At 66.5% G+C, this 230,686-nt stretch carries 202 protein-coding genes, 2 tRNA genes, 1 other RNA gene and 1 riboswitch (2 of these 206 running past the window's edge); of the genes, 102 read left to right on the top strand and 103 right to left on the bottom strand.

What is annotated here, in order from left to right; translation table 11 throughout:
• The 3 genes from LV476_RS10310 to hemE all read left to right on the top strand — a co-directional run.
• Positions 1 to 311 carry the 3' portion of a GatB/YqeY domain-containing protein gene (locus LV476_RS10310; RefSeq protein WP_250075841.1) on the top strand. Its footprint begins 139 nt before the window's first position, so 311 of the gene's 450 nt are visible here — the last part of the coding sequence; its start codon lies beyond the left edge, outside the window; its stop codon occupies positions 309 to 311.
• A gap of 79 nt (positions 312 to 390) precedes the next feature.
• Complete coding sequence (locus LV476_RS10305) at positions 391 to 1,800, top strand: FAD-dependent oxidoreductase (RefSeq protein WP_250075839.1); 1,410 nt, start codon at positions 391 to 393, stop codon at positions 1,798 to 1,800.
• A 4-nt stretch (positions 1,801 to 1,804) separates the two neighbouring features.
• Positions 1,805 to 2,869, top strand: a complete 1,065-nt coding sequence (gene hemE / locus LV476_RS10300) for a uroporphyrinogen decarboxylase (protein WP_250075837.1) — start codon at positions 1,805 to 1,807, stop codon at positions 2,867 to 2,869.
• Between the two features lie 70 nt (positions 2,870 to 2,939).
• Here the strand turns inward: hemE and LV476_RS10295 are convergent, their stop codons facing one another.
• Both LV476_RS10295 and LV476_RS10290 read right to left on the bottom strand, forming a co-directional pair.
• On the bottom strand, positions 2,940 to 3,539 hold the full coding sequence (locus LV476_RS10295) for a hypothetical protein (RefSeq protein WP_250075835.1): 600 nt from the start codon (positions 3,537 to 3,539) through the stop codon (positions 2,940 to 2,942).
• Positions 3,540 to 3,585: 46 nt separating this feature from the next.
• On the bottom strand, positions 3,586 to 5,838 hold the full coding sequence (locus LV476_RS10290; RefSeq protein ID WP_250075833.1) for a penicillin-binding protein 1A: 2,253 nt from the start codon (positions 5,836 to 5,838) through the stop codon (positions 3,586 to 3,588).
• A 274-nt stretch (positions 5,839 to 6,112) separates the two neighbouring features.
• On the opposite strand from LV476_RS10290, the gene pilM reads away from it, so the two are divergent.
• The 12 genes from pilM to LV476_RS10230 all read left to right on the top strand — a co-directional run bounded on the left by pilM (position 6,113) and on the right by LV476_RS10230 (position 23,073).
• A complete protein-coding gene (pilM, locus tag LV476_RS10285) occupies positions 6,113 to 7,207 on the top strand; it encodes a type IV pilus assembly protein PilM (protein WP_250075831.1) in 1,095 nt (364 codons plus the stop codon).
• On the top strand, positions 7,207 to 7,794 hold the full coding sequence (locus tag LV476_RS10280; protein ID WP_250075829.1) for a PilN domain-containing protein: 588 nt from the start codon (positions 7,207 to 7,209) through the stop codon (positions 7,792 to 7,794). The genes pilM and LV476_RS10280 overlap by 1 nt, the downstream gene beginning before the upstream one ends.
• A 3-nt stretch (positions 7,795 to 7,797) precedes the next feature.
• A complete protein-coding gene (locus LV476_RS10275; RefSeq protein WP_250075827.1) occupies positions 7,798 to 8,418 on the top strand; it encodes a type 4a pilus biogenesis protein PilO in 621 nt (206 codons plus the stop codon).
• Entirely contained in the window at positions 8,415 to 8,963 is a 549-nt protein-coding gene (locus tag LV476_RS10270) for a pilus assembly protein PilP (protein WP_250075825.1), read from the top strand. Before LV476_RS10275 ends, LV476_RS10270 begins: the two co-directional genes overlap by 4 nt.
• A gap of 3 nt (positions 8,964 to 8,966) precedes the next feature.
• On the top strand, positions 8,967 to 11,183 hold the full coding sequence (gene pilQ, locus LV476_RS10265; protein ID WP_250075823.1) for a type IV pilus secretin PilQ: 2,217 nt from the start codon (positions 8,967 to 8,969) through the stop codon (positions 11,181 to 11,183).
• A 75-nt stretch (positions 11,184 to 11,258) separates the two neighbouring features.
• Entirely contained in the window at positions 11,259 to 11,798 is a 540-nt protein-coding gene (gene aroK / locus LV476_RS10260) for a shikimate kinase AroK (RefSeq protein ID WP_250075821.1), read from the top strand.
• Positions 11,799 to 11,875: 77 nt separating this feature from the next.
• On the top strand, positions 11,876 to 12,997 hold the full coding sequence (gene aroB / locus LV476_RS10255) for a 3-dehydroquinate synthase (RefSeq protein ID WP_250075819.1): 1,122 nt from the start codon (positions 11,876 to 11,878) through the stop codon (positions 12,995 to 12,997).
• 37 nt (positions 12,998 to 13,034) lie between these two features.
• Positions 13,035 to 14,471: an SPOR domain-containing protein gene (locus LV476_RS10250; protein ID WP_250075817.1), complete on the top strand. Its 1,437-nt coding sequence runs from the start codon at positions 13,035 to 13,037 to the stop codon at positions 14,469 to 14,471.
• Between the two features lie 242 nt (positions 14,472 to 14,713).
• Entirely contained in the window at positions 14,714 to 19,177 is a 4,464-nt protein-coding gene (gene gltB, locus LV476_RS10245) for a glutamate synthase large subunit (RefSeq protein WP_250075815.1), read from the top strand.
• A 95-nt stretch (positions 19,178 to 19,272) separates the two neighbouring features.
• The gene (gene dnaG, locus LV476_RS10240) at positions 19,273 to 20,889 is read left to right on the top strand and encodes a DNA primase (protein ID WP_250075814.1); all 1,617 of its coding nucleotides are present in this window, start codon (positions 19,273 to 19,275) and stop codon (positions 20,887 to 20,889) included.
• Between the two features lie 246 nt (positions 20,890 to 21,135).
• Positions 21,136 to 22,947 carry an RNA polymerase sigma factor RpoD gene (gene rpoD / locus LV476_RS10235; RefSeq protein WP_250075812.1) on the top strand — a complete coding sequence of 604 codons (1,812 nt, stop codon included), beginning with the start codon at positions 21,136 to 21,138 and terminating at the stop codon, positions 22,945 to 22,947.
• 49 nt (positions 22,948 to 22,996) lie between these two features.
• Positions 22,997 to 23,073: transfer RNA gene (locus LV476_RS10230), tRNA-Ile, on the top strand.
• A gap of 97 nt (positions 23,074 to 23,170) precedes the next feature.
• Here the strand turns inward: LV476_RS10230 and LV476_RS10225 are convergent.
• The 4 genes from LV476_RS10225 to LV476_RS10210 are packed head-to-tail and all read right to left on the bottom strand — an operon-like array spanning position 23,171 to position 28,801.
• Positions 23,171 to 24,802, bottom strand: coding sequence for a glucan biosynthesis protein (locus LV476_RS10225; RefSeq protein ID WP_250075810.1), 1,632 nt, complete (start codon positions 24,800 to 24,802; stop codon positions 23,171 to 23,173).
• Positions 24,799 to 26,925 (bottom strand): glucans biosynthesis glucosyltransferase MdoH, encoded by a 2,127-nt coding sequence (mdoH, locus tag LV476_RS10220; protein ID WP_250075808.1) that lies wholly within the window; start codon positions 26,923 to 26,925, stop codon positions 24,799 to 24,801. Before mdoH ends, LV476_RS10225 begins: the two co-directional genes overlap by 4 nt.
• A complete protein-coding gene (locus tag LV476_RS10215) occupies positions 26,922 to 27,206 on the bottom strand; it encodes a hypothetical protein (protein ID WP_250075807.1) in 285 nt (94 codons plus the stop codon). The genes mdoH and LV476_RS10215 overlap by 4 nt, the downstream gene beginning before the upstream one ends.
• Entirely contained in the window at positions 27,203 to 28,801 is a 1,599-nt protein-coding gene (locus tag LV476_RS10210; RefSeq protein WP_250075805.1) for a glucan biosynthesis protein, read from the bottom strand. Before LV476_RS10210 ends, LV476_RS10215 begins: the two co-directional genes overlap by 4 nt.
• A 334-nt stretch (positions 28,802 to 29,135) precedes the next feature.
• On the opposite strand from LV476_RS10210, the gene LV476_RS10205 reads away from it, so the two are divergent.
• Both LV476_RS10205 and LV476_RS10200 read left to right on the top strand, forming a co-directional pair.
• Positions 29,136 to 30,497 (top strand): GntP family permease, encoded by a 1,362-nt coding sequence (locus tag LV476_RS10205; RefSeq protein WP_250075804.1) that lies wholly within the window; start codon positions 29,136 to 29,138, stop codon positions 30,495 to 30,497.
• Complete coding sequence (locus LV476_RS10200; protein ID WP_284047450.1) at positions 30,490 to 31,641, top strand: glycerate kinase; 1,152 nt, start codon at positions 30,490 to 30,492, stop codon at positions 31,639 to 31,641. Before LV476_RS10205 ends, LV476_RS10200 begins: the two co-directional genes overlap by 8 nt.
• 78 nt (positions 31,642 to 31,719) lie before the next feature.
• Here LV476_RS10200 and LV476_RS10195 read toward each other — a convergent pair whose 3' ends face one another.
• From LV476_RS10195 to LV476_RS10185, 3 genes are read right to left on the bottom strand one after another with little or no spacing between them, the layout of a single operon-like run.
• Positions 31,720 to 32,763 (bottom strand): zinc-binding alcohol dehydrogenase family protein, encoded by a 1,044-nt coding sequence (locus LV476_RS10195; protein WP_250075802.1) that lies wholly within the window; start codon positions 32,761 to 32,763, stop codon positions 31,720 to 31,722.
• 57 nt (positions 32,764 to 32,820) lie between these two features.
• Positions 32,821 to 33,489: a class I SAM-dependent methyltransferase gene (locus LV476_RS10190; RefSeq protein ID WP_250075800.1), complete on the bottom strand. Its 669-nt coding sequence runs from the start codon at positions 33,487 to 33,489 to the stop codon at positions 32,821 to 32,823.
• Position 33,490: 1 nt separating this feature from the next.
• Complete coding sequence (locus LV476_RS10185) at positions 33,491 to 34,462, bottom strand: calcium/sodium antiporter (protein ID WP_250075798.1); 972 nt, start codon at positions 34,460 to 34,462, stop codon at positions 33,491 to 33,493.
• Between the two features lie 231 nt (positions 34,463 to 34,693).
• Between LV476_RS10185 and hemP the strand changes: the two genes are divergently transcribed.
• Complete coding sequence (gene hemP / locus LV476_RS10180) at positions 34,694 to 34,855, top strand: hemin uptake protein HemP (protein WP_250075795.1); 162 nt, start codon at positions 34,694 to 34,696, stop codon at positions 34,853 to 34,855.
• An 81-nt stretch (positions 34,856 to 34,936) separates the two neighbouring features.
• Here the strand turns inward: hemP and LV476_RS10175 are convergent, their stop codons facing one another.
• Positions 34,937 to 35,524 carry a YceI family protein gene (locus LV476_RS10175; RefSeq protein ID WP_250075793.1) on the bottom strand — a complete coding sequence of 196 codons (588 nt, stop codon included), beginning with the start codon at positions 35,522 to 35,524 and terminating at the stop codon, positions 34,937 to 34,939.
• Positions 35,521 to 36,099: a cytochrome b gene (locus LV476_RS10170; RefSeq protein ID WP_250075791.1), complete on the bottom strand. Its 579-nt coding sequence runs from the start codon at positions 36,097 to 36,099 to the stop codon at positions 35,521 to 35,523. Before LV476_RS10170 ends, LV476_RS10175 begins: the two co-directional genes overlap by 4 nt.
• Positions 36,100 to 36,201: 102 nt before the next feature.
• Here LV476_RS10170 and LV476_RS10165 point away from each other — a divergent pair, with 102 nt between their 5' ends.
• The 6 genes from LV476_RS10165 to LV476_RS10140 all read left to right on the top strand — a co-directional run bounded on the left by LV476_RS10165 (position 36,202) and on the right by LV476_RS10140 (position 46,301).
• Positions 36,202 to 37,146 (top strand): LysR family transcriptional regulator, encoded by a 945-nt coding sequence (locus LV476_RS10165; RefSeq protein ID WP_250075789.1) that lies wholly within the window; start codon positions 36,202 to 36,204, stop codon positions 37,144 to 37,146.
• A gap of 114 nt (positions 37,147 to 37,260) precedes the next feature.
• Complete coding sequence (locus tag LV476_RS10160; RefSeq protein WP_250075787.1) at positions 37,261 to 38,322, top strand: Fe(3+) ABC transporter substrate-binding protein; 1,062 nt, start codon at positions 37,261 to 37,263, stop codon at positions 38,320 to 38,322.
• A 23-nt stretch (positions 38,323 to 38,345) separates the two neighbouring features.
• Positions 38,346 to 40,037 carry an ABC transporter permease gene (locus LV476_RS10155; protein WP_434062836.1) on the top strand — a complete coding sequence of 564 codons (1,692 nt, stop codon included), beginning with the start codon at positions 38,346 to 38,348 and terminating at the stop codon, positions 40,035 to 40,037.
• A gap of 42 nt (positions 40,038 to 40,079) precedes the next feature.
• The gene (locus LV476_RS10150) at positions 40,080 to 41,159 is read left to right on the top strand and encodes an ABC transporter ATP-binding protein (RefSeq protein ID WP_434062824.1); all 1,080 of its coding nucleotides are present in this window, start codon (positions 40,080 to 40,082) and stop codon (positions 41,157 to 41,159) included.
• Positions 41,137 to 42,012: an amidohydrolase family protein gene (locus LV476_RS10145; RefSeq protein WP_250075785.1), complete on the top strand. Its 876-nt coding sequence runs from the start codon at positions 41,137 to 41,139 to the stop codon at positions 42,010 to 42,012. Before LV476_RS10150 ends, LV476_RS10145 begins: the two co-directional genes overlap by 23 nt.
• A gap of 89 nt (positions 42,013 to 42,101) precedes the next feature.
• Positions 42,102 to 46,301, top strand: coding sequence for an EAL domain-containing protein (locus LV476_RS10140; RefSeq protein WP_250075784.1), 4,200 nt, complete (start codon positions 42,102 to 42,104; stop codon positions 46,299 to 46,301).
• A 99-nt stretch (positions 46,302 to 46,400) separates the two neighbouring features.
• Here the strand turns inward: LV476_RS10140 and LV476_RS10135 are convergent, their stop codons facing one another.
• The 11 genes from LV476_RS10135 to ubiA all read right to left on the bottom strand — a co-directional run bounded on the left by LV476_RS10135 (position 46,401) and on the right by ubiA (position 57,133).
• Positions 46,401 to 47,732: a sensor histidine kinase gene (locus LV476_RS10135; RefSeq protein ID WP_250075781.1), complete on the bottom strand. Its 1,332-nt coding sequence runs from the start codon at positions 47,730 to 47,732 to the stop codon at positions 46,401 to 46,403.
• The gene (locus tag LV476_RS10130) at positions 47,729 to 48,397 is read right to left on the bottom strand and encodes a response regulator transcription factor (RefSeq protein ID WP_250075778.1); all 669 of its coding nucleotides are present in this window, start codon (positions 48,395 to 48,397) and stop codon (positions 47,729 to 47,731) included. Before LV476_RS10130 ends, LV476_RS10135 begins: the two co-directional genes overlap by 4 nt.
• A 27-nt stretch (positions 48,398 to 48,424) precedes the next feature.
• Complete coding sequence (locus LV476_RS10125; protein ID WP_250075775.1) at positions 48,425 to 48,757, bottom strand: PepSY domain-containing protein; 333 nt, start codon at positions 48,755 to 48,757, stop codon at positions 48,425 to 48,427.
• On the bottom strand, positions 48,754 to 49,056 hold the full coding sequence (locus LV476_RS10120) for a DUF3240 family protein (RefSeq protein ID WP_250075774.1): 303 nt from the start codon (positions 49,054 to 49,056) through the stop codon (positions 48,754 to 48,756). The genes LV476_RS10125 and LV476_RS10120 overlap by 4 nt, the downstream gene beginning before the upstream one ends.
• Positions 49,053 to 52,154 (bottom strand): efflux RND transporter permease subunit, encoded by a 3,102-nt coding sequence (locus LV476_RS10115; RefSeq protein WP_250076329.1) that lies wholly within the window; start codon positions 52,152 to 52,154, stop codon positions 49,053 to 49,055. Before LV476_RS10115 ends, LV476_RS10120 begins: the two co-directional genes overlap by 4 nt.
• On the bottom strand, positions 52,154 to 53,251 hold the full coding sequence (locus LV476_RS10110) for an efflux RND transporter periplasmic adaptor subunit (RefSeq protein ID WP_250075772.1): 1,098 nt from the start codon (positions 53,249 to 53,251) through the stop codon (positions 52,154 to 52,156). The genes LV476_RS10115 and LV476_RS10110 overlap by 1 nt, the downstream gene beginning before the upstream one ends.
• Positions 53,248 to 54,516 carry a TolC family protein gene (locus tag LV476_RS10105; RefSeq protein WP_250075771.1) on the bottom strand — a complete coding sequence of 423 codons (1,269 nt, stop codon included), beginning with the start codon at positions 54,514 to 54,516 and terminating at the stop codon, positions 53,248 to 53,250. The genes LV476_RS10110 and LV476_RS10105 overlap by 4 nt, the downstream gene beginning before the upstream one ends.
• A gap of 86 nt (positions 54,517 to 54,602) precedes the next feature.
• Entirely contained in the window at positions 54,603 to 54,941 is a 339-nt protein-coding gene (locus LV476_RS10100) for a hypothetical protein (protein ID WP_250075769.1), read from the bottom strand.
• A gap of 129 nt (positions 54,942 to 55,070) precedes the next feature.
• Positions 55,071 to 55,544, bottom strand: coding sequence for a c-type cytochrome (locus LV476_RS10095; protein WP_250075767.1), 474 nt, complete (start codon positions 55,542 to 55,544; stop codon positions 55,071 to 55,073).
• Positions 55,545 to 55,666: 122 nt separating this feature from the next.
• A complete protein-coding gene (locus tag LV476_RS10090; RefSeq protein ID WP_250075765.1) occupies positions 55,667 to 56,164 on the bottom strand; it encodes a DsrE family protein in 498 nt (165 codons plus the stop codon).
• 108 nt (positions 56,165 to 56,272) lie between these two features.
• Positions 56,273 to 57,133 carry a 4-hydroxybenzoate octaprenyltransferase gene (gene ubiA / locus LV476_RS10085; RefSeq protein WP_250075764.1) on the bottom strand — a complete coding sequence of 287 codons (861 nt, stop codon included), beginning with the start codon at positions 57,131 to 57,133 and terminating at the stop codon, positions 56,273 to 56,275.
• A gap of 107 nt (positions 57,134 to 57,240) precedes the next feature.
• On the opposite strand from ubiA, the gene LV476_RS10080 reads away from it, so the two are divergent.
• Positions 57,241 to 57,771, top strand: a complete 531-nt coding sequence (locus tag LV476_RS10080; protein WP_250075763.1) for a gamma carbonic anhydrase family protein — start codon at positions 57,241 to 57,243, stop codon at positions 57,769 to 57,771.
• A gap of 13 nt (positions 57,772 to 57,784) precedes the next feature.
• On the opposite strand, the gene LV476_RS10075 is transcribed toward LV476_RS10080, so the two are convergent.
• Positions 57,785 to 58,786, bottom strand: coding sequence for a metal ABC transporter substrate-binding protein (locus tag LV476_RS10075; protein WP_250075762.1), 1,002 nt, complete (start codon positions 58,784 to 58,786; stop codon positions 57,785 to 57,787).
• 136 nt (positions 58,787 to 58,922) lie between these two features.
• Between LV476_RS10075 and LV476_RS10070 the strand changes: the two genes are divergently transcribed.
• Entirely contained in the window at positions 58,923 to 59,594 is a 672-nt protein-coding gene (locus LV476_RS10070) for a metal-dependent transcriptional regulator (RefSeq protein ID WP_250075760.1), read from the top strand.
• A 12-nt stretch (positions 59,595 to 59,606) separates the two neighbouring features.
• On the opposite strand, the gene LV476_RS10065 is transcribed toward LV476_RS10070, so the two are convergent.
• Together LV476_RS10065 and uvrD are read right to left on the bottom strand one after the other, a co-directional pair.
• Positions 59,607 to 60,737 (bottom strand): TRAP transporter substrate-binding protein, encoded by a 1,131-nt coding sequence (locus tag LV476_RS10065; RefSeq protein ID WP_250075758.1) that lies wholly within the window; start codon positions 60,735 to 60,737, stop codon positions 59,607 to 59,609.
• 89 nt (positions 60,738 to 60,826) lie between these two features.
• Positions 60,827 to 63,031 (bottom strand): DNA helicase II, encoded by a 2,205-nt coding sequence (gene uvrD, locus LV476_RS10060; protein WP_250075756.1) that lies wholly within the window; start codon positions 63,029 to 63,031, stop codon positions 60,827 to 60,829.
• Between the two features lie 111 nt (positions 63,032 to 63,142).
• Between uvrD and LV476_RS10055 the strand changes: the two genes are divergently transcribed.
• The 5 genes from LV476_RS10055 (at position 63,143) to LV476_RS10035 (ending at position 68,531) form a co-directional block, all read left to right on the top strand.
• The gene (locus LV476_RS10055) at positions 63,143 to 63,940 is read left to right on the top strand and encodes an outer membrane lipoprotein-sorting protein (protein ID WP_250075754.1); all 798 of its coding nucleotides are present in this window, start codon (positions 63,143 to 63,145) and stop codon (positions 63,938 to 63,940) included.
• A 3-nt stretch (positions 63,941 to 63,943) separates the two neighbouring features.
• Complete coding sequence (locus LV476_RS10050) at positions 63,944 to 65,254, top strand: ABC transporter permease (protein WP_250075752.1); 1,311 nt, start codon at positions 63,944 to 63,946, stop codon at positions 65,252 to 65,254.
• Positions 65,254 to 66,546 carry an ABC transporter permease gene (locus tag LV476_RS10045; protein WP_250075751.1) on the top strand — a complete coding sequence of 431 codons (1,293 nt, stop codon included), beginning with the start codon at positions 65,254 to 65,256 and terminating at the stop codon, positions 66,544 to 66,546. Before LV476_RS10050 ends, LV476_RS10045 begins: the two co-directional genes overlap by 1 nt.
• Positions 66,547 to 66,619: 73 nt before the next feature.
• The gene (locus tag LV476_RS10040) at positions 66,620 to 67,330 is read left to right on the top strand and encodes an ABC transporter ATP-binding protein (protein WP_250075750.1); all 711 of its coding nucleotides are present in this window, start codon (positions 66,620 to 66,622) and stop codon (positions 67,328 to 67,330) included.
• The gene (locus tag LV476_RS10035; protein WP_250075748.1) at positions 67,290 to 68,531 is read left to right on the top strand and encodes a hypothetical protein; all 1,242 of its coding nucleotides are present in this window, start codon (positions 67,290 to 67,292) and stop codon (positions 68,529 to 68,531) included. Before LV476_RS10040 ends, LV476_RS10035 begins: the two co-directional genes overlap by 41 nt.
• A gap of 6 nt (positions 68,532 to 68,537) precedes the next feature.
• Here LV476_RS10035 and LV476_RS10030 read toward each other — a convergent pair whose 3' ends face one another.
• Together LV476_RS10030 and ssrA are read right to left on the bottom strand one after the other, a co-directional pair.
• The gene (locus LV476_RS10030; protein ID WP_250075746.1) at positions 68,538 to 69,842 is read right to left on the bottom strand and encodes a Glu/Leu/Phe/Val family dehydrogenase; all 1,305 of its coding nucleotides are present in this window, start codon (positions 69,840 to 69,842) and stop codon (positions 68,538 to 68,540) included.
• A 151-nt stretch (positions 69,843 to 69,993) separates the two neighbouring features.
• Positions 69,994 to 70,355, bottom strand: a transfer-messenger RNA (tmRNA) gene (gene ssrA, locus LV476_RS10025).
• A 513-nt stretch (positions 70,356 to 70,868) separates the two neighbouring features.
• Between ssrA and LV476_RS10020 the strand changes: the two genes are divergently transcribed.
• Positions 70,869 to 71,525: a GNAT family N-acetyltransferase gene (locus tag LV476_RS10020; protein ID WP_250075745.1), complete on the top strand. Its 657-nt coding sequence runs from the start codon at positions 70,869 to 70,871 to the stop codon at positions 71,523 to 71,525.
• 204 nt (positions 71,526 to 71,729) lie between these two features.
• On the opposite strand, the gene LV476_RS10015 is transcribed toward LV476_RS10020, so the two are convergent.
• Both LV476_RS10015 and LV476_RS10010 read right to left on the bottom strand, forming a co-directional pair.
• Positions 71,730 to 71,805, bottom strand: a tRNA-Thr gene (locus tag LV476_RS10015).
• Positions 71,806 to 71,842: 37 nt separating this feature from the next.
• Positions 71,843 to 72,793, bottom strand: a complete 951-nt coding sequence (locus LV476_RS10010) for a CHAD domain-containing protein (protein ID WP_250075743.1) — start codon at positions 72,791 to 72,793, stop codon at positions 71,843 to 71,845.
• 149 nt (positions 72,794 to 72,942) lie between these two features.
• Between LV476_RS10010 and LV476_RS10005 the strand changes: the two genes are divergently transcribed.
• The 3 genes from LV476_RS10005 to ubiB are packed head-to-tail and all read left to right on the top strand — an operon-like array spanning position 72,943 to position 76,383.
• Positions 72,943 to 74,061: a phospholipase A gene (locus tag LV476_RS10005; protein WP_250075741.1), complete on the top strand. Its 1,119-nt coding sequence runs from the start codon at positions 72,943 to 72,945 to the stop codon at positions 74,059 to 74,061.
• 31 nt (positions 74,062 to 74,092) lie between these two features.
• On the top strand, positions 74,093 to 74,722 hold the full coding sequence (locus LV476_RS10000) for a ubiquinone biosynthesis accessory factor UbiJ (RefSeq protein ID WP_250075739.1): 630 nt from the start codon (positions 74,093 to 74,095) through the stop codon (positions 74,720 to 74,722).
• Entirely contained in the window at positions 74,722 to 76,383 is a 1,662-nt protein-coding gene (gene ubiB, locus LV476_RS09995) for a ubiquinone biosynthesis regulatory protein kinase UbiB (protein ID WP_250075737.1), read from the top strand. Before LV476_RS10000 ends, ubiB begins: the two co-directional genes overlap by 1 nt.
• Positions 76,384 to 76,456: 73 nt before the next feature.
• Here ubiB and LV476_RS09990 read toward each other — a convergent pair whose 3' ends face one another.
• Both LV476_RS09990 and acs read right to left on the bottom strand, forming a co-directional pair.
• Positions 76,457 to 77,161 (bottom strand): cytochrome b/b6 domain-containing protein, encoded by a 705-nt coding sequence (locus LV476_RS09990; RefSeq protein ID WP_250075735.1) that lies wholly within the window; start codon positions 77,159 to 77,161, stop codon positions 76,457 to 76,459.
• Positions 77,162 to 77,303: 142 nt separating this feature from the next.
• Positions 77,304 to 79,268: an acetate--CoA ligase gene (gene acs, locus LV476_RS09985; protein WP_250075733.1), complete on the bottom strand. Its 1,965-nt coding sequence runs from the start codon at positions 79,266 to 79,268 to the stop codon at positions 77,304 to 77,306.
• Between the two features lie 642 nt (positions 79,269 to 79,910).
• Here acs and xerD point away from each other — a divergent pair.
• The 4 genes from xerD to LV476_RS09965 all read left to right on the top strand — a co-directional run bounded on the left by xerD (position 79,911) and on the right by LV476_RS09965 (position 84,600).
• A complete protein-coding gene (gene xerD, locus LV476_RS09980) occupies positions 79,911 to 80,816 on the top strand; it encodes a site-specific tyrosine recombinase XerD (protein ID WP_250075731.1) in 906 nt (301 codons plus the stop codon).
• Positions 80,817 to 80,947: 131 nt separating this feature from the next.
• A complete protein-coding gene (locus LV476_RS09975; RefSeq protein WP_250075730.1) occupies positions 80,948 to 81,703 on the top strand; it encodes a DsbC family protein in 756 nt (251 codons plus the stop codon).
• A 212-nt stretch (positions 81,704 to 81,915) separates the two neighbouring features.
• Positions 81,916 to 83,556: a methyl-accepting chemotaxis protein gene (locus LV476_RS09970; protein WP_250075728.1), complete on the top strand. Its 1,641-nt coding sequence runs from the start codon at positions 81,916 to 81,918 to the stop codon at positions 83,554 to 83,556.
• A 141-nt stretch (positions 83,557 to 83,697) separates the two neighbouring features.
• On the top strand, positions 83,698 to 84,600 hold the full coding sequence (locus LV476_RS09965) for an SDR family NAD(P)-dependent oxidoreductase (protein WP_250075725.1): 903 nt from the start codon (positions 83,698 to 83,700) through the stop codon (positions 84,598 to 84,600).
• Between the two features lie 138 nt (positions 84,601 to 84,738).
• Here the strand turns inward: LV476_RS09965 and LV476_RS09960 are convergent, their stop codons facing one another.
• Positions 84,739 to 85,863, bottom strand: coding sequence for a porin (locus LV476_RS09960; RefSeq protein WP_250075723.1), 1,125 nt, complete (start codon positions 85,861 to 85,863; stop codon positions 84,739 to 84,741).
• Positions 85,864 to 86,343: 480 nt separating this feature from the next.
• Here LV476_RS09960 and LV476_RS09955 point away from each other — a divergent pair, with 480 nt between their 5' ends.
• Positions 86,344 to 87,327, top strand: coding sequence for a YncE family protein (locus LV476_RS09955; RefSeq protein WP_250075722.1), 984 nt, complete (start codon positions 86,344 to 86,346; stop codon positions 87,325 to 87,327).
• 95 nt (positions 87,328 to 87,422) lie between these two features.
• Here LV476_RS09955 and lipA read toward each other — a convergent pair whose 3' ends face one another.
• From lipA to ppa, 10 genes are all read right to left on the bottom strand, one after another.
• Positions 87,423 to 88,409, bottom strand: a complete 987-nt coding sequence (gene lipA, locus LV476_RS09950) for a lipoyl synthase (RefSeq protein ID WP_250075720.1) — start codon at positions 88,407 to 88,409, stop codon at positions 87,423 to 87,425.
• Positions 88,406 to 89,083, bottom strand: a complete 678-nt coding sequence (lipB, locus tag LV476_RS09945; protein ID WP_250075717.1) for a lipoyl(octanoyl) transferase LipB — start codon at positions 89,081 to 89,083, stop codon at positions 88,406 to 88,408. Before lipB ends, lipA begins: the two co-directional genes overlap by 4 nt.
• Positions 89,084 to 89,193: 110 nt before the next feature.
• On the bottom strand, positions 89,194 to 89,541 hold the full coding sequence (locus LV476_RS09940) for a YbeD family protein (RefSeq protein ID WP_250075715.1): 348 nt from the start codon (positions 89,539 to 89,541) through the stop codon (positions 89,194 to 89,196).
• Complete coding sequence (locus tag LV476_RS09935; protein ID WP_250075713.1) at positions 89,538 to 90,407, bottom strand: aminotransferase class IV; 870 nt, start codon at positions 90,405 to 90,407, stop codon at positions 89,538 to 89,540. The genes LV476_RS09940 and LV476_RS09935 overlap by 4 nt, the downstream gene beginning before the upstream one ends.
• Positions 90,404 to 91,576, bottom strand: coding sequence for a D-alanyl-D-alanine carboxypeptidase family protein (locus tag LV476_RS09930; RefSeq protein ID WP_250075711.1), 1,173 nt, complete (start codon positions 91,574 to 91,576; stop codon positions 90,404 to 90,406). The genes LV476_RS09935 and LV476_RS09930 overlap by 4 nt, the downstream gene beginning before the upstream one ends.
• Positions 91,573 to 92,466, bottom strand: a complete 894-nt coding sequence (locus LV476_RS11250) for a septal ring lytic transglycosylase RlpA family protein (RefSeq protein ID WP_284047447.1) — start codon at positions 92,464 to 92,466, stop codon at positions 91,573 to 91,575. Before LV476_RS11250 ends, LV476_RS09930 begins: the two co-directional genes overlap by 4 nt.
• A complete protein-coding gene (mltB, locus tag LV476_RS09915; RefSeq protein ID WP_250075710.1) occupies positions 92,369 to 93,415 on the bottom strand; it encodes a lytic murein transglycosylase B in 1,047 nt (348 codons plus the stop codon). The genes LV476_RS11250 and mltB overlap by 98 nt, the downstream gene beginning before the upstream one ends.
• Positions 93,416 to 93,680: 265 nt before the next feature.
• Positions 93,681 to 94,820: a rod shape-determining protein RodA gene (rodA, locus tag LV476_RS09910; protein WP_250075709.1), complete on the bottom strand. Its 1,140-nt coding sequence runs from the start codon at positions 94,818 to 94,820 to the stop codon at positions 93,681 to 93,683.
• Between the two features lie 3 nt (positions 94,821 to 94,823).
• Positions 94,824 to 96,671, bottom strand: a complete 1,848-nt coding sequence (gene mrdA, locus LV476_RS09905; protein ID WP_250075707.1) for a penicillin-binding protein 2 — start codon at positions 96,669 to 96,671, stop codon at positions 94,824 to 94,826.
• 132 nt (positions 96,672 to 96,803) lie between these two features.
• Positions 96,804 to 97,334, bottom strand: coding sequence for an inorganic diphosphatase (gene ppa, locus LV476_RS09900; protein ID WP_250075705.1), 531 nt, complete (start codon positions 97,332 to 97,334; stop codon positions 96,804 to 96,806).
• Positions 97,335 to 97,508: 174 nt separating this feature from the next.
• Between ppa and LV476_RS09895 the strand changes: the two genes are divergently transcribed.
• From LV476_RS09895 to coaE, 15 genes are all read left to right on the top strand, one after another.
• Positions 97,509 to 98,171 (top strand): adenylate kinase, encoded by a 663-nt coding sequence (locus tag LV476_RS09895; RefSeq protein ID WP_250075703.1) that lies wholly within the window; start codon positions 97,509 to 97,511, stop codon positions 98,169 to 98,171.
• A gap of 22 nt (positions 98,172 to 98,193) precedes the next feature.
• Positions 98,194 to 100,491 carry an LPS-assembly protein LptD gene (locus tag LV476_RS09890; protein ID WP_250075701.1) on the top strand — a complete coding sequence of 766 codons (2,298 nt, stop codon included), beginning with the start codon at positions 98,194 to 98,196 and terminating at the stop codon, positions 100,489 to 100,491.
• 74 nt (positions 100,492 to 100,565) lie between these two features.
• Positions 100,566 to 101,969: a peptidylprolyl isomerase gene (locus LV476_RS09885; RefSeq protein WP_250075698.1), complete on the top strand. Its 1,404-nt coding sequence runs from the start codon at positions 100,566 to 100,568 to the stop codon at positions 101,967 to 101,969.
• Positions 101,941 to 102,924 (top strand): 4-hydroxythreonine-4-phosphate dehydrogenase PdxA, encoded by a 984-nt coding sequence (pdxA, locus tag LV476_RS09880; protein ID WP_250075696.1) that lies wholly within the window; start codon positions 101,941 to 101,943, stop codon positions 102,922 to 102,924. The genes LV476_RS09885 and pdxA overlap by 29 nt, the downstream gene beginning before the upstream one ends.
• Positions 102,925 to 102,926: 2 nt before the next feature.
• On the top strand, positions 102,927 to 103,742 hold the full coding sequence (gene rsmA, locus LV476_RS09875) for a 16S rRNA (adenine(1518)-N(6)/adenine(1519)-N(6))-dimethyltransferase RsmA (protein WP_250075694.1): 816 nt from the start codon (positions 102,927 to 102,929) through the stop codon (positions 103,740 to 103,742).
• Between the two features lie 75 nt (positions 103,743 to 103,817).
• Complete coding sequence (gene pgl / locus LV476_RS09870; RefSeq protein WP_250075692.1) at positions 103,818 to 104,540, top strand: 6-phosphogluconolactonase; 723 nt, start codon at positions 103,818 to 103,820, stop codon at positions 104,538 to 104,540.
• The gene (gene apaG / locus LV476_RS09865) at positions 104,537 to 104,938 is read left to right on the top strand and encodes a Co2+/Mg2+ efflux protein ApaG (protein ID WP_250075690.1); all 402 of its coding nucleotides are present in this window, start codon (positions 104,537 to 104,539) and stop codon (positions 104,936 to 104,938) included. The genes pgl and apaG overlap by 4 nt, the downstream gene beginning before the upstream one ends.
• Positions 104,939 to 105,029: 91 nt before the next feature.
• Entirely contained in the window at positions 105,030 to 105,863 is an 834-nt protein-coding gene (locus tag LV476_RS09860; protein WP_250075688.1) for a symmetrical bis(5'-nucleosyl)-tetraphosphatase, read from the top strand.
• Positions 105,864 to 105,899: 36 nt separating this feature from the next.
• Positions 105,900 to 107,297 carry an MFS transporter gene (locus tag LV476_RS09855; RefSeq protein WP_250075686.1) on the top strand — a complete coding sequence of 466 codons (1,398 nt, stop codon included), beginning with the start codon at positions 105,900 to 105,902 and terminating at the stop codon, positions 107,295 to 107,297.
• Between the two features lie 255 nt (positions 107,298 to 107,552).
• Complete coding sequence (locus LV476_RS09850; RefSeq protein WP_250075684.1) at positions 107,553 to 108,515, top strand: MerR family transcriptional regulator; 963 nt, start codon at positions 107,553 to 107,555, stop codon at positions 108,513 to 108,515.
• Positions 108,516 to 108,600: 85 nt separating this feature from the next.
• Complete coding sequence (locus tag LV476_RS09845; RefSeq protein WP_250075682.1) at positions 108,601 to 109,062, top strand: PAS domain-containing protein; 462 nt, start codon at positions 108,601 to 108,603, stop codon at positions 109,060 to 109,062.
• Positions 109,063 to 109,165: 103 nt separating this feature from the next.
• Positions 109,166 to 110,863 (top strand): type IV-A pilus assembly ATPase PilB, encoded by a 1,698-nt coding sequence (gene pilB, locus LV476_RS09840; protein ID WP_250075681.1) that lies wholly within the window; start codon positions 109,166 to 109,168, stop codon positions 110,861 to 110,863.
• A 28-nt stretch (positions 110,864 to 110,891) separates the two neighbouring features.
• Positions 110,892 to 112,124 carry a type II secretion system F family protein gene (locus tag LV476_RS09835; protein ID WP_250075679.1) on the top strand — a complete coding sequence of 411 codons (1,233 nt, stop codon included), beginning with the start codon at positions 110,892 to 110,894 and terminating at the stop codon, positions 112,122 to 112,124.
• A 70-nt stretch (positions 112,125 to 112,194) separates the two neighbouring features.
• The gene (locus LV476_RS09830) at positions 112,195 to 113,082 is read left to right on the top strand and encodes a prepilin peptidase (RefSeq protein WP_250075677.1); all 888 of its coding nucleotides are present in this window, start codon (positions 112,195 to 112,197) and stop codon (positions 113,080 to 113,082) included.
• A 7-nt stretch (positions 113,083 to 113,089) separates the two neighbouring features.
• Entirely contained in the window at positions 113,090 to 113,746 is a 657-nt protein-coding gene (gene coaE, locus LV476_RS09825) for a dephospho-CoA kinase (RefSeq protein WP_250075675.1), read from the top strand.
• A 32-nt stretch (positions 113,747 to 113,778) separates the two neighbouring features.
• Here coaE and LV476_RS09820 read toward each other — a convergent pair whose 3' ends face one another.
• On the bottom strand, positions 113,779 to 114,240 hold the full coding sequence (locus tag LV476_RS09820) for a hypothetical protein (protein WP_250075673.1): 462 nt from the start codon (positions 114,238 to 114,240) through the stop codon (positions 113,779 to 113,781).
• 84 nt (positions 114,241 to 114,324) lie between these two features.
• On the opposite strand from LV476_RS09820, the gene LV476_RS09815 reads away from it, so the two are divergent.
• The 5 genes from LV476_RS09815 (at position 114,325) to LV476_RS09795 (ending at position 118,320) form a co-directional block, all read left to right on the top strand.
• Positions 114,325 to 115,374, top strand: a complete 1,050-nt coding sequence (locus LV476_RS09815) for a YgfZ/GcvT domain-containing protein (RefSeq protein WP_250075671.1) — start codon at positions 114,325 to 114,327, stop codon at positions 115,372 to 115,374.
• 79 nt (positions 115,375 to 115,453) lie between these two features.
• On the top strand, positions 115,454 to 116,224 hold the full coding sequence (locus tag LV476_RS09810; RefSeq protein ID WP_250076325.1) for a thiazole synthase: 771 nt from the start codon (positions 115,454 to 115,456) through the stop codon (positions 116,222 to 116,224).
• A gap of 4 nt (positions 116,225 to 116,228) precedes the next feature.
• Positions 116,229 to 116,930 carry a tRNA (guanosine(46)-N7)-methyltransferase TrmB gene (gene trmB, locus LV476_RS09805; RefSeq protein ID WP_250075668.1) on the top strand — a complete coding sequence of 234 codons (702 nt, stop codon included), beginning with the start codon at positions 116,229 to 116,231 and terminating at the stop codon, positions 116,928 to 116,930.
• A complete protein-coding gene (locus tag LV476_RS09800) occupies positions 116,890 to 117,213 on the top strand; it encodes a YrhK family protein (protein ID WP_250075667.1) in 324 nt (107 codons plus the stop codon). The genes trmB and LV476_RS09800 overlap by 41 nt, the downstream gene beginning before the upstream one ends.
• A 213-nt stretch (positions 117,214 to 117,426) precedes the next feature.
• On the top strand, positions 117,427 to 118,320 hold the full coding sequence (locus LV476_RS09795; RefSeq protein WP_250075664.1) for a phosphoribulokinase: 894 nt from the start codon (positions 117,427 to 117,429) through the stop codon (positions 118,318 to 118,320).
• A gap of 101 nt (positions 118,321 to 118,421) precedes the next feature.
• Here LV476_RS09795 and LV476_RS09790 read toward each other — a convergent pair whose 3' ends face one another.
• From LV476_RS09790 to LV476_RS09770, 5 genes are all read right to left on the bottom strand, one after another.
• Positions 118,422 to 120,302: a sensor domain-containing diguanylate cyclase gene (locus LV476_RS09790; RefSeq protein WP_250075662.1), complete on the bottom strand. Its 1,881-nt coding sequence runs from the start codon at positions 120,300 to 120,302 to the stop codon at positions 118,422 to 118,424.
• 233 nt (positions 120,303 to 120,535) lie between these two features.
• Entirely contained in the window at positions 120,536 to 121,717 is a 1,182-nt protein-coding gene (locus LV476_RS09785; protein WP_250075660.1) for a hypothetical protein, read from the bottom strand.
• Between the two features lie 266 nt (positions 121,718 to 121,983).
• The gene (locus LV476_RS09780) at positions 121,984 to 122,526 is read right to left on the bottom strand and encodes a pseudouridine synthase (protein ID WP_250075659.1); all 543 of its coding nucleotides are present in this window, start codon (positions 122,524 to 122,526) and stop codon (positions 121,984 to 121,986) included.
• Positions 122,526 to 123,443 (bottom strand): 5'-3' exonuclease, encoded by a 918-nt coding sequence (locus LV476_RS09775; RefSeq protein ID WP_250075656.1) that lies wholly within the window; start codon positions 123,441 to 123,443, stop codon positions 122,526 to 122,528. Before LV476_RS09775 ends, LV476_RS09780 begins: the two co-directional genes overlap by 1 nt.
• The gene (locus LV476_RS09770; protein WP_250075654.1) at positions 123,440 to 124,720 is read right to left on the bottom strand and encodes a malic enzyme-like NAD(P)-binding protein; all 1,281 of its coding nucleotides are present in this window, start codon (positions 124,718 to 124,720) and stop codon (positions 123,440 to 123,442) included. The genes LV476_RS09775 and LV476_RS09770 overlap by 4 nt, the downstream gene beginning before the upstream one ends.
• 81 nt (positions 124,721 to 124,801) lie before the next feature.
• Between LV476_RS09770 and LV476_RS09765 the strand changes: the two genes are divergently transcribed.
• Complete coding sequence (locus tag LV476_RS09765) at positions 124,802 to 125,323, top strand: DUF192 domain-containing protein (RefSeq protein ID WP_250075652.1); 522 nt, start codon at positions 124,802 to 124,804, stop codon at positions 125,321 to 125,323.
• 58 nt (positions 125,324 to 125,381) lie between these two features.
• On the opposite strand, the gene LV476_RS09760 is transcribed toward LV476_RS09765, so the two are convergent.
• Positions 125,382 to 126,035 carry an OmpA family protein gene (locus LV476_RS09760; RefSeq protein WP_250075649.1) on the bottom strand — a complete coding sequence of 218 codons (654 nt, stop codon included), beginning with the start codon at positions 126,033 to 126,035 and terminating at the stop codon, positions 125,382 to 125,384.
• A 191-nt stretch (positions 126,036 to 126,226) separates the two neighbouring features.
• Positions 126,227 to 127,327 carry an 8-amino-7-oxononanoate synthase gene (gene bioF / locus LV476_RS09755; RefSeq protein WP_434062835.1) on the bottom strand — a complete coding sequence of 367 codons (1,101 nt, stop codon included), beginning with the start codon at positions 127,325 to 127,327 and terminating at the stop codon, positions 126,227 to 126,229.
• A gap of 128 nt (positions 127,328 to 127,455) precedes the next feature.
• On the opposite strand from bioF, the gene LV476_RS09750 reads away from it, so the two are divergent.
• The 4 genes from LV476_RS09750 to soxZ all read left to right on the top strand — a co-directional run bounded on the left by LV476_RS09750 (position 127,456) and on the right by soxZ (position 131,830).
• Complete coding sequence (locus LV476_RS09750; protein ID WP_250075647.1) at positions 127,456 to 129,465, top strand: sensor histidine kinase; 2,010 nt, start codon at positions 127,456 to 127,458, stop codon at positions 129,463 to 129,465.
• Positions 129,462 to 130,811 (top strand): sigma-54-dependent transcriptional regulator, encoded by a 1,350-nt coding sequence (locus LV476_RS09745; RefSeq protein WP_250075645.1) that lies wholly within the window; start codon positions 129,462 to 129,464, stop codon positions 130,809 to 130,811. Before LV476_RS09750 ends, LV476_RS09745 begins: the two co-directional genes overlap by 4 nt.
• Positions 130,812 to 130,993: 182 nt before the next feature.
• On the top strand, positions 130,994 to 131,464 hold the full coding sequence (gene soxY, locus LV476_RS09740) for a thiosulfate oxidation carrier protein SoxY (protein ID WP_250075643.1): 471 nt from the start codon (positions 130,994 to 130,996) through the stop codon (positions 131,462 to 131,464).
• 60 nt (positions 131,465 to 131,524) lie between these two features.
• The gene (gene soxZ / locus LV476_RS09735) at positions 131,525 to 131,830 is read left to right on the top strand and encodes a thiosulfate oxidation carrier complex protein SoxZ (protein WP_250075641.1); all 306 of its coding nucleotides are present in this window, start codon (positions 131,525 to 131,527) and stop codon (positions 131,828 to 131,830) included.
• An 86-nt stretch (positions 131,831 to 131,916) separates the two neighbouring features.
• Here soxZ and dtd read toward each other — a convergent pair whose 3' ends face one another.
• Positions 131,917 to 132,366 (bottom strand): D-aminoacyl-tRNA deacylase, encoded by a 450-nt coding sequence (gene dtd, locus LV476_RS09730; protein WP_250075639.1) that lies wholly within the window; start codon positions 132,364 to 132,366, stop codon positions 131,917 to 131,919.
• On the bottom strand, positions 132,363 to 133,331 hold the full coding sequence (gene pip, locus LV476_RS09725; RefSeq protein ID WP_250075637.1) for a prolyl aminopeptidase: 969 nt from the start codon (positions 133,329 to 133,331) through the stop codon (positions 132,363 to 132,365). The genes dtd and pip overlap by 4 nt, the downstream gene beginning before the upstream one ends.
• Positions 133,332 to 133,565: 234 nt before the next feature.
• On the opposite strand from pip, the gene LV476_RS09720 reads away from it, so the two are divergent.
• From LV476_RS09720 to LV476_RS09710, 3 genes are all read left to right on the top strand, one after another.
• Positions 133,566 to 133,823 (top strand): hypothetical protein, encoded by a 258-nt coding sequence (locus LV476_RS09720; RefSeq protein WP_250075636.1) that lies wholly within the window; start codon positions 133,566 to 133,568, stop codon positions 133,821 to 133,823.
• 74 nt (positions 133,824 to 133,897) lie between these two features.
• Positions 133,898 to 134,737: an ATP-binding protein gene (locus tag LV476_RS09715; protein WP_250075634.1), complete on the top strand. Its 840-nt coding sequence runs from the start codon at positions 133,898 to 133,900 to the stop codon at positions 134,735 to 134,737.
• Complete coding sequence (locus LV476_RS09710) at positions 134,734 to 135,669, top strand: lysophospholipid acyltransferase family protein (RefSeq protein ID WP_250075633.1); 936 nt, start codon at positions 134,734 to 134,736, stop codon at positions 135,667 to 135,669. The genes LV476_RS09715 and LV476_RS09710 overlap by 4 nt, the downstream gene beginning before the upstream one ends.
• Positions 135,670 to 135,684: 15 nt before the next feature.
• Here the strand turns inward: LV476_RS09710 and LV476_RS09705 are convergent, their stop codons facing one another.
• The 9 genes from LV476_RS09705 to def are packed head-to-tail and all read right to left on the bottom strand — an operon-like array spanning position 135,685 to position 146,644.
• The gene (locus LV476_RS09705; RefSeq protein ID WP_250075631.1) at positions 135,685 to 136,623 is read right to left on the bottom strand and encodes a lysophospholipid acyltransferase family protein; all 939 of its coding nucleotides are present in this window, start codon (positions 136,621 to 136,623) and stop codon (positions 135,685 to 135,687) included.
• Positions 136,620 to 138,071 (bottom strand): TrkH family potassium uptake protein, encoded by a 1,452-nt coding sequence (locus tag LV476_RS09700; protein ID WP_250075629.1) that lies wholly within the window; start codon positions 138,069 to 138,071, stop codon positions 136,620 to 136,622. The genes LV476_RS09705 and LV476_RS09700 overlap by 4 nt, the downstream gene beginning before the upstream one ends.
• 21 nt (positions 138,072 to 138,092) lie before the next feature.
• The gene (gene trkA, locus LV476_RS09695; RefSeq protein ID WP_250075627.1) at positions 138,093 to 139,472 is read right to left on the bottom strand and encodes a Trk system potassium transporter TrkA; all 1,380 of its coding nucleotides are present in this window, start codon (positions 139,470 to 139,472) and stop codon (positions 138,093 to 138,095) included.
• 34 nt (positions 139,473 to 139,506) lie between these two features.
• Positions 139,507 to 140,904: a sigma-54-dependent transcriptional regulator gene (locus LV476_RS09690; RefSeq protein ID WP_250075625.1), complete on the bottom strand. Its 1,398-nt coding sequence runs from the start codon at positions 140,902 to 140,904 to the stop codon at positions 139,507 to 139,509.
• A gap of 3 nt (positions 140,905 to 140,907) precedes the next feature.
• Positions 140,908 to 143,217, bottom strand: coding sequence for an ATP-binding protein (locus LV476_RS09685; protein WP_250075623.1), 2,310 nt, complete (start codon positions 143,215 to 143,217; stop codon positions 140,908 to 140,910).
• The gene (locus LV476_RS09680; RefSeq protein WP_250075621.1) at positions 143,214 to 143,792 is read right to left on the bottom strand and encodes a DUF4390 domain-containing protein; all 579 of its coding nucleotides are present in this window, start codon (positions 143,790 to 143,792) and stop codon (positions 143,214 to 143,216) included. Before LV476_RS09680 ends, LV476_RS09685 begins: the two co-directional genes overlap by 4 nt.
• Positions 143,789 to 145,198, bottom strand: coding sequence for a 16S rRNA (cytosine(967)-C(5))-methyltransferase RsmB (gene rsmB / locus LV476_RS09675; RefSeq protein WP_250075619.1), 1,410 nt, complete (start codon positions 145,196 to 145,198; stop codon positions 143,789 to 143,791). The genes LV476_RS09680 and rsmB overlap by 4 nt, the downstream gene beginning before the upstream one ends.
• Positions 145,188 to 146,141, bottom strand: a complete 954-nt coding sequence (gene fmt, locus LV476_RS09670; protein WP_250075618.1) for a methionyl-tRNA formyltransferase — start codon at positions 146,139 to 146,141, stop codon at positions 145,188 to 145,190. Before fmt ends, rsmB begins: the two co-directional genes overlap by 11 nt.
• The gene (gene def, locus LV476_RS09665) at positions 146,138 to 146,644 is read right to left on the bottom strand and encodes a peptide deformylase (protein WP_250075616.1); all 507 of its coding nucleotides are present in this window, start codon (positions 146,642 to 146,644) and stop codon (positions 146,138 to 146,140) included. Before def ends, fmt begins: the two co-directional genes overlap by 4 nt.
• A gap of 194 nt (positions 146,645 to 146,838) precedes the next feature.
• Between def and LV476_RS09660 the strand changes: the two genes are divergently transcribed.
• The 6 genes from LV476_RS09660 to hemF all read left to right on the top strand — a co-directional run bounded on the left by LV476_RS09660 (position 146,839) and on the right by hemF (position 153,719).
• Positions 146,839 to 148,023: a LysM peptidoglycan-binding domain-containing protein gene (locus LV476_RS09660; protein ID WP_250075614.1), complete on the top strand. Its 1,185-nt coding sequence runs from the start codon at positions 146,839 to 146,841 to the stop codon at positions 148,021 to 148,023.
• Between the two features lie 3 nt (positions 148,024 to 148,026).
• Positions 148,027 to 149,190: a DNA-processing protein DprA gene (gene dprA, locus LV476_RS09655; RefSeq protein ID WP_250075612.1), complete on the top strand. Its 1,164-nt coding sequence runs from the start codon at positions 148,027 to 148,029 to the stop codon at positions 149,188 to 149,190.
• Positions 149,191 to 149,290: 100 nt separating this feature from the next.
• Entirely contained in the window at positions 149,291 to 149,764 is a 474-nt protein-coding gene (locus LV476_RS09650; protein ID WP_250075610.1) for a DUF494 family protein, read from the top strand.
• A 15-nt stretch (positions 149,765 to 149,779) separates the two neighbouring features.
• The gene (locus tag LV476_RS09645; protein ID WP_250075608.1) at positions 149,780 to 152,215 is read left to right on the top strand and encodes a DNA topoisomerase I; all 2,436 of its coding nucleotides are present in this window, start codon (positions 149,780 to 149,782) and stop codon (positions 152,213 to 152,215) included.
• Positions 152,212 to 152,772: an L-threonylcarbamoyladenylate synthase gene (locus LV476_RS09640; protein WP_250075607.1), complete on the top strand. Its 561-nt coding sequence runs from the start codon at positions 152,212 to 152,214 to the stop codon at positions 152,770 to 152,772. Before LV476_RS09645 ends, LV476_RS09640 begins: the two co-directional genes overlap by 4 nt.
• Positions 152,773 to 152,774: 2 nt before the next feature.
• Entirely contained in the window at positions 152,775 to 153,719 is a 945-nt protein-coding gene (hemF, locus tag LV476_RS09635) for an oxygen-dependent coproporphyrinogen oxidase (RefSeq protein WP_250075605.1), read from the top strand.
• A 72-nt stretch (positions 153,720 to 153,791) separates the two neighbouring features.
• On the opposite strand, the gene LV476_RS09630 is transcribed toward hemF, so the two are convergent.
• The 3 genes from LV476_RS09630 to LV476_RS09620 all read right to left on the bottom strand — a co-directional run bounded on the left by LV476_RS09630 (position 153,792) and on the right by LV476_RS09620 (position 155,827).
• Positions 153,792 to 154,631, bottom strand: a complete 840-nt coding sequence (locus LV476_RS09630) for a thermonuclease family protein (RefSeq protein ID WP_250075603.1) — start codon at positions 154,629 to 154,631, stop codon at positions 153,792 to 153,794.
• Between the two features lie 8 nt (positions 154,632 to 154,639).
• Positions 154,640 to 154,891, bottom strand: coding sequence for a type B 50S ribosomal protein L31 (locus LV476_RS09625; RefSeq protein ID WP_250075602.1), 252 nt, complete (start codon positions 154,889 to 154,891; stop codon positions 154,640 to 154,642).
• A 228-nt stretch (positions 154,892 to 155,119) separates the two neighbouring features.
• Positions 155,120 to 155,827 carry a ComF family protein gene (locus LV476_RS09620; RefSeq protein ID WP_250075600.1) on the bottom strand — a complete coding sequence of 236 codons (708 nt, stop codon included), beginning with the start codon at positions 155,825 to 155,827 and terminating at the stop codon, positions 155,120 to 155,122.
• 42 nt (positions 155,828 to 155,869) lie between these two features.
• Here LV476_RS09620 and LV476_RS09615 point away from each other — a divergent pair, with 42 nt between their 5' ends.
• The gene (locus LV476_RS09615) at positions 155,870 to 156,301 is read left to right on the top strand and encodes a hypothetical protein (RefSeq protein WP_250075598.1); all 432 of its coding nucleotides are present in this window, start codon (positions 155,870 to 155,872) and stop codon (positions 156,299 to 156,301) included.
• 4 nt (positions 156,302 to 156,305) lie between these two features.
• Positions 156,306 to 157,304 (top strand): biotin synthase BioB, encoded by a 999-nt coding sequence (gene bioB, locus LV476_RS09610; protein WP_250075596.1) that lies wholly within the window; start codon positions 156,306 to 156,308, stop codon positions 157,302 to 157,304.
• Between the two features lie 74 nt (positions 157,305 to 157,378).
• On the opposite strand, the gene LV476_RS09605 is transcribed toward bioB, so the two are convergent.
• Positions 157,379 to 159,715: a DUF255 domain-containing protein gene (locus LV476_RS09605; protein ID WP_250075594.1), complete on the bottom strand. Its 2,337-nt coding sequence runs from the start codon at positions 159,713 to 159,715 to the stop codon at positions 157,379 to 157,381.
• 97 nt (positions 159,716 to 159,812) lie between these two features.
• On the opposite strand from LV476_RS09605, the gene pap reads away from it, so the two are divergent.
• A complete protein-coding gene (pap, locus tag LV476_RS09600) occupies positions 159,813 to 161,327 on the top strand; it encodes a polyphosphate:AMP phosphotransferase (protein WP_250075593.1) in 1,515 nt (504 codons plus the stop codon).
• A 25-nt stretch (positions 161,328 to 161,352) separates the two neighbouring features.
• Here pap and mgtE read toward each other — a convergent pair whose 3' ends face one another.
• Positions 161,353 to 162,723, bottom strand: a complete 1,371-nt coding sequence (gene mgtE, locus LV476_RS09595) for a magnesium transporter (RefSeq protein WP_250075591.1) — start codon at positions 162,721 to 162,723, stop codon at positions 161,353 to 161,355.
• Positions 162,724 to 162,823: 100 nt separating this feature from the next.
• Between mgtE and LV476_RS09590 the strand changes: the two genes are divergently transcribed.
• Entirely contained in the window at positions 162,824 to 163,345 is a 522-nt protein-coding gene (locus tag LV476_RS09590) for a TonB C-terminal domain-containing protein (RefSeq protein ID WP_250075588.1), read from the top strand.
• Between the two features lie 191 nt (positions 163,346 to 163,536).
• Positions 163,537 to 164,088 (top strand): superoxide dismutase [Cu-Zn] SodC, encoded by a 552-nt coding sequence (gene sodC / locus LV476_RS09585; RefSeq protein ID WP_250075586.1) that lies wholly within the window; start codon positions 163,537 to 163,539, stop codon positions 164,086 to 164,088.
• A gap of 95 nt (positions 164,089 to 164,183) precedes the next feature.
• Here sodC and rlmM read toward each other — a convergent pair whose 3' ends face one another.
• From rlmM to rpe, 5 genes are all read right to left on the bottom strand, one after another.
• Complete coding sequence (rlmM, locus tag LV476_RS09580; protein ID WP_250075584.1) at positions 164,184 to 165,248, bottom strand: 23S rRNA (cytidine(2498)-2'-O)-methyltransferase RlmM; 1,065 nt, start codon at positions 165,246 to 165,248, stop codon at positions 164,184 to 164,186.
• Positions 165,249 to 166,148: 900 nt separating this feature from the next.
• Positions 166,149 to 167,423, bottom strand: coding sequence for an AAA family ATPase (locus LV476_RS09575; RefSeq protein WP_250075582.1), 1,275 nt, complete (start codon positions 167,421 to 167,423; stop codon positions 166,149 to 166,151).
• Positions 167,424 to 167,538: 115 nt separating this feature from the next.
• Positions 167,539 to 169,053, bottom strand: a complete 1,515-nt coding sequence (gene trpE / locus LV476_RS09570) for an anthranilate synthase component I (protein WP_250075579.1) — start codon at positions 169,051 to 169,053, stop codon at positions 167,539 to 167,541.
• Between the two features lie 97 nt (positions 169,054 to 169,150).
• The gene (locus tag LV476_RS09565) at positions 169,151 to 169,825 is read right to left on the bottom strand and encodes a phosphoglycolate phosphatase (RefSeq protein WP_250075577.1); all 675 of its coding nucleotides are present in this window, start codon (positions 169,823 to 169,825) and stop codon (positions 169,151 to 169,153) included.
• Positions 169,825 to 170,514, bottom strand: a complete 690-nt coding sequence (gene rpe, locus LV476_RS09560; protein ID WP_250075574.1) for a ribulose-phosphate 3-epimerase — start codon at positions 170,512 to 170,514, stop codon at positions 169,825 to 169,827. Before rpe ends, LV476_RS09565 begins: the two co-directional genes overlap by 1 nt.
• Positions 170,515 to 170,767: 253 nt before the next feature.
• Here rpe and LV476_RS09555 point away from each other — a divergent pair, with 253 nt between their 5' ends.
• Positions 170,768 to 171,430 carry an FAD-binding oxidoreductase gene (locus tag LV476_RS09555; RefSeq protein WP_250075572.1) on the top strand — a complete coding sequence of 221 codons (663 nt, stop codon included), beginning with the start codon at positions 170,768 to 170,770 and terminating at the stop codon, positions 171,428 to 171,430.
• An 87-nt stretch (positions 171,431 to 171,517) separates the two neighbouring features.
• On the opposite strand, the gene LV476_RS09550 is transcribed toward LV476_RS09555, so the two are convergent.
• The 3 genes from LV476_RS09550 to thiS are packed head-to-tail and all read right to left on the bottom strand — an operon-like array spanning position 171,518 to position 173,954.
• Positions 171,518 to 172,036 (bottom strand): chorismate--pyruvate lyase family protein, encoded by a 519-nt coding sequence (locus LV476_RS09550; RefSeq protein ID WP_250075570.1) that lies wholly within the window; start codon positions 172,034 to 172,036, stop codon positions 171,518 to 171,520.
• Positions 172,033 to 173,736, bottom strand: a complete 1,704-nt coding sequence (ggt, locus tag LV476_RS09545) for a gamma-glutamyltransferase (protein WP_434062823.1) — start codon at positions 173,734 to 173,736, stop codon at positions 172,033 to 172,035. Before ggt ends, LV476_RS09550 begins: the two co-directional genes overlap by 4 nt.
• Positions 173,737 to 173,738: 2 nt before the next feature.
• Positions 173,739 to 173,954 (bottom strand): sulfur carrier protein ThiS, encoded by a 216-nt coding sequence (gene thiS, locus LV476_RS09540; protein ID WP_250075568.1) that lies wholly within the window; start codon positions 173,952 to 173,954, stop codon positions 173,739 to 173,741.
• 113 nt (positions 173,955 to 174,067) lie between these two features.
• Between thiS and LV476_RS09535 the strand changes: the two genes are divergently transcribed.
• Positions 174,068 to 174,790 carry an HAD-IA family hydrolase gene (locus LV476_RS09535; RefSeq protein ID WP_250075566.1) on the top strand — a complete coding sequence of 241 codons (723 nt, stop codon included), beginning with the start codon at positions 174,068 to 174,070 and terminating at the stop codon, positions 174,788 to 174,790.
• 52 nt (positions 174,791 to 174,842) lie between these two features.
• Here the strand turns inward: LV476_RS09535 and LV476_RS09530 are convergent, their stop codons facing one another.
• The 3 genes from LV476_RS09530 to LV476_RS09520 form a co-directional block, all read right to left on the bottom strand.
• Positions 174,843 to 175,124: an oxidative damage protection protein gene (locus LV476_RS09530; protein ID WP_250075564.1), complete on the bottom strand. Its 282-nt coding sequence runs from the start codon at positions 175,122 to 175,124 to the stop codon at positions 174,843 to 174,845.
• 74 nt (positions 175,125 to 175,198) lie between these two features.
• A complete protein-coding gene (gene mutY, locus LV476_RS09525; protein ID WP_250075562.1) occupies positions 175,199 to 176,248 on the bottom strand; it encodes an A/G-specific adenine glycosylase in 1,050 nt (349 codons plus the stop codon).
• Between the two features lie 40 nt (positions 176,249 to 176,288).
• Positions 176,289 to 178,682 (bottom strand): AsmA family protein, encoded by a 2,394-nt coding sequence (locus LV476_RS09520; RefSeq protein ID WP_250075560.1) that lies wholly within the window; start codon positions 178,680 to 178,682, stop codon positions 176,289 to 176,291.
• Between the two features lie 204 nt (positions 178,683 to 178,886).
• On the opposite strand from LV476_RS09520, the gene LV476_RS09515 reads away from it, so the two are divergent.
• From LV476_RS09515 to LV476_RS09505, 3 genes are all read left to right on the top strand, one after another.
• A complete protein-coding gene (locus tag LV476_RS09515; protein ID WP_250075558.1) occupies positions 178,887 to 179,114 on the top strand; it encodes a MoaD/ThiS family protein in 228 nt (75 codons plus the stop codon).
• Between the two features lie 3 nt (positions 179,115 to 179,117).
• Positions 179,118 to 179,477 carry a hypothetical protein gene (locus tag LV476_RS09510; RefSeq protein ID WP_250075556.1) on the top strand — a complete coding sequence of 120 codons (360 nt, stop codon included), beginning with the start codon at positions 179,118 to 179,120 and terminating at the stop codon, positions 179,475 to 179,477.
• A gap of 167 nt (positions 179,478 to 179,644) precedes the next feature.
• Positions 179,645 to 179,950 (top strand): isoamylase early set domain-containing protein, encoded by a 306-nt coding sequence (locus LV476_RS09505; RefSeq protein ID WP_250075554.1) that lies wholly within the window; start codon positions 179,645 to 179,647, stop codon positions 179,948 to 179,950.
• A 17-nt stretch (positions 179,951 to 179,967) separates the two neighbouring features.
• On the opposite strand, the gene LV476_RS09500 is transcribed toward LV476_RS09505, so the two are convergent.
• Entirely contained in the window at positions 179,968 to 180,696 is a 729-nt protein-coding gene (locus LV476_RS09500; protein WP_250075552.1) for a flagellar brake protein, read from the bottom strand.
• 525 nt (positions 180,697 to 181,221) lie between these two features.
• On the opposite strand from LV476_RS09500, the gene LV476_RS09495 reads away from it, so the two are divergent.
• Positions 181,222 to 182,226 (top strand): class 1 fructose-bisphosphatase, encoded by a 1,005-nt coding sequence (locus tag LV476_RS09495; protein WP_250075549.1) that lies wholly within the window; start codon positions 181,222 to 181,224, stop codon positions 182,224 to 182,226.
• A 98-nt stretch (positions 182,227 to 182,324) separates the two neighbouring features.
• Here LV476_RS09495 and pstB read toward each other — a convergent pair whose 3' ends face one another.
• The 6 genes from pstB to LV476_RS09465 all read right to left on the bottom strand — a co-directional run bounded on the left by pstB (position 182,325) and on the right by LV476_RS09465 (position 191,201).
• Positions 182,325 to 183,143, bottom strand: coding sequence for a phosphate ABC transporter ATP-binding protein PstB (pstB, locus tag LV476_RS09490; protein WP_250075547.1), 819 nt, complete (start codon positions 183,141 to 183,143; stop codon positions 182,325 to 182,327).
• Positions 183,144 to 183,203: 60 nt separating this feature from the next.
• Positions 183,204 to 184,370 (bottom strand): phosphate ABC transporter permease PstA, encoded by a 1,167-nt coding sequence (gene pstA / locus LV476_RS09485; RefSeq protein ID WP_250075545.1) that lies wholly within the window; start codon positions 184,368 to 184,370, stop codon positions 183,204 to 183,206.
• 25 nt (positions 184,371 to 184,395) lie between these two features.
• The gene (pstC, locus tag LV476_RS09480; protein ID WP_250075543.1) at positions 184,396 to 185,655 is read right to left on the bottom strand and encodes a phosphate ABC transporter permease subunit PstC; all 1,260 of its coding nucleotides are present in this window, start codon (positions 185,653 to 185,655) and stop codon (positions 184,396 to 184,398) included.
• 224 nt (positions 185,656 to 185,879) lie between these two features.
• Positions 185,880 to 186,896 (bottom strand): PstS family phosphate ABC transporter substrate-binding protein, encoded by a 1,017-nt coding sequence (locus LV476_RS09475; RefSeq protein WP_250075540.1) that lies wholly within the window; start codon positions 186,894 to 186,896, stop codon positions 185,880 to 185,882.
• Positions 186,897 to 187,017: 121 nt separating this feature from the next.
• On the bottom strand, positions 187,018 to 190,104 hold the full coding sequence (locus LV476_RS09470; protein ID WP_250075538.1) for an efflux RND transporter permease subunit: 3,087 nt from the start codon (positions 190,102 to 190,104) through the stop codon (positions 187,018 to 187,020).
• Entirely contained in the window at positions 190,101 to 191,201 is a 1,101-nt protein-coding gene (locus LV476_RS09465; protein ID WP_250075536.1) for an efflux RND transporter periplasmic adaptor subunit, read from the bottom strand. Before LV476_RS09465 ends, LV476_RS09470 begins: the two co-directional genes overlap by 4 nt.
• A 42-nt stretch (positions 191,202 to 191,243) precedes the next feature.
• Here LV476_RS09465 and LV476_RS09460 point away from each other — a divergent pair, with 42 nt between their 5' ends.
• The 5 genes from LV476_RS09460 to modC all read left to right on the top strand — a co-directional run bounded on the left by LV476_RS09460 (position 191,244) and on the right by modC (position 196,224).
• Entirely contained in the window at positions 191,244 to 192,698 is a 1,455-nt protein-coding gene (locus tag LV476_RS09460; RefSeq protein ID WP_250075533.1) for a cryptochrome/photolyase family protein, read from the top strand.
• Between the two features lie 62 nt (positions 192,699 to 192,760).
• Positions 192,761 to 193,564 carry a TOBE domain-containing protein gene (locus LV476_RS09455; RefSeq protein WP_250075530.1) on the top strand — a complete coding sequence of 268 codons (804 nt, stop codon included), beginning with the start codon at positions 192,761 to 192,763 and terminating at the stop codon, positions 193,562 to 193,564.
• Between the two features lie 75 nt (positions 193,565 to 193,639).
• Entirely contained in the window at positions 193,640 to 194,401 is a 762-nt protein-coding gene (gene modA, locus LV476_RS09450; RefSeq protein WP_250075528.1) for a molybdate ABC transporter substrate-binding protein, read from the top strand.
• Positions 194,402 to 194,429: 28 nt separating this feature from the next.
• The gene (modB, locus tag LV476_RS09445; RefSeq protein WP_250075526.1) at positions 194,430 to 195,122 is read left to right on the top strand and encodes a molybdate ABC transporter permease subunit; all 693 of its coding nucleotides are present in this window, start codon (positions 194,430 to 194,432) and stop codon (positions 195,120 to 195,122) included.
• A gap of 4 nt (positions 195,123 to 195,126) precedes the next feature.
• Complete coding sequence (gene modC / locus LV476_RS09440; protein WP_250075524.1) at positions 195,127 to 196,224, top strand: molybdenum ABC transporter ATP-binding protein; 1,098 nt, start codon at positions 195,127 to 195,129, stop codon at positions 196,222 to 196,224.
• Here modC and LV476_RS09435 read toward each other — a convergent pair.
• Together LV476_RS09435 and LV476_RS09430 are read right to left on the bottom strand one after the other, a co-directional pair.
• On the bottom strand, positions 196,199 to 197,401 hold the full coding sequence (locus LV476_RS09435; protein ID WP_250075522.1) for a glycosyltransferase: 1,203 nt from the start codon (positions 197,399 to 197,401) through the stop codon (positions 196,199 to 196,201). The two genes, modC and LV476_RS09435, sit on opposite strands and share 26 nt — an antisense overlap.
• Positions 197,402 to 197,438: 37 nt before the next feature.
• Positions 197,439 to 199,370, bottom strand: a complete 1,932-nt coding sequence (locus tag LV476_RS09430; protein ID WP_250075519.1) for a RelA/SpoT family protein — start codon at positions 199,368 to 199,370, stop codon at positions 197,439 to 197,441.
• 167 nt (positions 199,371 to 199,537) lie between these two features.
• Between LV476_RS09430 and LV476_RS09425 the strand changes: the two genes are divergently transcribed.
• A complete protein-coding gene (locus LV476_RS09425; RefSeq protein ID WP_250075518.1) occupies positions 199,538 to 200,242 on the top strand; it encodes a VIT1/CCC1 transporter family protein in 705 nt (234 codons plus the stop codon).
• Positions 200,243 to 200,249: 7 nt separating this feature from the next.
• On the top strand, positions 200,250 to 200,876 hold the full coding sequence (locus tag LV476_RS09420; protein WP_250075516.1) for an esterase/lipase family protein: 627 nt from the start codon (positions 200,250 to 200,252) through the stop codon (positions 200,874 to 200,876).
• 76 nt (positions 200,877 to 200,952) lie between these two features.
• On the opposite strand, the gene LV476_RS09415 is transcribed toward LV476_RS09420, so the two are convergent.
• The 11 genes from LV476_RS09415 to LV476_RS09365 form a co-directional block, all read right to left on the bottom strand.
• A complete protein-coding gene (locus tag LV476_RS09415; RefSeq protein ID WP_250075514.1) occupies positions 200,953 to 201,450 on the bottom strand; it encodes a ferritin-like domain-containing protein in 498 nt (165 codons plus the stop codon).
• 71 nt (positions 201,451 to 201,521) lie between these two features.
• Positions 201,522 to 202,328, bottom strand: a complete 807-nt coding sequence (locus LV476_RS09410; protein WP_250075513.1) for a zinc-dependent peptidase — start codon at positions 202,326 to 202,328, stop codon at positions 201,522 to 201,524.
• 22 nt (positions 202,329 to 202,350) lie between these two features.
• Positions 202,351 to 203,238: an HAD-IIB family hydrolase gene (locus LV476_RS09405; RefSeq protein WP_250076322.1), complete on the bottom strand. Its 888-nt coding sequence runs from the start codon at positions 203,236 to 203,238 to the stop codon at positions 202,351 to 202,353.
• 5 nt (positions 203,239 to 203,243) lie between these two features.
• Positions 203,244 to 205,418: an HAD family hydrolase gene (locus LV476_RS09400; RefSeq protein WP_250075511.1), complete on the bottom strand. Its 2,175-nt coding sequence runs from the start codon at positions 205,416 to 205,418 to the stop codon at positions 203,244 to 203,246.
• Positions 205,419 to 205,422: 4 nt separating this feature from the next.
• Positions 205,423 to 206,925 carry a glycoside hydrolase 100 family protein gene (locus tag LV476_RS09395; protein WP_284047439.1) on the bottom strand — a complete coding sequence of 501 codons (1,503 nt, stop codon included), beginning with the start codon at positions 206,923 to 206,925 and terminating at the stop codon, positions 205,423 to 205,425.
• A gap of 112 nt (positions 206,926 to 207,037) precedes the next feature.
• Positions 207,038 to 207,616 carry a nucleotidyltransferase family protein gene (locus LV476_RS09390; protein WP_250075509.1) on the bottom strand — a complete coding sequence of 193 codons (579 nt, stop codon included), beginning with the start codon at positions 207,614 to 207,616 and terminating at the stop codon, positions 207,038 to 207,040.
• A complete protein-coding gene (locus tag LV476_RS09385; protein ID WP_250075507.1) occupies positions 207,606 to 208,619 on the bottom strand; it encodes an XdhC family protein in 1,014 nt (337 codons plus the stop codon). Before LV476_RS09385 ends, LV476_RS09390 begins: the two co-directional genes overlap by 11 nt.
• A complete protein-coding gene (locus tag LV476_RS09380; RefSeq protein ID WP_250075505.1) occupies positions 208,616 to 210,760 on the bottom strand; it encodes a xanthine dehydrogenase family protein molybdopterin-binding subunit in 2,145 nt (714 codons plus the stop codon). The genes LV476_RS09385 and LV476_RS09380 overlap by 4 nt, the downstream gene beginning before the upstream one ends.
• On the bottom strand, positions 210,757 to 211,242 hold the full coding sequence (locus tag LV476_RS09375; RefSeq protein WP_250075504.1) for a (2Fe-2S)-binding protein: 486 nt from the start codon (positions 211,240 to 211,242) through the stop codon (positions 210,757 to 210,759). The genes LV476_RS09380 and LV476_RS09375 overlap by 4 nt, the downstream gene beginning before the upstream one ends.
• A 142-nt stretch (positions 211,243 to 211,384) precedes the next feature.
• Positions 211,385 to 212,086, bottom strand: coding sequence for an ABC transporter ATP-binding protein (locus LV476_RS09370; protein ID WP_250075502.1), 702 nt, complete (start codon positions 212,084 to 212,086; stop codon positions 211,385 to 211,387).
• The gene (locus tag LV476_RS09365; protein WP_250075499.1) at positions 212,079 to 213,326 is read right to left on the bottom strand and encodes a lipoprotein-releasing ABC transporter permease subunit; all 1,248 of its coding nucleotides are present in this window, start codon (positions 213,324 to 213,326) and stop codon (positions 212,079 to 212,081) included. The genes LV476_RS09370 and LV476_RS09365 overlap by 8 nt, the downstream gene beginning before the upstream one ends.
• Positions 213,327 to 213,600: 274 nt before the next feature.
• Between LV476_RS09365 and LV476_RS09360 the strand changes: the two genes are divergently transcribed.
• The 4 genes from LV476_RS09360 (at position 213,601) to LV476_RS09345 (ending at position 215,667) form a co-directional block, all read left to right on the top strand.
• Positions 213,601 to 213,909: a hypothetical protein gene (locus LV476_RS09360; RefSeq protein ID WP_250075498.1), complete on the top strand. Its 309-nt coding sequence runs from the start codon at positions 213,601 to 213,603 to the stop codon at positions 213,907 to 213,909.
• Positions 213,910 to 213,963: 54 nt separating this feature from the next.
• The gene (locus LV476_RS09355; RefSeq protein ID WP_250075496.1) at positions 213,964 to 214,191 is read left to right on the top strand and encodes a YgaP family membrane protein; all 228 of its coding nucleotides are present in this window, start codon (positions 213,964 to 213,966) and stop codon (positions 214,189 to 214,191) included.
• A gap of 162 nt (positions 214,192 to 214,353) precedes the next feature.
• On the top strand, positions 214,354 to 215,364 hold the full coding sequence (locus tag LV476_RS09350; RefSeq protein ID WP_250075494.1) for a hypothetical protein: 1,011 nt from the start codon (positions 214,354 to 214,356) through the stop codon (positions 215,362 to 215,364).
• A 33-nt stretch (positions 215,365 to 215,397) separates the two neighbouring features.
• The gene (locus LV476_RS09345; RefSeq protein WP_250075491.1) at positions 215,398 to 215,667 is read left to right on the top strand and encodes an acylphosphatase; all 270 of its coding nucleotides are present in this window, start codon (positions 215,398 to 215,400) and stop codon (positions 215,665 to 215,667) included.
• A 13-nt stretch (positions 215,668 to 215,680) separates the two neighbouring features.
• Here the strand turns inward: LV476_RS09345 and LV476_RS09340 are convergent, their stop codons facing one another.
• Positions 215,681 to 216,376, bottom strand: coding sequence for a sulfite exporter TauE/SafE family protein (locus tag LV476_RS09340; protein WP_250075489.1), 696 nt, complete (start codon positions 216,374 to 216,376; stop codon positions 215,681 to 215,683).
• A gap of 83 nt (positions 216,377 to 216,459) precedes the next feature.
• Between LV476_RS09340 and hrpA the strand changes: the two genes are divergently transcribed.
• Positions 216,460 to 220,581: an ATP-dependent RNA helicase HrpA gene (hrpA, locus tag LV476_RS09335; protein WP_250075487.1), complete on the top strand. Its 4,122-nt coding sequence runs from the start codon at positions 216,460 to 216,462 to the stop codon at positions 220,579 to 220,581.
• A 24-nt stretch (positions 220,582 to 220,605) separates the two neighbouring features.
• Here hrpA and LV476_RS09330 read toward each other — a convergent pair whose 3' ends face one another.
• Complete coding sequence (locus LV476_RS09330) at positions 220,606 to 222,306, bottom strand: SPFH domain-containing protein (protein ID WP_250075485.1); 1,701 nt, start codon at positions 222,304 to 222,306, stop codon at positions 220,606 to 220,608.
• Positions 222,307 to 222,519: 213 nt separating this feature from the next.
• On the opposite strand from LV476_RS09330, the gene LV476_RS09325 reads away from it, so the two are divergent.
• The 3 genes from LV476_RS09325 to LV476_RS09315 all read left to right on the top strand — a co-directional run bounded on the left by LV476_RS09325 (position 222,520) and on the right by LV476_RS09315 (position 223,913).
• Positions 222,520 to 223,149: a DUF4124 domain-containing protein gene (locus LV476_RS09325; RefSeq protein WP_250075483.1), complete on the top strand. Its 630-nt coding sequence runs from the start codon at positions 222,520 to 222,522 to the stop codon at positions 223,147 to 223,149.
• 66 nt (positions 223,150 to 223,215) lie between these two features.
• A complete protein-coding gene (locus LV476_RS09320; RefSeq protein WP_250075481.1) occupies positions 223,216 to 223,512 on the top strand; it encodes a YcgL domain-containing protein in 297 nt (98 codons plus the stop codon).
• On the top strand, positions 223,509 to 223,913 hold the full coding sequence (locus LV476_RS09315) for a hypothetical protein (RefSeq protein WP_250075479.1): 405 nt from the start codon (positions 223,509 to 223,511) through the stop codon (positions 223,911 to 223,913). The genes LV476_RS09320 and LV476_RS09315 overlap by 4 nt, the downstream gene beginning before the upstream one ends.
• Positions 223,914 to 223,935: 22 nt before the next feature.
• Here LV476_RS09315 and cysQ read toward each other — a convergent pair whose 3' ends face one another.
• Both cysQ and nudE read right to left on the bottom strand, forming a co-directional pair.
• Positions 223,936 to 224,766, bottom strand: coding sequence for a 3'(2'),5'-bisphosphate nucleotidase CysQ (gene cysQ / locus LV476_RS09310; protein ID WP_250076318.1), 831 nt, complete (start codon positions 224,764 to 224,766; stop codon positions 223,936 to 223,938).
• Between the two features lie 23 nt (positions 224,767 to 224,789).
• The gene (nudE, locus tag LV476_RS09305) at positions 224,790 to 225,359 is read right to left on the bottom strand and encodes an ADP compounds hydrolase NudE (protein WP_250075477.1); all 570 of its coding nucleotides are present in this window, start codon (positions 225,357 to 225,359) and stop codon (positions 224,790 to 224,792) included.
• Positions 225,360 to 225,506: 147 nt separating this feature from the next.
• A riboswitch (cobalamin riboswitch) is annotated at positions 225,507 to 225,725 on the top strand.
• Positions 225,726 to 225,762: 37 nt separating this feature from the next.
• Between nudE and LV476_RS09300 the strand changes: the two genes are divergently transcribed.
• Both LV476_RS09300 and LV476_RS09295 read left to right on the top strand, forming a co-directional pair.
• The gene (locus tag LV476_RS09300; protein ID WP_250075474.1) at positions 225,763 to 227,604 is read left to right on the top strand and encodes a TonB-dependent receptor domain-containing protein; all 1,842 of its coding nucleotides are present in this window, start codon (positions 225,763 to 225,765) and stop codon (positions 227,602 to 227,604) included.
• A 41-nt stretch (positions 227,605 to 227,645) separates the two neighbouring features.
• A complete protein-coding gene (locus tag LV476_RS09295; RefSeq protein WP_250075472.1) occupies positions 227,646 to 228,263 on the top strand; it encodes a hypothetical protein in 618 nt (205 codons plus the stop codon).
• 76 nt (positions 228,264 to 228,339) lie between these two features.
• On the opposite strand, the gene LV476_RS09290 is transcribed toward LV476_RS09295, so the two are convergent.
• Together LV476_RS09290 and LV476_RS11280 are read right to left on the bottom strand one after the other, a co-directional pair.
• On the bottom strand, positions 228,340 to 228,882 hold the full coding sequence (locus tag LV476_RS09290) for a chemotaxis protein CheW (protein ID WP_250075470.1): 543 nt from the start codon (positions 228,880 to 228,882) through the stop codon (positions 228,340 to 228,342).
• Positions 228,863 to 230,686, bottom strand: partial view of an Hpt domain-containing protein gene (locus tag LV476_RS11280; RefSeq protein ID WP_250075468.1) — the final stretch only. It continues 4,746 nt past the right edge of the window; only the last 1,824 of its 6,570 coding nucleotides appear in the window; the start codon falls outside the window, past its right edge; the stop codon is at positions 228,863 to 228,865. Before LV476_RS11280 ends, LV476_RS09290 begins: the two co-directional genes overlap by 20 nt.

Genomic DNA, 230,686 nt, shown 5'->3' with positions numbered 1-230,686 from the left:
ACGACGAGGCCATGGCGATTCTGACCAAGCAGGCCAAGCAGCGCCGCGAATCGATCGCCCAGTACGAATCGGCCGGCCGCGAGGATCTCAAGGCCGTCGAGGAAGCCGAACTGGCGATCATCGAGACCTACCTCCCTCAGCCGCTTTCCGCCGAGGAAATCGAGGCCGCGGTTGCCGACATCATCGCTGCCGAGCAAGCGACCGATCTCAGCCAGATGGGCGCCGTGATGAAAGCGGCCCGCGAGCGCCTGGCCGGACGCGCCGACATGTCGGTCGTCAGCCAGGTCGTCCGCAACCGTCTTTCGGCCTGAGCCGCGGGCGCGGCCACGCCCTCTCGGGCACCCGCCCCGCACGCCGCATTGATCCGAACCATCAATTCGAGAACGAGCCATGGGCGAGACTTTCCAGTTTCTGAACGTTCCGCGACGCGACCCGGAGACCACTCCCGCCGAAGAGCGCGTCCAGCAGTTCAATGAAATCTACGGGCAATTCACACCGGACCACGCCGCCGAGCAGTCCGACCGTTGTCTCGAGTGCGGCAATCCGTACTGCGAGTGGAAGTGCCCGGTCCACAACTACATCCCCAACTGGCTCAAGCTGATCGCCGAAGGCAACCTGCTCGAGGCGGCGGAGATGGCACACAAGACCAACTCCCTGCCCGAGGTCTGCGGTCGCGTCTGCCCGCAGGACCGCCTCTGCGAAGGTGCCTGCACCCTGAATGACGGATTTGGCGCGGTCACGATCGGTTCGGTCGAGAAATACATTGCCGACGAGGCCTTCAAGATGGGCTGGCGTCCGGACATGTCCGACGTGGTGCCCACCGGCAAGCGCGTCGCCGTGATCGGAGCCGGCCCGGCCGGCCTCGGATGCGCGGACATTCTCGCTCGCCACGGCGTTGACGCGGTGGTCTTCGATCGCCATCCGCAGATCGGCGGCCTGATCACCTTCGGCATCCCGTCGTTCAAGCTCGAAAAGCACGTGATGGAGACCCGCCGCGAGATCTTCGAGGGCATGGGCATCGAATTCCGCCTCAACACGGAGGTCGGCAAGGACATCACCATCGACGATATCCTCGAGGAGTACGACGCCGTGTTCATGGGCATGGGCGCGTACAACGCCATGCAAGGGGGCTTCCCGGGTGAGAACCTCGACGGCGTGCACGCCTCGCTTCCCTTCCTGATCGGCAACACCAACCACCTGCTCGACTTTGGTGGCAACTACCCGTACATCAGCGTCAAGGACAAGCGCGTGGTGGTCCTCGGCGGCGGCGACACCGCTATGGACTGCACCCGCACCTCGCTACGTCAGGGCGCGGCCAAGGTAACCACGGTCTACCGCCGTGACGAGGACAACATGCCGGGCTCACGTCGCGAGGTGAAAAACGCTCGCGAGGAAGGCGCACATTTCATGTTCAACCTGCAGCCGGTCGAGATCCTCGGCGAGGGCGGCGAGGTCACGGGCGTGAAGTTCGTCGAGACCCGCCTGGGCGAGCCGGACGAGCGCGGCCGCCGTCGCCCGGTCGCCGTCGAGGGCTCCGAGCAGGTGGTCGAGGCCGATGCCGTCCTGATCGCCTTCGGCTTCCGCCCCTCCCCGGCCGATTGGTTCGAGGACCAGAAGATCGAGTTGGACGCGAGCGGTCGCGTCGTGGTCCACAAGGATCAGAACAAGCCGGAATTCCAGACCAGCAACCCGAAGATCTTCGCTGGCGGCGACATGGTCCGCGGCGCCGATCTGGTGGTTACCGCCGTCTTCGAGGGCCGCAACGCCGCCTTCGGCATTCTCGACTACCTGGACGTGTGATTTGATGACTGCCCCGCTGCAGAACGATCGTCTGCTGCGCGCGCTTGCGCGCCAGCCCGTCGACCGCACCCCGATCTGGATCATGCGCCAGGCCGGGCGCTACCTGCCGGAATACCGCGCCACTCGTGAGCGTGCCGGCAGCTTCATGGACCTGTGCCGCTCGGCGGATCTGGCCTGCGAGGTCACCCTGCAGCCGCTGGAACGGTACGATCTGGATGCGGCGATCCTGTTCTCCGACATCCTCACCATCCCGGATGCCATGGGCCTTGGGCTCAAGTTCGTCGCCGGCGAGGGCCCGGTCTTCGAGCGCCCCGTGCGCTCGGCCGCCGACGTGGCCCGCCTGCCGAAGCCGGACATGGGATCGGACCTGGGCTACGTCATGAACGCCGTGTCCACCATCCGCAAGGCGCTTGACGGCCGCGTGCCGCTGATCGGCTTCACCGGCAGCCCGTGGACGCTGGCGACCTACATGGTCGAGGGCGGCGGCACCAAAGACTTCGCCAAGGTAAAGGGATTGGTCTACAGCGACCCGAAGGCGGCCCACGACCTGCTGGGCCGACTGGCCGACGCGGTCACCGACTACCTCAATGCCCAGATCGAGGCCGGCGCCCAGGCGCTGATGGTGTTCGACACCTGGGGTGGCGTCCTCGCGCCGCACGACTACCGCGACTTCTCGCTGCAGTACATGCAACGCATCGTCGACGGGCTGAACCGGGAGCGCCCGGACGGCAGCTACGTGCCGGTCACGCTGTTCACCAAGGGCGGTGGCCAATGGGCCTCCTGGATCGCGGACACCGGCGCCGACGGTATCGGCCTGGACTGGACCGTGAACCTCGACACGATTCGCGAGAAAGTCGGTGACCGGGTTGCCCTGCAGGGCAACCTCGACCCGAGCGTGCTCTACGCCCCGGACGAGGTGATCGAGCGGGAGGTGGCGCGCATTCTCGAGGAGTTCGGCCCCAACCCCGGTCACGTCTTCAACCTGGGCCACGGCATCCATCAGCACGTGAATCCGGACAAGGTGAAGGTGCTCGTCGATGCGGTTCACCGCCTCAGCGCCCGCGACTGACACCACGGCAACGCCTCAACGAAGAACGCCCCCGGATCCGGGGGCGTTCTTGTTTCCGAGCGATGCGCGCTCAGGCGTGCGTCTCACCGTCGATCAGGGCCTGCAACTGGCCCCGGGAGGCACGGCGCAGCTTGGCTCCACCGGGACCGAGCGGCGCCTCGCGGATGCGTTCCTCGGGGAATACCTCGAGCACCACTTGGTCGCCTCCCGCTCCGAAGGCAAACACCGAGACCCGCTCGCTTCGACCATCACCGTACTGGTAGGTCGTCTCCGATTCCTCGAAAGGGATGTCCCGGGTCAGCAAGCGCTCCATCACGCCCTCGGGAGTGGGCGCAAACAACTGCAGCACGATGGGCGAGTACTCGTCTGCGGTACCTGACAGCACCTCCCCCACCAGCCGGGGTCGGAACTCGGCAAAGAAGTCCATCGCCTCGAGCGCGGCGCGGCGCAGTTCGAGCACCCGCTCACCCTGCTCCGGATGGAACGTAGTCCGGTAACGCGTCAACTCGAGCTCGAGACGCTCGAGATCCGCCGCCAGGAAACGACCGTCCAGCGACTCGCCCAGCGAACGCGCCGCATCCTCCAGCGACGCGTGCAATGATTGCCCGGGCGATTCGGCCGCCTCACGCGCGGCCACGCGCAGCACTTCCAGCGAAGCGGGCCCCATCATCTCCTCCTCGTCGAATGGCCGGCAGGCACCGCCGGCCCTGTCGTGATCAGAACAGACTCTCGATCACCTCTTTCGAGGTGCCCGATGCGGCCGCCGGATCTTCCTTGGGCAGCTCGGCCTCAGGGTTGGTGGAGTCGAAATACTCGCGGATAGCGCCCGGGTGTCCTTCCGGCACGCGCCTGCCGGTGTCCGGATCGATCCAGGCGGTCACGATGCCTTCGGGCGGCTCCTCGCCGTCGACCGGTTCGGGCAGGACATCCCGCATGAAATCGATCCACATCGGCAAGGCGGCGCGCCCGCCGGTCTCGCGGCGTCCCAGCTCGCTGTTGTCACTGAACCCGACCCAGGCAACCCCGACCCAACCGGGACCGAACCCGGAGAACCAGGCGTCACGCTGATCATTGGTGGTGCCGGTCTTGCCGCCGATGTCACGACGCTCGAGCGCCCGCCAGGCGCGCACGCCGGTACCTTCCCGAATCACGCCCTTCAACCCCGTGCGCATCAGGAAGGCGTTCTGCGGACTAATCGCCCGTGGAGCGAGACTGGGATCGGACGTCTCCGCCGAGCAATCATCACAGGGGCTGACGTCAGGGTGCGAGTAGACGGCACCCTCATCCGGGTTGCCCACCTGCGTCACCAGGTAGGGGGACACGCGATAGCCGCCATTGGCAAACACCGAGAAGCCGGCGGCCTGGTCAAGCGGTGTCAGGGTGTAACTGCCAAGCGCCATCGACAGCGTCGGCTTCCAGGATTCCACCGGCAGACCGAAGCGCCCGGCATACTCCAGCACGTTCTGCGGGCCCACCGAGCGCGCCAGTCGGATCGACACCAGATTGACAGAGTGCGTCAGGGCATCCCGCATGCGGCGCATGCCGCCAAAACTACGGCCATAGTTGCTCGGGCGCCAGTCGATCCCCTGGCGAACACCATCCTCGATCACGACCGGAGAGTCGTTGATCAGGCTGGCCCAGGTGAAACCGTGGTGAAGCGCGGCCGAATAGAGATAGGGCTTGAAGCCGGAACCCGGCTGCCGCTCCGCCTGGGTGACGTTGTTGAACTGGCTGTCCTGGAAGAAATCGAAGCCGCCCACCATCGCGCGAATCGCGCCACTGTCCGGATCCAGAGCCACGAAGGCGCCAGTCACTTCCGGGATCTGGGCCAGACGGTATCGAACGCCCTCTTCCTCCTCGATGGATTCCACTCGCACCATGTCGCCGGCCGACAGGACCTCGTTCACTGCCCCGGGTTTCGGGCCGCAACGGTCCACAGACCGGTACTCGCAGGCCCATTTGACCGCTTCGAGGTCGATCGCCACTTCACCGCGATCGCCCACCCGCAAGTTGGCCTTGTCCGCAGCGGCCTCGAGCACGACTGCCGGCAACAGTCCGCCGACCGGCTTGGCCTCCGCCACACGCTCCTCCAGTGCCTCACGATCACCCAGCACGTCACTCCAGTCGGCCTCCGGGCCCCGGTAGCCATGCCGCCGGTCGTAGGCGATCAATGCCGCGCGCAACGCGCGACGAGCCGAGGCCTGTGCCGTCGGGTCAATGCTGGTGTGCACGTTGAGACCCATCTGGTAGGCGTCGTCACCGAAGCGGGCGACCTGATCATGACGCGCCATCTCGGCCGCGAACGGGGCCTTGGTGGTGATCTCGGCGGACGTGAACAGCTCACCCGGCAGCGGTTCCTCCATGGCCCGGTCGAACGTTGACTGGTCGATCATGCCCAGTTTGAGCATCCGACCAAGCACGTAGGCCCGCCGGGCGAGGGCGCGTTCGGGGTTGGTGACTGGATTGGTGGTCGACGGCGCCTTCGGCAAGGCCGCCAGCATGGCAGCCTCGGCAACCGTGAGTTCGGGCAGCGTCTTGTCGAAGTAGACCTGAGCCGCAGCCTTCACCCCGTAGGCACGGTGCCCCATGAAGATCTTGTTCAGATACAGCGAGAGGATCTCTTCCTTGCTGAACGCACGATCGATCTTGATCGCCAGAAGGATCTCGTAAAGCTTGCGCGTGTAGGTCTTCTCGCGACCCAGATAGAAGTTGCGTGCCACCTGCATGGTGATCGTCGAGCCACCCTGCGACTTTTCACCGGTACGCACCAGCTCAATGGCCGCTCGCGCCAGACCGATGAAGTCGACGCCGACGTGCTCGAAGAAGCGATCGTCTTCCGCCGCGACGAAGGCATCGACCACCACCGGCGGGATCTCGTCAAAGGAAACGGGGAAGCGCCGCTGGTTGCCGTACTCCGCAATCAGCCCCCCTTCCCGGTCGTGGATGCGCATCGGCATCTGGTAACGCACCTCACCCAGCTCGTCGACGCTCGGCAACTGAGTGTTGTAAATATGATACAGGACCCCTAGGCCGGCGAGGCCCAGAATCAACCCCAAACCAACCAGATAAAAAATAATCTTGATAAGCTTCATTCGAAATAAGAAATGTGAGTCCCAATGACCGTCAAAGGCGTGTTTGCTCGGGCGCCGTTATCGACAACCGCGGCGGTTATGCCATAGGATGCATATCTGGGAGACAAGGTGCGTGTGTGCGAAACCTTAACGCACGCTCAAAAGGAAGGGAATGACCGTGCCACTATTCAGCGCTAAACCCGCTCGCCTCGGGGTCGACATCAGTTCGACCGCCGTCAAGCTGATCCAGCTGGAGAAACGCCGAGGCGGCTATCGAACCACCGCGTTCGCCATCGAGCCTCTTCCCCAAGGGGCTGTCCAGGGCAAGTCCATCACCGACACGGATGCCGTTGCCGCCGCGCTGGGGCGTGCCGTGCAGCGGGCCCGCATCAAGGGGCGTCACCTCTGCATGGCGGTGCCGACATCCTCGGCCGTCAGCCGGGTGTTGCATATCGACAACCCCGGCGACGAATTCGAGCTTGAGGAACAGGTCCGGCTCGAAGCGGACCAGTACATCCCCTTCCCGATCGACGAGGTCAACTTCGACTTCGAGCCGATCCAGACCGACATTCTCGGCAAGCAGAAGAAACGTCGCGCCGGAGACACCGAAGGCCTCGACGTCCTGATGGCGGCGACCCGGACGGACAACGTCGACAGCCGGATTGCCGTCGCGGAAGCCGCCGGGATGGCGGTTGACGTGGTCGACATCGAGTCGTTCGCCCTCCAGAACGCTTTCACCGAGATACTGGCTCCGACACTTGCTCCGGAGGAACGTTCCCAGCCGGTGGCCGTCTTCGATCTCGGCGACACCACGACCACGCTGAGCATCTTCGTCGACGACGACATCGTCTATACGCGCGAGCACGAGGGCGGCGGCCAGCAGCTGACCAGCGAGATCGCTGCCCAATACGGCCTGTCGCTCGAAGAGGCCGAAGAGCGAAAACGCGACGACAGCCTGCCCGAGGACTACCAGCGCAAGGTGCTGCAACCCTACCTCGACTCGCTGGCGATGAACGTCGAACGCTTCATCCAGTATTACTACTCCGAGTCGAGCGGCAGCACCGTCAATCTCATCCTTCTCGGCGGCGGGGCGGCCAACACCGCCGGCGCCGTCGAGCGAATCAACAACGAGACCGGGGTCGCCACCCGGCTGGCGAATCCGTTCGCTGCACTCGCCAAGGGACCTGGCGTGTCTACCGAGCAGATGTCTCGGCACGGCACCGCAATGCTGATTGCCTGCGGGCTTGCGTTAAGGAGCTTCGACTGATGAGACGAATCAACCTTCTCCCCTGGCGCGAGGAGCGGCGCCAGAAGCGGCAACGCGATTTCGTCGTCCACCTTGTTCTGGCCGCCCTGATCGCCGTGGCTACCGCCTTCGGCATCCACAGCTACATGCAGGCACAGATCGAGTATCAACAGGAGCGCAACGCCTATCTCGAAGGAGTCATCAAGAAGCTCGACCAGCAGATCCAGGCGATCAACGAGCTCAAGAAGCGCAAGGCGCAGCTGACCGCTCGCATGCAGGTGATCGAGAAATTGCAATCGAGCCGGCCGATCATCGTCCATCTGATGGAAAACTTCGTCACCACCCTGCCCGATGGCGTGCAGCTGACGTCGGCGACGGTCACCAACGACGAGAAGATCAGCATCCAGGGCAAGGCTGACGCCCAGGCACGGGTCGCTGCCTACCTGCGGCGACTGAACAGCGCCGATTACATTGGCAGCGCCAGCCTGGTGGGGTCCGGCATTCTCGCGCAGGGTGCTAGTGGCGAGGCGAGCGCCGGTCAGTACGTGTTCTCGATCGAGGCCAAGATCACGCCGCCCAAGGAAGGCGAAGCGGACAAGGAGAACTAAGCGATGGACCTCAATGAACTGAGAAACCTCGACTTCCAGACGGTAGGACTGACCTCGCTGGGCACGCGCCTTGTGATCTTCGCCTTCGTCTTCGTGTTGATCGTCGGGGCGGTGATCTACTTCGACACCCTGCCGCAGAAGGAGCAGCTCGAACGCGCCGAACGCGAGGAGCAGTCCCTGCTTCAGACGGTGGACAAGAAGCAACGCCTGGCAGCCAACCTCGAGGCATACAAGGCCCAGATCAAGGAAATGGAAACCCGCTTCGGCGAACTGCTTCGCCAGCTGCCGAACAAGCGGGAAGCGGAGAACCTGATCGACAACGTCGCCCAGACGTCGCTGTCCAACGGACTCAAGAACGAGCAGATTCGCCCCGGCAAGGAGGTCAAGCACGACTTCTACGCCGAGATGACCTACCACCTGTCACTTCGCGGGACCTACCGTGAACTGACGCAGTTCATCAGTGATACGGCCAACCTGCCGCGGATCGTCACGTTGCACGATCCGGCCATGAAGCCGCGGGATCCCAAGGTCGAGGACGACGACATCCCCCGCGAACTCACCATGGGCATTCAGGCCAAGACCTACCGGTACCTGGAAAGCGGCGAGCAAGGAGGCGGCCAATGAAGACAGCACCCAAGCGCAACGCGGCGATCCGGCTCGGCCTGATGGGCGTCGGCGTGATCCTTGCCGGGACACTCGCCGGCTGCGCGCAGGACATGCACGACCTGGAACAGAAGGTTGCCGAGCTGGAAGCCCGGCCGGGCGGAAAGATCGAGCCGATCCCGGAAATGAAGCCGCAACCGAAATACGCCTACAGCGTGCCCGAGGACGTCCGCACGCCGTTCATGCCGCCGGAAGATGATCAGGTGGATGACGGTGACGGCCTCAAGCCGGACATCGATCGGCCGAAAGAGCCGCTGGAACATTTCCCGCTCGATGCCTTGGCCATGCGCGGGATCATCAACCGTCAGAACGCGACCTACGCCCTCATCCGTGACGGCAACGGCGTGATCCACGAGGTCATGCTCGGCGATCACATGGGTCGCAACTACGGCGAAGTCGTGGAAATTGGCGAGGCCAGCGTGACGCTGGAAGAAATCGTGCCCGATGGACGGGGTGGCTGGAAAAAACAGACAACGGTCGTCAAGACTCAGAGCGGCCGGAGCTAAATGATGGGAAGCAGCGATATGGACAACCTCAAGAAACCTTCACGCCTTAGCACGGGACTGCGTCGAGGGCTTGGTCTCTCCGCCATCAGCATGGCCGCGGTTCTCGCTCCCAGCCTGGTGCTGGCCGGCGACCTTACCGGGATCACCTATGACCGCACCAGCGACGGCAAGGTGCTGGTGAACTTCGACCTGTCAGAACCATTGTCGGGCGATCCCGGCAGCTTCAAGATCGACAACCCGGCGCGGGTTGCCATCGACCTGCCCGAAGTCACGAACAAGACGGGCAGCCGGCAGACATCGATCGGTCTCGGCGCCGTCGATTCCGTCATGCTTGCCGAAGCGAACGGCAAGACCCGGGCCGTATTCAATCTGGACCAGTCCGTGCCCTACGCAATCAGCCAGAACGGCGACATGGTCACGGTCACCTTCGACCCGGTCCGTCAGGCAAGCACCACCGAAAGCGGGCTTGCCGTCACGTCCGCAGGCAGCTCAGCAGCAACTGCCATGGATGCCGGCCAGCCGATCGACTTCCGCCGCAGCGCGGACGGCGCCGGACGCCTGCTGCTCGACATCGGCAGCAGCCAGGCACCGATGAACATCCGACGCGAGGGCAGCCGGATCGTTGTCCAGCTGCCGGGCACCCGCCTCGAGCAGGGTCAGTACAACGTCAACGACTTCGCCACGCCGGTCGAGAACATCACCGTTCGCCGTGAAGGCAACGGTAGTCGCGTGACGCTCAAGACCAATGATGCAGGCGAGCACCTTGCCTACCAGACCGATAACCGCTTGGTAGTCGAGGTCCAGCCGATCCCTGAAGAGGACAAGCGCACCTCGCTCGGCAAGAAGGAATACACCGGCGAGCGTCTGACGCTGAAGTTCCAGGACATTCAGGTCCGACCCCTGCTGCAGTTGATTGCGGACTTTACCGGTAACAACATCGTCGTCAGCGACTCCGTGCAGGGCTCGATCAGCCTTCGCCTGGAGAACGTCCCCTGGGATCAGGCTCTGGACCTGATCATGACCACCAAGGGCCTGTCCGCGCGACAGAACGGCAACGTCATCTACGTGGCGCCGACCGCCGAAATCGCCGCCCGCGACAAGGCCGAACTGGCCGCCCGCGAGCAGGCTCAGCAGCTCGCTCCGCTGATCACAGACATCGTTCAGGTCAACTACGCCAAGGCAGCCGACATCGCCAGCCTGGTTCGGCAAAGCTCCGGTGTCAGCGGCGAAGGTGGCGATGCCAAGAGTGACGGCAACTTCCTGAGCCGGCGCGGCTCGATCACGGTCGATGCCCGCACCAACACCCTAATCGTTACGGATACCGCCGAGGCGCTCGACCGTGTCCGCGGCCTGATCACCCAGATCGACAAGCCGGTCAAGCAGGTACTGGTCGAGACGCGCATCGTGATTGCCACGGACAACTTCTCGCGCGAACTGGGGGTCCGCTGGGGACTCCAGGGTGGCTTCGATCGCGGTGGTCAGCGAGTTGGCTTTGGTGGCAATGCCAAAGATATGGGTGACGCACCGGCCTACCCGATCGACCAGAGAAATCCGGGTTCACTCAACGGTACGTACTTCGCCTCAAACACCAATGACTTCATGGTCAACACGCCCATCGCGAGTGACCCGACCGGCTCGCTGGGTCTGGCGATCCTTGGTTCGAACGTTCTGCTGAATCTGGAACTCCAGGCCATGCAGAGCGAGGGCACCGGCAAGATCGTCTCGAACCCGAAGGTGATCACCACCAATGGGCACAAGGCGGTGATTTCCCAGGGCGTGGAAATCCCGTACCAGTCGCAGACCGCTTCCGGCGGCGGCGCGATCGCGAACATCGAGTTCAAGGAGGCGCTGCTCAAGACCGAGGTCACTCCGCAGATCACGCCCAACGACAACGTGATCATGGACATTCTGGTCATGAAGGAAGAGCCGGACTACACCCGCGCGATCAATGGCGAACCGCCGATCAACACCCGCGAGGTGCAGACCAAGGTTCAGGTCAAGAACGGCCAGACCGTGGTTCTTGGCGGGATCTACGAGTTCGAGAACGTGACCCAACTGGACAAGGTGCCGTTCTTCGGCGACCTGCCGGGCGTGGGCAACCTATTCAAGAGCCGCATCCGGGACGACTCCCGCTTCGAACTGCTGATCTTCGTCACGCCGAAGATCGTCGATCGGGACAACCTCGCCAACTTCAATCGCGGCGCCCTGATCAACAACTGATCACTGTGATTCGCGAGATACCAGCCCCGCTTCGGCGGGGTTTTTTCGTTTTTCGAGTCGGTATAATCGGCTGCCATGCGCAACATCATCCTGATCGGCCCGATGGGGGCCGGAAAGACCACTATCGGCCGCCTGCTCGCCAATAAGCTCGGCTGGCAATTCCATGACTCCGACCGGGAGATCGAGAAGCGCACTGGCGCAAGCATCCCGCTGATATTCGATATCGAAGGCGAGTCGGGCTTCCGTCAGCGCGAGCACGACATGCTTGCCGATCTGACCGCGGGCAGCGGCATCGTGTTGGCGACGGGGGGCGGAGCGGTGCTGCGTCCGGACAACCGAGAACTGCTGCACGAAAACGGCCTGGTGGTCTATCTCTTTACGAGCGTGGAACGGCAGTTCGAACGGACTCAGCACGACACCCAACGACCGCTGCTGCAAACGGGCGACCGCCGGGCGACACTGGAACGGCTCATGGCGGAGCGCGACCCGCTCTATCGGGAGACGGCTCACCTGATCCTCGAGACCGGTGGCCAGACCCCGCGGACCATGGCCGACCGGATTCTCGCGGCGAGCCGCGAGACCGGCACCGGGTCGGACGCGCCCACCGCTCGTTGATGTAAACTCCTCGAATGACGGGGCGCCCGGAACCGGGGCCGCGCGACCGACTTTCACTCGACAGGCCGAACCGATCCATGAATGATCCAGCCGCCATCAACGCGCCACAGCCGACCACGGTCAACGTGGACCTCGGTGACCGCAGCTACCCGATCTTCATCGACAACGGCCTGATCGACACCGACCTGATCGCGCCCTTCATCCCCTCCCCGCGAGCGGTAATCATCAGCAACACCACCGTGGCGCCGCTGTATGCCGAGCGACTGACCCAGGCTCTGGAAGCCGCCGGCAAGACCGTCGAACTGCTCGCCCTGCCAGACGGCGAGCGGTACAAGAATCTCGAGACCCTGGAGCGGATCTACGATTTTCTGATGGAAAAGCAGGTCGACCGCAAGACCACGCTGGTCGCGCTCGGCGGTGGAGTGATCGGCGACATCACGGGCTTTGCCGCGGCGAGCTTCCAGCGCGGCGTGCCTTTCATCCAGGTGCCGACCACGCTCTTGGCCCAGGTCGACAGTTCGGTCGGCGGCAAGACCGGGGTGAACCACCCGCGCGGCAAGAACATGATCGGCGCGTTCTATCAGCCGCGCTGCGTGCTCGCCGACACCGGCAGCCTCGACACCCTGCCCGATCGCGAACTGTCGGCAGGGCTCGCCGAGATCATCAAGTACGGGCTGCTCTGGGACGAGGATTTTCTCGAGTGGATCGAGTCCCACATCACCGACCTGCGTCGCCGCGACAAAGACGCGCTGACCGAGGCCATCCGCCAATCCTGCCTGATCAAGGCGGAAATCGTCCGCCAGGACGAGCGCGAGGGCGGCATCCGAGCGCTGCTGAACCTCGGCCACACCTTCGGTCACGCGATCGAGGCCGGGATGGGCTACGGGGTCTGGCTGCACGGCGAGGCCGTCGGTGCTGGCATGTGCATGGCCGCCGAACTCTCCCACCGGCTGGGACTGATCGATGCGGCCGCCACACGCCGGATCGAGACGCTCATCGACGCCGCCGGCCTGCCCACGCGCGCGCCCTCAGAGCTGACGACCGAGCGCATGCGTGAACTGATGGATAGCGACAAGAAAGTCGAGAACGGACGGCTTCGACTCGTGCTTCTTGGCCGCCTGGGCCAGGCCCGTCTGGTGGACAACGTGCCCGAGGAAATGATTCTCGACACGATTGACGCGACCCGCTCCAGTCACTGAAACAAGACCCATAATCACTAGCCAGAAGGACTCTGACATGACCGATGCGACGGATCACGCCCTCGAACAGGCCGAACGAATCGTTCAGTACGCCAAGTATTCCGACCGCTTCATGGTCGTTGAAGGCGATTCCGCCGCCGAGCGCCGGGCTTTCGTCAAGCTGATCGGCCAGAAACTGCCGCGCCAAGTCCGCCCGGTGGTACTTCGCGCCGATGCGGGCAACGGGGCTGGCGCCCTGATCGAGCAGCTGAGCACCCTGCTCCAGCTCTCCGCAGGCATCGAGACCATCGAGCAGCTGATCACCGCGGCCACCGCTGCCCTGGACGGGCAGGACCGCCTGCTGATCGTGGTGGAGAATGCCGATCACTGGCTGGAATCGGACGGCGCGGATGCCCTGTTCGAGCTAATCAACCAGGCCCATGACCTGGCTCGTGAGCGCCTCCTGTTCCTTTTGATCGGCGCCACCGGTCTGTGCGAGCAGATAGAGACGGCCCAGCCGCTTGCCGGTCTGGTGGCCGACCTGCATTGCGCGCAACTGCTCGGCACCGCCAGGCGCCACGAGACAGGCACGGCAACGACCGCGCCGGCAGCTGCAGCGGCCCAGGCCGAATCGACACCGTCGACCCCCGAGACGCACGCCGCCCCGAATCATGCCACGACACACCCCGCACGCCGATCGCCCTGGGCCAGCCCCACCCTGCTGATTGCCGTCATCGTTAGCATTGCCGTTATCAGCGTGGGCGCCTTCGCCCTGCTGGATCGCTCCGGGGCCCCGGCGACCAAGTCGACCGACCTGGCCGTCGACCCGAGCGAAAACAAACAGGCCGAACAGCCGGCGAACGACGCCGCCGAACCGGCGACCAGTGAGTCGAGCGAGGCACCGGCAGAAGCTGCCACGAACGAGTCGTCCGATGACGACGGGCAAACCGAACCGGCCGCCACCCCGGAGCTCAGCGGCATCGATCATGGCCTGCCGCCCCATGTCCCCTTCCCGGACGAGCAAGCGGCACAGGACGAATCGATGGACGAGCCGGCCAGCACCAAGCAAGCAACCGACGAGACTACCGACGGCGAGGCGCCGGCCGAGAAGGCTGACCCTGTGGCTGCCGAGCCGGTAACCGAAGAGGCCCGTGGTGAGGCTGCGGCCACGCCGCCGGCCAGTGTCGATAACGCCTGGTACCGCGACCAGCCGCGTGCCCGCGCGGCCATCCAGATGGCGGCATTCGGTCGGCTGGATGACGCCACGGGCCTCATCGAACGGTTCGCCAACGATGCGCATCCGCGAAGCGACTGGCGGATCTACGCACAAAAGATCGACGGCAAGATTCTCTACACGGTCACCTTCGGCAACTACGCGTCCACCGAGCGGGCCCGCCACGCGATCGACGACCTTTCCGACGAGTTGCAGAAGCTCAAGCCCTACCCGCGCTCGGTGGGCGCCATCCAGGACCGCCTGACCGACGCGAGCCCCTGATCGGCGCGCCGGGCGCCAGACCCGCCGTGGCCCGATTTGCCTGATCCCTGCCGGGCCGGTAAAATTCCGGCCCATTTTGCCCAATTCCCCCGATGCGGGCGCACATCGAATAACGGTCGGCAATCCCTGGCCAGCCCGCCCGCCTCGCGGCGCGCCGGCGCCATGGCCGGACCGCCAAGCCGAGGGCGGGATGAGCGTCGCTCGCCCGGCTAGCCCGAAGAATCCAAGAGGATGCGCAACTCATGAGCCAAGCCCCCACCCAAGGTCTGTACCACCCGAGTTTCGAGAAAGAGAACTGCGGCTTCGGCCTGATCGCCCACATGGACGACCAGGCCAGCCACGGCCTGGTATCGACCGCGATCGGCGCGCTGGCCCGTATGACTCACCGTGGCGGCATCTCCGCGGACGGCAAATCGGGTGACGGCTGCGGCCTGCTGCTGAAAAAGCCGGATGCCTTCTTCCGCAAGGCCGCCTCCGACCAAGGCATCGACCTGCCCGAGATCTATGCGGTGGGCGTGGTGTTCTTCTCGCGTGACGAGTCCAAGCGCGAACGCGCCCGCGAGGCACTGGTCGGCGCCATCGCCGAGCAGGGCCTCAACCTCGCTGGCTGGCGCACCGTGCCGGTCGACCCGTCGGTGCTGGGGCAGATGTCGGCCGAGAAGCGTCCCGAAATCGAGCACATCTACATCACCCCGGCCGATGGCATGGACGAGCAGCAGTTCAACGCCGGCCTGTTTGTCGCCCGTCGCGATGCCGAGAATCTGATCCAGGATGACCCGGATTTCTACATCCCGTCGCTCGCGAGCCAGGTCATCTCCTACAAGGGCCTCTTGATGCCCGAGGACCTGCCGCGCTTCTACAAGGATCTCAACGATCCGGCGCTCGAGTCCTCGCAGGCGGTGTTCCACCAGCGTTTCTCGACCAACACCTTCCCCGAGTGGAAGCTTGCACAGCCGTTCCGCTATCTCGCGCACAACGGCGAGATCAACACCATCCGCGGCAACCGCAACTGGGCACTGGCGCGCGCGGCCAAGTTCTCCTCGCCGCTGATCCCGGACATGAACCGCATCCAGCCGCTGGTCAACACCACCGGTTCGGACTCCTCGTCCATGGACAACATGCTCGAGGTGCTGATCACCGGCGGGCTGGACATGATCCACGCCATGCGTCTGATCGTGCCCCCGGCCTGGCAGAACGTCGAGCACATGGATGCTGACCTGCGTGCCTTCTACGAGTTCAACTCGCTGCACATGGAGCCCTGGGACGGCCCGGCCGGCATCGTCATGACCGACGGCCGCTTCGTCGCCTGCGCCATGGACCGCAACGGCCTGCGTCCGGCGCGCTGGGTAATCACCAAGGACCGCCACATCACGCTCGCCTCCGAGATCGGCGTCTGGGACTACGACCCGGCCGACGTGGTACAGAAAGGCCGCGTCCGCCCGGGCCAGATGGTCGCGGTCGACACCGCCGAAGGCGAGCTGATGCTGCCGCCGGCGATCGACGAGCGTCTCAAGGGCCGCAAGCCGTACCGCCAGTGGCTGCGTGATCAGTCCGTAAGGCTCAAACACTCGGTCGCCGACGAGGAAGTCCTCTCGCTCGACGAGATGGACGACGACACCGTCCGCACCTACGAGAAGGCCTTCCTGCTCTCCTTCGAGGAGCGAGACCAGGTCATCCGCGTGCTGGCCGAGAACGGCCAGGAAGCGATCGGCTCGATGGGTGACGACACGCCGATGGCCGTACTCTCGCAGACCCAGCGTTCGCTGTTCGACTACTTCCGTCAGCAGTTCGCCCAGGTCACCAACCCGCCGATCGACCCGCTGCGCGAGGCGGTGGTCATGTCGCTCGAGACCCTCATCGGCCGCGAGCGCAACGTCTTCGAGGAAACCCCGGAGCACGCGCATCGCGTACAGCTGGAAAGCCCGATCCTCACCCCGGCTCGCTTCGAGGCACTCACCAAGCTGGCCGACAGCGAATTCTCCTCGCAGCGCATCGAGCTCAACTACGAGCCGGACGAGGGCCTGGAAGCGGCCATCCACCGCATCACCGACGAGGCCGTCGCCGCCATCAAGGGCGAGCACACCGTGCTGGTCCTCTCCGATCGCGGCATTGCCGCCGATCGCCTGCCGGTCCACGCCCTGCTGGCCACCGGCGCGGTCCACCACCGTCTGATCCGGGAAGGCCTGCGCACCGACGCGAACATCGTGGTCGAGACCGCCACCGCCCGCGACCCGCACCACAATGCGGTCCTGATCGGCTACGGCGCGACGGCCGTGTTCCCGTACATGGCGTTCGAGTCGATCAACGACATGCGCCGGCGCAAGCAGGTCGACGTCAAGGCGGCCGACCGCCTGGCCAGCAACTACATCAAGGGCATCAACAAGGGCCTGAAGAAGATCCTGTCGAAGATGGGCATCTCCTCGATCGCGAGCTACCGCGGCGCACAGCTGTTCGAGATCATCGGTCTCGCCGACGAGGTGGTCGACCTGTGCTTCAAGGACACCACCAGCCGCGTCGCCGGCGCCCGCTTCGCCGACCTGGAGGCCGATCAGAAAGTCCTGATCAAGGAAGCCTTCACCAAGCGCAAGCTGCCGCGTCAGGGCGGCCTGCTCAAGTACATCGACGGCGGCGAGTACCACGCCTACAACCCGGACGTGGTCCAGACGCTGCAGAAGGCGGTCAAGGAAGACGACTACCAGGCCTGGGAGGAGTACGCCGCCCACGTCAACGAGCGTCCGGCCGCCGCCTTCCGCGACTTGTTCCGCCTCAAGGGTGACGTCACGCCGATCGATCTGTCCGAAGTCGAATCCGTTGAGTCGATCGTCTCGCGCTTCGACTCGGCCGGCATGAGCCTCGGCGCGCTCTCCCCGGAGGCGCACGAGACCATCGCCGAGGCGATGAACCGCCTGGGTGCTCGCTCGAACTCCGGTGAGGGCGGCGAGGACCCGGCGCGCTTCAACACGCCGAAGATGAGCAAGATCAAGCAGATCGCCTCGGGCCGCTTCGGTGTCACGCCGCATTACCTGGTCAACGCCGAGGTGCTGCAGATCAAGATCGCCCAGGGCGCCAAGCCGGGCGAAGGCGGTCAGCTGCCGGGCCACAAGGTCGACGAGTTCATCGGCAAGCTGCGTTACGCCCGTCCGGGCGTGGCGCTGATCTCGCCCCCGCCGCACCACGACATCTACTCGATCGAGGATCTGGCCCAGCTGATCTTCGATCTGAAGCAGACCAACCCGCAAGCACTGGTCTCGGTCAAGCTGGTCTCCGAGCCGGGCGTGGGCACTGTCGCCGCCGGCGTGGCCAAGGCCTACGCGGACCTCATCACCATTTCCGGCTACGACGGCGGCACCGGCGCGAGCCCGCTGACCTCCGTCAAGTACGCCGGCAGCCCGTGGGAGCTCGGCCTGACCGAGGCGCATCAGACCCTGCGTGCCAACGATCTGCGCGACAAGGTCCGCCTGCAAACCGACGGTGGTCTCAAGACCGGCCTGGACGTGGTCAAAGCCGCCATCCTGGGCGCCGAGAGCTTCGGCTTCGGCACCGGCCCGATGATCGCCATCGGCTGCAAGTTCCTGCGCATCTGCCACCTGAACAACTGCGCCACCGGTGTCGCGACGCAGAACAAGGTGCTGCGCCTTGAGCACTTCAAGGGCGAGGTCGACAAGCTGGTCAACTACTTCCGCTTCATCGCCGAAGAAGCACGTCGTCTGATGGCAAGCGTCGGCGTGCGCTCGGTCGAGGAACTGATCGGCCGCACCGACCTGTTCGAGTTGCGTGAGCCGGCCACCGACAAGCAGCGCCACCTCGACCTGTCCAAGATCCTCTCGGATGCGGGCATGGTGTCGGATGCGCCCAACTGCTGTGTCGCGCCGCACAACGACCCGCACGACAAGGGCCTGCTGGCCGAGAAGATCGTCAAGGAAGTCATGCCGGCGATCGAGGGCAAGACCGGCGGCGAATACACCTTCGACATCCGCAACACCGATCGCTCGATCGGCGCGCGGGTCTCGGGCGAGATCGCCCGTCGCCACGGCAACCAGGGCATGAACGATCACCCGATCAAGCTCCGGTTCACCGGCATCGCCGGGCAGAGCTTCGGCGTGTTCAACGCCGGCGGCCTGCAGCTGGAGCTCGAGGGCGATGCCAACGACTACGTCGGCAAGGGCATGGCCGGCGGCGAGATCGTCATCTACCCGCCCAAGGGCAGCACCTTCACCAGCAACGAGACCCCGATCATCGGCAACACCTGCCTGTACGGCGCGACCAACGGCAAGCTGTACGCCGCCGGCCAGGCCGGCGAGCGCTTCGCCGTGCGCAACTCGGGTGCCCAGGCCGTGATCGAGGGCTGTGGCGACCACGGCTGCGAGTACATGACCGGCGGTGTCGTCACCATCCTCGGCAACACCGGCATCAACTTCGGTGCCGGCATGACCGGTGGCTTCGCCTACGTCCTCGACGAGGCGAACGACTTCGTCGATCGCTACAACCACGAGCTGGTCGACATCCACCGCCTGCAGGCCGCCGAGCTCGAGCCGCATCGCCAGCACCTGCGCTCGATCCTCGAGGAGCACGCCCGCCGCACCGACAGCGCGCGTGCCCGCGAGATCCTGGAAGACTTCGACGCCTTCCTGCAGCGCTTCTGGCTGGTCAAGCCGAAGGCGATGGAAATCGGCGACCTGCTCGACCTGCTCGACAAGGCGGCGTAACGCCTTGCTCGGGTCGAGCCGCGCTCGTACCGTGACTATGACGAACCGGCTCCCCCGTGGGGGCCGGTTTTTCTCGTTCTAGCGCTGAGGAGCCCATGAGCCGCATCCCGGAAGCCTTCGTCGAGGAAGTCGTTTCGCGCTCGGATATCGTCGAGGTGATCGGCGCGCGCGTGCCGCTGAAGAAGAAGGGCAAGGAATTCGCGGCCTGCTGCCCGTTCCACCAGGAGAAAACCCCGTCGTTCTACGTCACCCCCGAGAAGCAGTTCTACCACTGCTTCGGCTGCGGGGTGCACGGCAACGTGGTGGGATTCCTGATGGAATACGATCATCTGGACTTCCCCACGGCGATCGAGCATCTCGCCGGCCGGCTGGGTCTCGAGATCCCGCGCGAGAAGGGCGATCAGGAAAAGCTCGACCGCATCGGTCGGCTGCGCCAGGTCACCGCCGTGGCGACCGACTGGTTCCGCGGCAACCTCAAGCGCTCGCCCGAGGCGATCGACTTCCTCAAGCAGCGCGGACTGACCGGCGAGACCGCCGCCCGCTTCGCGCTGGGCTTCGCCCCCGCCGGCAACCACGTCGAAGCGGCACTAGGCGGCCGAGCGACTCCCGAGGAACTGGTCGCCACGGGCCTGCTGATCCAGCGCGACAACGGCGATCGCTACGACCGCTTCCGCGGCCGGGTGATCTTCCCCATCCGCGACCCGCGCGGCCACGTGATCGGTTTCGGCGGGCGGGTCATCGGCGCCGGCGAGCCCAAGTATCTCAACTCGCCGGAGACCGAACTGTTCCACAAGGGCTATGGCGTCTACGGCCTGTACGAATCGCGCCAGGTCGACCAGCGACCCGACCAGCTGATCGTGGTCGAGGGCTACATGGACGTGATCCTGCTGGCGCAGAACGGTGTCGCCCACGCGGTGGCCACGCTGGGCACGGCGACCACAGCCGAACAGCTCACCCTGCTGTTCCGCCAGACCGACCGACTGGTGTTCTGCTTCGACGGCGACGATGCCGGCCGGCGCGCGGCGGTCAAGGCGCTCTCGGTCGCCCTGCCGCTGATGCAGGACGGCCGCGACCTGCGATTCGCCTTCCTGCCCGAGGGCGAGGACCCCGACAGCTACATCCGCGCCCACGGCAAGACCGGCTTCGATCGGTTCGTCGAACAGGAGGCGCTCGGGTTCGACCGTTTCCTCACCCTGCATCTCGACGAGAGTATTGCCGGCGACGACACCGCCGCGCGGGCACGCAAGAACAAGCAGGCCCACCAGCTGATCGAGCGGATGCCGCCCGGCAGCCTGCGCCGCCTGACCGAACGCCAGGTGGATCGGCACCACGGCCTGTTCGGCAAGCCGATGCGCGAGGCCGCCGAATCGAGCGGTCCGACCGCGGCCAAGCGACCGCCGCCGTCGCGCTCCGAGGAACACATCATCCTGCGGCTGCTACTGGCTCACCCGCGCCTAATCGAGCGCGTCCGCCCAGAGTCGGTCTGGCACGAGGGACGCCCTCCCGCGGTGATCGCCCGGCTGCTGGCCGACGCGTTGCACCCAGATGATCGACAGGCGGCCGAGGCGCAGGAGCTCGCGGGTATTGAAAACGAGGAAATCGCCGCCACGATGCTCAGCGACATTCTGGAAAAACGACGCCGGCGCGAGGCACTCGAGGCGAAGAAGCGGCAGCTTCGATCCGGCCTGACCGGCGATTCGTCGACACGCTGAACACCCCGGTGGTGCCGCGCGGCTGGCGCCACACATGGACGAAAGGCCGCCCGCACGTTATAATTTCTTGTTCCCCAACGGGAACGCCCGAACCGTCAGCCCGTCCGATCGACCGGCCATTCGGGATATCCCGCGCGAGACCCGGACGTCTCCTCGCGCCGCCAGAATCCAACGACATGGCGCCCGCCAGCCCGCGGCGCGACCCCAGACGTTTTTCATCGAATTGCCGGAGCAGGTTCCACGCCGATGCAGCAAGACCAACAAACCAGCATCAAGCAGTTGATCGCCCTGGGCAACGAGCAGGGTTACCTGACGTATGCCGAGATCAATGACCATCTGCCCGAGTCGCTGGTAGACGCCGAACAGATCGAAGTGATCATCGGCATGATCCAGGACATGGGTATCCACGTGGCCGAAACGCCGCCGGACAAGGATGACCTGGGCCTGTCGGACGAACAGCGCGTTTCCGACGACGACGCGGCCACCGAGGAGGCGGTCGCCGTACTCGCCTCGCAGGTGGATGCCGAATTCGGCCGCACCACCGACCCGGTGCGCATGTACATGCGCGAGATGGGCACGGTCGACCTGCTCAACCGCGAAGGCGAGATCGAGATCGCCAAGCGCATCGAGGAAGGCCTGCGCGAGGTCACCATCGCCATGGCCGCCTTCCCGCCGACGCTGGACACCCTGCTGGCCCAGTATGCCCGCGTCGAGGCCGAGGAGATCAAGCTCGCCGACGTGATCGTCGGCTTCCACGTGCTCGACGACGAGATCCCGACCCCGGGCGGCAACAAGAACGATTCCGACGACGATGACGAGGACGAGAAGGACACCGGCATCGACGTCGAGGCCGTGCGCGCGGTCGTCATGGACTTGAAGGACCTGCACGAGAAGCGCCACGCCGTCGCCACCAAGACCCGCAAGGCGAAGACCGACGGCGACAAGATCAAGGCACTGACCGACCAGATCGCCGACCAGCTGATCACGCTGAAGCTCAACCCGAACTTCAACGAGCGACTGGTCAAGCAGGTGCGCGACGCGATCGCCCGCGTACGCCTGCTGGAAAAGCAGATCCTGCAGCAGGCCGTCGAGAAGGGCGGCATCAAGCGCGAGACCTTCATCCACGCCTTCCGCGGTCACGAGACCAGCAACGAGTGGATGGCCGAGGTCACCAAGGGCAAGCCGACGGCCAAGTTCGCCGCGGTCCAGCCGGAGATCGAGCGCCTGGCCAAGCGCCTGGCCATGGTCGAGCGCGACAGCCAGCTGTCGGTCGGCCAGATCCGCGAGGTCAACCGCCAGGTGACCCTGGGCGAGGCCAAGGCCCGTCGGGCGAAGAAGGAGATGATCGAGGCCAACCTGCGTCTGGTCATCTCGATCGCCAAGAAGTACACCAACCGCGGCCTGCAGTTCCTCGACCTGATCCAGGAAGGCAACATCGGCCTGATGAAGGCGGTCGACAAGTTCGAATACCGCCGCGGCTACAAGTTCTCGACCTACGCCACCTGGTGGATCCGCCAGGCGATCACCCGCTCGATCGCCGACCAGGCACGCACCATCCGTATCCCGGTGCACATGATCGAGACGATCAACAAGTTGAACCGCATCAGCCGCCAGATGCTCCAGGAGATGGGCCGCGAGGCCACCCCGGAGGAGCTGGCCGAGCGGATGGACCTGCCCGAGGACAAGGTTCGCCGGGTGATGAAGATCTCCAAGGAGCCGATCTCCATGGAGACGCCGATCGGCGAAGACGACGATTCGAGCCTGGGCGACTTCATCGAGGACCAAGGCGCGGTCTCGCCGCTGGACTCCGCCACCAACGCCTCGCTGTCCGAGATCGTGCGCGAGATCCTCTCGACACTGACCCCGCGCGAGGCCAAGGTACTGATGATGCGCTTCGGCATCGGCATGAACACCGACCACACCCTCGAGGAAGTCGGCAAGCAGTTCGACGTCACCCGCGAGCGTATCCGTCAGATCGAGGCCAAGGCGCTGCGCAAGCTGCGTCATCCGTCGCGCTCGGAGAAGCTGCGCAGCTTCATCGACGCGAAGATGGAATAGAATCCCCGGGCCGGCTCCTCGCCGGCCCTCGCGGTTGCACCGCTGCCCGGGGCCCATAGCTCAGTTGGTTAGAGCAGGCGACTCATAATCGCTTGGTCACAGGTTCGAGTCCTGTTGGGCCCACCACACCCTTCGGTCGCGCTGGCCCTCAGCGGACTGCCCCGCCCCAAAACAGGCATTGCGGTCGTTCCCCTCGGGAGCGCTGCCCCTCGTGGGTGAGCCGCTATGGCATCACCTCGAGGAACGCCTCCCGGTGGTACTGGTACAGCCACTTCTCGGCGACCGGTTCGCCGTCGACGAGCAGGTTGCCGCTCAGTTCCACCGGGTCATCCTGGGCGACATGCAGGTCGAACTCGGCCTGCCAGCGGTCGGCGTGCCCCGGCAGGCGCCGGACACGGACGTTCGAGATCTCGCCCACCGGGCTCGCCTCGACCTCGAAGGTGGCGTTCTCCGGGTCGAGTGATGCGAGCCGATCTCCTTCCCAGCCGATCACCAGCCGCACCGTGTCAGGGACGCGGGCGACCCCGAAATCGCCACCCGGGCCGGCACGCAGGCTGACGGCCTTGGCAAGATCCGGGTCGAACGGCTGCTCTTCGCTCCAGTAAAGCCGGTAGCGATACGTCAGGGCCGTCCCGGCCAGCTGCGCTCCCTGTGGCTGCCAGAAGGCGATGATGTTGTCGAAGGTCTCGTCGTTCGTGGGCAACTCGACCAGTGTCACCTGCCCTGCCCCCCAATCCTCGAGCGGCTCGACCCACACGGAGGGTCGTTTCTCGTAGCCGACGCCGTCGAGGTAGTGAACGAACGCCCGATCGCGCTGCAACAGGCCGAATCCGCGCGGGTTCTGATCGGCGAACGCGGAGTAACCGCGCGCAACCGGGTTGACCAGCGGACGGACCAGATGCTCGCCGCTGCCGTTCCAGATCGCCAGGGTGTCCGAATCGTGCACCTCGGGCCGCCAGCCTCGCAGATGCACATTGGGGGTCTCGGTGTACCAGTACATCGATGTCAGCGGCGCGATCCCCAGCTGGTCAATGGTCTTGCGCACGAACAGGTGCTTTTCGATTTCCATCTCGGTATCGCCGCGCGAGCGCAGGGCAATGCGGTAGGCACCGGTGATCGACGGCCCGTCGAGGAGCGCGTGGACCACCACCGCGTCCCCCTCGCTCGTGGCCGGCTGGAACCAGAAGGCGCGGAAATCGGGGAATTCCTCCTCCTGCTCACCGGCCGTGTTTATCGCGATACCGCGAGCGGACATCCCCACCTGCCCCGTCTCGGAGACGGCACGGAAATAGCTCGCCCCCTGGAAAGTCGCCCAAGGCTCCTCCTCGAACCAGTCGTGTGTCCGCCGGGAACGGTGTACCCAGAATCCCGCGATGCCCGAGGACCCCTCGGGCACGGCCCGCAGCGGGCTGTCGGACGGCATGTCGAAATACTCGGGACGATACCGAACCGCTCGCGCCTCGCCGCCGGCCACCACATGCATGGCCACCGGCTTGGGGAAGTACTCGCCCAGGGGGCGGAAGGTGATCGGGTAGACCGACGGGCCGTCTTTCCACAGCGCCACGTCGCGGCGGTAATGGATCTTGCCGGCGGCATCGTAGTTGATCGACTGGATTGCCTCCGGAGCCGGCCGCGGCGGCGGGTCGTACGGGGCGGCGGCAAGCTTTTCCGCCCGCTGGATGAGCGACTCGAAGCTGAACGGCTCGGCCGGCCCCAGTTCCAGGCCGGTGTTCGCATCGACGGCCTCAGAGGCCATGGCGCTAAGCGACCGGGCACTGCCGGCTGCTACGCCCATCGCAAGCAGGCCGCGTAGCCAGGCCCGTCGCCCCGGCCGATGGATCGAGTGGTCACTCATGATGCATACCCTCCTGATTCGTCAGTTGATATCCCCGGTCTTCCGACCGCTGCCTCCGCCCCGGTACAGACATGCCGGGCATAGCGCTCGGCCAGCCGTCCCCATGGGTCCGCGACCTCGCCGCGCCAGGCGTATTCGTGCACGCGCCGCATCGCCTCGATGTCGTCCAGCACGCGTGCGGCTCGCTGGCCCGGCATGCCGTCCGGGCCAGCGGTGATCCAATCTTCGGCCACTCGCTGGGCAGCCCGTCGGGCCAGCCCACCGCGTCGCGGCGCATGAGCCGCGGCCTGGCGCCATTGCGTCGGGTCGAGCAGCGTCCACAGCAGCCAGCCGGACTCCCCACCCGGCCGGGGCGCAACGGCATCCGGCTGGAAACGCTCCAGCACCGGGTCGTCACGGCCGGCCTCGGGTGGCGTCAACCAGATCCCCTTGCGACGCCAGCGTTGACCAAGCGTGAAGCGAGATAGCCCGACCGTGACCGGCACCGCCAGCACCAACGGCACGGTGATCGGCAGGGTCCAGAAGAAGAAGTAGGGATCGATGAGATACGCGCCCCCCGTCCAGGCGAGCGACAGCACCGCCCCCGGCACGTGGCGGGCCATCGCCGTGCGCCAGGAAAGTTCGTTGCCGCGGTTCTGCCCAGCCCAGCGCACCGTCACGTTCAACAACGCGGTGACGACGAAGATGCTGTGGGCCAGCATCCGCACCGGCGCGAGCAGGACCGAAAAGAGGTTTTCCAGGAAGAATCCCTGCACCAATCGCGGCGCGCTACCAAATCCCCGCAGGCGTTCCCGGTCGAAGATAAGCACTTCCAGCACGGCCAGGACCTTGGGCAGAAACAGCGTCACCAACGTGCTCGTGACCAGCAGCAGCGCCCACTCGGGATGCCATTGCGGCCAGGCGGGATACAGCGCGTCCGGGTCGGGGAAATAGTCGATGTCGCCCAGCTTGAAGCGGGCCACCTCGATCGTGGTGAATACCAGAAACAGGAACCAGACCGGCGAGGCGACATAGGCAAAGATGCCGTTGAGCAGGGCGAAACGATGGGCTACTCGCAGTCCCGGCTCGGCCAGCAGGTGGCGCAGATGCTGCAGGTTGCCCTTGGACCAGCGGCGATCCCGGATCAGCTCGTCGTCCAGCGACGGCGGCGACTCCTCGAAGCTGCCCGGTATGCCGGTCTCCAGCCAGACCTGGTAGCCGGCGCGTGACATCAGGGATGCCTCGAGGAAATCGTGGCTGAGCACCGCGCCGCGCCACAGCCCCACCCCACGCATGCGGGGCAGGCCGCAGTGGCGCATGAACGGCTCGGTGCGGATGATGGCGTTGTGTCCCCAGAAGACCGCCTCCGAACGCTGCAGCGCCGCCAGCCCGTCGGTGAACAGCGGCCCGTACAGGTGGGTGACGAACTGCTGCATCCGGGCGAAGGCCGAACGGGCATTGAACAGCCGCGGCACCGTCTGGATCATGCCGACCCGGCTGTCGCACTCCATCAGCCGCACCAGTGTCGTCAGGGCCTCCCCCGACATGACGCTGTCGGCATCGAGGACCACGAAGTAACGGAAATCGCTCCCCCAGCGGCGCAGAAAGTCGGAGACGTTGCCGGTCTTCGCCTTGAGATTGACGCGTCGACGACGGTAGTGAAGCTGCCCCTCCAGCCCGAACTCGTCCACCAGCGACCGCCATGCCGCCTGTTCGGCAAGCCAGATCTCCGGGTCGCGACTGTCGGAGAGCAGGAAGAATTCGAACGGGTCGCTCTCGCCGGTCTCGAGTAGCGAGATCAAGGTGGCCCGCAGCCCCTGGTATACCCGATCGACGTCCTCGTGGTAGATCGGCATGATCACCGCGGTCGAGGCGAGCGGGGCCTGCGGCCATTGGTCTGCGTAGCGCCGCATCAGGCCATGCCGGTCTCCCCGTCCCGACACCCGACGCATGAGGAAGCCGAAGATCGCCATCCAGCTACCGGCCGTGATGAAGGTATAGAGGGGAATGAAGGTCGCGAGAATGGCGATCTCCACGGGACGCGTGCCGTGGTAAGGCAGCACCCAGATCATGCCCCAGGTGCCCGCCGCCGTCTGGGCGAGCACCAACAGCAGAAAGAGCGTCCGGCGCCAGGCGTCGATCACGACTCGCCCCTGCCCGCGTCGGAAGCAACCGAGTTGGCGTAGCCGAGCGAGGCCCGATGGATCGGCCGACCGCTGCGGCGCGGCGCCTCCACCAGCCGGCGGAGTGATTCGTCCAGGCGCGCATCGGCCGCCGCCCGGGTCGGCACCAGCGCCCCGGCCTCCACCGGCCGGCCCGTCAGCGAGACCTCGTGCGCCACCGCACGTCCATAGCGACGCAGTGCCGCGCACACGTCATGCCCCACAACGGGGGTATCGCCATGCGGACGTCGAGCCTCGGTCATTTTCCTTCCTCCAGATAGCTGGCCACCTGGCCGGGCAGCGTGTCCTGCCAGCTTTCGGAAATGGTCTTGCCGTCGAGCGCAAGGGAAGCACGCACCTTCAGTGGCTGCTGACCCGTCGGCTGCAGCAGCATCGACAGCCGCCAACCACCCTCCGGCAACGGGGCCACGGACTGCTCGAGCACGCGAACCGACTCTTGACCGGAAATCGAGGCGACCACCGGTGCGTTGTTGGGCAGGGACGACAGCGCACCGCCGGTGTAATCCACGTTGACGCGATACGCGGGATCCGACGGCCCGCCACCCTGCTTGTCGGGCCCCTCGACACCAATGAGAACGCCTCGCACCTGGGCGATCTGCTCGGTCACCGCATCACGGTGCCCGAAGCTGACGTCGTAGGCGAAGGCGATCGGCGCGCCCGGCTTGAGCTTTTCATGCGGCTCGAAGAAGACCACCTGGTTCTCGTGGCGGTCGCTGTCCACCGGCAGCTGTACCAGGTCGAGGGTGCCGCCACCGAAACCCGCCTGAGGCGTCACCCACACGGACGGCCGTTTCTCGAAGCGGCCCACGGGATCCTCGAACGAGCCGAAGCGGGTATCGCGTTGCATCAGCCCGAAACCTCGCACGCCGTCGGCAGGGAACTGGTCCAGGCGCAACTCGCGCGGGTTTCGCAGCGGCCGGTACAACCAGCCGCCCTCTCCCTCGTGGATGAGCAGGCCGCTGGAACTGAACACGGCCGGCCGCCAGTGCGACGCATCCGGCCGTTCGTTCTGGCCGTAGAAGTACATCGACGAGATCGGGGCCAGGCCCAGCCGGTCGACGGGGCGGCGGGCATGCAGCCGGGCCTTTACCCGGATGATCGTCTGATCGGCTCCCGGCTCGATGACGAAGCGGTAGGCCCCGGTCAGCGACTCGCTGTCCATCAGGGCGTACACGGTCATGCGGCGCGCCCCCGGATCAGGGCGAACCAGCCAGAATCGGCGGAATGCCGGGAATTCCTCGCCGGCAGGCAGGCCGGTGTCGATGGCCAGACCCCGGGCGTGAGCGCCCATCACCTGCTCATGGGCCACCGCACGGAACAAGGCGCCGCCCAGGAAGCGAACGACCGTCTCAGGCGCATCCGGACGCTGCAGGGGATAACGGATCCCGAAGCCGGCGAAACCCAGGTCGGCCGGCACCTTGCGGGCAAACGACTCGTTGGGCCAGTGGAAGTCCGACTTGGTAAACGGCACCCGGTGCACCTGATCGTCGATGACCTCGAACAGTTCCACCGGGTGACGGTAGACATGGCCGGCCGAGACCGGCTGAACCGAAAACGGGGAGCCGCCCCAGTCCAGCCGCGAACCGTGCTTATAGCGGATCTGGCCGAAGGTATCCGCATCGACCTGGCTCAGTGCCTCCGGGGTGGTGGCAGGCGGCGCGTAGTCGCGCTTGGCAAGCGTCCGGGCGACGGCATCGACCTGATCCAGACCGAAGGCGAACACCGACGGCGCCGGGAGCAGGCCCAGCACCATACAGAGCGCGGCACACACGTGACGGGACGGGGAAAAAGCGCCCGCTCGAGGGCATGCGCCCGGGGTCACACTGAATTTCGTCATCGCTGACTATCGTCCTTTCCCGCCTCAGCGGGCGATTGCGACATCGGGAAACCACCGGTTCCGGCGGGACGGTGGTCGGACATGGCGGCCGGGGAACGGTCGGCCCGGACCCTCTGGAGCTTCCGGCACGCCCACCACAGCCTGACGCGGTCCAGCCCGATTAGTTCCCGCCTCACCTGAAAGCATTAGCCATGGAATCCATCGCACGCCGAGCAGACAAACCCGGTGTCGCGGTGCCGGAAAAGCCCGACTACACTCGCCGCGTGCCCCGCCTCGCCGGCAGGGCAAACGGAAAGGAACAAGAACCGAACAACGACCAAGGAGACTGAGCGCCATGCTTATCGCAAGTCTGATCATCGTGGTGATCGCGCTGGTGTTCGCGACCGCGAAACTGCGCATGCACCCGTTCCTGGCCCTGCTGCTGGCCGCCTTCGCGATGGCCCTGGCCGGCGGGATTGCGCCCAAGGAAGCCGTGAGCCTCATCAACGACGGCTTCGGCAGCACGCTGGGCTACATCGGTATCGTCATCGCGCTGGGCACCATCATCGGCGTGATCCTCGAGCGCAGCGGCGCGGCCATCGTCATGGCCGAGTCGATCATCCGGCTGCTGTCGGACCGCTTCCCGAATTTCACCGTCTCGCTGATCGGCTACATCGTCTCGATCCCGGTGTTCTGCGACTCGGGCTACGTCATTCTCAACTCGCTCAAGAACGCCATGGCGAAGAAGACCGGCATCTCGGTGGTCGCGATGAGCGTGGCGCTGGCAACCGGCCTGTTCGCCACCCATAACTTCGTCCCGCCCACCCCGGGACCGATCGCGGCCGCAGCCAACCTCGACATTGCCGACTCGCTCGGCCTGGTGATCCTGGTGGGCCTGATCGTCGCCGCGGTCACTGCCATCGTCGGCGCCCTGTGGGCCGGCCGCTATTCGAAGGCCAACGACGAGGAACTGCTCGAACAGGACCCGATCAGCGAGGCGGTCGGCGAGGAGATCGAGGAGCCGGAACCGGACATGACGCACCGCCCGTCGACGCTGGCCTCGTTCATGCCGATCATCGCGCCGATCGCGCTGATCTGCCTGGGCTCGATCGCCAGCCTCGCCACGCGTGATGCCGTACCGGGCATGCTTGCCTCCACCCTGATCTTCCTCGGCCAGCCGGTCGTCGCACTCGCCATCGGCGTGGTGTTCGCCTTCGGCCTGATCAAGGGCAATGACCGCAAGGACCGCTTCCACCAGATCACGGTCGACGGCATCCTGCTGGCCGCACCGATCATCCTGATCACCGGCGCCGGCGGTGCGTTCGGCAACGTGCTGCGCGCCACCCCGCTGGGCGACCAGCTGGGCACCGCGCTCGCGGGGCTCGGCCTCGGGCTGCTGGTGCCGTTCATCATCGCCGCCGCGTTGAAGTCCGCGCAGGGCTCCTCGACCGTCGCCCTGGTGACCGCCTCGACGCTGGTCGCCCCGCTGCTGCCCGACCTGGGCCTGGATTCGGACATGGGCCGCGTGCTCGCGGTGATGGCCGTCGGCGCCGGGGCGATGACCGTCTCGCACGCCAACGACAGCTTCTTCTGGGTGGTCTCGCAGTTCAGCCGCATGAAGGTGTCCACGGCCTACAAGGCATTTACCACCGCCACCCTACTGCAGGGCATCAGCGCGATCATCACCATCTACCTGCTGGGGCTGATTCTTGTCTGACGAGTTGCCGGTCGTCCTCTGCCCGGACAGCTTCAAGGGCAGCCTGGATGCCGCCGCCGTGGCCAACGCCATGGCGCGCGGCGTTCATGCCGCCTGCCCAAAGGCGCAGGTCCGTGCCCTGCCGATGGCCGACGGCGGGGAGGGCACCGCGGATCTGATCACGCACACGCTCGGCTGGGAGTGGCACCTGTCGAGCGTCCACGGCCCGAGCGGTGATCACGTCACCGCCGGCTGGGGCTTCGATGCCCGCAACCGGCGAGCGGTAATCGACGTCGCCTCGGCCTGCGGGCTTGACCTGCTGCCGGCGGACCGGCGCGATCCCTGGCAGCTGGACAGTCGCGGCGTGGGCGAGTTGATGGGTATCGCCATCGAGGCAGGCGCGGAGCAACTGCTGATCGGTCTGGGTGGCAGTGGCACCGTCGACGGCGGCGCGGGCATGCTCGCCGCGCTGGGCGCACGCTTTCTCGATGCCGACGGCCGCGATCTGCCGCCGACACCGGCGGGGCTCACCTCGCTGGCTCGGGTAGACGCCAGCGGACTCGACCCGCGACTGGAGAACATCGAGATCGTGGTGCTCAGCGATGTCGACAACCCACTGACCGGCCCGCACGGCGCCAGCGCCGTGTTCGGTCCGCAGAAAGGGCTGGCCGAGACCGACATCGCCGCCATGGATGCGCATCTTGGCCGACTGGCGGAGGCAATCGACAGCGCGGGCGGGCTGCACTGCCCGGCCCATACGCCGGGGGCAGGTGCCGCCGGGGGCCTGGGATTCGCGCTGGGCTGCGTCCTTGGCGGCAAGGCCCGCATGGGTGCGGCCTACCTTGCCGATCTGATCGAGCTGGACGCGGCGATCGCCTCCTCGCAGCTGGTGATTACCGGCGAGGGGCAGATCGACGGCCAGACCTCGCGCGGCAAGGTGGTGGCCGAGGTGGTCGGCCGAGCACGGCGGCTGGACGTGCCGGTGGTGGCTGTCGCCGGCAACATAGCCTGCAGCGAGGCGGAGCTGACCGACTTCGGTCTTGCCGATGCCCGCGCCCTGTGCGACGGCTCGATCACGCTGGAGCAGGCCCTGGCCGAACCGGCACGCTGGATCACTGCCCGTACGCAGGCGCTGGTCGAGGACCACCTCGCGCAGCACGACTGACCTTCATCTTGCGACGACCGAACGCAAGGCGCCCCCGGAAGTCCGAGGGCGCTTTTTTTCGTGCACCGGCTTTGACTGCTAGTCGTCGAAGCCCGCCAGGACGATCTTGCCGATCACGTGCCCACCTTCCAGGGCGCGATGGGCGGCACGCAGGTTTTCCGCATTGATCGTACCCAGCACCTCATGGCGGGTAGTCAGCACGCGCCCCTCCTCGACCATGGCCGCGACGGTATCGAGGATCTCGCCCTGCCGTCCCTTGTCGGGGGTATCGAAGCGCGGCCGGGTGAACATGTACTCCCAGAAGAACCCGACGCTCTTGTCGCGCAGCTCCTGGAACGGCAGCGGCGACTTGTTGCCGACGATGCTGGCCAGCCGCCCCTGCGGCGCGACCAGCTCGGCCATCGCCGTGTAGTGACGGTCGAGATCGTTGAAGCAGGCGATCGCCGGGATCTCCCTGATGCCGCGCTCGGCCAGCTGGGCCGGCAGGTCACCGAAATGGTCGACCACCTCGACAGCCCCCAGATCGAGACACCACTGTCGTGATTCCGGTCGTGAGGCGGTGGCGATCACCTTCAGGCCGGCATCGCGCGCGAGCTGGATCGCCATCGAACCGACCCCGCCGGCACCGTTGATAAGGAGCACCGGCGTGCCGGCATCCTCGCCGTCGGGCGACAGGCCGAGGCGGTCGAACAGGGTCTCCCAGGCCGTCAGGGCGGTCAGCGGCAGGGCCGCGGCGTCGGCGGAATCGACACCGCGCGGCGCATGGCCGACGATCGCCTCGTCGACCAGCTGGAATTCCGCGTTGCTGCCCGGGCGACCGATATCGCCGGCGTAATACACCACGTCACCCGGCTGGAAGCGGGTCACCGAAGCGCCGACTGCGTCGACCACGCCGAGGGCATCGAACCCGAGCACCCGCGGCGCCGGGTGGGCCCGGTTGTCGGGGTGATCCGGATCGGCGTGACGGGGGGCGCGCACCTTGGTATCGACCGGATTGACGGAAACCGCCTCCACCGCCACCCGCAGGTCGAAGGTCCCCGGCTCGGGCACCGGCAGATCGAAGGCACGAAAGGCCTCGGGATGGTCGACAGGCAGGTGACGTTCGAATCCGATGGCTTTCATGGCGTTCCTCGGCAGTGGCAGGACGAAACCCGACGTTAGGCAGCCCGGCCGCCTCGATCAAGTCGCGCCCGGCATCTCGAACACCGCCACGGGCGCATCAAGCGCCACCAGTCGCCAGCCGCGATCGGCGGCCAGCCAGCGAAAGGTCTCGGCGCGGAACAGGATCACGTGGGTGGGATCGCGGCGGTAGTGCCAGTCATCGAAGGCGGCCCGCTCGGGGACGAAGCCGGTCTGGACGATCAGCCGCCCGCCCGGACGCAGCAGCCATTCGAGCCGGTCGAACACCGCGGCCGGCTGGTGCAGGTGCTCGACCGTCTCGGTGCAGGCGATCACGTCGAACGGTCCGTGATCAAGTACCCGCGTATCGGGATGGAATTGCGGATCCCAGCCGACCATCTCCACGTCCTGCTCGCAGGCCATGGCGATCAAGGCCGAGTCGGGGCCGCAACCGAAGTCCAACGCGCGCACGCCCGGTGCCAGCATCTCGGCGAGGTGCCTGAAGGCCGGGGCGAGAAAGCGGCGGTAGCCGGGGTCGTCGGCGCGATTCTCGTGCAGGCGGTAGTACTCGGCCTCCGCCTCGGGTGATGGCCAGACAGTCGGGTCCCGCACCACCAGTCGACATGTCGGGCAGTCGAGGAAATCGAGCTGACGACCCTCCCGCTTCGGCCCGTCGGCAACCCTCGCGAAGGGCGTCAGGCCCGTGCCGCACAGGGGGCAGGTACTCACGTCAACCGGCGAACGTGGTGCTCAACAGGTAGGCGGTGTAGCCGACGAATGCCGCCAGCAAGAGCGCCCCTTCGATGCGGTTGAGCCGGCCGGGCCCGCGAAAACCGTAGGCGAAGAAGAACAGCGCCAGCGTCAGCACCCCCATCACCAGCATGTCGCGGGTGAACACCTCCGGCTCGGCGGCCATCGGGTGGATGACCCCGGCGAGGCCGACCACCGCCAGCGTGTTGAACAGGTTCGAGCCGATCACGTTGCCCAGCGCCATGTCGTGCTCGTTCTTGCGGATCGCCGCGATCGACGAGGCGAGTTCGGGAAGCGAGGTGCCGATGGCCACCACCGTCAGGCCGATGACGAGATCGCTGACACCGAAGAACTGGGCGATATCGACCGCTCCCCAGACCAGCAGGCGCGAACTGACCACCAGCAGGGCAAGCCCGATCGCCACCCAGATCAGGGCCTTTTTCAGCGGCATCGGGTGGGCGACCAACTCCTGCTCGACCTCGCCACCGAGGGCATCGACCTGGCCGCGCCGCCCCTGGTAGATGTTCCAGCCCAGCAGGACCACCAGAAGCACCAGCAGAATGATCGCCTCGATGCGCGTGATCTCGCCGTCGTACACCTGCAGCGCAGCGATGGCGGTCACTCCGAGCAGAATGGGCAGCTCGCGGCGGATTACCTGGGAGTGCACGGCAATCGGCGCGATCACGGCGGTCAGGCCGAGTATCAGCGCGATGTTGGCGATGTTCGAACCGTAGGCGTTCCCCAAGGCAATGCCCGGACTGCCGTCCAGCGACGACATGACCGACACCACCAACTCGGGCGCCGAGGTGCCGAACCCCATGATCACCATGCCGATCAGCAGCGGCGACATGCCCAGATGCTTCGCCGTGGCGGCCGCCCCCTCGACAAACCGGTCGGCGCTCCAGACCAGCAGCGCGAGACCGATCAATACCGCGATGGACGCCATCAACATTGCGCTTTCTCCCTCACCAAGACGGTTGGCGGCGTGCCCGGAGTCCGAATGGGCCCGCCGATCAAGTGCGGCACTTTACTGCATTTGCCGACCGGGCGAACACGATCACGGGCAGCCGCCTGTGCCATCCGGCGACGCCGCCCTCATTTATGCGGATGCGACTCGTTTGCGTTTGCATCCGCGATTAATCATACTGGCCGCCACACTCATCGATCCGCGAGCCCCAGAGAAATGTCCGACAAGACCGCCGCCCCCATTCCTCGACTGACAGAGATCCCCCGGGTTTCCAGCCAGGCATTGCTGGGGGATCACGGTCAGTTGTGGATCGACCACCAGGGCCAGCGCTATCTGCTCAAGACAACCGCCAGCAACAAGCTGATCCTGACCAAGTGAGGCCATGAACAAGACAGCCCGGCCGGGATCACCCAGGCCGGGCCGTCAGCGACACGCAGTCGCGCCCCTAGGGCGAAGGCGCTACTGTCGAACACCCTCGACCGACAGGCTCAGTTCGGCCTCGGTGGCGGCCGGCCCGAGGTCGTAGTCGATGCCGAAGTCCTTGAGCGTCAGCGTGGTGGTGCCGTGGAAGCCGGCGCGGTAGCCGCCCCAGGGATCCTCGCCCTCGCCGATCTTCTCGGCCTCGATCTCGATCTCCTTGGTCACGCCGCGCATCGTCAGATCGCCGATGATGACAAAGCTGTCCTCGCCGGTGGACCGAATCTCGGTGCTCTTGAACGTGGCTTGCGGAAATTCCTTCACGTAGAAGAAGTCCTTCTCGCGCAGGTGCTTGTCACGTTCGGCGTGGTTCGAATCCAGGCTGGCCATGTCGATGCTGACCTCGACGCTGGCGTCCTCGATCTGGCCATCCTCATACTCGAAGTGGCCCTCGAAATCATTGAATCGGCCGTACAGCCAGGAAAAGCCCAAGTGCTGGATGCGCCACTCGATAAAAGCGTGCTGCCCCTCGGTATCGATGACGTACTCGGCGGCCTGCGCCTGCGTCGGCAGCATAGTGGCCGGCGCGACGATCGCAGCGGCAAGCACGGCAGCAGTCAGTTTCTTCATGATCGATCTCCCTCGTTGTTTGCGGAATCGTTCGGTATCGGGCGCAGCATGCGCACGAGCGTCAGGTCACGGTCGATGATGTGGTGCTTCAGCGCGGCGGAGGCGTGGAGCACGGTCAGCCCCATAACAGCCCAGGCCAGCCAGCGATGGATGTCACCGGCGACGTCCTCCTGGTTCGGCAGGCCGCTCACCGTGGCCGGCACGGAGAACAGGCCGAACACTTCGATCGGGCTGCCATCTGCCGTCGATATCAGGTACCCGGCAACCATCACCGCGAACAGCAACAGGTAGAACAGGCCGTGAACCACCAGGGCAATCCGCTGCTCCAGCCGCCGGCCGAGCAACCGGGGCCGGGGATTCGCCCAGCGCCAGGCCAGACGCCCGACGAGCAGGAAGAACAGCAGGATGCCCACCGCCTTGTGGATCGCGGGCGCCTGCCGGTACCACGGGTCGTAGTAGGTCAGCTCGACCATCCACCATCCCAGGACGAACAGCCCGATCACCAGCACGGCAACCAGCCAGTGGGCCATGATCGCGACCGAGCCGTATCCGCCGCTGGTATTCCGCCACTGCATCCACCTCCCCTCCATCCGTATAAATGTGAAGCAAGTCTGGTCGTTGCCGACGGGGTTTTAAACCACTAACCTCTCAAAACACTGTTGCCCAAACGAGAACGAATGGACCGCTTCAATGCCATGGCCACCTTCGCCTGCGTGGCGGATGTTGGATCGATCAGCGGCGCCGCGGAACGGCTCGGCATTGCCAAGTCGGCCGTCAGCCGACGCCTGCGCGATCTGGAGAATCACCTCGGGGTCGAGTTGATTCATCGCACCACGCGGCACCTCGCCCTCACGCCCTCCGGCGAGCACTTCTACCACCGGGCGACTCGCCTGCTCGCGGATCTGGACGAGGCCGAGGAATCGGTTACCCGTGAACACCGCGAGCTGTCCGGCGTCATCCGCTTGGCCGCCCCGTTGTCTTTCGGTCTCCTGCAGTTGCAACCAGCAATCAACGCGTTCATGGCTGCCCATCCGCGCGTGACCTTCGACCTCAATCTCGATGACCACGAGGTCGATCTGATCGCCGATGGCTTCGACCTGGGCGTACGACTGGCGAGCCTGCCCGACTCCACTCTGATCGCCCGCAAGCTGGCGCCTATACGCAGCATCGCCGCGGCCAGCCCCGATTACCTGGCACGCCACGGCACGCCGCGACATCCCTCCGAACTGGTGAGCCACGACTGCCTGATCTACAGCAACGTGCCGGCAAACCAGGTATGGCGGTATCGCGACACGCAGGGACGCTGGCAGCCGGTCACGGGGCACACCCGGTTGCGGGTCAACAATGGCGACTTCCTGCGCGAAGCGGCGATCCGAGGTGCCGGCATCGTCATCGAGCCCACCTTCCTGCTGCATCAGGCGCTCGCCGAGGGGCGGCTGGTGCCGATCCTGACGGATACCGCCTGGCCCGAGATCGGCGCCTACGCGGTCTACCCGCAGACACGGCATCTCTCGGCACGGGTACGCGCCTTCATCGACTTCCTCGGCCAGCGGTTTGCGGGCGAGCCTTACTGGGACCAGCTCACACCGACGGGACAAGGATACCAATCGAAGTTGGACTAGGAATGATTCTCATTTGACAGCTCATCCCGCCTCGGCTATCGTGGCCCCGCTTTCACGTGATCAAGCCGTTTTCATCAGAATTACAACCAACGACCCACCACGAGGTTTCATTACATGTCCCGGTTCATTCGATTCGCCGCCATGGCGCTCGCCGCTTCGGGCCTCACGCTGGCCGGCTGCAGTGACAATGGCGACCAGGCCGACAACACCGGCGCCGAGCAGGCCACGACCACGCTGAACGTCTACTCGGCCCGCAAGGAAGACCTGATCGCCCCGCTGCTCGACCGCTTCACCGACGAGACCGGCATCGAGGTCAAGCTGCTGACCGCCAAGGCGGGTGCATTGCGGTCCCGTCTGGAAAGTGAAGGCGACAACACCCCGGCCGACCTGCTGATCACCGTCGATGCCGGCAACCTGCACCGCGCCAAGGATGCCGGCGTGCTGCAGGCAATCGAATCCGACACACTGGCCGAGCGCATCCCGGCCAATCTGCGTGACGTCGACAACCAGTGGTTCGGCCTGTCGCAGCGTGCCCGGGTCATCTTTGCCCACAAGGAGCGCGTCGAGGAAGGCGCCATCACCAGCTACGCCGACCTGGCCGATCCCAAGTTCAAGGGCCGCATCTGCATCCGCTCGTCGAACAACATCTACAACCAGTCGCTGGTTGCCTCCCTGATCGCCGAGCACGGCGAGGACTGGACCCAGGAATGGGCCGAAGGCCTGGTCGCCAACATGGCGCGCAAGCCGCAGGGCGGCGATCGTGACCAGATCCGCGCCGTGGCTGCCGGCGAGTGCGACATCGCCGTGGGGAACACCTACTACTACGGCGCCATGCAAAACGGCAACGAGACCGACAAGTCGGCTGCCGAGTCCGTGCGCCTGATCTGGCCGAACCAGGACGGCCGTGGTGCGCACGTCAACGTCTCCGGTGCCGGCATGGTGGCCGCCAGCGACAAGACCGACGCGGTCGCGCAACTGCTCGAGTTCCTCACCACCGAGGAATCGCAGGAGTGGTACGCCCAGGTGAACAACGAGTTCCCGGTCCGTCCCGGTGTCCCGGCGTCCGACACGCTGGCCCAGTGGGGCGACTTCAAGGCCGACGATCTCAACCTGAGCAAGCTCGGCGAACTCAACCCTGACGCGGTCCGCCTGATGGACCGGGCCGGATGGCAGTAAGCACCGGCCAGACAGCCGAATCCATGATCGACAAGCCACTTGCCCGCCATCGGGCAGGTGGCTTTTCTGCGTGGAAAACGGGCATGATCCTGATCACCGCGCTGCTGGCCGTGCCGCTCGCGGTGATCGTCGCGTCCGTGTTCTGGCCCGACAAGTCGACCTGGTCTCACCTGGCCGACACAGTCCTGGCCGATTACGTCATCAACTCGGCCCTGCTCGCCATCGGCGTGGGGCTGGGTACCTTCGTGCTCGGCACCGGCACGGCCTGGTTGCTTTCGGTCTGCGAATTCCCCGGACGCCGGGTGTTCGAATGGGCCCTGCTGCTGCCGCTGGCCATGCCGGCCTACATCATCGCCTACACCTACACCGGTCTTCTCGACGTGGCCGGCCCGGTCCAGTCCGGGCTGAGGGCACTGACCGGCTGGTCGGTGGGCGACTACCCCTTCCCCGAGGTCCGCTCGCTGGGCGGCGCCATCGTCATGCTGACGCTGGTGCTCTACCCCTATGTCTACATGCTCTCGCGGGCGGCCTTTCTCGAGCAGTCGGCCAGCGCGCTGAACGTGGCCCGCTCGCTGGGACTCAACCCCTGGCAGATGTTCCGTCGCGTCGCCCTGCCGCTGGCCCGGCCGTCGATCGTGGCCGGGCTGTCGCTCGCCGTGATGGAAACGCTGGCCGACTACGGCACGGTGCAGTACTTCGGCATCCCGACGCTCACGACCGGCATCTTCCGCACCTGGTTCGGCCTGGACGACACCATCGCCGCCGCGCAGCTCTCCGCCCTGCTGCTGACCTTCGTCTTCACGGTGATCATCATCGAGCGGCTCTCGCGGCGACAGGCGCGCTATCACCACCACGGCAACTGGCAGGCCCGGCCGTCGTTCCAGCTGCGGGGCAGTGCCGCGCTGCTGGCCTTCGTCGCCTGTGCCCTGCCGTTGGCCCTGGGCTTTCTCGTCCCGTCACTGCAACTGCTCGCATGGAGCTTCGAGGTGACCCCGACCCGCGATCTGGGCGAGTTCGCCGTGCTGGTGGGCCGGTCGCTGGGGCTGGCCGGGGTGACCGCCATACTGGCCCTGCTGCTGGCGCTGTTCCTCGCCTACGGGCACCGGCTGATGCCGGGACGCCTGACCGCCTCGATCAACCGGGTCGCCGGGATGGGCTACGCCCTGCCCGGCACCGTAATCGCGGTAGGCGTGATCATTCCCTTCGCGGCGTTCGACAATGCCCTGGACGGCTTTGTGCGCGAACGCTTCGGCCTGTCGACCGGCCTGCTGCTCTCCGGCACGCTCGCCGCCTTGGTGTTTGCCTACTTGGTGCGCTTTCTCGCCGTCAGCCTGAACACGGTCGAGGCGGGTCTGGGACGCATTCGCCCCAGCATGGACGAAGCATCGCGTTCGATGGGAGCAAGCGCCTGGCGAACGTTGTGGCGGGTGCATATCCCGCTGATTCGTGGCAGTCTTCTCACCGCCGCATTGCTGGTGTTCGTCGACGTGCTCAAGGAGCTGCCGGCGACCCTGGTCCTGCGGCCGTTCGATTTCAACACGCTGGCGGTCAGGGCATTCGAGCTGGCCTCCGACGAGCGACTGCGGGATGCCGCGCTGCCCGCGCTGGCCATCGTCGCCGCCGGCCTGATCCCGGTGATCCTGGTCAGTCGCTCGATCACCCGCGCGAGAGGACATGAAGGCACAGCCCCCAGCCACGAACTTGTCGATGAGTAGACGCCCATATCCCGCGACATCCATCGTGGAGGCCGACACGCCGTGAGCGAGAGCCTGAGCCTGGTCGACCTGACGGTCCGTTTCGGCGAGGCGACCGCCGTCGACAACGTCAACCTGCGCCTGCCGACCGGCGTGATCGGTTGCCTGCTCGGCCCGTCGGGCTGCGGCAAGACCTCGATCCTGCGCACCGTCGCCGGCTTCGAGTCGCCCAGTGCCGGCGTGGTGCGCCTGCACGGCGACACGGTGGCGGGCGCCGGCTGGGGGCACCCGCCTGAGCAGCGTCGCGTCGGCATGATCTTCCAGGATCTGGCGCTATTCCCGCATCTGACGGTGGCCGACAACATCGGCTTCGGCCTGCCGAAAAAACCGGCCGAGGCCCGCCGCCGGCGTATTGAGGAACTGTTGGATCTCGTGGGCCTGCCGGGCATGGGCAAGCGCTACCCACACCATATGTCCGGCGGCCAGCAGCAACGCGTGGCCATCGCCCGTGCGCTCGCCCCTCGGCCCGACATCCTGCTGCTCGACGAGCCGTTCTCCAGCCTCGACGTCGAGCTGCGTGAGACCCTGCCGCGCGAGCTGCGCGACATCCTGCGCGAGGCGGAAACCACCGCCCTGTTGGTCACCCACGACCAAACGGAAGCATTCGCCATGGCGGATATCGTCGGGGTGATGCAGGCCGGCCGCCTCCACCAGTGGGACACCGCCTACAACCTCTACCACCGCCCGGAGACCCCGTTCGTGGCCGACTTCATCGGCCAGGGCACCCGGATCGCCGGCACGATCGTCGGCCCCGGCCGGGTGAAGACCGAGCTGGGCCTGCTCGAGGGTCAAGTCTCGCACGAGTATCCGCCGGGCACCGACGTCGACGTGCTGGTCCGACCCGACGACGTGATCATCGATGCCGACGGCCCGGGCGTGGCCGAGATCGAGGAACGCGTCTTCCGCGGTGCGAACTTCCTCTACACGCTGTCGCTGCCCGGCGGCACCCGGCTACTCAGTCTCGCCCCCAGTCACGACCACTACGCCCCCGGCGTGCGCGTGAGCCTGCGTCCGGCATTCACCCACCTGGTGCTGTTCCCGCGCGGGGACGTCTCGACTCATGCCGATTCGGACGACGACTGAGCGCTCGGTCGCCCTCGCCTTGTGGCTGGCAGCCCTGCTGTTTGCCACGCCGGTGGCGGCCCAGACGCCGCTGTTCGACGCCCATCTCCACTACAACGCCGAGCAGCGGGCGGCCATCGCGCCGGACGAGATCCTCGCCACCCTGGAGGCCAACGGCATCGAGCACGCCGTGGTCACCAGCATGCCGCCGGAGACGGTCCAGGCGCTGGCGCAGCTTGCCCCCGAGCGGATCGTGCCGTTTCTCGGCGTCTACCGGACCCGCGCCGACAAGGAACGCTGGATGCACCAGCCGGATCTGCCCGAGCGGGTGATCGACTGGCTGGAGGCGGGCGACTACCGCGGCATCGGCGAGCTGCACATCTTCGGGCGTGACCGCAACAGCCCGGTGCTGGAACGACTGGTGCGTATCGCCGCCGAGCGCGACCTGGTGCTGATGATCCACGGCGATCTCGCCATCATCGACCGCATCTTCGCCATCGCCCCGACGGTGCAGGTGCTCTGGGCCCACCTCGGCGCCAACCCGGATCCGACCATCCTGCGCGCAGCACTCGCCCGTCACCCGCAGCACCTGTACATCGATACCTCGGTGCGCGATGCACGGTTTCTCGACGAGCGTGGCGATCTGCGCCCGGAATGGCGCGCCCTGTTCCTCGATCACCCCTATCGCTTTGTCGTCGGGGTAGACACCTACAGCACCAAGCGCTGGCAGGCTTACGGCGAGGTTGCCTCGACCATCCGCCGCTGGCTGGACCAGCTGCCGGTCTCGGTCGCCCGCCGGATCGGCCGCGAAAACGCCCGCGAACTGCTACTCGACCCGCTGGCCTTGGACTATCCTCCGGGAACCGCCCGCTAGGCCGACGCTGGACACCCCGCCCCGGGCGGCGGCATGCTATCCGACGGATCGCTGTCAGCGCGCACAACGGAAGGCAAACGACTGAACTGATGGGCACGACAAAGAAATCCAGTCTCGCCGGTTCGCCTCTTGCCGTCAGCCTTCTCTATGGCGTGTTCGCCTCGCTGTGGATCCTGAGCTCCGACTGGCTGCTCCGACAGCTACCCGCATCCCACCCGGCCAGCGACACCATCAAGGGGCTGCTGTTCGTCGGCGTCACCAGCCTGCTGCTGTTCCTGCTGCTCTCGATCCTGTACCGCCAGCGTGAGGACAATACCGCCCCCGCCGACTCCCTCGACGTGGAGTATCGTGCGCCGCCGCGTGGCCGCCGCATCCTGCTGGGGGTATTGGGCCTGGTGGTGCTGGTCGCCCTCGTGGCGGTGGGCATCTTCCGCCTGCAGGCACCGCACCTGATCCAGGAGGCCAGGAACACGTTCGCCACCGAGGCCGAGCTCAAGGCCGGCCGTATCGCCCAGTGGCTGCAGGAACGCCGGGGCGACACCCTTGTGTTGCAGAACCAGTACCGGGACAACACCCGTCTTCGTGCCCTGCTCGACGAGCGGGAAACCGCGCACGAACGCCAGCGCCTCGAAGCGCACTTCCAGACGCTGCTCACCGCCTATCACTACGAATCGCTGGCGCTGCTCACTCCCGACGGCCAGCCGATCATCACGGTCGGCAACTGGAGCGAACTCGACGAATCGGTCCGACAACGACTGGAGGGGCTCGGCCAAGAGGCGAAAAGGCTGCCGATGCGCCAGGGCGCGGACGGGCACGTGCACCTCGACTGGCTGGTTCCCATCCACCTGGATGCCGACCCAACCCCGGATGCGATATTCCTGCTCCGTGCCGCCCCCAGCACGCAGTGGTTTCCACTGATACGGCAAAGCCACGGCACCATGAACGCGATGCTGGTCCGTGTGGACGGAAGCGAGGTCCGCCACCTGACGATTCCCGCCCACGACGATGACCCGCGCGCATTCCGCCACCCCGTCGAGACAGGCCCGTTCCCGGTCGACGCCTTGGCGGCCGAGGCGGACCCCGCCGTGGTGGAGGGCACGGACTTCCACGGAAAGCCGGTGATTGCCGCCATCCACCCGATCACAGGCTCCGACTGGTCGCTGATCGTCAAGGACTCGCGCGCCAACGTCCTCCGCCCCCTTCACACCCTGCTGGCGTGGATCACCGTGATCGGCTTCTTCGCGCTGGTGGTGATCGCCGGGATGTTGCTGCTTCTGTGGCGCAAGAGCCAGCAGAACTACCGTCTGTCGCTGGCCAGCCGTTCCGCCCGTCAGGACCGGCTACTGCGCAGCTTCTACGATCTCCCCTTCATCGGCATGTCGATCACCGCCGCCTCGAGCCGTCGCATCGAGCGGGTGAACACTCGCATGGCCGAGATCCTCGGCCACTCACCGGAAGCTCTCGTCGGAGAGAACTGGCGCGCCCTGACCCAGGATGCCGACGGTCACCGGCAGCCCGAGAACCCGGCCGCCGAGGACCTGATCGCCGGGCGCATCGACCACTACCGCACCGAACACCAGTTGACCCGCCCCGACGGAAAGGAGCTGTTCGTTCGCTTCGAGGTCCGGGCCACCCGGGCACCCAGCGGCGAGGCGGAGTACCTGATCGCCACAGCCGAGGACATCACCGCCCAGCGCGAAGCGCACCGGGCCCTGCGCCACCAGAAAGACCTCTACGACTTCCTTTCGCAGACCAACCAGGCCGTCACTCGCTGCGAAAGCGCCGACGAGCTTTTCCACCAGGTCTGCGAGATCGCCGTGGTGCATGGCCACCTGTCATTGGCATGGGTGGGGCTGATCGACGAGTCGAGCGGTGCGGTTCAACCGGTCGCCCACTACGGCGACGAGACCGGTTACCTCGAACAGATCGAGGTCAGCATCCATGCCTGGGAACCGGCCGGCCAGGGACCGGTGGGGCGCTGCATCCGCAACGACCGACTGGAGGTGATGAACCAGTTCCAGACCGCTGCCGACTCCAGCCCCTGGCATCGCCCGGCGCGGCAGGCGCAGATCAACTCGGTCGCGGCCTTTCCCATTGCCCGCGAGGGCAGAATCATCGGCAGCATGGCGCTGTATGCCCACGAGAGCGACTTCTTCGACCTGATCATCCGGGAGACGGTCAACGACCTTGCCGCCGACCTGTCGTTCGCCATGGACCACTTCGACCGCCTCGACGCCCTATCGAGGGCGCGCGAGGCCGTACAGGCCAGCCCCTCGGTACTGTTCCGCTGGCGCGCCGAGCCGGGCTGGCCGGTGGAATACGTCTCCGAGAACATCCACCGCTGGGGCTACGATGCGACCGAATGGCAGAACGGCGAGACCCTGTTCGCCGACTTCATCCACCCGGAAGACTTCCCACGCGTCGACGAGGAGATCGCCGGGTTCACCGAAAGCCGCGAGAGCAATTTCCTGCAGGAATACCGGCTGCGCATGGCCGACGGCACCTACCGCTGGTTCGAGGAAGTCACCCGCATCGAGTTCGACGACGCCGGCGAGGTCAGCGGCTATGCCGGTGTGCTGACCGACGTCCACGCCCGCCACGAGATCGAGGAACACGAGCGCCTGATGGCCCAGGTGATCGAGAACACCCGCGAGGGCGTAATCATCACCGATCAGAACGAGGTGATCGTCGAGGTAAATCCGGCCTTCACCAACCTGACCGGCTATACCGCGAAGGAGGCAATCGGCCGCACGCCGGCTTTCCTGCAGTCCGGCCAGCACGACCGGCACTTCTTCCGTCGCATGTGGTCGACGCTGCAACGCGAGGGCTACTGGCAAGGGGAAATCTGGAACCGGCGCAAGAACGGCGAGACCTTCCCCGAGATCCTGAGCATCAGCACCGTCGCCGATCGCGATGGCAGCATCACCCACTACGTGGGCCTGTTCCTCGACATCTCGCGGCAGAAGGAGAACGAGTCGAAGCTGGAATACCTGGCCAATCACGACCCCCTCACCGGCCTGCCCAACCGCGAGCAGCTGGTCTCGCGCATGCAGCAGTTGCTGAACAGCGCCGAACAGCAGGGCCAGGGACTCGGCGTGCTGATGATCGACCTGGACCGGTTCAAGGACATCAATGACAGCCTCGGGCATGCCTCGGGCGATCAGCTCCTGATCAAGGTCGGCGAGCGACTGACCGGCCGTTTCCCGCAGATCGACGCCGTCGCCCGCCTCGGCGGTGACGAATTCGCCGTGGTCCTGACCGGACTGGACGACGACGCCGAAGCCGGCCGGATCGCCGAACAGCTGATTCACGCGCTCGGCGACCCGTGGGAGCTGCCCAACGGCCAGCAGGTCCGGGTGATGGCCTCCATCGGCATCAGCCTCTACCCACGCTTCGCCGATACCGCCCACGGCCTGCTGCAGCAGGCCGACACTGCCCTTTACCGCGCCAAGGAGGAAGGGCGGGCAACCTTCCGCTATTTCTCCGACGAAATGACCAACGCGGCACGCGACCGGATATCACTGGAGCTTGAGCTACGCCGTGCGATCGACAACGATCAGTTGCGCCTGGTCTTCCAGCCGCAGATCAACCTCGCGGACGACTCGATGCAGGGGGCCGAAGTACTGGTCCGCTGGCAGCACCCCACCGAGGGACTGATCTCGCCGGACCGGTTCATCCCGGTGGCCGAGACCACGGGACTGATCTGGCCGCTGGGTCGGTGGGTGCTCGAACAGACCTGCCGCATGGGCCGTCGCTGGCTTGACGAGGGACGCGACTTCGGCCGGCTCGCGGTCAACCTTTCCGCCCACCAACTCCGTCAGGGCGAGGTCGGCACGCTGGTGCAGGACATCCTCGCCGACACCGGCATGCCGGCCGACCGGCTCGAACTTGAACTGACGGAAAGCGCGATCGTCCGTCGCGAGGCCGAGGCACGCCAACTCCTCTCCCGACTGCGGGCAATGGGTGTGCACGTCGCACTCGACGACTTCGGCACCGGCTACTCGTCGCTCGGCCAGCTGCGCCAGTTCGCCATCGACGTGCTCAAGATCGACAAGCGCTTCGTCGACCTGATCGAGGAGCCCGAGGACCGCGGCCAGATCGCCCGTGTGATCATCGACCTGGGCCACACCCTCGGCCTCAAGGTGCTGGCCGAAGGTGTCGAGAACGAAGCCCAACGCGCCTTCCTCGCCCAGCATCACTGCGACACCTACCAGGGCTATCTGGCAAGCCACCCGCTGCCGGCCGACGAGTTCGCCCGCCGGTACCTGGCGGACCAAACCTCGACCTGATCGACTGCCTCGACCAGGCGCCCTATCGCGACAAGCACGACGGACGAAACCGTATCACCACCGAAACGGACACCAGCGGCTGAATTCGACAACCCGGCTTCACGGCAGCCACACGTCGACCTGCAAACCGCCAAGCCGCACCGAACGAGAGAACGCCAGCCGGCCGCCATACAGTTCCACGATCTCCCGGACGATCGCCAGCCCAAGCCCGTGGCCGTCACGGGACTCGTCCAGACGGGTGCCACGCTCGGCCAGCGCGTCCAGCGACTGCGATGCCACCCCCGGCCCGTCATCGGCCACGCGGATGTGCCAGCCATCCTCGACCGGCTCGATCGACACCACCACCTCGGCCTGCGCCCACTTGGCGGCGTTATCGAGCAGATTGCCGAACAACTCGTACATGTCCTCGCGCTCGGCGCGCAATGCCACGTTCGCGGGCGCCTCGAGCCGACAGCTCAGGGCCTTGTCCGCGTGCAGGCGCTCGAACATGTGGAACAGGCGCGGCAGTTCGTGACCGAGATCGAACCGCTCGCCGGCACGCGCCTGGCCGGCCAGACGGGCCTGGCGCAGCTCCCGGTCCGTGATCCGGCGCATGCGCGTGACCGCCTCGTCGAGCGATTCGGCGTCGCGGGGATCGAGGCGATCGCGGATCCGCTGGCCAACCTGGTCGATCAGGGTCAGCGGCGTCTTGAGCGCGTGGGCGAGATTGCCCAGCGCCCGGCGCGAGCGGGCCAGTCGCCGCTGCGTCACCGCCTGCAGGTGATTGATCTCGTCGACCATCGGCAACAGCTCCGGCGGCACATCCCGGTCCAGCTGATCGATCTCGCCGCGTTCCAGCCGGCGACAGTCGGCCCGCACACGGTCCAGCGGCCGCAGACTCGAGCGCACAATCCAGCGCTGCAGGACCACCAGCGCGACCAGCAGCAGGACCGACACCACACCGAACTGCCAGCGGTAGGTCGAGATGCGCTGGTGCAACGCGCTCAGATCCTCGGCCACGTGCACCTCGATGGCGTGTCCGTCCTTGGTGATCCGGTCGACGTAGACCAGCAGATCCTGCTCCAGCGGCCCCTTGGCATGGTAGGTGGTCGGAAAGGTATCGACCGCCCGGGGCGTGAATTCGAAATCCCACAGCGAGCGGGACCGGATGTTCTGCCCGTCCACCCGCATGAGGAAATAGTGGCCCGAGTAGGGCCGGTCGTAGATCGGCGCGGCAAAATGCCCGGAGAGGGTCGCGTGGGGTTCGGTGGTATCGAGCCCCAACACGAGGTTCTCGGCGTCATGCGCCAGACGGTCGACCACGTAACCCTCGGTCAGCATCACCGGCGCCTTGGCGGTGACAACCCAGTAGAGCCCGAACAACGCGACCACGCTGGCGAGCAGCCACAGCGTCAGCCGGGTCTGGATGTGCCGGGGACGCAGCCGTTTCATGCCCCGCCCCGGTGGAAGACGTAACCCTGACCGCGGCGGGTCTCGATGTGCTCGCGGCCGATCTTGCGCCGCAGGCGTGTGACGTAGGCCTCGATCACGTTGCTGTCGCGCTCGTCGTCGAACTCGTAGAGGTGCTCGGCCAGGCGCGACTTCGACAGCACGTGTCCCGGGTGGTGCATGAAGTAACGCAACAGCCGAAACTCGGTACCGGTCAGCTCGACCGGTTCGCCGTCGACCGTGACCTGCTGACGCGCCTCGTCGAGGACCAGCGACTCGTTGCCGCCCAGCAGATCGGCCGGCTGTTCGGCGGCCCGACGGGCCAGCGCACGCAGCCGCGCGAACAGCTCCTCGACGTGGAACGGCTTGGCCAGGTAGTCGTCGGCCCCGGCCTCGAACCCCTCGACCTTCTCGAACCAGGCATCGCGGGCCGTTAAAAGCAGCACCGGCATGGTCAGTCCATCGCGGCGCCAGTCGCGCAACACGGCCAGGCCGTCACGGCCGGGCAGACCGATGTCGAGCACCACCACGTCGTAGATCCCCTCGCTACCGAGAAATGCCGCCTCGACGCCGTCGCTGGCCCAGTCGACCGCGTAGCCCTGCTCGCGCAGCTTGGCCTGCAGGTCCCGACCCAGAGCGGCATCATCCTCGGCGAGCAGCAGCCTCACGTCAGCCGCCCCCCGGCAGGCGGCAACTCAGTCGGACAGCTCGTCGAGGGGGCGGTCGTCGGCATCGGGCTCGTCATCCGCGTGCGTGGTAATCAGTCGCCCGTCGCGGGCGTCGAAGTACAGTTCATGATAGCGATCATCCTCGCCGTAGATGGTGATCTCGTAGACCAGCGACTGCTCATCGAGCTCGGCCTCCACCATCTGCCCCGGCTGGAGCGACTGCGCTTGGCCGATCAGCTCGACCAGCGAGACGATCTCGCCGCGCTGATGCAGCTCGTAGACCTGGTTGTGATCGGCCCATACCGACGGGGCGGCTCCCGCAACCAGGCCCAGCAACGCCATGATCGCCAGCCGCCTCACACGATCACTCCCGTTTCGATCATGGGCGTCAGCCAGTAGCGCAGCCCAAGCCCGGCCAACTCCTCGCGCATGGCGGCCAGCAGCGACTCGGCCTCCGCCTCGTCGATCTGCACATGGAACATCGCTCGGCGCTGCCGGCCGGTGACCTGTTCGACCAGGCTGAAGCTACCGTGCTCGCGGCTGTGGCCGTAGGCGGCCTGACCCGTGAACCCGGTGAGCTCCTCGCGTCCCAAAAGCCAGTCGATCACCACCTCCTCGACGTCGGGGCGGGCGATCAGCGTCAGCAGCATCGGTTTCATGACGAGGCCTCCGGGTCAGTGGCGGCGGACGAGCGCGGCTCGCCGAAGCGCCGGTAGAGGATGGGCAGCAGGATCAGGGTCAGCAGGGTGGAGGTTACCAGCCCGCCGATCACCACCGCCGCGAGCGGCCGCTGGATCTCCGAGCCCGGCCCGGTGGCGAACAGCAGGGGGATCAGGCCGAAGGCGGCGATCGAGGCGGTCATCAGCACCGGCCGCAGACGGCGCCTGGCGCCCTCGACCACCGTTTCGTGCATGGATAGACCCAGCGCGCGCAGCTGGTTGAAGTAGCTCACCAGCACCACCCCGTTGAGTACCGCGATACCCAAGAGTGCGATAAACCCGACCGAGGCTGGCACCGAAAGGTACTCGCCCGAGAACCACAGGCCGAAGACCCCGCCGATCAGCGCGAACGGGATATTCAGCAGCACCAGCGTGGCCTGGCGGATCGAGCCGAAGGTGGTGAACAGCAACAGGAAGATCAGACCGATCGAGACCGGCACCACCAGCCCGAGACGCTTGGCCGCGCGCTGCTGGTTCTCGAACTGCCCGCCCCAGGCGAGCCGGTAGCCCGCATCCAGGTCCACCGTCTCGCCCACGACCCGACGGGCGTCCTCGACGAAGCCCACGAGATCGCGCCCGGCGACGTTCGCGGCGATCACCACGAAGCGCTCGCCCAGTTCGCGCTCGACCTTGACCGGCCCCTCGACCCGCTCGATGCTCGCCAGCGCCGACAGCGGCAACTCGCGACCGTTGGGCAGGCTGATCAGCAGCTCGCGCATCGCCTCGGGCGAGCGGGCCGTCTCGCGGCTGCCGCGAATCATCAAGGGCGTGCGACGCATGCCCTCGTAGACCGTGCCGACGCGCTGGCCCTCGAGCTGCGCGCGCAGCAGGGACTCGAGCGACTCGATCGACATCCCCTGGCGACCGGCGGCCTGCCGGTCGACCTCGATCTTGAGGTACTGCACGCCCTCGTTGCGGGTGTAGAAGACGTCCGAGGCGCCGTCGATGCCGCGGACCGCCTCGGCGATCGCCTTGGCCTTGGTGTTGAGCACGTCGAGATCCGGACCGAACAGCTTGATCGCCAGATCGCCGCGCACGCCGGTGAGCATCTCGGAGACGCGCATCTCGATCGGCTGGGTGAAGGCGTGGGCAATGCCGGGGAAGTCGTCGAGCACGGCGCGGATCGCGTCGATCAGCTCTTCCTTGGTCTCGAAGCGCCACTCGTCGCGCGGCTTCAACACCAGGAAGCTGTCGGTCTCGTTCAGGCCCATCGGGTCCATGCCGAGCTCGTCGGAACCGGTGCGCGCGACCACGCCGGTGACCTCGGGCACGCGCTCGATCAGCGCCTGCTGGAAGCGCTTGTCGATGGCGATCGAGCGGTCGAGCGAGATCGACGGCAGCTTCTCCAGCTGCACGATCACGTCGCCCTCGTTCATCGTCGGCATGAAGATCTTGCCGATCTGGGTGTAGGCCGCGCCCGTCCCGCCGAGGGCGATCAGTGCCGCGGCACCGATCACCAGCGGATGGCGCAGCGACCAGGCCAGTGCCGGGGTGTAGATGCGTTGAAGCTGGCGAACCAACCAGGGCTCGTCGTGCGGCACGTTGCGCAGCAGGTACGAGCTGATCACCGGGATGGCGGTCAGCGAAAGCAGCAGGGAGCTGCCCAGGGCGAACACGATGGTCAAGGCCACCGGCTTGAACAGTTTACCTTCCAGCCCCTCCAGGGTGAGCAGCGGCAGGAACACGATCACGATGATCAGGATGCCGGAGGTCACCGGAGCGGCCACCTCGCGCACCGCGCGGTAGATCACGTGCAGGCGCGGCAGGCGTCGGGCTTCCCTTTCGCGCGCCAGATGGGCGACGACGTTCTCGACCACCACCACCGCCGCGTCGACCAGCATGCCGATCGCGATCGCCAGCCCGCCGAGGCTCATCAGGTTGGCCGACATGCCGACCCGACTCATGAGGATGAAGGTCACCAGTGCGGCCAGCGGCAGGATCAGCGCCACGGTCACCGCCGCGCGCAGGTTGCCGAGGAACACCACCAAGAGGATCAGCACCAGGACGATCGCCTCCTCGAGCGCCTTGGTGACGGTGTGCACCGCGCGGTCGACCAGGTGGGCCCGGTTGTAGAAGACATTGACCGAGACGCCCTCGGGCAGGGTCGGCGCCAGCTCGTCGAGCTTGGCCTCGACGCCGGCGACCACCTTGCGCGCGTTCGCCCCGCGCAGACCCAGCACCAGCCCCTCGACCGCCTCGGACTCACCGTCCTGGGTCACCGCGCCGTAGCGGGTCAGGCTGCCGATGCGCACGTCCGCCACGTCGGTGACGTGGATCGGCGCCCCGCCGGGGGTGGTGGCGACCACGGTCTCGCGCAGGTCGTCGAGGGTCATGACGCTGCCCTCGACGCGTACCAGCAGCGCCTCCTCGCCATCCTCGACCCGGCCGGCGCCATCATTACGGTTGTTGCGCGCCAGCGCCTCGCGCAGTTGCTCATAGGTGACGCCGCGGGCACTCATCCGCTCGGTGTTGGGCGTGACCTCGAAGGTGCGCACGTGACCGCCCAGCGAGTTGACCTCGGCGACGCCGGGCACGGTGCGCAGCGCCGGGCGGATCACCCAGTCGAGCAGCGAGCGACGTTCGGCGAGGGTCAGATCGCCGCCGTCGATCGTGAACATGAACATCTCGCCCAGCGGCGTGGTGATCGGCGCCATGCCGCCGGAGGCATCGGGCGGCAGGTCACCCCAGACGGCCGTCAGTCGCTCGGATACCTGCTGGCGCGCCCAGTAGATGTCGGTGCCCTCGGCAAAGTCGATCGTGATCGCCGTCAGCCCGTACTTGGCCACCGAGCGCAGCATCTTCTGGTCGGGGATGCCGAGCATCTCGACCTCCACCGGCGCGGTGATGCGCTGTTCGACCTCCTCGGGCGTCATCCCCGGCGCCTTGATGATCAGCTTGACCTGGGTGGTCGAGACGTCGGGAAAGGCATCGATCGGCAGGTTGAGGAAGGCGCGCGTTCCCAGTCCGGCGGCAAGCACCACCAGCAGCAGGACGAACAGGCGCTGCGTCAGCGAAAAGCGGACCAGGGCGGACAGCATCACTCACCGCCTCCCATGCCCTGCCAGGCACCCTTGATGGCCACCACGCCGGCGACCGCGACCCGGTCGTCCGCCGACAGCTCGGGACTGCGCACGGTCAGCACGTCGCCCGACTGGCCGAGCCGTTCGACCGGCACCGGGTCGAAGCCGCCGTCGGCGACACGGAAGACGAAGAAGCCGTCGCCCTCGCGCACCACCGCCGCCGACGGGACACGAAACAGGTTCGCCGCGTCGCTCTCGGCCAGGCGCACCCGCAGGAACTGGCCCGGGCGCAACTGGCCGGCGACGCCATCAATTTGCGCACGCACCATCACCGTCTGATCGTCGGTGGCGACCTGGCTGCCGATCAGGATCACCTCGGCCGAGCGATCGGTATCGACCACACGCACCGCCGAGCCGACCGACACGTCCGCCAACCGCTCGACCGGCAGGCGCACCTCCAGCCACAGGCTGTCCAGCGCGCTGATGCGGGCCAACCCGGAGGCCGCCTGCACGCGCTCGCCGGCCGCCGCCATCAGGTCCATCACCGTGCCCGCCTGCGGTGCAACGAGATCGAGTGCGGCATCGATCCGCTGGCTCGATGCCAGGGTGTCGATCGCCTCCTCGCCCATGCCGGCAAGTACCAGGCTCTGACGCAGGGCGGACAGTTGGGCGCGCGACTGCTCATAGGCCCCACGGGTCTCGTTGAGGCGGCGCTCGGCGATGATGCCCTCCTTCGCCAGTGCCCGGTCGCGCTCGAGGGCCTGGGCGGCGAGCCGATGCTCGGAGAGCGTCTTGAGGTAGTCGCGTTGCAGGTCGACCAAGCCGGGACTGCGCAGGCTGACGGCGGAGTCGCCTGCCGCGACCGCCTGCCCCTCGGCGACGTAGACGCGTTCGATCAGGCCGTCGACCGGCGCGGCGAGCACGGTCTGGTTGGCGGGTGGCACCCGTACCTCGGCCGGGTACGCGTGCCCGCCTGCCTCCTCGGCCGGCTCGACCATGGCAGTCTCGATCGCGAGCGCCTCGAGCTGCGATTCGGAAAGCGAAATCTCGGCCGCCTGCAGCGGCGGGACGATCATCAGGACGGACCAGACGGCCCCTCGGACGAAGCGTTTCACGGCATGACCCCCTTGGCCTGGTTGTAATCGGCGATGGCGCGCTTGAGATCGATCTCGCTCATGACCGCCTGGCGATGAGCGACCAGGTGGCGGCTCTGCACCCGTAGCAGGTCGACCAGACCGATCTCGCCCAGCGAGTAGGCCTTCTTCTGGATACGCAGATTCTCGGTAGCGAGCGACTCCTGATCGCGGGCGCGCTCGAGCTGGCCGCGAGCCGTCGTCAGCGCCTGGCGGGCCTGCTCGACGGCGAGCGCGGTGTCACGGCGCGCCTGGCGGAAACTCGCCTGCGCATCCGCCAGGTCGATGCCGGCCCGCGCCTCTTCAGGGGCGCGCAGGCGGGAGAGCGGGATGGGCAGCGACAGGGAAACGCCGACGCTGTCGATCGCATCGCGGCCGTCTTCCTCGCGGCGGAGATTGAAACCCACCGTCGGCTGCAGGCGGCCGCGTTCGCGGACCACGGCGCGCCCTGCCTGGGCGGTGCTCATCGCGGCACGAGCTGACTGCAATGCCGGATGCTGATCGAGCGCGGTGTCGTCGGACGGGGCTTCTCGCCAGGTCGCGGGACGTCTCTCGAGGCCGGTAAAGCGACGGTACTCGGCCACGACCTGGTCCCGTTGCAGGCGCGCCCGACGCAGATCCGCCTCGCGCTGAAGCGTGTCCTCGCGGGCGAGCAGGCGGTCGGTACGTGGCACGTCGCCGTATTCGACCCGCTTGCCCACCTGGGCCTGAAGATCGCGGGCCGTGGCGAGCGCCTGCCCGGCGAGGGTCACTTCTGCCTGGGCGGCGTCGAGGCGCGCGAGCAGATCGCGCACCCGACCGGCCACCTCGAGTCGCCACATGGCCGACTGGCCTTCGACCACCGAGCGCTGCCCCTCGGCCTGTCGCCGGGCCGCCTCTCGTAGCCCGGAGCGACGCAGCGGCAGCTCGATCGAGCTCTCCCATTCGCGCATGCCGGTGTCGCCGCCGAGCGCATCGGTCTGGTGGGAAAAACCGACGGTGGGCGCGTCATCGAGCACGCTCTGCGCCCGGTCGGCCATCGCATCGGCATGCTGAGATCGGGCCACCAGACGCTCGGCGTCAGGGCTGTGCGCGAGGGCAGCCTCGACCACCGAGGCGAGCGTCAGGTCGGCAGAATCAGGCAACGAGGTTGCCGAACGAGCATCGACCGGAACATCGGGCTGGGCGACGACCGGCCTGGCCACCAGCATCCCGGTCGCGACGAGGGTCACGACCAGGGCCGAGGGAAGGAGAAAACGGCGTTTCATGATCCATCTCCGTAAAGGCGATGGATGCATTCAAGCGAATCGATCTGAATTGAAGCTGAACGCGGCCGCTCAGCAAGGCGAACGTGTCAGTCGAGCAGCTCGACGCGGGTCGCCCCGCCGGGGCGTTCGATCACGAACATGGCCTCGCAGTATTCGGCCTGTTCGGCCATCGGGGTGGGATCGTTGTGACAGGCGCAACCGGCAACCACGCTCGCAAAGAACAGACCGGCATGGATGCGCAGGTGGTCGTCATCGACCTGAGTACCGATCACCATGGCCGAGAGGCCATCACCGTCGGCGACACTGCCTTGCGCCATGCCCTGTTGCAGGGGCAGCGCGTCCGGGGGGGTCGCGGCGAGCTCGTCCTTGAAGACGGATTCGATCTCGGCGGGACTGGCCTGTGCCGTACGGGGAAATCTCAGCATGCCGCCTCCACAATCAGGGACTGCCTAACCGGCCACGACCTTAGTCCATCGATCGGCTGGCCCGAACCTCCGAAACAAAAACAACCCGCCGTCGGCGGGTTGTCGAATGGCTACCCATGCATCGCGGGATCACTCGTCATCCTGGCGGAAGTCGTCGTGACAGGCCTTGCAACTCGAGCCGACGTCCTTGACCGCCGCGGCGAGTCGCGCCTTGTCGCCCGATTCCGCGGCTTTCTCCAGCTCGATCGCCGTTTCTTCGAACTCGGCCACCTTGTCGGCGAACTCGTCCGGCTTGTCCCAGACGTCGATCAGGGCGTTGGTCTCACCGGCCAGGGCATCCGTCCCCTCGGGGAACTCGTCCTTCACCAGCGTGCTCATCAGCTGCACCACATCGGCGTGCTTCTTCACCGCCGCCTCGTCGTACTCGATCTTGCCCTTCAGCATGTCGGCGATGGTGCTGAAGTGGTACTTGGTCACCTGCATCGCACCCTGCCGATAGTCGATGATCTCATCCGGGTCGGCGGCAAGCGCCGCGCCGGAGGCACCAATGGCACAAGCAATGACAACCGGCAGGAACCGGCCACCCAGGATACTGTTTTTCATGAGGAATCCTCCCTTTCACGTCGAACCGGGAATCGACCGACGCAACACACCGGTCCTCGGTAGCCGAGTCTAGACCGCGCGCAGTGTCCTGTTCAGAAAACAGGCTCCGGAATCCCCCATGTTCAGAACATCGTGATCGGATGATAGCCCTGTGCCTGCCAACCGATCATCGCCACAAAGCCATCGCCCGTCAGCTCCAGGCCGTCGAACAACGTGTCGTTGTCGACACCGAAAACATCGGTGGCCACCGCGCAAACCTGGAGGCGCACCCCGAGATCCGCCAGACGCGCGACCTCGGACTCGATCCGCATCAACGTCGCCGGATCAGCAACCTCCTCGCCGGCCTCGGTGGTCAGGAACTTGACCGTCGGGCCGATGAACACGATCACCAGATCCGGATCGAGCCCCTGGCGCACGAAATTCGCGTGGGTGCCCCGGATGATCTCGAGATAGAAGGCAGTCTTCTCCGCCTCGGTGAAGTCGATCTGGAAGACGCCCTTGGCTTTCTCCACCCCGTCGAGGGCAGCGGCGTCGTCAACGGGGGTGGCATGGACCACGAGAGGCATGACGAGCGCCAGCATGGCCGCGATCATGAGGGACAGGAGGCTGCGCGTGATCATGGGGAAACACTCCGTTTCGCTCGAAGGAGGCAAAGCCGGCGGGCGCCGAAAACGGCGATTTCATTAGCCAGCTAACGGAGTGTAGTCGGGCGACGGTCGCTTTTCGATTCAGAGAAAGCCGGCGACCAGAGCGAGCATCACCATCGCGCCGAAGACATTGTTGCGGCGGAAGGCGAGCACGCAATCGGCAAGCTCGCGGCTGCGGGCTGTACGCACGATCCAGACCGCGCTGACGGCCGCGATTGCCAGTCCGATGAAATAAGCCACTGCAAGATCGGCCATCATGCCGACGACGATCAGCCAGGCCAGGGTCCAGAGGTAGGAAAGGGACACGGCCACCAGGTCGAAGCGACCGAACAGGATCGCCGAGGACTTCACCCCGATCTTGAGATCGTCCGGGCGGTCGGCCATGGCGTAGAGGGTGTCGTAGGCGAGCGTCCAGCCGATATTCGCCAGCAGCAGCACCCAGGCCACGGCCGGGACGTGACCGAGGTGCGCGGCGAATGCCATCGGAATGGCCCAGCCGAAGGCCAGTCCCAGATGCACCTGCGGCAGGTGATGGAAGCGCTTGCCGAACGGGTAGGTGGCCGCCAGGATCACCGCCACCACCGACAGGGCGATGGTGGTGGCATTGAGCTGCAACACAAGCAGGAAGGAGACACCCACCAACACCGCGAACACGCCCAGCGCCTCGCGCGCCGTGATCCGCCCGGTGGCCAGCGGACGTCCCTTGGTGCGTGTGACATGACCGTCGACATGCCGGTCGGCGAAGTCATTGATCGCGCAGCCGGCCGAGCGCATCGCGATCACGCCCAGGGTGAAGATCAGGAAGATGAACAGGTCCGGTCGACCGGCACCGGCTACCCACAGCGCCCAGTAGGTGGGCCACAGCAAGAGGAAGATGCCCACGGGCCGGTCGAGCCGGGTCAGGGCGAGATAGGCGCGGGTTTTCTCGGCGATCAGCGACACGGACTAAGGCCTGTTGCAAGACGGTTGGGTCAGCCGGTCGGCCCCGGGCATTCCGCTACGGTAGAATGCGCGGCATCGACCGCAAGACCGAATTCGAGGATCCCCGCATGATACGCAATTTCCAGGCAAAGCTCCCGACACTGGCGGAAGACTGCTGGGTCGATCCGACCGCCGTGGTGATCGGTGACGTGGTGCTCGAGGAAGGCGTCTCGGTGTGGCCGAACGCGGTGCTGCGCGGCGACGTCCAGCAGATTCGCGCTGGCCGACTGACCAACCTGCAGGACGGCGTCATCGTGCACGTCAACCAGCCCTCGGCCAGTCACCCCCAAGGTATGCCGTGTCGCATCGGCGAGGAGGTCACCGTCGGCCACCGCGCCATCCTGCACGCCTGCACCATCGGCAATCGCGTTCTGGTGGGCATGGGCGCGATCGTGATGGACGACGTGGTGGTCGAGGACGAGGTGATCATCGCTGCCGGCAGCGTGGTGTCGCCGGGCAAGACGCTCGAGAGCGGGCACCTGTACGTCGGCGCACCGGCCCGCAAGATCCGCCCCCTGAGCGACGAGGAGCGCGAGCACCTGGCCGAATCGGCACGCTTCTACCGTGAACTGGCACAGGATCACCGCGGCAGCGACTGATCCCGCCGCGTTTCTACTCGGCCAGTTCCGGCGACTCCTGGCCGGCAGCCGGCAACGGCTTCAGGCCCAGGAGAATCGAACTGACGTTCTGCCGGAACAGGCCGATGTAGGTCCCGGTGGGCAGGTTCGCATCCCCCAGCCACAGGCCGTTGAGCTCCTCGGCCATCCCGACGGACTCGGGAATATCCTCGCCGCGATGTGACTCCAGCCACGATTTGATCGCACCGTCGCCGACACCGGCCACACGGAAGACGTTGGGCGTCTGATTGCGATTGATCTGCTCGATCGCCTTCTTGCTGTCGGCCTCCTTCGTCACGTCCAGCAACTGGAAGTAGTAGCCCTTGGCGAAATAGGCGAACACGTCGTTGTCCGTGACCAGCAGCCGCTCGCCACGTGGGACATCCTCCATCAGCCCCTCGGTCTCGCGCTCGAGCGACTGCAACTCGATATTGACGCGCAGGCGATTGCCCTCGATCTCGCCGGCCACCGACTCGAGACGCTTCTTGAGACGGGTGGTCAGGTGATCGACTGCGAACTGCAGCAACGCCGGCGAGAGATAGGTGTGCGGATTGACGTTGCCCGCATCGTCCTCGATCAGGCGAAAGTCCGGGATGCGATCGGTCAGCACCACCCGATCGCCCTCATCGCGCTGCTCGGCCGCCTGGATGAATTCCGGCATCAGGCCCAATCCCTGGTAGACCACCAGGTCCGCCTGACGGATCGCCTCACGATCGGAATCGCTCAGCTCGAGGCCGAGGGGCGATTCGCCGATCTCGGCGATCGACTCGACCTGGACGAAGTTTTCCGCCAGGTCACGGACGAGTTGCGCGCTGATGGTGGTGTCAGCGACCACGACGAGCGGCTCGACATCGCGCTCGCCGCCGGCATACTGCAGCACTTCGTCCTGGGCCTGCACCGTTCCGACGGAAACGATGGTCAGCAGGGTGAACACGATGCCCCGCCAGAGGCTCTGGCGAGTCGGATGACGGTGACAGCTACCGGGATCAGTCTGCACAGCGGGCCTCTTCAATGGCTCGAGAAGGAATGGCGGATGGTAGAAAGCGCGGCGGACCGGTGCAAGCACGGAGACCATGCCGACCGCGCCGGTAGCCATGCTACCGTAAGACCGACACCCGCTATCGGACCCACGCATGGCAAGTACCGCGTACGAGGACTATCTCAAGGCCATCTTCAAGCTGGCCGAACAATCTCCCGAGCCGGCCGTGACCACCTCGGCGATCGCCGACCGGCTCGGCATCGCACGCGCCTCGGTCACCGCCATGCTCAAGCGCCTGCACGCCGACGGCCTGATCCACTACGCCCGTTACCAGGGCGCGACACTGACCGACGCCGGCTGGACCATCGCGGTGGACATGATCCGGCGCCACCGGGTGATCGAGACCTTCCTCGCCCAGGACCTCAAGCTGCCGCTGGCCGAGGTCGATGCCGAGGCCGAGATCCTCGAGCACGCCTTTTCCAGCCGCCTGATCGACCGTCTGTGGGACCATCTCGGCCGGCCCGAGTTCGACCCGCACGGCGCGCCGATCCCGGCCCCCGACGAGGCACCGGTCGAGCGCCGCCAGATGATCGCGCTGAGCGATCTGGCCATCGATGAGGGGGCGACCGTGGTCCGGCTGGCTGCAGGCAACGCCGCCGACCTGCGCCGGCTGACCCAGCTCGGCCTGCTGCCCGGCCAGTTCGTCCGCCGTCGCGCCAGCCAGCCGGGCTCGGCCGACGTGGTGGTCACCATCGGCCGCCACGAGCGCCCGCTGGCCGCCAGCCTGGCCGAGCGGGTCTGGACGATCCGCGCGGCCAGCGACTAGGCAGGGCCTGCCTCAGGTGCCCAGGAAGCGGTTACGCGCCTTGAGATAGGTGAACTCGGAGCCCTCGGTCCACTCGGCGACGTCGCGGCGATAAGCCTTGAGCGAATCGAACACCTTCTTGGCGAAGGCATCCTCGGCCGTGATCTCGGCCAGCACCTCGTTGGAGGTCTCGAACAGCGCCTGCATGATCTCGTCGGAGAAGTAGCGCAGCTCGACGCCGTGCTCCTCGGTCAGGGTCTTCAATGCCTGGTTGTTGCGGGCGGTGAACTCGGCCAGCATCTCGCCGGCCGCCATCTTGATCGCCCCTTCCACGATCTGCTGCAGGTCCTCGGGCAGTGCCTCGAAGGCCTCCTGGTTGATCAGCGCCTCCATGGTCGCCGACGGCTCCTGCCAGCCCGGCGCGTAGTAGTACTTGGCCGCGCGGTGGAAACCGAACGCGAGATCGTTGAACGGCCCGACCCACTCGGCGGCATCGATGGTGCCGTCGTTCAGCGCCTGGAACAGCTCGCCGCCCGGCGTGTTGACCACGGAGACGTCCAGCCGGCGCAGCACCTCGCCGCCGATACCCGGCAGGCGCATCTTCAGCCCCTTGAAGTCGTCGAGCGAGTCGATCGGCTTGCGGAACCAGCCGCCCATCTGCGGGCCGGTGTTGCCGGCCGGACGCGGGATGATGCCGTGCGGGGCGTACAGCTCCTCCCACAACTTGATGCCGTCACCGTGGTAGAGCCAGCCGTTCATCTCGTCGGCGACCAGGCCGAAGGGGAAGGCGGCGAAGAACGCGGCGGCCGGCATCTTGCCCTGCCAGTAGTACGCCGCGCCGTGACCCATCTCGGCGGTGCCCGCCTTAACCGCGTCGAATACCTCGAGGGCCGGGACGATCTCGCCGGCGCCATAGACGTCGACCACCAGCCGACCGCCGGACATCTGGTTGATGTACTTGGCGATATTGTTCGCGCCGGTGCCCAGGCCCGGGAAGTTCTTCGGCCAGGTGGTGACCATCTTCCACTTGATCGGGTCGGCGGCAGTCGGGCCGCTCGCCTCACCGGCGGCCGACGATTCGCTCTGCTCGTTGTTGCAGCCGGTCAGGGCGGTGGCGGCAATGCCGGCGGCGCCGGCCCAGGTGAGAAACTCGCGCCGTTTCATGGCAGGACTCCTTTGCTTGTGTTCTCGGGGCGTTGTTCTTCGTTAACGCGTCATTCAAGGCCGAACGCGGGCAAATCGCAACCCGGCGATCAGGCCGGCTGCAGGTTGGCGTAGGACAGGATGAGCCACTTGGTGCCATGCTGGCCGAAGTTGACCTGTACCCGGGCGGTCGCCCCGGCGCCCTCGCAGTCGAGGATGGTGCCTTCGCCGAACTTGGCGTGACGGACGTTCTGGCCGATCTCGAAGCCGGTCTCGTTCTGCTTGTGGGTGCGCGGGGCCGGCTCGCCCTCGCGCCGGCGCGGACCGAAGGCATCAGCCGCACGAGTCGCCCGCGGACGGACCTCCTCGACCAGCTCCGGCGGCAACTCGCCGAGAAAGCGCGACGGCATCGGGAAGATCTGCTTGCCGTGCAGGCGCCGCGACTCGGCGCAGGTGATGGTCAGCTGCTGCTCGGCACGGGTGATGCCGACGTAGCAGAGCCGGCGTTCCTCCTCGAGACGTCCCGGCTCGTCGATCGACATCTGGTGCGGGAACAGCCCCTCCTCGACCCCGACCAGGAACACCTGCGGGAACTCGAGCCCCTTGGCCGCGTGCAGGGTCATCATCTGCACGCAGTCCTCCCAGGCCGCGCCCTGCGCCTCGCCGGCCTCGAGGCTCGCATGGGCGAGGAAGGCCTCGATCTCGCTCATCTCCTCGTCGGTGTTTCGCTCCATGACGAAGCCGCGCCCGGCGCTAACCAGCTCGTCGAGGTTCTCGATCTTCGCCTCGCCGCGCTCGCGGTCGCGGTCCTTCTCGAACAGCGCGCGCAGTCCGCTCTTCTCGATGGTCTTCTCGATCCGCTCGCCAAGCTCGTCGTTGATCGTCTGCTGATCGATCGCCTCGATCAGGGTCATGAACTGCCGCAACGCCCCGCCGGCGCGGGCGGACAGGCGGTTTTCCGCCAGCAGGATCAGCGCGGCGTCCCACAACGAGGCGCCCTGTTCGCGGGCCGCTTGGCGCACCTCGTTGAGCGTCTTGTCACCGATGCCGCGCGCCGGGCGATTGACGATGCGGTCGAAGGAGGTGTCGTCGTGGCGGTTGGCGACGAGCTTGAGATATGCGAGCGCGTCGCGGATCTCGGCGCGCTCGAAGAAGCGCAGTCCGCCGTAGATGCGGTACGGCATGCCCTCGCGGATCAGGGCTTCTTCCAGGAGGCGCGACTGGGCGTTCGATCGGTACAGCACCGCGCAATCGGCCCGGTCGTGACCCTCGCGCACCGCCGTGGCGATCTGCTCGACCACGAAGTTCGCCTCGTCCTGGTCGTTGAAGGCGCGGTAGAAGCGGATCGGCGCACCGTGGTCGCCCTCGGTCCAGAGGTTCTTGCCCAGACGCCCCTGATTCCGCGCGATGACGCTGTTGGCCGCCTCGAGGATAGTGCGCGTCGAGCGGTAGTTCTGCTCCAGGCGCACCAGGTGGGTGTTGGGGAAGTCGCGCGAGAAGTGCTGGATGTGCTCGACCTTCGCCCCCCGCCAGCCGTAGATCGACTGGTCGTCGTCGCCGACGGCAAAGATGCCGTTGTCCTCGCCCACCAGCAGGCGCGCCCAGGCGTACTGCAGGGCGTTGGTGTCCTGGAACTCGTCGATCAGGATCTGGCGGAAACGCCGCTGGTAGTGGGCGCGCAGGGCATCGTTGCCGCGCAAAAGCTCGGTGGCGCGCAGCAGCAGCTCGGTGAAATCGACCAGCCCGCTGCGCTCGCAGACGCGCTCGTAGGCCTTGTAGATCACGATCACCTGGTCGCGGATCGGGTCGTCGCCCGGCACCACGTGCCGCGCCCGCAGCCCGTCTTCCTTGAAGCCGTTGAGCATGGAGGCGACCAGCCGTGGCGGGAAACGGTTCTCGTCGAGCTCCGCCTCGCGGATCAGGCGCTTGACCAGTCGCAGCTGGTCGTCGGCGTCGATGATCTGGAAGCCCTCGGGCAGACCCGCCTCGCGGGCGTGCTGGCGAAGCAGGCGGTGCGACAGGCCGTGGAAGGTGCCGACCCACATGCCGTCGACACCACGCGGGCCGAGCTCCTGGCCGTCGAGCAGCGAGCCCAGCCGGCCGCGCATCTCGCCGGCGGCCTTGTTGGTGAAGGTCACGGCCAGCAGCGAATAGGGCGAGATGCCCTGCTCGGCCACCAGCCAGGCCATGCGATGGGTGAGCACGCGGGTCTTGCCCGAGCCGGCCCCGGCGAGCACCAGGGTGGCCAGCGACGGGCTGGTCACCGCCTCGCGCTGGGCGGCATTGAGCGGGTCGAGAATCGGATCATTGGACATGCGGACATTGTACCGAATCCGGCCCCGCACCGATGCCCCTGCCGGCGCGCACCGGATGGTGCTAGCCTTGGCTATATCCCGTGGAAAAAACGGGACCGGAGGGACCCCGCCATGCCGACCACCTTGCCTGTTTCCAGCCGCCTGATCGCCCGGGTGATTGCCCGAGTGATTGCCTTGGGGCTGGGCGCCCTGCTGCTTGTCGCCACCGCCCCGGCGCAGGCCATCACCGTCGACGAGCTGGTCCACCACATCGACCGGCTCTGGCACGGCGAGACCTCCAGGGCGACCATGACCATGGCGGTCAAGACGCAACGCTACCAGCGCGAGATGCAGCTCGAGGCCTGGTCGCTGGGCAAGGACTACTCGCTGGTGGTGATCGAGAAGCCGATCAAGGACCGCGGCATCGCCACCCTCAAAGTCGAGGAGAACATCTGGAACTACCTGCCCAAGATCGACCGGGTCACCAAGATCCCCTCGAGCATGATGTCCGGCTCCTGGATGGGCAGTCACTTCACCAACGACGACCTGGTACGCGAGAGCTACTTCGAGGACGACTACGAGAGCGCCATCAGCTTCGAGGGCGAGCGCGACGGTCGGCGCATCTACGAACTGACCGCCATCCCCCGCCCCGAGGCACCGGTGGTCTGGGGGCGGGTCGTACTGGAAATCGACCAGGACACGCTCGCCCCGATCACCAGTCGCTACTATGACGAGGCCGGCGAGCTGGTGCGCACCATGACCTTCGACAAGGTCGAGCAGATCGACAACCGCGCCGTGCCCATGCGCCTGACACTGCAACCGGAGGACAAGCCGACCGAATCGACGGTGATCACCTACCAGGACATCACCTTCGGCGTACCGATCGAACGCTCGTTCTTCTCGCTGCAGAACCTCGAACGCCGGCGCTGACCCATGACCCATCCGCTGGCCCACGGCTCTGCCCTTACCCGCCTGCCCCTGCTGGCATTCGTAGCCTGGCGCAACCTGTGGCGCAACCCGATCCGCAGCAGCCTGACCATCTCGGCGCTCGCCGGCGGGCTGGTCATGGTGATCCTCTACTCGGCCCTGCTCGAGGGCATGGTCGACCAGATGATCGCCTCGGCCACCGAGCGCACCACCGGCCACATCCAGATCCAGCGCGACGCCTTCATCGACGACCGGGACCTCTACGCGACACTGCCGAACGACTGGGCCGCGAGCCTCGAGGCACAGGTCGACGGGATCCATACCGCCCCGCGCCTGTATGCCGCCGGCCTGGCCAGTTCGCAGCAGACCTCCTACGGGGTGATGATCGAGGCGGTCGAGCCAGCCCGCGAACGCAGCGTCACCACGGTGCTCGACCACCTGCGCGCCGGCACGGCAAGCATCGACCGGATGACTGACGACGACCGCCCCCGCCACCAGGTGCTGGTCGGCGCGCAACTGGCCAAGAACATGCAGCTCGAACCGGGCAGCGAACTGGTGCTGGTCACCCAGGCGGCCGACGGCAGCATCGGCAACGACCTCTACCGGGTCGCCGGGGTCTTGAAGCCCCTGACGCCGGACTTCGACCGCATGGGCGTGCTGATGTCGATCACCGCCTACCGCGACCTGATGTACCTGGACGAGGGCGTGCACGAACTGGCCGTGCGTGTCGATCAGCCCAATCAACTGGCCGAGACGCAGCAGCGCATCCGACAGATGGTCGACCGGCAGGTCGACGCCCGCCCGCTCGACGAGCTCGGCGGGCCGGCCGCGGTGCGCAACTGGCGCGAGATCAACCCGGCGGTGGCCGACATGCTCGCCCTGAGCGAGACCATGCTGCTGATCATCGGCCTGATCGTGATCTCGCTCGCCTCGATGGGCGTGCTCAACACCATGCTGATGGCCATCCACGAGCGGACCCACGAGTTCGGCATCCTGCTGGCCATCGGCATGAAGCGCCGCTGGCTGTTGGCCATGGTGCTGTGCGAATCGTTCTTCCTGTCGCTAGTGGCCATGGCAGTCGGCGTGGCCGGCGGTCTCGGCGTGGTGGCGTGGCTGGGCGAGGACGGCATCGACTTCTCGGCCGCCCTGCCCGACGGCTACGACTGGGCCGGCATGGTGTTCGACCCGGTCATTCCGCTGCACCTGGTGGCCGGCCACGTGGCCGATGCCGCCGGACTGATGATCCTCATCACCCTGATCGCCGCCCTGATCCCGTCCTGGCGTATCACGCGACTGAAGCCGGCGGAGGTGCTGTGATGGAGGAATCCGTGCCCACCCTCCACCACGGACGGCTTCCGGCGCGCATGCTGCTGAGGCTGGCCTGGCGCAATATCTGGCGGCACCGGCGGCGGACATTGATCACGCTGGCCTCGATCGCCGTCGGCTTCGGCCTGGCGGTACTGCTGATCGGGCTGGAGGACGGCAGCCACAACTCGATGGTGCGCAACGCGATCAAGCTAGGCGAGGGCCACCTCACGGTGCAGCCGGCCGGCTACCTCGCCGCCCCGGCGAACCACAAGTACCTGGCCGACGGCCGCGCGATCGCCAGCACCCTCGATCGACAGGCCGTCCCCGGCGAGATCGACCCGCGCATCTCGCTGCAGGTACTGGCCAGCAGCGCGCGCAACTCGCTGGGTGCGGCCTTCGAAGGTATCGACCCCACCCACGACCGGCGCCGCGACATCCTCGCGCCACGGCTGGTCGAGGGCGAGTGGCTCGCGACCGGGGATGGCCGCGGCATCGTGATCGGCGACGGCATGGCCGACCGACTCAAGGTCGACCTCGGCGGCAAGGTGGTCCTGATGGCCGGCGACCGTCAGGGCGACACCCAGGCACAGCTCGCCCGGGTACGCGGCGTCTTCGATTCGGGCGTCGACGAACTCGACGACTATCTCGTGCTCGGCGATATCTCGCTGGCACGCCAGTTCCTGATCGGTGAGGGGGCAGATGCCGATGCGCTTCCCGTCACGCGCTTTGCGATCTTCCTCGACGACGACGCCACGATGGCGGAGTGGAAGCACCGGCTCGACCAGGCGGTAGGCACCGCCTCGATCGCGGTGCTCGACTGGCGCGAAATGATGCCGCAGCTAGTGCAATTCATCCTGATAGACGATGCCGGCAACTACATCTTCCTGACGCTGATCCTGATCATGGTCGTGTTCGGCATCCTGAACACCGTGCTGATGAGCGTGCTCGAACGCAGCCGCGAGTTCGGCCTGCTGCGAGCCTTGGGCATCGGACGGACCCAGTTGTTGCTGCTGGTCTGCTGCGAATCGCTACTGCTGGCGCTGCTCGCGGTGGCGGCCGGCTGGGTGGTCGGCGGCGGAGTCCACCTGTGGTTCTCGCACTATGGCCTTGATCTCTCCGGCCTGATGGACGAGGGCACGTCCCTGATGGGCACCTTCATCGACCCGGTGATCCATACCGAGCTGTCGCTCGCGCGGGTCGCCCAGCTGACGGGCATCGTCTTCGGCGCCACGCTGATCAGCGGGATCTACCCGGCGATCAAGGCATCGCGGGTCACGCCGGTCGAGGCGCTGCGCACATGATGGGTACCTCGAAAAACCTACTGCGCTCGCTACGGTTCTTCGAGGCACCCGTTAGCAAATGGAGTATCGATTCATGTCATTGCTGAAACTCGAAGGCATCGCCAAGCGCTACCGGCAGGGCGAGACCACGGTCCACGCGCTGGCCGACATCGACCTTGACGTCGAAGCGGGCGAATTCGCCGCACTGGTGGGACCGTCGGGGTCGGGCAAGACCACCCTGCTCAACGTGATCGGCGGACTGGATGCGCCCAGCGAGGGACGGGTGTGGCTGCACGACACCGAGATGACCGCCCTGCCCGAGGCACGGCTGTCCGGCTTCCGCCTGTTCGAGCTCGGCTTCGTCTTCCAGGCCTACAACCTGGTTCCGGTCCTGAGCGCGCTAGAGAACGTCGAGCTGGTGATGGTGCTGCAGGGGCGTCCGGCTGGCGAGCGGCGCGAGCGGGCCGAACACTACCTCGAGCTGGTCGGCCTGAAGACGATGATGCGCCGCCGTCCGTCGGCCCTGAGCGGCGGCCAGCAGCAGCGAGTGGCGGTGGCCCGGGCCCTGGCGGCCGGTCCAAGGCTGGTACTCGCCGACGAACCCACCGCCAACCTCGACTCGGAGAACGCCACCGCCCTGCTCGACATCATGCATCGCCTCTCCCACGAGGAGGGCACCACCTTCCTGTTCTCCACCCACGACGTGCGCGTGATGGAGCGTGCCGAACGGATCATCAAGCTGCGAGACGGACGCATCGTCAGTGATGAACGCATCGAAACCGAGCACCCGGCCGACCTGGCTTAGCCTGCACGGGCCATTCGCGGGACTTGCTCTCGCGCTTTCCCTGTCGCCGGCGGGAGCGGCCGATCTCACCGCGCGCACCGCCGTGCTCGGCACGATCGCCCACCCGAACAGTGGTGATCTCGCCGCCGATCAGGACTGGCCGAATGCCGACCAGCAGAGCCTGCGGCTGATGCTCGATGACGTCACCGAGATCGGCGATTGGTCGCTGCACGTGAAGACCCGCCGCCTGCACAGCAATGGTCTGCCCCTCGATGCCACGGCAACCGCCGACCGGTTTCGCTACCGGCCGCTGTCGCAGGACTGGATCGACCGCGGCCACCCCAACGATGGCACCCGGGTCGGCTACGAACTCGACCGCGCCGTCTATCGCTGGCGGCACGATGATCTGGCGTTCTCGGTCGGCCGCCAGCCGATCGACTGGGGTGCCGGGCGATTCTGGCAACCCTTGAACGTCTTCGGCGCCTTCACCCCTACCGATCTCGACACCGACTTCAAGCCCGGCATCGATGCGGCCGTATTCGACTGGTACCCCGGCCCCTTGTCCGCGCTGACGCTTGCCTACGTGCTCTCGCCGCAGGATGAATCGACCGAAGACAGCGTCGTGCTGCACTACCGACGGCAGCTCGGCAACGGCATGGCACTCGCCACGCTTGCCGGACGGGTCCGGGAGGCGAACGTCATCGGCGCGAGTCTGGAGGGCGATCTCGGCGGGATGGGCTGGCGTGTGGAGGCGACACGGCACGGTGCGGGCGAGGATCGAGACGACTACCTGTTCTGGGTCGCCGGTGTCGACTATCAGCTCGACGACGGTACGCTCCTAATCGCCGAGTGGTACGACAACGGGGCGGGAGCCGGGCAGACCGACACCCTGCCGGGGCTCACCGCCGCAGACGGGGTCACTCCCGGCCTCGTTCCTCACCTTGGCCGGCAGGTGCTCGGGGTCGGAGCGGAAAAGGATCTGACACCGCTGCTGCGCGGCAGCTACACCCTGCTGGCCAGCCCGCTGCGGACCGACCAGGGAGATCGGCAGTCGTCACTGCTGCACCAGCTGAACCTGACCTGGTCACTGAGCAACGAGTCCGACCTGCTGGTCTCGCTGCTGTTCGCCTCCGGGCGGGGGCTCGCCGACGATGGCCGGCCGCGCTCGGAATTCGGCCACGTGCCGGCGAGCCTCACCGTCCGCTGGCGCCACTATTTCTAAGCAGGCTCAGGGGCCGGTATCGCCGCAGAAGTAGCGTTCGGTGCCCAACCCGTCCATGGCCATGGCGATGCGCTCGATGCCCTGGCGGTAGGCCGCCGAACGCAGCGTCTCGCTTTCGGTTGCCGCCCGCTCGAAGACCAGATCGGCCTGCTCGCCCAAGCGCTCGGCCAGACGGCGCTCGACCTCCTCCTCGGACCAGTAGTCGCCCATGCGGTTCTGCACCCACTCGAGGTGGCTGACGATCACCCCGCCGCTGTTTGCCAGCACGTCGGGGATGATGTCCACGCCCCGCGCCGAGAGCTTGCGGTCCGCCGCGTGGTTGATCGGGCCGTTGGCGATCTCGAGGATGGTCGACGCCCGGATCGAGTCGACGTTCTTTTCGGTGATCGCGTTTTCCAGGGCGGCGAGCACGAGCACGTCGACATCCATCGCCAGCAGCTCCTCGTTGCTGAACTTGTCGACCTCCACCTCGGCACAGACCGAATCCTCGCAGTACACTCCGCCGGACAGATCCATGGACTCGCGCTTTCGCTCCCAGATGGACAGCGGATCGAGCCCCTCCTCGCGATAGATCGCCCCGCGCGAATCGGCGACGGCCACCACGCGGTAGCCGGCATCGTGGGCGAGGCGCGCGAAATGGAAGCCGGCGTTGCCGAACCCCTGCACGGCCACGCGCGGGCGCTGATCGCCGCGGCCGTGCCGCCGCTCCCAGATATTGAGCACCTGGAGCGCCCCGCGACCCGTGGCCGCCGTGCGACCGAGCGACCCGCCATGACCGGGCGGCTTGCCCGTGATCACGCCGCGCTGGTGGCGCCCGGCGGCCTGGCGATACTCGTCGGCCATCCAGCCCATGATGGTCTCGTTGGTGTTGACATCAGGGGCCGGGATATCGCGGTCCGGACCCAGCACATCGATCAACGCGCGGATGTAGCCGCGCGAGACCCGCTCGAGCTCCAGGCGTGACAGTTGCTTGGGATCACAGCACACGCCACCCTTGGCGCCGCCGAAGGGCAGATCGACCACCGCGCATTTCACGGCCATCCAGAAGCTGAGGGCCGCAACCTCGTCGCCGGTGACGCTAGGATGAAAACGGATGCCGCCCTTGCCGGGCCCGCGGGTGTTGTCGTAGAGCGACCGCCAGCCGGTAAAAACCTTCAGCGAACCGTCGTCCATGCGCAACGGAATCTCAACCTCGACCATCCGGTTGGGCTGGGACAGTCGCCGGCGCGCATCCTCCGAGATGCGCTCGTCGTCCATCAGCGGCTTGAGATTCGCCAGCGCATCAGCCAGCAGACCCCCGTTCGTCGTCATGATCGCTCCCTCCTTCAGCAAGAAAACGGCCGCCGCGCGTGCGAGCCTGCATGCAAGCGTAGCAGCGGGGGGAGCGTTGTCGCGACGGGGCCGTAGCCATGTCGACAACCGGGCACAAAAAAAACCAGCCCGGAGGCTGGTTTCAGAGATTTGGTGGAGGTGGCGGGAGTCGAACCCGCGTCCGCAAGCCCTACGCTCTCGGTCCTACATGCTTGTCCTGTCTATTGCTTTAACCGAGTACTACCCGACAGGCAGGGAAGATACTCGGCGAGTCCGGATATTGATTTAACGGATCCACGCCGGACGCGCTTCACCGCGAGCTTGTGAGAGTCGACGCCTGAGTTCCGGACGCACAAGCACGGCTCCGGTCAGACGGCACCCTACAGGGTTTTAAGCTGCGAGTGCGTAGTTGTCGTCGTTGGCAACTATTGGTTTTGCAGTGGTTTTACGAGGGAACTACACCTCGGCATGCACCTTGAGTTTCGTGACCCACGTCGAAGCCGTATCACCCCCGGCTTGCTACATGTGTTGGGTCGTCACTCGAGATTTCAAGTCCCCGGCAGTCGTCTCGATGACGCCGCCAGGTTCAGGCACTGATGAATCAGACCCGAGCACGGGCGGGAAGTTCCGCATCGACGCCCGTCGGGGCGGCCCGCGCTCTGGACGTCGCAGTTTAGGTCATTACCGCACCGGGCACAAAAAACCCGTGTCCCCTCGCCAGCACTGAGGCACCCGGATGCCCGATTCCTTGTCGGGATGCGCCGGAACGTATCGCCGCGCCCCTGTGTTGAATTCACGGGAACCATGACCGGGGCCGGGGTACTAACCAGCCATTGCTCGAACCTGTTTCGCCGCTCCTGCTCGGCGCTCGACGGCCCGGTGGAATCCATCCGGGGGTTGCGTCGCGAACCCGGACAGGGGCGAGACACTGCACTGAACCGGCCCGACCCCGACCACGGGGAGAGGCCATCATGGCCCGTCGTCACGGTGGCGGTCACGACAACCAACTACCGCGAAGGACAACCAATGATGGCCGACACGAGCGCGGCGTTGAGCGAGCTCCCGGAGCGATCCGTTAGCCGACAAGTGGACGCTCAAGCGACACGAGCCGAGGTCTACCAGGTCAGGGATCGCCCGCCCACGGCCGAGGAACGACAGGTGGCCGCGGTGGGACCGACGGTCTTCCGCCCGCTGCTCGGCGAGGCCGTTACCCAGCGCCGCATTTTCGCCGAGACGGTCGACTACTCGCGCATCCTCTTCCTGCGGGCCGAAGGTGCGCTGGTCGGTTACCTGCAGTTCTACCTCGACGGCAAGGGGCCGCAGCGTGTGACCTGGTCAGGCATGCGGCGCGAATTCGGCTGGTTTCAGAGCATGCCGCGCGGGTTGGCGACAGAGGTTGTCATGCGCTGGATGGCGGCGCAGGGCGCTTATGTCAGTCGGCTCATCATTCGACCGGAGTACCGCGGGAAGGGGCTCGGCGGCCTCCTGCTCGAAGCGGCGATCGACCACTTGCGCGAGCAGGGTGCCCGGCAGGTCACGCTCGATGCCTGGTCCAGCGAGACACACGTTCAGCGGTTCTACCAGCGCCAGGGGTTCGAAGTTTGCAACGACCTGGGGCCCGTACGACTGCTGTTCAATCGCTTCGGCGGATCAGGGGTCGTGTATTTTGTGAAAAGGCTCTAGTGAGGCGCCCATGGGAGCTACGCGTTTCCGCCACTCGGGCATGCTCTTTGTCTGCTCGATCATGCTCCGGAGCGGAGTCGCTCACAAAAACATCGGGAGCGCCAAGAGAAACCGACTAGAGCCCACCCTTGCGCGGGCCCGAGGGATACTTGAAGCGACAAGCAGGGGCTGGGTGAATCCACCCCTGATTCCAGGCAGGAAAACTGGTGCCGGAGATAGGAGTCGAACCTACGACCTTGGCATTACGAATGCCCTGCTCTACCAACTGAGCTACTCCGGCGCGGGACCGCGCATTTTTGTTCTTTTGCCCGGCGTTGTCAATTACCGCCACGACCGGCGGAATCAAGCGATCCCGCCAGCCGGTCACAGGCGGCGACCACCCGCTTCGCGAGCTGGGAACGCCGGGCTTCCCAGTCATTCCACTGGGATTCAAACGCCTCGTGCTGCCAGCCGGCCAGACAGATCACCGCATCACGCACCCCGGCAAACGACCGCGTTACGGCCCGGGTCTGCTTGCCCGGGCGGACCAACGCCTCGGGCAGGTCGTCAGCAACCAGCCAGCCGGCATAGGTCGGCAGACGTTGCCGCAGCACCAGCAGGTCGTGGAGATCGCCCAGCCGGTCCTGGATCTCCTTGAGGTCCTTGAGAAGCGGCGCCACCTCGGCGAAGGGCTCGGCCATCGGCTCGACCAAGTAGCGCAGGTGCTTGACCTGGATCCGCGCGGCGTGAAAACCATCACGCCCCTGGGCGAAATCGCGCCGAATGAGATCGGTCATCAGGGTCAACTGCCCGCCGAACCAGTCGGAGAACCGAGGTGTGCCCGATCGGGCACGCGGCTTGAGGGCCGGCTTGAGATCGAAGACCAGCGGCGCGTGAGCAGGGGGTTCGTGTTCGTCGGTCAAATAAGCAATGCGCTCGGCCACCTCGGTGCAATCGGGCGTTTGGCCAACTGCCTTCAACAGTTCGAGCATCACCTCGCGATCGCGCATGGGGCTGGTGGACCGCCCCAACACCTTGAGCCGCCGACGCGCGGACTTGCGCGTCTTGACCACGTCGCGCGCCAACCGCAACCAGGCACGCAGACGGCGCAACTCCACCCGAAGATCATGCAGGGCATCCGGGTCATCGTCGCCGGCTTTCTGGTAATGCTTCCAGGCGCCGCGAAACGCTTTCTGTTGTGCCCGGATCAGTGCGGCGGCCATCTCGCCGGCCGGTTGGCCGGCAAAACCGGCGTCCAGTTTGCGCGCGTGCTTCTTTGCCTTGGCCATGACATTTTCCTCGACTGGAAGGAGCAACGAGGGAACTCCCGACCCTCTTGACCGGTCTTCCGGAACGGCCCGAAACGCTCAATTCGGTGCTTGTACCGCTAGCATCTAGCATGGTCGACCAACCGCCACCCATCAACGACTTGGCTCTCATGAAAGCACTCCGCCCCACCGCCGCAACACACCGTCTGGCCCTGCCGGCCGGCCTTCTGTTCGCCACGCTCGCCGGCACGTCGCAGGCCGCAGCACCGGACTGGTCCGAGTGCGCGATGCTGGACGATGATGCGCAGCGCCTGGCCTGCTTCGACCGTGTGGCCTCCCAAGGCGTGACGAACGAACCGGCCGAAGGTCAGGGTGAGGCCGTTACCCGCCCGCTAAACGCGGAAGCGCAGGCCGAGGGAGAGGCGTCTGCTGCCCCGAAAGCAGCAACCGACGATCAGGCGTCCGAGGCGGAGGAGCCAGCGCACCCTGTTGCGTTGGAACAACGAATCCGCTCGGAAAAGTCGGGCGAGCGCAATCCGTTCGTCATCCGGGGCTACAAGCCAAACTACATCATGCCGCTGACCTATACCCCGACCGACCTGTCCCGGCCGGAGTATGACTTCGATCCTCAGCACGCCGAGACCAAGTTCCAGCTCTCGTTCCAGTTCGACTGGTTTCAGGACCCACTGGGCGATAACACCTCGCTCTACTTCGGCTATACCCAGCTCTCGCTCTGGCAGACCTACAACAGCAGCGCACTCGGTGCCGACGAGGACGCCTCCTCGCCTTTCCGCGAGACGAACTACGAACCCGAGCTGGGCCTGAACGTGGACACCAACTTCAAGCTTGCCGGCCTGACATTCCGCCGCGCCCGTCTGTCGGTGATCCATACCTCCAACGGCCAGGGCGGCGACCGCTCGCGCAGCTGGAATCGGCTGGCGACCGGTATCGCCTTCGGCCGCGGCCATTTCGCCGGCCGGCTGCGCGGCTGGTATCGAATCCCCGACCCCGACGAGCACGACAACAATCCGGACATCACCGACTACATGGGGCACGGCGATCTACAGCTGGCCTACAAGTGGAACGGTCAGACGATCGCCGCCACCCTGCGGAACAATCTCGACTTTGACGAGAACCGCGGGGCGATCGAGGTCGGCTACAGTTTCCCGCTCTCGAACCGGATCAAGGGCTACGTTCAGTACTTCAATGGTTATGGAGAGAGCCTGATCGACTACAATCGCTCGGTCAGCCGGATCGGCATGGGCATCGCCCTCACCGACTGGCTCTAGGAATTCAACCGGCCATGCGACCGTCAACCCCATGCTTCTCTCCGCCCTGCGATTCACCGCCGAGTCCGCCCTCAACCGCCTGATCCGGCTCGACCCCGTCGCCCGGGAGCGCCTCGCGCGTCAGGCCGGGATGGTCTTCAGCCTGCAACTCGAGCACCCCGCCGCCCTGCTGACCTTCACGCCGACCACCGATGGCCTGATGTGGCGGGCAGCCGACGACCTCACCCCGGATGCGGTGATTCACAGCAGCGGCCCGGCCCTGTTGACCGCCTTGCAGCGCGGCCACGACATGGACGCCCTGTTCGCCGGCGATCTTCGTATCGAAGGCGACGAGACCGAGGCGACACGATTTCTGCGCACGCTGCGCGGTCTGGATATCGACTGGGCCGACTGGCTGGCCGAACGGATCGGCATATCCGCCGCCGGCATCGTTGAACAGGCGGCCCGCAAGGTACAGCGCACCGCAACCGAATGGCACGAAACCCGCCAGATTGAGCAGCACGACTACCTGGTGCACGAAGCGCGGTTGGTGGCCGACGAGTTCGACCTGCCGGCCTTTCTCGACTCGGTCGACGCGACCCGCTCGGCGACCGAACGGCTGGAGCGCCGCCTGGCAAGCCTCGAGACCCGGACAGCCACTGCCGGAACCACGGAGGCGTGATGCGACCACGACTGCTCTGGCGACTGGTGGTGATCCAGTTCGTGCTGCTGCGCCACGGCCTCGACGAGATCGTGCTGGCGCTGAAGATCTTCCGCCCGATCCGCTTTCTCAAGTTCGCCTCGCCCTGGTACTGGCTGTCCGATAATCGCCGTCGTACCCGTGGTGAGCGGCTGGTCGCCGCCCTGGAGGACCTTGGCCCGATCTTCGTCAAGTTCGGCCAGATGCTCTCCACCCGGCGCGACCTGCTGCCGCCGGACCTCGCCGAGGCGCTGACCGCGCTGCAGGATCGGGTCCGCCCGTTCCCGGCCCAGCTCGCCCGCCAGCGCATTGAGGCGGCGCTGGGCGCATCGGTCACCGAGCACTTCGCCCATTTCGAGGCCGAACCGCTGGCCTCGGCCTCCATCGCCCAGGTGCATGCCGCCACGCTCGACGACGGCCAGGAAGTGATCGTCAAGATCACCCGCCCCGGCATTCACCGGCGCATCCGTAGCGATCTCGAGATCCTCTACGCGGTCGCGGGTCTGGCCGAGCGCTACTGGTCGGAAGGGCCGCGCCTGCACCCGGTGGCGGTGGTATCCGAGTTCGACAAGACCTTGATGAACGAGCTCGATCTGCAGCGCGAGGCGGCCAATGCTGCCGAATTCAAGCGCCAATTCGAGGGCTCGCCGATGCTCTACGTCCCGGGGGTCTACTGGGACTGGTGCCGCACCGACGTGCTGGTCCAGGAGCGCATTCACGGCATCCCGATCGCCCGAACCGACCTGCTGCGCCAGGCGAACGTCAACATGAAGCGCTTGGCCGAACGCGGCGTGGAAGTGTTCTTCACCCAGGTGTTCAAGCACAACTTCTTCCACGCCGACATGCACCCGGGCAACATCTTCGTCGATGCGACCGACCCCGATCAGCCACGCTACATGGCGGTGGATTTCGGTATCGTCGGCTCGCTGATGCCGGAGGATCAACGCTATCTCGCCGAGAACTTCCACGCCTTCTTCAACCGCGACTACCGCCGGGTGGCCGAACTTCACGTCGAGTCCGGCTGGGTACCGCGCACCACGCGGGTGGGCGAGTTCGAGGCCGCCATCCGCACGGTCTGCGAGCCGATCTTCCAGAAGCCGCTGCGCGAGATCTCGTTCGGCCACTTCCTGCTGCGACTGTTCCAGGTGGCACGCCAGTTCAACATGGAGGTCCAGCCGCAGCTGGTATTGCTGCAGAAGACGCTGCTGGCCATCGAAGGGCTGGGCCGGGAGCTCTATCCGGATCTCGATCTGTGGGAGACGGCCAAGCCGTTCATCGAGCGCTGGATGCGCGAACGGATCGGGCCGCGCGCCTTCGTCGAGCGGCTGAAGGACGAGCTGCCCTATCTCAACCAGCACCTCTCCGAGCTGCCCCGCCTTTCCATCCAGGCACTGACGCAGGTGCACCGGCATACGGAGATGCTCGACCGCCAGGGCCAGGAGCTGCAGGCCATGCGCGAGGAGAGCCGACGTGACCGGCAGCAGGGTCGCCTGACGTTGGTCGGGGCCTTGTTGCTGGTGGTGTTCCTCGCCACCCAGACGGCGGCCATCGATCGCGGCGGCGTGGCGGCCGTCTCCTGGCTCGGCTGGGCCGAACTGATCGCCGCGATCGGCCTGCTCGCCGCCGGTCTGCGTCGATCATGACGACAGGCACCGGTCACAACGAACGAAGCGCCCCTCGGGGCGCTTCGTTATTTGCTGACGACCATCCGTCCAACTAGAGCGTCACGATCCGTCCGGCCACCCACCAGGCCACGGCGCCGGCGATCGCCGCGGTAACGGCGAAGACGACCCAGCCGGCAAAGCGCAGACGCACCGAGTCGCGGTGTAGGCGCAGATTGGCAGGGATGCGCATCCAACCGCTGATCATCGCCCGCAACAGGTCCTGGTGCTTGACCAGCACGTGAAAGAAGACCGCGCCGATGTGCAGGACGATGAATCCGAACAGGACGTAGAAGTTCTGCTTGTGGATCGCCGTCAGCCAGTCGGCGGTGTCGGAGCTGACGAGCTCGTTGAATGGCCCCTCGTTGAAGGTGTCATCGTGCGCGAACAGACCGGTACCGACCTGTATGCACAGCAACCCCAGCATGGCCACCACAGACAACGCCCCGAGCGGGTTGTGTCCGAGGCGCAGACCCTCGAGCGCTCCGCGACCGCGCAGGTAGTCGAAGATACCGCCCGGCCCGCGGATGAACTGCGTGAAGCGCGCCGTATCGCTGCCCCACACCCCCCACATGAGCCGGAACAGCACCAGTCCGCCGATCGTAACCCCGATATACATATGCCAATCGACGTAGTCGTCGAGCACCGCACCGGTGAGCCAGGAGCCGAAGATCAGCAGCACCAGCGCCCAGTGGAACACGCGGATCGGCAGGTCCCAGACCCGCACGCGACGGTATGCCCGCTCATCTTTCCTTGTCATTCGATCCCTCCCTGCCCCCATCTGGGCCGAAAGCCCGAAGAAGCCAACCTGAAGATATCAGAACCGAACGAAGTCCTCCCGGCAATAAAAAACCCCGCGACCGGAGGCCGCGGGGTCTCTGTGCTCAACGGTGGGCGACGAGTCAGTCGTTGCCCATCAGCTGATCGAGGATCGCCGGGTTTTCCAGCGTGGAGGTATCGCCTTCCGGCGGCTCGCCCTTGGCGATGCCGCGCAGCAGCCGGCGCATGATCTTGCCCGAGCGGGTCTTGGGCAGGTTGTCGCCGAAGCGGATGTCGTCCGGCTTGGCGATCGGCCCGATCTGCTCGGCGACCCAGTTGCGCAGGGTCTTGACCATCGCCTCGGCAGCCTCGCCCTCGGGGCGGTCGCCCTTGACCACGACGAAGGCAACGATCGACTCGCCCTTCACGTCGTGCGGACGACCGACCACGGCGGCCTCGGCTACTTCCGGATGGGCGACCAGTGCCGACTCGACTTCCATGGTGCCCAGACGGTGGCCGGAGACGTTGATGACGTCGTCGATGCGACCCATGATCCAGATGTAGCCGTCCTGGTCACGACGCGCGGAGTCGCCGGCCAGGTAGTAGCCCGGCAGGTTGTCCGGGAAGTAGGTGCGCTGGAAGCGCTCATCGTCGCCCCAGATGGTGCGCAGCATCGACGGCCACGGCTTCTTGATCACCAGGTTGCCGCCGCTCTCGGTCGGTACGGAGTGGCCGTGGTCGTCGACCACGTCGGCCATCACGCCCGGCAGCGGCAGGGTGCAGGAACCCGGCACCAGATCGATCGCGCCCGGGATCGGGGCGATCATGTGCGCGCCGGTCTCGGTCTGCCACCAGGTGTCGGTGATCGGGCAACGGCCGCCGCCGATCACCTGGTGGTACCAGACCCAGGCCTCGGGGTTGATCGGCTCGCCCACGGTACCCAGCAGGCGCAGGCTGGACAGATCGTACTTGCCCGGCACCTCGTCGCCGAGCTTCATCAGGGCACGGATCGCGGTCGGCGCGGTGTAGAACACGCTGACCTTGTGGCGCTCGACCATGTCCCAGAAGCGACCGCCGTCCGGGTAGGTCGGCACGCCCTCGAAGACCACCTGGGTAACGCCCAGCGCGAGCGGGCCGTAGGTGACGTAGGTGTGGCCGGTGATCCAGCCCACGTCCGCGGTGCACCAGTAGACGTCATCGTCATTGAGGTCGAAGACCCAGGAACAGGTCATTACCGCGTTGACCAGGTAACCGCCCGAAGAGTGCACGATGCCCTTGGGCTTACCGGTCGACCCGGAGGTGTAGAGGATGAACAGCGGGTGCTCGGCCTCGACCATTTCCGGCTCGCACTCGGCCGGCTGGCCGTCGATGGCCTCGGCCCAGGTCAGCTCCTTCACGCCGGTCGAACCGTCGGTGCCGACGCCACCGATGTGCTCGAGCATGATCACGCTCTCGACCGACGGGCAGCCGTGCGCAAGCGCCTTCTCGACCTGCGCTTTGAGCGTCACCTTCTTACCGCCGCGCATGTTGCCGTCGGCGGTGATCACCATCTTGGCATCGGTGTCGTTGATCCGATCGCGCAGCGCTTCGGCGGAGAAGCCACCGAAGACCACCGAGTGGATCGCGCCGATCCGGGCGCAGGCCAGCATGGCCACCGTCGCCTCCGGGATCATCGGCAGGTAGATGATGACGCGATCTCCCTTGCCGATGCCCTGGGCCTTCAGGCCATTGGCGAACTTCGCGACCCGGTCATGCAGGTCCTGGTAGGTAATGTTGGTGACGGTGCCATCGTCAGCCTCGCCGATGATGGCCGTCTTGTCCGCCTTTTCCGGCAGGTGACGATCGATGCAGTTGACCGAGACGTTGAGCTTGCCGTCGGCGAACCACTTGAAGAACGGCGCGTTCGATTCGTCCAGCGTCTGGGTGAATGGCGTATCCCAGGTGACGAACTCGCGCGCGAGGCGTGCCCAGAAGCCCTCGAAATCTTTCTCGGCCTCCGCGACTAACGCGTCATAGGCCGCGCGCGACCCGATTCTCGCCCGATCGGAAAACTCCGGCGACGGCGAGAAGACGCGATTCTCGCTCAGAATGGACTCGAGGTTATCCATAAAGACTCCATCGGTATTCGTTATCGGTTTCATTGCGCCCGACATGCCGGACGCCGCCCGGGCTTTTCCCGCGGCAGATTACACCGCGCAAGATTAGCAAAATTCGCTGCGCGGCTGGGAGCCGCCGAGCGGACCCACCTGACCCATTTAGCGCGACAATGCTGAATGACGCCGCAAATATATGCGCTAAGCGATTGGTCACAAAGGGTTTGCCGAGATCGTCTTTTCACTTATGCACAGATTCTGTGGAAAACTTCGTGGAAAACCCGCCAACAATGCCGTTCGATGAAGCTGCATCAGGGGTTTGCACGAATTGCGGATTTTTTGACCACCTGATGACAGCGTCAGGGCTCCACCGTATATAGTTATACTTATCAATAAGTTAACTCGCATCTCCGCTAGAGTTCTGCTCGGCACGCGAACCGGCTTGGCAGCCGGCGCCTCGGCGTGTTAACCGGCTGACCGAGAATCGAATCCTGTGGATAAAATCGTGGAAAACCGCTGTGAAAAGTTGGGGAATTACGACTTATCCAACGGTATATCAGGCGCTTCCGCGGCTCGCGCCTGCCCGGGTGACGGATCACCCCTGGCGCGACATAATGACCGCTGTTTCAACGCGGCGCGCCGCTCGACGGAATCGAGATGCAGGACGACGAACTGATCACGGCCTTCGTCGAGGCCTTGTGGCTTGAGGAAAACCTGGCGGCCAACAGCCGCGCCGCGTACCGGCGTGACCTCGAACTGGCCGCACGGCGGCTCTCCAATGCCAAATCAATCGACGAAAGTGCCGCGCTGGCTCACGCCGATGGCGAGACCCTCCACCGTCTGCTGGGCGAGCGCCTCACCGAAGGCGCCGCCCCCCGTTCGGTCGGACGCATGCGATCCGCCCTGCGGCGTTTCTATGCCTGGGCAAGCCGCGAGGGTCTGATCCAGCCAAATCCGGCTCGCGACCTGCCGGCACCGAGGCTGCCCCGCGCCCTCCCTTCCGACATGAGCGAGGCGGACGTCGAGGCCCTGCTCAACGCACCGGACACCGAAACGCCGCTGGGGCTGCGCGACCGCGCCATGTTCGAGACCCTCTATGCCACCGGGCTGCGCGTCTCCGAGCTGGTCGGGCTGACGCTCAACGAGATCCATCTCGCCCACGGCCTGGCCCGCATCGTGGGCAAGGGCGGACGGGAACGGCTGGTACCGATTGGCGACGAGGCGATCGACTGGCTGAAGCGGTACCTGCAGGAAGCCCGGCCGGCCCTGTTGGGCGAGCGACAGGTCGCGGCAGTATTCGTCACCGACCGGGCGGCGGCGCTGACCCGGCAGGCATTCTGGTACCGCATCAAGCACCACGCGCGCCAGGCCGGTCTGGCGCGCCTGCCCTCGCCGCACACACTGCGGCATGCCTTTGCCACCCACCTGCTGAACCACGGCGCCGACCTGCGCGCCCTGCAGATGCTCCTCGGCCATGCCGACCTGTCGACCACCCAGATCTATACGCACGTGGCGACCGCCCGACTCAAGGCGCTCCACGCGGAACACCACCCGCGGGGATAAGCCGCTGGCAGGGTCCTGACAACAACGCGCCGCTTGATGCCACAATGGAACCCACGCCATCCTGCGCAACTCAAACGTGTTTGCCGATGACCGCCCGTAAAACCCACATGCAAATTCAGGTTCACGACCCGATGCGAAACCCTTCCCGTTCCCAGTTCAATTCCCGCCTGCGCCTGGCCATGCTGGGGCTCGCCCTGGCCCTGCCGGCGACCTCGACCCTGGCCTCCGACAAAGAGACGATCACCGAAAGCCTCAAGAAGCACATGCCGGGGATACCGATCGACGCGATCCGGGAGACGCCGGCCGACGGTCTGTACGAACTTGTCTCCAACGGCCAGATCGCGTACGTGACTGCCGATGGCAAGTACCTGCTCGCCGGTGACCTGATCGACGTGGCCAATCGACAGAATCTCACCCAAGGAAAACTGGACGAGCAGCGCCTGGCGACGCTGAAAGATGTTTCCTCCGATCGCAAGCTCGTCTACCCGGCCGACGGCGAGAAGAAGCACGCGATCACGATCCTGACCGACCCGACGTGCCCCTTCTGCGACAAGCTCCACAACGAGCTGCCGGCGCTGCAACAGGCGGGCGTCGAAGTGACCTACATTCTCACCCCCCGCCAGGGACCGGGATCGAAGGGCTTCAAGCTCTCATCCCAGGTGCAGTGTGCCGACAAGCCAAAGCAGGCCCTGGAACAGGCCATGAAGGGCAATTCGGTAGACGCCAATGCCTGCGCCGACGACGTGATCAAAAAGAACATCGCGCTCTCGAGCCAGCTCGGCATGAGTGGCACGCCCTACACCGTGCTGCCCAACGGGGCGACGGTGGCCGGCTTCCGCCCGGCCAAGGTGATGCTCCAGGCCATCGAGCAGAGCAGCGGCAAGTAAGCCCGCGCCACTTGCCCAATCGAAACCCCGTCCGGCCTGGCCGGTGCGGGGTTTTTTCATGCCCTCCTGACAATCGTCGGCAAGCAGCACCATCGTCCTAAAGTCTGATCGCTCCCGACCGATAAATGGGTAACCACTCCACCCGGCCAGCAGCACCGCCACCCCTGCGGCGCGACGACCAAATAGAACGATTGCAGGAGCACCAGACCACCATGACGATCAAGGCGAAACTCTTCCTCCTCATGATCCTCGCGGGTCTCGCCACCATCGGGACCAGCGCCTTCGGCATCTTCGCCGAGCTCAAGGGCCAGGAACTGGCGGAAAAGAACCACAAGCTGCGCATCATGCCGATCCAGTACGTGGGCGAGTCGGTGCAGCTGATCAACCAGATGACTACCCAGTCGCTGCTCGCACTGCAACACGACCCGAACGGTCGCACTGCCGCGATGCACAACCACGAGATCCAGCAGCACCTGGCCGTGATCGAGGAGAAGCTCGCCACGCTCGATGCGGTGAACACCAAGATCGCCGCCGTCACCCATCGTCGCGAGAAGTCGAACAAGGCCCAGCAGGAGCTGTTCGCCACGCAGGACAAGCTGATCAACGTCGCATTCAAGCCCCTGCTGGAGAAGCTCGAACAGGGCAACTATGTCGGCGCCCAGGCGCTCCTGATCCTGACCCTCTCCGAGGTGCTCCCGAACTTCGAGCAGGCCGCCGATCGCTACGAGGGCATCCTTCGCGGCAACATGGAAAACGAACTGGCCAACACCGCCGAGCGGGTGGAAATGGACGTGTGGATCTCGTCCCTGATCACGGTGGCCAACGTGCTGATCATCGTCATCATCGCCGGATGGATCATCCGTAGCGTGGCCAGCGGCCTGAGGGCTGCCGATCGTTTCGCCACCAATCTCGCCGAGGGCAACTTCAGCGAGACGGTCGAGGTGAACAGCCGCGACGAGATCGCCGAGATCATCGAGCATATGAACACCGCGCGCGAGTCGCTTCGCGGCACACTGCGCCACATCGGCAACGCATCACAGCAGCTCGCCTCGGCCGCCGAGGAGACCTCGGCGGTCTCCGAGCAGACCGATCGCGGCGTCGCCAAGCAGATGCAGGAGATCGAGCAGGTCGCCGCGGCCATGAACGAGATGACAGCCACCGTCGAGGACGTGGCGCGGAACGCCTCGGATGCCTCGCAGGGTGCGCAGTCCTCCAACGATTCGGCCAAGCACGGCCAGGCGATCCTCGGCAACGCGGTTACCGCGGTCGGCATTCTTTCCGACGAGATCCGCCAGTCCTCAGAGACCATCGACTCGCTCAAGGCCGAGTCCGAGGAGATCGGCAAGGTACTGGACGTGATCGGCGCGATTGCCGACCAGACCAACCTGCTGGCACTGAATGCGGCAATCGAAGCGGCACGCGCCGGCGAGCACGGCCGCGGTTTCGCCGTGGTCGCTGAGGAAGTCCGCGCGCTGGCCTCGCGCACTCAAGGGTCCACCGAAGAGATTCACGGCATGATCGACCGTCTGCAGTCGCGCTCCTCGGCCGCCGTGGCCGCCATGCAGCGCGCCCACGATCAGGTCGATCACAGCACGCAGGCCATGTCGGAAACCGAGGCCGCCCTCGGCGAGATCGCCCACGGCGTAAGTGGCATCAACGACCTCAACTTCCAGATCGCCAGCGCGGCCGAGCAGCAGAGCGCGGTGGCCGAGGAGATCAACCGCAACGTGCAGACCATCTCGCAGATCAGCGAAGAATCGGCCCAGGGTGCCACCCAGACCAAGACCGCCTCGGCGGAGCTGGCTCGACTGGCCGAGGAACTGCAATCCCGCATTGCCGGCTTCCGGCTCTGATACACCACCGCGCCGAATGGACCAACCAGGCCCGCCTCAGGCGGGCCTTTTTGTTGCCCCTGTCTGCTCATGCGTGCAAACCGAAGCGCGATTCCCTACGCTCTATCGCCCGGCTTCCACACGCCCCGACAGAGGTCCCGCATGACCGCCACGCGCGCGCAACCACTCGATCGCCCTATCGTCCTGGTCGGCTACGGCGATATCGCCCGGCGCCTTGCCGAGCGGCTGAGCGATCGTGACATCGTCGCTATCGCCCGCCACGCGCCCGAGCGCCCGGCCGGGCACAAGGGCCGCTGGGTCGGCATGGCGTTGGATCTCGATACCGATATCCGGCCGAGCGTGGCCGATGCGCCTGGAGCGACCTGGGTGTACCTCGCCCCTCCGGCACGCAAGGGGCGGGAAGACACGCGGGTTGCTCGCTGGCTGAGTGGCGCGGCATCTACGCCAGAGGCTATGATCTACATCAGCACCACCGGCGTCTACGGCGATCATCGCGGGGGCTGGGTCGACGAATCCACGCCACCGAGACCAGCACACGACCGCGGCTGGCGGCGGCTGGACGCCGAGCAGCGCTTCGAGGCGCAGGCCGATCAACACCACATCCCGCTGACGGTACTGCGGGTGGCCGGCATCTATGCCTGCGATCGCCTGCCGGTCGAGAAGATCCGGCGCGGCGCGCCGGTGCCCGCCGGGCCGGATGCCCCGTGGTCAAACCGCATCCATGCAGACGACCTTGCCGACATCTTGGCCCAACTGATCGACCGCCTCGATATGCATCACCCCGTGAGCGGCACCTTCAATGTCTCCGACAACCACCCCACGCCGGTCAACGTGATCTATGGAGAGATCGCATCCCACTTTGGCCTGCCCCAGCCCCCCGAGACCTCACTGGAGTCGGTGCTTGCCCATGCCTCCCCCATGGCACGTGAATTTCTCAGCGAATCACGACGGATCAACGCCCGCGCCATCCAGCGAGCGTTAGGCTGGCAACCGCGCTATCAGACGCTGGCCACCACCCTGGCAGACTGCTCACCTCAGGAGTAATCCTTCCTGTCATCGCCGGAATACGCGCCCTGCCATTCCGGCGATGGAGCCCAAAACGAAAAAAGCGCCCGAAGGCGCTTCATACAAAAAAGGCGCCCGAGGGCGCCTTTTTCAATCCGTTCCTTATCTCGAGAGAGATTAGAACTTGTGGATCACACCAACAGAGAAGGCGTTGGAGTCAGCACCGAAACCAGTAGTGCCGTCGGAACCCACGAAGCTCGGAGCTTCGCCGTGGCCAGTAGCGGCAGCGATGGAATCGGCCATATTGTCACCGGTTTGCATGGAAGCGTAGACCGCGTAGATCTTGGTCTGCTTGCTCAGCTTGTAGTCGTAACCAACGGCCCACATGTCGGCATCGGTGTCCTCGGTGCCGTCAATGTCGTCGTGCATGTAGTACTGGGCCTTGATGGTGCTGTTGCCAAAGCCGTAGGCCGCGCCAACACCGTAACCGTCTACGTCAGCACCGTCGTAGAAGTTCACGTCGCTGATCTGCTGGTACAGGCCGACGATCTTGAAACCACCGATCTTGTAGCCGGCGCCAACACGGTAAGCGGAGCTGTCATCCGTCATGGCAGGGTCGGCAGACTCTTCAGTGTTATGCACTTCGTAAGCTGCGTCGACCATGAAACCACCGATCTCGTAACCGGCACTGATGCTGTACGCATCTTTTTCGTTGTTGATCTGGTCGCCGTTATCCCAATCAGAGACGTACGCGAGCACTGCGCTGAAGCCACCCAGATCCGGCGTCATGTAGGCAACAGTGTTGTTGGTGCGACGATCCCAGTCGTCGACGGAGTCGTAAGTCTCCAGCACACCGTCACCATTGGTGTCCACGCGAATCGAATCGTTCTTGGTACGAATGATGGCGCGGGAGTCACCAACGGTGTCGCCGAACAGATCGTACTTGCGGCCGACCTTCTTGAACGGAGTGTCGTGACGACCAGCGATCGCAGTACCCCAGTCGCCGGTGAAGCCGACGAAGGTGTTACGCGTCTTGTCACCAATGCCGTCTCCGTTACCACCGAAATCGATACCGGTTTCCCACTGGTAGATCAGGGCCAGGTTGTCGGAGATCTCTTCCTTGCCCTTCACGCCGATGCGGGAGGAGTTGGAGGCCAGGCTGTAGTCCTGGTCGTCAGCGTTGTCGCCGCCCCAGAAGTCGTAGGACGCGTGGATCTTGCCGTACAGGGTGGTGTCGGCCATTGCTGCTGCCGGAGCGGCAACAGCGGCAGCTACTGCCATTGCGATGATGTTCTTTTTCATCATTCCATCTCCAATGTGTTGTGAGATTTCTAGGTTTCCCCGCAGAGGACTCCTCCTTCAGGGATGGGGTCATCCTAGCCAAGCACGTCGAGGCGACAACCCTATCTCGACAATTTTGGGCAAAAAGCGCTCAGGACTGTGTCTTTTTTGCAACATTCGGGCGCAACACCCCCGGAGAAAGCGCACCGCGGCGCCTCCCGGCAAAAACGACAACGCAACAACAGAGCTGGCAATGGGGCGGTCCCACGCCCCTCACACCCCAGCCATTCATGGGACATCAACTCACGCCCCTTCGTCACCACCGCTCAGGTAAATGCATCAGCTTGAGCCCGCCTTTGGCACGCCCCAGAAGATTGAGCTTTGACGGGCCAACCACCGCCGAACGCCCCCTGCTAGGGTTTGTCCACCTACCTTGCGTGCCGCGCAATGCAAACGGCACCACGGGCTGACACCAACCACAAGCCAACAGGAGGTTTGCTGATGACTCGCGAACACAACCTTCAACGAACAAAGGGACTGCTCCCGCTTGCCGTCGCGGCGCTCTGCATCCCGATCACCGTCCAGGCCGGCGCCTCTGCCTTCACCGGCGCATCCACCTACGTGACCCTGCAGAGCAGCGACGCAGTCGAGCAGCTCAAATCCGGGCGAATCACGTCCGACCTCAAGAAGGCCCACTACGCCTCGATCGCCCCCGACGGCCAAGAGCTGCTGGTCACGAGCATCGATACCGGCCAGGTCTTTCAGGTCGACGCGATGACCGGCAAGACGGAGGCGACGTTCGACATCGGTGACAAGGCCCAGGGCGTCAAGGTCTCGCCCGACGGAAAGCTGGCTCTGGCCATCGAGCCGAAAAAAGGCGTAGCCGCCGTCATCGACCTGAACGATCAAGCCGTGATCAAGGAAATCCCGGTTGGCAAGACGCCGCACAATGCGCGGTTCACGGCCGACGGGAAAACGGCCTACGTCACCCTTCAGGGCGAAGGGGGCATTGCCGTCGTCGACATGGAACGGCTGGTACGAGTCCGCAAGATCCCGATCCAAGGCATGTCCCAGCCGCACAACCTTGACCTTTCCGATGATGGCAGCCGGCTGTGGGTGCGCGATTTCACCGGCAAGGTGGCCGTACTCGATCTGGAACGTGGGTCGGTCCTCGAAACGTTCGAGGTTGGCTCGAGCCACGGCGGCATCGACGTGATCCCCGGCGGTAAGTACGTCGCAACCACCGCCATTGGCAGTGACACTGTCACGATTCTCGACCAGCAACGACTCGAGAAGGTGACCGAACTGCCAGTCGGCAAGGCACCGCACGGCATCCGCGCCGATGCCGACGGCAAGCAGCTGTACGTCTCGCTGACCGGTGACCGCGAAGTAGCGATCATCGACACGGAGTCAATGAAGGTGGTCAAGAACGCGCGGACGGGGGGCGACTTCCCCTTCTGGATCACGGTCAAGGACAACCCCTGACCCTCTGCCTCTTGGTGAAAGCACAGCGGCCCGCCAGACCGGTCATCGTGACCGGCTTGGCGGGCCGCTTTCGTTTTTGGCGGCGTGTTTGGCGATCAGGCAGGCTGACGCGCCTGGGAGAGTACGTCGAAGCCGCCCTGGTCGGCATGGTAGGACGACCGGACCATCGGGCCGGCGGCCACATGCGTGAACCCTAACTCCTCGGCCTGACGCCCCAGCTCGGCGAAGTGCTCGGGCGAGACGAAACGCTTGACCGGCAAGTGGTGCATGGAAGGTTGCAGGTACTGCCCCAGGGTGAGCATGTCGACGCCGTGCTCGCGCATGTCGCGCAGTTCGTTCATCAGCTGGTCGTCGGTCTCGCCCAGCCCCAGCATCAGGCCGGACTTGGTGGGCACCTCCGGGCAGCGGCGCTTCATTTCGGCCAGAAGATCCAGCGAGCCTTGGTAGCTCGCCCCCGGCCGGGCCGCGCGATACAGCTCCGGAACCGTCTCCAGGTTGTGGTTGAAGACGTCCGGCGGCTCGGCGCTGAGGATGTCGATCGCCTTTTCCACCCGACCGCGGAAATCCGGCGTGAGAATCTCGACGATCAGGCCGGGGTTGGCCTCGCGCAGCGCACGGATGACGTCGGCGAAATGCTGGGCACCACCGTCGCGCAGGTCGTCGCGATCGACGGAGGTGATCACGACATACCTCAGACCCATGGCTCGGACCGTTTCGGCCAGGCGCGCCGGCTCCTCGGGGTCGACCGGACGCGGCTTGCCGTGAGCGACGTCGCAGAACGGGCAGCGGCGCGTGCAGATGTCGCCGAGGATCATGAAGGTCGCCGTGCCGTTGTTGAAGCACTCGCCCAGATTGGGGCAATTGGCCTCCTCGCAGACGGTGTTGAGCCCCTGCTCCCGCACCACGCGCTTGAGGCGCTGGACCTCCGCGCCGCCCTGCGGGCGAGCGCGAATCCAGCTCGGCTTGCGCATCGGCTCGCTCGGCTCGATCTTGACCGGGATGCGCGAGACCTTGTCGGAGGAACGCATCGCCCGCGTAGGGCCATCGGTCTTGGCGAACGGGTTGTCGGGAGACTGGCTCATGCTGTGTTCTTCCCCATGGAATCGGGCTCGAGAGGGTCGGGCGATTTGTCCGTGGCGGCCGGATACCGGCCCAGCCGATCGACGAGAGCACGGGCAATACCGGGAAGATCGGCCTCGAGGCCCGGGACGACACGGCAGGCATCCGTCACGGCCAGCCCCTGGTATCCACAGGGGTTAATGCGTGCGAAGGGCTCAAGATCCATGTCGATGTTGAACGACAGGCCATGATAACAGCGCCCCTGCCGGATTTTCAGGCCGAGCGCCGCGATCTTGGCACCATCGACATACACCCCCGGCGCACCCTCTCGCCGCGTCGCGGCCACGCCGCGCTCGCCCAGCCAATCGATTACCACCTGCTCCAGCCGCTCTACCCAGTCACGCGGGCCGAGCCCGAGGCGACGCAGATCGACCAGCGTGTACAGCAGCAGCTGCCCCGGGCCGTGGTAGGTCACCTGCCCACCCCGGTCAGTGGCCACCACCGGGACATGACCACGTGCCAACAGATGTTCGGGCTTGCCCGCCAGCCCCTGAGTGAACACCGGCGGATGGGTCAGCGCCCAGAAGGCATCGGGCGTGTCCGGCCCGCGACCCGCGGTGAAGCGACGCATCGCCGCCCAGGTCGCGCGGTAATCGCGACCGGTGCCGAGCCAGTGGAAGTCAGGGGATGGCAGCATGCGATCAAGTGGGGAAGAAGGCATCCGGGGGCAGGTAACCGCACGGATCACCGTCCGTAGCCCATGCCTGCGTCTTCGGCCCGTGTCTTATGTCGGGCGCAACGCTCGAATCAGAGACACATCTTCACGTCCGGGTGGGCCGTGACGGCCCGATAGACCTCGTCTATCTGCTTGCGGGAAGTGGCCGTGAAGGTGACTTGCAGGCTGACGAAGCGCCCCTTGGCGCTGTCGCGGCGCACCCAGGCCGACTCCGGCAGATCACCCAGCACGCCGGCAACCGCCTGCTTGATGTCGCTGATGAAAGCATCGGTGGCCGGGCCCATGATCTTGATGGGGAATTCAGCGGGAAAATCGATCAGCGTTTCGCGCTCGAGTGCCGCCTCATCGTCGGCCACGCTCGGTTTGGCGAACGGATCGCAGGCCTTGCCGTTTCCCCGGAAGTGCGGGTCGTCGCTCATGGATCACTCCGTCGTGTCTTGAGTGCCTGGAAATGCCGATCCAGCAAACGGGTTATCGGCCCGGCGCGGCCGGCGTGCTCCCCGGCACCGACCGGCTCGCCGTCGATTTCGACCACCGGCCAGATGTCCTTGGTGGAACTGGTAAGAAACACCTCGTCGGCCTCGCGCAACGCGCCGATGCTGATGAACGACTCGTCGAGCTCCATCAGTCGTTTCCGCCGCACCAGGTCGAGCAGCAGGCCGCGCGTAATCCCCGGCAGGATACGCGGTCCGTTGGGAGCCGTCAGCAGACGACCGCCAACCACCGCGAACAGATTGGTCGCAGCCCCTTCCATCACCAGGCCGTCCCGCACCAGAACCGCCTCGTCGCAGCCCTGCTCGACCGCCTGCTGGCGAGCCATCGTATTGGGCAGCAGGTTGATGCTCTTGATATCGCACCGCCCCCAGCGCTCGTCGGGCAGGGTGATCACGCGCGCCCCGCCGTCAATCGCACCGATCGGCGAGACCGTCGCCATCACGCCCGGACGCACGCTTGCATCGGGCCAGGCGTGGTCGCGCTTGGCCGGCGCGCCGCGGGTTACCTGCAGGTAGATCGCCGCGTCGGGGGCATCGGTGCTCGCCAGCAGGCGCTCGAATATCGCCAGCCAGTCGTCGTGCTTGAGCGGCGGGACGATGCCGAGGGCCTCGAGGCTGCGCGACAGCCGCGCCATGTGCTCGTCCAGGCCGAACAACCGTCCGGCAAATGCCGGGATCACTTCGTAGACCCCGTCACCGAACAGGTAGCCGCGATCGAACACCGACACGCAGGCACTATCGGAGGTGCACCACTCGCCGTTCAGATAAACGGCTTGCGGTGTTGGGCTCATTCTTCCCACCACAACCAGAAGCTATCGGTGACTTGCTTGACGATGCCACCTTCCGGGTTGTCCGCCAGGGCCACCACCGGCCGCTCGGCAATGGTCTCGTCACCGAGCCGAACCATCAGCTTGCCCAGCGCATCGCCCTGGCTTACCGGCGCGACCAGCGACGGATCGAGCTGCAGACTGACGGCCAACTCGTCGCGGCGGCTCTTGGGCACCAGGACCGACAGATCCTGTCGCAGGCCGACCGGGACCTGTTCGGTCTCACCCTTGTAGACGCGAGGCGTGGCCAGCGTTTCGCCGCCGTCACGCACATCCACCGTCTCGAAAAAGCGGAAGCCGTAATTCAGGAGCGCCTCGGCCTGGTTGTTGCGGGCCTCGTCGCTTTCGGTGCCCAGCACCACTGCCACCAGCCGCATGCCGTCGCGCGCCCCCGAGGTTGCCAGGCAGTAGCCGGCCGCCTCGGTATGCCCCGTCTTGCCGCCGTCGACCCACTCGTTGCGGAACAGCAGCTTCTCGCGGTTGTACTGCTTGATGCCGTTGAAGGTGTAGGACTTCTGGCGGAAGACCTTGTAGAGCTCCGGAAACTCGTGAATCAGCTTCGAGAGCAGGGTCGCGATGTCGCGCGCGGACATCACGTGACCCTCCGCCGGCCAGCCGGTGGGGTTCTTGAAGCGGGTCTCGTCCATGCCGAGGCGCTCGGCGGTGGCATTCATCTGGGCGACAAAGGACGACTCGTTGCCGCCGACATATTCGGCCAGCGCGGTCGCCGCGTCGTTGCCGGACTGGACGATCATGCCCTGCAAGAGTTGCTCGACGGTGACCTTGTTGCCCACCTCGATGAACATGCGCGAGCCGCCCATGCGCCAGGCCTTTTCGCTGACGGTCACATTGTCGTCGAGGCTAATGTCACCGCTCTTGATGGCCTGGAAGACCAGGTAGGCCGTCATCAGCTTGGTGATGCTCGCCGGCGGCACCGGCCGGTCGGCATCACGCTCGACGATGACCTGATCGGTGGCGTAGTCCAGCAACACATAGGAGCGCGCGGAAAGGTCCGGCGCCCCGGGTGTGGGCAGGGCCGCCTGGGTCGTCGTTGCCGTCAGGGACAACAGGGTTGCCGCCAGGATGCCGGTCAGCCACCCTCCGCGCCATGTCGTGGACAGGGCCTTGATCATTTCATTACCACCATTCTTGCATCGTGAAATCCGAGTTCGCGGAGACGCTCGAGCGCCGAATCGTACTCCGCGGCCGAGGCGAACGGCCCGACCCGCACGCGGGTCAGGCCGCCTTCGACCTGACTGACCGGCGACAATCCCGCCCGGCGCAACTTCGCACCGATCGCCTCGGCATTGTCGCGGTCACGGAACGCTCCAACCTGGACGAACACATCATCGCCCCAGCCAGATTTAGGCACTTTCGTCGCCTGCCAGTTCCCATTGTCCCTGTCACCACCGGCCTGCTGCCCCGGGCCGACCACCTCGATCTCGACCGGGACGGTGCCCCGACCGGTCATGTCGATCTTGTGGGCTGCGGCATAGGACAGGTCGATGATCCGGTCATCGACGAACGGCCCCCGATCGTTGACTCGCACGATCACACTCTTGCCGTTGTCGAGGTTGGTAACCCGCACGTAGGCGGGCAGCTGCAACGACTTGTGTGCGGCCGTCATCTTGTACATGTCGTACGGCTCGCCGGAGGACGTCGGCCGGCCGTGAAACTTGTTGCCGTACCAGGAGGCCAACCCGCGCTCGCGAAAGCCCGCATTGTCGGCGAGCACCTGGTATCGCTTGCCGTGCACCGTGTAACTGGCGGGGTTGCCGCGGCGCGAGGGCGCTTCCGCCCGCGGGACGGCATCGTCCGTCGCCGCCCGCTCCGGCGACGGGCCACCAGCACAGCCGGCCAGCCCGAGCACTATCCAGACAAGCGCCGCAGCAGCGGCGGGAAGGCGCCAGAGGTTACCCGTCACCTCAGCCGGCCTCGCTCTCACGGCGACGTTGGATGGCCTGGGCCAGCTGCCAGACGGCGGTGGCGTAGAGGACGCTGTGATTGTACCGGGTGATGACATAGAAGTTGTTCAGCCCGACGTGATAGCTCACGTCGTCGCCGTCGGTCAGGGTGAACAGCATGACGTCGAAATCATCCGGCACCGGCGCATCGTCCGGGACGGACACGCCACGCTCGCGCAACTCGCCGAGCGTCGTCTTCGGCTCGAGATCCCGGATGCGGTTGAGCAGGTCATCGACGTCAGCATCGTTGATGTCGACCTCGAACATCACCGGCTCGCCCTGCCCCCAGCCGTGCTCGACGAAGTAGTTGGCCACGCTGGCAAAGACGTCGTGACGACTGTCCCACAGGTCGCGGTCGCCATCGCCGTCACCGTCGACGGCATAGTGCCGATAGCTCGACGGGATGAACTGCGGCATGCCCATCGCGCCGGCATAGCTGCCCTCGGCACGATCCATGTCGAGGTTCTCTTCGCCCGCCAGCCGGATGAACTCGATCAGCTGACCACGGAAGAATTCGCCCCGCTTCGGGTAATCGAACCCGAGCGTCGCCAGCGCGTCGATGACCCGGTAACCGCCGGTCAGCCGACCGTAATACGTTTCCACGCCGATGATGGCCGCGATCACGTAAGGCGAGACACCGTAGGTTGCCGCCACTTCCTCGAGCAGCTCGGCGTTCTCCTCCATGAAGGCCACACCGCCGTCGATGCGCTTTTCGGTGAGGAAGATCGGACGATATTCGCCCCAGGTCTTGGACTCGGCCGGCCGGGTGATCGCATCGATGATCTTCTGCTGATAGACCGCCGAGCCGAGCCACTGCTCGATCTGGCCGCGCTCGACACCCGTCTCGTCCACCGCCCGATCGAGGAAGGCCTGCACCTCGTCACGTTCGAGATAGCCTGCAGCCGCCGGCAGCGAGCCCGTCAGAGCGGACCAGCCGAGCAGCGAAAACAGCAGGGTCCTTCCCCCGCTCCGGAAGCGGCTAAAACCGCGCCCCAATGCGTCTTTCATTAAGGAACCTCTCGATGATTTGGCAACGTCTCTGGCAGCCGGGCTTGTTCGCGATCTAGGCGCCGCATCGCAGGCGGGCTGACGGCCCATCAAGGGGCGGCAACAACGAGCGCGAGCAAGCCCGGGTACCCCAGCGGGCGGGCCGCCAAGGACCCACCTGCGGTGTTGCCGCCCTTGTGAAGGACACAGCCCTTCACCGCGGACGGCGTCTTGCATCTGGGCCCTTGGAGGCCCGCAGAGACGTCGCCAAATCATCGAGCGGTTCCTAACGATCGTGCCCCAGAAAACTTCGTTGCGTACGGATGCTCATCAGCATACCCAAACCCACCATGATGGTCACCAGCGCTGTCCCGCCATAACTAAGCAATGGCAACGGTGCGCCGACCACCGGCAAGAGCCCCAGCACCATGCCGGCATTGACCAGCACGTAGACCATGAAGGTCATGGCGATCGAGGCGGCCAGCAGGCGCCCCTCGACGGATTCGGCATGTTCGGCGATCCACAGCCCGCGCCAGACGACGGCGAGATACAGCAGGAACAGTAGGACCAGCCCCATCAGCCCGAATTCCTCGGCGTACACCGCCAGGATGAAGTCGGTCGTCCCCTCGGGCAGGAAGTCGAGGTGCGACTGGGTGCCCTGCAGCCAGCCCTTCCCCCAGATGCCGCCCGAGCCGATCGCGATCATCGACTGGATGGTGTGGTAGCCCGCCCCCAGCGGATCGCTGGCGGGATCGAGCAGTGTCATCACGCGCTCCTTCTGGTAGGCGTGCATGACGAAAAACCACATCACCGGCATGGCCGCGGCCGTCAGGGCGAGAAAACCGCCGATGTACCACCACGACAGCCCGGCGAAGAACAGCACGAACAATCCCGAGGCCATGATGAGCAACGACGACCCGAGGTCCGGCTGGCCGGCGATCAGCACCGTGGGGATCATCACCGCCAGCATCGCCACGGTGACGTCCAGCGGCCCCGGCGGCAACGGCCGGCGGGCGAGGAACCAGGCGATCGTCATCGGCATGGCGACCTTCATCAACTCGGCCGGCTGAAAGCGAATCACGCCCAGATCGAGCCAGCGACGCGCCCCGCCGCCCATGTCGCCCACCAGCCAGACGGCCACCAGCATCAGCACCACCATGGCGAACAGCCACGGCGCGGCGGCAAAGAACCAGCGCTGCGGGATCTGGGCGATCACCAGCATCAGGCCAAAGCCTAGCCCGAGGCGCACCACGCTGCGCTCGACCCAGGCATCGCTCTGTTCGGCCGCCGAGTAGCCGGCCACCACGCCGATGACGGCGATCAGGGCGACGAAGAACAGCAGGATCGGGTCGAGCTTGAACACCGACTGGAGCGTGCCGCCCAGGCGCTGGCTCAACGGTGTCGATTGCAGGCGATCGGTGCCCATCTGTCAGTCCCCGTACTCGGAAAATTCAGGCTGCACCTCGGCATCCGGCGTGACGTCGAACCAGAAGTCCATCACCTTGCGCGCGATCGGCGCGGCCGTGCCGGAGCCGCTGCCGCCGTGCTCGGCGATCACCGCCACCGCGAGCTTCGGATCGTCGAACGGCGCGAAGCCGACGAACAGGGCGTGGTCGTGCAGGCGGCGCGCCAATTCCTCGGCATCGTATTCCTCGTCCTGGGCCACGGAGAAGACCTGGGCGGTCCCCGTCTTGCCGGCAATCGGATACGGCGCCTCGATCTTGTTCGCCGTGCCACGCTTGTGACCGACCACGGCCCGCATCGCCTCGCGGGCACGTCGCCAGTAATCGTCGCTGCCGAGTTCCAGCCGGGCGCGCGGCTGTCGCGGCCCCTCCACGGGTGCCACCAGCCACGGGGTATGCCGCACCCCGGAAAGCGCCAGCGTCGAGGTCATGTCGGCCAGCTGCAGGATCGTCGACAGCATGTATCCCTGACCGATCCCGGCGATCACGGTCTCGCCCGGGAACCACACCTGCTGCTTGACCCGCTGCTTCCATTCGCGCGACGGCACCAGGCCGGAGGCCTCGCCCGGCAGATCGACCCCGGTCTTGTGACCCAGACCGAAGTCGGTCAGGAAGGCATGCATCCGGTCGATGCCCATGCGATAGGCAAGATCGTAGTAGTAGACGTCGACCGAGCGATAGATCGACTTCTTGAAGTCGACCCAGCCGTGCCCCCATTTGCGCCAGTCCCGATAGCGGTGCTTGTTGCCTGGGATCTGGTAGTAGGGGCCGGCAAAGAACGGCTTTTCGGGGTCCAGCAGGTCGTAGTGCATGCCCGCCAGCCCCATCACCGGCTTGATCGTGGAACCCGGCGGATACGTCGCGGCCACCGCGCGGTTGTACAGCGGCCGGTCGGGATCGCTGAGCAGTCGCTTGTAATCCTTGCTGCTGATGCCGTCGACGAACAGATTGGGATCGAAAGACGGCCGTGACACCATCGCCCGAATGGCCCCGTCACGCGGGTCCTCTGCCACCACGGCACCGGCGTATTCGCCCAGCGCCGCTGCAGCCACGCCCTGCAGGCCGACGTCGATGGTCAGGGCAATGTCCTTGCCCGGCACCGGCCGGACCGTCTCCAGCACCTCGACCTCGCGCCCCAGCGCGTCGACCTCGACCACCCGATAACCGGGCTCGCCATGCAGACGGTCCTCATACTGGCGCTCGATCCCGGTCTTGCCGACGTATTGCGTGCCCTGATAGGCATCGGGATCAAGCCGCTTGACGTCCTCGGCATTGATACGCCCGACGTAGCCCACCACGTGAGCCAGCAGCTCCTGGTAGGGATAGACCCGCTTGAGACTGGAGACGATTTCGGTGCCCTGCAGCCACGGCTTGAGGCGCGCCACGCGGGCACGCTCGACCTCGTCCAGACCGGTCTTGATCAAGACCGGGTCGAAGCGGCGACTGACGCGAATGCGCTCCTCGATCGCCTCGACCGAGCGCGCATCGAGTTCGAGCACCCGGGCGAGCAGGTCCAGCTCGGCATCGACATCGCGACTGTGCTCAGGGGTGATCTGCACCTGGTAGGTGGCGACATTGTCGGCCACCACCTCGCCGTTGGCATCGAATATCCGACCACGCTCCGGCGGCAGAACGACCACCCGGGTGCGGTTCTTTTCCGCCTTGGCCTGGTAGTGCTCGTGCTGCGCGATCTGCAGCCAGGCCGCCCGCCCCAACAGCGTGAAGACGACGAGCAACGACACGGCCGCGGCGAACAGGATTCGCCGTCGGAACAGGCGCCGGGCCCGGCCGTGGTCGTGGAGCCGATCTAGCATGCGCGCGGGGTCGCTGTCGTCATGGAGTCAAAAACGAAAAAGGCCGGCGGCACGCCCCGAAGGGACGAACCGACCGGCCGCGCCGTTGCGTGCGGCCGGGCAGACTCCGAGGTCCGACGGCCGTCACCGGTCTTATTCCTGCTCGTGGCGGGCGATCGAGTCCTCGATCTCCTTGCAGGCGGCCGCCTTGTCGGCGAAGCCCTTGCACTCGACCCACTTGCCCGGCTCGAGGGCCTTGTACTGCTCGAAGAAGTGCTGGATCTGCTCGAGCAGGAAGCCCGGCAGGTCCTCGACCTTCTCGACGTCGTGGTAGTGCGGGGTGAGCTTGTCGTGCGGCACGGCGATGATCTTCGCGTCGATGCCCGACTCGTCGGTCATCTCCAGCATGCCCACCGGGCGGGCGCGAATGACCGAACCCGGCTGCAGCGGCAGCGGCGCGACCAGCATCACGTCGACCGGGTCACCGTCATCGGAGAGCGTCTGCGGGATGAAGCCGTAGTTGGTCGGGTAGTACATCGAGGTCGCCATGAAGCGATCGACCAGCAGCGCGCCCGAATCCTTGTCGAGCTCGTACTTGACCGGCACGCCCTGTACCGGGATCTCGATGACGACGTTGATGTCTTCCGGCGGGTTCTTGCCGGCGGGGATTTTGGACAGATCCATGAAATCAGCCTCGATTGATTGCGTGTCGATTTGATCGGATGAAAGTGATGATGTTGCGGCAAGCGCAAGGCAAGCCGCAGCGTTTTCGATATGATACCGTTTTTCGCCGGTCGACCGGAGCCCCGGTCACGCATTCGGTCGGCAAAACCCACGGCTACAGCGATCTAGAAAATCATGCGAATCGTACTTTTGGGCGCCCCCGGTTCGGGCAAGGGCACGCAGGCGGCACAGCTGGTCGAACACTACCAGGTCCCCCAGATCTCCACCGGCGACCTGCTGCGGGCGGCGGTCGCGGCAGGCACCGAGCTGGGACTCAAGGCCAAGGCCGCGATGGACGAGGGCCAACTGGTCAGCGACGACATCGTGCTGGGCATGATCCGCGAGCGGCTCGCTCAGCCGGACACCGAGCGCGGTTTCATCCTCGACGGCTTCCCGCGCAACATCGCGCAGGCCGAGGCGCTCGACACCATGCTCGAAGAGCTCGAGCGCCCGCTGGAGCTGGGCATCCTGCTGGACGTGCCGCTCGACAAGCTGATGAAGCGCCTGACCGGCCGCATGACCTGCAAGGAGTGCGGCGCGGTCTTCAACCGCTACACCAACCCGCCGACCGCCGAGCACCAGTGCGACAACTGCGAACACGAACTCGTTCAGCGCAACGACGACAACGAGGAAACCGTCCGTCGTCGCCTGGAGGTATTCCAGGAGCAGACCGCCCCACTGGTGGAATACTACGAGCGCGACGGGCGCCTGGCACGAGTCGACGGCGAGCGGGAGATCGATCAGATCGCGTCCGACTTCCGCGAGATCCTCGACCCCATCGCCCCCGGCAAGTCCTGAGTCGGGTCCGATGGGGTCAGGGATGACACGCAAGCCACTGGCGTCCGCCGTCGCCATAGCCCTCGGCCTGGTCCCGGCGATCGGCGCCACCCTGCCGACCGATGTCCGGGCCGAGGCGCGCGATGAATACGCACTGTGCCCTGCGTTTGGCCCGGAGCGCCCGGACTACACGCCGCTGACAGCGGGAAAGCCGGGCAAGGCCGAGGCCGACCGCGCCGAGTACGGCAGCGAGGGCACCGTCACCTTCACCGGCGACGCGGTGATCGACGAACCCGGGCGGCGGGTGCGCGGCGAGAAGCTCGTCTATCAGCAGCAGGATGAGGTTGTCACCGCCGAAGGCGATATCTGGCTGCAGACCGCCGACCTTGCCGTGCAGGCCGAGCGCGGCCGACTGAATCTCGATACCGACGCGGGGCGGCTCGAACGGGCGCGCTACTGGATCGAGAGCCGCCACCTCTCCGGCGTGGCCGACACCATCGTGCAGCAGGACCGCCAGCACTACCGTCTCGACCGGGCAACCTTCTCGACTTGTCCGACGGAGAAGCGCGACTGGGAATTCCGAGCCAACGAGATCGCACTCAACCGGGAGACAGGTCGCGGCGAAGCGTGGCACACGACGCTCCATGCCGGTGGCGTGCCCGTCTTCTACGCCCCCTATCTCAATTTCCCGATCGACGACCGCCGCCAGACCGGCTTTCTCTACCCGACCCTCGGCAGCAGCAGCTCCGGCGGGTTCGAGTATGCACAGCCCTGGTACTGGAACATCGCGCCCAACCTGGATGCCACGCTCACGCCGACCCTGATGACCCGGCGCGGGCTGGGCCTCGGTGGCCAGGCTCGGTGGCTGCATCGCTTCGGCGAGGCGGATCTCGGCCGCGATCAGGTCAACTTCTTCTATCTGCCCGACGACCGCGTCTACGGCGACTCGCGCTGGTCGCTGGGCGTGGACAGTCAGGGGCGCGTCAACCCGGACCTCAACTACCGCGTCGACATCAATCGGGTCTCGGACGACGAGTTCTTCCAGGACTTCTCGACCAACCTCGACCAGTCAAGCGCCAGTCATCTCCGGAGCGATGCACGCCTGAATGGGCGCGCCGGGGGCTGGAACCTCGGCCTGCTGGCCCAACAGTGGCAGACCATCAACCCGAACCTGACCGAGTCGCAATACCCGTATCGGATCATGCCGCGGCTGACGGCCAGCAACGGCTTTGCTCTGGGCGAATGGGGCGATCATCTTGCACCGACGCTCGGCGTACGCGCCGATCTGACTCGCTTCACCCATCCGTCGGAGCTGCGGGTCGAAGGCGATCGCGCCCATACCGCCCTCACGCTCGGCCAGACCAGCGCAGACACCTGGTACCGGCTGCGCCCCGAGGTGACCCTCGATGCCACCAGCTATCAGCTCGACGAGCAGCAGGCGTGGGACGCCAACCGTTACGACAACGGCGCCTCACGCGTGCTGCCGCTGACCAGCATCGACGGCCAGCTGTTCTTCGAGCGAGGGTACGGCGAGACCGGACGCTATCGGGCTCTGCTCGAGCCGCGGCTCTACTACCTCTACGTGCCGTATCGCGATCAGAGCGATATCCCGGTGTTCGATACCGGCCTGCAAACACTGAGCTACAGCCAGCTGTTCCGCCCCAACCGCTTCTCCGGCGGCGACCGGGTGGCCGATGAGAACGCACTGACCTACGGCCTGTCCTGGTCGCTGCTCGACACGCACCAGGGCATCATGCCGCTGTCGCTGCGAGTCGCGCAGCGCTACCGCTTCGAGCCCTCGGAAACCACGCTGCCCTACCGGCCGTATACCGCTGAAGAGCGGGGCGGCTCGGCCGTGCTCGCCGAGGTGTACAGTGACGTCACGCAAAACTGGCACGGCTCATTCACCGCCGAGTACGACACCGATCACGAAACGCTGGCGCGCTCGCAGACCCGCATCGGCTACCGCGGCGAGAACAATCGCATCCTCAACCTGTCGTACTTCACCCGCGATGCCGAAATCGGCACCGACAACGACTATCAGCAGGGCGACGTGTCGTTCGCCTGGCCGCTCACCCGGCGCTGGTCGGTCCTCGGGCGGGTCGGTTACGACTTCGACTCCGAGCAGATCGTCCAGTCCCTGCTCGGAGTCGGCTACGAGTCCTGCTGCTGGACCGCACGCCTGGCCCTGAAGCGCTACATCGTTCGACCGGATGCCGGGTTCGACCCGGCCAATGACGCCGAGTACAGCAACGCGGTGGTCTTCCAGATCGAACTCAAGGGCCTCGGCGGCATCGGCGGCGACCAGTTCCGTGACGACATCCTCGGCTTCCGCCCCTGACCCTCGAGGCGAGGCGGATTACGTTATGATCGCCCCGTTCGCCTTTTGAACCTGTCGCAACAGCGAGTAGATCCATGCCTTTCCTGCACGCCATGACCCTCCGTCGACCGACGAGCCTGCTGGCCGCCCTGCTACTGGCCTGCGCCCCGCTGACCCCATCGGTGGCACAAAGCCAGCCTGACGCCGAACAGAGCCGCGGCATGGAAGGTTTCCAGCCGCTCGACCGTATCGTCGCCGTCGTCAATGAGCGCGTGATTACGCAACGCGAGCTCGAGGCCGAAGTGGCGCAGCTCGGCGGCCAGGTCGATCTCGCCTCGATGGGACCGAGCGAACGCCAGCGCCTCGCCGCGCGCGTGCTCGACCGCATGATCACCGAAGCGGCGATGCTCGAGCGGGCCAAGAAGATCGGCATCCAGATCGACGACACCCGCCTGAACCAGGCGCTCGACGGCATCGCCTCCCGCAACGGCATGAACCTCTCGCAGCTGCGCCAGGCGGTAATCGGCCAAGGCCAGGACTGGGCGGCCTTCCGTGACGGCATCCGCGATCAGATGATCATCGAGGAGCTGCAGAAGCGCGAGGTCTACGGCCAGATCAACATCTCCGACCGCGAAATCGACGACTACATCGAGCAGCGCACCGGCGCGTCCGCGGAACAGACGGAATACCGTCTGGCGCAGATCCTGGTCTCGGTCCCGGAAAACGCCTCGCCCAGCGAAATCGAAACGGCTCGCGAGCGCGCCGAGACAATCCGTGACGAGCTCGAGGATGGCGAGGAATTCGCCCGCGTCTCCGCCGAGCGCTCGGATGCCCTAAATGCCGAGGAAGGTGGCGATCTCGGTTGGCGCGAACCGGCCCGGATTCCCTCCCTGTTCCTGCCGGTCGTCCGCGATCTGGAAGTCGGCCAGGTCAGCGACATCATCCGCAGCCCCAACGGCTTTCACATCGTGAAGCTGGCCGACACGCGCACCACCACCGGCGGCGCGGCCGTGACCCAGTATCGGGCCGAGCACGTGCTGCTGCGGCCGCGGAGCGACCGCGACCCCGACGCGACCCGCAAGCTGGCGCAGGAACTGCGCGAGCGCATCGCCTCGGGCGAGGCTCGTTTCGGCGCCATCGCCCGCGAATTCTCCGATGACCCGGGCTCGGCCAAGCGGGGTGGGGATCTGGGCTGGGTGAACCCGGACGAAATGGTTCCCGCCTTCGCCCAACGGCTCGAATCGGTCAAGGTCGGCGAACTCAGCCCGGTATTCCAGAGCCAGTTCGGCTTCCACTTCCTGCGGGTCAACGACACGCGCCGTCAGGACGTATCCGGCGAGGACCTGCGGCAGCAGGCACGCAACGCCATCGGCGAGCGTCGCGCGGACGAGGAATTGACCAAGTACATCCGCCGCCTGCGCGCCGAGGCCTACATCGAGAACCGCCTGACCGGCACCGTCAGCGACGCCCGTGGCCAGCGTGCGCTTGGTCGTCAGTAGCGGCGAACCGGCCGGCATCGGCCCGGACCTGCTGCTCGCGCTCGCCGCCGACCCGGCCTTCCACCCGCCGACCGAGCTGGTGGTGCTCGGCGATCGTGAGGTCTTCGCGGACCGCGCTACCGCGCTCGGCCTGCCGTTCGACTGGCCGGATGCCGACACGGACACCCCCGTCCGGGGCGGCTTTCGCTTCCGCCACCTGCCCGTGTCCGCACCGGTCACGCCGGGACGGCTCGACCCGGCCAATGCCCGGCACGTGCTCGACATGCTCGACCACGCCGCCGAGGGCTGCCGAGCCGGTGACTACGCCGGGCTGGTCACCGCCCCGCTGCACAAGGGCGTGATCAACGACGCGGGCATCGCGTTTACCGGCCACACCGAATACCTGGCCGAGCGGGTAGGCGGCACGCCGGTAATGATGCTGGTAGCGGGCAGCCTGCGTGTGGCCCTGGCCACCACCCACCTGCCGCTGGCCCAGGTGCCGGCAGCGATCACCAGCGATGTGCTGACGACCGTGATCGAGACGCTCAATGCCGCGATGGCCGAATGGCTCGACAAGCCGCAACCACGCCTGCTCGTGGCGGGACTCAACCCGCACGCTGGTGAGTCGGGCCACCTCGGCGACGAGGAAATCCGCGTGATCGGCCCGACGCTCGAGGCGCTGCGCGCCCGCGGCATCCAGGCCATCGGCCCCCTGCCCGCCGACACACTATTCACGCCCCGCCATCTGGACGGCGCCGACGCGGTGCTGGCCATGTACCACGACCAGGGCCTGCCGGTACTCAAGTACGCCGGCTTCGGCCGTGCGGTCAACGTGACCCTCGGCCTGCCGATCATCCGCACCTCCGTGGACCACGGCACGGCGCTGGACCTGGCCGGCTCGGGCCGGGCCGAACATGGCTCGCTCGCCGCTGCCATCGACCTGGCCGCCGAGTTGGCCGACCGCAAGGCGGCCTGAGCATGGGACGCGGCGTTCAGGACGGCCATCGGGCTCGCAAGCGCTTCGGCCAGAACTTCCTGGTCGACCCGGAAGTAATCGAACGCATCCTGACGGCCATTCCCCGGGCCGGCGAATTGGTCGAAATCGGCCCCGGCCTCGGCGCGCTGACGCTGCCGCTGGCTGACCGGGGCGAGCGTGTCGTTGCGATCGAACTCGACCGAAACGTGGTGACCCGCCTGCGCGTCAAGGCGGATGCCGCGGGCGCCGGTTCCCGGCTCGAGATCGTCCCGCAGGATGCACTGCGACTCGATCTGGCCGCGCTGGCCGAAGAAACACGCCTTACCCCGCCCCTGACGATCGTCGGCAACCTGCCCTACAACATCGCGACTGCCCTGATCACGAAACTGCTCGCTCAGGCGGACCGGATCCGGGAGATGGTCTTCATGGTGCAGAAAGAGGTGGCTGACCGACTGGCCGCCGAGCCCGGCGATTCGTCCTTCGGACGGCTGAGCGTGCTGGTCTCCGCCCAGGCGGAGGTGGAGCACCTGTTCGACGTCCCGCCAACGGCCTTCAACCCACCCCCCAAGGTGGAATCGAGCATCATCCGGATCGTGCCGCGAACCGAGCCGCTGATCCCCCCTGGCGACTGGCCCCGGTTCGAACGTTTGGTGACGGCCGCTTTCACCCAGCGACGCAAGACCCTGCGCAACAACTTGAAACCCCTGATGCCAGCGTCAACAATTGAGGCGTCGGGCATCGACCCGTCGCTGCGCGCCCAGGCTCTGGACATTCCCGACTTCCTGACGCTCGCGCGATTGATCGATCCGTCCGGCTGACGCCCCACCCGGGGTATTCGCGTGCGGCCTTACCCGGCTGCCGGGATCACTGACACGAGCAACCACGGGACGGCCATGTCCGCCAACGCCGAATTCCATCCGAGCGATCACCCGGAGGCGACATTCGCCGCCTGTGCCGACTGGGTGGTCGACCGCCTGGCAGCGGCAATTCGCGCGCGCGGCGTAGCCCGCATCGCCCTGGCCGGGGGCAGCACGCCTCGCCGCCTCTACCAGATGCTGGCCGACCGCTATCGGGGCGCACTGGAATGGCAGCGGGTCGAGTTCTATTTCGGGGACGAACGCAACGTGCCGCTCGACCACCCGGACAGCAACTTCCGCATGGCGCGTCTGGCCCTGTTCGAGCCCCTGCGGATCCAGCCGCACCGCACCTTCCCGATGATCTCGGACCAGCAGCGCGACCCGGAACGGGACGCCGAGGCCTACGAGGACATCCTTCGGAGCTGGACGGCCGGTCGCGTGCCGCGCTTCGACGTGGTGCTCCTCGGCCTGGGCAGCGACGGGCATTTCGCCTCGCTGTTCCCGGATACCCCGGCACTGGAGGAGCGCAAGCGCCTGGCGGTGGTCAACCCGATCCCCAAGCTCCACGGTCACCGCCTGACCCTGACGTTTCCGGTCTTCGAGGCGGCGCGCGATGCGGTGTTCCTGGTCACGGGGGCGGACAAGCAGGCGGCTCTGGCGCGCGTCCGCGAAGGGCAGACTCAACTGCCCGCCGAAATCCTGGCCAGCAAGCGCCCCACACGCTGGTTCGTCGACAAGGGGGCCTTCGGTTCGCCATGACACCCGTCACGCCTCGACTCGCCGAACATATCCGGATCCGTCCGCGTGCGGTGTTCGTCCCCGAGCACAGCGACACGGCGGCGCACCGCTTCGCTTTCGGCTACGAGATCGTGATCGAAAACGAGGGCGACCACCCGGTCACGCTGACCGACCGCCACTGGGTGATCGACCACGGCAACGGCTGCCTCAAGGAGGTCCGTGGCGAAGGTGTGGTCGGCGAGCAGCCACGCATCCTTCCCGGCGAACGCTACGCGTACCGGTCGGGAGCGGTGATCGAGTCCCCCGCCGGGCGCATGCGCGGCGACTACGGCTTTGTCGGCGACAGCGGCGAAACCTTCCGCGTCGCAATCCCCGGCTTCGACCTGGTCGCCCCGGCCACCTTCCGCCACATCCACTAGGCGACGCCGTGACGCGAGACTCTGCGCCCGAACGCGCTATGGGTGCTAGCATCCCCGTTTTCTCACGCTCGTCACGGACCCCACACGCTGCATGGCCACTTACGCGATCGGTGACCTTCAAGGCTGCCTCGACCCGCTCGAAGCGCTTCTCGAGCGGGTCCGTTTCGACCCGGCCGACGACCGCATCTGGTTCGTCGGCGATTTGGTCAATCGTGGCCCGCAATCACTCGAGGCGCTCCGCTTCGTACGGGACCTCGGCGACCGCGCCATCACCGTGCTGGGCAACCACGACATCCACCTGCTCGGCTGCTGGTTCGGCAGCCGGGTCGCTCGTGGCCGTGACACCCTCGAGCCGATCCTGCACGCCGAGGACGGTGACGAACTGATCGACTGGCTGCGCCGACGGCCGCTGCTGCAACATGACGCCGCGCTCGACTGGACCCTGGTGCATGCCGGGATCCACCCTCACTGGACACTCGAGCAGGCACAGACGGCCGCCCGGGAAACGGAAGCGGCCATGCGCGCCGATAATCCGGAGGCGTTCTTCAGCGACATCTTCGGCAACGAGAGCGACCATCCGCTGGAGAACCCGACAACCATCGATCGGCAGCGGTTCGCGGTCAACGTGTTCACGCGCATGCGCTACTGCCATGCCGACGGCCGGCTGGACTTCGCCGAGAAACGCACCCCGGCCAACGCCGACCCGAACCTGACCCCCTGGTTTGCCGTGCCCGGCCGCGCCATGGCCGACCGGCGCATCGTGTTCGGCCACTGGTCGACGCTGGGGCCGGCCGTGCCCCGCGGCAATGCCTGGGGCATCGACCAGGGCTGCCTGTGGGGCCACCAGCTGACCGCGCTTCGCCTCGAGGACGAAGCCCTGTTCGCCGTCGATTGCCCGGCCGCTCGCATCCCGCGCTCGGCATGACGCCCCACCGCCCCTCAAGCCACCGGGAGCCCGCCGATGCTTAGCATGGTCGTGTCGGTGCAATCCCTGCTCGCCGGCATGGGAGTGCTGCTGGCCGGCTCGGGCCTGCTGGCCACACTGCTGGGCCTGCGCGCGGCGGAGGAGGGCTTTTCCGACGGCACCATCGGTCTAATCATGTCGGCCTTCTACGTCGGCTACGTGCTGGGCACTATCACCATCCCCGCCATCATCCGGCGTGTGGGCCACATCCGCACCTTCGCCGCTCTGGCCGCCGTCTCCTCGGCGGCTGCCGTCATTCACGGCCTGTGGGTCGACCCCTGGGTCTGGATGGGGCTGCGGCTGATCAACGGCGTGACCCTGCTGGGCCTGTACATGGTGATCGAGAGCTGGATCAACGAGAAGGTCACCAGCCACCGCGGGCAGGTCTTCGGCATCTACATGATGGTGAGCCTGTTCGCCTATGGCGCCGGGCAATTCCTGATCGGTCTCTATGGGCCGATGGACGTCTCGACCTTCGCCATCGTGGGACTGCTGTTCTCGCTGGGCCTGGTGCCCATTGCACTCACCCGCGTGAGTCAGCCACCGCCGATGGAGACCGCCCGGCTGCCCTTGCTCGAGCTGTTCCGCCTGGCTCCTACCGGCGTGATCGGTGCGGCGCTATCGGGCACGATCACCGGCACGATCTACGGCATGGCGGCGGTATACGCCAGCCGCGTGGGCCTGCCCGACACCCAGGTGGCCACCTTCGTCGCCGCCATCATCGTCGGTGGCGGCCTGCTGCAATGGCCCATCGGCCGGCTGTCCGACGGCCGCGACCGGCGCTACGTGCTGATCGTGATCTCGGCGATCGGCGGCGCCTTCTCGGTCCTGCTGGCACTGCAGGACTGGTTCCCGGGCTGGAGTTTGTTTGCCCTCGCGCTGGTGTTCGGCGGCTTCTCGTTCTCGCTGTACGCGATCAGTGTCGCGCAGACCAACGACCGGCTGTCGAGCGACCAGGTGCTCGAAGGCACGCGCGGCCTGCTGATGGTCAACGGCGCCGGCTCGGTCGTCGGGCCGATGGTCTCCGGCGTGGCCATGGGGTGGTTCGGGGCCGCCGGCTTCCCGCTGTTCGTCCTCGCCGCTCTGGTTGCCATGATCGCGCTGATCTTCTGGCGGATCCTGATCGACGAGCCGGTTCCGGACGACGAACGCGGCGACTACGTCTTCACCCACCGCACGTCGGCCGCCGGCCTGGAGCTGGACCCGCGTGCCGACGAGGAGGACGAGGCCGCACACTCCGGCCCGTCCGAACATGTCAGCGGGGCCGAGCCACCGATCTACGAGCCCGACCCGGCCTGGGAAGACTACGAGGGCCCTCCGGGAGCGATCGATGATCCCGACGAAGAGCCGGCCGACAATCCACGCACACCATCCGGACGGTCCGACGCCCGCTGATACGCCCACCTCAACCAGCCAGGGACCGGGACACGCGCGCTGAGCAGGAATGCCCATCATCGACGCGCGCCCGACGACGAACCTATTCCCGCTCCTCAACGAGCCGATTCCTTCGGGGACGAGCCCCGGCCCGCATCATCTCGAGCCCCGCTCGCCCACCATCATGATGGGCGGGGGCTCACGCGTGCGCGGCGCGTCACTGCTACAATACCGATGCACAACTTGTACACCACTCGACCTGCTGCAGGTGGCGCCTTGTCAACGATCGAACCCAACCGCACCGACAACGAAAGTCAGGCCCTGCTGCCCATTCGTTCGGTATCGCAGATCACTGGCGTCAACCCGATCACACTGCGCGCCTGGGAGCGCCGCTACGACCTGATCCGTCCGACACGCACACCGGCCGGCCATCGGCTCTACAGCCAGCAGGACATCCGCACCATCCAGCGCATCCAGGAGCTCGCCGAGAGCGGCATGGGCTTCGCCCAGATCGCGCTGCTACTCGACCAGGAAAGTCAGGAACCCTCCCCGCGACCGCAAAAGGAACCCGGTCCGGCCCCGGTGAACACGCCGGCGAGATCGTTGCTCGATCGGGTCATCCGTGCCGCAATGGACCTCGACCCGACCGAGCTGCGGGCCGCCGAGGCCACCGCTCTGATGTGGCTGACGCCGGAGGATTATCTCCGGGATGTTCTGATCGAGGCCCTGGCACAACTGGAGGCCCGCATCAGCTGGCCGGACCGCGACCTGGGTCTTATCTGGCTGTCCGAATACGTCAAGGGTCGGGCCGACTGGGTGGCCGACGCACCGGGACACGCGGCCGCACCGGTCGTGGTGGTCGACAACCTCGTCCCCGGAAGAGCCTTTTCCGCTGGCGGCCTGCGCCTGTTCTCCGCACTGCACGACGACCGCTTCCACGCGCGCCTTCTGCCGACGGGTCTGAATGATGCCCAGCGCGAACAGATGGTGCGGCGCTGGGGGGGCAAGGCATGGATTCGACTTGGCGCCGGCGAGAGCCCGCGCCCGGCGCCCCGAAGAGCCGGCGCCCGTGTGTTCTGGTGCGACCTGCCGTTGCTCCAGCCGCGCGATGGCGACGAGGCGGTCAATTTCATGCAACGCTGGCGCCAGGTGATCGAGGACGACATCCAGCTCTGCCGCAACCAGGTCGCGGACGCCCTTGGGCTCAGCGACGCCTCCCCCCGCCAAACGCGCCACTGAGCGCCGCCATCCGTCCTGTAGCGGCGCCACCGTCTGTGTCACAATGCGCGCAACTACCCAGTTCCCACAGGAGATCCAGACCTCGATGCTGGATGCGAATCTGCTCAAGAAGGCGGTGAACGCCTCGACGGACGGGATCGTGATAGCCGAGCAGGAAGGCTCGGACAACATCCTGATCTATGCCAACCGGGCCTTCGAGGAGCTGACCGGCTACCCGGAAGAGGAGATCCTCTACCAGGACTGCCGCTTCCTGCAGGATGGGGACCGCGATCAGGCACCGCTGGCCGAGGTGCGCAACGCCATTCAACGTGGCGAGGCAAGCCGCGTCGTGCTGCGCAACTACCGCAAAGACGGCACCCCGTTCTGGAACGAGCTGTCGATCACGCCGGTGTTCAACGACGACGACCGCCTCACCTACTTCATCGGCATCCAACGTGACGTCACCGAACTGGTCGACACGCGTGAGGAAAATGACCGTCTGCGGGCGCGGATCGCCGAGCTCGAATCCCGGCTTGCCAGTAACGAGCCGACTCGAAACACGGACTGACCCGCTTGTCAGGAACCCGGCAAGCGGGCATGCTTTGCGAAAGCCGCGCCCCTCTCGGGCGCGATGAGATTACACACGGACGCGAGAACGCACAGGCGGATCGATGAGCGCACCACCCGTCAATGGATTGCTGAGCGCACTGGTCAAGGCTGAAGCCCTTTCCAACGATCAGGCTCACACCGTTCAGTCAAAGGCCGAGAAGAGCGGCGAGTCACTAATCAACACCCTGCTCGCCGAAGGCATCTCTGCTGCCACCATCGCCTCCGTCGGCGCGAAACGCTTCGGGCTGCCGCTGGTGAACCTCGACGCCGTCGACACCAGCGACCTGCCACTCAACCTGGTGCCCGAGAAGGTCCTGCAAGCCAACAATGCCCTGCCGCTGTTCAAACGTGGCCGGCGCCTGACCGTCGCGGTCGGCGACCCCTCCGACACCGGCGCGCTCGACGGCTTCCGCTTTTCCACCAACATGGCGATCGAGGCGGTCGTCGCCGAGGCGCCGAAGATCGCCCGCGCGCTCGAAGACGCGATGAGCGACAGCATGGACGCGCTCGGCGGGGAGCTCGACGACGATCTCGCCAACGTCCAGTTCGAAAAGGAAGAGGACGACGCCCACGACGTCGAGGATTCCTCGATCCAGGACGACATCGTGGTCAAGTTCGTCACGAAGCTGCTGACGGACGCGATCCGCAAGGGTGCCTCGGACATTCACATCGAGCCCTACGAAAAGCAGTTCCGGGTACGCTTCCGTATCGACGGCATGCTCACCGAGAGTGCCAAGCCACCGGCCAACCTCTCCGATCGCATCATTGCCCGCGTCAAGGTAATGAGCCGCATGGACATCTCCGAGCGCCGCATCCCGCAGGACGGGCGAATCAAGCTCAAGCTGTCCAAGAAGCGCTCGATCGACTTTCGTGTCAACACCTGCCCGACCCTGTTCGGCGAGAAGGTGGTGCTACGTATTCTCGACCCGTCGAGCGCCCAACTCGGCATCGACCACCTGGGCTACGAGCCCGGGCAGAAGCAGCTCTATCTGGACACGCTCGAGAAGCCCTACGGCATGATCCTGGTCACCGGCCCGACCGGTTCAGGCAAGACGGTCTCGCTGTACACCGGTCTGAACATTCTCAACTCCGGCGATCGCAACATCTCGACCGCCGAGGATCCGGCGGAAATCGTTGTGCCGGGCATCAACCAGGTCAACGTCAACCCGAAGGTCGGTCTGACCTTCGCCAATGCGCTACGTGCCTTTCTTCGCCAGGATCCCGACGTGATCATGGTGGGCGAGATCCGCGACCTCGAAACCGCCGAAATCGCCATCAAGGCGGCTCAGACCGGCCACCTGGTCCTGTCGACGCTGCACACCAACGACGCACCGCAGACACTGACCCGGATGGTCAACATGGGCGTGCCGGCCTACAACATCGCCTCGTCGGTCAGCCTGATCATCGCCCAACGACTCGCGCGCCGCCTGTGCAATAATTGCCGGACGCCGGAGAACATTCCTGACGAGGAGCTCCAGCGTGAAGGCTTCACCGCCGCCGACATCGCCGACTCGCCGAAGATATTCAAGGCGGTCGGCTGCGACCAGTGCACGAACGGCTACAAGGGCCGGGTCGGCATCTACCAGGTCATGCCGGTCTCCGAGGCGATGGGCCGCATCATCATGCAGGGCGGAAACGCCATGGATATCGCCGATCAGGCGCGTGAGGAAGGGATCGACGATCTGCGGCGTTCGGGCCTGAAGAAGGTCCTCGCCGGCGTGACCAGCCTCGAGGAAATCAACCGCGTCACCAAGGACTGAACCCGGCCGGGCTCAAGGGAGAGACAAGATGGCCATTGCGGCAACCAAGAACAAGAGCACCGAAAAACCCGTCTTCAGCTATGAGGCACGTACCAAGGAAGGCCGGGTGATCAAGGGCGAGATGGCGGCATTCAACGATACCGCCGTGCGCGCCGAGATCCGGCGGCTGGGCATGACCCTGATCCGGGTCAAGCGCAAGGCCAAGCCGCTGTTCTCCAGCTCCAAGCCGGTCGAGCCCAGGGACATCGCCACCTTCGCCCGGCAGCTGTCGACCATGATGAACGCCGGCCTGCCGATCGTGCAGGCGCTGGACATCATCGCCCAGAGTGCCGAGAAAAAGTCGATGAAGGACCTCATCAACGAGGTCAAGAACGACGTCGAGAGCGGCACCAACCTCGCCGACGCGCTCGACCGCCACCGCAAGCACTTCGACGAGCTGTTCGTGAACCTGGTCCGTGCCGGCGAGCAGTCCGGTGCGCTCGAAGTCGTGCTCGACCGAATCGCGACCTACAAGGAAAAGACCGAGAGCCTCAAGGGCAAGATCAAGAAGGCGCTGTTTTATCCGACGGCCGTTTTGGTGGTCGCGTTCATCGTCACCGCGATCCTGCTGATCTTCGTCATCCCGCAGTTCGAATCGCTGTTCCAGGGCTTCGGCGCCGACCTGCCGGCCTTCACCCAGTTCGTGATCAACCTGTCGGACCTGTTCCGCGCCTACTGGTACTGGATCTTCGGCGGCATCGCGGGAGCGATCTTCCTGTTCGTGTTCGTCAAGCGACGTTCCGACCGCTTCAACCACTTCCTCGACCGCCTGATCCTCAAGCTGCCGATCTTCGGCCCGCTGATGGAGAAGTCGGCCATCGCCCGCTTCGCGCGGACGCTGTCGACCATGTTCTCCGCCGGCGTGCCGCTGGTCGAGGCCCTGCCGCCGACGGCGGGCGCCACCGGCAACGCAGTATTCCGCGATGCGGTCATGAACATGCGCGACCTGGTTTCCGCCGGCTCGCCCTTGCGCATCGGCATGCAGCAGTCGAACCTGTTCCCGGTGATGGTGGTGCAGATGGTCGCTATCGGTGAGGAAACCGGCGCGCTCGACACCATGCTCGCCAAGGTGGCCGACATGTACGAGGAAGAGGTCGACAACATGGTCGACGCGATGTCGAGCCTGCTCGAGCCGATGATCATGGCCTTCCTCGGCGTTGTCGTCGGCGGCCTGGTTATCGCGATGTACCTGCCGATCTTCAAGCTGGGCGCCGTGGTCTGACCGCTCCGCCCCGACGGATTCCCTCACGGCCCGCCACGCACGGGCCGTTTCCATGTCAGGCACCTGAATCATGTCCGAACTACCCGCCTTTCTTGCTGAGCATCCCACCCTGTGGGTAGCGATCGCCTCCCTGTTCGGCCTGCTGGTCGGCAGCTTTCTCAACGTGGTGATCAATCGCCTCCCGGTGATGATGGAGCGCGAATGGAAACGTGAATGCCGGGCTCTGCTGGCAGAAGAAGATAACGAACAGCAAGCGGCCAAGGACGAACCGTTCAACCTGATCCACCCCCGATCGCGCTGCCCGTCCTGCGGCGCCCCGATCAGCGCCTGGCAGAACATTCCCGTCATCAGCTGGCTGTGGCTGCGCGGTCGCTGCGGCAAGTGCCGGACCCCGATTAGCTGGCAGTACCCGTCGGTCGAACTGGCCGGCGCCGTGCTGGCCGGCCTGGCCGCCTGGCAGTTCGGCCCGACCGCCTGGGGGCTAGCCGTAATCGTCTTCAGCTGGACGCTGCTCGCCACCGCGGTGATCGACCTCAAGACCCAGCTCCTGCCCGACGTCTTCACCCTGCCGCTGTTGTGGCTGGGCCTACTGCTGCCGATCGTGCTATCCGAACACCATGTCACGCTTCAGGACGCTGTCCTTGGGGCGGCATTCGGCTACCTGGCGCTCTGGTCGGTCTACTGGCTGTTCCGGCTGCTGACCGGCAAGGAAGGCATGGGGTTCGGCGACTTCAAGCTGCTCGCTGCACTCGGCGCCTGGCTGGGCTGGCAGATGCTGCCACTGGTGATCCTGTTCTCGGCGCTCGCCGGCAGCGTGATCGGCATCGCGATGATCCTGGCCCTGCGTCACGACCGCCGCATCCCGATTCCCTACGGCCCCTACCTGGCGATCGCCGGGCTGATCGCCCTCTATTTCGGCGAGCCGATCATGACCGTCTATCTGGGCGGCATGGCCTGATCCCGACATGACGGCACCTCTCCTGCATAGCCAGCCACCGAGCTCCGATAAACGAGGGCGCATCGTCGGCCTCACCGGCGGAATCGCGAGTGGCAAGAGCCTCGTCAGCAGCTTCTTCGCCGAGCTGGGCATCCCGGTGATCGACACCGATACCATCAGTCGAGAACTGGTCACACCCGGCGGCGAATGTCTCGAGGCCATCCGGCAACGATTCGGCGAGGCGATCATCGGGGCGGACGGCCAACTGGACCGCACTGCCTTGCGACAACGCATCCTCGAAAGCCCCGAGGAACGCGCGGCGCTGGAGGCGATCCTTCACCCGGCGATACGGGCTGAAGCGCGCAGACAGGCTCTCGAAGCTGCCGGGAGGGCACCCTACGTCCTGGTAGTCGTACCGCTGCTTGCCGAACCCGCGGTATGGCCGGCCTACCAGGACTGGCTCGACGCGGTGGTTACCCTGACCGCCCGCCTGGCCGACCGCCGCGCGCGACTGGCGACCCGTCCCGGACTGGACGACAGACAAGCCGATGCACTGATCGCCGCGCAGGTCGACGACGATGCCCGCCGAGCCATCAGCGATCACGAACTGGATAACAGCGGCACCCCCGACGAACTGCGCCGCCAAGTGCAGGTACTCGACCGCCGCCTGCGACAAACCGACTGAGCCGATCCACCTGACACCGAGTCACGGCGCACTCAATGCCGGGCGAGCATCAGGAAACGCTGCAGGCGCCACCACCCGCGCTCCCCCAACCGCCACGGCGTCAACCATAGCGTCAGCGGGCCGGAGGCCGGATCGTCGATCGTCACGCCCACCAGCAGCGGGCTCTGCCACTGCAACCTGGCGGGCCCACGCACGGTTTCGCCATTCGCCGATACCACCTCGCCGTGCCCGCCCGACCAGACCAATCTCCCTTCGAGGGCAAAACCCTGCGGTCGATGCTGCAGGCCGCGGACCACCCAGACGGAAACGACAACCCAGGCGACCAGTCGCCAGACCGTTTCCTGCCACGGTTGCGGCGCGCCAATCGGCCAGGGGCCGCTCCAGACCACCCAGCTGGCGGCAAGCCATGCCGCCAGCATCAGGCCCATCCATGCCGAAAGCAGTCGCAGATCGACACGCAGGCACTCACGAAATCCCTGTGATGCGCGTTCCATGACCGCCTTTCTAGCACAACCCGGGGCCGGAGGGGATGCTATCCTTGGCACCCGTTCAATCGAGACCACCGACTGGGGTAGTCGATGCCTGAAGCGAATCAACCTGCCTGGCGCGAGCTGATGCAGCCGACCGACACACCGGAACCGGGCACCGTGCAGATCACCGAGCTGCCCGAACGGCGCGTGATCGAGGTCGGCGGGGAAGAGGCCCGCCCCTTCCTGCATGCAATCCTTACCCAGGATATCGAGGCACTGGAGGAAGGCACCGCACGCTTCGCCGCCCTTTGCAGCGCCAAGGGCCGGGCGCTCGGGCTGCTGCGCGTCCTCGTCGACGGCGACCACTTCCTGCTGGTCACTCGGGCCGACCTGGCAGACAACCTGCTCAAACGCCTGAAGATGTACGTGCTACGACGCGATGTGGCGCTTGAACTGCGCGAGGAGCAATCCGCCGTTGGCGTCGCCTGGCCGACCGAGGCCGGGGAAGCCAGCTGTCCCTTCGCCGACTCGGAAGCCTGTGACGTGATCGCACGACTCGCCGCCGCGACACCGTCGCCCGGTCATCTGCCCGCCGCGGTCGACAGCCAGGGCCGGCTCTTCCTGCGCGAGGACTCGAACGACGGTCTGCGCGTGGCCATCCACGGCACCGCCGCCGATCTCGCGCCCCTGGTGGCAGAGGCCTCGGGCGCGGCCGTGGTCGACACGGGTGGCTGGGAGCGTGCTGCGATCGAGTCCCGGGTACCCGAGGTCACCGGCGAGACCGTCGAGCACTACGTCCCGCAGTGGATCAATCTCGACGAACTCGAGGCATTCAGCCTTAAGAAGGGCTGCTATCCGGGCCAGGAAGTGATCGCGCGGATGCATTACCTCGGCAAGCCCAACCGCCGACTGTTCGCCGGCCATGTGCTGGGCTTGGCCCCGCCGGCATCCGGAACCCCGGTCGTCAACGACAGTGACCAGGCGGCCGGCGAGGTAGTCCGCAGCGCGCCGCTGCCGGACGGCTCCGGCAGCCTGGTACTGGCCGTGATCAAGCTCAAGCACCTGCACGATCCGCTGCTTGTCGACGGCCTGCCGCTGAGTCTCGACCCGCACGACACCATCGAAGGCGGCAGCCGTCAGGCCGACGCCCGACACTGACCGCTCACCGAACACCACATCGAACGAAAACACGCTCATGACTGACAATCGTCCCGACACCAATCCGCTGGCCGACGACATGCTCGTCGTCGGCAGCCGCCGCTTTTCCTCACGCCTGCTGACCGGTACCGGCAAATACAAGGACATGCAGGAAACGCGTGAGGCCACCGAGGCCGCCGGGGCCGAGGTCGTCACGGTGGCGATCCGCCGCAGCAACATCGGCCAGAACCCGAACGAGCCGAACCTGCTGGACGTGCTGCCGCCGGAGCGCTTCACCATCCTGCCGAATACCGCCGGCTGCTACACCGCCACCGAAGCGATCCGCACCTGCCGGCTCGCGCGCGAACTGCTGGACGGGCATAACCTGGTCAAGCTCGAGGTCCTCGGTGACGAGAAGACCCTCTACCCGGACATCACCAACACGCTGCTGGCCGCCGAGACCCTGGTCGAGGACGGCTTCGAGGTGATGGTGTACACCTCCGACGACCCGATCGTCGCCAAGCGACTCGAGGAAATCGGCTGCGTTGCGGTCATGCCGCTGGCCGCGCCGATCGGTTCGGGGCTGGGCATCCAGAACAAGTACAACCTGCTGACCATCATCGAGAATGCCGAGGTGCCGATCATCGTCGATGCCGGCGTCGGCACGGCCTCGGATGCCGCGGTCGCCATGGAGCTCGGCTGCGACGGCGTACTGATGAACAGCGCGATCGCGCATGCCAAGAAGCCGGTCCTGATGGCCTCGGCGATGAAGAAGGCGATCGAGGCCGGCCGCGAGTCGTTCCTCGCCGGGCGCATGCCACGCAAGCGTTTCGCCAGCGCCTCCTCGCCCATCGACGGCCTGTTCTTCTGATCCCATGAGCGAGACCAGCCAGAAAAGCGACGGCATCCGCCGGCGCATCCGCTCGTTCATTCGCCGCGAGGGCCGGCTCACGCCGGGACAGCAGCGGGCACTGAACGAGCTCGGGCCCAAATACCTGATCGAGCCGACCGGCCCGCAACTCGACCCGAGTGAGTTGTTCGGACGGCAGGCGCCGCTGACCCTCGAAATCGGCTTCGGCAACGGCGACAGCCTGGTCGAGATGGCCGCCAAGGACCCGGACGGTGACTACATCGGCATCGAGGTCCACCGCCCCGGTGTCGGCCATCTCCTCAACGGCATCGAGCACTTCGGCCTGACCAACCTCATGGCGGTCTGCGGTGATGCCATGCCGTTCGTCGAGGAGCGGCTCGGCGAGGGCAGCCTCGACCGGCTGCTGCTCTACTTCCCGGACCCCTGGCACAAGAAGCGCCACCACAAGCGGCGCATCGTGCAGACACCGTTCGCCGACCTGGTCGCGAGTCGCATCAAGCCCGGCGGCCTGTGGCATCTCGCGACCGACTGGGCGGAATACGCCGAGCACATGCGCGAGGTGCTCAACGCTCACCCGGCCTTCGCCGCAGAGCACGCAGGCACGGGGGAGAACGCCCGTCCCGACTGGCGGCCGCGCACCAAGTTCGAGCGTCGCGGCGAGGAACGTGGCCACCAGGTCTTCGACCTGCTCTACCGCCGCCGCTGATCCGATGGACCGCGACCCGAAGCTCACGCTACCCCTCGGCGCGGAAGCACTGGTCATCCACCAACGCTACGAGACCGCGGTGCTGGCCAATGACTTCCTGATCGGGCTGTGGTTCACGCTGGGCAGCCTCGCGTTCCTGTTCCCCGCCTACGAGTCGGCCGGCGCATGGATCTTCCTGATAGCGTCGCTCCAGTACGTCGTCAGACCCAGCATCCGGTTGGCCCGCAATATCCATGTCGAGCGGCTACGGCGTCGCCGGAGTCCGTCGGCCGAAAAGCGCTGAGCGACTGCCAACCGGACCCCCGAACCCGGCGGTGACGACCCGGCCGAGGCGCCACCAACTTGTTCCCGGTCGCGTAAACCCCTATTATCGTGGGCTTTCGTTTTGCCGCTGGAGTCGAGCCGCACGCTGTTGAACGTGCTCCTCTGCGGCCAACCGACCGAATTCCACCGCTTTCCACGTTTCGTTTTTCACTGCTTTCCAACAGGAGGGACCATGTCCAAGAAGCATCCCGTTGTCGCGGTTACCGGCTCGTCCGGTGCCGGCACCTCGACCGTCAAGAAGGCGTTCAACCACATCTTCCGTCGCGAGAGCATCTCGCCGGTCGTGATCGAGGGCGATAGTTTCCACGCCCTGAACCGCAAGGACATGCGCGAGCGCATGGCCGCCGAGTCCGAGAAGGGCAATAACTTCTTCTCGCATTTCGGTCCGGATGCCAACCACTTCGACAAGCTGGGCGAGCTGTTCAAGAGCTACGGCGAGTCGGGCACCGGCAAAAAGCGCTACTACCTGCACAGCGACGAAGAAGCCGCCGAGCACAACGCGCGCCTGAACACCAACCTCGGCCCGGGCGAGTTCACCCCCTGGGAAGACATCCCGGCCGAATCGGACCTGCTGTTCTACGAAGGCCTGCACGGCCTGGTGAAGACCGATGACGTCAACGTCGCCGAGCACGTCGACCTGGGCGTCGGTGTCGTGCCGATCGTCAACCTGGAGTGGATCCAGAAGATCTTCCGCGACAACGCCGAGCGCGGCTACTCCGCCGAGAAGATCGTCGACACCATCCTGCGCCGCATGCCGGACTACGTGAACTACATCACCCCGCAGTTCTCGGAGACCGACGTCAACTTCCAGCGCGTACCGACGGTCGACACCTCCAACCCGTTCATCGCCCGCGACATCCCGACCCCGGACGAAAGCGTGGTCGTGATCCGCTTCCGCGATCCGGACGAGTTCGGCGTCGACTTCCCGTACCTGCTGCAGATGATCCCGAACTCGTTCATGTCCCGCTACAACACCATCGTGGTGCCGGGCGGCAAGATGAGCTACGCGATGGACCTGATCCTGACCCCGCGTATTCATCGCCTGATCCAGGAGCGCAACGGCTAAACCGCCGTCCGCGACTGGCACGAAAAAGCCCCCGCCGGTATTTGCCGCGGGGGCTTTTCTTTTGCCGCGTGCCCGGACGAGACCACTGGAGATCGGTCGCGCTATGCCGTCCCCGCGCCGCGATCGAAGTAACGGTATGTGTCACGACCGGCCGCCTTGGCCTCGTACATGGCCGCATCGGCATGGCCGATCAACCCATCGGCATCCACGGCCTGCCCCGGGAAAACGGCGATGCCGACCGACACGCCGATCTGGATCGACTCGCCGTCGATCACGAACGGCCGGGTAAGCACCTCGATCACCTTGCGGGCAACCTGACCGGCGAAGTGCGCCGCCGGCAACCCCTCGAGCAGGATCAGAAACTCGTCGCCACCCAACCGGCCGACGGTATCCTCGTGACGCAGCAGTTGCCGCAGCCGCTCGGCCACCTCGCGCAACAGCCGATCGCCCACGGCATGCCCCAACCGATCGTTGACGTCCTTGAAGAAGTCCAGATCGAGGAACAGCACCGCCATGCGACCTCCGTCCACGCCCGCACGCTCGATCGCCTGTTCGATACGGAATCGCAACGAGGCGCGGTTGGGTAGGTCCGTCAGCGCGTCGTGGTGGGCCAGGTGCCGAATCTGACGCTGCGCGGCCTTGGTCTCGGTGATGTCGTTGAAGATGTGGATGTAGTGGCTGACCCGCCCCTGGCTGTCGATCACCTGGCTGATGGTCTGCAGGGCGGTCATGCGCTCGCCCCGACGGTTGCGGTAATCCATCTCCCCTTCCCAGCTGTGATCGCGCCCCAGCCGGCTACAGATCGCATCCAGCCGCGCGCTGTCCGCTTCGTCCAGCTGAAACAGGTCGGTCATCGGCCGGCCGACCACCTCGCCGGCCTCGAAGCCGGTGATGCGGGTGAATGCCGGATTGACGCGCAGCAGACGGTGGTTGGGCGACGTGATCATGATCGCCTCGCCGGTACCATCAAACACGCTCGCGGCCAGCCGCAGCTCGCCGGCCGAATGCTCCAGCTCCTCGGACTGCTCGGTCAGCCGCTGCAGCACCGGCCGCAAGGCCCGGGCGGACAGCCAGGCGACGATGGGCAACAGCAGGAACACCAGCCCCAGTGGCCAGAGCAGGCGCATGATTACCGGCTGGTAGAACGTCCAGAACCCCGCCTCGACCAGCAGCAGGCAGCGCCCACCACCGACGGGGGTGTGGAACAGCACACCGCTCTCGCGGTCCAGATTAGGCCAGACCACGCCCGACTCGGTCGGGTCGATGCGGGAAACGCCACCGGAGAGCACGTCGCGAGCAGACGAGATCACCAGTTTGCCGCTGGCCGGATCGATGCCGACCACCCGACCGACGTCGCGATCGACGAGAAAGCCGCGAGCGGAGGGTTCCAGCGTACGAGTGCGCTGGAGCAGGTCGACCAGATTGTCAACCTCGAAGAACATCACGTCGGTCCCGACCCGGAGCCCGAGGTCATCGACGATGGGCACGATCGTCCGCCAGATGACCGTACCGTCGACCCGGACCAACTGGCTCTCGATACCGTGAAGATCCGACAGCCGCGAAAGATCCGGCATCACGCCACCGTCGCCCTGATCGACGATCACCTCACCCATCGGCCCGAGCCGCTTGATGCCGCGCAGCGCCGGCTCGCTCTCCAGCGCTTCGGCGAGACGCGGATTGGTGAACGATACCAACTGCCCGATCGGCAACTCGCCATCGACATACCGTTCCAGGTGTCGACGGATCTCGGTGCGGCTGGTGATCTGGCGGGCAATGCCCTCGTAGCGCTGCACGAGATTGTCGAGCGCAGCCCCCTGCGCCTGCACCCCCATCAGGGTGCTGCGCTCAAGACCCTCGCGGGCGGACTGATACATGGGGACGGCCGTCACCACGGCGACCAGGACACCGCTGACGAAAATGCCGAGGATGGCCAGCAACATCGCCTTGCGGCGAATCAGGCGAATGGCATTAACTTCAGTCATCTGCCGTTAGCTCCTTTTCGGCGCCGCCCGTCACGAAACGAGCGGCACGATTGGACGCGGCTTCCTTGCCACGCCTTGTATACGGGGGCGGAATTATCACAGAACCCGGCCGCCCAGACCACTATCAATTCCGCCTAACTAACGGAAATTGCAGGGAATGCGGGGGAGCGATCGACCATCAGGCTGGCAGCGTTGCACACAGCGCCGCCCTCGCGAGCGGGGCTTGGCGCCAATCAGACAGCGGCTGCCAGCGGCTCGACCGTCTGACGCTGACGCGACGGCAGGTAGTCCCACCAGGCCACAACCGGGCCGTCGGCCGCCATGGGGCGCAGGTAGCGGGCGTGCTCGGCTTCCTTGCCGGCGTTGTCGTAGTCCATGCCGTCCTTGCGGAACGAGGCGAGGATGCGCTGGCGCGAGATCTCTTCCTTGCCGTCGATCAGGCCAGGGTGGTTGCGCAGCACGAAGTCCGGCTGGAAGAAGAAATAGGTGTAATCGAAGCCGTACGGGTTGCGGGGGTGATCTTCCGGGTAGCACACGCCGAAGGCAGTCAGGAACATGGTCTCGCCGGCCCATTCGAACTTCCAGCCGGGCTTGTCGTCGACCCGCTCGAGGCAGGCGGAACCGGCCGGGTCGATGCGATTGAGCCCATCGAGCAGCAGCGCGGTGGTCTCGGCCAGTTGCTCGATCGAACGGCTGAACGAGGCAGGCAGGCGGAAGGCCAGTCCCTTGAACTTTTCCTTGCCGGCCACCGTCATGAAGCGGAACAGGTCCTCGCCAAACTGGCGCACGTTCGCCTCGAGACCGCGCGCCTCGTCGTAGTCGCGTGCCCCCCAGTACTTGCCTGACGGCGCGAAGATGCAGCGGGTCTTCTCGATCGCACCCACGAATTCGAGGTGCGTGGGCGAGTAGACCGGTACGTGGGCGGCGGCGCGGGGATAGCCGCTGCGCACCGCCTCGGCCACCTCATCACGCATGGCCTGCGCGTGCACCTCGGCCATGTGCTCGGGGAACTGAGCACCCAGCACCGCGAACAGGGTGTTGGTCAGGCTCTGCATGCTTGCCAGTCCGTTGGCCGGCAGGGAGGCCGCCATCGCCGGCAGTTCGTCGTAGAAACGCAACGTCGCGGCGAGGTCCGCCAGGCGCTCGGGCAGCATCGAGGCCGGGTAGAGCGCCCGACCGCCCTCGGACTGACAGGTCTTGAGCGCCTTGTCGGCCTGGACGTAGTAGCGGTGGGCCGTCTCGAGGATCAGGAAGGAGAGCAGCGACAGGTCGAGGTCGTCCGCCGCACGCGGGGCGTTCCAGTCACGTGAAGCAAGGGTCTCGGCCAGCCGGACGGCTGCGGCGTCATCGAGCGTGACGCCCTGTTCCGCCGCCCAGCTGCCCACCAGCCGACGACCCAGCAAAAACTGCTTCATGATGTTCATGGCACGCCCCGTTCTCTTGCTCACCCACCAACCGGCAAGTCACTGTTTTGCAAACCCAAACCAGCAACTGCCGACGCCCCGCCGCGCCGAGCGGAGCGCGCAATCTACCCGATAATCGGGCCCGGCGCAAAGCGAGGGGGAAAATCGGGGCGAATTCGTGGGCTAACCCATTGCGAAAAAACGACTTTTACCCGAGTAGGCCGGTCGGAAAATCATGCCAACCCCGCTCTCGACAGGAGAGGCTGGGGAAAAGGCGATCAGCTCGCCAGTTCACGCCACTCGCCCGGGGCGAGTTCATCGAGGCGATAGGGGCCGATGGCGACCCGAATCAGGCGCAGGGTGGGAAAGCCCACATGGGCGGTCATACGGCGCACCTGGCGATTGCGTCCCTCGCGCAGCGTGATCTGCACCCAACTGGTGGGCACGGTCTTGCGGTAGCGCACCGGCGGGTTGCGCGGCCAGAGCCAGTCGGGTTCGACGACCCGCTCGGCACCGGCAGGGCGTGTGGCGCCATCCTTGAGGGTGACCCCTCGTCGCAGGGCGGCAAGCGCCGCCTCGTCTATCTCGCCCTCGACCTGGGCGAGGTAGACCTTGGCAAGCTTGTGACGCGGGTCGGCCAGACGATTCTGCAGGCGCCCGTCATCGGTGAGCAGCAGCAAGCCCTCGCTGTCGCGGTCAAGCCGGCCGGCGGGGTAGACGCCGGGGCAATCAATCCAGTCGGCGAGCGTCGCCGCCGGGCTGTTCGGTGCGGGCGTGAACTGACTCAGGCAGTCGTAGGGCTTGTTGAAGGCAATCAGCATCAGGCGGTGCGCACAAGCGGAGCGTCCCAGGCCTCCCAGCGCTCGATCTGCGCGGGATCGGCACCGGCCTGCTCAAGCAGACCGACCAGGGCGTCGCGGTCGATGCCCTGCCACGGCTGCGGGGTATGCGCCAGCGGCAGGTCGCAGACGATCTCGGTCAGCTGTCGGGACAGACGCACCTGCGCCTCGTGCTCCTGCAACAGGCGCTGCGCCCGGGGCGCCCCGCGGAATTTCATCCCGTAGACCGCCGAGAGGTTTTCGTAGATGCCGTCGATGCAGCTGTGCTTGCGCAGCAGCCGGGCGGCGGTGCGCGGGCCGATGCCCGGCACGCCCGGGATGTTGTCCGCCACATCCCCGGTTAGCGCCAGCCAGTCGGCGATCTGCGCCGGGCGCACGCCGAATCGCCGCTCGACATCGCCGTAGGCCATCACCGAGCCGCGCATCGGGTTGTACCAGCGATCGTCCGGGCCGAGCAGCTGGGCGAGATCCTTGTCGCCGGTGACGATGGTGACCGCCCGCTCACGGTTACGCAGCCGTCCGACCAGCGTGCCGATGACGTCGTCGGCCTCGAAACCGGCGTGATCCAGCGCCCCGAAACCGGCCGCCTCGGCCAGCTCGCGACAGCGCGGGAACTGCTCCTTGAGATCGGCCGGCGTCGGCGGCCGGTGGCCCTTGTAGTCGGGGTAGATCGCCTGACGATGACCGCGACCGCAGGGGGCATCGAAGATCGCAGCGATGATCGGCGCCGGCTGGTTGGGTAGCCAGGTCGACTCGAGCAAGGCAAGAAGGTAGTCGGCGAAGCCCAGCATGGCGTTGACGGGCCGCCCCGCCCCGTCGGTGCGACCCTTGTCGTAGACGTGCCACGCCCGCCAGATCTGGGCGTGGGCGTCGATCAACCAGGCGCGCGCCTGACTCATGAGCGGTCGGCCTCTGGCATCGGATGCGGGCGATAGGTCATGCGCGCAACACCATCGGATTCCGCAGCTCGGGCCACCGCCAGCGGCAGGCGCTCGATCAGGCGCGGGTCGAACGGCTTGGGCAGAATGTACTCGGGGCCGAAAGCCATCTCGTCGAGCTCGTAGGCCGCCAGCACCGAGGCCGGCACCTCCTCGCGCGCCAGCGCCGCCAGCGCCTCGACGCAGGCGATCTTCATGTTGGGCGTGATGCTACGCGCCCGGCAATCGAGCGCGCCGCGAAAGATGAACGGGAAAGCCAGCACGTTGTTGACCTGGTTGGGGTAGTCGCTGCGTCCCGTCGCCATGATCAGGTCATCACGCACGGTGTGGGCGACCTCGGGCAGGATCTCCGGGTCGGGATTGGCCAGGGCGAACACCACCGGCTTGTCCGCCATGCTGGCGAGCATCTCCTCGCTCATCAGGTTCGGTGCCGACAGGCCGACGAAGGCATCCGCTCCGTCGAGGGCATCGGCGAGCGTGCGCGCCTCGGTCTTCGCGGCAAAGCGCCGGTGGTGCTCAGGCAGATCCTCGAGCCCCTCGTGGAGCACGCCGACACGGTCGACCACCAGCAGGTTGTTGCGCTTGAGGCCCATGTCGAGCAGCAGGTTGAGGGTCGCCGTGCCGGCCGCCCCGGCACCCACCAGCACCAGCCGCGCCTCCTCGAGGCGCTTGCCCTGCAGGCGCAGGGCATTGGTCAGGCCGGCGGCGATGATGATCGCCGTACCGTGCTGGTCGTCGTGGAAGACCGGGATGTCCATCGCCTTCTTCAACGCGGACTCGATCTCGAAGCAGCGCGGCGCGCTGATGTCCTCGAGATTGATGCCGCCGAAAGACGGCTCGAGTCGGCGGACCGTGTCGATGAAGGCCGTCGGGTTCTCGGCCTCGAGCTCGAGATCGACCACGTCAATGTCGGCGAAGCGCTTGAACAGCACGCCCTTGCCCTCCATGACCGGCTTTGAGGCCAACGGACCAAGATCGCCCAGCCCCAGGATCGCCGAGCCGTCGGAGATCACCGCGACCAGGTTGCCGCGGGCGGTGTACTGCCAGGCGGCATCCGGGTCGGCGGCGATGGCGCGCACCGGCTCGGCCACGCCCGGCGAGTAGGCGAGCGCGAGATCGCGTGCGGTCTCGGTGGGCTTGGTGATCGCCGTGGCGATCTTCCCCGGCTGCGGATGGGCGTGGTACTCGAGCGCCTCGGCGCGGCGCTTGTCGACATCGGGACGGGAGGAATCGGTCATGGGCCGGGAGCCTGGAATGGGGTTGGACGACGGGCGCTCATCTTATCAGCGCCCGCCGTGATCGTCAGGCCGAGGGTGCTCTTGCGCTACCCTGCCGACATGACCATCTCGCCACGTCGCCAAGCACGCGCATCCGTTCTCGCCCTGATACTGGGAGGATCGGCCCTGCTCAGCTGGATGGCGTGGGCCGCCACGGCCCCGCCCAACCCGCTGGCCTCGGTCGACGGCGAGAGCCGAACCATGCTGCTGGCCGGCGAGCCGTTCGTGGTCGAACTGGCCAGCACACCCGCCAGCCGCCAGCGCGGCCTAATGGGCCGTTCGCAGCTCGAAGCCGGTCACGGCATGCTGTTCCTGTATGCCGACGAAGCGCCGCGAGCGTTCTGGATGCGCAACGTGCACTTCGAACTCGACATCCTCTACCTCGACACCGACTGGCGCATCGTCGACCGGGTCGTGGCCGCCCCGCCATGCCCGAGCATGCCGTGCGGCGAATACCCGGCGGCGCAGCCGGCCCGCTACGTGCTCGAACTGCCCGCCCGCAGCAGCGACCGGCTCGGCCTGGCGGTCGGCCAGCAACTCGAGCCACCCGGGCGACTGCCCTGACCCCACGAAAAAGGCCCCGGGGTTGCCGGGGCCTGATGTTCCGCTCGGATGGGATGCCTTACTGCTGCTGCGGCAGGATCAGGATCTCGACCCGACGGTTCTGCGCACGCCCTTGCGGCGTGGAATTGGTCGCGATCGGACGGCTCTCGCCGTAGCCGATGGCCTGAACGCGCGACGAACTCACGCCGCTCTGAGCCAGGTAGCTGGCGACGCTCTGCGCGCGATTGACCGACAGGTCCTGGTTGTAGCTCGCCGAACCGGTCGAGTCGGTATGCCCCTCGACGCGCACCACGGTGTTCGGGTACTGCTGGATCGAGGCGGCGATGTCGTTCAGCGTGCGGCGGAACTGCGGTTGGATTTCGGCGCTGTCGGTCTGGAAGGTAATCGACTCAGGCGCCTGCAGGCGGATGGTGTCGCCCTGGCGTTGGACGTCAACGCCGGTGCCCTGCATGTCCTGACGAAGCTGCTGCTCCTGCTTGTCCATCTGGCGACCGATCAGGCCACCAACCGTGGCGCCGACGGCGGCACCAATCAGGGTACCGCCGGTACGGTTGCCGCTCGGCGCAATCACGTTGCCGAGAAGCGCACCGGCACCGGCGCCGACGGTCGCCCCGGTCGCGGTCTTGCGATTTTCCCCGGTGTAGGGGTTCTGGGCACAGCCGGCAGCCACTAGCGTGGCGGCAAGAACGGCAATCAGACTAAGGTGTTTCATTGTTATCACTCCTTGAGAAATGGTCAGAAATCGGATGGCGCCGCGCTTGAGACCAGCGGGCGCCGATTACCCGTTGTGACAACGCGATGCGCGACAGGTTCGCGTCCGGAGTCGCCCTTCCCTCGCCTCCGAGTCACTTGCGGCTCCCTGTTCGCATCGACAGCCCGCGGCACAAACATGCCGCGGCCCTGTCAGCGGATGGTAGTGCATTCACGCAGTCCTGACAGGAGTTGGCTCAAGTCGTCATCCTCGTGGGCGGCGCTGAACGTCACTCTCAGCCGGGAGCTTCCCCGGGGTACCGTGGGCGGGCGAATCGCCGGAACGAGCAGGCCGCGATCCGCCAGCCGATGGGCCATGGCCACGGCCCGCGAGGCCTCCCCCACGACCAGCGGCTGGATCGGCGTGGCCGAGGGCATCAGCTCGACCCCGTCAAGGACGGAAGCCGCCTCGCGGAAGGCCGCGACCAGCGACTGCAAACGCTCGCGCCGCCAGCCTTCCGACCGGACGATCGCAAGGGCCGCGCGCGAGGCCTCGGCCACCGCCGGCGGCTGGGCGGTGGTGAACAGGTAGGTCCGCGCCCGCTGCAGCAGCACCTCGAGCGGCTCGGCCGCGCCCGCCACGAAGGCCCCGGCAGTGCCGAAGGCCTTGCCCAGCGTGCCAACCCGCAACACACGCTCGCCCGGCACCAGCCCCGCCGCCTCGAAGCTGCCGCGGCCGGCCTCGCCGAGCACACCGAAGGCATGCGCCTCGTCCACCACCAGCCACGCATCGAAGCGCTCGGCCAGTTCGACCAGTTCCGCAAGCGGCGCGGCATCGCCATCCATGGAGAACACGCCGTCGGTGAGGATCAGCCGCTCGCCCTTCGCCCGCGACAGCCGTGCCTCGAGCTCGTCGAGGTCGTTGTGCCGATAGCGCGACAGGCGCGCGCCGGACAGCTGCACCGCGTCGATCAACGAGGCGTGGTTGAGCCGGTCGGCAATCACGGTATCGCCACGCCCCACCAGCGAACCGACAACGCCGAGGTTGGCCATGTAGCCAGTGGAGAACAGACGCGCTGTCGCCACGCCGAGCCACTCGGCCAGTTCTTCTTCGAGACGCTGATGCGGGGTGAAATGGCCATTGATCAGATGGGCGGCGCCGGCCCCCACCCCGTAACGCGTCGCCGCGCCGCACATCGCCTCGGCCAGCCGCGGGTCGGCCGACAGCCCGAGGTAGTCGTTACTGCAGAAGGTCAGACGATCGCGATCGTCGATACGCATCCGCGGCCCCTGCGGCGAATCGGCGACCGTCAGACGCCGGGTGAGACCGGCGTCATCCTGCCGGGCCAGCCACTGTGTCCAGTCGTGCTTTGTGATAGCGTCACCTTCATCATTAATTCCATGCGCCCGCCCCGTCGGGAGCGCCCCGAGGCCCGATTTCCATGCGTCTGCCGGTCAGCATCTTCCTGTGGACCTTCACCGCCACGGTGGTACCGCTGGTGCTGCTCGTCTGGGGTGTGACCACCTACAGCGAGCAACGGCTGCAGAAGGAGATCAGCCGCGAGGTCGACGAGAACGTCGACTCGCTGATCGGCGAGATGAGCAACCGGATGCGCTACGAGCGCGAGGTGGTCGAGGGCATCGGCCAGGCCCAGGAAATCCAGACCATGCTCAATGCCCTGATGGCCTCGGCCATGGGCATCCGCCACCCCGAATTGACCTCGATGCGCATCAACGCCAACCGGTTTCTCGCCGGGCTGCAGCGCACGATCCCCGGGCTCGGCAGTATCCGCATTCTCGATGCGGCCGGCAACACGGTCATCAAGGTCACCCTGGGGCGCGTCGCCTCGCCGGCTTTCGAAAGTCTCGGGCAGGTGAACTACGTCGAGGAAGAGTTCGATAACAACCGCTTCCTCGAGCGCCTGAAGGAACTGCCGTCCGACCAGATCAGCTTCATGACGCTGCCGCTGGCCTTCGGCGACACGCTGGAGGAACGCGAGCCCAGCACGCTTTACGCCGTGCGCCCGCTGCGCAACGTCGACGACCGTACGGCGGGGTACGTGGTGGTGAATACCTTCGGCGAGCAGCTCGACCAGATCCTGTCGTTCTCGCCGCGCCCCCGCGACGGCAAGATGATGGTGATCGAGCACAACCCGGGACACCCCGCCCGCGACGGCCTGATGCTCTACAACGACGAAACCGACCTGAGCTTCATCAGCCCGTTCGAGAACGGCGACGAACCACCGCAGCGATACGCCCAGCACATCGATGGCGGCAAGTTCTGGAAAGACGCCGTCGCGCAGTCGAACGGCGCCTACCTGGATAGCGTCGGCAAGAGCCGCTACTACTACCAGGAATACCACCCCTACCCGAACAGCCTCGCCTCCTGGTTCGTGGCGGTGAAGCTGCCCGCCAACATCACGACCGAGCCGTTCCGCGACATCCGCCTGAGCCTGTTCGGCTTCGGGCTGCTCGCTCTGGTGATGAGCCTGTTGATCGCCGGCCTGGGGGCACGCTACTTCTCGCGGCCGATCATCAACCTGTCCGAGCGGCTCAAGCGGTTCGCCGACGGCGACCGGGACGAACCCATTCCGGCCGACTCGCGCACGACCGAGGTGCAGGAACTGCAGACCTCGTTCCGCTATCTCACCGCGCAACTCGCCGAGGAGGCGCGCCGACGCAACCGTGCCGAGCGCAAGGCGCTCCAGCAGGCCAAGCTGGCCTCGATCGGCGAGATGGCCGCCGGCATCGGGCACGAGATCAACAACCCGCTCAACAACATCCTGACCCTGACACGGCTGATCGAACGGCAACTGCCGGACGACACGGGGGTGCAAACGGACATGGCCGACCTGCGCGCCGAGGCCCACCGGGCCAGCCGGATCGTGCGCGGCGTGATGAATTTCGCCCGCCAGCTGCCGCCCGAACACCGGACCGTGCGCCTGGCCGAATGGCTGCAGGAAGTGGTCGATCGCATGGAACCCGAGGCGATGGAGGCAGACGTGCACCTGGCCCTGCTCAGCGCTACGGCCCACTGCGAGGCCGAGTTCGACCCCGGGCAGATGGAGCAGGTCATCACCAACCTGATCCGCAACGCCATCCACGCAAGCCCGGTGGGCGGGCATATACTGATTCAGGCCGAATGCCTGGAAGAATCGATTCGCGTCGAGATCCGCGACGAAGGAAGCGGCCTGCCGCCGGACGTGGTCGACCAGATCTTCGACCCGTTCTTCACCACCAAGGCGGTCGATCGCGGCACGGGCCTCGGCCTGTCGATCAGCCTCGGCATCGTCCAATATCACGGCGGCGACCTCAGCCTGGAAAATCGCCGTGACGCCGGCGAACCAGGCGCCCGCGGCGTGCTCGCACGCGTCGAGCTGCCGCGGCACAAGGCCCGTCCGCGCGTCACTCATTCGAATCACGATTCCGGTCACTCGATCACGCAGTCATGACGACAGAACGCTCAAGCGACAACCCGCCCATCATCGCCTTTGTCGACGACGACGAACGCGCCTCGGACCTGTTCACCCGCTATGCGCGCACCGAGGGGCTGACGGTGCACGGCTTCCAGTCGGTCGAGGCGGCCCAGCAGTGGCTACTCGAACACCCGGTCGACCTGGTGATCTCCGACTTGAAGATGCCGGGCATGAACGGCCTGGAATTCCTCGAGTGGCTGCGCGAACGCTGGCCGAAGCTGCCGGCGATCCTGATCACCGGCTACTCGACCATCGACAACGCCATTCAGGCCTTGCGCCTGGGGGCGAGCGACTTCGTCAAGAAGCCCTACGACCCGGAAGAACTGATCGCCCTGGTGCATCGCCTGCTCGGCGACGAGGCGCCCAGTCCGGCCGAGGCGCCGGATACCAACGAACGGGCGATGATGGGGCATTCACCCGCCATCGAGGCGGTCTACCGCATCATCGACAAGATCCACGACGTGCGCATCAACGTGATGATCGAGGGCGAATCCGGGTCGGGCAAGGAGTTGGCGGCCCGGGCGACCCATGAACGTTCCGACTTTGCCCACACGCCGTACATCGTCATCGACTGCGGCGCCCTGACCGACACCCTGCTGGAAAACGAGCTGTTCGGTCACGAGAAAGGGGCGTTCACCGGCGCCACCAACAGCAAGCCGGGCCTGCTCGAGGTCGCCAGCGGCGGCACGGTCTTCCTCGACGAGATCGGCAACATCTCCGACGCGATGCAGGTCAAGCTGCTGCGCGTGGTACAGGAGCAGGAAATCACCCGCGTCGGCGGCGTGCAGAGTATTCCCATCGACGTGCGCTTCATCGTCGCGAGCAACCGCAACCTGACCGAGATGGTGCGCGAGGGGACATTCCGCCACGACCTCTACCACCGACTCAACGTGGTCCGCCTGCAGATGCCGCCCCTGCGCGATCGCCCCGACGACATCCCGGTACTGGCCCAACACTTCATCGACGAGTTCGCCGAGCGGTTCCGACGGCCGGCCACCCAGCTGACCGAACGCGCATCCAAGGCGATCCTCGACTACCCCTGGCCGGGCAACGTGCGCGAGCTCAAGAACGCCGTCGAGCGAGCCGTCGCACTCTCCGACAGCGAGGAAATCGACCTGCAGCTCGGCAGCGACGACACCGCCAGCAGCGTCTCCGATGGATCAGCCATCGATGCCGACCACCCCACTCTCGAGGTGCTCGAACGCCGTTACATCGAGAAGACCCTTGCCCACGCCGAGGGCAACCGCGAGCGGACGGCCGGCATTCTCGGCATCAACAAGTCGACCCTCTGGCGCAAGCTGCAGAGTTACGAGAAGAAGTGAGCGGTCGTGGCCGGCCGCCCGGTTCGCCACTGCAATCCACCCCGCCGAAAAATTGCAGATTGCAATCTGCAACTCCGCACCAAAACGCCGCCAAAACCATTTGTTTCAACCACTTATAAAGCTGGCACAGGGCGTGCTACAGATGGGGCGTGGACAACCACACATTAACGAGGAGTTAAGATATGCAAACCAAGCGTCGCGTATTTCTGAAGGGCAGCCTTGCTGCCAGTGCTGCTGGTCTGGCCGTTGGTGCTGGCCTGCTCTCGCCGCGTACCGTTCTGGCCTCCGAGTGGCCGACCGCTGCGTTCGATGCCACCAAGATGGACGCTGCTCTGACCGAGCTGTTCGGCTCTGGTGACGTAACCGAGTCCGGCGACGTTTCCGTCAAGGCTCCGGACATCGCTGAGAACGGTGCTGTTGTTCCGGTTACCGTCGAGTCCTCCATCGCCGAGGCCAAGAAGGTCGCCATCTTCGTTTCGAAGAACCCGACCCCGCTGGTCGCTTCTTTCGATCTGTCTGGTGCCAACCCGTTCGTCTCCACCCGTATCCGTATGGGCGAGACCGACGACGTCACCGGCGTTGTAGAGGCAGGCGGCAAGCTGTACTCCGCATCCAAGGAAGTCAAGGTAACCATCGGTGGCTGCGGCGGCTAATCGAGCCTCTGATAGACCGAAGTCATTGATTACAGACAGATAACCCAAGAGGTATAGATTATGTCTACTATCCGCATGCGCATCTCTCCGGCCGGCGACGTTCTGGACGTGAAGGCCCTGATCCGTCACCCGATGGAGTCTGGCAACCGCGAAGACAAGTCCACCGGCAAGAAGATTCCGGCCAACTACATCCAAAAGCTGATGGTCGAAGTCAACGGTGAGACCGTCATGGACGGCAACCTGTCGGAAGCCGTTTCCAAGAACCCGTACCTGAACATCAAGGTACCGGGCAAGAAGGGTGACGAGGTCAAGATCTCTTGGTCCTCCAACACCGACGAGTCCGACGAGGCTACCAAGGCTGCCTAAGGCAGGCTGACAAGCCCCGATCGAAAAAGCCCGCCTTCCGGCGGGCTTTTTTTGTGCCTGTCCAAAACACGAACGACCCGGGCCAGCTAGCCCGGTCGCGCCTCCAGCCAGAAGGTCACCGGCCCGTCGTTGACCAGCTCCACCTGCATGTCGGCACCGAATCGGCCTGTCGCCACCTTGCCCGGGTGCATGGCCTGCAACTCGGCCACGAACCGGTCGAACAGGGCCTCGGCATCACCCGGGTCGGCCGCCGGCGTGAAGCTCGGCCGGTTGCCGCGACGCGTATCCGCCGCGAGCGTGAACTGGGGCACCGCGAGCACCCCACCCACGACATCACGGACCGAACGGTTCATTCGCCCCTCGTCGTCCGGGAATACCCGGTAATTGAGGACACGCTCGGCAAGCCGTTTCGCCTGAGGCGAACCATCACCCTGGCCCACCCCCACCAGGCAGACCAATCCCGGACCGATCTCACCAATGACGTCGTCGTCGACGCGAACCGCGCCATGACGGGCACGCTGAATCAGTGCGATCACGCCCCACCTCCACTGCGGCGCTGCCAGTCGTCGGCGAACCGGTCGGTGGCTCGCACGAGCGCATCCACGATGCCGGGCTCGCTGGCCGCATGGCCGGCATCGTCGATCACCTCGAGGCCGGCTGCCGGCCAACGCTCCTTCAAGGCGAAGGCCTGGTCGATCGGGCAGACCATGTCGTAGCGGCCATGGACGATGTGCCCGGGAATATCCGCCAGCGACTCCATTCCCTCGAGCAAGGGACGTTCGAGGAAGGAGTCATGGCTGAAGTAATGGTTCTCGATGCGAGCGATCGACAAAGCGTGGTGCGCGTTTGCGAAATAGTCGACCACGGCAGGTTCCGGGCGCAGGGTGGCGCAGCGACCCTCCCAGACCGACCAGGCACGGGCGGCATTCAGGCGGGCGATCTCGTCCTGTCCATTGAGGCGCCGATGATAGGCGGCGACCAGGTCATCGCGCTCGTGCTCCGGGATCGGCTCGAGGTAGTCCTCCCAGTAATCGGGAAAGACGTGGCTCGCCCCGTCCTGATAGAACCAGCGGATATCCTGCTCGCGGCAGAGAAAAATGCCACGAAGGATCAGGCCGGTCACGCGCTCGGGATGAGCCTGCGCATAGGCGAGCGCCAAGGTCGACCCCCAGGAGCCGCCGAACACCAGCCAGCGCTCGATCTCGAGTGCCTCGCGGATCCGCTCGAGATCAGCGATCAGATCGGGCGTGGTATTCGCCTCCAGCCCGGCGTGCGGCGTTGAGCCGCCGGCACCACGCTGGTCGGGAAGAATCACCCGGTAGCGGTCGGGATCGAAGAAACGACGATGCATCGGCGTGCAGCCGGCACCCGGACCACCGTGCAGGAACAGCGCGGGAATGCCGTCGAGCCGTCCGCACTCCTCGACATGAAGCACGTGCCCGTCGCCGACCGGGAAGCTGTGATTGAGCAGGGATTCGACTGGCGGATAGAGCGTGCGCATGTGGACCGACCTCGTGAGCGGTTGGTGGTATCCGATCGCCGCGGCAACCGCAGCGCGCCCAGTGTAGCGCGTCTGTCCGTGACTGCCCTGTGAGACAGCGGCGAGGCTGGCGGCGTGCCCCCGCCTGGTGCACCCCACCACATAATCAACTCCGTTACATCGCGACATCACGCCATTCGGCGCCATGGTGCGCTTATTGCTTGGCAGGTCGTGAAATTCACCGGAGGTAAGCCCATGTCACAACGCGAAGAGATGCGATCCCTGATCGAGTTGAAACGAGCGCTGGAACGCGACATGGGCATCACCATCGACATGGACCGCTTCGGGGTGAAGCAGCGCCTGCTGCGGCTGGCTCAGGCCAGCGGCAATCCGGACGTGGCGGCCTTGGTCCGCCGCCTCGAGACTCCCGACGCGCCGGAATCCACACCCGACGAAGGCGAGACCCGGCGCATCCGCGGCTACTACCGGGGACGACCAATCTTCGACGAATAACGCAACGACTGGCCGTGGGCAACGCACGGGGGGCTGGTAAGATGACGCCCCCATTAACCAAACGCGTCCGCCGCATGCACGCCATCGTCGAGAACCAACCCGTCACGGATGCCATCGCCAGTCGCGCCGGCTGGATCACGCCGGGCCGCGGCCTGCAGAAACAGGTCGCCCGGGCGGTAATGCACTACCAGATGCTGCACCACGGCGACCGGGTGCTGCTGGGCCTGTCGGGTGGCAAGGACTCCCTCTCGCTGCTGCATATCCTGCGGCACATCCAGCGCCGCGCGCCGATCGACTTTGAACTGGCCGCCATCACCGTCGACCCGATGGTGCCCGGCTTCGACCCCGGCCCGATGAGTGACTACCTCGCTGAGCTGGGCGTACGCCACTACCGCGTCCGCGAGGACATCGTCGGACTGGCCGAGGAGCACATGAGCGGCGATTCCTACTGCTCGTTCTGCTCACGGCTCAAGCGCGGCCTGATCTACCGGCTGGCGCGAGACAAGGGCTTCAACGTGCTGGCGCTGGCCCAGCACCTCGACGACCTGGCCGAGAGCTTCCTGATGAGCGCCTTCCATGGAGGCAAGCTCAACACCATGAAGGCCCACTACCTCAACGATGCCGGTGACGTGCGCATCATCCGACCGCTGGTCGACGTGCGCGAATCGGCTCTGACCGACTTCGCCCGCCGCAACGCCCTGCCGGTCATCCCGGACAACTGCCCGGCCTGTTTCGCCATGCCCACCCAGCGCGAGCACTTCAAGACGCTGCTGGCGAACGAGGAACAGGGCAACGGCCAGCTGTTCCACTCGCTCAAGTCGGCCATGGCACCGTTGGTTGCCGACGGGCTCGACCGCGCCGTCGACCACGCGCTGGCACACGCTCGCCCGCTGCCGGCGGAACGCACCTCGTGAACGATTCGGGCAAGGCTCGAGCGCGCCCATTGCGGGGCCGACTTCGCCTGGCGCTCGCCCGCAGCCTGCTGTGGTCCCTCGGCCGGCTCTCGCTGAGCAACGCGCAGCGACTGGGCCGCCTGCTGGGACGAAGCTTCTGGCTCGCCAACAGCAAGACACGCCGAATCGTCGAGGACAACCTGGCGCGATGCCTCCCGGATCTGGGAGCCGACGAACGAGAAAAGCTGGCACGACGGACGCTGATCGAGACGGGCATGGGACTGATCGAGACCGCCCCCGTCTGGAACTGGAACCGCGAAAAGGTCGACGCGGTAGTCAAGGGCATGCCCGGCTTCGAGGCGATCGAGCAAGCCATCGAGGCAGGACGAGGAGCGATCCTGCTCGCACCGCACATGGGCAACTGGGAGCTCGGTGGGCTGGCAACGGCCGCGCGGACCCGGACGACCATCATGTACCGCCCGCCCCGCGAGCCGGCGCTCGAATCGCTGCTGAACGAGGCACGGTCGCGCTTCGGGGCCGACATGGCCCCCGCCAACCTGCGCGGCGTACGTCAGGCGCTGCGGGCCCTCAAGCGCGGCGAGCTGGTGGCCATCCTCCCCGACCAGGCGCCTCGGAAGGGCGAAGGCGTGCTGGCCCCCTTCTTCGGTCACCCGGCACTGACCATGACGCTCATCCGGACGCTCTCGCGCCGCACCGGCGCGCCGGCGTTCACCGGCTGGGCCGAGCGCCTGCCCGATGCGGCGGGCTTTCGCATCCACTATGCCCCCGCCACCGAGCCCGTCGACGCCGACGACCCCGACGAGGCCGCCGCGGCACTTAACCGTGAGGTTGAACGAGTCGTCCGCGAGAAGCCGGAACAGTACCAGTGGACCTACCGCCGCTTCCGTCGCCAGTCGAGCGGCCGGGCCCGGCGTTTGCAGCAGGGCGAGTGAGCCGGCCCCACCGGCTCAGTGACGATACCGGTCCTCGTCCCCCGGCGGGGTGGTCTTGAAGTACTTGAGCGACCACATCAGCTGGACCGGATCCTCGCGGACCATGGTCTCGATCACCCGATTGATGGCCGTCGCCGCTTCGCGATCGGCCGTCGCGGGGAGCGTGACCGGCTCGAACAGCCGTAGGCGGTAGCGCCCCGTCTGTTCGTCGAGCTGACCGATCACAGGGTAGACCGGCCGCCGGGTCGCCTTCGCGATCTTGCCCGCCAGCGGCAGGGTCGCCTTCTCCACGCCGAAGAACGGCGCGAACACCCCATGGGTCGCGCCCAGATCCTCGTCGGCGATATAGAAGAAGCTCTTGCCCTCGCGCAGGGCGCGCATGTGCGGCTTCATGCCGCGGTCGCGCGGCTGGATCAGGGTGCCGTGGCGGCTGCGCATGCCGGCGAACCACCAGTCGAGCACCGGGTTCTTCGCGAACGGCTTGTAGATGGTCGAGCCGGGCACGGTCTCGGCCAGCATGGCCGCCGCCCATTCCAGCCCGACGCTGTGCACGGTGAGGATCACGCCCGGCTCGGCCCACAGTCGCTCCAGCAACGCCTCGTCGACGATCTCCGCCTCTTCGGTCAGCTCACCGCGACGGGCACGATGCAGGCGGCCGAGATCGAGCAATGCCAGCACATGCAGCACCAGGTGGCGCTCGAGCCAGCGCGCACGGGTCGCTTCGCTCTCCTCGGGGAAACACAGCGCGAGGTTGGTCGCCATGATGCCGACACGGCGCGGATTGACGCGCCGGTAGACCCGCGCCAGCCCGCGCGCCAGGCGCCAGCGCAGGCGATGCCCGACGAACGAGAGCAGCCACAAGAGCCCCAGCCCCAGCCACGTCGGCCAGTGCTGCGGCGCGAGGAAGGACCAGCGAAAGCGCCGGAAGACAGCGGTCGCGGACAGGTCGCTCATCGGCGCCAGAACATCGGCAACAGGATGGCGAGCACCGTGAAGATCTCGAGGCGCCCGAGGATCATCGCCAGCATCGCGATCCACAGCACGGTGGTCGACTCGCCGGCGAAATTGCTGGCGACCGAGCCGATGCCCGGGCCGAGGTTGGTCAGCGTCGCCAGCACCGCGCCCAGGGCCGAGGTCAGGTCCATGCCGGTGAACAGCATGGCGAAGAAGAACACCACGAAGGTGAACATCCATGCCGCGAAGAAGGCCCACACCGCCGCGATCACGCTCGGGTCGAGCGGCCGGCCGCCGAGGCGGATGACGAAGGCGGCGTGCGGATGGACCAGGCGGCGCACCTCGTTGAGCCCCTGCCGGCCGAGCAGCATCACCCGCACCGACTTCATCCCGCCGGTGGTCGAACCGGCACAGCCGCCGATGATCGCCGTGAACACCAGCAGCAGCATCAGGAACGCGCCCCACTGGGTATGGTCCGCCGCGGTATAGCCCGTCGTGGTGGCGAACGAGACCAGGTTGAACAGCACGTGGCGCAGGTCGGCAAGCCAGCTGCCCTCGGGCAGGTGGACCAGGAAGAAGGCGACCGCCAACACCGCCACGGCTGCCATCCAGAGAAAATAGAAACGCACCTCGGCGCTGTTGAAGTACCCCTGCAGCGTGCCGCGACGCAGCGCGATGAAGTGCAGTGCCATCGGGGTCGCACCGAGAATCATGAACACCATGGCGGTCACTTCCATGGTGGGATTGTCGAAGTGACCGAAACTGGCGTCGTGGGTCGAGAACCCGCCGGTGGCCACGGTGGTGAAGGCATGGCTGACGGCATCGAACCAGGTCATGCCCTCGATCTTGTAGACCAGCGCACACAGCACCGTAATGCCGGTGTAGACCAGCCACAGCGCCTTGGCGGTTTCGGAGATACGACCGGACAGGCGCGAGTCCTTGATCGGCCCGGTCATCTCGCTCTTGTAGAGCTGCATGCCGCCAACGCCCAGCAGCGGCAGGAAGGCGACCACCAGCACGATGATCCCGAGACCGCCCAGCCACTGCAGCTGCTGGCGATAGAACAACAGCGAACGCGGCAGCTCGTCCAGCCCCGTGATCACGGTCGCCCCGGTGGTGGTAATGCCCGAGACCGACTCGAACACCGCCTGCGAGAAGCTCAGCCCCAGCTCGGGCTGCAGATAGATCGGCGTCGCCCCGATCAACCCCAGCACGACCCAGAACGACACCACGATCAACAGCCCGTCGCGCAACTTCATCTCGCGCCGGTACTGGCGCGTCAGACCCCAGAACACCCCGCCGATCGAGACGCTGATGACGAAGCTGAGGACGAACGGGGTCAGGTCGGCATCGCCCATCAGCCAGCCGACGAACCACGGCGGCACGAAGGCCAGGCCGAACACCATCAGCAGGATGCCGAGAATGCGGATGACGATCAGTAGTTGCATCGGGTGCCCGTACCGTCCGCCCTAGAAGAAGCCGAAGCCGACCGAGAACAGCTGCTCGATCTCGCCGATGCGGCGCTTGTCGGTCAGGAACAGCACCACGTGGTCGTCCGACTGGATCACCGTGTCGTGGTGGGCGATCAGGAGTTCGTCGTCGCGCAGGATCGCGCCGATGGTGGTGCCGCGCGGCAGATCGAGCGCCTCGATGCGCCGACCCACCACACGCGAGGTGCTCTCGTCACCGCGGGCAATGATCTCGATCGCCTCGGCCGCGCCACGGCGCAGCGAGTGGACGCTGACCATGTCGCCGCGACGCAGGTGGGTCAGGACCTCGCCGATGGTGATCTGGTGCGGCGAGAGGGCGATGTCGATGGTGCCCATCTCGATCAGGTCGACGTACTCGGTGCGGTTGACGATGCACATCGCCCGCCGGGCCCCCAGCCGCTTGGCGAGCATCGAGGCGAGGATGTTGTCCTCGTCGTCGTTGGTCAGGGCGAGGAACACGTCCATGTCCTCGATGTTCTCCTCCTCGAGCAGCTCGGTGTCCGAGGCACTCCCGGAGAGCACGATGCTGCGATCGAGCGAGGCGGACAGCTCGCGTGCCCGGCGCGGATTGTGGCTGATCAGCTTGACCTGGTACTCGTCCTCCAGGCGGGCGGCCAGCGCGCCACCGACATTGCCGCCCCCAGCGATCATGATGCGCTGATAGGGCTTGTCCAGGGGACGCATCACGCTCATCACGCGGCGGATGTCGGCGCCGGCGCGGGCGAGGAAGAACACCTCGTCGCCGGCGAGCAGGCGCGTGTCGCCCTCGGGCGGCACCGAGGTCTCGTGGCGATAGATCGCCGCCACGCGGGCCTCGATGCCGGGCAGAAGCTCGCGCAGGCGGTGGATGGGCTCGCCCACCATCGGCCCGCCGCGATCGACCTCCATGCCGATCAGCAAAAGCTTGCCGTCGCCGAACTCGCGCACCTGCAGCGCGTCCGGGTACTCGATCAGGCGGGCGATGTAGTTCTTGATCAGCCGTTCGGGGCTGATGATGAAATCGACCGGGATGGCAGCGTTGTCGAACAGAGCCGGGTGATCCTGGTAGTCGGTCGCCCGGATCCGCGCGATCTTGGTGGGCGTGTGGAACAGCGTCCACGCCACCTGGCACGCCAGCATGTTGGTCTCGTCGGACTGCGTCACCGCGATCAGGATGTCGGCATCGGCCGCGCCGGCCTCCGCCAGCACGCTGGGGCGGGAACCCAAACCCGTGACCGTGCGGATGTCGAGGCGCTCCTGCAGCCAGTTGAGCGAATCGGCGTCGGTGTCGACCACCGTGACCGAGTTGTTGGTCTCGTTGGCCAGCGCGGTGGCGACCGAGCCGCCAACCTGCCCCGCGCCGAGAACGATTACCTTCATCGAGTCACCTGTACTGGCTTGGTCCGCAGGGCGGTCACGAGTTCGTCCCCGACGCGCGCTCGCTGGCCTGGATGCCCAGCGACTTGAGTTTGCGATAGAGGTTGGTGCGCTCCATGCCGGTGCGACGCGAGAGCTCGGTCATCGAGCCCTCGACGTTCTTCAGTTGCGCGAGCAGGTAGCGTCGCTCGAACTCGTCGCGCGCCTCACGCAGCGGCAGATCGAGGTTCAGCGACACCAGCGCAGGCCCGTTGTCGGCATCGGCCTCGTCCACCGGCGCAAGGCCCAGCGCGCGCTGCACTTCCTGCTCGTCGATCACCTCGCCGCTGCCGAGGATCAGCAGGCGCTGCACCAGGTTCTTCAGCTCGCGGACGTTACCGGACCAGTGGTGATAGCGCAGCAGGTTGCGCGCACCGATGGTCAGGTCGCGCCGCGGCAACCCCTCAACGGTGTGCGCGGTATCCAGGTAATGGGCGAGCAGCACCGGGATATCCTCCGGGTGCTCCCGCAGCGGCTCGATGTGCACCGGGACCACCGACAGGTGGTAGTAGAGGTCCTCGCGGAAGTTGCCGGCACGCACCTCGGCCTCGAGATCCTTGCGCGTGGCGGCGATCACGCGCACGTCGACGCGCACCGGCTCGTTGCCGCCGACGCGGAAGAACGACTGGCTCTCCAGCGCCGAGATCAGCTGCATCTGGGTCTGCTCGTCCATGTCCGCCGCCTCGGCGATGAACAGCGTGCCGCCGTTGGCCTGCTCGAGCAGGCCGTAACGGATCCGTCCCTCCTCCTCGGCGCCAAACAGCTCCACGGCGGCATTCTGCCGGCCGGAGACCGCGCTGCCGCCGGTGTCGACGAACGGGAAATGCCGGCGGGCCGAATGCCGGTGGATGAACCGGGCCAGCGCCTGCTTGCCGGTGCCGGGCTCGCCGGAGATCAGCACCCAGGCGTCGTGGCTGGCGATCTTCTTCGCCTGCTCGCGCAGCTCCTGCATGTACTCGGAGTCGCCGATCAAGTCGAGCGGGTCGATCTCGCCACGCTTGAGTGCCGCGTTCTCCTGCGCCAGACGGCGATTGTCGAGCGCGTGCTCGATCAACAGCAGGAGCTTGTCCAGCGAAATGGGCTTCTCGATGAAGTCGAAGGCACCCAGCCGGGTCGCCTCGACCGCGGTCTCCACCGTGCCGTGGCCGGACATCATGATCACCGGCCAGACCAGCTGGTCGTGTTCGTGCCATTCCCGTAGCAGGCCGATGCCGTCGGTACCCGGCATCCAGATATCCAGCAGGATCAGGTCCGGGCGCCGCACGGCGATCGAGGCGCGCGCCTCGACCGCGTCGGCCGCACTGCTGACGGTGAATCCCTCGTCTTCCAGAACGTCAACCAGCAGATTGCGGATCTCGCTCTCGTCATCGACGACCAGGATGTGTCCGATACTCATTCGTCAGGAAATTCCCGTTTTTCCGTTGGGTTCGCTGCTCTGCGCCTGGCAGCGCCCCGATTCCAAGGGTAGGCGAATCGTAACGCGTGCACCGTGATTGGCAAGCCGCTGTCCGGCCTCGCTGTCGTCCACCGTGGGCTGCTCGGCGGCATTCCACGCGTGAACGGCCCCGGCATGCTCTTCGACGATCTTCTTGACGATGGCGAGCCCAAGCCCCGACCCCTTGGGACGGGTGGTCGCGTAGGGCTCGAACAGCCGATCGAGCATTTCCGCCGGGAAGCCAGGGCCGTTATCCGCGACCATCAGTTCAGCCAGGCAGTGACCCGCTTCGCCGACGACGCGCAACTCGACCAGCACCAGCGGCTCACCGGCCTCCGTGCCCCGCTCATGCAGGGCCTGACTCGCGTTGCGGATCAGGTTGTGCAGCAATTGCCGCAGCCGGTTGGCATCGCCCTCGATCCAGACGGGTTCCGCGACCTCGGCCACATAGCGCACCTTCACGCTGGTATTGCCACGATAGAGCTCGACGGTCTGTCCTGCCAACTCGCGCAGGTCAAGCCGCTCGAGCTCCGCGCGGGGGCTGCGGGCGTACTCCGCGAACTCGTTGACCATCTGCTTCATCGCATCGACCTGGGCGATGATGGTCGACGTCGCCCGGTCGAGGATCGGCGCGTGCCCTTCGTCAAGCTGCGGCAGGATCCGCCGGCGCAGGCGCTCGGCCGACAGGCCGATCGGTGTCAGCGGGTTCTTGATCTCGTGCGCCAGTCGGCGAGCGACCTCCGACCAGGCCGCATCACGCTGCGCCTGGATCAGGGCGGTGACGTCCTCGAGCACCATCACGTAGCCACCGGCCTCCACGTCGCCGTCGGGCGGCAGGGCGGCCAGCCTGGCAAGCAGGACCTTGCGGCCACTGCCGTTCATGATGCGCACCTGCGCCTCGATGGTCTCTCCCGGCGGCGGCCCTGCCGCGCCCAGCCGGTCGAGGAACGCCTCGCACAGGGGCAGCAGAGAGGCGTGCTCGCGGCAGACCTCCTGCAGGGAGCCCTCGAACAGTTCGTCGGACGATACACCGAGTATCTGCTGGGCGGCCGAGTTGCCGCTGATGATCCGGCCATCGTAGGAAAGCGTCAGCACGCCGGACGACAGGTGCTGGATGACGGTGTCGAGATAGTCGCGCTCCTTGTCCGCCAGCTCCTGGAGCTCGCGCATGACCTCGTGGGCGCGGCGCACCCGAGCGGTCATGGTGTTGAACGACTGGACCAGCTGGCCGAGATCGTCGCGACGGTCGACCGGCAGACGCAGGCTGTAGTCGCCCTCGGCAACTGCGCGGGTCCCGGCTGCCAGTTCGCGGATCGGGCTGAGAAGTCGGCGCGCGGCGAGAAACGCGAGCCACACGGCAGTAAGCAAGGAGAGCAGTAGCGCGAGCGTCAGGGCAAGAGTGAACGTCTGCTTGAGCGAGCTGTGCAGATAGACGAGCTCCCGGTAGTCGTTGTAGGCGGCCTGCACGCCCTTGGAGAGCTCGTTGGCCTCGTCGGGCACGTCGTAGAGGGCCTGGAGCACGCGCTTGCCGCCGTCGCTGGTCAGCCCCGCCTCCATCGGCACCACGACCCGGATCTGCAGGTTGCCGTCACCACCGGGATCGAGCCCGATGAAGTCGCGCCCGGAACGCGCATGAGCCAGGGCGGTCTCGTCCGCCCGAGCCGGCACGATGCTGGTGGCATCGTCCGACGACGAGGCGACGATCAGATTGCGTTGGCCGAGGATGGTCATTTCCTCCGCGCCGGTGGTCCGGCGCACCTCGGCAAGCTCGAGCGCGACCAGTTCCGAGGCGCCGTCGCTCAGCTCCTCGGCGGCCCGCTTGGTCTCGTCCAGCGCCTGGCGCATGCGACCGTCGAAGGCCATCTGCGAGAGCGACAGGGCATCGGTCATCGCCTGCTCGACCTGCACATCGAACCACGAATCGATGCCGCGCTGGACGAACGTCAGCGAAAAGTAGAAGACGATCGCGACCGGCACCAGGGCCAGGGCAACGAAGGTCACCACCAGCCGGGCGGTCAGTCGCGCCCCCGGCGCGCCCCGGCGGTAGTCACGAATCAGTCGGACGATGTGCCACAGGACCACCAGGGCGAGGAACAGCAGCCCCACCGCGCTGATGCCCAGCAGCGCGAGGAACAGCCCCTCGGGCTGATCGACGGCCCGCAGCGAGTCGGAGACGAGATACAGGAGCACCAGCAGCAGCACCACGACCATGCCGCTGATGGGCGCAATCGCCCGACGCACCCAGCGCTGCAATCGACGTCCCACCCCGATCATCGCCTCGCCTCCGAAAGCCCCCACAGGAACCAGTCGCTGTCGAGATCCCAGTCCTCGCGCACCAGCGCCGGCACCCGGAGCGGCAGGGGCAGCTTGTTGATGTCCAGCTTGACCCGCAGCTTGCCGAGCACGCGCGACTCGCCGGTCAGCGTCTCCGACGAACCCAGCCGCCAGGCGCGGATGCGCGAGAGCGACTCGACCGCACCAGCCAGTTTCGAGAACGTGTGTGTCTCGCGCCCGGTCAGATCCGTCACCATCCAGGTACGCGACAGGGCATGATATTCGAGACGCAAGGCGCGCTGATCCGAGAGCAGGCGACGGTCCCATAGCCACTCACGCGGAGCGACCAGCTCGACCTCGACCACCAGATTCAGCGCGATGGAGTTGCGTAGCGCCTCGATCACCTCGGTGCCCAGATGCACCTCGAGGTCCGCGTCGAGGAACACGGCGTGCTCGCGCACCTCGGCATGCACGTCGATCACGCGGGTTTCCGCGCCCGCCGTCCCGCATGCGACGCCGAGACCGGCGACGAGCGCCAGCAGCCAGCGGAGCAGCGGGCCGCGGGCGCGACTCATCCCGCCTCCGACCGTTTTTCCAGCACGGCGTAGTAAAAACCGTCCGGGCCATCGACCTCGGGGAACAGCTGCCGCCCCACGGCCTGCGGCTCGCCCCAGTCGACGTCCATTGGCACGGCGATGGCGTCCGGATGAGCCTGAAGGAACGCCTCGACCTGCTCGACGTTTTCGCGCTTGAGGATCGAGCAGGTCGCGTAGACGAGCCGGCCGCCGGGGCGCAGCAACCCCCAGAGGCGTTCGAGGATCTCGCGCTGGCGCTTCACCAGCGCATCTAGGTCATCGGGGCGACGCAGGCGCTTGATGTCCGGGTGACGCCGGATCACACCGGTGGCCGAACAGGGCACGTCGGCAAGAATCCGATCAAAGGAGTTCGGCGGGTCGATCGACTGGGAGGTCAGGTCGGCGCAGACGAGCTCGGCGAAGCGTCCGGCCCGCTCGAGGTTGTCCTGCACGCGCGCCAGCCGGGTAACGTCGATGTCGACGGCGGTCATGGCCACCGACGGCTCGCTGTCCAGCATGGCCAGCGTCTTGCCGCCGGGCGCGCAACAGGCGTCGAGCACCCGCTGCCCAGGGGCCAGATCCATCAGGTCGACGACCAGCTGCGCCGCCTCGTCCTGCACCGACACCACGCCTTGGTGGAAACCGGGCAGACGCTCGACGTCCAGAGGCGACGCCAGGGCGACACCATGGGAGGCGTGGCGGGTGGCCGAGGCAGCCACCGACTGCTCGGCGAGGCGCTCGAGATAGGCCGAAACGCTCTCTTCGACGGCGCTGACGCGCAGTGTCATGGGCGGGTGCGTCGCCAGCCGCTCGCCCAGCTCGACGGCCCGCTCCTCGCCCCAGTCCTTGGACAGCATGCCGAACAGCCAGTCCGGCAATCGGGCCCGCACGGCCGGCGGGGCTTCCGGCAACGGCGTCTCGCCGGCCTGGACCTGCCGGACCGCCCGACGCAGCACCGCGTTGACCAGGCCCGTGGCCCAGTTGTGATTCAGCTCGCGGGCAGCGTGCACGGCGGCGTTGACCACCCGCGACGGTTCGCGCTTGGAACCGGTCAGGCGCTCCAGGCCGACCAGCAGCAGCATGCCCACCTCGGCAGCCCGGGGATTGAGCGGTCGGTCGAGCAACTGATCACGCCACCAGGCGAGCTGCTCGTAATGACGCAACACCTCGTAGCTCATCGCCTGAATCACGCTGCGGTGCGCAGCCTGGGCGCGCCCGGTCAGATCGGGCAACACATGGTCGAGCGAGCGGCCCTGCTGCACCACCTGCAACAGCCCCTCGGCCACCAGCGCCTCGGGCGAGCGGGCGCGGCCTCCGCCAGCGGGAGGACGACGCCGTCGCTGCCGATCACGCCCCGGCTCCCGGCGCTCCCCCTTCGACTGCTCGACATCTCCGCTATTCGCCAAGCCGCACCCCCTCCAGAGACCGTCCACGCGCGAAATCCGCCGCGGCGATCGGTCGGCCGCCCGCCCGCTGTACGCGGGTCAACTCGAGGCCGCCACGCCCCGTCTGGACGACGATACCGTCTGCCGTGACCGCGACAACTTCGCCCGGCGTCACGCCATCACTGCCATCGGCAAGGCGCGCACCCCAAAGGCGCAGCGGCTGACCCTCGAGCATCGTCTGAGCGACCGGCCAGGGATTGAAAGCGCGCACCCGACGCTCGATCAGCTCGGCCGGCTCGCGCCAGTCGACGCGCCCTTCCGCCTTGGCGAGCTTGGCGGCATAGCAGCTCTCCGCGTCATCCTGCGGCTCCGGCGCGCCTTCACCGCGCACGATGCGCGGCAATGCCTCGATCAGTGCCGTGGCACCCAGGGGCGCAAGCCGGTCGTGCAGGGTGGCGGCCGTGTCGTCGGCGTGGATCGGTTCGGGCAGCTTGTGCCACATCGGTCCCGTATCCAGCCCGGCCTCCATCTGCATGATGGTGATGCCGGTCTCGGTATCACCCGCCTCGATGGCACGGTTGATCGGTGCCGCACCCCGCCAGCGCGGCAGCAGCGAGGCGTGGATGTTGATCGCGCCGAGGCGCGGCAGGTCGAGCACGCTCTGTGGCAGGATCAGCCCGTAGGCGGCAACGACCAGCAGATCGGGGCGATACTCGGCCAGACGGGCCTGGGCATCCTCGTCGCGCAGCGAGAGCGGCTGCTCCACCGGTAGGTCGAGCCCGAGCGCAGCCTGTTTGACCGGCGAGGCGGTAAGCTTCTTGCCACGTCCCGCCGGTCGATCCGGCTGGGTGTAGGCGGCGACCAGTTCGACGGGTTCGCCGGCGACCTCGTCGAGGCGCGCCAAGGCCTCCAGCGCGGGCACGGCGAAGTCCGGCGTCCCGCAGTAAACGACACGAAGGGTCATACGCGCTCCCGGCGCGCGGCCTTCTGCATCTTCTTGCGAATGCGCTGCTGCTTGAGCGGCGAGAGATAGTCGATGAACAGGCGCCCCTCGAGGTGATCGAGCTCATGCTGAAAGCAGATCGCCAGCAGCCCCTCCAGGTCCTGCTCGAAGGTCTTGCCTTTCGCGTCCTGGGCGCGCACGCGGATCCGCTCGGCCCGGGCGATGGTCTCGTTGATGCCGGGAATCGACAGGCAGCCCTCCTCCGACTCGACCGTGCCCTCGCGGGCGAGGATCTCCGGGTTGACGAACGCCAAGGCACCGCTGCGATCCTCGCTCACGTCGGCAACGAACAGCCGGCGGTGCTCGTCGATCTGCGTGGCAGCGAGACCGATGCCACGCTCCTGATACATGGTCTCGAACATGTCGTCGACCAGCTCGGCCAGTGCCGGCTCGAAGGAGTCGACTGGACGGGCGATCTCGCGCAGTCGCTCGTCGGGGTAGATGAGGATGTCTCGCAGACTCATACGTCAATCACCGGAAAAGGGGGCAGCATCGCCCCGATGCCGACTGGACGGTAGGGGCGAAATCTTTTACAACAAGCCATATTTGGGGATACATTGTACGCCAGCACTCGGCAGAACCCAGATGCATGTCGACAATCATGGGGGACAACCCGCCGCCGGGTTGCTCTCGACCGGATACCAAGGACGTTGTAACGATGAGATCGACCAAAGGACTCCCCCTGGCACTCGCGCTCGCGGGCCTCGTGCCGTTCACCGCAATCCTTTCAGGCTGCGCCGGCATCGACGAAGACGATGTCATCAACCCGCGAGAGCCCCACGCGGCCGAGGCCTTGCCGTTGGGCGCCGAGCGCGGCCCGGTCAAGCGCACGCTGACCGCCGAGGAAACCCGCGACCAATTCCGCGACCTCTCCGCCAAGGATTACGTGGTCAAGGAAGGCGACACCCTCTGGTCGATCGCCAACCACTTCCTCAAGGACCCGTACTACTGGCCGGAGATCTGGTACGCCAACCCGGACATCGCCAACCCGCACCGCATCTACCCGGGCGACCACATCAGCATCGTGTTCGTCGGCGACCGGCCGCGGCTGGCCGTGGGCCTGCGCCCGCACATCCGCTACGAGGCGCTACCGCCGGCCGTTTCCGCCGTACCGCTCGAGCTGGTGCGCCCGTTCCTCAGCTACGACCAGGTGCTGAACGAGGAGGACTTCGAAGCCGCCCCGTACATCCTGGCCAATCGCGAAGGGTCGTTGAACGCGAGCACCGGTGACACCATCTACGCCCGGCCTGGCCTCGACGGCGAACGACAGCATTTCGCCGTGGTGGAACAGGGCAAGGAGTTGCGTGACGGTCGCACCGACGAACTGCTGGGCTACCGCGCCATCTTCAAGGGTGAAGCCAGCCTGATCGAGGCCGGCGATCCGGCCACGCTGGAACTGCGCGACACGGTGCGCGAAGTCGAGGCGGGCAACCGCCTGGTCGAAATGACGCCGGAGGCCTTCACCAGCGACGTCGCCCCGCAGATCCCGGCGTTCCCGATCGATGCCCGCATCATCCTGCTGCCGGACGCGATCACACAGGTCGGCAACCAGCAGGTGATCATCATCGACCGCGGCGCGGAGGCTGGGGTCTCCGCAGGCGACCTGCTGCAGATCAGCAAGCGCGGGCGCGTCGTCGAGGATCGCTTCGCGCCAAAGGAAACCACCGAAAACGGTCGCGAGGCCATGCATGGCCCAGCCGTCCGCCTGCCGGACTACCCGATCGGCACCGCCATGGTCTTCCGTGTCTACGAGCGGGTCAGCTACGCGCTGGTGATCCAGGCCAGCAAGCCGGTCCATGCCGGCGACCTGGCGCAGACCCCGACGCAGGACAACAGTCGCTGACGGGTGCCTGTCGCGCCAGCCCCCACCGGAAGCGAGTCTCCGCACGCCGCGCTGATCGAACTGCTCTCGATCCGCGGCATGGGACCACGGCGGCTCGACTCGCTGTTGTCGCACTTCGACTCGCCCCGCCAGGCCCTGGATGCCCCGCGGGACGAGTGGCAGCGCGCCGGCCTGCCGGTGGGACTGACCCAGTCCCGACCGGACCCCGAACGCAGCGCGGCCATCCGTGACTGGCTCGACGCCGACCCCACGCATCACCTGGTGGCCCGCGGCGAACCGGGCTTCCCCGACGCCCTGAACGACCTGCCCGATGCGCCGGCGGCGCTGTTTGCCCGCGGTCGGCTTGCCGCCCTGCGTGAACCGCAAGTGGCCATGGTGGGGTCACGCACCCCGACCACCGGCGGACGCCAGAATGCACGCGCCTTCGCCCGGCACCTTGCCGGCCAGGGGCTGGGGATCACCAGCGGGCTTGCCCTCGGGGTTGACGGGGAAGCACATCGGGGCGCGCTCGACACCCAAGGGACCACCATCGCGGTGCTCGGCTCCGGCATCGATCGGCTCTACCCCCCGGAACACGCCGAACTGGCCGAACAGATCGTCGCCGCGGGCGGCCTGATCCTGTCCGAGTGGCTGCCCGGCACCGAACCACGTCGCGGGCACTTCCCGCGGCGCAACCGCCTGATCAGCGGGCTGGCGAGCGGCGTGCTGGTGGTAGAGGCCTCGATACAGAGCGGTTCGCTGATCACCGCCCGGTTGGCCGGCGAACAGGGTCGCGACGTCTTCGCCATCCCCGGCTCGATCCACAACCCGCTGGCACGCGGCTGTCACCGGTTGATCCGTCAGGGCGCCAAGCTGGTCGAGACCGGCCAGGACGTCCTCGAGGAACTGGCCCCGACCCTGCGCCGCCAGCTCGAAGCCATCGACACGCCACCAGAAAGCGCCTCGCCAACGGGCAAACCGGCGCCGACGAAGCGCGACCCCGAGCAAGAGCGCATCCTGGAACTGCTCGGGCACGACCCCCAGTCCGCGGACACCCTTATCGAGGCGAGCGGATTGACCGCCGGTGAGGTTTCCTCCATCCTCCTCATGCTTGAATTGGCGGGAGAGGTATCCACCCTGCCCGGCGGACTCTATGTCCGGACGAGCCAGACGGTCGGCTCCGCCTGACCCGGAGGCCACCAACGGCACCCGCCACCCGCACCTGCCACCGCCCTCGTGAATCCCTGCTCGCGTGTGCAGGCTCAAGCCATCATGTCCCGGTGAGCCGATGAAAGAGACCGTTCTCGACCTGTTGATGTTCCTCTTCGAGAATTACATGGAAGACGAGGACCACTTCCCCCCGCAAAACGAGCGCGCCGGGCTGCAGATGAAGCTGCTGGAGGCCGGTTTCGACCACGACGAGATCGAGCATGCCTTCGGCTGGCTCGAGGGCGTGCTCGAGCAGGGCGGCGTCGCCGGCCCTGAACGCGACCAGGCCTTCAGGGTCTACAGTGACGACGAGCAAATGATGCTCGACACCGATGCCCGAGGCTTTCTCATGCAGCTCGAGCAGATCGGCGTACTGTCGCCGTCGAGCCGCGAGACCGTCATCGAGCGCGCCATGGCTCTCGGCGAGGACGAAATCGACGTCGAGCGCCTGAAATGGATCGTGCTACTGGTCCTGTTCGCCAAACCCGGTGAGGAGCAGGCCTTTGCCTGGATGGAAGACCTCGTCTTCGACGACGCCGCCGTCCTGCACTGACAACGAAGACACCCTATGAGCGAAAATCTCGTCATCGTCGAATCGCCCGCCAAGGCCAAGACGATCAAGAAATATCTCGGCCCCGGCTACGAAGTGCTGGCCTCCTACGGGCACGTGCGCGACCTGGTGCCGAAAAACGGCGCCGTCGACCCCGAGCACGGCTTCGCGATGAACTACACGGTCATCGACAAGAACAAGAAGCACGTCGATGCGATCAAGAAGGCACTGAAGAAGGCCGACACCCTGCTGCTGGCGACTGACCCCGACCGCGAAGGCGAGGCCATCTCCTGGCACCTCTACGAGCTGCTGAAGGACAGCGGCCTGCTCGACGACCGGGACGCCAAGCGCGTGGTGTTCTACGAGATCACCAAGCGCGCCGTGCAAGAGGCCATCGCCCACCCGCGCGAGCTGTCGCAGGAGCTGATCGACGCCCAACAGGCGCGGCGCGCGCTGGACTACCTGGTGGGCTTCAACCTCTCGCCGCTGCTGTGGAAAAAGATCAACCCGGGCCTGTCGGCCGGCCGTGTGCAGAGCCCGGCACTGCGTATGATTGTCGAGCGCGAGGAAGAGATCGAAGCCTTCAAGCCGCGCGAATACTGGTCGATCGCCGCCGACTGCCGCACCGGCGAACAGCCGTTCTCCGCCCGCCTCTATCAGCTCGACGGCAAAAAGGTCGGGCAGTTCACCCTCGAGGACGAGGCCAGCGCCACCGCCGCGCGTGAACGCCTCGATGCGGCGGCGAACGGCACGCTCAAGGTCGCCAAGGTCGACCGTCGCGAGCGCAAGCGTCACGCCGCGCCGCCGTTCACCACCTCGACGCTCCAGCAGGAGGCCGTGCGCAAGCTTGGCCTGTCCGCCTCGCGTGCCATGCGCGTCGCCCAGGAGCTCTACGAGGGCGTCGACATCGGCCAGGGCACGGTGGGCCTGATCACCTACATGCGGACCGACTCGGTCAACCTGTCGAACGACGCGATCGGCGAGATCCGCTCGCACATCGGCGAGAGCTACGGCGGCGACTACGTTCCGGAAAGCCCCAACCGCTACCGCACCAAGTCGAAGAACGCCCAGGAGGCGCACGAGGCCGTCCGCCCGACCTCGATCGCCAACACGCCGGACAAGGTGCGCGCCTTCCTCAATCGCGACCAGTTCCGCCTCTACGAGATGATCTTCAAGCGGACGCTGGCCTCGCAGATGACCCCGGCGATCTTCGACCAGGTCTCCGTGGATCTCGCCGCCGGCGACGAGCACAGCTTCCGTGCCACCGGCTCGACCCTCAAGTTCCCGGGCTTCATCGCCGCCTACCGCGAGGACGAGGACGACCAGGCCAGCGACAAGGACGACGACCGTCGCCTGCCGCCGCTGGAGGAAGGTCAGGAGATCGATCTCGCCGAGATCAAGGCCACGCAACACTTCACCGAGCCGCCGCCGCGCTACACCGAAGCGAGCCTGGTCAAGACGCTCGAGCAGTACGGCATCGGTCGACCGTCGACCTATGCCAGCATCATCTCGACACTGCGCTCGCGCGAATACGTCGAACTCGAACAGCGCCGTTTCCGCCCCACCGACATGGGTCGCGTGGTCAACGGCTTTCTGACCGAGTACTTCCGCGACGTGGTCGACTACGAGTTCACCGCCAAGCTCGAGGACGAGCTCGACGCCGTCTCGCGCGGCGAGATGGACTGGGTGCCGCTGCTGCGCGAGTTCTGGGAGCCATTCTCCGAGCGCATCGAGGACACCGCCAAAAACGTCTCGCGCCAGGAGGCTGCCCAGGGCCGCGAACTGGGTGTCGACCCCAAGAGCGGCAAGCCGGTAGTCGCCCGCCTGGGCCGCTTCGGGCCGTTCGTGCAGATCGGCACCAAGGACGACGAGGAAAAGCCCAAGTTCGCCTCGCTGCGCCCGCACCAGAGCATCGCCACCATTACCCTCGACGAGGCGATGGAGCTCTTCAAGCTGCCGCGAGAGCTGGGCGAGACCCCCGAGGGCGAGCCGGTACAGGCCAACATCGGCCGCTTCGGCCCCTACGTGAAGTTCGGCAACAAGTTCGCCTCCCTGGGCAAGGACGATGACCCGTACACCATCGAGCTGCCGCGCGCGCTCGAGATCATCGAGGTCAAGAAGCTCGCGGAGAAGAACCGCATCATCAACGACTTCGGCGACGGCATCCAGGTGCTTAACGGCCGTTACGGGCCGTACGTGTCAAACGGCAAGAAGAACGCCAAGATCCCCAAGGACACCGATCCGAAGACGATCACGCACGAGCAGGCGATCGAGATGATCGCCCAAGCACCGGAACGCAAGGGCCGCGGCCGCAAGGCGGCACCCAAGACCGCGGCGAAGAAGACCGCGACCAAGTCGACGGCCAAGAAGTCGACAGCGAAGAAGGCGGCCGCCAAGAAGACCACGACGAAGAAGAGCGCCCCGAAAAGCGCTTCGGGAGGCAAGGAGGCGTGAGCGGGCTCTCGCCCTTCCGCCTGCGTGAGATCGCCCGCCACCTCGACGAGGGCGGGCTGATCGCCTATCCCACCGAGGCGGTCTTCGGCCTGGGCTGCGATCCGCTCGACCCGTTCGCGGTGATGCGTCTCCTGACGCTCAAGCGGCGCGACATCGACAAAGGGCTGATCCTGATCGCCGACACTCCCGAGATGCTGCAGCCGTACGCAGCGGTGCCGGCCGGGGAATGGGACAAACTGGCCGCCGACTGGCCGGCCGCGCGCACGGTGATCGTGCCGGCCGCCGAGGGCGTGCCGGGCTGGCTGACGGGCGGGCGCGACGAGATCGCCCTGCGCGTGCCGGCCCACGCGACCGCGCGCGCCATCAGCCGTGCCTTCGGCGGGCCAATCGTCTCGACCAGCGCGAACATCAGCGGCCGGCCGGCGGCACGCGACGCGCTCGCCGCCCGACGCCAGTTCGGCCGGGCGGACGTCCAGATCATCCCGGGTGACGTCGATCGGCGCGCCCGCCCCTCGCAGATCATCCACTGGCCCACCGGCAGGATCATCAGGAGCTGACAATGGCGGATACGCAGGCGGACCTCCAGGCCGTTCGTGATTACCTCATCGACCTGCAGGACCGGATCGTCGCCGGCCTCGAGAGCCAGGAAGACGGCACCCGCTTCCTGCACGACGACTGGAAGCGTCCGCCGGGCGACCACCTCAACGGCGAGGGCCGCGGGCGGATTCTCGAGGACGGCACGACCTTCGAACGCGCGGGCATCAACTTCTCGCACGTCACCGGCAACAAGCTGCCGCCGTCGGCCACCGCCCACCGGCCGGATCTCGCCGGCGGCTCGTTCGAGGCGATGGGCGTCTCGCTGGTGATCCACCCCCGCAACCCGTACGTACCCACCTCGCATGCCAACGTGCGCTTCTTCCAGGCACAGAAGGAAGGCGTGGAGCCGGTCTGGTGGTTCGGTGGCGGCTTCGATCTCACGCCCTACTACGGCTTTACCGAGGACGCCGTTCACTGGCACGAGCAGGCCGAGGCCGCCTGCCGGCCGTTCGGCGACGATCACTACCCGCGTTTCAAGCAGTGGTGCGACGAGTATTTCTGGCTCAAGCACCGCAACGAGCCGCGCGGCGTGGGCGGCCTGTTTTTCGATGACTACGGCGCCGACGGCCAGGTCGACTTCGACACCGGCTTCGGCTTCATGCGCTCGGTGGGCGACCACTACCTGCCGGCCTACCTGCCGCTGGTGGAAAAGCGCAAGGACACACCGTTTGGTGAGCGCGAGCGCGACTTCCAGGCCTACCGTCGCGGCCGCTACGTCGAGTTCAACCTGGTCTATGACCGCGGCACCCTGTTCGGGCTGCAGTCGGGGGGACGCACCGAGTCGATCCTGATGTCGATGCCGCCGCGCGCCGCCTGGCGCTACGACTACCACCCCGAGCCGGGCAGCGAGGAAGCGCGCCTCTACGACGAGTTTCTCCGTCCGCGCGACTGGCTGTCCAAGGGCTAAGCCGCTCACAGCGCCACCACGAAAAAGGGCGAACCTTGAGGTTCGCCCTTTTTCATTCCACCTGCGCGTTCGTCAGTCCAGTCGCTCCAGTGCGTGCGCCGAGTCGACCGGGATGAACCAGTCCTGGTAGCGGTTGCTGTGGTGGACGATCCAACCGCGCACGCGCAGTCGCTCGCCCTCGAGCGAGTCGAAGTCCCAGCCCGGGAAGTGCTCGCGATCGGCCTTGTCGATGCGCACGGCCACGCGTCCCTCGAGGTTGATCCAGATATTGCGGCGGCTCTCGCCCACCGAGACCACCCGCCCCCGCACGATGGCCGCACCCTGCACCTCCTCGGGAATGCCATCCGCGCTCGGCAAGCCGGGTTCGTAGGCCGGCAGCGACCAGATGCCGCGGCGCTCCTCGCGCGCAACCCGCTCGCGGGCCATCAGGCAGTCGGCCAACGCCAGGTTCGGCGCGACGAACACGGCCATCGCCATGCCTTCCTCGAGCAGATGCCCCTGCACCGAGGCACCACCGGGGAGATAGAGGTAGGCGAGCGTCCGGCCGTAACGGTCCTCCTCCTCGCGGGCCGGCACCACCTCGACCCGGTTCTGCGAGCCGGCGAGGACGGCCTGCAGTGCCTGGCGGCTCTCGCGGGCGAGCGACTCGTCCGGATTGCCGTCGTAGCCGATCTCGGGGGTATCGATGCCCACCAACCGCACGCGTTCGCCGCTGGTAAGACGCACCGTGTCGCCGTCATTGACGTAGCCGACTGTCGCCGAGCGCCCCTCGGCGCCGGCTGGCCGACAATCGGCGGCCGCCAGCGGCGCGGCAATCAGGACAAGCAGAACCAGCCAGACACGAAAAAGGGCACCGGGAAGACCCACGGTGCCCTCTTGCAGCGTCCGGCCGAATGGCAGGAACGCGACCATCGACAGTCTTACTTCTTCTTCTGACCGTAACGGTTGCGGAACTTGTCCACCTGCTTGGCCATGCTGCCCTCGGAGCGCTTGCCCGTGAAGAACGGGTGGCTCGCGGAGGAAACGTCGACCTTGACCAGCGGGTACTCGTTACCGTCTTCCCACTTGATGGTCTCGCTCGACTTCATGGTCGAGCGGGTCAGGATGGCGAAGTCTGCCGCGACGTCCTGGAACACCACCGGCTGGTAGTTCGGGTGAATGCCTTCTTTCATCTCGATTCTGCCCCTGGTAAAGGTTCGAAAGTTGGGTCGGATGCCGCCGGGGCCGCATCTCAAGTTGATCGTCTTCGTGTTCGTCCCCCGACGGGGGCTGCCGTCCGGCCCGCCGGCCACGTCGGAAAATCACCACGGGCGAACGCGGCCGGGACGGCCAAGGCGCGAGATTCTACCCAAACTCCTCGCACGGCACAAGCCATATGCCCCGCTTTGGCCGGTATCCGTTCAGGGCGTGCGCGCCAACGACCAGACGATCACCGACTCGGCCCCGCCACGTCGCAATTCGGTGGCCAGAGCCCGGGCACTGGCGCCGGTGGTGAGCACGTCGTCGACGATCGCCACCCGACGGGGCATGTCTCCGGCCACCGCGAACGCCCCCTTGAGGGCCCGGCGGCGCTCGCGGGCCGACTGCGTCGTCAGCGAACCGGTATCGCGCACGCGGCGCACGCCCCGCTTGTGCACCGGCCTGTCGATCGCCCGTCCCAGACCGGCGGCCAGCAACCATGCCTGGTTGAAGCCGCGCCGACGACGCTGGGCCGGGTGCAGCGGCATGGGCACCAGCACCTCCGGCAAGGGCATAATATCCGGGAAGCCGCCTAGCGCGGCGGTCAGCGTCTCTTGCAACAACGGCAGGACACTGAAATCCTGACGATACTTGAGCCGATGGACCAGCTCGCGCACCGAAGGCACCAGGTCCACGGCCGAGACCACCCCGTCGAACGGCCAGGGCCTGGCCGAGCATGCCCCGCAGGTCATGCCCTCGTCCGGATCGGGGAGGGTCAGCCCGCAGGAAATGCAGCGCGGCCTGCCCAGCAAGGCATGCCACTCGGCAAGACAGTCGACGCAAAGTCCGGTCGGGTCGACCGTGTCGCGTCGACAGAGGTGACAGGGCGCATCGAACCAGCGCCCCCGTCGCGACGAAAACCATTCCATGGTAACCTGCATTCCATCTGCATATTTAGAGGCTGAACGATCATGAGCCAGGAAACGTCCGCCCAGTCGCCCGAGTCGGACACCGAACATACGCCGACCCGCATTTCCGGCCGGTCGGCTCAACGGGCCGCCACCTGGTTCAACTGGGGCAACATCGTCGCCATGGCCATCCCGCTGCCGCTGGCGATCTTCTGGGCCGGCATGTCCATGCTGGTCTACGCCCTGAACAAGCACCACCCCAACCCCAAGGTGGGCCACTATACCCAGTGGGCCGCCTACCGCTTCTACGCGGTGGCCGGGACGACCGTTGCCGTCGGCGCTTTCGCCCCGCCAAGTATCAATTTCTACCTGATTCTGTGGGCGATTTCGGCACTCATCGTTGTGCCGTGGTCGCTTTACGACCTGTACCGAATCAAGCAAGATACATGGGAAGATACCTTCACCGACCCGCCCGAATCGTTCGAGGATAACTGATCCCATGACCCGTCCGCGCTGGAGCAAACAGGAAGCGCTCGACCTGTTCGACAAGCCCTTCAACGACCTGCTGTTCCAGGCGCAGACGGTGCATCGCGAGCACTTCGACCCCAACAAGGTGCAGGTCAGCACCCTGATGTCGATCAAGACCGGCGCCTGCCCGGAAGACTGCAAGTACTGCTCGCAGAGCGCCCGCTACGACACGGGCCTGGAGCGCGAGCGCCTGCTGCCGCTCGACGAGGTGCGCACCGCCGCCCGCCGGGCGCGCGACAAGGGCGCCTCGCGCTTCTGCATGGGCGCGGCCTGGCGCAACCCCACCGACAAGCAGCTCGAGCGCGTCATCGACATGGTGCACGTGGTCAAGCAGACCGGCATGGAGGCCTGCGTGACGCTCGGCATGCTCGAGCCGCACCAGGCCACCCGCCTCAAGGAGGCCGGGCTCGACTACTACAACCACAACATCGACACCTCGGCCGAGTACTACGACCAGGTGATCACCACCCGCTCGATCGAGGACCGCCTCGAGACGCTCGACCACGTCCGCGACGCGGGCATCAACGTCTGCTCCGGCGGCATCCTCGGCATGGGCGAGTCCCGCGAGGACCGCGCCTCGTTCCTGAACACGCTCGCCAACCTCGAGCGCGCGCCGGAATCCGTGCCGCTGAACATGCTGGTGCGCATCCCGGGCACGCCGATGGCCGACGTGCCGGCGCTCGACCCGATCGAGTTCATCCGCACCATCGCCGTCGCCCGCATCATGATGCCCAGCTCGCACGTGCGCCTGTCCGCCGGCCGCGAGGGCTTGAGCGAGGCGATCCAGGCCTGGTGCTTCTTCGCCGGGGCGAACAGCATCTTCTACGGCGAGAAGCTCCTGACCACGGAGAACGCCGATGCCGAAGCCGACGAGGCGATGTTCGCCAAGCTCGGTCTCACCCCGCTGATCCCCGAGGGCTGCCAGCTCGACGAGCCGGCCGACAGCGCACCGGCTCCCGCCTCGGCCTGATCGGAGCGCCGCGGACGGCTCATACGGGCCGCGACTGACCCAACGGTCGGTCGCGGCCCGTTTCGTTTGGTGCCCTAGCGCCCCACCGGCACCTCGATCGTGTCCGGCGCCAGGCAGACCTCGTCGTTGCAGGCCTGAATCTCGATCCGCAAGCCCTCCGGTACCGCACCGGCCACCGGCGCCCGCAGGGTCAGTTCACCCTCGTAGACGTCGATGGCTTCGGTCGCGAACTCGGCGCGGAACGGCTTGCCCGGCGGATAGTCGATCGGGCCGATCTTGCCATCCACGGCCGTGACCCGCGTCGGCACCAGATAGTCCGCACTGGCCGGGTTGGCGTTGATATGAAAGCCCGCATCGATGCGCAACTGCACCACGATCGTCTGCCCCTGCTCAACTTGGCGGGCGCTCACCGCGACGTGATCGCGTGAGGCACCCGGACCGACGGCAGCCGGCGCGGCCAGTTCGGCGGCGAACCGGCCCACCGCCTCGGCACGCGACGGACGTGCCAGCTCGCCAACCAGCCAGCCCCACGCCTCGGGATCGGCCGCCACCTCGCCGGCAAACCCGGCCAACGCCGCCACCGCACGCTGCTGCCGCAACGGGGCATCCATCAGCAGGCCCAGATCGAGCAGGAACACCACCGCCTGACTGTGCCCGGACGGCCCGACCTCATCGCCGACCAACGGCGGGGTGACCGGCAGGCCGGGCCGCTCGTCGGTCAGTGCCCGCTCCAGCAGCCGACCCGCATCGTCAACAAAGCGCGCCTCGATCGCCTGCGCGATCCGCTGGGCGCGGAAAAGCCACTTCAGCTCGTGCTGATGACCGTACAGCGCCAGCATCAGCCGCCCGGTCGCGGCGTAGTCGGCAAGGAAGGCCTCGCCGCTGACCTGTTCGGCATAGGCCTGCCGGTGCAGGCGCCCCGTCGACCGATCCCAGAGCGTGTCCCACAACCACTCGCCCACCTCGGCCGCGCGATCGGCGGCATCGCCGCGACCGAGAGGCTGCGCGGCGGCCAGCAACCCTAGCCCGGCCAGGGCATTGAACTCGGCCACCTGCTTGCGATCCCGGCTGGGCTGGCCGCGCTCCTGCCGTTGGGCCAGCAGGGCGGCATAGTCGTCCTCCAGCCCCGTCATCGCCTCGGCCAGGCTGTTGCCTTCGAGTGCATCAAGCGCCCGGCCCGGACGCAGGTTGACCACCCCGCCGTCGGGCAGCTCGTGGTCGATGCGGCTCTCGGGCAGCGGTACCAGCTCGTGCCAGTCGAGAAAGTCGGTCGCCCGCTCACCCAGCGCCGAGCGGATCTCGGCCGGCGTGAAGACGTAGCTCTTGCCCTCGATGCCGTCCAGCGACGCGCTCTCGGCGGTAAAGAGACCACCTGCCTCGGCCCACAGCCGACGCTCGAGGTAGTCGATGCTCCGCTCGGCGACGCGGGCGTACCACGGCTGCCCCAGCCGCTCGGCAGCGCCGGCATACAGGCCGATGAGTTGCGCGTTGTCGAGCAGCATCTTCTCGAAGTGCGGCACCTGCCATTGCGGGTCGACGGTGTAGCGATGAAAGCCGCCGCCGACGTGATCGAACAGCGCGCCGATGCTCATCGCCGCAAGCGTCTGGTCGAACATCTCGCGGGCCGAGTCGTCCCCCGCCTCCATGGCCGAAAGCAGCAGCGACAGTTTCGGCGACTGCGGAAAGCGGCTCGACTGCCCGGGCGGGGCGAAGCCGCCGACCAGCGGGTCGAAGGTCTGCCCCAGCGACTCGACCGCCTGCTCGCGCCAGGCGACCGGATCGAGTCGCTCGGGGTCGATGCCGCTGGCAGCCGACTGCTCGCGCAGTGCCGCGGCGATGGTCTCGGCCCGCTCGATCAGCGGCTCGCGGTCGTTGCGCCACTGGGTCGAGAGCCGTTCGAGGATCTGCGGGAAGCTCTCTCGCCCGGGCAGCGGCTCGGGCGGGAAGTAGCTGCCGGCGAAGAACGGCTGCAGGTCCGGGGTGAGAAAGACGTTGTTGGGCCAGCCGCCACCGCCGCCGAGCGCCTCGGTGGCCTGCATCAGCACCCGGTCGAGGTCGGGGCGCTGCTCGCGGTCGACCTTGATGTTGACGAAGCCCGCGTTCATCCGCGCGGCGATCTCGGGGCTATCGTAGAGCTCGCGCTCGGCGACGTGGCACCAGTAGCAGGTGGAATAGCCCACCGAGACGAAGATCGGCTTGTCCTCGCGCCGGGCGCGTTCGAGCGCCGCCTCGCCCCAAGGATACCAGTCGACCGGGTTGTCGGCGTGATCGCGCAGGTAGTCCGAGGTGGTGTCGGAAAGCCGGTTCTCGGCTGCGGCCGGCTCGGCTAGCCCACCGGCGCACACGAACAGCAGCCCGACCAGGACGGCCGGAAAACGGTTCGACAGCGGCAGCGGAAGAAGCATGGGCATGGGTCACCTCGCGTGGACATCGAGGATGGCACAGGCGGGACGGGAATGCGGTCGGCAGTGCTAGGCTTGCAACCAACCCGTTTCACAAGGAAACACCATGTTCGAAGCTGCCGAGCTCGGCCGCCGCCTGTCCAAGGCCGACTACCGCGAAGCCGAACCGGAACTGCGCGCCCGGCTGCTGGGCGCCCAGCGCCGTGCCCGCGCGGCCGGCCTGCCGGTGCTGCTGCTGATCACCGGCGTGGCCGGCGCCGGCAAGGGCGAGCTGGTCAACCGGCTGCACGAGTGGCTCGACTCGCGCAACGTGCGCACCCATGTGTTCTGGGACGAGACCGACGAGGAAAAGCAGCGCCCGCGCTGGTGGCGCTACTGGCGCGCCATGCCCGCGGCCGGCGAGATCGGCATCCTGTTCGGCGGCTGGTACGCGCGACTGATCGAGGATGCCCGCCACGGTCGACTGGGCGAGGACGGTATCGAGGGCGAGCTCGACCGCATCCGCCAGGTCGAGCAGATGCTGATCAACGGCGGCGCCCTGCTGGTGAAGTTCTGGCTGCACCTGCCGGCCGAGGAACAGGCCCGTCGCGTCGAGGCACGCCGCAAGGACCCCAAGAGCCACTGGCGCATGGCCCCGGAAACCGCCCACGAGGCCAACCACTACGACGCGTTTGTCGAACTGGCCACCCGGGTGGTGCGCGAGACCGATACCGGCGAGGCGCCGTGGTTCCTGATCGAGGCGACCGATCGCCCCTTCCGCGACCTGACCGTCGGCAAGACCCTGCGACGCGCCATCGACACGCGCCTGGAGGCCGGCAACGGCCCGGCACCGACCAAGGTCTCGCACGCCCCGGCCCTGCCCGAGGCCGAGACCGCGCGGCGGACCATCGTCGATCACGTCGACGCGGACCTGGTCCTGTCGAGGGACGACTACAAGAAGCACAAGCGCAGCCTCGACGGGACGCTCAACCGGCTCGGCTGGGAAGGGTTCACGGCGCGCCACCCGGTGGTGGCGGTGTTCGAGGGCTGGGATGCCGCCGGCAAGGGCGGCGCCATCCGGCGGCTGACCGAGGCGCTCGACGCGCGCCTCTACAACGTCATCCCGATCGCCGAACCGACCGACGAGGAGGCGGCGCACCACTACCTGTGGCGCTTCTGGCGCCAGCTGCCGCGCGACGGCTACTGGACCATCTTCGACCGCTCCTGGTACGGCCGCGTGCTGGTCGAGCGGGTCGAGGGCTTCGCCTCGCAGCCGGAGTGGGCGCGCGCCTACCACGAGATCAACACCTTCGAGGAGCAGCTGGCCGAGCACGGCGTCACCCTGCTCAAGTTCTGGCTCAACATCACGCCGGAAGAACAGCTTCAGCGCTTCGAGGCGCGCCAGGAGACGCCCTACAAGCAGCACAAGATCACCGACGACGACTGGCGCAACCGCGAGAAGTGGGACAACTACAAGGCCGCCGTCAACGAGATGGTGATTCGCACCAGCACCGAGTACGCGCCGTGGCACATCATCCCGGCCAACGACAAGCGCTACGCGCGCATCGAGGTGATGCGGATCGCCGCCGAGGCGGTCAAGCGGGACGTGAAGGCAAAGAAGAAAGCCGCGGACAAGGGCTGAAGCCGCCCGGTCAGTGCCGCGAGAATCAGCCCGCCGGCGTCGCGTGGATCCAGGCCGTGGCGATGCCGAAGTAGATCAGGATGCCGCCGATGTCGGCAATCGAACTGATCAGCGGAGTGGAGGCCGTGGCCGGGTCGAGGCGAAAACGCGTCAGCACGAACGGCAGCAGCATGCCGACCATGCTGCCGAACACCACCACGGCGATCATCGACAGGAACACCACGTTGGCCAGCATGGTGCCGCCGTAGAACAGGCCGATGCCCCAGGCCGCCGCCCCCATGGTCAGGCCCAGCGCCGTGGCCACGCCGAGTTCGCGCAGCCACAGGCGCATCCAGTCGCCGGAGGAGACATCCCCGGTCGCCAGCGCCCGCACCATCATCGTCGCTCCCTGCGAGCCGGCATTGCCGCCCGAGCCGATGATCAGCGGCAGGAAGAAGCTCAACACCACCGCCGCCTCGAGCGTCTCCTCGAACGCCGAGACCGCCCCGGCGGCGAAGATGGCCAGGAACACCAGCATCAGCAGCCAGCCGATGCGCTTCTTGAACAGCTCGAGGATCGACGCCCCGCGCAAACTCACCTGCTTCGCCCCCAAACCGCCAAGCTTGTGGATATCCTCGGTGGCCTCCTCCTCGACCACGTCCATGACGTCGTCGATGGTCACCATGCCCAGCAGCACGCCGGCCTCGTCGACCACCGGCAGCGCGGTGAGATCGTAGTGCTGGATCTGGCGGGCGACCTCCTCGCGGTCGTCGCCAACCACGGCATGCACCGGCTCGGCGTCCATCAGGGATTCCACCGTCGCCTTGGGATCGCCCAATACCAGTTTGCGCAACCCGGTCCAGCCGAGCAGCCGGCCGTGCGCGTCGGTGACGTAGAGCGTGTCGATGGTCTCGCTGCGCCCGGCGTGCTGCTGCACGTGTTCGAGCGCGTAGGCCAGCGTCCAGTCCGGGCGCAGGGCGATGAACTCCGGCGTCATCAGCCGGCCGGCACTCTCCCGCGGATACCCCAGCAACCGCAACGCCTGCTGCACCCGGTGCGGGCTCAAACGGCGGACCACCGCCTCACCTTCCTCGGTACCGAGATGTTCCAGCAGCGCGGTCAGATTGTCCGGGCGAAGCGCTTCCAGCAGCTCGCGCGCCCGTCCCTCGTCGAGGGACTCGACCAGCGCGTACTGCGTCTCGGGTTCGAGAAAGCCGAACACGCCGACGCGGCGCTCGTGCGGCAGCAGGTCGAGCACCCGAACCACGCCCTCAGTCGACAGCCCCGCCATCGCACGGGCGATGTCCTGGTCGCGGACGGCAGCCAGATCGTCGCAAAGGGCATCGGCCTCGATCTCGTCGTGTTCGAAGCGGGCGAGGAGGTCGGCGAGTCGTTCGATGGTTTCGCTGGGGATCATCGGGGTGATTGCCTGCGTGAATCCGTTTCGAGTGGCATGAGGAGAATATAACCACGAGTGGCGGGGTTCTCCGACAGGAACGGGCAGACATCAGGATGACATGCCCAGCGGGACGAATGGCAACGCGATAAAATCACTGCCGGCGATCAGCACCAAGGACGACTCGCCCAGACTCAATGCCAATCATCAAAGCCAGGGAAGCGCTGCCATGATGCCCATCCGATCCATTGCGACTCACGTTGCCATCGGCCTCGTGATCACCCTCAGCAATCCCGCCTCGGCGACCGACGTCACGGACGACGACCGAACGAAACGGGAACTGCTCGCCGAGAACGCGAAGATGCGCCACGAAGCCCTGACCCACTGGGCCCTGGCCGTCCGCAAGAAAATCGTCGACAACTGGGATCGGCCTGACGATGCCGTCGTGGACTGGACATGCACCGCGACCATCCAGATGGAGCCGTCAGGCGACGTGAAGACAATCGCCATCGACCAATGCGACGGCACGTCAGCCTTCAGGGACTCCATCTGGTTGGCCATCGACGCCGCCTCACCTCTTCCCCGCCCGGCCATCAGCGCCGTCTGGCAAGAGAAAATCCGCCTCAACTTCAAACACGAGTAGCGCCCCGGCCTGCTGCCCGCTGCTCCAATCAACGAAGGCGCCACCGCACCTAATGCGATAACGGGGCGGTATCGGAGGGACAACCCCGCGGCGCCTTGCCTCACGAGCGGGGGATTGCAGGGAACCGTGCTGGCTACTATGCAAGTGTATTGCCGACGCAAATCCACCATCCGCATGACAAGGAGCCCGGCATGAAAACGACCGTACTTGCAGCAACCTCCCTGTTCACCCTGTTGGCTGCGGGTTACACGACCGCGGCCGACGGCGGCATGGCTGACGGCAAGGGGATCGACGTTCCCATGTACGCGGCCACGCCTACGGGCCCTGGCCAGCAGGTTGGCGTCATCCACGCCCAAAAGAGCGAAAACGGGGTTGTTCTACAGGCGAAGTTGCAGGGCCTGACGCCCGGAGCACATGGCTTCCATGTCCACGAGAACCCTTCCTGCGAGCCAAAGGAAAAAAATGGCGAGATCGTGCCTGCGCTGGCCGCCGGAGGACATTACGATCCACAAGGCACTGGCAAGCACGAGGGGCCTGCCGGTGAGGGGCACCTCGGCGACTTGCCGCCGCTCAAGGCCAGCGCCAAGGGCAGCGTGGACATGACCGTGACCGCGCCGCGCCTGAAGCTGGCGGATATCCGCAATCGCTCGCTGATGATCCACGCGGACGGCGACAACTTCGCCGACCAGCCGAAGCCTCTGGGTGGCGGCGGCGCGCGCGTTGCGTGTGGCGTTGTGGAATAAGCCGTGACCGGATCGAGCGGACGCCCCTTCACGGGGCGTTTTGCTCTTTGGCGGACACGCATCCGTCTGGCCCGATCGGGTCGGCCCCGCAACGGCTATACCCGCCGCAGGTAAGCCGTCACCTCATCCCGATCGTGATACAGCTGCCGAATGTCGATATCGAAGTCGACCTCGGCATCCTCCAACCGATCCGCGATCCGCTCGACCGCATCCATCACCGCCTGCTGACGCTTCTTCATCGGCAGCTTGAGGTTGAAGATCGCCCGCTGGCAGTCGCCGCGCGCCATCCAGTCGGCCATCAGGTCGGCGACGCGCGAGGGCTTTTCCACCATGTCGCAGACCAGCCACTCCACCGGCCGCTCGGGGCGGAAGGTGAAACCGTCCTCGCGGCGATGCTCGACGGAGACGTGCCCGGTGAACACGTCCGCCATCGGGCCGTTGTCGACGGCGGTGACGATCAGCCCGTCGCGCACCAGCTGCCAGGTCCAGCCGCCGGGCGCCGCACCCAGGTCAACCGCCTCGAGCCCGGCGCGCAGCAGGTCCTTGCGCTCCTCGGGCGAGAGGAAGGTGATCAGCGCCTCCTCGAGCTTGAGCGCCGAACGGCTGGGTGCGTCCTTGGCAAGCTTGAGGCGCGGGATGCCCATCGGCTGCGGGGCGGCCTGCCCCGGATGCGACCAGCCAGGAATCACGGTGGTGGTGTCGGTGAAGGTGAGATGCAGCCGCGGCAGATCCGGATTTCCCGGGTCGAGCAGGCCGCGCTTGCGCATCGACTGCTCCAGCGGCTTGGTGAACTTGCGGCATAACCGCATCAGCGGCCGGGTCGCCTCGGCATCCGGCGTCTCGACATAGACCCCACCAAACTCCTGCCCCTCGATCGCGGCGAGGATCGGCCCCAGCCGGTTGTCCGCCGGCAGGTCGTCCAGTGTCTCGCCGGCCAGGCAAAGCTGTCGGGCAAAGATCAGCTCATCGAGGGCAAGCGCCTCGAACCAATGGGCCAGTGCCTCGGGGTCGTGGGCAATGAAGGTCAGGTAGCCGGTATCGGACTTGGCCTTGCAGAAGCCGTGGACGCCCGCCTCGGCGGCGACCGTCTGCACCTGGGCGGCGCAGTCGCCCTCGTAGCCGGCTCGGGTAAGAAAGAGCAATTGGGTTTCATCAGACATGACGCGAAGCATGCCAGAGCGCGGCAGGGATTCCAGTCCGCGCGGAAATACCTAGGTGGATCGTTTCGCACGCCTGTTGCGTGGGGCGGGCAATAGCCACTGCCCTGCCACGCGCGCGAGGGCCTTTTCTTGCTTGTCCAAGAAAAGACCCGAAAAGAAAGACACCCCACGGCTTGGCCCTTCGGGCCTTCGAGGTCGGACACAGTCCGACCTCGAAGCCTCACGGCCGGCGGCTGGCTTTCGGGTCCGGCTCGACGCGACGTCGTGTCGCGCTGAGCCTCGGAGCGACGTCCCTGTCGCTCCGACCCCGGCCATCTGCGGGCCGTGAGGCAAGCCGACAGGGGGAAGGCCTTCGTTAACCGTCGTGCCGACCGGCAAGCGCTCACTCCATCCCAGCTGCGAGACAAGTCGCGCGCTTGAATCCCTGAACGAAGCAAATCGAAGGGTGAGCCCCCTTACGCCTTGCCTCGCGAGCGGGGAATCGCAGGGTCGGGCTTGCATGGACGCAAGCCCGAGGTTCGCCGCGACACGACGTCGCGTCGAACCGACCCGTCCGCGATTGCCCGTTCGCGAGGCTGATCGCGCAGCGATCAGGTCCGCAGGGCCAAGGCGTCGGGGTGTCCTTCTTTTCGTCGGTTTTCTTGGACAAGCAAGAAAACCGACTCGCGCGCCAGGCACGGAGCCAAACCGTTGCCACCTGACACAACGAGCGCGTGAAACCGATCCACCACGCTTCGAAGCGGGGAACAAGAGCAACCTCTTGAGGGGTCAGTTTTGATGGCAAAAATGCCGCTCTAAGACGTGAAAAGCCCCTCATCAGAGGGGCTAAGGCTGTTGTATCAAGCAGTTGGTCAGGTCCGACCCCGCAGGGTCTAGGTCCGGTCCTTAAGGCGGGGAAACCTAAAACTTGATACTTTCATCAAACTTCTTCACAACCAACCGTTCATCATCATTCTTCTGCAACATCCAGCGAATCATTATCTTTATTTTCGGATCAATGAAACGATACCGATTTCCTTTCGGCGTCTTAGACAGAATTGGATGAGTCCCATTTGAGAGCTCAATCAGATTTGAAGATACATTGAGTGTCTTCCCTTCGGTACTGGTTGGGAAGTGTTCCCGCAAGCTCTCCTCCACTTCAGCATTTGAAAACTCATTTTGCGACAGAACCCCCGTAGTATAAATAACCTGGTTCCTTCTCCCATGCCTAGTTTCCTTAGAATTTATATTCTTCTCAAGCCTTGAGTTCTCAGCAACCAAGGCTTCCTGAACCCAATTCCTCAAGGCCTGAGTGTACCCTTTTCTGGTTATCCTTCCCCCATCATCCGATGCCTCGAGAGCCACTTCAAGGCAAATATCGTGGACATACTGCGGGATATTGATAGAAAACCAAGAAATGGCATTTAGAAAATACCACTCGGTAAAGTTCCTCGGCCGGTCCTCAACAAAATCGAGACGCAATATTTTAAACAACCCCTTTTTTGCCAACTCAACCACGTCATGCTTGGAAAGCGCGGAAACTTCCGGTATCTCCTGCAACCTATTTATTATGGTCTGGGTCTCATCCACTTCTGCAAAATAATCTCGCAGGTTGTTAGGGGTTCCAACCAGCAAGATCCTGACATTGCTTTCTGCATATACCTCATCATCAAGGTAGAGCAAAAGAGACGAAAGCTCACTAATCTTGTCTTTATCCCGAACAATGTGCTCCAAGTTTTCAACAACAAGAAATGCCTTTTTAGATTTAGCCCTCTTCCGTATAAGACGAACCAATTTCAGATAGTTGTCAGGCGCGCTTTTCCGGTACTGACTCGTGTGCTCGAGGTGACCCTTAGCAAAACCTGCGTTCCCTTCAGCTCCTTTAGCTTCTTCGTGGCCCACCTTCTCATTGGGCTCTAGCCTCGCGACCAAGTAACCAATTGCATCACTTACGGAGCCACACTGATTCACAGTTGCGCAATTTAGAACTTCATAGTAAACATCGAGCTCAGAAAATATTTTCTTATAAAGCCATGTTTTCCCAGTGCCGCTTTCCCCGTGCACCACGATATTCTTGTGCTTTCTTATTGCCCGACTCAATGCCCTCTCAAGACCCTCCCGGTGAATATACATGTCATCATTGACATCCTTGACGCGAGGAGTAAAAACTTCTTCCGGGCTCTTTCTGAAAAACATTAAAAACCTCTTCGGGGCTGAGAATGCGCCGCCAGCACATGACAGGAAGGTGATAATGAAAACACTGGCGGGTACAACTTAGGGGAACCGAAACTGATCGGTCGAATAACTCACGTTAGCCGTCCGCAGCATCCAACCCCCGACTAGCCATATTCGCCGCCCGGAATAACGCCCTACGCTTGTTGAGCGTCTCCTCCCACTCGGTAGCAGGCACGGAGTCGGCGACGATCCCGCCCCCAGCCTGAACGTGCAGCTGCTCGTCCTTGATCACCCCGGTACGGATGGCGATGGCCGTATCCATGTTGCCATTCCAGGCCCAGTAACCCACCGCCCCGGCGTAGACACCACGCTTGACGGGCTCGAGCCCCTGGATGATTTCCAGTGCGCGGATCTTCGGTGCACCCGAGACGGTGCCGGCGGGGAAGGTCGCGCGCAGGACGTCCATGGCGTTGTAGCCCTCCTCGAGCTGGCCGGTGACCTGCGAGACGATGTGCATGACGTGCGAGTAGCGCTCGATGATCATGCGCTCCTCGAGCTTGACGCTGCCGACCTTGGCGACACGGCCGGTGTCGTTGCGCCCGAGATCGATCAGCATGACGTGCTCGGCGATCTCCTTCGGATCGCTCAACAGGTCCTGCTCGAGGGCCTTGTCCTCGGCTTCCGTGGCACCGCGCGGGCGGGTGCCGGCAATCGGGCGCACGGTGACGGTGCCGTCCTCGAGGCGGGCGAGGATCTCGGGGCTGGAGCCGACCACGGTGAACTCGCCGGCGTCGATGAAGTACATGTACGGCGAGGGGTTGATCGAGCGCAGCGCCCGGTAGAGGTCGATGGGCGCAGCACCGAACTCGATGCTCATCCGCTGGCTGGGCACCACCTGCATGACATCGCCCGCCGCGATGTACTCGCGGATGGCGCGCACGGCGTTCTCGTAGCCCTCGCGGGTGAAGGTGGCGGTGAAGTCGTTCTCGTCGATCGGCTTGCCCGGGGCGGAGGAGCCGTAGTGGGCCACCGGCTCGCGCAGGCGACGGGCGAGCGTGTCGAGGCGCACGTTGGCCAGATCGAGCGCGCCGGTCTCTGAAGGGTCGATCAGCGTCACCAGCAACAGCTCGCTGGAGAGGTTGTCGACCACGACCACCTCTTCGCTTGCCATCAGCAGGATGTCGGGCACGCCCAGCGGGTCGTCGGCGTCGAAGTTCGCCAGGCGCGGCTCGATGTAGCCGATGGTCTCGAAACCGAAGTAGCCCACCAGCCCGCCGTGAAAGCGCGGCATGTCGGCCGGCTCATAGACGCGGTAGCGGGCCTTGAAGGTCTCGATCCAGGCAAGCGGGTCGTCGACGGTCTCGTCCTCGACCACCTCGCCGTTCTTCTTGACCACCGCGCGGTGGCCGTGGACGGTGAGGACCGTCGGCGAGGGCAGGCCGATGATCGAGTAGCGCCCCCAGCGCTCGCCGCCGGTGACCGACTCGAACAGATAGCCGAACGGGCCTTCCACCAGCTTGCGGTAGACGGACAGCGGCGTGTCGTAGTCGCCCAGCACGCGGCGGGTGACGGGGACTCGGTTGTAGCCCTCGGCGGCGAGCGTCTCGAGGTCGACGCGGGTGGGCTGGTAGGGCTGGAAACGGTTGGGCATGACGGGCTCCGGAAGGGGGTAAACGACAAACGGCGACGTGGGCGTTAGCTACGCCATCGTCGCCGCCATCGGAACGTCCCTGTTGCCCCCATCATGCTTACCTGCCGACGAGCCCCGCAAGCTCGGTCATCGAATCAATCACGGCGTCCGGGTCGTAGTCCCGGATGTCCTTGCCGTGGTTGTAGCCGTAGCTCATGCAGACGATCGAGAAGCCCGCGGCGCGCGCGGCCTTCACGTCGGAAATCGAGTCGCCGATCATCAGCGCCTCGGAGGGATGCACGTGGAACCAGCCCGCCGAGTAGATCAGCGGCGCCGGGTCCGGTTTCTTCAGCGGCAGGGTGTCGCCGCTGATGATGACCTCGAAGTAGTCCTTCAGCCCGGTCTGCTCGAGAAGCGGCAGGGTGAAAGCCGAGGCCTTGTTGGTCACGCAGCCCATCGACAGGCCCAGCGACCGGACAAAGTCCAGCCCCTGGGTCACGCCGTCGAACAGCTTGGAGTGCTTGCCGTTGCTCTCGGCGTAGGCCCGCTTGAATACAGGCAGGGCCTTGTCGAAGTCGGCCGGGTCGGGCTTGCCGTCGAGGTCGTTGGTGAGCGCGCGCTCGACCAGTCGCTCGATGCCGTTGCCCACCCAGGTGCGCACGTCGGCATCGGTCCGCTCGGGGTTGCCGAGCTCGGCCTGCATGGCGTTGACCGCCACGTGCAGGTCCGGAACCGAATCGACCAGGGTGCCGTCCAGATCGAACAGCACCATGCGCGGCGTGAACCGGGCCATTATTTGACCTTGGCCAGCTCGTCGCGCATCGCCTTGACGATGCTGTCGTAGCGGTTCGGGTCGGAATCCTGACCCTTGCCGAACAGCGCGGAGCCGGAGACGAAGGTGTCGACGCCGGCCGCGGCGATCTCGCCGATGTTGTCGGCGTTGACGCCACCGTCGATCTCGAGGCGGATGTCACGGCCGGAGCGGTCGATGATCTCGCGCGCCTGGCGGGCCTTCTCGAGGGTCGCCGGGATGAACTTCTGGCCGCCGAAGCCCGGGTTGACCGACATCAGCAGGACGATGTCGACCTTGTCGATCACCCACTCGAGCACGTCCAGCGGAGTGGCCGGGTTGAATACCAGGCCGGACTGGCAGCCCTGGTCGCGGATCAGCTGCAGGCTGCGGTCGACGTGCTCGGAGGCTTCCGGGTGGAAGGTGATCGAGGTCGCACCGGCCTTGGCGAAGTCCGGGATGATGCGATCGACCGGCTTGACCATCAGGTGGACGTCGATCGGGGCGGTGACGCCGTGCTTGCGCAGCGCGTCGCAGACCAGCGGGCCGATGGTCAGGTTCGGCACGTAGTGGTTGTCCATCACGTCGAAGTGCACCCAGTCGGCGCCGGACTTCAGGACGTTGTCCACTTCCTCGCCCAGGCGGGCAAAGTCGGCCGACAGGATACTCGGGGCAATGATGTAGTCGCTCATCTCGCGGTCCTCGGATACTTGGGAAAATTCGGTTGCGCAGCGGCCGGGCCGATCGCCGAATTCGGGACCGGTGTCACGGGCACACGCGCGGAAACTGGCGCTCAATGTACCGGATTTCGCCCGATTTTTTAAGGAGAAGGCGTGGCGATCGCGCCCGCGACGACGCTCTCGAATACGCGGTGGCGCGGCGGGGGACGCTCAAATCAGCTAGAATCGCGTCTCATTTCCAGCTGAAAGCATTCCCGATACCACTATGTTCCAGACCGAATTGCTGCTGCGCGAATTCGTCACCCACGATGTTCAGCGCTACATCCTGGCCAAGCCCGAGGGCTTCTCGTTCACGCCCGGACAGGCGATCGAGATGGCCATCGACGAGCCGAAGTGGCGCGACCAGGCCCGGCCGTTCACGCTCACCAACCGGGTCGACGATCGCGTACTGGAACTGATGATCAAGAGCTACGGCGATCACGACGGCATGACGCAGACGCTGGGCAAGTCGCAGCCGGGGCAGAAGCTGCTCCTCTCCGAGCCGTTCGACAGCTTCACCTACGAGGGCTCGGGCTGGTTCATCGCCGCCGGTGCCGGCATCACGCCGTTCCTCGCCATCATCCGCGATCTGGCCGACCGCGGCGAGCTGGCGAACCAGAAGCTGATCTACTCCAACAAGACCGCCGACGACATCATCCAGCAGCGCGAACTGGAGGCAGCCTTCGGCGAGAACGCCCACTTCGTCTGCACCCGCGAGAGCTCGCCGCTGTGCACCCACTTCGGCCACGTCGACGAGGCCTACCTGCACGAGCACGTACGCGATCTCAACGAGGAGTTCTACGTCTGCGGCCCGCCGGCGTTCACCCAGCAAGTCAAGAAGACCCTGGGCGAGCTGGGCGGCAACACCCGCAGCATGGAATTCGGCTAAAGCCGCATCGCCGGCCGAACGCAGAAAAGCCGCGCTCCGGAGCGATACCGGGCGCGGCTTTTTCGTGTGCGGATGACCGACCTGACCTCAACGCAGGTCGATGTCGAACCACTCGGTGACCCGCACCCGGGCCAGATGGATACGGTAGACGGTCTCGCGGGTGATCAGGTTTCCCTCGCGGCGGACCCGAAAGCTCAGCCGGCGGCAGCGCGACTGGCGGGCGAGCACTTCCATGAGGGGAACATCGCCCAGCCCGGCGATCGCACGATGCAGCTTCGGCGGGATGGGGCCGTTGACCCCGGCCACCTCGGTCATCGCCTCGATCCGGGCATCGCCGCTCTCCAGGCGCACGAGCCGTTGCCAGACGCGGGTGGCTCGCGGGACGGGCCAGCTATCGGCCTCGAACGCGCCCCAGCCTTCCAGGAGTGGGCGGACGATCACGGGGTGGCCAGTCTGCCGATGCAGGGCACGGGTGAACGATCCCGACGTCGCCGCCAGCCGGCGCACCGCAGCGGGCACGCCGAACAGTGAGCCGGCACCATTCGGGCCGCTTGCGCGGCGGAAGCAACCGCGAACGAAACGCCGCTCGCCGGACAAGGCGCTCATGGGGCCTCCGTGGCGAACACCGCCGCTTCGCCCTCGCCGCGCGGATCGCTAGCCGCCTCGAGCCGGCCCTCGTCCCGCCACCAGGCGACCGCCTGCATGTTGCCGAAGCCGTCATTGGTCTCGATGCGATGGCCCATCAACTCGAGCTCGGCGCGTTGCTCCTCGCTCAATCGCTCGGGCTCGACCTCGACCCGGTCGGGCAGGTACTGGTGGTGGATGCGCGGCTCGGCGACCCAGTCGGCCACCGGCTCGCCGCGCGTGGCCGCCAGCACCCCGCCGAGGACCATGGTGATGATGCGCGAGCCGCCCGGCGTGCCCAACACCCCGACCAGTTCGTCGTTGCGCACGAAGGTCGGCGACATGCTCGACAGCGGCCGCTTGCCCGGCTGGACCGCGTTGGCCTCCGCGCCGATCAGACCGTAGACGTTCGGCACGCCGGGCTTCTGCGAGAAGTCGTCCATCTCGTCGTTGAGCAGCACGCCGGTACCGGGCACGGTCACCGCCGCACCGAAGGGGTAGTTGATCGAGAGCGTCGCGGCGACGTAGTTGCCCTGCGCATCCAACACCGAGAAATGGGTGGTGTGTGGCCCCTCGGGTTCGGTGACCACCGGCGCGAGCATCGAGGAGCGCGTGGCGTCGGTCGGCGAGATGCCCACCGCCAGCCCGGCAGCGTAATCCGGGCTGGTCAGCCGCGCGACCGGCACGTCGACGAAATCCGGGTCGCCCAGGTACTCAGCCCGATCGCGGTAGGCACGCCGCATGGCCTCGATGCGGTAGTGCAGGCCGAGCACGGAGGCATCGTCGAGAGAGCCGGCACGACGCTCGAGCCAGCCGTAGGTGTTGAGGATCTCGGCAATCGCCACCCCGCCGGAGGACGGCGGCGCGGCGGAGACGACCTCGAAGCCGCGAAAGCCGCTGACCACCGGCTCGCGCTCGACCACGCGGTAGTCGGCGAGATCCGAGCGGGACCAGATGCCGCCGGCCTCGCGCACCCCGTCGGCCAGCCGGCCGGCGAGTTCGCCACGGTAGAAACCGTCGCGACCCTCGGCGGCAATGCGTCCGAGGGTCTCGGCCAGCGCCGGTTGGCGGATCACGTGGCCGATTGCCGGCACGTCGCCGTCATCGAGGAAGACTTCGCGGCTGACCGGGTCGGCGGCCAGCACCTCCTGACGAAAGCCGGCGAGATCGCGGTACATGGGCGTGACCGCGAAGCCCTCGCGGGCAGCACGAATGGCCGGATCGAGGCTGGTGGCAAGCGGCAACTGGCCATAGCCGCCGGCGAGGTGATCGAGCGCGGCGGGGATGCCGGGGATGCCGGCGGCGAGTGCCCCGTCCACCGAGAGCTTCGGCTGCGGGTTGCCGTCGGCATCGAGATACATGTCGCGACTCGCCTCCCCCGGGGCGCGCTCGCGGGCATCGAGCATCACGTCGCGGCCGCTTTCTGCCTCGTGGAGCAGGTAGAAACCGCCCCCACCCAGCCCGGAGCTGTAGGGCTCGACCACCGCGAGCGCGGCGGTGATGGCGACCGCCGCGTCGAAGGCATTGCCGCCAGACTCGAGCACCTCGCGACCGGCCGCGGTGGCTGCCGGATGAGCGGTGGCGATGGCCGCCTGACCGGGCGCGGCCACGGAACCGGCCTGGGCGACTACCCACGGCAGCGCCAGGAGCAGCGCGATCGTCAGCCGGCGCAGCGGATTCACGTTCAGCCCCCGCCGATCGCCTGCACGATCTCGACCCGGTCGCCGTCGGCAACCACCTGACTCGCGTGCTCGGCGCGCGGGCAGATCTCGCCGTTGAGCTCGATCGCGTAGCGTTTGCCGCGGGTACCGGCGATCGTCACCAGCGCCTCAAGCGTGGTGCCCTCGGGCACGTCGCGCGGCTCGCCGTTGAGCTCGATGCGGACCGTCGATTCAGCCATCCTCGTTCTCCTCCATCACCGGAACCGTCACTCCGGCTCGATGGTCTCTCTTGGTAGACTCCGGGGCCGGTCGTGAGCCGGCCGACCCCATTCAATATTCCGTGCCGATACCCATGAGCGAAACACCCCGGGCCGACTCCCCAGCACCCCTCGCCCTGCCGTGGGGCGAGATCGACACCGTCCTCTTGGACATGGATGGCACCCTGCTCGATCTGAACTTCGACACCCGCTTCTGGAAGGAGCACTTCCCGCAGCGCTATGTCGAGCTTAGCGGACTGTCGACGGACGAAGCGCGAGCCCGGCTCGAGGCACGTTTCGAAGGCCTCAAGGGGCAACTCGCCTGGTATTGCCTTGACGACTGGCACCGGGCGCTGGCGCCCGACTGCCGTGACGAGCTGGATCTGGTCGCCCTCAAGCGCGAGCTGGCCCAGCACATCTGCTACCGCCACGGCGTACCGGACTTCCTCGAACGCCTGGGCGCGGCCGGCAAGCAGCGCGTGCTGGTGACCAACGCCCATCCGGCGAGCGTGGATCTCAAGTTCGAGCACGTCGACCTGCCCCGGCGACTCGACCGCATCTTCAACGCCCACGAAATCGGCGCGGCCAAGGAATCCCCCCGCTTCTGGGAACAACTCGACCGGCAGCTGCACTTCGATCCCGACCGCACCCTGCTGGTCGACGACAATCTCGTCGCGCTGGCCGCTGCCGAAGATTTCGGCATCCGCCACCTGCGGGCGATCACGCGACCCAACAGCCAAGGCGAGCCGATGGATACCGCGCCGTTCGTCGCGCTGGACGATTTCCTCGGCGCCACGCGCGAGTTGACCACCGACTGAAGCCGTCCCGACGGGATGGCCGCTCGGGCGAGGTTCGCCCGGATATGCCGGCTTACTCGCTCTCGCTCGGCGGGACGTAGTCCTCCGGCTTCTCATCCTTGCCCTCGAAAAGGAAGCGCTCCATCTCGCGGACCAGAAATTCGCGCGCCTTGGGGTCGATCGGCGTCAGGCGGTACTCGTTGATCAGCATGGTCTGGTGCGACAGCCACTGCTGCCAGGCCGCCTTGGAGATGTTGTTGTAGATGCGCTCGCCCAGCTCGCCCGGATACGGCGGCTTCGGCAAGGCCTCGGCCTCGCACTGCAGGCGCTGGCAGAAAACGGTGCGTTCGCTCATGAAAACCTCGTTGGCGCGTCGATTCGAAATGTGACCGGGATGATAACAGCGCCGTGCCGCCCCCGCGGACGCCCTCAGGCGAAGGCCGGCGCGCCGCGCTCGCGGATCAGCCGCTGCACCGGTGCCGGCAGCCCCACTGGCGGCTCATCGACCAGCCGCTCGATCGCATGCCACTCACCGGGCAACTCGGCCACGGCCGCGTGACTGACCGCTGCGCCCTGCACCTCGGCGGCCAGCTCGAAATGACTGAAGGCGTGGCGTACCTGCCCAAGCGAGTGCCAGTCGCCGCTGCGCTGCATGCCGAGCTCCGCCAGCCGCGAGTCGGCACCATCCGAGGTCTTGCTCACAGGCAGGCTGGCGAGTCCGCCCCAGATACCGCTCGGCGGGCGCTTTTCCAGGAACAGCCGCCCCTCGCCGTCCTCCAGCCACAGCAGCACACGTTCGCGCACAGGGCGGGCCTTGCGCCTGCGACGCACCGGCAGCTCGGCGGTCCGCCCCTCGATGCGAGCCCGGCAGTCATCCGCGACCGGGCACTGCTCGCAACGGGGCGTGCCGCGACGGCAGACGGTCGCGCCCAGATCCATGATCGCCTGGGTGTAGTCGGCGGCGCGATCGGCCGGGGTGCATGCCTCGGCCAGCGCCCAGAGCTCTCGCTGGGTGGCGGCCGCTTCCTGGGGTGTGTCCACCGCGGCATGGCGGGCCAGCACGCGCTTGACGTTGCCGTCGAGGATCACCGCGCGCTCATCGAACGCTTGGGCGACGATCGCCGCGGCGGTCGACGGCCCCACGCCCGGCAACTCCGCCCAGCCCTCGACGGTCGCGGGAACGCCCGCATCGACCATCTGTTGTGCCGCACGGTGCAGGTTCCGGGCCCGGGCGTAGTAGCCCAGCCCCGACCACAGCGCCAGTACCTCGTCGGTCTCGGCGGCGGCCAGGGCATCGAGGTCGGGAAAGCGCTCGAGGAAGCGCTCGAAGTACGGGATGACCGTGGCCACCTGGGTCTGCTGCAGCATGATCTCCGAGAGCCACACCCGGTAGGGCGTACGCGGATGCTGCCACGGCAGGTCGTGACGGCCGTGGTGGTCGAACCAGGCCAGCAGCCGTTCGGCGAAGGGGGCCGTCACGACCCGCCGAGGGGCCGAGTGACGTGACGGGCGCCGGGCATCACAGCCCCAACCCCTTGAGCAGTTCCTTGACCGGCGCGGCATCGTCGCCAAGCCGCTTGTCGAGCTCCTCGTCGACGCGCTCCTTGACCTTGCTCTTGGCCGCGCCCTTGGCCAGCGACTCGAGATCGAGCGTGATCGACGGGTCGGCGAGCGCCCCCTTGATGCGGATCGGCACCGGCACCTGCTTGAGCCGCTCGAGGTCCTTGCCGCCCTGACCGGTGGCCGTATTGACCACGGTGGCAGTCAGGCGATAGTCGATCTGGTCACGCGGCAGGTCCACCTCGCCCTTGCCGGCGACGCGCAGCAGCGGCGAGGCACCGGCCAGATCGTCGTTGCGCACCACGCCGTTGCGGATGTTGGCTGTACCGGTAATCGCGGTGAAGTCGGTCGACTTCTCCTCCGGCTCCGGCTCGGTACGGCCGTCGATCTTCGCCTGGGCGCGACGCAGCTGGTAGCCGATATCGAAGCCCTTGATCTTGCCGTCGCGCAGGGCCATCTCGGCGTTACCGTCGAGCCCCGACTTGAGCTGGTCGACCCGCTTGCCCTGCGTGGCCACGTCGAAGGCGATATCGCCCTTGCCAATCAGGCGATCCTCGTCCATCAGGGCCATCAGCAGCGGCTGCAGCGACACGCCCTGGACGCGACCCTTGCCGGCGTAGCTCGGCACCTCGCCGCGGACGTCGAGCGAGCCGCTGCCGTTGATCTGGCCATCGAAGGCATTCGCTGCCAGCTCGGCCAGCCGGATCCGGCCGCCGGCCGCGGTAAGGTGCACGACGGGCTTCTTCAGCAGGTACTCCTCGTAGCGCAGGCTGGCCAGCGCCAGTCGGGCGTCGAGGTTGAGCCCGCGCAGGGTCTCGGTCGGCAGATCGATCTCCGCCGAGCCGGCCGCGGACGACCCGCCGGCACCTCCACCTCCAGCGGCTTTCTTCTTCTCCTCGCTCTTGTCCCCGTCGGGTTTCGGTGCGAGATACGGGTTGAGATCGAACTCGCCGCCCTCGAGGCGCGCGAACAGCCGGCCGCTCTCGAGGTCGTCGATGCCGGCCCGCCCGGTCAGATCGCGCCCGTCGAGCGAGATCTTGAGCTTGTCGAACATCGCCCGAGTCGGCGTGACGTCGAGCTGCCCGTCCAATGCGAATTCACGCAACGCATCGTCGCCACGCATGGCGGGCAGGGTCACGCCCAGCTGGTCGGCGAGTTCGTGCGGATCGAAGGCGGCAATCTTCACCGGACCGCTGGCGACGATTTCACCCGATTCCAGCCCGCTGACCTCGATCTGCGCCGAGCCCCGGACCGGGTCGGAGGCAAGCACGAAGTCGTCGATGGTGGCGGTGCCGGCGGCCAGGTCGGCGCTGACGTTCGCGTTGCTCGACACGCTGACCGTGTCGTCGACCTCAGGCAGTCCTCGGATGTCGGCACTCAGGGTCAGGCCCGGCAGCTCGTAGCGACCGGCCGCCCAGTCGGCCTCGACCACGGTCTTGAGCCGGCTCTCGAGATAACTCAGCGGACCGACGGCCTTGCCCTTGAGGTCAAGCACGACCCCGTCGAGGCGGGCCTGCGACTTGGCCAACCGCAGGTCGGCCTTGTCGAGCTCCAGCATCACCTCGACGCGCTCGGGCAGGGTGGAGTCAGCCTTGTCCTCGCGGATCGCGATCAGGTTGAAGACCACATCCTCGAGAATCACATCCTGGCGATCGAACCAGACCTGAGCCTCGGTGGTCAGATCAAGGCTGCCTGAAAGCGGCGGCGTGTCGGGCAGGACGACGCGGAAGTCGGACACCAGCTCGACGTCGGTGGGCTCGCCGTCGGCCAGCTCGCCGGTGGTCAGGTCGAGCCCTTCGACGGTGATTTCCTGACCGGCCAGCTCGTCGCGCCAGTGCACGGTGGCGTCGGTAATTTCCACGCCACCGACCGTCAGCCGCATGGCCGGCCCCTGGCCGTCCTGCGGTTCGACGGTATCGGGCTCGCCTGCTCCGGCCGCATCGGCAGACTGGCGGGCGACCAGGTCATCCCAGTTGGTGGTGCCGTCCTCGTGGCGGGCCAGATTGATGCGCGCGCCTTCCAGGAGGAGCGTGCCGATCTCGAACTCGCCGCGCAGCAGCGGCAGCAAGGCGGCCTGGGCCTCGAGGCGCTCGACCGTGATCATGGCCTCGGGTTCGAATCCGTCGGCATTGGCAAGCACCACGTCCTCGGTGGCCGCGCCGAGCCACGGGAAGACCGTCACCGACAGGTCGCCGTTGAACTGGATGCTCCGACCGGTCTGCTCCTCGACCTGCGCGGCGATCTGCGGCTTGTAGTCGTTCGGGTCGAAGGTGAGTACGAACGCGGTGGCAGCCAGGATGGCAACCATGACGAGCGCGACGAAAAGCAGGCCGAGTCGCTTAATCCATTTCATGCGGCGAGGTCCTCGAAAATCGATGATCGGAACGGCGGACGCCGGGCGACGCGTCGCGCCGCCCGGGCTAGCCAATCCGGACTAGGATTGAAACAGACTTTAGCAGACAATATATCCAGTCAGACCGGGCGTTTTCCCCGGGCGCGGCGCTGCGGCCCGAACCCCGAGCCACCGCCGACATACACCGCAAGCGATACGAACACCATGAGCATTACCGTCCGCCTGTTTGCCAGCCTGCGCGAACGCATCGGCTTCGACGAGACCCGACTCGACCAGACGCCGGCGACCGTGGCCGAGGCCTGGCAACAGGTCACAGACATCGAGCGTCCCGGCAATACGCTGGCCGCCGTCAACCACGAGCACGTCGATCTCGACCACCCCCTCTCGGATGGTGACGAGGTCGCCTTCTTCCCCCCGGTTACCGGAGGCTAAGTCATGGCGAACGACAAGCGCGGGAAAACCACGCCTCGGAGCGAAATGCGCCAGATCATCTCCCGTCGACGCCGCCTGATCCGCGTCTGGCCGGCCATCGCCCTGCTGCTTGCCGCGGTAACCGTCGGCTTCTACAGCTGGGCGTTCTTCCACCAGCCGATCCTGGTCAACCCGCTGCACGTGCTCGAACTGATGCAGAGCGGCAACCTCGACTCGGCCACCCAGGCCCTGCTCGCCGTCACCGCGCCGATGCTGTTCCTCGCCGTCGGCCTGCTCGTCCTGCTGCTGCTCGCCTTCGTGACTGCCGGACTGGTGAGCGAGGGCCGGCTGATGCGCGTGCTGGAGAAGAACCTGCCCCGCTGAACCGGCCGGATCACGGGCGTCGTCACACGATCGTAAGAACCTTTCCGTAAACAGGCATTGACCGGGGTTGCCACGGGGCCCGCCATGGCCTAAATGGTCTTTGGCAAGCGGGCGGCACCGAGGCGCCCGACCGGCTTTGCGTGTTCAACTCACGAGAGGGTTCTGGCATGTCGATCACGAAAAAGGCGCTCAAGGTGCGGCCCGAATGCCGCGTCACCTTCACCTATCGACCGGGCGACGAGGCGAGGCACCGCGTCGAGCTCCGAGGTGATTTCAACGACTGGGGCAAGGATGCCCTGCCCCTCAAGCGCCAGCGCGACGGCAGTTATCGGGTGACGCTGAACCTGCCGGTCTCCGGCGAATACGCGTTCCGCTACCTGGTGGACGACGAGCACTGGGATAACGACGAGGCCGCCGACGGCTACGTGCCCAACCCCTTCGGGACCGGGGACAACGGCCTGCTGCGGACCTGAGGCAACGCACCCGATCGTCAGCCGCGAGTGAGCCGCAGCCGCTGCAGGCGCATCACGGCCCGATCGATCGCCTGACTCTCGAGCGGCGGCAGGGCGTTGAACTCGAGACCATAGACAACGCTGCTGCCCACGCCCGGGCGCCGGTTACGGACGACGAATTCCAGACGGGCATCGATCTGCTCGCCCACCTTCAGGCGCGCGGCATTGACCTCGTCACCGAGGGCAAAACGCGGGTCGTTCTTCTGAGTGAAGCTCACCGCGCAGCCGGTCGCCGAGATATTGACCACCTCGCCGGAGGCCACCTCGCGGCGCTCGGGAAGACAGAAGGCAAGCGTGCCGGGCACGTCAGGCGGCAGGTCGATGCGGAAGGCGGAGCGGCGCTGCAGGCGCTTCATCTTCTCCGGGTAGCCGATGCCGAGATAGCAGTCGTCGCCATCGCGATCGGCCTTGACGTCGCTAGTGTAGAACCAGCTCAACAGACCGTCGATGACTGCCTGGACCCGCACCTCGCCTGCGGCACGCACGTGACGCAACACCACCGGGTCCGGGCAGTCGAAGACCAGGCGCCCCGTATCGACGTCGTTGCCGACCACCTGGACCTGCCCCTGGAAATCCGGGTCGTCATCGGGGATCAGCCACGCATGGGCGCGCGACTCGAACAGGCTGGCGAGCGCGCGCTGGATGGCACGCGGCGCGCGGATAATTTTGATGTCCTGATCGTCCAAGACCAATGACTCCGAATCCATGGATTTCGCCCGGGCGCGCTTGTCACCCGAGCCGGGGCGTTCGTAAGGATACCCAACTTCCCCCCACCCTGCAGCCATCGCGGATGGCGCCGGGGCGGGCCGGACGCGCTCCGGTTCGGTTGCCGCGGGCGATCGGTTACCATAGGCGGCCGCTGAACACCGGATTGCCGGACAGGGCGGCTCTGAATGTCGGGAAGGTCTGCTCGATTCGATGGCGCCTCTGGCTGGCGGGTTTGTGCGCAATCAAGGCGCCGTGCCGACGTCGGGCTCATTGCCCGGCGAGGTGCGGCAACGCCGAGTGCGGGCAAACCCGCCAGCCCCATTCGGGCGGGCCGCCAAGGACCCATTTGCGGCGTTGCAGTTCTTGTGAAGGTAGCGTCATTCACGGCGAACTGCGCCTTGCAACTGGGCCCTTGGCGGCCCGCAGAGGCACTATCGAATCGAGCAGACCTTCCCTAGCGCATTCAAAGACTTCCTGTCCCCGATTTTTCGTTTACCCATTCGACTGACACAGAGGACTTTTCCATGTCTGATGCCAAGCGACTTTCGCAGTACCTGGCCGAGCACCAGCGCCAGGGCCGCGTCGACGCCGACTTCGTCGGCCTGATCAACGACGTTGCCTCCGGCTGCAAGCTGATTGCCGACCAGGTCGGCCGCGGCAACCTCATCGGCCTGCTGGGCTCTGCAGAGACCGAGAACGTTCAGGGCGAGACCCAGAAGAAGCTCGATATCATCTCGAACGACGAGTTCACCGACATCCTCACCGAGGGCGGCCACACTGCCGGCCTCGCCTCCGAGGAAATGGACGAGGTCTACGACCTGCCGGCCGGCAAGCACCGCGGCCCGTACCTGTGCACCTACGATCCGCTGGACGGCTCGTCGAACATCGACGTCAACGTAACCGTCGGCACCATCTTCTCGGTCCTCAAGGCCCCCACCGGCAAGGAGAACCCGACCGAGGAAGACTTCATGCAGCCGGGCACCGAGCAGGTCGCCGCCGGTTACGTGACCTACGGCCCGTCCACCATCCTGGTCCTGACCATCGGTGACGGCGTCGACGGCTTCACGCTGGATCGCTCGGTCGGCGAGTTCAAGCTGACCCATCCGAACATGACCATCCCGGAAGACACCGCCGAGTTCGCCATCAACATGTCGAACATGCGTTTCTGGGATGCCCCGGTCAAGCGCTACGTCGACGAGTGCCTCGCCGGCAAGGAAGGCGAGCGCGACAAGGACTTCAACATGCGCTGGGTTGCCTCGATGGTCGCCGAAGTGCACCGCATCCTGGTTCGTGGCGGCGTGTTCATGTACCCGATCGACAGCAAGCACCGCGAGCGCGGCGGCAAGCTGCGCCTGATGTACGAGGCGAACCCGATGTCCATGATCGTCGAGCAGGCCGGCGGCCTGTCGATCACCGGCCCGGACCGGATCATGACCATCGACCCGGAAAAGCTGCACCAGCGCGTACCGGTCATCCTGGGCTCCAAGAACGAAGTCCAGCGCATCTGGGACTACCACAAGGAAGGCTAAGCGCCTTCCGGGACCCCGGACACGAAAAAGCCCCGCGTTTCGTCGCGGGGCTTTTTTGTGCCCGCCCGATCGGGGCGGGCGGACCGATGATGCGGCGATCAGCCGTAGCGACCGGTGATGTAGTCCTCGGTCTTCTTGTGCTCCGGCGTGGAGAACATGGTCGCGGTGTCGTTGTACTCGATCACGTTGCCCAGGTGGAAGAAGGCAGTGTAATCGGCAATCCGCGCGGCCTGCTGCATGTTGTGGGTGACCACGACGATGGTGTACTCGCGCTTGAGGTCGTACATCAGCTCCTCGACGGTCGCCGTGGAGATCGGGTCGAGCGCGGAGGTCGGCTCATCCATCAGGATCACGCTCGGCTGCACGGCGATCGCCCGGGCGATGCACAGGCGCTGCTGCTGACCGCCGGAAAGCGATGTCCCCGGCTTGTCGAGCTGATCCTTGACCTCGTCCCACAGGCCGGCCGAACGCAGCGACTGCTCCACCAGTTCGTCCTGCTCCGCGCCCTTGCTCACCAGGTCGTGCATGCGCGGCGCGTAGGCGACGTTCTCGTAGATGCTCTTCGGGAACGGGTTCGGCTTCTGGAACACCATGCCGACCTTCTTGCGCAGGGCGACCTCGTCGACCTGGCGGGAAAGCACGTTCCTTCCTTCCATCATGACCTCACCCTCGGTGCGCACCGTGGGGATCAGGTCATTCATGCGGTTCATGCAGCGCAGGAAGGTCGACTTGCCACAGCCGGACGGGCCGATCAGGGCCGTGATGTTGTTCTGGTAGACGTCCAGGTCGATGCCGTGCAGCGCCTGCTTCTCGCCGTACCAGAGCTTGAGATCCCGAACGGTCAGCGCCAGATCGTGGGTCGTCTGCTGGTTGAAGTTGACCGGGGCGCCCGGTGAAGCCGCGAGTTTGGTTGTCATGCTCGCCGTACCTGTTCGTTATGTGGCGTTCGGTGGAAAAGGCTGTCTGGCCCGCCGGGCTTACCAGCGGTGCTCGAATTTCTTGCGCAGATAGACCGCGGTCGCATTCAGCGTGATCAGCACGGACAGCAGCACGATGATACCGGCAGCGGTACGCTCGACGTAGGCCGACTCCGGCATACCCGCCCAGGTGAAGATCTGTGCCGGTAGCACGGTGGCCGCCTGGGTGAAACTGCCCGGGGCGTCCGGGATGTAGGCGATCATGCCGATGATGATCAGCGGCGCGGTCTCGCCCAGCGCCTGCGCCAAGCCGATGATCGAGCCGGTCAGGATACCCGGCATCGACAGCGGCAACACGTGATCACGCACGGTCTGCCAGCGGGTCGCCCCGACGCCGAAGGCCGCCTGGCGGATCGAGTCGGGTACGGCGCGCAGGGCGGCACGCGAGGTAATGATGATGATCGGCAGCGTCATCAGACCCAGCGTCAGACCGCCGGCCAGCGCCGAGGAGCGCGGTGCGCCGAAGAAGTTGATGAATATGGCCAGACCCAGCAGACCAAACAGGATCGACGGGATCGCGGCGAGGTTGTTGATGTTGATCTCTAGAAAGCGCGTGAAGCGATTGTCCGGCGCGAACTCCTCGAGGTAGACCGCCGTCATCACGCCCACCGGGAAGGCGAAGGCCAGGGTGACGATCAGTACCAGCACCGACCCCACGGCCGCCGAGGCCAGGCCTGCCATCTCCGGCAGCTTGGAGTCGCCGTTGGTGAAGAAGCCGGTGTTGAAGCGCAGTTCGGCGTTGCCCGCCTCGACCAGCCGATCGATCACCGCCTTCTGCTTGTCGCGCAGGCGGGTGTCACGCCCCTTCAGATGCTGGTCGACCGCGTCGTCGGCCAGCACCCACTCCATGCGCTTGGTGCCAAGCAGGTCGGGGTTCTCTTTCATGCGATTGGGGATCAGGCGCAGATAACCGCGGCTGACCAGCTCGCGCACATCGGCCTCCACCGCCGCCAGCGGCAACTCGCTGGCCCGCTCGCTGTAGTCGATCTCCACCTGGATGTAGGCCTGCTGGAAGGCCGGCAGCCCCTTGACCAGCATGTCGATGAGAAACAGCACCAGGAAGGCGCCTGCGGCAAGCAGCGCCGCCATCGACAGCCACTTCATGCGTGCCGACTTGCGGTGGCGCTTTTTCAGCTGACGGGAGATGTCGTCCAGGGACTGGGCCATGACAGGAAGCTTCCGATTGGACTGTTTACAGGTTGTTGACCGCGTACTTCCGACGGAAGCGACGGATCATCAACACCGAGACGAAGTTGAGCACCAGCGTGACCACGAACAGCATCAGCCCCAGCGCGAATGCCGACAGCGTCGCGGCCGACTCGAACTCGTTGTCACCCGTGAGTGCGGAGACGATGCTGACGGTCACCGTCGTCATGTCCTCGAGAGGATTCGCGGTGAGGTTCGGCCGCATGCCGGCTGCCATCACCACGATCATGGTCTCGCCCAGGGCGCGCGAGACGCCCAGCAGCGTCGCCGAGATGATCCCCGGCAGTGCCGCGGGCAGCACCACGTGGCGGATGGTCTCGTTGCGCGTGGTGCCCAGTGCCAGTGAGCCCTGGCGCATCGCCGTGGGCACCGAGCTGATCACGTCGTCCGAGAGCGAGGAAATGAACGGGATGATCATGATGCCCATCACGATCCCGGGGGCGAGGGCGTTGTTGAACGAGGCGTCCAGGCCAACCGAACCGGCTGCCGTGACGATCAGCGGCGCGACGGTGATCGCGGCGAAGAAGCCGTAGACAACCGTCGGAATGCCCGCCAGCACCTCGAGCACGGGCTTGGCGACCGTGCGTACCGAATTGGGCGCGTACTCGGACATGTAGATCGCCGCGGAGACGCCGATGGGGACGGCCACCAGCATGGCGATCGCGGTGATCATGAAGGTGCCAGCGAACAGCGGCAGTGCGCCGAAGTTGCCGGATGGCCCTTCGCCGCCCTCGGCCCGGCCGGCGGCCTCGAGGAACGAGTCGCCCGGGGCCCAGTTGGTCCCGGTGATGAAGTACCAGAAGCTCTCCATCTGGAAGAAGCGGATCGCCTCGAACAGGATGGAGAACAGGATACCGAAGGTGGTCAGGACCGAGACGGAGGCCGCTGCCAGCAGCGTCCACCGCACCGACCGCTCAAGCGAATCGCGGGCGCGCAGCTCGGGGCGGATGCGGTTCAGGCCGACAAACAGGCCGAAAGCGCCCAACCCCAGGGCGCCGACAACCGCCAGCCAGCTGGGGAAGACGTTCTCGAATACGCCCAGCACGATCGCGGCCAGGAAGGCGACGACCACGGCGGGGCCGGCCGAACTGAGCACCGCGAACCACGCGTACTGATCCGGCTGGGAATGCATGTGCACCCCGCCTGCGCGCGTCCGCGTTGCCTTGGCTCGCCCGAGGTAGAACCCCAGCGCCCCGAGGAGCAGCACCCCGGCGAAGAACGTCATCAATATGTGGTCGGTCTGCATGTCTGCGCTATTCCGTCTTGGATCACGGTGTCGGCATCCATCGGGCGGCTGTGCCGGCCAAGGCCTCGGGTCGGCCCGTTAAGGCCGTCAAAGCGGCCCATTATTGGCAACCTGACTCCTGTTGCAAGCATTCGGCATGAATTCAACCAAACGCTTGCGACAAGAGAAGGCCGGCGAGCCACGCCCGCCGGCCTTTCCCGTCCCTGGGAGTGCGCCGTTGGCGCTTACTTCAGATCGGACAGTTCGAGCTGCTTGCGATCGGCCACATTGGTCTGCCACTCCTTGAGCAGGTCCTGCGGCATCGGGATCAGGCCGATACCCTTGAGGTAGCCCAGATCGCTGATCATCTTGTCGCTCATGAAGAGCTCGACGTAGTCGCCCATGGCCGGGACGTCCTCGGCGTGGCTGTTCTTGATGTAGAACCACAGCGAGCGAGAAACCGGGTACTCACCCGAACCGATCGCTTCCGGCTCCGGCTTGACGCCGTCGATGCTCGCGCCGGACAGCTTGCCGGCGTTCTCTTCGAGGAAGGAGTAGCCGAAGATGCCGAAGGCATCGGTGTCGTTCTGCAGCTTCTGGACGATCAGGTTGTCGTTCTCACCGGCGTCGATGTAAGCACCATCCTTGCGGATGTTTGTGTAGCCCTCGCCACCAAAGGCGTCCATCTCCTCGGTCACGGCCTCGAGCACCAGCTCCTCGAAGGCGTCACGGGTGCCGGAAGTGGTCGGCGGACCGTAGACGCGGATCTCGCGGTCCGGAAGGGAAGAATCGATCTCGCTCCACTTCTTGTACGGGTTCTTAACCAGCTCGCCGTCCTGCGGCACCTTCTCCAGCAGCGCCAGGGCAATCTGCTCGCGGGTCACGCTGACCGCGTCGTTGGTGTTGCTCTGGGCGAACGCGATGCCGTCGTAGCCGACCATGGCCTCGGTGATGTCGGTAACGCCGTTTTCCTGGCAGCGCTCGAACTCTGAGGTCTTCATCCGACGCGAGGCGTTGGTGATGTCCGGGGTGTCCATGCCGTTGCCTTCGCAGAACAGCTTCATGCCGCCACCCGAACCGGTCGACTCGATCACCGGGGTCGGCCACTTGGTGGTCGCGCCCAGCTCCTCGGCGACGTAGCTGGCGAACGGGAAGACGGTGGAGGAACCGACGATGCGGACCTGGTCACGCGCCTGAGCGGTGCCCATGGTCGCGACCATCGCGGTGGCCAGACCAATACTGGTTACGGCAAAACGTTTCATCAGGAAAACCTCGGTTGATGTTCAGTACAACGTGATTGCAGGAACGCAGTCTGGTGATCCTTTGTGACAGGTTTGTGACGATATGACAACGGTTCGATAACACCTACATCCGAATATGCATTCAGGCGGTTTCATGCGGCGGCCTCACCCGGAACCACAGGGCATACATGGCCGGCAGGAACACGATGGTGAGCACCGTGCCGGCGGCAATCCCGCCGATCAGTGTGACCGCCAGCGGCCCCCAGAAGGTGCTGGCCGTCAGCGGCACGAAGGCCAGCACGGCGGCCAGCGCCGTGAGCACGACCGGTCGTGCGCGACGGATGGTCGCCTCGATCACCGCGGTGTGGCGATCGTCGCCGGCACGGCGGTTCTCGTCGATCTGCCCCACCAGGATCAGGGTATTGCGCATCAGTATCCCGGCCAGACCGATCAGGCCCAGCAGCGCGACGAAGCCGAACGGCTGGTTGAACAGTGCCAGCGCACCGGCCGCCCCGATCAGGCCCAGCGGTGCGGTCAGCAGCACCATGAACAACCCGGGGAACGAACGCATGTTGAACATCAGCAGGGTGAGCATCAGTACCACCATCAGCGGCATGACTACCTTCAGCGAGTCCTGCGCCTTGGCCGACTGCTCCACCGTGCCGCCGATCTCGAGCCGGTAGCCGGCAGGCAGCGAGGCCCTCAACTCGGCGAGGTCGTCCCAGCTGGCGAAGGTGGCATCCGGCGGCTGGGCACCGCGGATCTCGGCGTTCACGTTGAGATACGGGGTCTGGTTGCGCCGCTTGAATACCGGCAGCTCGTTCTCGACCGCGATCTCGCCCAGTTGCTCGAGCGGCACGGTCCGCCCCTCGACGATACGAATCGGCAGGCGGGCGAGCTGGGCCGGGTCGCGGGCCACGCCCGGCTCGGCGCGCACGATCACGTCCACGCCGCGGATACCCTCGCGTAGCTGGGTCGCGGCACGGCCGTTTATCAGTTCGGCCAGCTGCGACTGGACCTCGACCGGCGTCACGCCCAGCGCGGCCAGCCGTCCCGGATCGAGCGCGAGGCGCAGCGCCGGCACCTGTCGCCCCCACTCGAGGTGCGGATCGACCAGGTGCGGGTTCCCCGCCATGATCTCGCGCACCTGTTCACCGATGGCCGTCAGCTGGCTGACCTCCGGGCCCATGACCCGGAACTGCACCGGCCAGACCACCGGCGGGCCGTAGAGCAGCGGGTGCGGGCGCACGCGCGCCTCGGGAAAGGCGCCCTCACTGATCATCGACTCCATCCGCTCGCGCAGGGCCTGACGTGCCTTCGCATCGTGGGTGACGGCGATGATCTTGGCGAAGGCCGGGTCGGGCAGCTCCGGATTGAGCGCGAGGAAGAAGCGCGGCGCTCCACGACCGATGTAGGTGGAAAGCGACTCGAGCGCCGGGTCGTCCTCGATTGCCGCGGCCACCCGCTCGGCCACCGCTTGGGTCGCCTCGACCGAGCTGCCCTCGGGTAACTGGATGTCGATCAGCAGCTCGGGGCGATCGGAGCTGGGGAAGAACTGCTTGGCCACGCCCTGGCCCATCAGCACCGCGGAGGCGACGAACAGGATCAGGGTGGCCCCGACCACCCACCAGCGGTGCGCCACGCAGGCGGTGATTACGCCGCGCAGCGCCCGGTAGCTGCGGCTGTTGTACATATTGTCGGGGGATGAGGGCTCGATGCGCGGCAAGAGCTTCACGCCCAGATAGGGGGTGAACACCACCGCGACAAACCAGGAGGCGATCAGCGAGATCCCCAGGATCCAGAAGATGTTGCCGGCGTACTCGCCGACGTTCGACTGGGCGAAGCCGATTGGCACGAAACCGACCACGGTCACCAGCGTGCCCACCAGCATCGGCATGGCGGTGACCGTCCAGGCATGCGCGGCGGCCACGGTCCGCTCGGCGCCCTCCTCGAGCTTCACCAGCATCATCTCGATGGCGATGATGGCGTCATCGACCAGCAGACCCAGCGACAGGATCAGTGCACCCAGCGTGATCCGGTCGAGGTTCTTGCCGGTGATCTGCATGACGACGAAGGTCATCGCCAGGGTCAGCGGCACGGCAAAGGCCACCACCAGCCCGGCACGCAGACCCAGGGCAAGAAACCCCACCAGCATGACCACGCCCAGGGCGAGCAGGAACTTGATCTGGAAGGTGTCGACCGCCAGAGAAATCGCGTCGGCCTGGTTGGTGACCTTCTCCAGCTCCACCCCGACCGGCAGGTCGGCAGCGACCCGCTCCTCGAAGGCCGCCAGCCGCTCGCCGAGCTTCAGGCCGTTGATGTTCTCGGCCATGATCACGCCGACCATCAGTGCCCGCTCGCCGTTGTTCTCCACCACGAAGCCCGGCGGGTCGGCCAGCCGCCGCGAGATGTCGGCGATATCCGAGAGGCGCAGCACCCGGCCGTCGATATTCAGGGGCGTGGCGGCGATGCGCTTGATCGTCGCCGCCCCCTCGGCATCGAACCCCGGCCCGACACGCAGATAGAGGCGCGGGCCTTCGGTCTCGATCAGGCCGGCACCAGTCATGCGGTTCTGGCCGGCGATGGCCGCGGCAACCGCCTCGGTGGACAGGCCCATCGACTGGATGCGCGCGGTGTCGAGCCGCACCTCGACCCGGTCGTCCTGCTCGCCGATCAGGTGCGCCTTGTCGACGCCCTCGACCCGCAGGGCCTCGCGCCGCAGCGTCTCGGCCGCCCGCACCAGGCTGCGCTGGTCCGCTCCCGGCGCGGTCAGGGCGTAGAGCGTGAAGTAGACGTCGGAGAAGTCGTCGTTGAAATACGGGCCGGCCACCCCGGGCGGCAGTTGCGGCTCGACATCCGAGAGGTGCTTGCGCACCTGATAGAAGGCGTTGTCGACCGCCTCGGGCGGGGTGGACTCCTCGAAGTTGATCCTGAGATAGATCGAGCCCGGCCGCGCGATGGTCTCGACGAAGTCGAAATAGGGCACGTTGTCGAGCGCCACCTCAAGCGGTTCGCCCACCTGCTCCTGCATCTCGCGCGCAGTCGCCCCGGGCCAATGCGCCTCGGCGAGCATCACCTTGAGGGTGAACGCCGGGTCCTCGGCCCGCCCCAGGGAGACGAAGGCGTAAAGGCCGGCGAGGGCCACCAGCAGGATCAGGTAGAGGGTGACCGAGCGCTCGCGGACCGCCAGCGCGGAGAGATTGAAGCGACTGACAGCCGGTTCGCTCAAGGAGCACTACCCCCGGCGCCGGCGGCGACCTCATCGCCACGGCGCACACGGACGGCCTGGCCGTCATGGAGGCGATTGACCCCGGCGATCACCACCAGCGTGCCGGCCGGCAACTCGGAGTCGATCAAGGCATGGTCGACCTCGATGCGGCGCACCGTCACGGCCACGGCCTCCAACCGCGCGTCGACCACGCGGAACACCCGCGGCTGGTCGTCGCGACCAAAGACCGCCCCGACCGGCACGCGCTGGTGACGCGCCCCTTCCTCGGCGAACGAGAGAATGGCGGTCTGGCCGAGCGACCACGGTGTCATGTCCGCGGCCGGCTCCGGTAGCCGGTAACGGGCAGCATAGCTGCGGCTGACCGGGTCTGCCGCGCCGCTGATCGTGTCGAGCGTCGTCTCGACGGTCGTGCCGTCGGCCTCCAGCCTTGCCTGCGCCTGCTCGGCGAGATCGGCACGGCGGCGCTCGGGCACGGCCACCTCGACCAGACGGCCCTCATTGGCCGCTAGGCGGATCACCGGTTGGCCGGCGGCGACCACGTCACCGACGTCGGCACTAAGGCCTGTGACTACCCCGTCGAAGGGCGCGGCCAGCGAGGCATAGTCCAACGCATTCCTGGCCTCGGTCAGTTGCGCCTCAGCGCTGGCCACCCGCGAGCGGGTTGCCTGGGCCCGGGACTCGGCCTGATCGAGGGACTGACGACTGGCGACCTTCTGCTCGAACAGCTTGCGGATGCGTTCGAGCTCTTGCTCGGCGAGGCGGGCGTCGGCTCGCGCCTGCTCAAGTGCGGCACGCGCCGAGTCGACCCGTGCGGTCAGGTCGCGCTCGTCCAGCCGGGCGAGCGGCTGATCCTGCTCGACCCGTTCGCCACGCCGCACCAACCGCTCGCTGATGCGTCCCGCCGCCTGGAAACCGATGGCGGCATTCGTCTCGGCAACCACGCTGCCCACCAGCGGCGGGCGCGGTTCTACACCGTCGGCGAGCGGGGCCACCAGCACCACCGGTGGCTTCTCGGATGCCGCGGCGGCAGACGGGGCCAGTGACAGCAGGACCAATGCCGTCAGCGCGGCACGGGCAATCGCGAAAAGCTTTGCCATACTCACCGGCCGCATCCCCGTCCAGAGCCCATCGAATCGTCCATGTCCGTCACTCCCACGATCGTCTGGTTTCGCCAGGACCTGCGCCTGGCCGACAACCCCGCTCTAACGCGGGCGCTCGCTGCCGGGCCCATCATACCCATATACATCGCACCGACCGATAGCCGTCGAACGACCCGCCATGACGGCTTTCATGCCGGCGGGGCAAGCCGCTGGTGGCTGCATCACAGTCTGGTCGCACTCGATCGCTCCCTGCGGGACAAGGGCAGCCGCCTGCTGGTTCGCCGCGGCGAGCCGGCGACCGTGCTGCGCGAACTGGCCGAGCAAGCCGGTGCCGCAAGCGTGCACTGGAACCGGCGTCTCGAACCGGCCGGCATCGCCACCGACCGCGAGGTCAAGCAGGCGCTGCGCGAGACGGGGCTGGCCGTGCAGTCGTTCAACGGCAATTACCTGCACGAACCCTGGAACGTGCTCAACAAGCAGGCCAAGCCCTACAAGGTATTCACGCCGTACTGGAAGGCACTGCTCGCCGCGGGTATCGACCAGGACGTGCTGCCGGAACCGGAGCGTCTCGAGGCGGTGCCCGGACACATCGAAAGCGAAACGGTCGACGCACTCGACCTGCTGCCGACGCTCGGCTGGGCCGACGATTTCTCCGACTGGTGGACGCCCGGCGAGAGCGGCGCCTGGGACCGGTTCGAGACCTTCCTCGACGAGGTCGACCGCTACCACGAAACCCGTAACCGCATGGACCTCGACGGCACCTCGCGACTCTCGCCGCACCTGCACTTCGGAGAGATCTCCCCGCGCCAGGTCGTCGCGCGGGTGCGGGCCGAGCATCCCGAGGCGCTGGAGGAAGCGGGCACCGAGGCGTTCCTGCGCGAGATCGGCTGGCGCGAGTTTGCCGCCAATCTCATCTACCACTTCCCTCAGACCGAGCGAGAGAATCTCGACGCCCGCTTCGATGCCCTGCCCTGGGAAAACGACCCGGACGTCCTCGCCGCGTGGCAACGCGGGCAGACGGGCATCCCGGTGGTCGATGCCGCCATGCGCGCGCTGTGGGCCACCGGCTGGATGCACAACCGCGCCCGAATGATCGTCGCCTCGTTCCTGACCAAGAACTGCCTGGTCGACTGGCGGCACGGCGCGGACTGGTTCATGGACACGCTGGTCGACGCGGATCTCCCCAGCAACACCGCCGGCTGGCAGTGGGTCGCCGGCAGCGGCGCGGACGCCGCACCCTATTTCCGCATCTTCAACCCGGTGCTGCAGGGCGAGAAGTTCGACCCGGAAGGCAGCTTCATCCGTCACTGGGTGCCGGAACTGGCCGATTTGCCGGACAAGGCGCTGTACGCACCCTGGGAGGCGAAGCCGGCGACCCTGCAAGATGCCGGGGTGACCCTGGGCGAGACATACCCCGAACCGGTCGTCGATCTCAAGGCATCCCGCCAGCGCGCCCTGGACGCCTTCCAGCAGATCAAGGACGACTCGCACTAACCGCCTCGCGCGCCGGGGCGGGTACCATCACGGCTACCAGCACACTCGTTGTCACTGCCCGCATGTCGATATATAGTGAAAAACATAACGCTTCGTTCACCGGCTCGCTGGGACTGAAGCTGGGCACGGGCGAGATCTCGGATCGCCGCCTGCGACTGCTGGCCGCGCTCGAACAGACCGGCTCGATCAGCGGCGCGGCCCGCTCGATTGGCATGACCTACAAGGCGGCCTGGGACGCGGTCGACGCGATCAACAACCTCGCCGAACGACCGCTGGTGGCGACCCGCCATGGCGGCAGCCGCGGCGGCGGGGCGGAGCTGACCGAGGAAGGCCGGCGACTGCTGGCCGCCTGGCGGCGACTGAAGGCGATGCAGCGCGAACTGCTCGAGCTGTTCGACCGCAACGAGCTGGGCGAAGACCTGGACCAGCTGCGGAGGATCCGGATGAAGACCAGTGCCCGAAACGCGCTCGCCGGGCGGGTGAAGACCGTCACGCCGGGGGCGGTGAACAGCGAGGTGGTCGTGACGCTTGCCGGTGGCGACGAGCTGGTCGCGGTGATCACGCGCCACAGCGCCGAGGAGATGGCGCTGGCCGAGGGCCGTCCGGTACACGCACTGATCAAGTCGAGCTTCGTGCTCCTGAGCGATGCCGGCTCGCGCACCTCGGCGCGCAATCATCTCTGCGGCACGATCGAGCGGATCGAGACCGGCGCGGTCAACAGCGAGGTGATGGTCGCCCTGCCCGGCGGCGCACGCCTGACCGCCGTGGTGACTAACGCCAGCATCGAGGCCCTGGGCCTGCGCGAGGGCGGCGAGACGTGCACCCAGATCAAGGCCAGCCACGTGATCCTAGGCGTCGACGACTGAGCGGACGACCCGCCTACCCGCGGCTTGGCCGCGCTCGTCGAGATATAGCGGACAACACATCGAAGGCATCCACCCATGACCAGAACGACCCGCATCATCGCCCTGCTTGGCGCACTCCTGTGGGCCGGCCTCGCCCGGGCGGAGACCATCACCGTGGCGGTGGCGGCGAACTTCACCAAGACGGCCGAGGCGATCGGCGCGGCCTGGGAGGCGCAGAGCGGTCACGAGGTGCGCTTCGCCTTCGGCCCGTCGGGCAAGCTGCTGGCCCAGATCCAGCACGGCGCACCGTTCGACGCCTACTTCTCTGCCGACACCCGTCGGCCGCAGATCCTGGTCGAGGCTGGCGAGGCGCGCGACTTCTTCGTCTACGCCGGCGGCAAGCTCGCGCTCTACAGCGCTACCCTGCCGGTCGACGAGAACGCCGAGGCGATCCTCGCTGACGGCGATTACCGCCACCTGGCGATGGCCAACCCCAAGGCCGCGCCCTACGGGGCGGCGGCAAAGCAGGTGCTGGAACAGCGCAATCTGTACGAACGGCTCAAGACGGCGGGGCGGATCGTGCAGGGCGAGAGCATCGGCCAGGCCTTCCAGTTCGCCGCCACCGGCAATGCCCAGCTGGGCTTTGTCGCCCTGTCGCAGCTTCAGGACCCGGACAGCCCGGTGAAAGACAAGGGCCATATCTGGATGCCGCCGACCGAGGATTACGATCCGATCCGCCAGGGGGCGGTGGCGCTGACCCGCAGCAGGCATCCCGAGGTGGTCGACGACTTCCTGGCCTTTGTCCGGGGGGAGACGGCCGCCGAGATCATCCGCCGCTTCGGCTACGATGTGCCTTGACCCGGCCCGCTCAGCAAAGAGTTAGGCAATGACCCTGTTCGGTATTCCCCTCGACACCCACCCGATCTGGTTGACCCTCCAGGTGGCCACCCTGACGACACTGATGCTGGCCGTCATCGGCATCCCGCTGGCGTGGTGGCTTGCCCGGATGCGTTCGCGCTGGCGGGTGCTCCTCGAGGCGCTGGTCTCGCTGCCGCTGGTGCTGCCTCCGACGGTGCTGGGCTTCTATCTGATCATTGCGCTGGGGCCTGCCGGGCCGGTCACCGATCTGCTCGGTGTGTTCGGTTTCGAGGGCCAGCTGACCTTCAATCTCGCCGGACTGGTGATCGGCTCGGTACTGTTCTCGCTGCCGTTCATGGTCCAGCCGCTGATGAGCGCCTTCCAGTCGCTGCCCGATGAGGTGCTGGATGCCGCGCGGCTGATGCGCGCCGGGGCAGTCGACCGCTTCGTCAACGTGGTGCTGCCGTTGTCGCGCCAGGGGCTGGTCGTTGGCGCGGTGCTCACCTTCGCCCACACGGTAGGCGAGTTCGGCGTGGTGCTGATGGTGGGCGGCAATATCGAGGGCCAGACGCGACTGGTCTCGATCGCGATCTTCGATCACGTCGAGTCGTTCGAGTACGCCCAGGCCCACCTGCTCTCGGCGGTCATGGTGCTGTTCTCGTTCGTCACGCTGGTCTCCGTCTACCTGATCAATCGCCGCCTGTCGGCACGACTCGGATAGGCCAATGTTCGAAGGAAACCTGTCACTGACACTGGGCGACTTCCGACTGGATTCGGGCCCGTTCGCCTTTGATTCGGCGGGCGTGACCGCCCTGTTCGGACGCTCGGGCTCGGGCAAGAGCACGCTGCTGCGCGCCATGGCGGGACTCGACCGGCACACCCGCGGGCAGCTGCGTTTTCACGACGAGACCTGGCAGGACGGACGCCGCGCCTTGCCAGCCGAGCGGCGCGACATCGGCATGGTCTTCCAGCACGCCGCCCTGCTTGCCAACCGCACGGTGCGCGGCAATCTCGACTTCGCCGCCAGCCGCGCCCCGGCCGATCGCCACGCCGGCATCGATCATGACGAGATCGTCATCCGTACCGGCATCGAGCCGCTGCTCGACCGGGCGGTCGGCAACCTCTCCGGAGGCGAGCGCCAGCGGGTCGCCATCGCCCGGGCACTGGCCGGCCAACCGCGCGTGCTGATGATGGACGAGCCGCTCGCCGCGCTCGACTGGCGCGCCAAGGCCGAGCTGCTCGAACTGTTCGAATCGGTGATCCGCGATCTGGGCATTCCGACGCTGCTGATCACCCACGCCCCGCAGGAGGTCGAACGCCTGGCCGACCGGGTGGTGTTCATGAGCAAGGGGCGGGTCGAGCGGGTCGAGACCCTGCGCGAAGCGCTCGGCCGGGCCGACTCGCCGCTGTTCACCGAGGAAGGGCCGGTCGCCTCGCTGGAGGGTCATCTCGAGCCGGTGGCCGACGATCCCCACCGGCTGCACTTCGTCAGTCGCCCCCTCACGGAGGCCGGCAACCCCGTCACGCTGTGGCTCACCCATGACGGGCGGCCGACGAATACCGGGCCACGCCGGCTGCGCGTACGCGGCGACGACGTGGCGCTGGCGCGCGGGCCGGTGGAGGACATTTCGGTGCAGAACCAGGTGGCCTGCCGGATCGAACGCATGGAGGCCAGCGCCCCGGGGCGGGCGGCGGTGTTCCTCGAACTGGCCGACGGACAACGGCTGGTGAGCGAGATCACCGCACACACGGTCGATCGCCTGGGACTCGCGCCCGGTCAGCCGATCACGGCGTTGATCAAGAGTGCGGCGCTGATGGGCTGAACCCCGGCTCCGGCAATGCGACCGGGGCGCAAGGCGACTCAGCAGGCGACGGTCGTCCGGCCAGCCGGGAGAACTGCGCAAGCTGCCGCTCGAACTGCGGCGTCCAGCCGTGAGCATGTACGGCGCACCGCCGCGCAGCGGCACCCAGGTCTCGCCAGTCACGCTCGAACAGTCGCTGGACGGCCAGCGCCAGTTCGGAAGCACGGGCCCGCCCGGCCAGTTCACCGACACTCTCGCCCACCAGTTCCGGAGTGGCACCGGCACGCACTCCGACTACCGGCAGACCACAGGCCATCGCCTCGACGATCACCAGGCCGAAGGTCTCCGCATCGCCGCCGTGCAACAGGGCGTCACTCGATGAGAGATAGGCGGCCAACGCATGCTCGTCGCGTACGTAGTCGACCACCCGCAGACGCGGATGGCCGCTTGAGGGCATGCCGGCGCCGATCAACAGCAGATAGTAGCGCTCATCGAGGCGGTCGAGCGTTTCGATGAGCTGGTCGACATGCTTCTCGCGCGAGTTCCGCCCGGCAAAGACCAGCAGCCGCCCGTCACGCGGCACTCCCAGCGCCTGACGCAACGCCGGGTTGGCCGCCGAGGGCCGGAACACGGTTGTATCCACGCCCAGACGCTGCACGCTGACGTGGTGCACGCCCATGTCGGCGAGTTGCTCGGCCATCACCTCGCTGGGCGCGAACATCCAGTCGAAACGGTCGTACAGCCGCGCGAGGTAGCGCGACGAGAGCGGGCGCACCCAGTCGCCAAGCCGCAGTGCGAGCAACCGCGACAGATCGGAATGGAAGAACCCCGCCACCGGCACGTCCAGCCGGCGCCCGGCGGCCAGCGCCGCCTGCGCGGTGACGTACGGGTCGCCCGCCTCGATCACGTCGGGTGCCAGTTCGATCAGCGCCTCGCGCCAGGGACGCATGCGCAGCGGAAAACGGTAGCCGTCGCCTCCCGGCAGACGACGGGCCGGCAGCTGACGCAGCCACTGGTTGCCGTCGGCGGACCAGGCCGGAAACGGGCCGGGCACCAGCAGGCTGTGTCGGCAGTCGGGTCGGGCAGCCAGATGGGCGCGCTTGGCCTCGAGATAGCGGCGGACGCCGCCGGAGGCCGGCCCCCAGAACATGGTGATGTCGGAAAGATGCAGCGGGTCTGACGATGTATGCGTGTCCATTCCCGTCACGGTAACCGTCGCGGATGACGGTTTCCTGTCAGCCGTTCGCCTGTTCGGGCCATTCGACCGGCAACACGCGCTCCGGATAGCAACCGGCCAGATGGGCGAGGTTGCGGCAGTCGGGACGATGCAGCTTGTAGCCCTGCGAACGGCTGAGGAATGCCATCACCCGCTCACCCGGCTGCGGCTGGCAGCACTTCGCCGGGGTGACCTTGAGCCCGTCGATCGACTGATTCTCGATCACCAGGCTGCGCCCGCCCGGCGGTTCGGGAGGCAGTTCGCTTTCGGCAACGGCCGGACGCGGCGGGCGGGCCGAGCGGTCGGCATCCGCGCCCAGCTGGGCCCGGGCGGCCGCCTGCAGCGTCTCGGTGGCGATGCGATGATTGCCGACGGCAAGGAACAACTGCTCCTCGCTGTTCACCCCGAGGGCGGTCAGCAGCCGGCGACGCGCCTCGGCATCCATGGAAAAGCGCCGGTAAAGACGCTCGCAATGCAACCGGCCGCGCTCGCGCGCATCCTCCCGGTCGAACTGCGCGAACCAGTTGCGCACCTTCGCCCGTGAACTGGCCGAGCGCAAAAAGCCGCTCTTGGCATGTGCCCATTCGCGGCTGGGCGCCGGCTCCTTGTGTGTCAGCACCTCGACGACATCGCCGTTGACCACCTGGGTCTTGAGCGGCGCGATCTGGCCATTGACCTTCGCCCCGCGACAGCGGTGACCCAGATGGGTGTGGATGCGATAGGCGAAGTCGAGCACCGTGGCCTCGGCCGGCAGCTCGACCAGCTCGCCACCGGGGGTAAAGGCGTAGACCATCGGCGCGGCCAGCGGGCGGATCTCGCCGCGCGACAGGCCTTGACGCAACGACTCGACCTGCATGTCGAAGGGATTCTCGCCCCCGCCGCCGCCCTTGTAGCGCCAATGGGCGGCCACGCCATACTCGGCGAAGGCGTGCATGCGCTCGGTGCGGATCTGGATCTCCACCACCTTGCCTTCGTCGGCCTCGACGGCGGTGTGTAGCGACTGATAGCCGTTGGGCTTGGGACGGGCGATGTAGTCGTCGTACTCGCTCGGGATGGGCCGGAACAACTCGTGAACCACGGAAAGCGCGGCGTAGCAGTCGGTGACCGAGTCGACCTGCACCCGCAGGGCGCGCACGTCGAACAGCCCCTCGAAGGAGAGCTGCTTGCGACGCATCTTCCCCCAGATGCTGTAGATGTGCTTGGGGCGCCCGTAGACCTCGGCGCGGATGCCGGCCTGCATCAACGCGTGCTGCAGCTTGCCTTCGATGTGGCTCAGGTACGCCTCGCGGCTGGCACGACGCTCATCGAGCAACCGGGCGATCTCGACGTAGGTGGTCGGCTCGAGGTGACGGAATGCCAGGTCCTCCAGCTCCCACTTGACCTGCCCCAGGCCGAGGCGATGTGCGATGGGCGCGTGGACCGCCAGCGTCATGCCGGCATACTGCCGACGCACGGCTTCGTCCGGTTCGTCGACCAGCGCACGCATGCCTTCCAGCCGGTAGGCCAGATCGATCAGGACCGCACGTGCGTCGCGCGCGCCGGCCAGCAGCAGCCGACGCCAGTACTCGCGCTGCCGCTCCGAGCGAGGGGCGGGATAATCCGCCTCCCAGCCCCGCATCCGCTCGATCGCAGCAAGCAGATGCTGTACGTCGGCCCGGCTGTCACGTTCGAACACGGCATGGTCGAACGGAGGCTCGGCATCGTCCGCCAGACCCGGGTCGGCCAGTAACGCCGCCACTAGGGTGGGCAGATCGGCGTGGATGTCCGCCAGCGCCACCGCGACACGCGGGCCGGCGGCGATTCCGTCGGAGTCCGAGGCGGCATGACACAGACGATCGAGCGCCCGGGCGGCAGCTGGCGTGACCGGCTCACCCAGATCGGCCAAATCGGCCAGCGCCTGCTGCAGACGCTGGCAGAGATGATCGGCACTGATGTCGAATGGATGCTGCATGCTCGATATGTTCCGCCTGCGCGATGCTCGAAAGCGGGCGCAAGGCTCCGGTTGGGTTGCCGCGACCGCCGTGGCAGTATCATGGGCGACTGACGCGATCACCGCGCGCCCCGGAGCGCCCAGATTACCATCCGGCCGTTCGGCCGGGCAGGCACAGAGAGACCAGCATGACGCAACGGCCCGACCTTCATGGAGAACATCACCGGCTGAACCGCTACCGCAGCCTACGGGCGAGCCTGCTGGGCGCCATCGCGGGGCTGGTCGCGGTCGCCAGCCTGATCGCCGGCCTGGTGGCAGCCGGCTCCCCGCGGGCCGACATCCTGCTCGCCGCGAGCATTGCCCTGGTCGCAGGTGCGCTCGCCTTGGCGGCAGGCCAGCACGTCGCGCTTCGGCTACGCCAGGATACCGAGCAGGCCGACCTGACGATGGAGGCGCGTGAGCTCGAGATCAACTTCGAGCACGAGCTTCGCGAGCTGCGCGATATCTACGTCCATCGCGGCTGCGACCCCGAGACGGCCGAGCGCGTCGCCCGCCAGATGATGGCCCACGATGCGCTGGGCGCCCATGCCCGCGAAGAGATGGGGCTCTACCGGATCACGACCACCCGGCCGTTCCTCGCCGCCATCCCGCTGGCGGTGGCCTTCGCGATCGGCGCTGCCACACCGCTGGCCGCCACGCTGCTGGCACCCGCGTCGAGCATGTCGCTGGTGACCGTGCCGGTCACGCTGGCGGTCCTGGCGACCCTCGGCGCGCTCAGTGCCCGGACCGGCGGCGCCTCGTTGTTCCTCGGCGGTTTCCGCACCGCTTTCTGGGGTGCGGCGACCATGGCCGCGACCGCACTGGTTGGCCAGTTGATCGCGACCGTCGCCTGACCCGCCGGTGACGGACACGCCGCGCCCGACCGCGGTCCTGATCCACGGGCTGTGGATGGGGCCCTGGGCCCTGCGTCCGCTGGCAAACCGCCTGAACGACGCCGGTCTGGCGACCGCCCGGTTCGGTTATTCAACCCGTGCCACCCCGGCGGCAAGCGCCGACCGGCTGGCCGACTGGCTCACCGGACAAGCACACATGCCTCGCCACCTGGTGGCCCACAGCCTTGGCGGGATCGTCCTGGCCCATCTGTTCGACCGCCACCCGGCCCTGCTTCTTCCCGACACGCATGTCGTGCTGCTTGGCAGCCCCCTGGCCGGCAGCGCGGTGGCCCGACGGCTGGCCAGTTGGAGCTTGGCGCGACGGCTGCTCGCGGGCAGCCTGATCGACGGTCTCGACGGGAGGGCTCCGGCCTGGCAGGCGGCCAACACCCTGATGCTGGCCGGCACCCGCCCGATCGGACCGGGGCGACTGGTCCCGGGGGCGCTGGTCGGGCCGAACGACGGCACGGTCGCGGTCGACGAGACCCGCGTGCCCGGCCTGGCCGCGCATCGCTGCCTGCCCGCCAATCATTTCGGCCTGCTGCTCTCGCGTCCGGTCGCCGAGGCAGCGGCCGCCTTCCTTCTCGACCGCTGATCCTCGTGCAACGAAAAAGGCCGACCCGTCGGGGTCGGCCCTTTGGCGCCTGCCGGCCCGTCGCGGCCGGGACGCGTCACTCGCCGGTGTCGGGCGAGTGATAGGCGAGAATGTAGTTCGGCTCACCCATGCGCTCGATCAGCTCCAGCTGGCGCTTGAGCCAGTCGGCGTGCCCTTCCTCGTCCATGAGGATCTCCTCGAAGATGTGGACCGTGCCGACATCTCCCTCGTCGCGTGCCTGCATGGCGGCCTTGCCGTAGAAGTCGATCGAGGCGAGCTCTTCCTTCAGATCGGCTTTGAACATGTCGCTCAGCGAGTTGGAACGCTTAGCCGGCTTGGCCTCGGTGACCTCCGGGTCACCATCGAGGAACAGGATACGGTCGATGAACTGGCTGGCGTGGCCCAGCTCCTCCTGCACCTCGCCCTGCATTTTCTTCGACAGGCGATCCAGCCCCCAGTCCTCGAGCACGTGCGCATGCAGCATGTACTGATGGGTAGCGGTGAGCTCCATCGACAATGCCTGCTGCAGATTCTTGAGGGTCTTGTCGTTCTTCTTCGCCTTGGCTGCACTCATGGATGGAAGTCCTCTGTCGACAATGTGAATGAAATCGCTTTCCGACGGGTCGCCGGTGCCTGCGCAAGACTTTAGACGTCGAGAGCCGATTTGACAGCAGCAGGCGCATCGCGACGATGCAATGGATCCTGGCCGTAGAACGTGGCCAGGTGCCGATAGAGACCCGCATCGAAATGCACGAGTTCCTCGGGTAGACGAAAGAAATACTCGCTGAGCACGGCGAAGAACTCCGCCGGATTGGTGGCCGCATAGGGATCGATCGGCGGCTCCCGGTCGGCATCGAGAGCGTCGTTGAGCCGCTCGAATGCCGACTGGAAATCCGCGGTCCAGCGACGGCGATCCTGCCCCTTGCCCAGCGGCGGGAAGCCGTTTTCCGCACCGTTGGCCCCGTCGATGAAATGCGCGATTTCATGCACCACCACGCTGGTGGCGACCTCGGGGTCGAGCCCGGCCTCGATGTCCGCCCAGGACAGCACCAAGGTACCGTGCGACCAGGCCTCGCCGGCCCGCAGATCGCGCACCTCGTGCACCACCCCGGCCTCGTCCATTTCCTCGTGATCCACCTCGAAGGCATCCGGATAGATGACCACCGAGCGGATCGCCTCGAGCCAATCGAGACCGAGCGCGAGCACCGGCAGCACTGCCAGCGCGGCGATGCGCAGTTGTGCCGCGTCGGTCAACTCCATGCCACCGGCGGCATAGAACGGCCGGCCGGCGAGAAAGCGACCGGCAAGCTGTCGCAGGCGCTCGACCTCGTCAGCGGTCAGATCGACCAGCTCGGGCTGCTCGCGACAGAGTGCCGACCAGGCATCACGCGGAATATCGACGGATGGAGACGGACGCCGGCCGAACAACCGGCGCAGGGCCTGCCAGAGCATCAGCGGTGACTCGCGCGGCGGCTCATGCCCCGTCGGCCCGTTCGCCTTCGGCGGCCAGGTTCATCAGGCCGCGGGTTTCCGGCAGGTAGTGGACCAGCCCCTCGAGCACGCCCGCCGCGTAGTTGCCGTTCATGCCGAACAACCCGCCCTGCGCGAGGTAGAGCGTGTCTTCCAGCGCCCCGGCACGCACCAGGTCGCGGGCGCGTTCCTTGACCTCGGGCTCGGCGTTGGCGACGAGCACGCCGTTGATGTGGCTACCGAGGGCATGAAGATCGTTGCCGGAGTCGCCGGCGAACAGCGCGCGCCGTTCGTCGAAGGACAGCCGCTGGATGAGGAATTCGATCGCGTGCAGCTTGCTGGCACCCGACGGCAGCACGTCGAGCAGCAGCATATCGGCGGCCTCGTCGACCGACCACACCAGCCGCGCATCCATGCCGTTTTGCCACAGCCGGCCGTGCAACTCGGCATCGAGCACGCCCTGGTTCACGTCCCGGTTGACGTAATAGCTCGCCTTGAACGCGCCCTGCTTGGACGGCTCCTGCGAGCGGATCGCGGTGATGTCGTCGAAGATGTCGCTGATGTCGTCGTGGGTCAGGCCGTTCCAGTACGGGGCAATCTCGTCGGTCCACGCCGGCCAGTGGATCCAGTCGCCGTTGCCGGAGCCCGTCTGCGATCGCGGCGCGTAGATGGTGGTACCCACGTCGCCGATGATGTAGTCCGGCTGCGGCAGCGACCATTCGTCGATGCCATCGAGCACCAGCTGCAGATCGCGCCCCGAGACGAAGACGAGCTCGACTGCCGGGTGGGCGCAGAAGCGGGCCAGGCGGGGCCGGGCATCCGGGGATTCCTCCTGACGGCCGTTGGGAATCAGGGTGCGATCCAGGTCGCAGCACAACAAGACGGGGGCCATCTCGCTCACCGCGCGCCCTCCCGGTCGCCGGGCAGGGCACATGCGTCGAAGAAGTCGTAGTAGTCGATCGCCTCCAACACGCCTGCCGGCCCGTGTTTGCGGGTAAAGATCACCCGATCGAGGTCAGTCAGACCCGGCAGCTCTTTCTTGCCGTCGGCGGTGACCACCGCACCCAACGGATTGCCCCGCAACATGTCCTCGTCGGTTGCACATCCGCCGACCACCAGCAGCCGATCGAGCGGGATGCCCCACTGGCTGGCGAAATAGCGCAGCGCGAACCCCTTGGAGGCCCGCACCGGCATGGCGAGTACCTCGTTGCGCGACAGCGACACAAGGTGCGCGTGGATGTCGAGCCCATGCAATTCGTTCTCCAGGGCTTCGATTCCCGGGAAGGCGTCGGCGTCCTCGATGAACGCGTGCACGGCATGCACGCCCTGCACTGCCCGCGATCGCAGTGCCAGCCCCGGCGTCTGGGTGAGCAGGTTGTAGACACGATCCGGCTGCCAGGCGTAGCCGATGTGCCGACTCCATCCCTCGTCCCGCGACAGCCGCGGGCCGTAGTGGATCTGGGTGCCGCCGCGGGTGATCAGCACATCCGGTGTCGGCACGCCCATTTCCTTGAGCTGAGCGAGCACCTCATGCCGGGGACAGTCGGAAACGACACCGAAACCAACCCAGCGACGACGCTGGCGCAGTGTCTCCACCAACCGGGCCCGGGTCGCCGCATCGGTCGAATCGCCGAGAGTGGCCAGCTCGACCACGATCGCCCGATCCACCTGGGTGAGCACGTGATCCGGCAGGGTGGGACGCTCGGGGTGCCGTTCACCCGTGGCGATACCGGCGATGCGCTCGAGATAGCTCTCGACGTGCGCATCCCAGGAGTAGTGCTCGCGAACGCGACGGACACCGTTGTCCGAATAACGTCGCCAGCGATCACGGTCGTCGAGCAACGCGTGAATCTTCTGCCCCATCGACTCCGCGTCGAGCGGATCGATCAGCTCGCCGTTTTCACAGGCACCGATGATGTCGCGGGGACCACCGTCCTCCGTGGCCAGGATCGGCGCGCCGGTGGCGGCCGCCTCGATCAGCGTCAGGCCAAACGGCTCGGTCAGCGCCGGGTTGATGAACACGCCACCGCTACGGGTGACCAGCCGGTAAAGGTCGGGCACGTCGTCGGAGACGTGGTGCCTGGGATAGGCGGCCACACCATAGAGGTCGTAGTAGTCGATCAGGAGCAGCAGGTCGGTGAGCACCTTGCGCGGCCCGGCATCCATGTCGCGGATGTCGTCGCGATTGCCGGCGATGATCACGAGGTTCGCCTGCTCGCGCAGTTGCGGGTGGCCTCCAAAGGCCTCGATCAAGGTGGCGATGTTCTTGCGCTCGTCGGGACGCGACAGGGCAAGCACCAGCGGGCGTTCGGGCTCTTTCAGGAAGCGCTTGAGCTCGGCGCGCATCGGTGGATCGAACGTCGCCGGCGGCGGGTTGAACCGCTCGAGGTTCACCCCCGGCGGGATTACCGTCATCTTGTCCTCGTCGGCCCAGTCGTAGAGACCGTACTGCTCCTCGATCTCCTGGCCGGTGCTTACCACCACCATGTCGGCGGCGAGCAGGACCTCCTCCTCGGCACGCACGCGCGTGGACATCGCGTAGGTGTTCTCGATGGTCGCGCTGCTCTCGCCGCGGGCGAGCAGCCGGCGCCGCTTGACCCGGCCGAGCGAGTGGCCGGTGTGCACCAGCGGCACACCGAGATTGCTGGCCAGGCGCACGCCGACGTAGCCCGCATCGGCGTAATGGCTGTGCACCAGCGTGGGCGTGCGCCCCACCGAGTCGATGTGGGCAAGTGCGCCGTCGACGAAGCAGTTGAGGTAGTCCCAGAGACGTTCCTTGGGCAGGTACTCGTCCGGACCGGCATCGATGCGGATGATGTGGGCGTTGTCGCCCAGCTCCTCTTCCGGCTGGGCGTAGTCGTCGTCGATGCGCGGATCGATCACCCGCCGAGTGAACAGGTCAACGCGCTCGACCTCCGGCCGCCGGGCCAGCGCCCGGGCCAGCTCGACCACATACAGGGTCTGCCCGCCGGTATCGGCATCCCGCCCCAGCTCGAGGTTCTCGCCACGGATCAACCCGTGAACGCTGACCAGGCAGATATAGAGTCCGTTTTTCCCTGCCGTGCTTGCCATTGCGTCAATCATCTCCCTGATCGTCGATATCCGGTTCATCGCCTCCGTTGCGCGACGCGTTGCCGTCGTCCTCCATCAACGCGAGTTCGGCGAGCCGACCGGGGTTCTCGAGGAAATGACGAGCCAGCAGCATGCCGGTCGCGCTCCACACCTGGTGAAGATTCGCTCGCCGGCCGATCAGCCGCCCGTGACGACCATCGTAGTATTCCGGCCAGTTGTCCTCCATCACCCGACGTTCGGCGACCCGGAAGGCCCGTTCGCCCAGGTCCTGGCGCCCGGAGACGATCGAGGCGGCCACCAATGGCCAGATCAGCACCGGCCAGTTGCCGCCGTTGTGATAGGACCAGGGCACGTTCTTGGGATCCGAGCCGGTCATCAGCCGCCATTCGGCGCCGCGGACCGGCGGGTAGACCAGCTTGGCCGGCATCTGCCCGATCAGGTCATCCCAGCGCTCACCCAGGGTGTGCATCAGCAGGCTGCCCTGCTCGGGCGTGGCCAGCCCCGCCAGCGTGGCGAGGTAGTTCCCCTGCGAGAAGAAACGGAAATCGATCCGGCCCGGGCCGAGGTTGCCGACGAAATAGCCACCGTCGTCGGGCAGCCAGTCGGGCACCCACTCGGGGATCGACTCGGGATAGATATTGAAGACGTTGTCGACGTCGTGACCGAACTTCTCGGTCGAGAAGCGGTGCACCTCGTTGAGCACGTCGAGATCCAGCCAGTAGTAGCGACGCACGTATTTGCGCAGCACCTGCCGGCGACGGGCCGCCAGGTCGATCAGCCAGTGGCTGCCCTCGTCGATGGTCAGCAGGTCGGCGGCGCGCAACGTCATGTCGAACAGCGCCTGGATCTCCAGCGGGTGACCGTTGACACCCATGCGCCGGTCGATCATGAACGAGCCGTCGGGCACCAGCAGCGTCGGGAACACCTCGAAGCGGCTCTGCAGGCACAGGCTGAGGATCATGCGCAGCCCGCGCTGCACCTCGGGTGTGTGAGCGAAGGCGGTATCGCCGGTATAGCGCACGTAGGCGCGCAGCAGCACCGTCCACCACATCATCGAATCGACCGGCGCGACCCGGCCGATGGCGCGATCGCCGAAATCGGCGGAGAGCTGTTCGCTGCCGTCGTCGAGGGTGATCACGCGGAAGGAGGCCGGCAGCACGCCCGGCGCGATCTGCTGACCTTCGAGCTCTTCCTGCTGACCCCGCATTCTGAGGATCATCGCGAGGAATTCCCGCACCACATCCGAGCGCCCCTCGAGCAGCATCAGGAAGGCGGCCGACACGAAATCGCGAACGAAGCAGTCGCGGTAGTTGTCGGCAGGCGCACGCGGGTCGAGGCTTGCCATGGTGCCGACCGGCTGACCCTGATAGCGGATCACCGCGTCGTCGAGCAGCCGGTAGGCATCGGCCAGCACCGCCGATTCGTCGGCGAAACGGGGTGAGGCGAAGCAATGGTGCGAGGCGTGCAGCGGCTCGGTGGCACGACTCGTTGGCGGACGCTCGTTCATCCGGGGTCCTTTGGTGCAATCGCGATGAGATGTCCGCGGGCGCGGCACGAGCGCCCCGACGTCATTTCAAAAGTTAGCACAGGCTGATGCACGACGTCGCGCGCGGAACGTGTCAGTCGTGGATGTGGAGATCGCCGGGACGGTCCACGTCGGTCACCACGCCCGGGTGAACACAGCGCAACGACTTGCCCTCGCGGGCCGGAAACCCGCGGGCGGCGAGGTGGCTGATCCAGGCGGCCGGGCAGGCGACCGGGTGCCCCGGGCGGTCGTCGTGGACGGGACGCACCGGCCGACCGGCAACGCGCATCGCGCGGATCAGCCGCAGGGCGTCGACCGAGCGGACATCGGGCATGTCGCCAAGAAAAATCAGGGCGCCCTCCACCGTCCGGTCCCGCTCGAGCCGGGCCAGCGCGCAGCGGCGGCTGGCCGCCAACCCCTCGCCGGCCTCGGGGCAGACCACCACCTCGGCGGGCAGCCGGCCGAGCAAGGCATCCAGACGGGCATCGGGTGCGTCGACCACCACCAGCACCCGGTCGCAGACCGCCCGGGCGATCGTCAGTGCATGGGCGAGCAACGGCTCGCCGCGGCAGGTCGCCCAGCGCTTGTCCGCGCCGAATCGCTGGGCCCGCCCCGCGGCAAGCACCACGCCGACAATGCCCGACTGGACCGGGGATCGGCGCTCAGTCGGCATCCAGCGCGGCACGGGCAACCGGGGCGAGTGGCGCCCCCTTGCCGGGACGACGTGCGAGGCTGCGCGCCGCCACCAGTTCGGCGGCAATCGAGACGGCAATCTCCGCCGGCGTGTGCGAACCGATGTCCAGCCCGGCCGGCGCACGCAGCCGCGAGGTATCGACACCCAGCGAGGCCAGACGGTCGCGGCGCGCGCGGCTGGTACCGACGCCCCCCATCACGGCGACGTGAAAGGCCGGCGACTCAAGCGCGTCGATCAGCGCCAGGTCATCCAGGCGCGGATCGTGCGCGACCGCGACCACCGCCGTGCGCTCGTCGAGCCCCAGCCGGGCGAACAGCCGTTCGGGCGCCTCCTGCGACAGCATTGTGCCAGCGGGCACCGGCTGCGCGCTGGCGCGCGGGTCGCAGACGATCACCTCGAACCCCAGTGCCAGTGCCTGCGGCCCGAGCTGATCGGCCACCGGTCCACTGCCGACAATCACCAGCCGCCACGCCGGCCCGAAGGGCACCGCCAACTTCCGCTCATCACGGGTGGGCGATTCGGGCAGCAGGCTCGCCGCCGGCCGCCAGCCGACCACGCCGCTGGACAGATCGACCTCGCGCCAGACCGCCTGCCGACGCGAAATCGCCGCCAGGGCCGGCTCGATGTCTTCCGGACCGCGCAGCCACTCGACCAGTACCGACAGGGTGCCGCCGCAGGGCAGACCGTGATGGTCACTCCCATCGTAGGAACGGATAACCGGCGCCCGGGACTGACCCCGGCGAGCGCGCTGCGCGAGCCAGTCGAGCAGGTCCTCCTCGATGCAGCCACCCGAGATCGAGCCCTGCATCCGCGGACGGGGGGCCGGCGGATCGACGACCACCCAGATCGATCCGGGTCGACGCGGCGCCGAGCCGTAGGTCGACAGCACGGTGACCAGTGCCACCTCGCGACCTGCCGCCAGCCCGTCGACGGCCAGCCGCAGGGCTGCCTCGCGGTCCGACGACGGCAGCGCGGCGGTCATGCCTTGCCGTCCAGCTCGATCGGCAGGGCGCGGACCGGCTTGCCCGTGAGACTCGCCAGGGCATTGGCTACTGCCGGAGCGATGGGCGGCACACCCGGCTCACCGACGCCGCCCGGCTCGTGACCGGAGGCCACGATCGACACCTCCACGGCCGGCATCTGATCCATGCGCAGCGCCTGGTAGTCATTGAAGTTCTGCTGCTGGACCCGGCCGTTCTTGATCGAGATCTTGCCGAACAAGGCGGCGGTCAGACCATAGGTGATGCCCGAGTGCATCTGACGCTCGACGCCCGCCGGGTTGACCGCAATGCCGCAATCGATCGCGCACCAGACGCGGTGCACTCGCGGCATGCCGTCCTCGATCGACACCTCGGCCACCTCGGCACAGTAGCTGCCGAAGGACTTGGCCACCGCGACGCCGCGGGCGCGCCCCTCGGGGACCTTGCCGCCCCAGTCGGCCATCTCGGCAACCCGATCGAGCACGCCGCGCTCGCGCGAATCCTTCTTCAAGAGCCGACGGCGATACTCGACCGGATCGGACCCGGCCTTGTGCGCCAGTTCGTCGAGGAACGACTCCACCACGTAGGCGTTCTGCGAATGCCCCACCGAACGCCAGAAACCGACCGGGATGCCCGGATCGACCTTGGCGTAGGTCACGGCGATGTTCTCGATCTGGTAGGGGTGATCCGCCGCCCCTTCGACCGCGGCCGGATCGATGCCCTCCTTGACCATGCCCGGCGCGACCCGTGACCAGATCGACGGACCGGCAATGCGATGCACCCAGGCAACCGGCAGGCCGTCGTCACCGAGCGTCGCGGCGAGTTCGTTGTAGGCCGCCGGGCGATAGAAGTCATGCTGGATGTCGTCGGGCCGAGACCAGACCACCTGCACGGGCCGCCCGGCCTGCTTCGACAATTCGACCGCCTCGCGGACGAAGTCGGTCTCGAAGCGCCGTCCGAAACCGCCGCCGAGGAATGTGGTGTGCACCGTCACCTTGTCCTTGTCCACGCCGGCCACCTCGGCCGCGACCTTCTGGACCGACCCCTGCGCCTGGGTCGGCACCCAGACCGTGACACCGCCCTCGTGCACCGAGGCGGTCGCGTTCATCGGCTCCATGGTGGTGTGGGCCAGGTACGGCACCCGATAGGTGGCCTCGATCGTATTCTCGCCGTCGACCAGGGCCTCGGCACCGCGCCCCTCGCTGCGGGCCGGCTTGCCAGCGCCGACGCCCTCTCGGAACTGCGTGTCGATCGCCTCGTCATCGAGATCCGCCAGTTCGCCCTCGTTCCATTCGATCGAGAGCATGCCGCGGGCCTGGTCGGCGCTCCACCAGTCGCGGGCGAGCACGGCCACGCCGCTTTCCATCTCGATCACGCCGACCACGTTGGCCGCCTTCTTGGCCTTCGACGCATCGACTGACTTCAGCGTGCCGCCGAACACCGGACAGCGAGCGATGCTCGCCTTGAGCAACTGGTCCGGCCGGGCGTCGATACCGAAGCCGGCCTGACCGGTGACCTTTTGCGGCGAGTCCAGCCGCTTGGTCGGCTGGCCGATCAGACGGAACTGCTCCGGCGACTTGGTGAAGACCTCCTCGGGCGGCTCAAGCCCGGCGGCATCCGCGACCAGGTCTCGGTACTCGGCCTGCCGACCGGTGGCGGTGTGCACCACCACACCCGGCTCGGTGCGCAGTTGGTCCATCGGCACGCCCCAGCGATTGGCCGCGGCCTGGACCAGCAGTTCGCGGGCGCTCGCGCCGACCTCGCGCAGCTGGTTGTAGAAGCCGCGCACGGTGGCACTGCCGCCGGTGACCTGGCTGCCGAGCACGGGGTTGGCGTAGACCGGGTCGGCCGGTGCGAAGCGGGTATCGAAGTCCGCCCAGGGGAGATCGAGCTCCTCGGCGATCATCATCGGGATGACCGTCATGGCGCCCTGGCCCATCTCCGAACCGGAAACGGTCACGATATTGCGGCCGTCGGGGTGCATCTCGATCCAGGCATTGGGCTCCAGCACGTCGGCGCCGTCATCCGGCGTGCCGCCGGCGGTCGCCGCACGGGCGGATTCGGGTGCGCCGAGGCGAAAACCGATCAACAGACCGCCGCCGACCGCGGCGGAGACTTTCAGAAACTGTCTGCGCGTGGTCATGCCGACACCTCCTCGCCGTCACGGCCGGTCATCTTTGCCGCCGCGGCATGCTTGATGGCCGCGCGGATCTGGTTGTAGGTGCCACAGCGGCAGATATTGCCCTGCATGGCGCGGTCGATGTCCGCATCGGAGGGATCGGGGTTGTCGGCCAGTAGCGCGGCGGCCTGCATGATCTGGCCGGACTGGCAGTAGCCGCACTGCGGCGCGTCCTCGGCCACCCAGGCCAGCTGTACGGGGTGGTCACCGGCCGAGGAGAGGCCCTCGATGGTGGTGATGTCCTTGCCGTCGACCGACGAGACCGGCGTGACGCAGGAGCGCGTGGCTTCGCCGTCGACGTGCACGGTGCAGGCGCCGCACAGCCCGGCACCACAGCCGAATTTGGTGCCGGTCAGGCCGACGTAGTCGCGGATGGCCCAGAGCAGGGGCATGTCGTCGGCGACCTCGAGAGTCACCGGTCGACCATTGAGGGTGAGTGTTGCCACGGCAGACCTCCTTATTCGGATGCACAGTCGGAAATCGCCCCGGAGCGGGGCGATCGGAACGTGCAAAGGAGCCTAGACGCTGCTGACGCGGCCGCAATATGTTTTGCAGGACACAGCGGGCCGGCGAGAGGCCGGCAGGGAATCAGGCGCGGTCGGTGATCAGGCCGTCGACGATATGAAGGGTGCGGTCCATGCGCGCGGCGAGCCCGAGGTCGTGAGTGACCAGCACGATGGCACTGCCCATGGCGCGATTGAGCTCGAGCATCGCCTCGACGGCGGCCTCCGAACTCTGCGTGTCGAGGTTGCCGGTCGGCTCGTCGGCCAGCACCACGTCAGGCCGGGCGACCAGTGCCCGGGCAATCGCGACCCGCTGGCGCTCGCCGCCGGAAAGTTCGCCGGGGCGGTGTTCGAGCCGGTGGCCCAGCCCCACGCGCTCAAGCAGGGTGCGGGCTTCTGCCTCGGCCTGCGAGCGCACCTGTCGGCGGATGATCAGCGGCATGGCGACATTGGTCAGCGCCGAGAATTCGGGCAGCAGGTGATGCGCCTGATAGACGAAGCCCAAGTGACGATTGCGCAACAGCCCCCGGCGACGCTCGCCCAGGGCCGAGAAACGCTGCCCGGCCAGCCAGACCTCGCCGTCGCTGGGCTGGTCCAGCCCCGCCAGCAGGGAGAGCAGACTCGACTTGCCGGCCCCGGATGCGCCGACGATCGCAACACGCTCGCCGGCACGGATGGTCAGGTCGATCCCCCGCAGCACCTCGACGTTGAGATTGCCCTCGCGGAAGGTGCGGGTCAGTTCGCGCGCTTCGAGTACGGGACGATCGGTCGGCGACATGTCATTCATAACGCAGGGCCTGGGCCGGTTGAACACGGGAGGCACGCCACGCCGGGTAGAGCGTGGCCAGGAAGGACAGGGCGAAGGCCATCAGGCCGATCAGGCCGACATCATTCCACTCGAGCCGCGACGGCACCTCGCTGATGTAGTACACGTCGGCGGGCATGAACTGGATCCCGACCGCGTTCTCGATCCACGGCACGATCACGTCGATGTTCTCCGCGATCAGCACACCGACACCGACGCCGACCAGCGTGCCGATCAGGCCGATCACCACCCCGGTGATGATGAAGATCATCATGATCGACGCGGGACTCGCGCCCAGCGTGCGCAGGATGGCGATGTCGCCCTGCTTGTCGGTGACCAGCATGACCAGCGTCGAGACGATGTTGAAGGCGGCCACCGCCACGATCAGCGACAGGATGATGAACATCACGGTGCGTTCGATCTGGATCGCCCGGAAGAAATTCGAATTCGAGCGGGTCCAGTCCTGGGCCACGTAGGGCGCACCGAGACGATGGTTGAGATCGCGCGCCACGGCCGGGGCGGAGAAGATGTCGTCGAGCTTGAGCCGCACCCCGGAAACCGACTCGCCGCTGCGGAACAACGCCTGGGCATCGGCGAGGTGGATCATCGCCGTGCCGCGATCGTACTCGTACATGCCGACCTCGAAGAGGCCGGCCACGGTGAAGCGCCGCTGGCGCAGCATGCCGCCGACCGGGGTCACGGCGACATCCGCGCTGATCAGCATCAGCTTGTCACCCACGCCCACGCCCAGCGAACGCGCCAGAGCCGAGCCAAGCACGATGCCGAACTCGCCCGGCGCCAGGTCCTCCAGCGCGCCCTGCTTCATGTGGGAGCCGATGTCGGTGACCGGCTTCTCGAGCTCCGGGCGAATGCCGCGGATGATCGCGCCCGAGACGGCCGAGCCGGCCGAGAGCATCCCCTCGGACTGGATGTACGGCGCGGCGGCCTGCACGGCGGGATTCCGGTCGACTCGGTCGACCACCGACGGCCAGTCGGACAGCGAGCCGCCCTGCTGACTGACGGTCACGTGAGCGGTCATGCCGAGGATGCGCTCGCGCAGCTCGTCCTGAAAGCCGTTCATCACCGAGATCACCACGATCAGGGCGGTCACGCCGAGCGTGATGCCGATGATCGACGTTGCCGATATGAAGGACACGAAACGGTTGCGCCGCTTCGCCCGGGTGTACCGCAACCCGATCATCCATTCGAATGTCCGCCTCATCCGGCCCTCTCGTGTTGTCTCGATGCGTGAATCAACGCAGTCTAGCCGCAACCGCGCGCACTGTCCCGTCGCCGCCCGACGCTGGTCGACGAGCTTGCAGCATGGCGCGGCGTGACGCAGACTAGCGGAAATCCCCGTCATGGCGAGCCGATCCGGCTCTCACGGCGGGAGGCAACGCCCGGAATGTCGCGGCCCGACAACACCGACCGCCAGACCGACGATCCGGGCAACCGTCAGGGAACGAGCCATCCGACCAAGGATCCAGGAGCTAGCCATGAAACCGTTGACTCACCTGAACCGACTGCTGGCGACCGTCGCCATCGTGTTTGCCGCGACCGCCGCCACCTCGGTCGTGCAGGCCCAGACAGAAGACAGCGCAACCCACCAGTCAGTTCACGGCCTCACCCAGAACCAGGTCATCGCCCGCTTCGGCGAGCCGGTAAAACGATTCGCGGCCGTGCCCGCTCAGGGCGAGCATCCGACCCCGCCGATCATTCGCTGGGATTACGCCGACTTCAGCATCTACTTCGAGAAGACGATCGCCCTGCATCGCGTCGAACACGGGAAATTCCCTCCGCAGTGACTACACTCGCTTCGGCGAATCCATTGTCCTGATACAACTCGGAGGTAGTGACCGATGAAAGCGAACATGGGAGTGATCGACAGGTGGCTGCGCATCGTGGTCGGCGTGGCGCTCATCGCGCTGGCACTGTTTGGCGTGATCGGCTGGTGGGGCTACATCGGCATCATCCCGCTGGCCACCGCGGTAATCAATTTCTGCCCGGTCTACCGACTGATCGGCATCGACACCATCGGTGCCGGCAAGGGCCAGTCGGGCGGCTCGTCGGGTGACGGCCCCGCCTGACGCCATCCCTTCCGAAACCGCCGCCCCGGCCCGACGGGGAACCCAAGGCGGTTTCGGCGGACCAACCTGAAGCACATTGCGCCCCGCCCCGGCTCCGCCGGGCGAGTCGGGGCGCCGTTGTGCCCGCCCATCACCTGCCGCCACGTTGAACGTCACCCGCCAATGTCGCCTCCCGTCTTCCACCATCGGTCGATTCTTGCCTTGTTGGTGACACTGCTGTGCGCCCCGGCCGCGCCAGCCAGCCCGCCGAACGAGGCCGAACTTCCCGCTCAGATCGACGAGGCCTCGGGGCTGGCCTATTCGACCCAGCATCCCACCCTTCTCTGGACGCACAACGACAACATCAACGATCCGGGGTCCATGCGCCGGGTGACACCCTTCCTGTACGGCATCTCCCCGGACGGACAACCTCGGGTCCGGGTGGAGCTGACCGGGCTGACCCAGCGCGACTGGGAAGCGATCGAGAGCACCCGCCTCGACGGGGTCGACACCCTGGTGGTGGCCGACAGCGGCGACAACCTTGGCAGTTGGCCGGACTACGCACTCTGGTTCATCCCCGAACCGGAAACCCTGCCCGCCTCGGGCAGGGTCAGCACCTCACCCACCGCACTGCTGCGCTACCGTTACCCCGACGGGCCGGCGGACACCGAGGCGATGGCCATCGATACCGCCAGCGGCGAGGTGCTGCTGCTGAGCAAGCGGGAGGACCCGCCGCGGCTGTTTTCCCTGCCGCTCTCCGCGCGGCACTCATACGATGCCGACCACGGCGACAGTGATCGCGAGCGCCTGCGCGAATCCCCCGTGCACGAGGCCCGGCCGGTCGGCCCGATGGGCGGGCTGGTGCCGACCGACCCCATCAACTGGCTGCTCTCGCCATTGACCGGCCGGCAGACGAGCCTGCCGACCGACATGGCGCTGTCGCCGAATGGGCGCGTGCTGGGCGTACTGACCTACTCCTCGCTGTACTTCTTCCACCGCGAGCCCGGCGAGGGGTGGGCCGAGGCCATCCGTCGCCCGATCGCCTCCCGCTCCCTGCCACGGATCGAACAGTGGGAGGGTCTCGCCTTTTCGGCCGACGGTCGATACGTCAGCATTGTCCGCGAGGGAACCGGTGCCGGGACCATGCGCTATCTGGAAATCCCCGAAGCTGCCCGCAGCGTAACGGGCGGCTAGAATCCGGTGCCAAGCCACCAGAGGAGAACAAGCATGCGCCGGGTGCACGTACTGATCAGCGGTCGCGTACAGGGTGTCTTCTTCCGCGACTTCACCCGTCGCGAGGCCATCGATCACGGCCTGACCGGCTGGGTGCGCAATCTGGCCGACGGCCGGGTGGAGGCCGTGCTCGAAGGGCCGCACTCCGAGGTGGAAGCAGTGCTGGAGCGACTACGACAGGGACCGCCCCGGGCGCAGGTGGACGGCACCGAGCACCGCGAGGAGGCGCCGGAGGGAATCGAAGGGTTCTCGGTACGCGGCTGAACCGCCCGGATGATCAGCCAGCCAGCCGCGCCCCGGCGACCGAAAGCTGGTAGACGCCGAAGGCGATTACCATCCCGCCGGCGACCCGGCGCACCCACTGGCGACGAACGAACGCCGCCAGCTGGGCGGCGAATGCTCCCATCGCCAGCAGGTTGGGCAGGGTACCCAGGCCGAAACCGAGCATCAGCAATGCACCGGCCAGCGGCCCGCCGGCCGACAGCGCCCAGATCAGGACGCTGTAGACCAGCCCGCAGGGCAACCACCCCCACACCAGCCCCAGCCCGAAGGCCTGCGCCGGTGAGCGCACCGGCATCAGTCGCCGACCGACCGGCTCGATGAACCGCCACAGCCGCGAGCCGGCCCGCTCGATGCGCGTCAGGCCGAACCACCAGCCACCGACGTAGAGCCCCATCATCACCATGAACAGCCCGGCGATGCCGAGCAGCACCAGCTGGGCCTGCTGCATCGGCACCAGCGACAGCCCCAGCAGCCCCACCGTACCGGCGATCGCGCCGGCCATGGTGTAGGAAGTGATCCGGGCGAGGTTGTAGGCCAGGAGATACGGCAGCAGCCGCAGCGGGCGTTCGCGGGTCTCGGCCGGCAGGCCGAAGGTCAGTGCCCCGACGATGCCGCCGCACATGCCGACGCAGTGCACGCCGCCGAAGAAACCCACGGCCAGGGCGGCAAAGAAACTGATGTTTTCCGGCATGAGGACTCCCGCTCCGGCAACCGGCCGAGCCATCCGCGTATCGCGGACACGGCTCTGCGGTCGCTTTTCGTACAATGGGTCGGATGAGCCATCCTGTCGACAGCGCCGACCCGGCGAGCATTCTCGCGTATATCAACGCCAATCGCGATCACCTGGCCCTGCGTCATCTGCCACAGATCGACCGGCAGTTGCGCCGGCTCGAGGAAGGTGCACCCGACGAGCAGGCCCTGCACCGGCTGGTCGACCGGGTGACGAAGGCCGCCGACGAGGTCGCCGCCCGCGAGGCGCTCGCGATCGACATCGCCTACCCCGACAGCCTGCCGGTTTCCGGGGCACGCGAGGAGATCCTCGAAGCCATCGACAGCCACCCGGTGACCATCATCGCCGGCGAGACCGGCTCGGGGAAGACCACCCAGATCCCCAAGATGCTGCTCGAGCTCGGTTACGGCCGCCGCGGCCTGATCGGCCATACCCAGCCGCGCCGGATCGCCGCGCGCAATGTCGCCCGGCGGCTGGCCGAGGAGCTCGATGAAGGCGTAAGTGGCGACAACGGGGGCGGCGACGGGCGCACCGCGGTCGGCTACAAGGTGCGCTTCTCCGACCAGACGCGACCGGACAGCCGCGTGGCGGTGATGACCGACGGCCTGCTGCTCGCCGAACTGCAGCACGACCGCGACCTGTTGCGCTACGACGCGCTGATCATCGACGAGGCCCACGAGCGCAGCCTCAACATCGATTTCCTGCTCGGGGTGATGAAGCGCCTGCTTCGACGCCGGCCGAACTTCCGCCTGATCATCACCTCGGCGACCATCGACCCGGAGCGCTTCGCCGAGCACTTCGCCGACGACCACCACGGTCGCCCGCCAATCATCTCGGTCAGCGGCCGCGGCTACCCGGTCGAGGTGCGCTACCGCCCGCCGGAGGCCGACCGCGACGAGGAACTGGGGACGAGCATCGCCCGCGGCGTGCTGCATGCCGTCGACGAGCTGATCCACGAGGGCCCGGGCGACATCCTGGTGTTCCTGCCCGGCGAGCGCGAGATCCGCGAGACCGAGCGCCAGCTCTCGCGCCACGGCCTGCGGAACACCGAGATCCTGCCGCTCTACGCCCGCCTGTCGGCCGCCGACCAACAGCGGGTGTTCGCCCCGCACGCCGGGCGACGCATCGTGCTCTCCACCAACGTCGCCGAGACCTCGCTCACCGTGCCCGGCATCCACTACGTGATCGACTCGGGCGTGGCACGCATCAACCGCTACCACCCGCGCGCCCGGCTGCAGAAGCTCGGCATCGAGCCGGTCTCGCAGGCCTCGGCCAACCAGCGTGCCGGGCGCTGCGGCCGGATCGCCCCGGGCGTGTGCATCCGCCTCTACGAGGAGGAGGATTTCGAGCAGCGCCCGGCCTTCACCGACCCGGAGATCCTCAGGAGCAACCTCGCCTCGGTGCTCTTGCAGCTCGACGCGCTGAAGCTAGGTCACGCCGAGGAATTTCCCTTCATCGAGCCGCCGGACCCGCGCCAGCTGGCCACCGCCCGCAAGCACCTGTTCGAGCTGCGTGCGCTCGACGAGCACGGCCGGCTGACCGATATCGGCCGCAAGCTCTCGCGCCTGCCGATCGACCCGGCGTTGGGCCGGATGATCGTCGCGGCGCGCGAGCACGGCGAGCGGGCCACCGAGGACATGCTGGTGCTGGCCGCCTTCCTCGCCATCCAGGATCCGCGCGAGCGGCCGGCCGATGCCCGCGGTGCGGCCGATGCCGCCCACGCCGAGTTCGCCCTGGCCGGCTCGGACTTTGCCAGCGCGCTCGCCCTGTGGTCGGCCTGGCACGAGGTGCGCCGCCACAAGAGCCGCCGCCAGGCACGCCAGTGGGCGATCAAGCGCTTCCTGAACGCGAACCGCCTGATCGAGTGGCACGACCTGGTCGGCCAGCTGCGCGGCTCGGTCGACGAGATGTTCCGCATCCGCCTGCCGGAATTCGAGCCGATCGTCATGCCGGAGAAGCCCCAGGAGAATTCCAGGGAAGGCGAGAAGCAGAAACTGCCCGGCAAGCTCGCCGGCCGCCTCGAGCAGCTCCACCAGGCGGCACTCGCCGGGCTGCTCGACCAGATCGGCATGCGCGACCCGGCCCCGCCGAAGAAATACCAGCAGGCCGCCGGTGATCACCGCGGCAAGAAGCGCCGTGCCCCGACGGTGTATCTCGGCGCCCACAACCGCCGCTTCTACCTGTTCCCCGGCTCGGTGAGCGTCAAGGCTCAGCCCAAGTGGGTGGTCGCCGCCGAGATCGTCGAGACCTCGCGGGTGTTCGCCCGGATGAACGCGCCTATCAACCCGCGCTGGCTCGAGCCGCTGGCCGAACACCTGGTGACCCGCGAATACAACGAACCGAGCTGGGATGCGAAATCCGGCCGGGTGGGCGCCTTCGAGACCACCCGGCTGTTCGGCCTGCCGATCGTCACCAAGAAACGGGTCGACTACGGCCGCATCGATCCCGTCGAGGCGCGCGAGATCTTCATCCGCCGGGCGCTGGTCGAGGGCGACTTCGAATCCAGCCAGCCGTTCTGGCAGCACAACCAGGCGTTGATCGAGGAGATCCAGACGCTCGAGGCCAAGTTGCGCCGACCGGCCTTTCTGGTCGACGAACAGGCTTTGTTCGACTTCTACGATGCCCGCATCCCGGCGCATGTCACCGACGCGCGCAAGCTGCATCACTGGATCAAGAAGGATCGCGCCGCCGCCGGCAGCCTCGAGCTGACCCGTGAGGATCTGCTGGCCAGCGAACCTGACGACCGGCGACTGGCCGAGTTGCCCGATCACTGGCAGGCCGGTCGCTATCGCCTGAAGCTCTCCTACCACTTCGCCCCCGGCGAGCCGGACGACGGCGTCAGCCTGCACATCCCCATCGGCCTGCTCGACTCATTCGACGCCGCCCCGACCACCCACCTGGTGCCGGGCCTGCGCCGCGAGAAGATCGAGACCCTGATCCGCGGCCTGCCCAAGGCCGAGCGCCGCCACTTCGTGCCCGCACCAAGCTTCGCCGAGGCGGTCGAGGAACGCATCGGCGACACCGACCTGCCGCTGACCCAGGCGGTCGCCGACGAGCTGCGCCGCATGACCGGTCACGAGGTCGACCCGGCACTGCTCGACGAGACGAAACTGCCCGAGCACTTGCGCATGCGCTTCGTCGCCGTCGACGAGGACGGCGAGCCGATCGACGCCGACCGCGACATCAATGCGCTGCGCGGTCGGCAGGCCCAGCGCGCCCGGCAGGCCTTCAACCAGCGCTCCAAGCACCGCCTCGAGGACCATCGCACCAGCGAGTGGGATCTCGGCGAACTGCCCGACACGCTCACCATCGACAGCGGCGGCGCGCAGATCGAGGCTCATCCGGCGCTGGTCGACGACGGCGATGCGGTGCAGGTCGAGCTGATCGACGATCCCGAACGCGCGCGGCTGATCCACGAGGCCGGCGTGGTCCGCCTGATGCTGCTGGCCCGCGCCCAGCAGGTCCGCCAGGCCGAATCCGACCTACGCGGCGACCGCTCGCTCGACACCGTCCGGCTGCACTACAGCCGTCTGAAGCAGACCCGCCCCGTGCCGGAAGAGGGCATGCAGCGACCGAAACGGGCCGACCGAGCTTTCGACCAGGAACTGGTCTTCCGCGCCGCCTGGGAGCTGGCGGTCGCTGGCGAACCGCCGGTGCGCGACGAGGCCACCTTCCGCGAACGACTCGACCGGCTGGACCAGGCACTGGGCGAACGGGCGAGCGAGCTGGCCCAGTCGGTCAAGGCCATCCTCGAGAAGCAGCACGGCCTGCGCCGCCAGCTGAACGGCCGGTTGCCGCTGTCGGTGATCGAGGCGGCGCGCGAGATCGGCGAACAGCTCGACATGCTGGTCCACCCCCGCTTCATCTGGCTGGCCAGTGGCGAACGCCTGACCGCCCTGCCGCGTTACCTCGAGGGTGCTGAAAAGCGTCTGGAAAAGACCGAACGACAACCCGAACGCGACCGCATGCTGCGCGTGCCGTTCGCGCCGCTGGCCGAACAGGTGAGAAACCGTCTGACCAAGGGCACTCCCGACCTGCCCGAATGGCAACGCCGCGAGGCGCTACTCGATCTGATCGAGGGTCACCGGCTGGCGGTTTTCGCCCAGGAACTGGCCGGCAAGGGCGCGCCCAAGGCCAAGGACGTCGAGGCGGCGCTCGCCGGCTAGATGCGAGCGGGGTGATGCCCCGCGCTAGGGCGTCCGGCTGCGCCTCTCACCCTGTCGCTCCGCGGGCGCCACCGGCCGCATGATGCCCTGCGCGATATTACTGCCACCGAGGATGGCGGCCATGGAGTTCAGCCCGTCGGCGGAAGCCTCGCCCTGAACCAGAATCTGACTGGTCGGCACCTTGATGATGTCGGCGTTCTCCTTCGCCGCATCGAGGATCTGCGTGAGCACGGCCAGCTGCATGGCGTTGTGCTGCCCGAGCACGGCCACCTGGGCTTCCTGGCCCTTGGCGATCTCGGACAGGCGCAACTTCTCGCCCTCGCCCAACAGACGCATGCGCTCCTTCTCCTGCTCGGCACGCTGCACGCCGATTTCCGCCTTGACCAGTTCGCTCTGTTGGTCCGCTTCCGCCTTGGCCTTTTCGCGCTCGATCCGCTCGAGTTGCGCCTCGCGCTCCTGCTCGTAGGTCTGCTTCATCTGCGTGGCCAGCTGTTCGCGCTGGCGGGTGAGAAGAAGCTCGGGCGGGATCACCGGATCGCCGAAGCGGATCTCCTTGAGGGTCACCCCCGCCTTGAAGAGCTCCGGCTCGAGCACCGTTTCGGCCGCGGCCTCCATCTGCTCGCGTTCCTCGATCAGGTCCATCACCTTGCGTTCCTTCTCGCCAGTAATGTTGCGCATGACCGAGCGCAGGGCAGGTGTCGCGATCTTGTCCTCGACCGCACCGAGATTGCCCACCGCGGCGACCACGCGCGGCGCGTCACGCGGCGCGACCTGGATCGCCATGCGCATCTCCAGGGGAACGGGCCACCCCTCGGTGATCACGCGAATCGCCTGATCGGCGGCATCCTCCGGCACCGGAGCCTCGATGGGAAACTCGCGTTGCTGGATCTCGCCGTTGTCGCCGATGGTCAGATCGATCTGGCGGGTGGAATACCCGCCCTTGTATTCCCATTTCTGCACCCGCGTGGGCACGATGATTGGCTTGTAGGCCACGGGATTCAGGAAGTACTTGCCAGGCATCAAGGGCTCGTCCCAGACACCGATGCAGCCGCGATCGACCACCGAGGCGGAAAGCGCCTGGTTGGTCTCCGACCCCGGCACGGGCACGTTGCAATCGTCTCGTTCCGCCACGTTCGACTTGATCACGGCGACATGGCCGTCGGCCACCTCCAGCGCGCGATGCCGGACGATCTCGAACAGGTACTGGTTGTAGCGGTACTTGCCCGGCTTGAGCACCGTCAGCTGCGTGCCCTTCTGCCCGCCTTCGGTGAGGAAGGTTTTCGCATCGAGCATGCGCTCGACGTCCGGCCAGGGATCGGCAAGGTACTGGCTGGGTCGCAGGGGGCGGCCGTCACGCGCGGTCAGCACGCCGAGCTGACCGTCCTTGATCTCCTGGACGGGCCATTCCTCGACGTCGTAGATCACGTTGAGAAACGGCTTGAAGGTCAGGCCGGGCCCCAGGATCTCCGCCTGCGGGCCATTGAAACTGGCATCGGGCGCGATGATTGCGCCCTTGGGCAGCGGCTTGCCGAAATAGACGCGCTTCAGGTGCCCGACGGAATCCTGACCGATAATGACGAAGCTGGTACTGAAGAAGGTGAGAACGGCAAGGACCAGCATGGCCCCGCCGACGAACCGCGACTTGGATCCAAGCCGCTCCGGTTCCCACTTGAACAGGGCCAGGCCAGCCACCACCAGGGCGGCAGTAAGCACGAGGTAGAACATTCATCAACTCCCTTTGATTCAGTCAATCCAAGCGGGGAAGACTACCCGCGCCTCATGACGCTGGCAATTCCGCTACAGAACGACCTCACAACGGCGGCAATTCGCTCGTTGCGGCCTTCGCGGCTGACCCCGCGCATGCCGCCTCGACGGCAGCGGGATACTTCGCATGCCGCGACTGGTCTATAACGATCTACGAGACGAAGGGGTGTGGACATGAAACATCTGCCAAGAAAGGCCTACCGACTGATCGTGAGCGCCTGGCTGCTGACAACTGCGCCATGGGCGATCGCCGCGGAACAGGCCACGGTCTACAAGTGCATCCACTCCGACGGCCGGATCGTGTTCTCGGACGAACCCTGCAACGGTGAAATGGAAGTGCAGACGGTCACGGCACCCGAAGCGGGAAGCGGCGGCGAGGCGGCACGGAAAGGTATCGAACAGATGGCCCGTGAATACGAGGCCCGCCGCGAGGCCGAGCGCAAAGCGACCGAGCGCGCTCGGGAAGAGGCACGTCGCCGCGCTCTCGAGGAGCGGCTGGCCAACCCGGAGGTGACGGTGATCACGCCATGGCGTGACGGAGGGTACTACCCGCGCGGTTATCCGCTCGCCCCCTACGACCGTTATCGGGACCGCTCGCACGGCGGGCTGCAACTGAGCGACGACGGGCTGTCGCTGTGGTTCGGCCAGCGCTACCCGTTACCGCGTCACTACCCGCCGCACCACCAGCCACGCGTGGGTGACAGGGACCATCCGCCGCGCGACCCCTATTCGGCCGACGGCAAGCCCATCAAGGAACCCGGCTATTCCGGACGCTATCCGGGCGGTTTTCCCGGCTACCGATAGGCAACTGCCGCGATCGGCCCGAATCTGCGACAATCGTCGCCCCATTCACAACCCAAGCATCACGCCATGCAGGCCCATATCTTCAAGAGCCGCAAGAACCCCGACATGTACTTGTTCGTGCGCGAGGGACAGGACCTCGACGAACTGGACGCAACGGTGCGCGAGCGCCTCGGCGAGCTCGAGTTCGTCATGGAACTGGACCTGTCGGAAGACCGGCAGCTGGCCCGGACCGACACCACGACGGTGCGCGACCACATCGAAAAGCTGGGTTTCCACCTGCAGATGCCCCCCACCGCCGACAACTGGGCGCACTGGGACAACCTCAAGGCCGGCATCCGCGCCGGCAAGGCACGGCCCGAATGAACCGTTCGATCGCGACACTCAGCGGTCTGCTCCTGGCCATCCTGCTCGCCGGCTGCGGCCTGGGCGGACCGAACCAAGCGGACGTGCGCGAGATCCTTCAGGCGGAACTCGACCCCTCCCGCGAGGTGGTCGTGGTCGAATCGATCGACAACATGAACGCCGCCCAGCAGCGAGACATGTGGCTGGTGGACGTGGAGGCGACGCTCCGCTTCCCGCAGAGCCTGACCGAGGTAGCCGAGGACATGCAGGAGAACGGCGGGGCGATGGAAAGCCTGACCCGGCTGGGACTGATGCTCCGCTTCGGTCAGTTCGAAGCCGGCGAGACGCGTCCCTACCGCACGCGCTTGAGACTGATCGACGGCAAGAACGGCTGGATGCAGGCCGAACCGGCCAGCGAGTGAACCGGCCAACCATGTAACGGGCTCAGAGCGCGGCGATCTCGTGTAGCCGCGCGAAATCCAGTTCGATGCCGTTGTGCGCAACGAACATCGGGTTGAGCAGCGACTCGCGCGTGTTGTAGCGCAACGGTCGACCGGCCAGGTCGGTCAGATAGCCACCGGCGGTCTCCAGCACGCACTGCGAAGCGGCCGTATCCCACTCCGAGGTCGGACCCAGACGCGGGTAGAGGTCGGCCTTGCCCTCGGCGACCAGGCAGGTCTTGAGCGAACTGCCGCAGCGCACGACGGTGGCACGATCACCACCCGGCCTGGAGAAGGTCTCGATCAGGTGCATCTCACGCCGACTGGCATGCGAACGCGACAAGGCCAGCGTGGGCGGTTCGGCCACCGCCCGCACCCGAATGGGGCACGCCTGACCGTCATCGTAGCGCCATGCCCCGGCGCCGCGGATCGCGGCATATTCGAGGCCGATCGCCGGGGCGAACACCACGCCCAGCACCGGCTCGCCGGCATCGATCAGGGCAATGTTGACCGAGAACTCACCGTTTCGCTTGACGAACTCGCGAGTGCCATCGAGCGGGTCGACCAACCAGTAACGCTGCCACTCGCGGCGCTCGTGCCAGGCCGGCGCACGCGCCTCCTCGGTCAGCACCGGCCAGCCGTCGCCGAGTCCGGCCAACTGCTCGGCGATCAGCTGGTTGGCCACCAGATCGGCCTCGGTCACGGGCGAGGCGTCCGCCTTGCGCTCGACGGCAAAGTCCTGCTCATAGACCCGCATGATCGCGTGCCCCGCAGCCTCCGCGATCGCTCGCACCTCGTCGAGCAGGGCCCGATCCACCCCGGCCGGCGTGCCCATCCGTTGGCTTTTGGCAGTCTCGTTCACGCGGCTCCTTCCCTCTCCCGTCTCTGCCGATGCGCACGCACCAGATACATGGCAGCCAGCGAGCGCGCCTCCGAACAGTCGCCCGATGCCGCGAAATCGTCGAGCTCGGCGATCGGCAGGAAGCTGACCTCGAGCGGCTCGGGCTCGTCGCCCGGCAGGCTCGCGGGATACAGCGACTCGGCCAGCACCAGCTGGGTACGCTGCCCCGAGTAGGTCGGCGCCATGGTCATTTCGTTGAGCCGGGTGAGCCGCTTGGCGGCAAAGCCGGCTTCTTCCATCAGCTCGCGGTTCGCCGCTTCCATCGGGTTCTCGCCGGCGTCGATCCGCCCCTTGGGCAGGCCGAGTTCGTAGCGCTCGGTCCCGCAGGCGTACTCGCGAATCAGCACGAACCGGTCATCGTCGGTCACCGCGGCGACGATCACCGCGCCCTGCGCACTGCCCTTCAACCGCTCGAAGCTCACCTGGGTGCCGTTGTCGAAACGCAGATCCACGCCCTCGATCCGGAACAGCCGGGTTTCGGCGAGCGGGCGAACGGTCCGAATCGTCGGCGGGGCGGTCAGGGGCATGAACTCTCCGTTCCTAGACAAGTGGGGCGACCCCATTGTAGCCGACAACTTTCACGGCGCCCGCGAGTTGGGGCAGCGCCGTGATTCATGCAAACCATGAGCGACGCTCAGCCCGCCGGCTTGCCTTCACCCGGCGAATTGCCAACAATGCGCGTCGACGTCAGAGGTGGCGATCCCGACAGGCATGCTGCGGCGGTCGCTGAAACAGGGAAACAGGTCGAACGCCTGTGCTGCCCCCGCAACGGTAGGTGGTGACGTCGGCATCATGCAGGAACCACGAGCGGTTCCAAGCCACTGGCCCACGGGCCGGGAAGGCGATGCCGGTAGACCACGAGCCCGGAGACCGGCCTCTGATCGGCTTTCTCGACCTGCGGTGGGCTGGTCGATGCAGTGATCATTTCCCATGACAAAGCAGTTCTTCCTGCCGCCGCTGGCCGCCGGGCTCGGTGGCGTTGCCCTTTTCCTCAGCTCCACGGTCTCGGCCTATGATCGCCTCGGGCCGATCAATATCACCGCCGCACGCAGCGCGCCGCTACCGGCGCCGGCCATGCCCGAGACGGTCATCACCCGGGCAGAGATCGAGCGCAGCCAGGCCGATTCGCTGGCCACCCTGCTGCGCGGACGTGCGGGCGTGACGATGACCAACCTTGGCGGGGCCGGCAAGCCGACCAACATCTCCCTGTGGGGACAGAGCGCGAGCCGCACGGCGGTGTTTCTCGACGGTGTCCGCATCGGCTCGGTCTCCGCCGGGCAGACCTTCCTCGAACACATCCCGCTCGCCCAGATCGAGCGCATCGAGATCGTGCGGGGCGCCCGTTCAGGCCAGTGGGGCGCGGATGCCGGCGGCGGGGTCATCCAGATCTTCACCCGCGAAGGCTCGGCCGACGGCACACGGGTCTCGGGGGGCGTCGGGGCGGGTTCCCGCGGACAGCGCGAGGCCGACTGGCATGTCGGCGGCCGGCAGGAGGCAGTCGACTATTCGCTCGGCATCGCGCACCGCGAAACCGACGGCTTCGACGCCTGCATAAACGACCCGACATCGGCCTGCTATGCGGACGAACCCGACAGCGACGGCTACGTGAACGATTCCGCCCAGGGCCAACTCGGCTATCGCTTCGGTGACGGCGGCCATGTCCGCGGCCACTTCCTCGCCAGTTCGTCAGACGTCGAATACGACGGCTTCACCAACGAGTCGAGCGTCGAGCAGGCCACCTTCGGCCTGTCCGCCGCCACCGGCCGCGTTGACTTCTGGCAGCTACGAGCCCGCATTGGCCGCCACCTGGACTACCAGGACAACTTTGGCGACGGCAGCCTGATCAGCCGCTTCGACACCCGTCGCGACACCCTCTCGCTGGCCGGCGACTTCTTTCTCGGCCCTCACACCACGCTCACCCTCGGTGCCGATCAGACCCGTGACGAGTTGTCGAGCACGACCGCCTTCGAGCAAACCGAACGCGACAACCAGGCCATCTTCGGCCAGCTCAACTCGCAACTGGGGGATCTCGGCGTCCAGCTTGCCCTGCGCCGCGACTTCAACGAGCAGTTCGGCACGGCGAACACCGGCTCGCTGGACCTGGCCTACGCACTGACCGATGCCTGGACGCTGACGGCCGGCCACGGCACCGCCTTCATCGCCCCGTCGTTCAACCTGCTCTACTACCCGCCGGTCTACAACGGGTACACGGGCAGCTACGATGCCTACAGCAACCCGGATCTCGAGCCGGAACGCACCCGCACCACGCGCGGCGGCGTCCAATGGCAGGGCAAGGCGGTCTCCGTCGAGGCGCACGTCTTCCAGACCGACGGTGACGACCTGATCCGCACCGGCCTGAACCCGATCAATCTCGATGAAACCCGCGTGCGTGGTGCGGAACTCGTGCTGAGCTACGCCAGCGACGACTGGCACGCCCGGTTCGACAGCACCTACCTGTCCACCGAGGACCGGGCCAGCGGCGACCAACTGGTCCGCCAGCCGCGCTGGAGCGGCCGGCTGGATATTGATCGGCGCCTGGGCGCCTGGAGCGTCGGTGGCAGCCTCTGGGGTCAGAGCCGTTCCGAAGGTGGTCCCTACGCTCCAGACAACGACGGGTTCGTCACTGCCGACCTGCGGGGCAGCTACCGCTTCGCGCGCCACTGGCGGGTCGAAGCACGCGTCGAGAATCTCTTCGATCGCGACTATCAACCGGTCTACGGTTACTACGCGGCACCGCGCGGCGTGTTTGTGGGCCTGCGCTACGGCCGGTAACATAAGCGGCCTTCCTACCGGCTTTCAGGAGCATGTTGCCGATGCCCAACCCGACGCTTGACCGCCTCTTCCCGTCCAGCCGAGTCGTCGGCGTGGCGGCGCTGGCCCTGCTCGCCCTGTCGATGCTGGCCACGCGTTATCACCACTTCAGCTCGGTGCTGCACTTGGCCGACACCTCCTGGGCCGTGTTCTTCCTCGCCGGGTTGTGGTTCCGCTCGGCACGCGTGCTCGCCGGCTTGCTTGTCGTGGCGGTCCTCGTCGATCTGGGCAGCGTCGTCATGGACGGCGCGGCCATGGCCAGCTGTTTCTCGCCCGCCTACCCGGGCGTATTGCTGGCCTACGCCGCGCTGTGGGGCGCAGGCCGGCTCGCACGCCGACAGCTGGAGGCGCATGCCTCTGCCGGGCTTCCTGCGACGCTGGGCCTGATTGCCGCGGCGCTGATCGTCGGCGTGACCGCGGCCTTCGGGATCGCGAACGTCACCTTCTTCGCGTTTTCCGGCCAGTTCGAGACGATGAGCGCGGGCGATTATGCGGCCAGCGTCGCGCCCTATCTGACCGGCTACCTCGGTACGGCCGCGACATACGCCGCCGTGGGGATCGTGGCACTGGCCACATCCCAACTGATCCGGGAGAGCCTGTCGCAACACCGCCATGTCTAGGCATCACGCCCCGGAAACCGAAAAACCCCGGTAACCGTCAGGTGACCGGGGTTTTTTCATGGCGGCGCTCGATCCGCTAGTCGTCGGTCGCGGCCTGAGGCCCCTCTTCCTCGCCCAGGCGCATCTGGTCGATACGCTCCTCGAGTTCACGGACATCGGGGATCGCGGTCAGGCGGCCACCCAGCCGAACCACCGCACGCCAGAGCGGGTTGTCCCGGGCACCGACGTCCTCCATCTGCCCGCGCAATACCTGCTCCGAGCGGGGCACGCCGGACAGTAGCAGGGCGAAGTAGGGCAACGCCCGCTCCGGATTGGTGCCGTACAGCACCGCACAACGCACCCGCCGGCCGATCGTCGGCACGGACTCGCCGTTCATCGCCTCGAGGCTCACCAGCGGTACGCGCTGGCCCCGCCAGTTGACGATGGTCGCCTCGTTCCGTCCCAGCCGAATACTGCCCTCGGGCAGCGACACATCGGTAATCTCGGCAATCAGGGCGTAGGGGACGAGCAGCTCGAGTTCGGTGAGCTGGGTCGGCAGGCGCACGGCCCGGATGGCCCCGGCATGCTCCTGCGTTTCGTTCGGCTGATCCATGGTGGCGTTACTCGGTTCGGTCGACATTCTCTTCGTCCATGGTCGAATCCGGACGATCCGCCGTCGTCGACGGCAGCAGCCGCTCGATGGTATCGATCAGATCGAGTTCGGTATACGGCTTGCCGAGATAGGCGGACACGCCGAGGTTCTCGGCACGCGCACGATGCTTCTGCCCCGTGCGCGAGGAAATCATCACCACCGGCGTATTCATGGCCGCGCGGTCGTTACGGATCGCTCCCAGCAGCTCGAAGCCGTCCATCCGCGGCATCTCGATGTCGCTCAACACCAGATCCGGCAGGCTGTCCTGCAGCAGACCAAGCGCCTCGACACCATCGCGGGCGAGCAGCACGTCGTAGTTGTTCCGCTCGAGTGTGCGGGCGGTGACCTTGCGCACGGTGAGCGAATCGTCCACCACCAGCACCGTCGGACGGGCCCGGCGCGGCTTGAGCCCGCCCTGCTCGCCGAGGCGGCGCTGGTAGTCGCGCCGCTGGAACTGCTGGACCAGCTCGAACAGCTCGAGCACCAGGATCACGTCGCCATCGTCGGCGATGGTCGCCCCGGAGAGCCCCGGGATCCGGCCCAGTTGCGGACCCAGTGACTTGACGAACAGCTGGATACCGCCGAGCTGATGGTCGACATGTAGAGCGAAGCGCCGTTCGCCGAGCTTTAACAGCAGGATCGGTCGAATGGCGGCCACGTCCTGCTCGGTCTCCGCCGGCGGTTGCCCCCACAGGAGCTCACCCAGATAGTAAAGCGGGTACCGCTCGCCGTCGTACTCGATCTGCGGCTTTTCCTGCCGGTAGTGCTCGGCCAGCGCCACGCCGGTCATCCGGGTTACCGCCACGACCCCCTTGTAGGGGATAGCGTAGCGGTCGTCGCCGCTGCCGATCAGGATGCCCCGGGTCATCGCTTGGGTCAGCGGCAGATTGAGACGGATCTCGGTGTAGCGGCCCTGCTCGGAGTCGATGTCGACGAAGCCGCCCAGCTCACGTGTCGCGCTGGCGACCACATCCATACCTACGCCACGGCCGGCGACCTGCGAGAGGTTGCCGGCGGTGGAGAAGCCGGGCAGGAAGATCAGCGAGCGGGCCTCCTCGTCGCTGACCTCGATGTCGGCCGGGATCAGGCTGCGCTCGACGGCCTTGCGGCGGATCGCGTCGAGGTCGAGGCCCCGGCCGTCGTCCCGCAGGCTCACTGTGATGTTGCCACCGCCACTGTCGACGTTCATGAGCAGGTGACCCGCCGGCGTCTTGTGCAGGGCGCGACGCTCTTCCGGCGGCTCGATGCCGTGGGCGATCGAGTTGCGCAGCATGTGCTCCAGCGACGGCAGCAGAGCCATGAGGGTGACGCGGTCGATCTCGGCGTCGCCGTTCTCGATCACGAGCTCAGCCTGGCGCCCCATCTCGTCACCCACCTGGCGCACGATGCGACGGAGACGGCCGGCGACGTCGTTGAACCGCACCAGGCGCATGGCGAGCACGCCGTCCTGCATCTTGCGGCCGAGGCGGGACTGCTGCAGGAGCAGCAGCTGGGACTGCTCGGTCAGCGAACTGAGGCTCTCCTCGATGTTCGCCACGTCGCCGAGCGACTCCATGATGCCGCGCGAGAGTTCCTGCACCTGGGTAAAACGGTCGAATTCCAGGGGATCGAACTGTTCTTCGCTGATGCCGGCCTCTTCCATGAGGTCCGCCTTGATCTGGGTCTCGGTCTCGATTTCCAGGCGCCGCAACTGGCTGCGCAGGCGCGTGACCGTCTGCTGCAGCTCGAACAGCTGGCGCTCGAAGCCGTTGACCTGGCGGTCGACCCGCGACTGCAGCAGGACCGACTCGCC

This window comes from Guyparkeria hydrothermalis, from assembly GCF_023555385.1.
Taxonomy (GTDB): Bacteria; Pseudomonadota; Gammaproteobacteria; order Halothiobacillales; family Halothiobacillaceae; genus Guyparkeria; species Guyparkeria hydrothermalis_A.
This window is presented reverse-complemented; position numbering and strand designations above follow the sequence as displayed.

Coding starts and splice junctions, on each gene's coding strand:
- LV476_RS10305 (WP_250075839.1), top strand. CDS start 391: ATGGGCGAGACTTTCCAGTTTCTGAACGTTCCGCGACGCGACCCGGAG.
- hemE (WP_250075837.1), top strand. CDS start 1,805: ATGACTGCCCCGCTGCAGAACGATCGTCTGCTGCGCGCGCTTGCGCGC.
- LV476_RS10295 (WP_250075835.1), bottom strand. CDS start 3,539: ATGATGGGGCCCGCTTCGCTGGAAGTGCTGCGCGTGGCCGCGCGTGAG.
- pilM (WP_250075831.1), top strand. CDS start 6,113: ATGACCGTGCCACTATTCAGCGCTAAACCCGCTCGCCTCGGGGTCGAC.
- LV476_RS10280 (WP_250075829.1), top strand. CDS start 7,207: ATGAGACGAATCAACCTTCTCCCCTGGCGCGAGGAGCGGCGCCAGAAG.
- LV476_RS10275 (WP_250075827.1), top strand. CDS start 7,798: ATGGACCTCAATGAACTGAGAAACCTCGACTTCCAGACGGTAGGACTG.
- LV476_RS10270 (WP_250075825.1), top strand. CDS start 8,415: ATGAAGACAGCACCCAAGCGCAACGCGGCGATCCGGCTCGGCCTGATG.
- pilQ (WP_250075823.1), top strand. CDS start 8,967: ATGGGAAGCAGCGATATGGACAACCTCAAGAAACCTTCACGCCTTAGC.
- aroK (WP_250075821.1), top strand. CDS start 11,259: ATGCGCAACATCATCCTGATCGGCCCGATGGGGGCCGGAAAGACCACT.
- aroB (WP_250075819.1), top strand. CDS start 11,876: ATGAATGATCCAGCCGCCATCAACGCGCCACAGCCGACCACGGTCAAC.
- LV476_RS10250 (WP_250075817.1), top strand. CDS start 13,035: ATGACCGATGCGACGGATCACGCCCTCGAACAGGCCGAACGAATCGTT.
- gltB (WP_250075815.1), top strand. CDS start 14,714: ATGAGCCAAGCCCCCACCCAAGGTCTGTACCACCCGAGTTTCGAGAAA.
- dnaG (WP_250075814.1), top strand. CDS start 19,273: ATGAGCCGCATCCCGGAAGCCTTCGTCGAGGAAGTCGTTTCGCGCTCG.
- rpoD (WP_250075812.1), top strand. CDS start 21,136: ATGCAGCAAGACCAACAAACCAGCATCAAGCAGTTGATCGCCCTGGGC.
- LV476_RS10225 (WP_250075810.1), bottom strand. CDS start 24,802: ATGAGTGACCACTCGATCCATCGGCCGGGGCGACGGGCCTGGCTACGC.
- LV476_RS10215 (WP_250075807.1), bottom strand. CDS start 27,206: ATGACCGAGGCTCGACGTCCGCATGGCGATACCCCCGTTGTGGGGCAT.
- LV476_RS10210 (WP_250075805.1), bottom strand. CDS start 28,801: ATGACGAAATTCAGTGTGACCCCGGGCGCATGCCCTCGAGCGGGCGCT.
- LV476_RS10205 (WP_250075804.1), top strand. CDS start 29,136: ATGCTTATCGCAAGTCTGATCATCGTGGTGATCGCGCTGGTGTTCGCG.
- LV476_RS10195 (WP_250075802.1), bottom strand. CDS start 32,763: ATGAAAGCCATCGGATTCGAACGTCACCTGCCTGTCGACCATCCCGAG.
- LV476_RS10185 (WP_250075798.1), bottom strand. CDS start 34,462: ATGTTGATGGCGTCCATCGCGGTATTGATCGGTCTCGCGCTGCTGGTC.
- hemP (WP_250075795.1), top strand. CDS start 34,694: ATGTCCGACAAGACCGCCGCCCCCATTCCTCGACTGACAGAGATCCCC.
- LV476_RS10175 (WP_250075793.1), bottom strand. CDS start 35,524: ATGAAGAAACTGACTGCTGCCGTGCTTGCCGCTGCGATCGTCGCGCCG.
- LV476_RS10170 (WP_250075791.1), bottom strand. CDS start 36,099: ATGCAGTGGCGGAATACCAGCGGCGGATACGGCTCGGTCGCGATCATG.
- LV476_RS10165 (WP_250075789.1), top strand. CDS start 36,202: ATGGACCGCTTCAATGCCATGGCCACCTTCGCCTGCGTGGCGGATGTT.
- LV476_RS10160 (WP_250075787.1), top strand. CDS start 37,261: ATGTCCCGGTTCATTCGATTCGCCGCCATGGCGCTCGCCGCTTCGGGC.
- LV476_RS10155 (WP_434062836.1), top strand. CDS start 38,346: ATGATCGACAAGCCACTTGCCCGCCATCGGGCAGGTGGCTTTTCTGCG.
- LV476_RS10145 (WP_250075785.1), top strand. CDS start 41,137: ATGCCGATTCGGACGACGACTGAGCGCTCGGTCGCCCTCGCCTTGTGG.
- LV476_RS10140 (WP_250075784.1), top strand. CDS start 42,102: ATGGGCACGACAAAGAAATCCAGTCTCGCCGGTTCGCCTCTTGCCGTC.
- LV476_RS10135 (WP_250075781.1), bottom strand. CDS start 47,732: ATGAAACGGCTGCGTCCCCGGCACATCCAGACCCGGCTGACGCTGTGG.
- LV476_RS10120 (WP_250075774.1), bottom strand. CDS start 49,056: ATGAAACCGATGCTGCTGACGCTGATCGCCCGCCCCGACGTCGAGGAG.
- LV476_RS10115 (WP_250076329.1), bottom strand. CDS start 52,154: ATGCTGTCCGCCCTGGTCCGCTTTTCGCTGACGCAGCGCCTGTTCGTC.
- LV476_RS10105 (WP_250075771.1), bottom strand. CDS start 54,516: ATGAAACGCCGTTTTCTCCTTCCCTCGGCCCTGGTCGTGACCCTCGTC.
- LV476_RS10100 (WP_250075769.1), bottom strand. CDS start 54,941: ATGCTGAGATTTCCCCGTACGGCACAGGCCAGTCCCGCCGAGATCGAA.
- LV476_RS10095 (WP_250075767.1), bottom strand. CDS start 55,544: ATGAAAAACAGTATCCTGGGTGGCCGGTTCCTGCCGGTTGTCATTGCT.
- LV476_RS10090 (WP_250075765.1), bottom strand. CDS start 56,164: ATGATCACGCGCAGCCTCCTGTCCCTCATGATCGCGGCCATGCTGGCG.
- LV476_RS10080 (WP_250075763.1), top strand. CDS start 57,241: ATGATACGCAATTTCCAGGCAAAGCTCCCGACACTGGCGGAAGACTGC.
- LV476_RS10070 (WP_250075760.1), top strand. CDS start 58,923: ATGGCAAGTACCGCGTACGAGGACTATCTCAAGGCCATCTTCAAGCTG.
- LV476_RS10065 (WP_250075758.1), bottom strand. CDS start 60,737: ATGAAACGGCGCGAGTTTCTCACCTGGGCCGGCGCCGCCGGCATTGCC.
- uvrD (WP_250075756.1), bottom strand. CDS start 63,031: ATGTCCAATGATCCGATTCTCGACCCGCTCAATGCCGCCCAGCGCGAG.
- LV476_RS10055 (WP_250075754.1), top strand. CDS start 63,143: ATGCCGACCACCTTGCCTGTTTCCAGCCGCCTGATCGCCCGGGTGATT.
- LV476_RS10050 (WP_250075752.1), top strand. CDS start 63,944: ATGACCCATCCGCTGGCCCACGGCTCTGCCCTTACCCGCCTGCCCCTG.
- LV476_RS10045 (WP_250075751.1), top strand. CDS start 65,254: ATGGAGGAATCCGTGCCCACCCTCCACCACGGACGGCTTCCGGCGCGC.
- LV476_RS10040 (WP_250075750.1), top strand. CDS start 66,620: ATGTCATTGCTGAAACTCGAAGGCATCGCCAAGCGCTACCGGCAGGGC.
- LV476_RS10035 (WP_250075748.1), top strand. CDS start 67,290: ATGAACGCATCGAAACCGAGCACCCGGCCGACCTGGCTTAGCCTGCAC.
- LV476_RS10030 (WP_250075746.1), bottom strand. CDS start 69,842: ATGACGACGAACGGGGGTCTGCTGGCTGATGCGCTGGCGAATCTCAAG.
- LV476_RS10020 (WP_250075745.1), top strand. CDS start 70,869: ATGATGGCCGACACGAGCGCGGCGTTGAGCGAGCTCCCGGAGCGATCC.
- LV476_RS10010 (WP_250075743.1), bottom strand. CDS start 72,793: ATGGCCAAGGCAAAGAAGCACGCGCGCAAACTGGACGCCGGTTTTGCC.
- LV476_RS10005 (WP_250075741.1), top strand. CDS start 72,943: ATGAAAGCACTCCGCCCCACCGCCGCAACACACCGTCTGGCCCTGCCG.
- LV476_RS10000 (WP_250075739.1), top strand. CDS start 74,093: ATGCTTCTCTCCGCCCTGCGATTCACCGCCGAGTCCGCCCTCAACCGC.
- ubiB (WP_250075737.1), top strand. CDS start 74,722: ATGCGACCACGACTGCTCTGGCGACTGGTGGTGATCCAGTTCGTGCTG.
- LV476_RS09990 (WP_250075735.1), bottom strand. CDS start 77,161: ATGACAAGGAAAGATGAGCGGGCATACCGTCGCGTGCGGGTCTGGGAC.
- acs (WP_250075733.1), bottom strand. CDS start 79,268: ATGGATAACCTCGAGTCCATTCTGAGCGAGAATCGCGTCTTCTCGCCG.
- xerD (WP_250075731.1), top strand. CDS start 79,911: ATGCAGGACGACGAACTGATCACGGCCTTCGTCGAGGCCTTGTGGCTT.
- LV476_RS09975 (WP_250075730.1), top strand. CDS start 80,948: ATGCGAAACCCTTCCCGTTCCCAGTTCAATTCCCGCCTGCGCCTGGCC.
- LV476_RS09970 (WP_250075728.1), top strand. CDS start 81,916: ATGACGATCAAGGCGAAACTCTTCCTCCTCATGATCCTCGCGGGTCTC.
- LV476_RS09965 (WP_250075725.1), top strand. CDS start 83,698: ATGACCGCCACGCGCGCGCAACCACTCGATCGCCCTATCGTCCTGGTC.
- LV476_RS09960 (WP_250075723.1), bottom strand. CDS start 85,863: ATGAAAAAGAACATCATCGCAATGGCAGTAGCTGCCGCTGTTGCCGCT.
- LV476_RS09955 (WP_250075722.1), top strand. CDS start 86,344: ATGACTCGCGAACACAACCTTCAACGAACAAAGGGACTGCTCCCGCTT.
- lipA (WP_250075720.1), bottom strand. CDS start 88,409: ATGAGCCAGTCTCCCGACAACCCGTTCGCCAAGACCGATGGCCCTACG.
- lipB (WP_250075717.1), bottom strand. CDS start 89,083: ATGCTGCCATCCCCTGACTTCCACTGGCTCGGCACCGGTCGCGATTAC.
- LV476_RS09940 (WP_250075715.1), bottom strand. CDS start 89,541: ATGAGCGACGACCCGCACTTCCGGGGAAACGGCAAGGCCTGCGATCCG.
- LV476_RS09935 (WP_250075713.1), bottom strand. CDS start 90,407: ATGAGCCCAACACCGCAAGCCGTTTATCTGAACGGCGAGTGGTGCACC.
- LV476_RS09930 (WP_250075711.1), bottom strand. CDS start 91,576: ATGATCAAGGCCCTGTCCACGACATGGCGCGGAGGGTGGCTGACCGGC.
- LV476_RS11250 (WP_284047447.1), bottom strand. CDS start 92,466: ATGTCATCACCCGGTACAATCACAGCGTCCTCTACGCCACCGCCGTCT.
- mltB (WP_250075710.1), bottom strand. CDS start 93,415: ATGAAAGACGCATTGGGGCGCGGTTTTAGCCGCTTCCGGAGCGGGGGA.
- rodA (WP_250075709.1), bottom strand. CDS start 94,820: ATGGGCACCGATCGCCTGCAATCGACACCGTTGAGCCAGCGCCTGGGC.
- mrdA (WP_250075707.1), bottom strand. CDS start 96,671: ATGCTAGATCGGCTCCACGACCACGGCCGGGCCCGGCGCCTGTTCCGA.
- ppa (WP_250075705.1), bottom strand. CDS start 97,334: ATGGATCTGTCCAAAATCCCCGCCGGCAAGAACCCGCCGGAAGACATC.
- LV476_RS09895 (WP_250075703.1), top strand. CDS start 97,509: ATGCGAATCGTACTTTTGGGCGCCCCCGGTTCGGGCAAGGGCACGCAG.
- LV476_RS09890 (WP_250075701.1), top strand. CDS start 98,194: ATGACACGCAAGCCACTGGCGTCCGCCGTCGCCATAGCCCTCGGCCTG.
- LV476_RS09885 (WP_250075698.1), top strand. CDS start 100,566: ATGCCTTTCCTGCACGCCATGACCCTCCGTCGACCGACGAGCCTGCTG.
- rsmA (WP_250075694.1), top strand. CDS start 102,927: ATGGGACGCGGCGTTCAGGACGGCCATCGGGCTCGCAAGCGCTTCGGC.
- pgl (WP_250075692.1), top strand. CDS start 103,818: ATGTCCGCCAACGCCGAATTCCATCCGAGCGATCACCCGGAGGCGACA.
- apaG (WP_250075690.1), top strand. CDS start 104,537: ATGACACCCGTCACGCCTCGACTCGCCGAACATATCCGGATCCGTCCG.
- LV476_RS09860 (WP_250075688.1), top strand. CDS start 105,030: ATGGCCACTTACGCGATCGGTGACCTTCAAGGCTGCCTCGACCCGCTC.
- LV476_RS09855 (WP_250075686.1), top strand. CDS start 105,900: ATGCTTAGCATGGTCGTGTCGGTGCAATCCCTGCTCGCCGGCATGGGA.
- LV476_RS09845 (WP_250075682.1), top strand. CDS start 108,601: ATGCTGGATGCGAATCTGCTCAAGAAGGCGGTGAACGCCTCGACGGAC.
- pilB (WP_250075681.1), top strand. CDS start 109,166: ATGAGCGCACCACCCGTCAATGGATTGCTGAGCGCACTGGTCAAGGCT.
- LV476_RS09835 (WP_250075679.1), top strand. CDS start 110,892: ATGGCCATTGCGGCAACCAAGAACAAGAGCACCGAAAAACCCGTCTTC.
- LV476_RS09830 (WP_250075677.1), top strand. CDS start 112,195: ATGTCCGAACTACCCGCCTTTCTTGCTGAGCATCCCACCCTGTGGGTA.
- coaE (WP_250075675.1), top strand. CDS start 113,090: ATGACGGCACCTCTCCTGCATAGCCAGCCACCGAGCTCCGATAAACGA.
- LV476_RS09820 (WP_250075673.1), bottom strand. CDS start 114,240: ATGGAACGCGCATCACAGGGATTTCGTGAGTGCCTGCGTGTCGATCTG.
- LV476_RS09815 (WP_250075671.1), top strand. CDS start 114,325: ATGCCTGAAGCGAATCAACCTGCCTGGCGCGAGCTGATGCAGCCGACC.
- LV476_RS09810 (WP_250076325.1), top strand. CDS start 115,454: ATGCTCGTCGTCGGCAGCCGCCGCTTTTCCTCACGCCTGCTGACCGGT.
- trmB (WP_250075668.1), top strand. CDS start 116,229: ATGAGCGAGACCAGCCAGAAAAGCGACGGCATCCGCCGGCGCATCCGC.
- LV476_RS09795 (WP_250075664.1), top strand. CDS start 117,427: ATGTCCAAGAAGCATCCCGTTGTCGCGGTTACCGGCTCGTCCGGTGCC.
- LV476_RS09790 (WP_250075662.1), bottom strand. CDS start 120,302: ATGACTGAAGTTAATGCCATTCGCCTGATTCGCCGCAAGGCGATGTTG.
- LV476_RS09785 (WP_250075660.1), bottom strand. CDS start 121,717: ATGAAGCAGTTTTTGCTGGGTCGTCGGCTGGTGGGCAGCTGGGCGGCG.
- LV476_RS09780 (WP_250075659.1), bottom strand. CDS start 122,526: ATGCTGATTGCCTTCAACAAGCCCTACGACTGCCTGAGTCAGTTCACG.
- LV476_RS09775 (WP_250075656.1), bottom strand. CDS start 123,443: ATGAGTCAGGCGCGCGCCTGGTTGATCGACGCCCACGCCCAGATCTGG.
- LV476_RS09770 (WP_250075654.1), bottom strand. CDS start 124,720: ATGACCGATTCCTCCCGTCCCGATGTCGACAAGCGCCGCGCCGAGGCG.
- LV476_RS09760 (WP_250075649.1), bottom strand. CDS start 126,035: ATGAAACACCTTAGTCTGATTGCCGTTCTTGCCGCCACGCTAGTGGCT.
- LV476_RS09750 (WP_250075647.1), top strand. CDS start 127,456: ATGCGTCTGCCGGTCAGCATCTTCCTGTGGACCTTCACCGCCACGGTG.
- LV476_RS09745 (WP_250075645.1), top strand. CDS start 129,462: ATGACGACAGAACGCTCAAGCGACAACCCGCCCATCATCGCCTTTGTC.
- soxY (WP_250075643.1), top strand. CDS start 130,994: ATGCAAACCAAGCGTCGCGTATTTCTGAAGGGCAGCCTTGCTGCCAGT.
- soxZ (WP_250075641.1), top strand. CDS start 131,525: ATGTCTACTATCCGCATGCGCATCTCTCCGGCCGGCGACGTTCTGGAC.
- pip (WP_250075637.1), bottom strand. CDS start 133,331: ATGCGCACGCTCTATCCGCCAGTCGAATCCCTGCTCAATCACAGCTTC.
- LV476_RS09720 (WP_250075636.1), top strand. CDS start 133,566: ATGTCACAACGCGAAGAGATGCGATCCCTGATCGAGTTGAAACGAGCG.
- LV476_RS09715 (WP_250075634.1), top strand. CDS start 133,898: ATGCACGCCATCGTCGAGAACCAACCCGTCACGGATGCCATCGCCAGT.
- LV476_RS09705 (WP_250075631.1), bottom strand. CDS start 136,623: ATGAGCGACCTGTCCGCGACCGCTGTCTTCCGGCGCTTTCGCTGGTCC.
- LV476_RS09700 (WP_250075629.1), bottom strand. CDS start 138,071: ATGCAACTACTGATCGTCATCCGCATTCTCGGCATCCTGCTGATGGTG.
- trkA (WP_250075627.1), bottom strand. CDS start 139,472: ATGAAGGTAATCGTTCTCGGCGCGGGGCAGGTTGGCGGCTCGGTCGCC.
- LV476_RS09690 (WP_250075625.1), bottom strand. CDS start 140,904: ATGAGTATCGGACACATCCTGGTCGTCGATGACGAGAGCGAGATCCGC.
- LV476_RS09685 (WP_250075623.1), bottom strand. CDS start 143,217: ATGATCGGGGTGGGACGTCGATTGCAGCGCTGGGTGCGTCGGGCGATT.
- LV476_RS09680 (WP_250075621.1), bottom strand. CDS start 143,792: ATGAGTCGCGCCCGCGGCCCGCTGCTCCGCTGGCTGCTGGCGCTCGTC.
- fmt (WP_250075618.1), bottom strand. CDS start 146,141: ATGACCCTTCGTGTCGTTTACTGCGGGACGCCGGACTTCGCCGTGCCC.
- def (WP_250075616.1), bottom strand. CDS start 146,644: ATGAGTCTGCGAGACATCCTCATCTACCCCGACGAGCGACTGCGCGAG.
- LV476_RS09660 (WP_250075614.1), top strand. CDS start 146,839: ATGAGATCGACCAAAGGACTCCCCCTGGCACTCGCGCTCGCGGGCCTC.
- LV476_RS09650 (WP_250075610.1), top strand. CDS start 149,291: ATGAAAGAGACCGTTCTCGACCTGTTGATGTTCCTCTTCGAGAATTAC.
- LV476_RS09645 (WP_250075608.1), top strand. CDS start 149,780: ATGAGCGAAAATCTCGTCATCGTCGAATCGCCCGCCAAGGCCAAGACG.
- hemF (WP_250075605.1), top strand. CDS start 152,775: ATGGCGGATACGCAGGCGGACCTCCAGGCCGTTCGTGATTACCTCATC.
- LV476_RS09630 (WP_250075603.1), bottom strand. CDS start 154,631: ATGGTCGCGTTCCTGCCATTCGGCCGGACGCTGCAAGAGGGCACCGTG.
- LV476_RS09625 (WP_250075602.1), bottom strand. CDS start 154,891: ATGAAAGAAGGCATTCACCCGAACTACCAGCCGGTGGTGTTCCAGGAC.
- LV476_RS09620 (WP_250075600.1), bottom strand. CDS start 155,827: ATGGAATGGTTTTCGTCGCGACGGGGGCGCTGGTTCGATGCGCCCTGT.
- LV476_RS09615 (WP_250075598.1), top strand. CDS start 155,870: ATGAGCCAGGAAACGTCCGCCCAGTCGCCCGAGTCGGACACCGAACAT.
- bioB (WP_250075596.1), top strand. CDS start 156,306: ATGACCCGTCCGCGCTGGAGCAAACAGGAAGCGCTCGACCTGTTCGAC.
- LV476_RS09605 (WP_250075594.1), bottom strand. CDS start 159,715: ATGCCCATGCTTCTTCCGCTGCCGCTGTCGAACCGTTTTCCGGCCGTC.
- pap (WP_250075593.1), top strand. CDS start 159,813: ATGTTCGAAGCTGCCGAGCTCGGCCGCCGCCTGTCCAAGGCCGACTAC.
- mgtE (WP_250075591.1), bottom strand. CDS start 162,723: ATGATCCCCAGCGAAACCATCGAACGACTCGCCGACCTCCTCGCCCGC.
- LV476_RS09590 (WP_250075588.1), top strand. CDS start 162,824: ATGCCCAGCGGGACGAATGGCAACGCGATAAAATCACTGCCGGCGATC.
- sodC (WP_250075586.1), top strand. CDS start 163,537: ATGAAAACGACCGTACTTGCAGCAACCTCCCTGTTCACCCTGTTGGCT.
- rlmM (WP_250075584.1), bottom strand. CDS start 165,248: ATGTCTGATGAAACCCAATTGCTCTTTCTTACCCGAGCCGGCTACGAG.
- LV476_RS09575 (WP_250075582.1), bottom strand. CDS start 167,423: ATGTTTTTCAGAAAGAGCCCGGAAGAAGTTTTTACTCCTCGCGTCAAG.
- trpE (WP_250075579.1), bottom strand. CDS start 169,053: ATGCCCAACCGTTTCCAGCCCTACCAGCCCACCCGCGTCGACCTCGAG.
- LV476_RS09565 (WP_250075577.1), bottom strand. CDS start 169,825: ATGGCCCGGTTCACGCCGCGCATGGTGCTGTTCGATCTGGACGGCACC.
- rpe (WP_250075574.1), bottom strand. CDS start 170,514: ATGAGCGACTACATCATTGCCCCGAGTATCCTGTCGGCCGACTTTGCC.
- LV476_RS09555 (WP_250075572.1), top strand. CDS start 170,768: ATGTTCCAGACCGAATTGCTGCTGCGCGAATTCGTCACCCACGATGTT.
- LV476_RS09550 (WP_250075570.1), bottom strand. CDS start 172,036: ATGAGCGCCTTGTCCGGCGAGCGGCGTTTCGTTCGCGGTTGCTTCCGC.
- thiS (WP_250075568.1), bottom strand. CDS start 173,954: ATGGCTGAATCGACGGTCCGCATCGAGCTCAACGGCGAGCCGCGCGAC.
- LV476_RS09535 (WP_250075566.1), top strand. CDS start 174,068: ATGAGCGAAACACCCCGGGCCGACTCCCCAGCACCCCTCGCCCTGCCG.
- LV476_RS09530 (WP_250075564.1), bottom strand. CDS start 175,124: ATGAGCGAACGCACCGTTTTCTGCCAGCGCCTGCAGTGCGAGGCCGAG.
- LV476_RS09520 (WP_250075560.1), bottom strand. CDS start 178,682: ATGAAATGGATTAAGCGACTCGGCCTGCTTTTCGTCGCGCTCGTCATG.
- LV476_RS09515 (WP_250075558.1), top strand. CDS start 178,887: ATGAGCATTACCGTCCGCCTGTTTGCCAGCCTGCGCGAACGCATCGGC.
- LV476_RS09510 (WP_250075556.1), top strand. CDS start 179,118: ATGGCGAACGACAAGCGCGGGAAAACCACGCCTCGGAGCGAAATGCGC.
- LV476_RS09505 (WP_250075554.1), top strand. CDS start 179,645: ATGTCGATCACGAAAAAGGCGCTCAAGGTGCGGCCCGAATGCCGCGTC.
- LV476_RS09500 (WP_250075552.1), bottom strand. CDS start 180,696: ATGGATTCGGAGTCATTGGTCTTGGACGATCAGGACATCAAAATTATC.
- LV476_RS09495 (WP_250075549.1), top strand. CDS start 181,222: ATGTCTGATGCCAAGCGACTTTCGCAGTACCTGGCCGAGCACCAGCGC.
- pstB (WP_250075547.1), bottom strand. CDS start 183,143: ATGACAACCAAACTCGCGGCTTCACCGGGCGCCCCGGTCAACTTCAAC.
- pstA (WP_250075545.1), bottom strand. CDS start 184,370: ATGGCCCAGTCCCTGGACGACATCTCCCGTCAGCTGAAAAAGCGCCAC.
- pstC (WP_250075543.1), bottom strand. CDS start 185,655: ATGCAGACCGACCACATATTGATGACGTTCTTCGCCGGGGTGCTGCTC.
- LV476_RS09475 (WP_250075540.1), bottom strand. CDS start 186,896: ATGAAACGTTTTGCCGTAACCAGTATTGGTCTGGCCACCGCGATGGTC.
- LV476_RS09465 (WP_250075536.1), bottom strand. CDS start 191,201: ATGGCAAAGCTTTTCGCGATTGCCCGTGCCGCGCTGACGGCATTGGTC.
- LV476_RS09460 (WP_250075533.1), top strand. CDS start 191,244: ATGTCCGTCACTCCCACGATCGTCTGGTTTCGCCAGGACCTGCGCCTG.
- LV476_RS09455 (WP_250075530.1), top strand. CDS start 192,761: ATGTCGATATATAGTGAAAAACATAACGCTTCGTTCACCGGCTCGCTG.
- modA (WP_250075528.1), top strand. CDS start 193,640: ATGACCAGAACGACCCGCATCATCGCCCTGCTTGGCGCACTCCTGTGG.
- modB (WP_250075526.1), top strand. CDS start 194,430: ATGACCCTGTTCGGTATTCCCCTCGACACCCACCCGATCTGGTTGACC.
- modC (WP_250075524.1), top strand. CDS start 195,127: ATGTTCGAAGGAAACCTGTCACTGACACTGGGCGACTTCCGACTGGAT.
- LV476_RS09435 (WP_250075522.1), bottom strand. CDS start 197,401: ATGGACACGCATACATCGTCAGACCCGCTGCATCTTTCCGACATCACC.
- LV476_RS09430 (WP_250075519.1), bottom strand. CDS start 199,370: ATGCAGCATCCATTCGACATCAGTGCCGATCATCTCTGCCAGCGTCTG.
- LV476_RS09425 (WP_250075518.1), top strand. CDS start 199,538: ATGACGCAACGGCCCGACCTTCATGGAGAACATCACCGGCTGAACCGC.
- LV476_RS09415 (WP_250075514.1), bottom strand. CDS start 201,450: ATGAGTGCAGCCAAGGCGAAGAAGAACGACAAGACCCTCAAGAATCTG.
- LV476_RS09410 (WP_250075513.1), bottom strand. CDS start 202,328: ATGCTCTGGCAGGCCCTGCGCCGGTTGTTCGGCCGGCGTCCGTCTCCA.
- LV476_RS09405 (WP_250076322.1), bottom strand. CDS start 203,238: ATGGCCCCCGTCTTGTTGTGCTGCGACCTGGATCGCACCCTGATTCCC.
- LV476_RS09400 (WP_250075511.1), bottom strand. CDS start 205,418: ATGGCAAGCACGGCAGGGAAAAACGGACTCTATATCTGCCTGGTCAGC.
- LV476_RS09395 (WP_284047439.1), bottom strand. CDS start 206,925: ATGAACGAGCGTCCGCCAACGAGTCGTGCCACCGAGCCGCTGCACGCC.
- LV476_RS09390 (WP_250075509.1), bottom strand. CDS start 207,616: ATGCCGACTGAGCGCCGATCCCCGGTCCAGTCGGGCATTGTCGGCGTG.
- LV476_RS09385 (WP_250075507.1), bottom strand. CDS start 208,619: ATGACCGCCGCGCTGCCGTCGTCGGACCGCGAGGCAGCCCTGCGGCTG.
- LV476_RS09380 (WP_250075505.1), bottom strand. CDS start 210,760: ATGACCACGCGCAGACAGTTTCTGAAAGTCTCCGCCGCGGTCGGCGGC.
- LV476_RS09370 (WP_250075502.1), bottom strand. CDS start 212,086: ATGAATGACATGTCGCCGACCGATCGTCCCGTACTCGAAGCGCGCGAA.
- LV476_RS09365 (WP_250075499.1), bottom strand. CDS start 213,326: ATGAGGCGGACATTCGAATGGATGATCGGGTTGCGGTACACCCGGGCG.
- LV476_RS09360 (WP_250075498.1), top strand. CDS start 213,601: ATGAAACCGTTGACTCACCTGAACCGACTGCTGGCGACCGTCGCCATC.
- LV476_RS09355 (WP_250075496.1), top strand. CDS start 213,964: ATGAAAGCGAACATGGGAGTGATCGACAGGTGGCTGCGCATCGTGGTC.
- LV476_RS09350 (WP_250075494.1), top strand. CDS start 214,354: ATGTCGCCTCCCGTCTTCCACCATCGGTCGATTCTTGCCTTGTTGGTG.
- LV476_RS09345 (WP_250075491.1), top strand. CDS start 215,398: ATGCGCCGGGTGCACGTACTGATCAGCGGTCGCGTACAGGGTGTCTTC.
- LV476_RS09340 (WP_250075489.1), bottom strand. CDS start 216,376: ATGCCGGAAAACATCAGTTTCTTTGCCGCCCTGGCCGTGGGTTTCTTC.
- hrpA (WP_250075487.1), top strand. CDS start 216,460: ATGAGCCATCCTGTCGACAGCGCCGACCCGGCGAGCATTCTCGCGTAT.
- LV476_RS09330 (WP_250075485.1), bottom strand. CDS start 222,306: ATGTTCTACCTCGTGCTTACTGCCGCCCTGGTGGTGGCTGGCCTGGCC.
- LV476_RS09325 (WP_250075483.1), top strand. CDS start 222,520: ATGAAACATCTGCCAAGAAAGGCCTACCGACTGATCGTGAGCGCCTGG.
- LV476_RS09320 (WP_250075481.1), top strand. CDS start 223,216: ATGCAGGCCCATATCTTCAAGAGCCGCAAGAACCCCGACATGTACTTG.
- LV476_RS09315 (WP_250075479.1), top strand. CDS start 223,509: ATGAACCGTTCGATCGCGACACTCAGCGGTCTGCTCCTGGCCATCCTG.
- cysQ (WP_250076318.1), bottom strand. CDS start 224,766: ATGGGCACGCCGGCCGGGGTGGATCGGGCCCTGCTCGACGAGGTGCGA.
- nudE (WP_250075477.1), bottom strand. CDS start 225,359: ATGCCCCTGACCGCCCCGCCGACGATTCGGACCGTTCGCCCGCTCGCC.
- LV476_RS09300 (WP_250075474.1), top strand. CDS start 225,763: ATGACAAAGCAGTTCTTCCTGCCGCCGCTGGCCGCCGGGCTCGGTGGC.
- LV476_RS09295 (WP_250075472.1), top strand. CDS start 227,646: ATGCCCAACCCGACGCTTGACCGCCTCTTCCCGTCCAGCCGAGTCGTC.
- LV476_RS09290 (WP_250075470.1), bottom strand. CDS start 228,882: ATGTCGACCGAACCGAGTAACGCCACCATGGATCAGCCGAACGAAACG.